The 227,676-nt window shown below is 73.4% G+C and carries 221 protein-coding genes, 5 pseudogenes and 1 riboswitch (2 of these 227 only partly in view); of the genes and pseudogenes, 139 read left to right on the top strand and 87 right to left on the bottom strand.

Annotated elements, in window-relative coordinates; translation table 11 throughout:
* The 3 genes in view from BUE41_RS01655 to BUE41_RS01645 are tightly spaced (at most 39 nt apart) and all read right to left on the bottom strand, a layout consistent with a single transcriptional unit that may run on beyond the window.
* Nucleotides 1–1,204, bottom strand: partial view of a phospholipase D-like domain-containing protein gene (locus tag BUE41_RS01655; protein ID WP_073455003.1) — the 5' portion only. Its footprint begins 113 nt before the window's first position; only the first 1,204 of its 1,317 coding nucleotides appear in the window; the start codon lies at nt 1,202–1,204; its stop codon lies beyond the left edge, outside the window.
* Between the two features lie 39 nt (nt 1,205–1,243).
* Nucleotides 1,244–1,957 (bottom strand): gamma-glutamyl-gamma-aminobutyrate hydrolase family protein, encoded by a 714-nt coding sequence (locus tag BUE41_RS01650; RefSeq protein WP_073455002.1) that lies wholly within the window; start codon nt 1,955–1,957, stop codon nt 1,244–1,246.
* Nucleotide 1,958: 1 nt separating this feature from the next.
* Nucleotides 1,959–3,314: a glutamine synthetase family protein gene (locus BUE41_RS01645; protein ID WP_073455001.1), complete on the bottom strand. Its 1,356-nt coding sequence runs from the start codon at nt 3,312–3,314 to the stop codon at nt 1,959–1,961.
* A 79-nt stretch (nt 3,315–3,393) separates the two neighbouring features.
* On the opposite strand from BUE41_RS01645, the gene BUE41_RS01640 reads away from it, so the two are divergent.
* Both BUE41_RS01640 and BUE41_RS01635 read left to right on the top strand, forming a co-directional pair.
* A complete protein-coding gene (locus tag BUE41_RS01640) occupies nt 3,394–4,830 on the top strand; it encodes an RtcB family protein (protein WP_073455000.1) in 1,437 nt (478 codons plus the stop codon).
* The gene (locus tag BUE41_RS01635; RefSeq protein ID WP_073454999.1) at nt 4,827–5,243 is read left to right on the top strand and encodes an archease; all 417 of its coding nucleotides are present in this window, start codon (nt 4,827–4,829) and stop codon (nt 5,241–5,243) included. Before BUE41_RS01640 ends, BUE41_RS01635 begins: the two co-directional genes overlap by 4 nt.
* Nucleotides 5,244–5,556: 313 nt before the next feature.
* Here BUE41_RS01635 and BUE41_RS01630 read toward each other — a convergent pair whose 3' ends face one another.
* The 3 genes from BUE41_RS01630 to BUE41_RS01620 all read right to left on the bottom strand — a co-directional run bounded on the left by BUE41_RS01630 (nt 5,557) and on the right by BUE41_RS01620 (nt 9,034).
* Complete coding sequence (locus tag BUE41_RS01630; protein ID WP_200803707.1) at nt 5,557–5,916, bottom strand: thiolase C-terminal domain-containing protein; 360 nt, start codon at nt 5,914–5,916, stop codon at nt 5,557–5,559.
* 93 nt (nt 5,917–6,009) lie between these two features.
* Nucleotides 6,010–7,827, bottom strand: a complete 1,818-nt coding sequence (gene recQ, locus BUE41_RS01625) for a DNA helicase RecQ (protein WP_073454998.1) — start codon at nt 7,825–7,827, stop codon at nt 6,010–6,012.
* Between the two features lie 4 nt (nt 7,828–7,831).
* The gene (locus tag BUE41_RS01620) at nt 7,832–9,034 is read right to left on the bottom strand and encodes an MFS transporter (protein WP_073454997.1); all 1,203 of its coding nucleotides are present in this window, start codon (nt 9,032–9,034) and stop codon (nt 7,832–7,834) included.
* A 57-nt stretch (nt 9,035–9,091) separates the two neighbouring features.
* Here BUE41_RS01620 and BUE41_RS01615 point away from each other — a divergent pair, with 57 nt between their 5' ends.
* Nucleotides 9,092–10,075, top strand: coding sequence for an ArsR/SmtB family transcription factor (locus BUE41_RS01615; protein ID WP_073454996.1), 984 nt, complete (start codon nt 9,092–9,094; stop codon nt 10,073–10,075).
* 182 nt (nt 10,076–10,257) lie between these two features.
* Complete coding sequence (gene fgd, locus BUE41_RS01610; protein WP_073454995.1) at nt 10,258–11,265, top strand: glucose-6-phosphate dehydrogenase (coenzyme-F420); 1,008 nt, start codon at nt 10,258–10,260, stop codon at nt 11,263–11,265.
* A 458-nt stretch (nt 11,266–11,723) separates the two neighbouring features.
* On the opposite strand, the gene BUE41_RS01605 is transcribed toward fgd, so the two are convergent.
* From BUE41_RS01605 to BUE41_RS01585, 5 genes are all read right to left on the bottom strand, one after another.
* The gene (locus tag BUE41_RS01605; protein WP_073454994.1) at nt 11,724–12,533 is read right to left on the bottom strand and encodes an AfsR/SARP family transcriptional regulator; all 810 of its coding nucleotides are present in this window, start codon (nt 12,531–12,533) and stop codon (nt 11,724–11,726) included.
* Nucleotides 12,534–12,734: 201 nt separating this feature from the next.
* Nucleotides 12,735–13,703, bottom strand: a complete 969-nt coding sequence (locus BUE41_RS01600; protein ID WP_073454993.1) for an ATP-binding protein — start codon at nt 13,701–13,703, stop codon at nt 12,735–12,737.
* Nucleotides 13,700–14,611 (bottom strand): MEDS domain-containing protein, encoded by a 912-nt coding sequence (locus BUE41_RS01595; protein WP_073454992.1) that lies wholly within the window; start codon nt 14,609–14,611, stop codon nt 13,700–13,702. Before BUE41_RS01595 ends, BUE41_RS01600 begins: the two co-directional genes overlap by 4 nt.
* A 353-nt stretch (nt 14,612–14,964) precedes the next feature.
* Nucleotides 14,965–16,521 carry an acetolactate synthase large subunit gene (locus BUE41_RS01590; protein ID WP_073454991.1) on the bottom strand — a complete coding sequence of 519 codons (1,557 nt, stop codon included), beginning with the start codon at nt 16,519–16,521 and terminating at the stop codon, nt 14,965–14,967.
* A gap of 8 nt (nt 16,522–16,529) precedes the next feature.
* Nucleotides 16,530–17,048 (bottom strand): OsmC family protein, encoded by a 519-nt coding sequence (locus BUE41_RS01585; protein ID WP_073454990.1) that lies wholly within the window; start codon nt 17,046–17,048, stop codon nt 16,530–16,532.
* 57 nt (nt 17,049–17,105) lie between these two features.
* Here BUE41_RS01585 and BUE41_RS01580 point away from each other — a divergent pair, with 57 nt between their 5' ends.
* From BUE41_RS01580 to argG, 7 genes are all read left to right on the top strand, one after another.
* A complete protein-coding gene (locus BUE41_RS01580) occupies nt 17,106–17,780 on the top strand; it encodes a cardiolipin synthase ClsA (protein ID WP_073454989.1) in 675 nt (224 codons plus the stop codon).
* Between the two features lie 10 nt (nt 17,781–17,790).
* The gene (gene gcvH, locus BUE41_RS01575) at nt 17,791–18,177 is read left to right on the top strand and encodes a glycine cleavage system protein GcvH (protein ID WP_073454988.1); all 387 of its coding nucleotides are present in this window, start codon (nt 17,791–17,793) and stop codon (nt 18,175–18,177) included.
* A gap of 161 nt (nt 18,178–18,338) precedes the next feature.
* Nucleotides 18,339–18,776 (top strand): glycogen accumulation regulator GarA, encoded by a 438-nt coding sequence (gene garA / locus BUE41_RS01570; protein WP_073455144.1) that lies wholly within the window; start codon nt 18,339–18,341, stop codon nt 18,774–18,776.
* A 113-nt stretch (nt 18,777–18,889) separates the two neighbouring features.
* Nucleotides 18,890–19,369 (top strand): bifunctional nuclease family protein, encoded by a 480-nt coding sequence (locus BUE41_RS01565; RefSeq protein WP_073454987.1) that lies wholly within the window; start codon nt 18,890–18,892, stop codon nt 19,367–19,369.
* 166 nt (nt 19,370–19,535) lie between these two features.
* Nucleotides 19,536–20,114 carry a MerR family transcriptional regulator gene (locus tag BUE41_RS01560; protein ID WP_143171910.1) on the top strand — a complete coding sequence of 193 codons (579 nt, stop codon included), beginning with the start codon at nt 19,536–19,538 and terminating at the stop codon, nt 20,112–20,114.
* 175 nt (nt 20,115–20,289) lie between these two features.
* Nucleotides 20,290–20,384, top strand: a riboswitch (glycine riboswitch).
* Between the two features lie 161 nt (nt 20,385–20,545).
* On the top strand, nt 20,546–23,416 hold the full coding sequence (gene gcvP / locus BUE41_RS01555; protein ID WP_143171909.1) for an aminomethyl-transferring glycine dehydrogenase: 2,871 nt from the start codon (nt 20,546–20,548) through the stop codon (nt 23,414–23,416).
* A gap of 79 nt (nt 23,417–23,495) precedes the next feature.
* A complete protein-coding gene (gene argG / locus BUE41_RS01550; RefSeq protein ID WP_073454985.1) occupies nt 23,496–24,935 on the top strand; it encodes an argininosuccinate synthase in 1,440 nt (479 codons plus the stop codon).
* A 5-nt stretch (nt 24,936–24,940) separates the two neighbouring features.
* Here argG and BUE41_RS01545 read toward each other — a convergent pair whose 3' ends face one another.
* The 3 genes from BUE41_RS01545 to BUE41_RS01535 are packed head-to-tail and all read right to left on the bottom strand — an operon-like array spanning nt 24,941 to nt 28,300.
* Nucleotides 24,941–25,825 (bottom strand): 3-methyladenine DNA glycosylase, encoded by an 885-nt coding sequence (locus BUE41_RS01545; protein WP_084754160.1) that lies wholly within the window; start codon nt 25,823–25,825, stop codon nt 24,941–24,943.
* Between the two features lie 20 nt (nt 25,826–25,845).
* Nucleotides 25,846–26,976, bottom strand: coding sequence for a hemolysin family protein (locus BUE41_RS01540; protein ID WP_407691640.1), 1,131 nt, complete (start codon nt 26,974–26,976; stop codon nt 25,846–25,848).
* Nucleotides 26,966–28,300 (bottom strand): hemolysin family protein, encoded by a 1,335-nt coding sequence (locus tag BUE41_RS01535; RefSeq protein ID WP_073454983.1) that lies wholly within the window; start codon nt 28,298–28,300, stop codon nt 26,966–26,968. Before BUE41_RS01535 ends, BUE41_RS01540 begins: the two co-directional genes overlap by 11 nt.
* A gap of 274 nt (nt 28,301–28,574) precedes the next feature.
* Here BUE41_RS01535 and coaA point away from each other — a divergent pair, with 274 nt between their 5' ends.
* The 3 genes from coaA (at nt 28,575) to BUE41_RS01520 (ending at nt 31,923) form a co-directional block, all read left to right on the top strand.
* Nucleotides 28,575–29,552, top strand: a complete 978-nt coding sequence (coaA, locus tag BUE41_RS01530) for a type I pantothenate kinase (RefSeq protein ID WP_073454982.1) — start codon at nt 28,575–28,577, stop codon at nt 29,550–29,552.
* 54 nt (nt 29,553–29,606) lie between these two features.
* Nucleotides 29,607–30,071, top strand: coding sequence for a MarR family winged helix-turn-helix transcriptional regulator (locus tag BUE41_RS01525; RefSeq protein ID WP_073454981.1), 465 nt, complete (start codon nt 29,607–29,609; stop codon nt 30,069–30,071).
* A gap of 148 nt (nt 30,072–30,219) precedes the next feature.
* Complete coding sequence (locus BUE41_RS01520) at nt 30,220–31,923, top strand: serine/threonine-protein kinase (protein ID WP_084754159.1); 1,704 nt, start codon at nt 30,220–30,222, stop codon at nt 31,921–31,923.
* Nucleotides 31,924–32,177: 254 nt separating this feature from the next.
* On the opposite strand, the gene BUE41_RS01515 is transcribed toward BUE41_RS01520, so the two are convergent.
* Nucleotides 32,178–32,582, bottom strand: coding sequence for a hypothetical protein (locus BUE41_RS01515; RefSeq protein ID WP_073454980.1), 405 nt, complete (start codon nt 32,580–32,582; stop codon nt 32,178–32,180).
* Between the two features lie 110 nt (nt 32,583–32,692).
* Between BUE41_RS01515 and BUE41_RS01510 the strand changes: the two genes are divergently transcribed.
* A complete protein-coding gene (locus BUE41_RS01510) occupies nt 32,693–33,808 on the top strand; it encodes a heparan-alpha-glucosaminide N-acetyltransferase domain-containing protein (protein ID WP_073454979.1) in 1,116 nt (371 codons plus the stop codon).
* Nucleotides 33,809–33,811: 3 nt separating this feature from the next.
* Here BUE41_RS01510 and BUE41_RS01505 read toward each other — a convergent pair whose 3' ends face one another.
* The 7 genes from BUE41_RS01505 to BUE41_RS01475 form a co-directional block, all read right to left on the bottom strand.
* Nucleotides 33,812–34,561, bottom strand: a complete 750-nt coding sequence (locus BUE41_RS01505; RefSeq protein WP_073454978.1) for a sulfite exporter TauE/SafE family protein — start codon at nt 34,559–34,561, stop codon at nt 33,812–33,814.
* 1,462 nt (nt 34,562–36,023) lie between these two features.
* On the bottom strand, nt 36,024–37,076 hold the full coding sequence (locus BUE41_RS32790; protein WP_407691639.1) for an excinuclease ABC subunit UvrA: 1,053 nt from the start codon (nt 37,074–37,076) through the stop codon (nt 36,024–36,026).
* A complete protein-coding gene (locus BUE41_RS01495; RefSeq protein ID WP_073454977.1) occupies nt 37,073–37,513 on the bottom strand; it encodes a nitroreductase/quinone reductase family protein in 441 nt (146 codons plus the stop codon). The genes BUE41_RS32790 and BUE41_RS01495 overlap by 4 nt, the downstream gene beginning before the upstream one ends.
* 82 nt (nt 37,514–37,595) lie before the next feature.
* Complete coding sequence (locus BUE41_RS01490) at nt 37,596–38,189, bottom strand: PadR family transcriptional regulator (protein ID WP_073454976.1); 594 nt, start codon at nt 38,187–38,189, stop codon at nt 37,596–37,598.
* 290 nt (nt 38,190–38,479) lie between these two features.
* Nucleotides 38,480–40,642 (bottom strand): UvrD-helicase domain-containing protein, encoded by a 2,163-nt coding sequence (locus BUE41_RS01485; protein ID WP_143171908.1) that lies wholly within the window; start codon nt 40,640–40,642, stop codon nt 38,480–38,482.
* 108 nt (nt 40,643–40,750) lie between these two features.
* Nucleotides 40,751–41,965: a CynX/NimT family MFS transporter gene (locus BUE41_RS01480; protein WP_234996872.1), complete on the bottom strand. Its 1,215-nt coding sequence runs from the start codon at nt 41,963–41,965 to the stop codon at nt 40,751–40,753.
* Nucleotides 41,966–42,136: 171 nt separating this feature from the next.
* Nucleotides 42,137–42,910 (bottom strand): SDR family oxidoreductase, encoded by a 774-nt coding sequence (locus BUE41_RS01475; protein ID WP_084754153.1) that lies wholly within the window; start codon nt 42,908–42,910, stop codon nt 42,137–42,139.
* A 160-nt stretch (nt 42,911–43,070) separates the two neighbouring features.
* Between BUE41_RS01475 and BUE41_RS32785 the strand changes: the two are divergent.
* The 4 genes and pseudogenes from BUE41_RS32785 to BUE41_RS01460 form a co-directional block, all read left to right on the top strand.
* Nucleotides 43,071–43,574 (top strand): annotated as a pseudogene (locus BUE41_RS32785) (ATP-binding cassette domain-containing protein); the annotation flags it as partial.
* A gap of 123 nt (nt 43,575–43,697) precedes the next feature.
* A complete protein-coding gene (locus BUE41_RS32780) occupies nt 43,698–44,672 on the top strand; it encodes an ABC-F family ATP-binding cassette domain-containing protein (RefSeq protein WP_407691642.1) in 975 nt (324 codons plus the stop codon).
* Nucleotides 44,673–45,002: 330 nt separating this feature from the next.
* Nucleotides 45,003–45,212: a helix-turn-helix domain-containing protein gene (locus BUE41_RS01465; protein ID WP_073454972.1), complete on the top strand. Its 210-nt coding sequence runs from the start codon at nt 45,003–45,005 to the stop codon at nt 45,210–45,212.
* 53 nt (nt 45,213–45,265) lie between these two features.
* On the top strand, nt 45,266–46,078 hold the full coding sequence (locus tag BUE41_RS01460; RefSeq protein ID WP_084754151.1) for an enoyl-CoA hydratase/isomerase family protein: 813 nt from the start codon (nt 45,266–45,268) through the stop codon (nt 46,076–46,078).
* A gap of 413 nt (nt 46,079–46,491) precedes the next feature.
* Here BUE41_RS01460 and ppk2 read toward each other — a convergent pair whose 3' ends face one another.
* A complete protein-coding gene (gene ppk2, locus BUE41_RS01455) occupies nt 46,492–47,328 on the bottom strand; it encodes a polyphosphate kinase 2 (RefSeq protein ID WP_073454970.1) in 837 nt (278 codons plus the stop codon).
* 92 nt (nt 47,329–47,420) lie between these two features.
* Between ppk2 and BUE41_RS01450 the strand changes: the two genes are divergently transcribed.
* On the top strand, nt 47,421–49,355 hold the full coding sequence (locus tag BUE41_RS01450) for an ABC transporter ATP-binding protein (RefSeq protein ID WP_084754150.1): 1,935 nt from the start codon (nt 47,421–47,423) through the stop codon (nt 49,353–49,355).
* Between the two features lie 85 nt (nt 49,356–49,440).
* On the opposite strand, the gene BUE41_RS01445 is transcribed toward BUE41_RS01450, so the two are convergent.
* Both BUE41_RS01445 and BUE41_RS01440 read right to left on the bottom strand, forming a co-directional pair.
* Nucleotides 49,441–50,013 (bottom strand): TetR/AcrR family transcriptional regulator, encoded by a 573-nt coding sequence (locus BUE41_RS01445; protein ID WP_073454969.1) that lies wholly within the window; start codon nt 50,011–50,013, stop codon nt 49,441–49,443.
* 242 nt (nt 50,014–50,255) lie between these two features.
* On the bottom strand, nt 50,256–50,561 hold the full coding sequence (locus BUE41_RS01440) for a hypothetical protein (protein WP_143171907.1): 306 nt from the start codon (nt 50,559–50,561) through the stop codon (nt 50,256–50,258).
* 10 nt (nt 50,562–50,571) lie between these two features.
* Between BUE41_RS01440 and BUE41_RS01435 the strand changes: the two genes are divergently transcribed.
* Nucleotides 50,572–50,820 carry a hypothetical protein gene (locus BUE41_RS01435; RefSeq protein WP_073454967.1) on the top strand — a complete coding sequence of 83 codons (249 nt, stop codon included), beginning with the start codon at nt 50,572–50,574 and terminating at the stop codon, nt 50,818–50,820.
* 65 nt (nt 50,821–50,885) lie between these two features.
* Here BUE41_RS01435 and BUE41_RS01430 read toward each other — a convergent pair whose 3' ends face one another.
* Nucleotides 50,886–51,245 carry a hypothetical protein gene (locus BUE41_RS01430; protein WP_143171906.1) on the bottom strand — a complete coding sequence of 120 codons (360 nt, stop codon included), beginning with the start codon at nt 51,243–51,245 and terminating at the stop codon, nt 50,886–50,888.
* Nucleotides 51,246–51,456: 211 nt separating this feature from the next.
* On the opposite strand from BUE41_RS01430, the gene egtA reads away from it, so the two are divergent.
* Genes egtA through egtD form a run of 4 tightly spaced genes read left to right on the top strand, consistent with a single transcriptional unit; the run spans nt 51,457 to nt 55,865 of the window.
* The gene (gene egtA / locus BUE41_RS01425) at nt 51,457–52,752 is read left to right on the top strand and encodes an ergothioneine biosynthesis glutamate--cysteine ligase EgtA (protein ID WP_234996871.1); all 1,296 of its coding nucleotides are present in this window, start codon (nt 51,457–51,459) and stop codon (nt 52,750–52,752) included.
* Nucleotides 52,753–52,754: 2 nt separating this feature from the next.
* Nucleotides 52,755–54,104, top strand: coding sequence for an ergothioneine biosynthesis protein EgtB (egtB, locus tag BUE41_RS01420; RefSeq protein ID WP_073455139.1), 1,350 nt, complete (start codon nt 52,755–52,757; stop codon nt 54,102–54,104).
* 1 nt (nt 54,105) lies between these two features.
* Nucleotides 54,106–54,873, top strand: coding sequence for an ergothioneine biosynthesis protein EgtC (egtC, locus tag BUE41_RS01415; protein WP_073454964.1), 768 nt, complete (start codon nt 54,106–54,108; stop codon nt 54,871–54,873).
* Complete coding sequence (gene egtD, locus BUE41_RS01410) at nt 54,870–55,865, top strand: L-histidine N(alpha)-methyltransferase (RefSeq protein ID WP_073454963.1); 996 nt, start codon at nt 54,870–54,872, stop codon at nt 55,863–55,865. The genes egtC and egtD overlap by 4 nt, the downstream gene beginning before the upstream one ends.
* A gap of 4 nt (nt 55,866–55,869) precedes the next feature.
* Here the strand turns inward: egtD and BUE41_RS01405 are convergent, their stop codons facing one another.
* Nucleotides 55,870–57,081 (bottom strand): FAD-dependent monooxygenase, encoded by a 1,212-nt coding sequence (locus tag BUE41_RS01405; RefSeq protein WP_073454962.1) that lies wholly within the window; start codon nt 57,079–57,081, stop codon nt 55,870–55,872.
* Nucleotides 57,082–57,202: 121 nt separating this feature from the next.
* Here BUE41_RS01405 and BUE41_RS01400 point away from each other — a divergent pair, with 121 nt between their 5' ends.
* The 4 genes from BUE41_RS01400 to BUE41_RS01385 all read left to right on the top strand — a co-directional run bounded on the left by BUE41_RS01400 (nt 57,203) and on the right by BUE41_RS01385 (nt 61,197).
* Entirely contained in the window at nt 57,203–58,120 is a 918-nt protein-coding gene (locus BUE41_RS01400) for a TetR/AcrR family transcriptional regulator C-terminal domain-containing protein (RefSeq protein WP_073454961.1), read from the top strand.
* Nucleotides 58,121–58,129: 9 nt separating this feature from the next.
* Nucleotides 58,130–58,594 carry a cupin domain-containing protein gene (locus BUE41_RS01395; protein ID WP_073454960.1) on the top strand — a complete coding sequence of 155 codons (465 nt, stop codon included), beginning with the start codon at nt 58,130–58,132 and terminating at the stop codon, nt 58,592–58,594.
* A 48-nt stretch (nt 58,595–58,642) separates the two neighbouring features.
* Nucleotides 58,643–59,944, top strand: a complete 1,302-nt coding sequence (locus BUE41_RS01390) for an MFS transporter (protein ID WP_143171905.1) — start codon at nt 58,643–58,645, stop codon at nt 59,942–59,944.
* A gap of 155 nt (nt 59,945–60,099) precedes the next feature.
* Nucleotides 60,100–61,197, top strand: coding sequence for a VanZ family protein (locus BUE41_RS01385; protein ID WP_073454958.1), 1,098 nt, complete (start codon nt 60,100–60,102; stop codon nt 61,195–61,197).
* Nucleotides 61,198–61,264: 67 nt separating this feature from the next.
* Here BUE41_RS01385 and BUE41_RS01380 read toward each other — a convergent pair whose 3' ends face one another.
* A complete protein-coding gene (locus tag BUE41_RS01380; RefSeq protein ID WP_073454957.1) occupies nt 61,265–64,075 on the bottom strand; it encodes an aconitate hydratase in 2,811 nt (936 codons plus the stop codon).
* A gap of 306 nt (nt 64,076–64,381) precedes the next feature.
* Here BUE41_RS01380 and BUE41_RS01375 point away from each other — a divergent pair, with 306 nt between their 5' ends.
* From BUE41_RS01375 to BUE41_RS01360, 4 genes are all read left to right on the top strand, one after another.
* Complete coding sequence (locus BUE41_RS01375) at nt 64,382–65,695, top strand: C40 family peptidase (protein WP_073454956.1); 1,314 nt, start codon at nt 64,382–64,384, stop codon at nt 65,693–65,695.
* A 169-nt stretch (nt 65,696–65,864) separates the two neighbouring features.
* Complete coding sequence (locus BUE41_RS01370; protein WP_143171904.1) at nt 65,865–66,908, top strand: AAA family ATPase; 1,044 nt, start codon at nt 65,865–65,867, stop codon at nt 66,906–66,908.
* A gap of 80 nt (nt 66,909–66,988) precedes the next feature.
* A complete protein-coding gene (locus BUE41_RS01365; RefSeq protein ID WP_084754147.1) occupies nt 66,989–67,870 on the top strand; it encodes a DUF58 domain-containing protein in 882 nt (293 codons plus the stop codon).
* A gap of 2 nt (nt 67,871–67,872) precedes the next feature.
* Nucleotides 67,873–68,868, top strand: a complete 996-nt coding sequence (locus BUE41_RS01360) for a VWA domain-containing protein (protein WP_234996870.1) — start codon at nt 67,873–67,875, stop codon at nt 68,866–68,868.
* 89 nt (nt 68,869–68,957) lie between these two features.
* Here the strand turns inward: BUE41_RS01360 and BUE41_RS01355 are convergent, their stop codons facing one another.
* Both BUE41_RS01355 and BUE41_RS01350 read right to left on the bottom strand, forming a co-directional pair.
* On the bottom strand, nt 68,958–69,785 hold the full coding sequence (locus BUE41_RS01355) for an alpha/beta fold hydrolase (RefSeq protein ID WP_073454952.1): 828 nt from the start codon (nt 69,783–69,785) through the stop codon (nt 68,958–68,960).
* The gene (locus tag BUE41_RS01350) at nt 69,782–70,258 is read right to left on the bottom strand and encodes a MarR family winged helix-turn-helix transcriptional regulator (protein ID WP_073454951.1); all 477 of its coding nucleotides are present in this window, start codon (nt 70,256–70,258) and stop codon (nt 69,782–69,784) included. The genes BUE41_RS01355 and BUE41_RS01350 overlap by 4 nt, the downstream gene beginning before the upstream one ends.
* A 76-nt stretch (nt 70,259–70,334) precedes the next feature.
* On the opposite strand from BUE41_RS01350, the gene fabG reads away from it, so the two are divergent.
* Nucleotides 70,335–71,063 (top strand): 3-oxoacyl-[acyl-carrier-protein] reductase, encoded by a 729-nt coding sequence (gene fabG, locus BUE41_RS01345; RefSeq protein WP_073454950.1) that lies wholly within the window; start codon nt 70,335–70,337, stop codon nt 71,061–71,063.
* 66 nt (nt 71,064–71,129) lie between these two features.
* Nucleotides 71,130–71,927 (top strand): enoyl-ACP reductase FabI, encoded by a 798-nt coding sequence (gene fabI, locus BUE41_RS01340; protein ID WP_073454949.1) that lies wholly within the window; start codon nt 71,130–71,132, stop codon nt 71,925–71,927.
* Here fabI and BUE41_RS01335 read toward each other — a convergent pair.
* Complete coding sequence (locus BUE41_RS01335; RefSeq protein WP_073454948.1) at nt 71,924–72,328, bottom strand: MmcQ/YjbR family DNA-binding protein; 405 nt, start codon at nt 72,326–72,328, stop codon at nt 71,924–71,926. The two genes, fabI and BUE41_RS01335, sit on opposite strands and share 4 nt — an antisense overlap.
* Nucleotides 72,329–72,371: 43 nt before the next feature.
* Here BUE41_RS01335 and BUE41_RS01330 point away from each other — a divergent pair, with 43 nt between their 5' ends.
* From BUE41_RS01330 to BUE41_RS01315, 5 genes are all read left to right on the top strand, one after another.
* On the top strand, nt 72,372–73,394 hold the full coding sequence (locus tag BUE41_RS01330) for a ferrochelatase (protein WP_073455138.1): 1,023 nt from the start codon (nt 72,372–72,374) through the stop codon (nt 73,392–73,394).
* Between the two features lie 138 nt (nt 73,395–73,532).
* Nucleotides 73,533–73,691: a hypothetical protein gene (locus tag BUE41_RS30615; RefSeq protein ID WP_159444836.1), complete on the top strand. Its 159-nt coding sequence runs from the start codon at nt 73,533–73,535 to the stop codon at nt 73,689–73,691.
* Nucleotides 73,692–73,780: 89 nt separating this feature from the next.
* On the top strand, nt 73,781–74,908 hold the full coding sequence (locus tag BUE41_RS01325; protein ID WP_084754145.1) for an MvdC/MvdD family ATP grasp protein: 1,128 nt from the start codon (nt 73,781–73,783) through the stop codon (nt 74,906–74,908).
* A complete protein-coding gene (locus tag BUE41_RS01320; RefSeq protein WP_073454947.1) occupies nt 74,905–75,978 on the top strand; it encodes a SagB/ThcOx family dehydrogenase in 1,074 nt (357 codons plus the stop codon). Before BUE41_RS01325 ends, BUE41_RS01320 begins: the two co-directional genes overlap by 4 nt.
* Nucleotides 75,975–77,177: an MFS transporter gene (locus tag BUE41_RS01315; RefSeq protein ID WP_073454946.1), complete on the top strand. Its 1,203-nt coding sequence runs from the start codon at nt 75,975–75,977 to the stop codon at nt 77,175–77,177. Before BUE41_RS01320 ends, BUE41_RS01315 begins: the two co-directional genes overlap by 4 nt.
* Here BUE41_RS01315 and BUE41_RS01310 read toward each other — a convergent pair.
* The gene (locus BUE41_RS01310; RefSeq protein WP_234996869.1) at nt 77,158–78,342 is read right to left on the bottom strand and encodes a tyrosine-type recombinase/integrase; all 1,185 of its coding nucleotides are present in this window, start codon (nt 78,340–78,342) and stop codon (nt 77,158–77,160) included. The genes BUE41_RS01315 and BUE41_RS01310 overlap by 20 nt on opposite strands.
* A 138-nt stretch (nt 78,343–78,480) precedes the next feature.
* On the opposite strand from BUE41_RS01310, the gene BUE41_RS29415 reads away from it, so the two are divergent.
* The 5 genes and pseudogenes from BUE41_RS29415 to BUE41_RS32770 all read left to right on the top strand — a co-directional run bounded on the left by BUE41_RS29415 (nt 78,481) and on the right by BUE41_RS32770 (nt 81,928).
* Nucleotides 78,481–79,572, top strand: a complete 1,092-nt coding sequence (locus BUE41_RS29415) for a response regulator receiver protein (protein WP_143171903.1) — start codon at nt 78,481–78,483, stop codon at nt 79,570–79,572.
* A 110-nt stretch (nt 79,573–79,682) separates the two neighbouring features.
* Nucleotides 79,683–80,360, top strand: coding sequence for a DUF899 domain-containing protein (locus BUE41_RS01300; protein ID WP_073454945.1), 678 nt, complete (start codon nt 79,683–79,685; stop codon nt 80,358–80,360).
* A 57-nt stretch (nt 80,361–80,417) separates the two neighbouring features.
* Complete coding sequence (locus tag BUE41_RS01295) at nt 80,418–80,927, top strand: GyrI-like domain-containing protein (protein ID WP_073455134.1); 510 nt, start codon at nt 80,418–80,420, stop codon at nt 80,925–80,927.
* Nucleotides 80,928–81,306: 379 nt separating this feature from the next.
* Nucleotides 81,307–81,357, top strand: a pseudogene (locus BUE41_RS32775) (hypothetical protein); the annotation flags it as partial.
* A gap of 64 nt (nt 81,358–81,421) precedes the next feature.
* Nucleotides 81,422–81,928, top strand: coding sequence for an alpha/beta hydrolase fold domain-containing protein (locus BUE41_RS32770; RefSeq protein WP_200803706.1), 507 nt, complete (start codon nt 81,422–81,424; stop codon nt 81,926–81,928).
* A gap of 601 nt (nt 81,929–82,529) precedes the next feature.
* On the opposite strand, the gene BUE41_RS29980 is transcribed toward BUE41_RS32770, so the two are convergent.
* Both BUE41_RS29980 and BUE41_RS01280 read right to left on the bottom strand, forming a co-directional pair.
* Nucleotides 82,530–82,799, bottom strand: a complete 270-nt coding sequence (locus BUE41_RS29980; RefSeq protein ID WP_143171902.1) for a hypothetical protein — start codon at nt 82,797–82,799, stop codon at nt 82,530–82,532.
* Nucleotides 82,800–82,945: 146 nt separating this feature from the next.
* On the bottom strand, nt 82,946–83,548 hold the full coding sequence (locus BUE41_RS01280; RefSeq protein WP_200803705.1) for a TetR/AcrR family transcriptional regulator: 603 nt from the start codon (nt 83,546–83,548) through the stop codon (nt 82,946–82,948).
* 81 nt (nt 83,549–83,629) lie between these two features.
* Between BUE41_RS01280 and BUE41_RS01275 the strand changes: the two genes are divergently transcribed.
* A complete protein-coding gene (locus tag BUE41_RS01275; RefSeq protein WP_073454942.1) occupies nt 83,630–84,574 on the top strand; it encodes an NAD(P)-dependent alcohol dehydrogenase in 945 nt (314 codons plus the stop codon).
* Between the two features lie 314 nt (nt 84,575–84,888).
* Here BUE41_RS01275 and BUE41_RS01270 read toward each other — a convergent pair whose 3' ends face one another.
* Nucleotides 84,889–85,689 carry a hypothetical protein gene (locus BUE41_RS01270; RefSeq protein ID WP_073454941.1) on the bottom strand — a complete coding sequence of 267 codons (801 nt, stop codon included), beginning with the start codon at nt 85,687–85,689 and terminating at the stop codon, nt 84,889–84,891.
* Nucleotides 85,690–85,819: 130 nt separating this feature from the next.
* Here BUE41_RS01270 and BUE41_RS01265 point away from each other — a divergent pair, with 130 nt between their 5' ends.
* Genes BUE41_RS01265 through BUE41_RS01255 form a run of 3 tightly spaced genes read left to right on the top strand, consistent with a single transcriptional unit; the run spans nt 85,820 to nt 88,576 of the window.
* Nucleotides 85,820–86,650, top strand: a complete 831-nt coding sequence (locus BUE41_RS01265; protein ID WP_073454940.1) for a DUF3097 domain-containing protein — start codon at nt 85,820–85,822, stop codon at nt 86,648–86,650.
* Between the two features lie 35 nt (nt 86,651–86,685).
* Nucleotides 86,686–87,123, top strand: a complete 438-nt coding sequence (locus BUE41_RS01260; protein ID WP_073454939.1) for an NfeD family protein — start codon at nt 86,686–86,688, stop codon at nt 87,121–87,123.
* Nucleotides 87,124–87,172: 49 nt separating this feature from the next.
* The gene (locus BUE41_RS01255; RefSeq protein WP_073454938.1) at nt 87,173–88,576 is read left to right on the top strand and encodes an SPFH domain-containing protein; all 1,404 of its coding nucleotides are present in this window, start codon (nt 87,173–87,175) and stop codon (nt 88,574–88,576) included.
* A gap of 79 nt (nt 88,577–88,655) precedes the next feature.
* Here the strand turns inward: BUE41_RS01255 and BUE41_RS01250 are convergent, their stop codons facing one another.
* From BUE41_RS01250 to BUE41_RS01230, 5 genes are all read right to left on the bottom strand, one after another.
* Entirely contained in the window at nt 88,656–89,426 is a 771-nt protein-coding gene (locus BUE41_RS01250; RefSeq protein WP_073454937.1) for an energy-coupling factor ABC transporter ATP-binding protein, read from the bottom strand.
* Nucleotides 89,423–90,187 (bottom strand): cobalt ECF transporter T component CbiQ, encoded by a 765-nt coding sequence (cbiQ, locus tag BUE41_RS01245; protein WP_073454936.1) that lies wholly within the window; start codon nt 90,185–90,187, stop codon nt 89,423–89,425. Before cbiQ ends, BUE41_RS01250 begins: the two co-directional genes overlap by 4 nt.
* Before the next feature lies 1 nt (nt 90,188).
* Nucleotides 90,189–90,533 (bottom strand): PDGLE domain-containing protein, encoded by a 345-nt coding sequence (locus BUE41_RS01240; RefSeq protein WP_073454935.1) that lies wholly within the window; start codon nt 90,531–90,533, stop codon nt 90,189–90,191.
* Nucleotides 90,530–91,252 carry an energy-coupling factor ABC transporter permease gene (locus BUE41_RS01235; RefSeq protein ID WP_073454934.1) on the bottom strand — a complete coding sequence of 241 codons (723 nt, stop codon included), beginning with the start codon at nt 91,250–91,252 and terminating at the stop codon, nt 90,530–90,532. Before BUE41_RS01235 ends, BUE41_RS01240 begins: the two co-directional genes overlap by 4 nt.
* A 114-nt stretch (nt 91,253–91,366) precedes the next feature.
* Nucleotides 91,367–92,848: an NAD-dependent succinate-semialdehyde dehydrogenase gene (locus tag BUE41_RS01230; RefSeq protein ID WP_073454933.1), complete on the bottom strand. Its 1,482-nt coding sequence runs from the start codon at nt 92,846–92,848 to the stop codon at nt 91,367–91,369.
* A gap of 131 nt (nt 92,849–92,979) precedes the next feature.
* Between BUE41_RS01230 and BUE41_RS01225 the strand changes: the two genes are divergently transcribed.
* The 3 genes from BUE41_RS01225 to BUE41_RS01215 all read left to right on the top strand — a co-directional run bounded on the left by BUE41_RS01225 (nt 92,980) and on the right by BUE41_RS01215 (nt 96,700).
* On the top strand, nt 92,980–94,455 hold the full coding sequence (locus tag BUE41_RS01225) for an MDR family MFS transporter (protein ID WP_234996868.1): 1,476 nt from the start codon (nt 92,980–92,982) through the stop codon (nt 94,453–94,455).
* A 62-nt stretch (nt 94,456–94,517) separates the two neighbouring features.
* Nucleotides 94,518–95,678 (top strand): acyl-CoA dehydrogenase family protein, encoded by a 1,161-nt coding sequence (locus BUE41_RS01220; RefSeq protein WP_073454931.1) that lies wholly within the window; start codon nt 94,518–94,520, stop codon nt 95,676–95,678.
* On the top strand, nt 95,675–96,700 hold the full coding sequence (locus tag BUE41_RS01215) for an acyl-CoA dehydrogenase family protein (RefSeq protein WP_073454930.1): 1,026 nt from the start codon (nt 95,675–95,677) through the stop codon (nt 96,698–96,700). The genes BUE41_RS01220 and BUE41_RS01215 overlap by 4 nt, the downstream gene beginning before the upstream one ends.
* 51 nt (nt 96,701–96,751) lie before the next feature.
* Here the strand turns inward: BUE41_RS01215 and BUE41_RS01210 are convergent, their stop codons facing one another.
* Complete coding sequence (locus BUE41_RS01210; RefSeq protein WP_073454929.1) at nt 96,752–97,246, bottom strand: pyridoxamine 5'-phosphate oxidase family protein; 495 nt, start codon at nt 97,244–97,246, stop codon at nt 96,752–96,754.
* A gap of 37 nt (nt 97,247–97,283) precedes the next feature.
* Nucleotides 97,284–98,453, bottom strand: coding sequence for a cobalamin-independent methionine synthase II family protein (locus BUE41_RS01205; RefSeq protein WP_073454928.1), 1,170 nt, complete (start codon nt 98,451–98,453; stop codon nt 97,284–97,286).
* Nucleotides 98,454–98,599: 146 nt separating this feature from the next.
* Between BUE41_RS01205 and BUE41_RS01200 the strand changes: the two genes are divergently transcribed.
* On the top strand, nt 98,600–99,445 hold the full coding sequence (locus BUE41_RS01200) for an SGNH/GDSL hydrolase family protein (RefSeq protein ID WP_073454927.1): 846 nt from the start codon (nt 98,600–98,602) through the stop codon (nt 99,443–99,445).
* A gap of 6 nt (nt 99,446–99,451) precedes the next feature.
* On the opposite strand, the gene BUE41_RS01195 is transcribed toward BUE41_RS01200, so the two are convergent.
* On the bottom strand, nt 99,452–100,576 hold the full coding sequence (locus BUE41_RS01195) for an FAD-dependent monooxygenase (protein ID WP_073454926.1): 1,125 nt from the start codon (nt 100,574–100,576) through the stop codon (nt 99,452–99,454).
* Nucleotides 100,577–100,642: 66 nt separating this feature from the next.
* Between BUE41_RS01195 and BUE41_RS01190 the strand changes: the two genes are divergently transcribed.
* The gene (locus BUE41_RS01190) at nt 100,643–101,233 is read left to right on the top strand and encodes a TetR/AcrR family transcriptional regulator (RefSeq protein WP_073454925.1); all 591 of its coding nucleotides are present in this window, start codon (nt 100,643–100,645) and stop codon (nt 101,231–101,233) included.
* A gap of 244 nt (nt 101,234–101,477) precedes the next feature.
* On the opposite strand, the gene BUE41_RS01185 is transcribed toward BUE41_RS01190, so the two are convergent.
* The 3 genes from BUE41_RS01185 to BUE41_RS01175 all read right to left on the bottom strand — a co-directional run bounded on the left by BUE41_RS01185 (nt 101,478) and on the right by BUE41_RS01175 (nt 105,006).
* Complete coding sequence (locus tag BUE41_RS01185) at nt 101,478–101,687, bottom strand: hypothetical protein (protein ID WP_073454924.1); 210 nt, start codon at nt 101,685–101,687, stop codon at nt 101,478–101,480.
* 221 nt (nt 101,688–101,908) lie between these two features.
* The gene (locus tag BUE41_RS01180) at nt 101,909–103,489 is read right to left on the bottom strand and encodes a bifunctional 3'-5' exonuclease/DNA polymerase (protein ID WP_073455133.1); all 1,581 of its coding nucleotides are present in this window, start codon (nt 103,487–103,489) and stop codon (nt 101,909–101,911) included.
* Nucleotides 103,486–105,006 carry an FAD-dependent oxidoreductase gene (locus tag BUE41_RS01175; protein ID WP_073454923.1) on the bottom strand — a complete coding sequence of 507 codons (1,521 nt, stop codon included), beginning with the start codon at nt 105,004–105,006 and terminating at the stop codon, nt 103,486–103,488. Before BUE41_RS01175 ends, BUE41_RS01180 begins: the two co-directional genes overlap by 4 nt.
* 64 nt (nt 105,007–105,070) lie before the next feature.
* Between BUE41_RS01175 and BUE41_RS01170 the strand changes: the two genes are divergently transcribed.
* Nucleotides 105,071–105,919 (top strand): TIGR03620 family F420-dependent LLM class oxidoreductase, encoded by an 849-nt coding sequence (locus BUE41_RS01170; RefSeq protein WP_200803703.1) that lies wholly within the window; start codon nt 105,071–105,073, stop codon nt 105,917–105,919.
* 527 nt (nt 105,920–106,446) lie between these two features.
* Here BUE41_RS01170 and BUE41_RS31070 read toward each other — a convergent pair.
* Both BUE41_RS31070 and BUE41_RS32765 read right to left on the bottom strand, forming a co-directional pair.
* Nucleotides 106,447–106,608 (bottom strand): hypothetical protein, encoded by a 162-nt coding sequence (locus tag BUE41_RS31070; RefSeq protein WP_200803730.1) that lies wholly within the window; start codon nt 106,606–106,608, stop codon nt 106,447–106,449.
* Entirely contained in the window at nt 106,548–106,811 is a 264-nt protein-coding gene (locus tag BUE41_RS32765) for an NAD(P)-binding domain-containing protein (protein WP_073454920.1), read from the bottom strand. The genes BUE41_RS31070 and BUE41_RS32765 overlap by 61 nt, the downstream gene beginning before the upstream one ends.
* A 62-nt stretch (nt 106,812–106,873) precedes the next feature.
* Between BUE41_RS32765 and BUE41_RS31595 the strand changes: the two are divergent.
* A pseudogene (locus BUE41_RS31595) lies at nt 106,874–107,077 on the top strand (winged helix-turn-helix transcriptional regulator); the annotation flags it as partial.
* 134 nt (nt 107,078–107,211) lie between these two features.
* On the opposite strand, the gene BUE41_RS31060 reads toward BUE41_RS31595, so the two are convergent.
* Nucleotides 107,212–107,409 (bottom strand): ferredoxin, encoded by a 198-nt coding sequence (locus BUE41_RS31060; protein ID WP_073454919.1) that lies wholly within the window; start codon nt 107,407–107,409, stop codon nt 107,212–107,214.
* 1 nt (nt 107,410) lies between these two features.
* The gene (locus BUE41_RS01145) at nt 107,411–108,604 is read right to left on the bottom strand and encodes a cytochrome P450 (protein ID WP_073454918.1); all 1,194 of its coding nucleotides are present in this window, start codon (nt 108,602–108,604) and stop codon (nt 107,411–107,413) included.
* A gap of 124 nt (nt 108,605–108,728) precedes the next feature.
* Here BUE41_RS01145 and BUE41_RS01140 point away from each other — a divergent pair, with 124 nt between their 5' ends.
* The 4 genes from BUE41_RS01140 to BUE41_RS01125 are packed head-to-tail and all read left to right on the top strand — an operon-like array spanning nt 108,729 to nt 113,080.
* Nucleotides 108,729–109,820 carry a zinc-binding dehydrogenase gene (locus BUE41_RS01140; protein WP_084754135.1) on the top strand — a complete coding sequence of 364 codons (1,092 nt, stop codon included), beginning with the start codon at nt 108,729–108,731 and terminating at the stop codon, nt 109,818–109,820.
* Between the two features lie 16 nt (nt 109,821–109,836).
* Complete coding sequence (locus BUE41_RS01135) at nt 109,837–111,084, top strand: acyl-CoA dehydrogenase family protein (RefSeq protein WP_073454917.1); 1,248 nt, start codon at nt 109,837–109,839, stop codon at nt 111,082–111,084.
* Nucleotides 111,081–112,319: an acyl-CoA dehydrogenase family protein gene (locus tag BUE41_RS01130; RefSeq protein WP_073454916.1), complete on the top strand. Its 1,239-nt coding sequence runs from the start codon at nt 111,081–111,083 to the stop codon at nt 112,317–112,319. Before BUE41_RS01135 ends, BUE41_RS01130 begins: the two co-directional genes overlap by 4 nt.
* Before the next feature lie 41 nt (nt 112,320–112,360).
* Nucleotides 112,361–113,080: a GntR family transcriptional regulator gene (locus tag BUE41_RS01125; protein WP_084754133.1), complete on the top strand. Its 720-nt coding sequence runs from the start codon at nt 112,361–112,363 to the stop codon at nt 113,078–113,080.
* A gap of 31 nt (nt 113,081–113,111) precedes the next feature.
* Here the strand turns inward: BUE41_RS01125 and BUE41_RS01120 are convergent, their stop codons facing one another.
* Together BUE41_RS01120 and BUE41_RS01115 are read right to left on the bottom strand one after the other, a co-directional pair.
* A complete protein-coding gene (locus BUE41_RS01120) occupies nt 113,112–113,771 on the bottom strand; it encodes an FCD domain-containing protein (RefSeq protein WP_073454915.1) in 660 nt (219 codons plus the stop codon).
* 210 nt (nt 113,772–113,981) lie between these two features.
* Nucleotides 113,982–115,439 carry an MFS transporter gene (locus BUE41_RS01115; RefSeq protein ID WP_073455130.1) on the bottom strand — a complete coding sequence of 486 codons (1,458 nt, stop codon included), beginning with the start codon at nt 115,437–115,439 and terminating at the stop codon, nt 113,982–113,984.
* Nucleotides 115,440–115,547: 108 nt separating this feature from the next.
* Here BUE41_RS01115 and BUE41_RS01110 point away from each other — a divergent pair, with 108 nt between their 5' ends.
* The 4 genes from BUE41_RS01110 to BUE41_RS01095 all read left to right on the top strand — a co-directional run bounded on the left by BUE41_RS01110 (nt 115,548) and on the right by BUE41_RS01095 (nt 118,243).
* Nucleotides 115,548–116,273, top strand: coding sequence for an enoyl-CoA hydratase (locus BUE41_RS01110; RefSeq protein WP_073454914.1), 726 nt, complete (start codon nt 115,548–115,550; stop codon nt 116,271–116,273).
* An 89-nt stretch (nt 116,274–116,362) separates the two neighbouring features.
* Nucleotides 116,363–116,845: a L,D-transpeptidase gene (locus BUE41_RS01105; protein WP_234996867.1), complete on the top strand. Its 483-nt coding sequence runs from the start codon at nt 116,363–116,365 to the stop codon at nt 116,843–116,845.
* Nucleotides 116,846–116,892: 47 nt separating this feature from the next.
* Nucleotides 116,893–117,234 (top strand): BlaI/MecI/CopY family transcriptional regulator, encoded by a 342-nt coding sequence (locus tag BUE41_RS01100; protein ID WP_073454913.1) that lies wholly within the window; start codon nt 116,893–116,895, stop codon nt 117,232–117,234.
* Nucleotides 117,235–117,337: 103 nt separating this feature from the next.
* Complete coding sequence (locus BUE41_RS01095) at nt 117,338–118,243, top strand: M56 family metallopeptidase (RefSeq protein WP_073454912.1); 906 nt, start codon at nt 117,338–117,340, stop codon at nt 118,241–118,243.
* Between the two features lie 3 nt (nt 118,244–118,246).
* Here the strand turns inward: BUE41_RS01095 and BUE41_RS01090 are convergent, their stop codons facing one another.
* The 3 genes from BUE41_RS01090 to BUE41_RS01080 form a co-directional block, all read right to left on the bottom strand.
* Nucleotides 118,247–119,161 (bottom strand): hypothetical protein, encoded by a 915-nt coding sequence (locus BUE41_RS01090; protein ID WP_073454911.1) that lies wholly within the window; start codon nt 119,159–119,161, stop codon nt 118,247–118,249.
* A 143-nt stretch (nt 119,162–119,304) separates the two neighbouring features.
* Nucleotides 119,305–120,621: an MFS transporter gene (locus BUE41_RS01085; RefSeq protein WP_073454910.1), complete on the bottom strand. Its 1,317-nt coding sequence runs from the start codon at nt 120,619–120,621 to the stop codon at nt 119,305–119,307.
* A 40-nt stretch (nt 120,622–120,661) separates the two neighbouring features.
* Nucleotides 120,662–121,624: a zinc-binding dehydrogenase gene (locus BUE41_RS01080; protein WP_073454909.1), complete on the bottom strand. Its 963-nt coding sequence runs from the start codon at nt 121,622–121,624 to the stop codon at nt 120,662–120,664.
* 188 nt (nt 121,625–121,812) lie between these two features.
* On the opposite strand from BUE41_RS01080, the gene BUE41_RS01075 reads away from it, so the two are divergent.
* The 3 genes from BUE41_RS01075 to BUE41_RS01065 all read left to right on the top strand — a co-directional run bounded on the left by BUE41_RS01075 (nt 121,813) and on the right by BUE41_RS01065 (nt 126,082).
* Nucleotides 121,813–123,213 carry an ATP-binding protein gene (locus BUE41_RS01075; RefSeq protein ID WP_073455128.1) on the top strand — a complete coding sequence of 467 codons (1,401 nt, stop codon included), beginning with the start codon at nt 121,813–121,815 and terminating at the stop codon, nt 123,211–123,213.
* 184 nt (nt 123,214–123,397) lie between these two features.
* Nucleotides 123,398–124,078 carry a Rossmann-fold NAD(P)-binding domain-containing protein gene (locus tag BUE41_RS01070; RefSeq protein WP_327194724.1) on the top strand — a complete coding sequence of 227 codons (681 nt, stop codon included), beginning with the start codon at nt 123,398–123,400 and terminating at the stop codon, nt 124,076–124,078.
* A gap of 57 nt (nt 124,079–124,135) precedes the next feature.
* Nucleotides 124,136–126,082: a vWA domain-containing protein gene (locus BUE41_RS01065; protein WP_073454908.1), complete on the top strand. Its 1,947-nt coding sequence runs from the start codon at nt 124,136–124,138 to the stop codon at nt 126,080–126,082.
* Here the strand turns inward: BUE41_RS01065 and BUE41_RS01060 are convergent.
* From BUE41_RS01060 to BUE41_RS01045, 4 genes are read right to left on the bottom strand one after another with little or no spacing between them, the layout of a single operon-like run.
* A complete protein-coding gene (locus BUE41_RS01060; protein WP_073454907.1) occupies nt 126,061–126,591 on the bottom strand; it encodes a hypothetical protein in 531 nt (176 codons plus the stop codon). The genes BUE41_RS01065 and BUE41_RS01060 overlap by 22 nt on opposite strands.
* Nucleotides 126,592–126,650: 59 nt before the next feature.
* Nucleotides 126,651–127,859 (bottom strand): N-acetylglucosamine-6-phosphate deacetylase, encoded by a 1,209-nt coding sequence (locus BUE41_RS01055; protein WP_234996865.1) that lies wholly within the window; start codon nt 127,857–127,859, stop codon nt 126,651–126,653.
* On the bottom strand, nt 127,856–128,875 hold the full coding sequence (locus BUE41_RS01050; RefSeq protein ID WP_073454906.1) for an SIS domain-containing protein: 1,020 nt from the start codon (nt 128,873–128,875) through the stop codon (nt 127,856–127,858). Before BUE41_RS01050 ends, BUE41_RS01055 begins: the two co-directional genes overlap by 4 nt.
* Before the next feature lie 47 nt (nt 128,876–128,922).
* Nucleotides 128,923–129,807 (bottom strand): N-acetylglucosamine kinase, encoded by an 885-nt coding sequence (locus tag BUE41_RS01045; RefSeq protein WP_073454905.1) that lies wholly within the window; start codon nt 129,805–129,807, stop codon nt 128,923–128,925.
* Between the two features lie 121 nt (nt 129,808–129,928).
* On the opposite strand from BUE41_RS01045, the gene BUE41_RS01040 reads away from it, so the two are divergent.
* The 5 genes from BUE41_RS01040 to BUE41_RS01025 all read left to right on the top strand — a co-directional run bounded on the left by BUE41_RS01040 (nt 129,929) and on the right by BUE41_RS01025 (nt 134,532).
* Nucleotides 129,929–130,123, top strand: coding sequence for a hypothetical protein (locus tag BUE41_RS01040; RefSeq protein ID WP_073454904.1), 195 nt, complete (start codon nt 129,929–129,931; stop codon nt 130,121–130,123).
* A gap of 17 nt (nt 130,124–130,140) precedes the next feature.
* Nucleotides 130,141–131,379: a cysteine--1-D-myo-inosityl 2-amino-2-deoxy-alpha-D-glucopyranoside ligase gene (gene mshC, locus BUE41_RS01035; protein ID WP_073454903.1), complete on the top strand. Its 1,239-nt coding sequence runs from the start codon at nt 130,141–130,143 to the stop codon at nt 131,377–131,379.
* 852 nt (nt 131,380–132,231) lie between these two features.
* Nucleotides 132,232–132,549, top strand: coding sequence for a hypothetical protein (locus BUE41_RS29975; RefSeq protein WP_143171900.1), 318 nt, complete (start codon nt 132,232–132,234; stop codon nt 132,547–132,549).
* A 220-nt stretch (nt 132,550–132,769) separates the two neighbouring features.
* The gene (locus tag BUE41_RS01030; protein WP_234996864.1) at nt 132,770–134,044 is read left to right on the top strand and encodes an MFS transporter; all 1,275 of its coding nucleotides are present in this window, start codon (nt 132,770–132,772) and stop codon (nt 134,042–134,044) included.
* Between the two features lie 182 nt (nt 134,045–134,226).
* Complete coding sequence (locus BUE41_RS01025; protein WP_073454901.1) at nt 134,227–134,532, top strand: hypothetical protein; 306 nt, start codon at nt 134,227–134,229, stop codon at nt 134,530–134,532.
* Nucleotides 134,533–134,708: 176 nt separating this feature from the next.
* On the opposite strand, the gene BUE41_RS01020 is transcribed toward BUE41_RS01025, so the two are convergent.
* Complete coding sequence (locus tag BUE41_RS01020) at nt 134,709–135,959, bottom strand: GGDEF domain-containing protein (protein ID WP_159444835.1); 1,251 nt, start codon at nt 135,957–135,959, stop codon at nt 134,709–134,711.
* A gap of 2,915 nt (nt 135,960–138,874) precedes the next feature.
* Between BUE41_RS01020 and BUE41_RS32345 the strand changes: the two genes are divergently transcribed.
* Nucleotides 138,875–139,009 carry a hypothetical protein gene (locus BUE41_RS32345; RefSeq protein WP_268794426.1) on the top strand — a complete coding sequence of 45 codons (135 nt, stop codon included), beginning with the start codon at nt 138,875–138,877 and terminating at the stop codon, nt 139,007–139,009.
* Nucleotides 139,010–139,322: 313 nt separating this feature from the next.
* Here BUE41_RS32345 and BUE41_RS30610 read toward each other — a convergent pair whose 3' ends face one another.
* The gene (locus tag BUE41_RS30610) at nt 139,323–139,499 is read right to left on the bottom strand and encodes a hypothetical protein (protein WP_159444834.1); all 177 of its coding nucleotides are present in this window, start codon (nt 139,497–139,499) and stop codon (nt 139,323–139,325) included.
* A 35-nt stretch (nt 139,500–139,534) separates the two neighbouring features.
* On the opposite strand from BUE41_RS30610, the gene BUE41_RS01010 reads away from it, so the two are divergent.
* The gene (locus BUE41_RS01010; RefSeq protein ID WP_073454898.1) at nt 139,535–139,906 is read left to right on the top strand and encodes a DUF2237 family protein; all 372 of its coding nucleotides are present in this window, start codon (nt 139,535–139,537) and stop codon (nt 139,904–139,906) included.
* Nucleotides 139,907–139,944: 38 nt separating this feature from the next.
* Here BUE41_RS01010 and BUE41_RS01005 read toward each other — a convergent pair whose 3' ends face one another.
* Nucleotides 139,945–141,069: an MFS transporter gene (locus BUE41_RS01005; RefSeq protein WP_200803714.1), complete on the bottom strand. Its 1,125-nt coding sequence runs from the start codon at nt 141,067–141,069 to the stop codon at nt 139,945–139,947.
* Nucleotides 141,070–141,107: 38 nt separating this feature from the next.
* Nucleotides 141,108–142,001, bottom strand: coding sequence for a PAC2 family protein (locus BUE41_RS01000; RefSeq protein ID WP_073454897.1), 894 nt, complete (start codon nt 141,999–142,001; stop codon nt 141,108–141,110).
* Nucleotides 142,002–142,212: 211 nt separating this feature from the next.
* On the opposite strand from BUE41_RS01000, the gene metH reads away from it, so the two are divergent.
* From metH to hisG, 4 genes are all read left to right on the top strand, one after another.
* Nucleotides 142,213–145,827: a methionine synthase gene (gene metH / locus BUE41_RS00995; protein ID WP_073454896.1), complete on the top strand. Its 3,615-nt coding sequence runs from the start codon at nt 142,213–142,215 to the stop codon at nt 145,825–145,827.
* On the top strand, nt 145,827–146,510 hold the full coding sequence (locus BUE41_RS00990) for an HAD family hydrolase (protein ID WP_073454895.1): 684 nt from the start codon (nt 145,827–145,829) through the stop codon (nt 146,508–146,510). The genes metH and BUE41_RS00990 overlap by 1 nt, the downstream gene beginning before the upstream one ends.
* 240 nt (nt 146,511–146,750) lie before the next feature.
* The gene (locus tag BUE41_RS00985; RefSeq protein ID WP_073454894.1) at nt 146,751–147,014 is read left to right on the top strand and encodes a phosphoribosyl-ATP diphosphatase; all 264 of its coding nucleotides are present in this window, start codon (nt 146,751–146,753) and stop codon (nt 147,012–147,014) included.
* Nucleotides 147,015–147,080: 66 nt separating this feature from the next.
* On the top strand, nt 147,081–147,977 hold the full coding sequence (hisG, locus tag BUE41_RS00980; protein WP_073454893.1) for an ATP phosphoribosyltransferase: 897 nt from the start codon (nt 147,081–147,083) through the stop codon (nt 147,975–147,977).
* A gap of 18 nt (nt 147,978–147,995) precedes the next feature.
* On the opposite strand, the gene BUE41_RS00975 is transcribed toward hisG, so the two are convergent.
* Nucleotides 147,996–148,820, bottom strand: a complete 825-nt coding sequence (locus BUE41_RS00975) for a thioesterase family protein (RefSeq protein WP_234996862.1) — start codon at nt 148,818–148,820, stop codon at nt 147,996–147,998.
* 21 nt (nt 148,821–148,841) lie between these two features.
* Entirely contained in the window at nt 148,842–149,717 is an 876-nt protein-coding gene (locus tag BUE41_RS00970; RefSeq protein WP_073454892.1) for a RecB family exonuclease, read from the bottom strand.
* Nucleotides 149,718–149,830: 113 nt separating this feature from the next.
* On the opposite strand from BUE41_RS00970, the gene BUE41_RS00965 reads away from it, so the two are divergent.
* From BUE41_RS00965 to ahpF, 4 genes are all read left to right on the top strand, one after another.
* Entirely contained in the window at nt 149,831–150,706 is an 876-nt protein-coding gene (locus BUE41_RS00965; protein ID WP_073454891.1) for a tRNA (adenine-N1)-methyltransferase, read from the top strand.
* Nucleotides 150,707–150,930: 224 nt separating this feature from the next.
* Nucleotides 150,931–152,688, top strand: coding sequence for a proteasome ATPase (gene arc, locus BUE41_RS00960; protein WP_234996910.1), 1,758 nt, complete (start codon nt 150,931–150,933; stop codon nt 152,686–152,688).
* A 689-nt stretch (nt 152,689–153,377) separates the two neighbouring features.
* Nucleotides 153,378–153,941: an alkyl hydroperoxide reductase subunit C gene (gene ahpC, locus BUE41_RS00955; protein WP_073455124.1), complete on the top strand. Its 564-nt coding sequence runs from the start codon at nt 153,378–153,380 to the stop codon at nt 153,939–153,941.
* A gap of 1 nt (nt 153,942) precedes the next feature.
* Nucleotides 153,943–155,517 (top strand): alkyl hydroperoxide reductase subunit F, encoded by a 1,575-nt coding sequence (gene ahpF, locus BUE41_RS00950; RefSeq protein WP_073454889.1) that lies wholly within the window; start codon nt 153,943–153,945, stop codon nt 155,515–155,517.
* Nucleotides 155,518–155,646: 129 nt separating this feature from the next.
* On the opposite strand, the gene BUE41_RS31055 is transcribed toward ahpF, so the two are convergent.
* The 3 genes and pseudogenes from BUE41_RS31055 to BUE41_RS00940 all read right to left on the bottom strand — a co-directional run bounded on the left by BUE41_RS31055 (nt 155,647) and on the right by BUE41_RS00940 (nt 156,950).
* Nucleotides 155,647–156,120, bottom strand: a complete 474-nt coding sequence (locus BUE41_RS31055; RefSeq protein WP_073454888.1) for a hypothetical protein — start codon at nt 156,118–156,120, stop codon at nt 155,647–155,649.
* A 44-nt stretch (nt 156,121–156,164) separates the two neighbouring features.
* A pseudogene (locus BUE41_RS32760) lies at nt 156,165–156,266 on the bottom strand (AraC family transcriptional regulator); the annotation flags it as partial.
* Nucleotides 156,267–156,407: 141 nt separating this feature from the next.
* Nucleotides 156,408–156,950 (bottom strand): YceI family protein, encoded by a 543-nt coding sequence (locus tag BUE41_RS00940; protein WP_073454887.1) that lies wholly within the window; start codon nt 156,948–156,950, stop codon nt 156,408–156,410.
* A 175-nt stretch (nt 156,951–157,125) separates the two neighbouring features.
* Between BUE41_RS00940 and lpdA the strand changes: the two genes are divergently transcribed.
* Together lpdA and BUE41_RS00930 are read left to right on the top strand one after the other, a co-directional pair.
* On the top strand, nt 157,126–158,541 hold the full coding sequence (gene lpdA, locus BUE41_RS00935; protein WP_073455123.1) for a dihydrolipoyl dehydrogenase: 1,416 nt from the start codon (nt 157,126–157,128) through the stop codon (nt 158,539–158,541).
* 3 nt (nt 158,542–158,544) lie between these two features.
* On the top strand, nt 158,545–158,865 hold the full coding sequence (locus tag BUE41_RS00930; RefSeq protein ID WP_073454886.1) for a hypothetical protein: 321 nt from the start codon (nt 158,545–158,547) through the stop codon (nt 158,863–158,865).
* A gap of 29 nt (nt 158,866–158,894) precedes the next feature.
* Here the strand turns inward: BUE41_RS00930 and BUE41_RS00925 are convergent, their stop codons facing one another.
* The gene (locus BUE41_RS00925; protein WP_073454885.1) at nt 158,895–159,416 is read right to left on the bottom strand and encodes an NUDIX domain-containing protein; all 522 of its coding nucleotides are present in this window, start codon (nt 159,414–159,416) and stop codon (nt 158,895–158,897) included.
* Between the two features lie 99 nt (nt 159,417–159,515).
* Here BUE41_RS00925 and dop point away from each other — a divergent pair, with 99 nt between their 5' ends.
* From dop to BUE41_RS00900, 5 genes are all read left to right on the top strand, one after another.
* A complete protein-coding gene (gene dop / locus BUE41_RS00920; RefSeq protein ID WP_073454884.1) occupies nt 159,516–161,015 on the top strand; it encodes a depupylase/deamidase Dop in 1,500 nt (499 codons plus the stop codon).
* A 143-nt stretch (nt 161,016–161,158) separates the two neighbouring features.
* Nucleotides 161,159–161,356 carry a ubiquitin-like protein Pup gene (locus tag BUE41_RS00915; RefSeq protein ID WP_073454883.1) on the top strand — a complete coding sequence of 66 codons (198 nt, stop codon included), beginning with the start codon at nt 161,159–161,161 and terminating at the stop codon, nt 161,354–161,356.
* Between the two features lie 89 nt (nt 161,357–161,445).
* Entirely contained in the window at nt 161,446–162,306 is an 861-nt protein-coding gene (gene prcB, locus BUE41_RS00910; protein WP_073455122.1) for a proteasome subunit beta, read from the top strand.
* A gap of 3 nt (nt 162,307–162,309) precedes the next feature.
* On the top strand, nt 162,310–163,095 hold the full coding sequence (gene prcA / locus BUE41_RS00905) for a proteasome subunit alpha (RefSeq protein WP_073454882.1): 786 nt from the start codon (nt 162,310–162,312) through the stop codon (nt 163,093–163,095).
* 61 nt (nt 163,096–163,156) lie between these two features.
* Nucleotides 163,157–163,555, top strand: coding sequence for a DUF4186 domain-containing protein (locus BUE41_RS00900; RefSeq protein ID WP_234996861.1), 399 nt, complete (start codon nt 163,157–163,159; stop codon nt 163,553–163,555).
* Nucleotides 163,556–163,571: 16 nt separating this feature from the next.
* On the opposite strand, the gene BUE41_RS00895 is transcribed toward BUE41_RS00900, so the two are convergent.
* Nucleotides 163,572–165,131 carry a bifunctional phosphatase PAP2/diacylglycerol kinase family protein gene (locus tag BUE41_RS00895; protein WP_073454880.1) on the bottom strand — a complete coding sequence of 520 codons (1,560 nt, stop codon included), beginning with the start codon at nt 165,129–165,131 and terminating at the stop codon, nt 163,572–163,574.
* Nucleotides 165,132–165,219: 88 nt separating this feature from the next.
* On the opposite strand from BUE41_RS00895, the gene BUE41_RS00890 reads away from it, so the two are divergent.
* A complete protein-coding gene (locus BUE41_RS00890; protein WP_073454879.1) occupies nt 165,220–166,062 on the top strand; it encodes a siderophore-interacting protein in 843 nt (280 codons plus the stop codon).
* Nucleotides 166,063–166,150: 88 nt separating this feature from the next.
* A complete protein-coding gene (pafA, locus tag BUE41_RS00885) occupies nt 166,151–167,512 on the top strand; it encodes a Pup--protein ligase (protein WP_073454878.1) in 1,362 nt (453 codons plus the stop codon).
* 21 nt (nt 167,513–167,533) lie between these two features.
* Here pafA and BUE41_RS00880 read toward each other — a convergent pair whose 3' ends face one another.
* Nucleotides 167,534–167,779, bottom strand: a complete 246-nt coding sequence (locus BUE41_RS00880; RefSeq protein WP_073454877.1) for a hypothetical protein — start codon at nt 167,777–167,779, stop codon at nt 167,534–167,536.
* Nucleotides 167,780–167,864: 85 nt separating this feature from the next.
* Between BUE41_RS00880 and BUE41_RS00875 the strand changes: the two genes are divergently transcribed.
* The 5 genes from BUE41_RS00875 to tatC all read left to right on the top strand — a co-directional run bounded on the left by BUE41_RS00875 (nt 167,865) and on the right by tatC (nt 171,434).
* Nucleotides 167,865–168,881 carry a helix-turn-helix transcriptional regulator gene (locus BUE41_RS00875; RefSeq protein ID WP_073454876.1) on the top strand — a complete coding sequence of 339 codons (1,017 nt, stop codon included), beginning with the start codon at nt 167,865–167,867 and terminating at the stop codon, nt 168,879–168,881.
* Nucleotides 168,878–169,864: a helix-turn-helix transcriptional regulator gene (locus tag BUE41_RS00870; RefSeq protein ID WP_073454875.1), complete on the top strand. Its 987-nt coding sequence runs from the start codon at nt 168,878–168,880 to the stop codon at nt 169,862–169,864. The genes BUE41_RS00875 and BUE41_RS00870 overlap by 4 nt, the downstream gene beginning before the upstream one ends.
* Complete coding sequence (locus tag BUE41_RS00865) at nt 169,861–170,064, top strand: hypothetical protein (protein WP_143171898.1); 204 nt, start codon at nt 169,861–169,863, stop codon at nt 170,062–170,064. The genes BUE41_RS00870 and BUE41_RS00865 overlap by 4 nt, the downstream gene beginning before the upstream one ends.
* Nucleotides 170,065–170,152: 88 nt before the next feature.
* Entirely contained in the window at nt 170,153–170,428 is a 276-nt protein-coding gene (tatA, locus tag BUE41_RS00860) for a Sec-independent protein translocase subunit TatA (RefSeq protein ID WP_073454873.1), read from the top strand.
* 64 nt (nt 170,429–170,492) lie between these two features.
* Nucleotides 170,493–171,434, top strand: coding sequence for a twin-arginine translocase subunit TatC (gene tatC / locus BUE41_RS00855; protein WP_234996908.1), 942 nt, complete (start codon nt 170,493–170,495; stop codon nt 171,432–171,434).
* An 11-nt stretch (nt 171,435–171,445) separates the two neighbouring features.
* Here tatC and BUE41_RS30605 read toward each other — a convergent pair whose 3' ends face one another.
* Nucleotides 171,446–171,607 (bottom strand): hypothetical protein, encoded by a 162-nt coding sequence (locus BUE41_RS30605; protein WP_159444833.1) that lies wholly within the window; start codon nt 171,605–171,607, stop codon nt 171,446–171,448.
* Between the two features lie 182 nt (nt 171,608–171,789).
* On the opposite strand from BUE41_RS30605, the gene BUE41_RS00850 reads away from it, so the two are divergent.
* From BUE41_RS00850 to nusB, 6 genes are all read left to right on the top strand, one after another.
* Entirely contained in the window at nt 171,790–172,446 is a 657-nt protein-coding gene (locus BUE41_RS00850) for a shikimate kinase (protein ID WP_084754119.1), read from the top strand.
* A complete protein-coding gene (gene aroB / locus BUE41_RS00845; protein ID WP_073454872.1) occupies nt 172,430–173,521 on the top strand; it encodes a 3-dehydroquinate synthase in 1,092 nt (363 codons plus the stop codon). Before BUE41_RS00850 ends, aroB begins: the two co-directional genes overlap by 17 nt.
* Complete coding sequence (aroQ, locus tag BUE41_RS00840; RefSeq protein ID WP_073454871.1) at nt 173,518–173,952, top strand: type II 3-dehydroquinate dehydratase; 435 nt, start codon at nt 173,518–173,520, stop codon at nt 173,950–173,952. The genes aroB and aroQ overlap by 4 nt, the downstream gene beginning before the upstream one ends.
* Entirely contained in the window at nt 173,949–175,025 is a 1,077-nt protein-coding gene (locus BUE41_RS00835) for a M24 family metallopeptidase (protein ID WP_073454870.1), read from the top strand. The genes aroQ and BUE41_RS00835 overlap by 4 nt, the downstream gene beginning before the upstream one ends.
* Before the next feature lie 180 nt (nt 175,026–175,205).
* Nucleotides 175,206–175,769: an elongation factor P gene (gene efp, locus BUE41_RS00830; protein ID WP_073454869.1), complete on the top strand. Its 564-nt coding sequence runs from the start codon at nt 175,206–175,208 to the stop codon at nt 175,767–175,769.
* Nucleotides 175,769–176,215 (top strand): transcription antitermination factor NusB, encoded by a 447-nt coding sequence (nusB, locus tag BUE41_RS00825; protein ID WP_073454868.1) that lies wholly within the window; start codon nt 175,769–175,771, stop codon nt 176,213–176,215. Before efp ends, nusB begins: the two co-directional genes overlap by 1 nt.
* Here the strand turns inward: nusB and BUE41_RS00820 are convergent.
* Nucleotides 176,212–176,547 carry a winged helix-turn-helix transcriptional regulator gene (locus BUE41_RS00820; RefSeq protein ID WP_073454867.1) on the bottom strand — a complete coding sequence of 112 codons (336 nt, stop codon included), beginning with the start codon at nt 176,545–176,547 and terminating at the stop codon, nt 176,212–176,214. The genes nusB and BUE41_RS00820 overlap by 4 nt on opposite strands.
* A 64-nt stretch (nt 176,548–176,611) precedes the next feature.
* Here BUE41_RS00820 and BUE41_RS00815 point away from each other — a divergent pair, with 64 nt between their 5' ends.
* Nucleotides 176,612–178,879, top strand: coding sequence for an LLM class flavin-dependent oxidoreductase (locus BUE41_RS00815; RefSeq protein WP_073454866.1), 2,268 nt, complete (start codon nt 176,612–176,614; stop codon nt 178,877–178,879).
* A gap of 145 nt (nt 178,880–179,024) precedes the next feature.
* Here BUE41_RS00815 and bldD read toward each other — a convergent pair whose 3' ends face one another.
* Nucleotides 179,025–179,510: a transcriptional regulator BldD gene (bldD, locus tag BUE41_RS00810; protein ID WP_073454865.1), complete on the bottom strand. Its 486-nt coding sequence runs from the start codon at nt 179,508–179,510 to the stop codon at nt 179,025–179,027.
* Nucleotides 179,511–179,975: 465 nt separating this feature from the next.
* On the opposite strand from bldD, the gene pyrR reads away from it, so the two are divergent.
* From pyrR to coaBC, 10 genes are all read left to right on the top strand, one after another.
* Nucleotides 179,976–180,587: a bifunctional pyr operon transcriptional regulator/uracil phosphoribosyltransferase PyrR gene (gene pyrR / locus BUE41_RS00805; protein ID WP_073454864.1), complete on the top strand. Its 612-nt coding sequence runs from the start codon at nt 179,976–179,978 to the stop codon at nt 180,585–180,587.
* Nucleotides 180,584–181,528, top strand: coding sequence for an aspartate carbamoyltransferase catalytic subunit (locus BUE41_RS00800; RefSeq protein WP_073454863.1), 945 nt, complete (start codon nt 180,584–180,586; stop codon nt 181,526–181,528). Before pyrR ends, BUE41_RS00800 begins: the two co-directional genes overlap by 4 nt.
* On the top strand, nt 181,525–182,811 hold the full coding sequence (locus BUE41_RS00795; protein ID WP_073454862.1) for a dihydroorotase: 1,287 nt from the start codon (nt 181,525–181,527) through the stop codon (nt 182,809–182,811). The genes BUE41_RS00800 and BUE41_RS00795 overlap by 4 nt, the downstream gene beginning before the upstream one ends.
* A complete protein-coding gene (carA, locus tag BUE41_RS00790; protein WP_073454861.1) occupies nt 182,808–183,917 on the top strand; it encodes a glutamine-hydrolyzing carbamoyl-phosphate synthase small subunit in 1,110 nt (369 codons plus the stop codon). Before BUE41_RS00795 ends, carA begins: the two co-directional genes overlap by 4 nt.
* Nucleotides 183,917–187,216, top strand: a complete 3,300-nt coding sequence (gene carB / locus BUE41_RS00785) for a carbamoyl-phosphate synthase large subunit (protein WP_073454860.1) — start codon at nt 183,917–183,919, stop codon at nt 187,214–187,216. Before carA ends, carB begins: the two co-directional genes overlap by 1 nt.
* Nucleotides 187,213–188,037 carry an orotidine-5'-phosphate decarboxylase gene (gene pyrF, locus BUE41_RS00780; protein WP_073454859.1) on the top strand — a complete coding sequence of 275 codons (825 nt, stop codon included), beginning with the start codon at nt 187,213–187,215 and terminating at the stop codon, nt 188,035–188,037. Before carB ends, pyrF begins: the two co-directional genes overlap by 4 nt.
* Nucleotides 188,038–188,547: 510 nt before the next feature.
* Nucleotides 188,548–188,862 carry an integration host factor, actinobacterial type gene (gene mihF, locus BUE41_RS00775; RefSeq protein ID WP_073455121.1) on the top strand — a complete coding sequence of 105 codons (315 nt, stop codon included), beginning with the start codon at nt 188,548–188,550 and terminating at the stop codon, nt 188,860–188,862.
* Nucleotides 188,863–188,885: 23 nt separating this feature from the next.
* Nucleotides 188,886–189,596: a guanylate kinase gene (gene gmk, locus BUE41_RS00770; RefSeq protein WP_327194723.1), complete on the top strand. Its 711-nt coding sequence runs from the start codon at nt 188,886–188,888 to the stop codon at nt 189,594–189,596.
* A gap of 45 nt (nt 189,597–189,641) precedes the next feature.
* A complete protein-coding gene (gene rpoZ, locus BUE41_RS00765; protein ID WP_073454858.1) occupies nt 189,642–189,917 on the top strand; it encodes a DNA-directed RNA polymerase subunit omega in 276 nt (91 codons plus the stop codon).
* Nucleotides 189,918–189,945: 28 nt separating this feature from the next.
* A complete protein-coding gene (gene coaBC / locus BUE41_RS00760) occupies nt 189,946–191,175 on the top strand; it encodes a bifunctional phosphopantothenoylcysteine decarboxylase/phosphopantothenate--cysteine ligase CoaBC (protein WP_073454857.1) in 1,230 nt (409 codons plus the stop codon).
* 51 nt (nt 191,176–191,226) lie between these two features.
* On the opposite strand, the gene BUE41_RS00755 is transcribed toward coaBC, so the two are convergent.
* The gene (locus tag BUE41_RS00755) at nt 191,227–191,775 is read right to left on the bottom strand and encodes an SH3 domain-containing protein (RefSeq protein ID WP_143171897.1); all 549 of its coding nucleotides are present in this window, start codon (nt 191,773–191,775) and stop codon (nt 191,227–191,229) included.
* A 237-nt stretch (nt 191,776–192,012) separates the two neighbouring features.
* Here BUE41_RS00755 and metK point away from each other — a divergent pair, with 237 nt between their 5' ends.
* From metK to BUE41_RS00730, 5 genes are all read left to right on the top strand, one after another.
* A complete protein-coding gene (metK, locus tag BUE41_RS00750; RefSeq protein ID WP_268794425.1) occupies nt 192,013–193,215 on the top strand; it encodes a methionine adenosyltransferase in 1,203 nt (400 codons plus the stop codon).
* Nucleotides 193,216–193,457: 242 nt separating this feature from the next.
* Nucleotides 193,458–195,506, top strand: a complete 2,049-nt coding sequence (locus BUE41_RS00745) for a primosomal protein N' (protein WP_073454854.1) — start codon at nt 193,458–193,460, stop codon at nt 195,504–195,506.
* Nucleotides 195,507–195,530: 24 nt separating this feature from the next.
* Complete coding sequence (gene def, locus BUE41_RS00740; RefSeq protein WP_073455119.1) at nt 195,531–196,076, top strand: peptide deformylase; 546 nt, start codon at nt 195,531–195,533, stop codon at nt 196,074–196,076.
* Nucleotides 196,076–196,999 (top strand): methionyl-tRNA formyltransferase, encoded by a 924-nt coding sequence (gene fmt / locus BUE41_RS00735; protein WP_073454853.1) that lies wholly within the window; start codon nt 196,076–196,078, stop codon nt 196,997–196,999. The genes def and fmt overlap by 1 nt, the downstream gene beginning before the upstream one ends.
* On the top strand, nt 196,996–198,456 hold the full coding sequence (locus BUE41_RS00730; RefSeq protein WP_073454852.1) for an RsmB/NOP family class I SAM-dependent RNA methyltransferase: 1,461 nt from the start codon (nt 196,996–196,998) through the stop codon (nt 198,454–198,456). Before fmt ends, BUE41_RS00730 begins: the two co-directional genes overlap by 4 nt.
* 30 nt (nt 198,457–198,486) lie before the next feature.
* On the opposite strand, the gene BUE41_RS00725 is transcribed toward BUE41_RS00730, so the two are convergent.
* Entirely contained in the window at nt 198,487–198,873 is a 387-nt protein-coding gene (locus tag BUE41_RS00725) for a DUF1801 domain-containing protein (protein WP_073454851.1), read from the bottom strand.
* A gap of 106 nt (nt 198,874–198,979) precedes the next feature.
* Here BUE41_RS00725 and rpe point away from each other — a divergent pair, with 106 nt between their 5' ends.
* The 8 genes from rpe (at nt 198,980) to BUE41_RS00685 (ending at nt 205,673) form a co-directional block, all read left to right on the top strand.
* On the top strand, nt 198,980–199,669 hold the full coding sequence (rpe, locus tag BUE41_RS00720) for a ribulose-phosphate 3-epimerase (protein WP_073455118.1): 690 nt from the start codon (nt 198,980–198,982) through the stop codon (nt 199,667–199,669).
* Complete coding sequence (locus BUE41_RS00715; protein ID WP_073455117.1) at nt 199,669–200,283, top strand: riboflavin synthase; 615 nt, start codon at nt 199,669–199,671, stop codon at nt 200,281–200,283. The genes rpe and BUE41_RS00715 overlap by 1 nt, the downstream gene beginning before the upstream one ends.
* A 23-nt stretch (nt 200,284–200,306) precedes the next feature.
* Nucleotides 200,307–201,566 carry a bifunctional 3,4-dihydroxy-2-butanone-4-phosphate synthase/GTP cyclohydrolase II gene (locus BUE41_RS00710; protein ID WP_234996859.1) on the top strand — a complete coding sequence of 420 codons (1,260 nt, stop codon included), beginning with the start codon at nt 200,307–200,309 and terminating at the stop codon, nt 201,564–201,566.
* The gene (gene ribH, locus BUE41_RS00705; protein ID WP_073454849.1) at nt 201,563–202,042 is read left to right on the top strand and encodes a 6,7-dimethyl-8-ribityllumazine synthase; all 480 of its coding nucleotides are present in this window, start codon (nt 201,563–201,565) and stop codon (nt 202,040–202,042) included. Before BUE41_RS00710 ends, ribH begins: the two co-directional genes overlap by 4 nt.
* A gap of 23 nt (nt 202,043–202,065) precedes the next feature.
* A complete protein-coding gene (locus tag BUE41_RS00700) occupies nt 202,066–202,512 on the top strand; it encodes a PH domain-containing protein (RefSeq protein WP_073454848.1) in 447 nt (148 codons plus the stop codon).
* Entirely contained in the window at nt 202,509–203,447 is a 939-nt protein-coding gene (locus tag BUE41_RS00695) for a crotonase/enoyl-CoA hydratase family protein (protein ID WP_073454847.1), read from the top strand. Before BUE41_RS00700 ends, BUE41_RS00695 begins: the two co-directional genes overlap by 4 nt.
* The gene (locus BUE41_RS00690) at nt 203,444–204,454 is read left to right on the top strand and encodes a beta/alpha barrel domain-containing protein (protein WP_073454846.1); all 1,011 of its coding nucleotides are present in this window, start codon (nt 203,444–203,446) and stop codon (nt 204,452–204,454) included. The genes BUE41_RS00695 and BUE41_RS00690 overlap by 4 nt, the downstream gene beginning before the upstream one ends.
* Before the next feature lie 160 nt (nt 204,455–204,614).
* The gene (locus BUE41_RS00685; protein WP_084754116.1) at nt 204,615–205,673 is read left to right on the top strand and encodes a DUF6183 family protein; all 1,059 of its coding nucleotides are present in this window, start codon (nt 204,615–204,617) and stop codon (nt 205,671–205,673) included.
* Nucleotides 205,674–205,802: 129 nt separating this feature from the next.
* On the opposite strand, the gene BUE41_RS00680 is transcribed toward BUE41_RS00685, so the two are convergent.
* The gene (locus tag BUE41_RS00680) at nt 205,803–206,549 is read right to left on the bottom strand and encodes a DUF2786 domain-containing protein (protein ID WP_073454845.1); all 747 of its coding nucleotides are present in this window, start codon (nt 206,547–206,549) and stop codon (nt 205,803–205,805) included.
* Between the two features lie 212 nt (nt 206,550–206,761).
* On the opposite strand from BUE41_RS00680, the gene uvrC reads away from it, so the two are divergent.
* The 9 genes from uvrC to BUE41_RS00635 all read left to right on the top strand — a co-directional run bounded on the left by uvrC (nt 206,762) and on the right by BUE41_RS00635 (nt 215,700).
* On the top strand, nt 206,762–208,789 hold the full coding sequence (uvrC, locus tag BUE41_RS00675; RefSeq protein ID WP_073454844.1) for an excinuclease ABC subunit UvrC: 2,028 nt from the start codon (nt 206,762–206,764) through the stop codon (nt 208,787–208,789).
* Nucleotides 208,779–209,675, top strand: a complete 897-nt coding sequence (gene rapZ / locus BUE41_RS00670) for an RNase adapter RapZ (protein ID WP_073454843.1) — start codon at nt 208,779–208,781, stop codon at nt 209,673–209,675. Before uvrC ends, rapZ begins: the two co-directional genes overlap by 11 nt.
* Complete coding sequence (locus tag BUE41_RS00665; RefSeq protein WP_073454842.1) at nt 209,672–210,706, top strand: gluconeogenesis factor YvcK family protein; 1,035 nt, start codon at nt 209,672–209,674, stop codon at nt 210,704–210,706. The genes rapZ and BUE41_RS00665 overlap by 4 nt, the downstream gene beginning before the upstream one ends.
* Before the next feature lie 48 nt (nt 210,707–210,754).
* Nucleotides 210,755–211,738 carry a DNA-binding protein WhiA gene (gene whiA / locus BUE41_RS00660; RefSeq protein ID WP_073454841.1) on the top strand — a complete coding sequence of 328 codons (984 nt, stop codon included), beginning with the start codon at nt 210,755–210,757 and terminating at the stop codon, nt 211,736–211,738.
* A 143-nt stretch (nt 211,739–211,881) separates the two neighbouring features.
* Nucleotides 211,882–212,898 (top strand): type I glyceraldehyde-3-phosphate dehydrogenase, encoded by a 1,017-nt coding sequence (gene gap / locus BUE41_RS00655; RefSeq protein WP_073454840.1) that lies wholly within the window; start codon nt 211,882–211,884, stop codon nt 212,896–212,898.
* A gap of 43 nt (nt 212,899–212,941) precedes the next feature.
* Entirely contained in the window at nt 212,942–214,123 is a 1,182-nt protein-coding gene (locus tag BUE41_RS00650; protein ID WP_073454839.1) for a phosphoglycerate kinase, read from the top strand.
* Nucleotides 214,120–214,932, top strand: coding sequence for a triose-phosphate isomerase (gene tpiA, locus BUE41_RS00645; protein WP_073454838.1), 813 nt, complete (start codon nt 214,120–214,122; stop codon nt 214,930–214,932). Before BUE41_RS00650 ends, tpiA begins: the two co-directional genes overlap by 4 nt.
* Before the next feature lie 179 nt (nt 214,933–215,111).
* Nucleotides 215,112–215,348 (top strand): preprotein translocase subunit SecG, encoded by a 237-nt coding sequence (secG, locus tag BUE41_RS00640; protein WP_073454837.1) that lies wholly within the window; start codon nt 215,112–215,114, stop codon nt 215,346–215,348.
* 10 nt (nt 215,349–215,358) lie between these two features.
* Complete coding sequence (locus BUE41_RS00635) at nt 215,359–215,700, top strand: RNA polymerase-binding protein RbpA (RefSeq protein ID WP_073454836.1); 342 nt, start codon at nt 215,359–215,361, stop codon at nt 215,698–215,700.
* Nucleotides 215,701–215,752: 52 nt separating this feature from the next.
* Here the strand turns inward: BUE41_RS00635 and BUE41_RS00630 are convergent, their stop codons facing one another.
* Entirely contained in the window at nt 215,753–216,304 is a 552-nt protein-coding gene (locus tag BUE41_RS00630) for a hypothetical protein (RefSeq protein ID WP_073454835.1), read from the bottom strand.
* 26 nt (nt 216,305–216,330) lie between these two features.
* Between BUE41_RS00630 and BUE41_RS00625 the strand changes: the two genes are divergently transcribed.
* A complete protein-coding gene (locus tag BUE41_RS00625; protein ID WP_200803712.1) occupies nt 216,331–217,599 on the top strand; it encodes a TrpB-like pyridoxal phosphate-dependent enzyme in 1,269 nt (422 codons plus the stop codon).
* 209 nt (nt 217,600–217,808) lie between these two features.
* Here the strand turns inward: BUE41_RS00625 and BUE41_RS00620 are convergent, their stop codons facing one another.
* Together BUE41_RS00620 and BUE41_RS00615 are read right to left on the bottom strand one after the other, a co-directional pair.
* A complete protein-coding gene (locus tag BUE41_RS00620) occupies nt 217,809–218,279 on the bottom strand; it encodes a hypothetical protein (RefSeq protein WP_234996858.1) in 471 nt (156 codons plus the stop codon).
* 14 nt (nt 218,280–218,293) lie between these two features.
* A complete protein-coding gene (locus BUE41_RS00615) occupies nt 218,294–220,762 on the bottom strand; it encodes a molybdopterin oxidoreductase family protein (RefSeq protein ID WP_073454832.1) in 2,469 nt (822 codons plus the stop codon).
* 442 nt (nt 220,763–221,204) lie between these two features.
* Here BUE41_RS00615 and BUE41_RS00610 point away from each other — a divergent pair, with 442 nt between their 5' ends.
* A complete protein-coding gene (locus BUE41_RS00610; RefSeq protein WP_073454831.1) occupies nt 221,205–221,621 on the top strand; it encodes a CBS domain-containing protein in 417 nt (138 codons plus the stop codon).
* Nucleotides 221,622–221,801: 180 nt separating this feature from the next.
* Here BUE41_RS00610 and BUE41_RS00605 read toward each other — a convergent pair whose 3' ends face one another.
* Nucleotides 221,802–222,656: a helix-turn-helix domain-containing protein gene (locus BUE41_RS00605; RefSeq protein ID WP_073454830.1), complete on the bottom strand. Its 855-nt coding sequence runs from the start codon at nt 222,654–222,656 to the stop codon at nt 221,802–221,804.
* A gap of 103 nt (nt 222,657–222,759) precedes the next feature.
* On the opposite strand from BUE41_RS00605, the gene BUE41_RS00600 reads away from it, so the two are divergent.
* Complete coding sequence (locus BUE41_RS00600) at nt 222,760–223,359, top strand: NADPH-dependent FMN reductase (protein WP_073454829.1); 600 nt, start codon at nt 222,760–222,762, stop codon at nt 223,357–223,359.
* A 32-nt stretch (nt 223,360–223,391) separates the two neighbouring features.
* Here the strand turns inward: BUE41_RS00600 and BUE41_RS31050 are convergent, their stop codons facing one another.
* Nucleotides 223,392–223,580, bottom strand: a complete 189-nt coding sequence (locus tag BUE41_RS31050) for a hypothetical protein (protein WP_200803702.1) — start codon at nt 223,578–223,580, stop codon at nt 223,392–223,394.
* Nucleotides 223,581–224,002: 422 nt separating this feature from the next.
* Nucleotides 224,003–224,422 (bottom strand): annotated as a pseudogene (locus tag BUE41_RS31045) (ABC transporter substrate-binding protein); the annotation flags it as partial.
* A 370-nt stretch (nt 224,423–224,792) separates the two neighbouring features.
* On the opposite strand from BUE41_RS31045, the gene BUE41_RS31585 reads away from it, so the two are divergent.
* Complete coding sequence (locus BUE41_RS31585; RefSeq protein ID WP_234996857.1) at nt 224,793–224,936, top strand: hypothetical protein; 144 nt, start codon at nt 224,793–224,795, stop codon at nt 224,934–224,936.
* Nucleotides 224,937–224,996: 60 nt separating this feature from the next.
* On the opposite strand, the gene BUE41_RS00580 is transcribed toward BUE41_RS31585, so the two are convergent.
* The 4 genes in view from BUE41_RS00580 to zwf are tightly spaced (at most 40 nt apart) and all read right to left on the bottom strand, a layout consistent with a single transcriptional unit that may run on beyond the window.
* Nucleotides 224,997–225,392, bottom strand: a complete 396-nt coding sequence (locus tag BUE41_RS00580; RefSeq protein ID WP_073454826.1) for a hypothetical protein — start codon at nt 225,390–225,392, stop codon at nt 224,997–224,999.
* The gene (gene pgl / locus BUE41_RS00575; RefSeq protein ID WP_073454825.1) at nt 225,389–226,132 is read right to left on the bottom strand and encodes a 6-phosphogluconolactonase; all 744 of its coding nucleotides are present in this window, start codon (nt 226,130–226,132) and stop codon (nt 225,389–225,391) included. Before pgl ends, BUE41_RS00580 begins: the two co-directional genes overlap by 4 nt.
* Before the next feature lie 40 nt (nt 226,133–226,172).
* Nucleotides 226,173–227,123: a glucose-6-phosphate dehydrogenase assembly protein OpcA gene (gene opcA, locus BUE41_RS00570; protein ID WP_073455115.1), complete on the bottom strand. Its 951-nt coding sequence runs from the start codon at nt 227,121–227,123 to the stop codon at nt 226,173–226,175.
* Nucleotides 227,120–227,676, bottom strand: the 3' portion of a protein-coding gene (zwf, locus tag BUE41_RS00565; protein ID WP_073454824.1) for a glucose-6-phosphate dehydrogenase. 970 nt of this gene lie beyond the right edge of the window; only the last 557 of its 1,527 coding nucleotides appear in the window; its start codon lies off the right edge, out of view — the gene reads right to left on this strand; its stop codon occupies nt 227,120–227,122. The genes opcA and zwf overlap by 4 nt, the downstream gene beginning before the upstream one ends.

Here is a 227,676-nt window from a genome sequence, read left to right as displayed (position 1 = left end):
ACTGCCGCGTCAGCTGATCCGCCAACGACTCGGACTGCACGCACAGCGTCGCCTCGTCGTTCAACTGGAACGACCGGTTGTCGAAGTTGACCGACCCGATCGTCGACCACCGGCCGTCCACCGTCAGCGTCTTGGCGTGCAGCATCGTCTGCTCGTACTCGAAGATCCGCACCCCCGCGTCGAGCAGTGTGCGGTAGACGGCCCGGCCCGCCTGCCGCACGCTCTCCTTGTCGGTGTAGCGACCAGGAACGAGGACCCGCACCGCCACTCCCCGCCGCGCCGCCTCCACCAGAGCCTCCACGAACGCGGGCCGGGGCGTGAAGTACGCACTGGTGAGGTCGAGCGACTGCTGGGCGCACGCGACGGCGAGGAAGAACAACGCTTCGGCGTTGGTGTCCCCGACCCCGGCGGAGGACCGCACGAGCTGCATGTTCCCGGCGCCGTCGGCGGGCTCGAGGGCCGGCAGGTGATCGGGCCCCACCAGGACGTCTCCGGTCGCCTCCAGCCAGTTCTCGGCGAAGGCGCCCTGCAGCCCGCGCACGATCGGCCCCCGCACCTTGACGTGGGTGTCCCGCCAGTGCTGCGGATCCTGCGCATCTCCGGTCCACTCGGTGGCGATGCCGACCCCACCGATCATGCCGACTGCCCCGTCGGCGACCAGGATCTTGCGGTGCGTCCGGTTGTTCGTCCGACCCAGGGCGTACGGGCGCAGCGGCCGGAAGATCGCGACCGAGGCTCCCGCGTCCGCCAGCTGCCGGAGCAGGCGCCGCTCCATCTTCGCGGTCCCGAACGCGTCGAGCAGCACGTTGACCTGCACCCCGGCCCGGGCGCGCTCGGCGAGGCACGCGGCGACCCGCTCGGCGATCTCGCCCTGCCAGTACACGTACGTGAGCAGGTTGATGGTCTTCTGCGCGTTCGCGATCGTGGCGAGGAACGCCGGGAAGATCGCGTCCCCGTTGATCAGCAGCTCCAGGTCGTTGCCGGCGGAGATCGGCGCCGCGGTGAGCGCTTCGGCGGCTCGGAGGAAGCCGGGGGAGCCGACGTCGAGCACCTCGCCGCGCAGGCGGTAGCCGTGCCCGTCCTCGCGGCGGTGCCGCAGGGTCTCCAGCGCGTAGCGGCCGCCGAGGACCCCGGCGGCGGCCAGCGCCGGGCCGTACCGGAGGAGCCGGTCGGTCGCGGCGCTGCGGCTTCGACGGCCGCTCACGGCGTCACGTCGCCGGGGCCGGGGTGGTGGGTGCCTGGTTCACGTGCGTGTCCTCTCTCGAGCCGCGGCGACCAACGCGCCGAAGAGCCGCGGATCGTCCTGCTCGGGATGCCATTGGACACCGACGACGAACGGGCGTCCGGCCAGCTCGGCGGCCTCGATCGTGCCGTCGGCGGCCCGGCCGGTGACCTCGAGATCCTTGCCGAGCTGGTCGACGGCCTGGTGGTGGTGGCACTGCCCGCGCACGCTCGTGCCCAGCACCGCCGCGACGCGGCTGCCCGGCTCCAGCGCGACCTCGACCTCGCCGAACACTCCGGGGGTCGGGTTGTGCCCGTGGTGGCCGACGACGTCCGGGAGGTGCTGGTGGAGGGTGCCGCCCAGGACGACGTTGAGCAGCTGCAGGCCGCGGCACACCGCGAGGACCGGGATGCCGCGGTCGAGCGCCCGCTCGATGATCTCCTGCTCGGCGGCGTCGCGCTCGGGCCGCGGCCGGCCGGTGTGCGGGTGCGGCTCGGCGTCGTAGAGCGCCGGATCGACGTCGGGCCCGCCGGAGATCACCACGGCGTCGAGCCGGTCGACCGCGGGCGCGGCGGCGACCAGCGGCGGGATCAGCACCGGGACACCGCCTCCGGCGATCACCGAGTCCGGGTAGGTGAAGGGCAGCAGGACGGTCCGGTGGTCCCACACGCCGTAGCGCGCCCGCTCGCCGTACGCGGTGATGCCGATCAGCGGCCTCGTCTCGTTCTCGGTCAACTCAAAGCCGTTCGAAACCACGCCTACGCTCCCAATCCGTCACCGCCGCGTCGAACGCGGCGAGCTCGACGCGGGCGGCGTTCGTGTAGTGATCGACTACTTCTTTTCCGAACGCGGACTCGGCCACGGCGGATTCCGCGAACAGCTCCGCGGCCTCACGCAAGGTGGAGGGCACCCGCGGGGCGTCGCTGCGGTAGGCGTTCCCCTCGCACGGCGGGTCGAGCGGCAGCTCGTTCTCGATGCCGTGCAGGCCGGCCGCGATGATCGCGGCGACCGCGAGGTAGGGGTTCACGTCGCCGCCGGGCACCCGGTTCTCCACCCGCAGCGCCGGCCCGTGCCCGACCACCCGCAGCGCGCACGTCCGGTTGTCCAGCCCCCACGCCACCGCGGTCGGGGCGAAGGAGCCGTCGGCGTAGCGCTTGTAGGAGTTGACGTTGGGCGCGTACAGGTAGGTCAGCTCGCGCAGGCACGCGAGCTGACCGGCGATGAAGTGCTCGAAGACGGGGGAGAAGCCGTGCTCGCCGGCGCCGGGGAACACGTTGCCGTCGTCGCCGCGCAGCGAGACGTGGATGTGGCAGGAGTTGCCCTCGCGCTCGTCGTACTTGGCCATGAACGTCAGCGACATCCCGGCCTGTTCGGCGATCTCCTTCGCCCCGGTCTTGTAGATGGAGTGGTTGTCGCAGGTGGTGAGGGCGTCGGCGTAGCGGAAGGCGATCTCGTGCTGGCCGAGGTTGCACTCGCCCTTCGCGGACTCGACGATCATGCCGGCGCCGGCCATGCCGTTGCGGATGCGGCGCAGCAGCGGCTCGACGCGGGCGGTGCCGAGCAGCGAGTAGTCGACGTTGTAGAGGTTGGCGGGCCGCAGGTCCTGGTAGTTCGCCCGCCACGCGGCCTCGAACGTGTCGGCGAACAGCATGAACTCCAGCTCCGTGCCGACGTCGGCGATCAGGCCGTGCTCGGCGAGCCGGTCGAGCTGCCCCTCGAGGATCTGCCGGGGCGATGCGGCGACGGGTGCGCCGTCACCCCACACGACGTCGCACAGCACCAGCGCCGTCGCTTCGTGCCAGGGGATCATCCGCAGCGTGGACAGGTCGGGGCGCAGCACGAAGTCTCCGTACCCCCGTTCCCAGCTCGACATGGCGTATCCGGGGACGGTGTTCATCTCGACGTCGACGGCGAGCAGGTAGGTGCAGGCCTCCGCCGCGTGCGGCACGACCTCGTCCAGGAAGTGGGCCGCCGCGCAGCGCTTGCCCTGCAGCCGCCCTTGCCCGTCGGTGAAGGCCACCAGCACGGTGTCGACGTCGCCCGCGACGACCAGCGCGCGCAGCTGCTCCAGCGTGAGCATCCCCTGCCTCATGCGCGCACCCTATTGCCCGCATGGGCGTCCACCGCTCATCCGGCGGCTACCTGCCTACGATGTCGTACGGGAGGACCTGATGGGGATCCCGAAGGCAGTGGACGTGGAAGTCGTCGAGGAGGCCCCGTTCCGCCTGCGCGTGCCCGCGCAGGGGGACATGCGCGTGGACGGCGTCGTCTTCACTTCGCACGAGCTGCTCCCCGACCCGGCTGAGGACGGGTCCCTGCAGCAGGTGGTGAACGTCGCGACGCTGCCCGGCATCGTGGAGGCCTCCTACGCGATGCCGGACGTGCACTGGGGTTACGGGTTCCCGATCGGTGGCGTCGCGGCGACCGACGTGGAGCGCGGCGGGGTGGTGTCGCCGGGCGGGGTCGGGTTCGACATCTCGTGCGGCGTGCGGCTGCTCACCGCGGACCTGGACCGCTCGGAGCTGCCGATCGAGCGGGTGATGGACGGTCTGGACCGCGCGGTCCCGCGGGGCGCGGGATCGGGCGCGGTCTGGCAGCTGTCCGGCCGTGCCGAGCTCGAGCGGGTGCTGCTGGGCGGTTCGCGGTACGCGGTGGAGCGCGGCCACGGCGAGGACCGCGATCTCGAGCGGTGCGAGGACGGCGGGGTCCTCGCGGGCGCCGATCCCGGTCAGGTGAGCGCCCGTGCGGTCGAGCGCGGCCTCGAGCAGGTCGGCAGCCTGGGGTCGGGCAACCACTTCCTGGAGGTGCAGGCGGTCGACGAGGTGCTCGACGACGTCGCCGCGGCGGCCTTCGGGCTCGCGCCCGGACAGGTGTGCGTGATGATCCACACCGGCTCGCGCGGACTCGGTCACCAGATCTGCACCGACCACGTGCGGATCATGGATCGCGCGATGCGCGCGTACGGGATCTCCGTGCCCGACCGCCAGCTGGCGTGCGCCCCGGTCGAGTCCCCCGAGGGGCGCGCCTACCTGGGGGCGATGGCCGCCGCCGCCAACTACGGGCGCGCGAACCGCCAGCTGCTCGCCGAGGCCGCCTCCGACGTGTTCGAACGCGTCACCGGGCAGCGGCTCAGCCTGCTGTACGACGTGTCGCACAACCTCGCCAAGATCGAGGAACACGAGATCGGCGGTGAACGCCGCCGGCTCTGCGTGCACCGCAAGGGCGCCACCCGCGCTCTGCCACCGGGGCACCCCGATCTGCCGCCCGCCCTGCGCGACGCGGGCCAGCCGGTGCTCATCCCGGGTTCGATGGGTACCGCCTCCTACGTCCTGCGCGGGGTCGTCGGCGGCGGCGCCTTCCACTCGACCTGCCACGGCGCCGGCCGGGTGCAGAGCCGCAAGCAGGCGGCGCGCGCGATCACCGGCGGTGCGCTGCGCAAGCGGCTGGAGGGCCAGGGCATCGCCGTCCGCGGCGCCTCCGCCCGCGGCCTCGCCGAGGAGGCGCCCGAGGCGTACAAGGACGTCGACGCGGTCGTCGCGGCGGCGGAGGGCGCCGGGCTGTGCCGCGCGGTGGCCCGCCTGGTCCCGCTGGGCGTGGTGAAGGGATGACTGCTCGCGGGCACCGCGCCGTCGAGCACACCGCCGACGTCCGCATCGAGGCGTGGGGGCCGACCCGGGAGGACTGCCTGGTCGAAGCGGTGTCCGGGCTCGTCGCGACGTTCGCCGTCACGGCGGACGCCACCCCGGCGGACACGATCACCACGCACCTCGACGCGACCGACGACGACGATCTGCTGGCGGCGGTGCTCGACGAGGTGATCTACCTGCTGGACACCCGCTCGGTGGTGCCGTGCGGCGCAGAGCTCACCGCGGGCCCCGGGGGCGTCGAGCTGCGGCTGCAGGTCGCGCCGGTGCGGGAGGTCGAGGTCGTGGGTGCCGTGCCCAAGGCGGTCACCCTGAACGACCTGCGCTGCGAGCCCAGGGACGAGGGTTGGTGGTGCGCGGCGACCGTCGACGTGTGAGCCACGGCACCCAGCAGGGCTCGCCGGCCCGGCATCCGGTCGTGCCGGGGCGCTGAGGCGTCGATCGTCGTAGCTGCTCACTCCGGGAATGCAGGCGTCGACGGGCGAAACGGGACAGGCCTCGGCCCGGATGGGCCGATCCACACGCCGAGCGGTGGGGGAGCGTCCGCGTGGGCCAGCGGCTGGGCTGGGGGTGCAAGAACCCCTGCCCTAGGCGTGACGACGACCCGCGGCGGTGTGCCCGAACCCAGCCCGGCCACCTGCTCGGCCGTGCCCTCGCCACCGGCTCGGGCGCGTAGCGACCATCGAGCGGTCACCCGGCGGCGAGGATCGTGATCGCGCAGACGGCCTCCTCGCCGTTGTAGAACCCACCACCGTTCTCGGCGAGCGCGATGCGCGCGTTCTCCACTTGACGCGCCCCGGCCTCGCCGCGCAGCTGCTGGACGAGTTCGTAGATCTGGGCCAGGCCCGTCGCGGCGAGCGGGTGCCCCTTCGACTCCAGACCCCCGGAGGGGTTGAGCGGGAGCCGGCCGCCGATCGTCGTGGCGCCGGAGGCCGCGAGCGGGCCGCCCTCGCCGGGTGCAGAACGACCGATGCCTCCGAGGGCTCGATCCCGCGCCCGTTCGTATACTAGCTCCCCGACCGCGGGGCCCTGCCCGTCTTGAGTACGCACCCACGTCGAGGTGGTCCCCGGGGCGAGCCAGTCGGGGGCGAGGTGGTTCGCAGCCTGCGGTGCAACGCGGCGGGAAGGGCACGCACCTGACGCTCACCCGGCGAGCGCGGCGAGCACCCCCTCGCCGTACTTGGCGAGCTTGTTCTCCCCGATCCCGCTGATCCGGCTCAGTGCGGCCAGATCCGCGGGCATCCGTGCGGCGATCTCGCGCAGCGTGGAGTCGTGGAAGATCACGTAGGCGGGCACGCCCTGCTCCTTCGCTGTGGCCGCGCGCCACGCCCGCAGCCGCTCGAACACCGGCACCGCCTCGGCGGGTAGGTCGGCCTGCGGCGTCGCCGACCGGGCGGTGCGCGTGCGCGGCACCCGCTTCGGCTCGCGGCGCAGCATCACCTTCTGCTCACCGCGCAGCACCGGGCGGCTGGCCTCGGTGAGGCCGAACGTCTGGTAGGTGCCCTCGACGGCGAGCATCCCGCGCGCGACGAGCTGGCGGATCACGCCGCGCCACTCGGCCTCGGACAGCTCGGTGCCGACGCCGAACACCGACAGCCTCTGGTGGTCGAACTGCTCCACCTTCGGGGTGTGCTTACCGAGCAGGATGTCGATGATGTGCCCGGCCCCGAACCGCTGGCCCCGTTCGCGGTCGAGCCGGAACACCGTGGACAGCACCTTCTGCGCGGCGATCGTGCCGTCCCACGCCTCGGGAGGGGCCAGGCAGGTGTCGCAGTTGCCGCACGGCTCGGCCTGCTCGCCGAAGTAGTTGAGCAGCTGCACCCGGCGGCACTGCACGGTCTCGCACAGCGCCAGCATCGCGTCGAGGTGCTGGGTGAGTCGGTGCTTGTGCGCGCGGTCGCCCTCCGAGTCCTCGATCATCTTCCGCTGCTGGACGACGTCGGCCAGGCCGTAGGCCAGCCACGCCGTGGACGGCAGTCCGTCGCGACCGGCCCGGCCGGTCTCCTGGTAGTAGCCCTCGACCGACTTCGGCAGGTCCAGGTGTGCGACGAACCGCACGTCGGGCTTGTCGATGCCCATGCCGAACGCGATCGTCGCCACCATCACCACGCCGTCCTCGCGGAGGAACCGGGACTGGTTCTCGGCGCGCACCGCCGCGTCCAGGCCGGCGTGGTAGGGCAGCGCCGGGACGCCCTGCGCGACGAGGAACTCCGCGATCTGCTCCACCGACCGGCGGGACAGGCAGTAGACGATGCCCGCATCACCGGCGTGCTCGGTGCGGATCAGCTCCAGCAGCTGCTTGCGCGGCTCGGCCTTCGGCACGATTCGGTACTGGATGTTCGGTCGGTCGAAGCTGGAGACGAAGTGCCGGGAGTCCTCCAGGTCGAGGCGGGCCGCGATCTCCGCACGCGTGGCGGGCGTCGCGGTGGCGGTGAGCGCGATCCGGGGCACGTCCGGCCACCGCTCGTGCAGGTGGGAGAGCATGAGGTAGTCGGGGCGGAAGTCGTGGCCCCACTGGGACACGCAGTGCGCCTCGTCGATGGCGAACAGCGCGATCCTCCCCCGGTCCAGCAGCCGCACCGTCGACTCGACGCGCAGCCGCTCCGGGGCCAGGTAGAGCAGGTCCAGCTCGCCGGCCAGGAACTCCTGCTCGACGAGGGTGCGCTCGTCCGGGGTCTGGGTGGAGTTGAGGAACCCGGCACGCACGCCGAGCGCCCGCAGCGCGTCCACCTGGTCCTGCATCAGGGCGATGAGCGGGGAGATCACCACGCCCACACCCGGCCGCACCAGCGCGGGGATCTGGTAGCAGAGCGACTTGCCGCCGCCGGTGGGCATGAGCACCAGCGCGTCGCCGCCGTTCGTGACGTGCTCGACGATCTCCGCCTGGTGGCCCCGGAAGGAGTCGTAGCCGAAGACACGGCGCAGGACGTCGAGCGGGGCGGCGGCGGTCTCGGGGAGCACGGGCTCAGCGTAGGCGGGAGGGCCGGGCAGGCGGGACCGACCTGACGAGGACGTGCCCCACGGCGAGGACGGCGACGATCCCGGTGGCAGCGGTCAGGGGTACCGCCACCGTGATCGGCAGGTGCTCGGCGAGCGTCCCGGCCGCGGCGAAGCCCAGGCCCTGGCTGACCATCATGCCGCCGCCCAGCAGCGTGAAACTCCGCCGCCGGGCGTGCTCGGGGATCGCCGCGACGGCGATCTGGTCGAGCCCGATGTGGTGGCTCGCACCCAACCCGGCCAGGACGAGCAGGCCGAGCGCCACCGGCACCGGCGGCCCGGCCGCGTAGCCGAGGACGGGCACGAAGGTCGCCGCAGCGAGCGGGACGACCAGCTGAACGCGCCGCGCGGCGGGCAGCAGCGACCCGACGAGCAGCTCACCCAGCACCGCGCCGACCGGGATCCCGGCGAGGAGCAGACCGGCCGCCGCGGAGCCGCCACCCGACTCGTGCGCGTACGGCACGGCCAACGCCTCCGGTGCCACCGCGAAGAAGCCGGGCAGCCACATCATCGCGAGCACCGGCCGGATGCCGCGGATGGCCAGCAGGGCTCGGAGTTCGGGCAGGACGGCCAGCATGGGGCCGTCCACCGTCACCGGTGCGTACCGCCGGGTGCCCACGAGCAGGACGAGCGCGGCGAGTGCGTGCCCGGCCGCGGCGGCGAGCAGCGCGTGGGCCGGCGTGACGAACACGAGCGCGAACCCGCCCGCGGCGAACCCGACCAGCTGGGCGTTCTGGCCGATCATCCGCAGCAGCGAGCGGCCGTACGGGAACCCGTCGGTGCCGAGGATCTCCGGCAGGGTGGCGGTGCGCGTGCCGGTGAACACGGGATCGATGAAGCCCTTCACCGCCAGCAGGGCGAGCAGCAGCGGCACCGGGGTGCCCGGCACCGCCATGAGCGCGATCAGCCCGGCGACGACCAGCTCGGTGGTCACCAGCACATCGCGCGCGGGCCGGGATCGGCCGATCCCGCCGAGCAGCACCGCACCGATCCCCATGGGCACGAACCCGACGGCGAACGTCACGGCTGACAGCAGCGGCGAGCCGGTGCGCCGGTAGACCAGCACGGCCAGCGCCACGTCGGCCAGGATGATCGCGAGCATCGTCAGGACGTGCGCGCCGAGCACCGCGCGGAACTCGGCGTTGCGCAGCACGCCGCGGTAGGAGGACACGACCGCAGTCTCGACGGACCGGCTGCGCGCGCGAAACGCTTCGGCCAGGATCGAAACATGGCCCTCGACCTGCGACTCGGCGCCGTCGACGTCACCGCGATCCGGTTCGCCCGCTCGCCGATGTGGGAGACGATCCAGGCCGCGCGGACCATGCGGGAACCCCGCCGGCAGGTCCACCACCTGCACTGGCTGCGCGCCGTCGACACCGCGGCCTGCGCGGACGCCCTGCGGACGCTGGAACCGCTCCTGCCGAAGCACGGCTACCAGCCCGACTTCCTCGTCCCGATCCCCGCCGGGCCCACGACGACGATCGACGACGACCTCGCTGCGGTCGCCGCGACCCCGCTCGACGTCGTCGCTGCGGAGCTGGAACGGGCGCTCACAGCGCCCGGCTCGTCGGAAGCGGTGCGGGACGGGCTGCGGGCGCTGCTCCCCGACCCCGCTGCGAGCCTGGAGCGCATCGTCGCCGCGCAGCGGGCGTGCTGGGAGCACCTCGTGCGGCCGCACTGGACCGCGATCGACGATCTCCTCGCGTCCGACATCGCTCACCGCGCCGCCCGGCTGGCCGCCGACGGGCTCGCCGCGGTGCTCGCCGGTCTGCACCCCTCGATCACCTGGGCCGACGGTGTCCTCGCGTTCAGCGGACGGCACCACGGCCGCTCGGCCGACGTCCGCGGCCGCGGCCTGGTCCTCATGCCGACGGTGTTCACCTGGCCGGACACCGTGGCGGTCACTGACCCGCCGTGGCAGCCGACCGTCGTCTACCCGGCCCGCGGCGTCGGCACGCTGTGGCCACCTGGCCAGGTCAGGACGCCGGACGCCCTGGCTGCGCTCATCGGCGCCTCACGGGCCCGCCTGCTCGCGGCGCTGGACGAGGAGACATCCACCTCCGTGCTCGCCCGGCGGGTCGGCCTGGGGCTTCCGAGCACGTCAGAGCACCTGCGGGTGCTGCGCGCGGCCGGGCTCGCCGTCGCGCGGCGGGCCGGTCGCGAGGTCCGCCACCGCCGCACCGCGCTCGGATCGGCGCTTCTCGGAGGGTGACGAACGGCGCAGCGGACCTGCGCACGGCGCGTCTCGATGAGATCATCGGCCGACAGGGAATGGCCGCAGCCGTCCATGCCTTGAACCCCACCGAGGGACTGGACGCTGCGGATCATGCGGGTCCGGCGCGGGTGGTTGACATCCGAGGCGGATCGGCCGGACGGACGAAGGACGGTTTCACGGTGTCGTTGCGGATCGGGTACAAGGCGTCGGCGGAGCAGTTCGGGCCGCGCGAGCTCGTCGAATTCGGGGTGCGGGCGGAGGAGCTCGGCCTCGACTCCGCGGTGGTCTCCGACCACTTCCTGCCCTGGCGGCACAACGGCGGCCACGCGCCGTCCGCGCTCGCCTGGATCACCGCGGTGGGGGAGCGGACCGAGCGGATCATGCTCGGCACCTCGGTGCTGACCCCCACCTTCCGGTACAACCCGGCGGTGCTCGCCCAGACCTGGGCGACCCTGGGACTGCTCTATCCGGGCCGGATCATGCTCGGCGTCGGTACCGGTGAGGCGCTCAACGAGATCGCGGTTTCCGGGCGGGAGTGGCCGGAGTTCAAGGAGCGCTACGCCCGGCTGCGCGAGGCCATCCGGCTCATGCGCGAACTGTGGACCGGTGAGAACGTCAACTTCGACGGCGAGTACTACAAGACCGTCGACGCGAACATCTACGACCGGCCCGAGCAGCCGATCCCGATCTACATCGCCGCCGGCGGCCCGCAGATGGCGAAGTACGCCGGACGCGTCGGCGACGGGTTCATCTGCACCTCGGGCAAGGGCATGGACCTCTACACCGAGAAGCTCATGCCCGCCGTCGCCGAGGGCGCCGAAGCAGCCGGGAAGAAGCTCGACGACGTCGACCGCATGATCGAGATCAAGCTGTCGTACGACCGGGACCCCGACGCCGCGCTGGCCAACACCCGGTTCTGGGCGCCGCTGTCACTGACGGCGGAGCAGAAGCACAGCGTCGGGTCGGCGGTGGAGATGGAGCGGCTGGCGGACGAGCTGCCGATCGAGCAGGTGGCGAAGCGGTGGATCGTCACGTCGGACCCGGACGAGGCCGTCGCGCAGATCAAGCCGTACCTGGACGCGGGGCTGAACCACCTCGTGTTCCACGGGCCCGGGCACGACCAGGAGCGGTTCCTGACGCAGCTGGCGGAGGACGTGGTTCCGCGGCTGAGGGCTCTGGCGGACTGAAGCCCGGTTGCTACCTCGCAGCCCCGCGGGGCTCGGGTGCTGGACCCCTCGCCGGGCCCTGCCCGAGCTCTGTGCACCCGGGGCGCTGCCCCGGAACCCCGCCAGGGGCTCCGCCCCTGGATCCCGGCCTCCCCCCGGTGGAGCCCCACAAGGCTCGTGCCACAGCTGACACACCTGTTGCGGGGGTGCGGTGGTGATCTTGGGTATGCCCGGGCCGAGAACCTACGAACGGTCCTTTCGTGAGCAGTGGTGCTGACGAAAGCACAGTTCGTAGAGATCTCAGCAGGCGCCGCCCAGGGGCCAGCCGGCTCCGCCTCACCCCGCCCCGGGTACAACGAACGGCCCTTTCGTCCACTCCGCGTGGACGAAAGGGCCGTTCGTTCACATCTGCACGCGGGCAGCATCCGAGGGGCCCGGTCCCGTGATGGGGGGGGCGGGCTGCTGCGGTGGCGGTGCTCCTAGCGGAACGAGCCGGGCACCGAGCCGCCGGAGACGAGGCGGCGGCTGCCGCCGCGGCCGGCACCGGGCAGGCGCGGCAGCTGCACGGCCGAGCGCGGCATGGGGTGGCGGGCGCGCAGGACGGGCCAGGCCGGGGTCGGCGGGAGGAGGTTGTCCAGGCCGTTGCTGGCCGGACCGAGGCTGGAGCGGAGCAGCTCCTGGTACTCGTCGTACTCGGCGACGGCGGCGGTGACGTCGCCCTCGGCGAGGAGGGCCTCGACCAGGGCGCGGCGGGCGCTCTCGCGGCTGGGGGCGGCGCGGACGGCGTGGCGGGCCAGCTCGACGGCCTCCTCGGCGCGGCCCTCGGCCGACAGGCGCATGCTGCGCTCCTCGAGGGCGTGGAGGCGGAGCTGGCGGTAGCGCTCGCGCTCGACGGCGACCCAGGCGGCGGTCCAACCGGGGAGGATGTCGACGGTGAGCGGGGAGACGTCGGGCTTGTCGGTGGTGGGGATCTCCGGCAGGGCGCGGATCAGGCCCATGGCGTCGGCGAGGTCGACCTCGACCGCGGGGGCCAGCTCCAGCGGGCCTTCACCGATCTCTCCCGGGGCGATGTCGGCGAGCAGGCCGGGTACGTCGACGCTCTCGACGGCCTCGTCGAGCAGCTTGAGCGCCGCGTCGGCCGGTACGCCTGGCCAGAGGTCCCCGGCCAGGGCGGGGCGGGGCTGCGGGCGCGGGTGCACGGCCAGGTAGGCCACGAGCCGGCGGGCGTCGACCCCGAGGGTGACGGACTCGCCGCCGACGGTGAGCTCGAAGGAGCCCAGCACGGACACGCGTACCGTGCCGTCTGTCCGAAGTCGCCATTGATCGTCAGACATGATCGCCCCGGGTTCGGTATGTCACGTGTTCGAGAACTCGCCTGTGCCCCGACTGGGCCGAGCCGCGGACGAGTGTTCTCCGCCCGAGCCCGGTTGCCAAGGGGTGACTGCGTCGCAGCGGCCACGTGCCGGTGGCCGCCTGCGCACTGAGTGCCATCATACCGGGCGACCCGCATGAAGTCGGACATGGGTACCCGACTTGTCCGACCACACGTGCAGCGACTCGCAGATCTGCCGCGCGATCCACACGCCGCGGCCCCGGGGCTCGGCCGAGTGCGGTGCCGCGAGACCGGGCAGGGGGTCCCGCAGCGTACCGCGGTCGTGAACCTCGCAGACCGCGCCCTCGGTGACGCCGTCCCCGTCGAGCCAGACGTACAGCCGCGCGTCCGGGCTGCCGTGCTCGACGGCGTTGGTGGCGATCTCGTTGACCGCGAGCACGAAGTCCTCGGCGCGGGTTCGTCCGTACCCGGCCGACAGCAGGGCGCGCTCGAGCTCATCGCGCACCTCGTTGAGCTGCCAGGCACCGAACTCGATCTGCAGGTCCGGCGCGCCGAGCAGGGCGGGGCTGGGCGCCGGGTACTCGGCGAGCACGCTGCGCGGGCTCATGTGCTCGGGGTTCTCGACGGGGTCGCCGCCCACCAGCAGCATCGGGTGCGTGTGCCGGGCCCCGTCGAGGATCGACTGGTGCAGCGGCAGCTCGGGGTAGAAGCAGGTCAGCTCGACGGGCATGTCGGCCAGCGCGATGCCGTACGCGGCGTCGAGCTCGGTCCAGAACGCTCCGTCGGCCCCGTCCAGCTCGCTGCGGTGCTGGGCGATCATCGTGATCGGGCCGTGCAGCGCGGTGAGCTCGCGCAGCTCACGGGCCCGGCGGGCGGCGAGCGTCTGCCCCGAGTGGCAGCCCGGGCCGGGCTCGGACAGGCGCACCAGCTGCGGTGCCGGGCCGAGCGCCTCCTCCACCGCGTCGGCGGTCTCCGGGGCGACGGCCAGCGCGACGGTGGAGCCGCGCGTCAGTGCCGCGCCGACCATCGGCACGAGCAGGTCGACGAGATCGCGCTGCGAGGCGTAGAAGCCGCACCGGTGCTGCAGCGCGACGATCTGCGCCGAACGGCGGTTCTCGATCTTCACTCGTCCGCTCCCGCGGTGGAGGGGATCGGCCGGTCCGGTCGCGGGATCGTCATCAGCTGGGACGCGAACGGCGCCCCGCAGCGATCGAGCACCCGCGCCACCCGGGGCCGGACCCCGTCGAGCACCAGCTTGTGGCTGGACGGGAACTCCTCGGCGGCGTGCACCAGCCCGACGGCGCCGGCGACGTCGATGAACCGCAACGACGAGACGTCGAGCCGGATCTCGTGCGGGCCGGTGGGCGAACGCAGCGCCCGGTCCAGCTCGGCGAGCAGCAGCTTGCGCACCTGCGGCCGGTTGGAGTGATCGACCTCTCCGGCCAGCCGGGCCGAGCCGATCCCGGTCGAGGTGATGCGCAGCAGGTTGTCGTCGTAGACGGTGGTCGTCTCGATCTCCACGCGGTGCCCCCTGCGCATGTCCTCGATGACGTCGTCCGGATAGTGCGCGCGGTCGTAGAGGCAGAGGACGCGCGCGGGCCTGCCGGCCACCGCGGCGTCGAGCATCAGCTCGTAGTCGAGCATGCCGGCGGGCCGGTTGAGCGCGTGGCTGAGCTGCCCGGTCCACCGCACCCCGGAGTAGCCCTCCGCGAGCGCGTCCTCGATGAGCTCGTCCACCAGTCCGCGCATGACGTCGATCGGGGTGAGGATCGCCGCACGGGTGGCCTCCGGCGGGACCACCTCCAGCTGGCCGGAGGCGAGGGAGGCGTCGATGTCGACGCCGTCGTCGAACATCCGCTCGAGCACACGGTCGGACGTCCCGTCGTCGAAGTACTTGACCTGGTCGCCCGCCGCCAGACCGGCGGACAGGAACGCCGAGGACAGCTCCCACAGGTGCTCGTCGCTCACGGCGACGGCGCAGGCATGCCTGACGGTTGAGTCGAAGGACGCCATGTCCTCGACCGTTCTCGTCATCGTGCACTCCGCGTCGTCGGATGGGTGTCCAGTGGCCGCCGGCGCGCACGGGCGCCCCGGGTCCGCCGCCCGGTTGCCCCGACCAGCCGGAACTCAGCGTTACCCGACTGACACTTTACGTCGGTTCGTCGATCCCGCATGGGGTGAAATGCGGCCTCAGCGCGCCGAACAGTCGCTGATCGGCGACGAACGGTGACGATCCGGACGGGGCGACGACCTCGGTGAACACCGGGATCGCCCGTGTGGGTGGAGCGCTCTCCGGGCGTGTCCGGGCGCCCTCCCGCGCCCTCCGCGACCGACGGCTGAGGGGCACGGGCGGGCGCGGAGCGTCAGGACGATCGCGGTGGACGATCTCAGGGCACGACGGGCGGGACGATCGCCTCGATCAGGTGCGGGCCCGGCTCGGCCGTTGCGCGGGAGAGCGCAGTGGCGAGCTCCTCGGCCGTCTCCGCCCGCGAGGCGGGCACCCCCATGCCGGTCGCCAGCGAGACGAAGTCCGGCCGCGGCCGGTCGAGGTCGAGCAGCGAGCGGGCATTGGGGCCGCCGGCGGCGCCGACCGCGGCGAGTTCCAGCCGCAGGATCGCGTAGGCGGCGTTGTTGTAGACGACGGTGGTGACGTCGAGTCCCTCGCGGGCCTGCGTCCACAGCGCGGTGATGGTGTAGAGGGCGCTGCCGTCGGCCTGCAGGTTCCACACCGGCCGGTCGGGGCAGGCCAGCGCGGCCCCGGTGGCGGTCGGCAGGCCCCAGCCGATGGCGCCGCCGGTCAGGCAGAGCCAGTCGTGCGGCGGGGCACCCGTGGTGGCCGCGGGCAGCCCGACGCTCGAGGTGTTGGCCTCGTCGACGACGACCGCGTTCTCCGGGAGCAGCGCCCCCACCACCGCGGCGACGACGTCGGCGCGCAGCGGGCCCGTCGGCAGCTCGGGCCGCCGGGCCGGCGCGAGGTGGGCGGTGGCGTCGCCGGCGACCTGGTCGGCCAGCTCGGCGAGCGTGAGCGCGGCGGCGTCCTCGCGACCGGCGATCTCGTACACGTGGCAGCCCTCGGGCACCAGGTCGCCCCGCTTACCCGGGTGGCCGAAGAACGCGACGGGGGAACGGGCGCCGGCGAGCAGCAGGTGGCGGGTGCCGGCGAGCTGCTGCGCGGCCCTGTCCGGCAGGTAGGCCAGCCGCTCCGCGGGTACCCGCCCGGCGCCCCGCTGCAGCCGGGTGGGGAACGTCTCGACCATGATGCGTGCGCCGGTGGCGGCGGCGATCCGGCCCGCGGCGGCGAGCCCGGCCTCGCGGGTGGCGTCGCCGCCGAGCAGCAGCAGACACGGCTCGCCCGTCCGCAGGGCCGCGGCGGCCGCGGCCAGCGACTCGGGGTTCCCGGTGCCCCGCTCCGGCACGGGAGGGACGGGGGCGGGCTCGTCGGCCGCGCCCTCGCTCCAGCTCGCGTCCGCGGGCAGGATCAGCGTCGCCACCTGCCCGGCGCGGGCGGCCGCGACGGCGGCCGCGGTGTCCGCGGCCACCTGGGCCGGCCCGCGGGTCAGGTGCACCCAGCCGGAGACCGTCGCGGCCATGCCGGCGATGTCGGACTGCAGCGGGGCGTCGTACTTCGCGTGTGTGAGGGCGTGGTCCCCGACGACGTTGACGATGCCGGTGCCGGCCCGCCGGGCGTTGTGCAGGTTCGCCAGGCCGTTGCCCAGGCCGGGCCCCAGGTGCAGCAGCGTGGCCGCCGGCCGGTCCGCCATCCGGGCGAAACCGTCCGCGGCCCCGGTCGCCACCCCCTCGAACAGGGTGAGGACCGCCCGCATCCCCGGCTCGGTGTCCAGCGCGGCCACCGCGTGCATCTCCGAGGTACCGGGGTTGGCGAAGCACACGTCGACGCCGCCCGCGAGCAGCGTCCGCAGGAGGGCCTGCGCACCGGTCGTCATCGCCGGCCTCAGGAGGTGGTGACCGCGACGGACGTGGTGGGCGAGTTCTTCAGCGTCTGCAGCACGACGCAGTAGCGCTCGGTCAGCTTGATGAGCGTGGCGATCTGCTCTTCGTCGGCATCGGTCTCGAGGTTGAACTTCAGGCGGATGTCGCGGAAGCCGACCGGGGCGTCCTTGGCCACGCCCAGGGTGCCGCGGAAGTCCAGGTCGCCCTCGGCGTGCACGGTGCCGGCGACCGCCATGCCCAGCGAGGTGGCGACCGCGCGCATGGTCACGCCCGCGCACGCGACGAGCGCCTCGAGCAGCATGTCGCCCGAGCAGAGCTGGGTGCCGTCGCCGCCGGTGGCCGGGTGCAGACCGGCCTCGACCAGCGCGGTGGAGGTCTTCACCTTGCACGCGATCCCGCTGCCGTCGAGCTCGCCGTCGGCGGTCAGGGTGATCAGGGCGGCCTCGGGCTCGTTGCGGTAGCGCTCCTTGAGCGGGGCCTGCTTCGCCTTCAGTTCGGCCGATGCCGTCGTGACGTCCATGCTCCGCATCCTCCCTGGCGTGCCCGGGCGGTGAACAGGGCGGCCTATCCTTCGGCCGTGCCGTCGGACACCGCACCCGAGCTCGGGACGACCGCAGGGCCCGAACGGCTCCTGACGATCCCCAACGCCCTGTCGGTCCTGCGGCTGGCCGGCGTGCCGCTGTTCCTGTGGCTGCTGCTCGGGCCCGGCCGGGACCCTCAGCTCCAGGCCACCGCCGACGTATGGGCGATCGTGGTGCTCGCTGTGGGCGGGATCACCGACTGGCTCGACGGCAAGCTCGCGCGCCTGCTCCGGCAGTACTCGCGGCTGGGATCGCTGCTCGACCCGGCCGTGGACCGCCTCTACATCCTCTGCGCGCTGCTCGCCCTGGGTGTCCGCGAGATCGTGCCGTGGTGGGCGGTGGGCGCGCTGGTGGCGCGGGACCTGGTCCTCGGGGTGTGCCTGCTGATCCTGCGCCGCCGGGGGTACGGGCCGTTCGTCGTGACCTACCTCGGCAAGGCGGCCACCTTCGTGATGCTCTACGCGTTCCCGCTGCTTCTGGCCGGGCTGCAGGCGGGCTGGTTCGCCGACCTGTGCCGACCGTTCGGGTACGCGCTGGCGGTGTGGGGGACGGCGGTCTACCTCTACACCGGGGCGCTCTACTTCGCACAGTTCGTGCTCGCCCTGCGCCGGCCGGCCCCGTTCGGCGGCCGGTCGGCACCACCGGGCGGGGCCGGCGCGCCGACCCCGTAGGCTCGCCCGCGTGATCCCGGATGATCTCCGTTACACCGAGGCCCACGAGTGGGTCCGCGACCTCGGCGACGGGGTGGTGCGCATCGGCATCACCGACCACGCCCAGTCGCAGCTCGGTGACGTCGTGTTCGTGTCCCTCCCGGCGGTCGGCGACGTCGTGACCGCGGGCACGGCGGTGGGTGAGGTCGAGTCGACGAAGTCCGTCTCGGACGTGTACACGCCCGTCTCCGGCACCGTCGTCGCGGTGAACGAGGCGCTCGAGGCGAGCCCGGAGCTGATCAACTCCGGGCCGTACACCGAAGGGTGGATGATCGACGTCCGGGTCGACGGCGACGTGGCTGGCGCACTGGCCGGGCTGCTGGACGCGGGCGCGTACGCGCAGCTCATCGAGGCGTGACCGGCCCCGGAGGGCAGCGCCGACGCCGCCGGGCGTGATCGACCGCACCGGCGTCCGCCGCCCGGCCCGCCCGGTCGGAGCGAGGGCGTAGGAGTAGGTTGGACGGACACCACGTCCGCCGCCTCAGCTTCCCCGGCACCATCCAGGAGGAGACCGAAAAGGTGACCACGAACGACGGGCCCGGAGTTCCCCCGGAGCGCTCCCCGGAAACGACCTCGGTCTTCCGCGCGGACTTCCTCTCCGAGGCCGAGACTCCGGCGAACGAGCCTGCGGTCTCCGGCGCGGAGAGCCTGCCCGAGGGTGCGGCGCTCCTGGTCGTCAAGCGCGGACCGAACGCCGGATCGCGGTTCCTGCTCGACCGGAAGGTCACCACGGCCGGGCGGCACCCCGACAGCGACATCTTCCTCGACGACGTGACGGTGTCCCGTCGGCACGCGGAGTTCCGCAGCGACGGGAACGAGTTCATCGTCGTGGACGTCGGAAGCCTCAACGGCACGTACGTCAACCGGGAACCGGTCGACACCGCGGTGCTGGTGAACGGCGACGAGGTGCAGATCGGCAAGTTCCGCCTGGTGTTCATCACCGGTCCGCGGAGCTGAGCCGACCGGGCCGGCGTCGCCCTGCGGTCGCGTGAGCCGTCCGGAGGCGGGCGCCGACCCGTTTCGCCGTGTAGCGTCGGGTGACAGCAGGGTCGTGTGGAGGAGGAGAGCGCATGAGCGAGATGCGCGTCGTGGGCGTCCGGGTCGAACTGCCCGCGAATCAGCCGATCCTCCTGCTCCGCGAGACCGCGGGTGAGCGCTACCTGCCGATCTGGATCGGCTCGGTGGAGGCCACCGCGATCGCGCTGGAGCAGCAGGGAGTCAAGCCGCCGCGGCCGCTCACGCACGATCTGCTGAAGGACGTGGTCACCGCCCTCGGCAGGCGCCTGGAAGAGGTGCGGATCACTGACCTGCAGGAGGGCACCTTCTACGCCGAGCTCGTCTTCGACGGCGGCGTGAAGGTGTCGGCGCGGCCGAGCGACTCGGTGGCGCTCGCCCTGCGCATCGGCGTGCCGATCTACGCCGAGGAGAACGTGCTGGCGGCCGCCGGGCTCGTCATCCCGGACGAGCAGGAGGACGAGGTCGAGAAGTTCCGCGAGTTCCTCGACTCGATCACGCCGGAGGATTTCCGGGGCGCGAACCCGAACGGGTGACATCGCGGCCCGCCCGCGGCCGGAACCTCGGTCCGGAGTCACGACAACGCGGGAAACACGGCGCGTTGCGTTGACCCGTCGCGGTGGTCCGCTTACGGTCAGCAGGGTACTCCGGAGCGGTCCGGGGCCCTGTAGCGGGTGCGGACACCCGGCGGGAAGGAGCTCGGTGGACGACCGGACGTCGGTTTCGCCGGAACAAGGCGAACTGTTCCCCGACCCCTTGTTGGGCGAGGGACTCGACGGGCTGCCCGACCAGCTGGTCGGCTTCCGTGGTCCGACCGCCTGCCAAGTCGTCGGCATCACCTACCGCCAGCTGGACTACTGGGCCCGGACCGGGCTCGTCGTCCCGTCGATCCGCGGGGCCGCGGGCTCCGGGTCGCAGCGGCTGTACTCCTTCAAGGACGTGCTGGTCCTGAAGGTCGTCAAGCGGCTGCTCGACGCCGGGGTGTCGCTGCAGAACATCCGGGTCGCGGTCGAGCACCTGCGCCGCCGCGGCATCCGGGACCTCGCGGGCATCACCCTGTTCAGCGATGGCACCACAGTCTACGAGTGCTCCTCGCCCGAGGAGGTCGTGGACCTGCTGCGCGGCGGGCAGGGCGTGTTCGGCATCGCCGTCAGCGGGGCGATGCGCGAGATCAGCGGCTCCATCAAGGACTTCCCGATGGAGCGAGCCGACGGTGGAACCGTCGACGAGGCACCCGAGGACGAGCTCTCGAAGCGGCGGGCGCGGCGCGCGATCTCCTGATCCGCCTGTCCTCGATCGCGCGGTGCCCGATCGCCCGGTTCCCGATCGTTCTGGGCTGGTCGAGCAGCGGGGGTGACATCCGCCGCGCGGGTGGCTTCCCCGCGGCGCCTGTGCACGTTCTCACCGGATCCCGTCACCCGGCGCCGGGGTGACGTACGATACGAAGCGCAGTCGCCGACCCCGCGCGGGAGAGCCCGGCACACCGTGTCCGGGCGCCGAAGGAGCAAACCCTCCCCGGAATCTCTCAGGCACCAGGACCGTGCGGGTGAGACGCCTCTGGAAAGTGACGACCGGCGACCGCCGATCGTCCGCCGACGGGGAAAGCCCCGGGAGACCGGGGTGAATCTCTCAGGCGCCCGGTGGGCCGGGCAGTGACAGAGGGGGAGGGCAGTACCGCTCTGCCCGATCAGTCGGTGACCTCGGAGGCGCCCGTGAACCGCCCGTCCCTCTTCGATCTCGAGCACGGCCAACCGTTCGTCGAGCGGCACATCGGCCCCCGTCCGCACGAGCTCGACCGCATGCTCGCCGCGATCGGCGCCGAGTCCCTGGAGGCGGTGGCCGACGCCGCGGTGCCCGAGGTGATCCGCGACCGCGAGCCGGTCGCGTCGACCCTGCCGCCCGCGGCGAGCGAGGCCGAGGCACTGGCCGAGCTGCGTGCGCTCGCCGCCCGCAACACCGTGACCGTGCCCATGATCGGGCTCGGCTACTCCGGCACGATCACCCCGGCGGTGATCCGTCGCAACGTCATCGAGAACCCTGCCTGGTACACGGCCTACACGCCGTACCAGCCGGAGATCAGCCAGGGCCGGCTGGAGGCGCTGTTGGCGTTCCAGACCGCCGTGTCCGACCTCACCGGCCTCCCGGTGGCGAACGCGTCCCTGCTCGACGAGGCCACGGCCGCGGCCGAGGCCATGACGATGCTGCGCCGGGCCGGCCGATCGAGCAGCACGCGGTTCGTCGTCGACGCCGACACCCTCCCGCAGACCCTCGAGGTGCTGCGCACCCGCGCCGAGCCGCTCGGCATCGAGCTGGTCGTCGCCGACGTCCACGCCGACGGCCTGCCCGACGGCGACCTGTTCGGCCTGTTGCTGTCCTACCCCGGCGCGTCCGGGGCGATCCGCAACCCGGCGCCGCTGATCGAGGCGGCCCACGAGCGGGGCGCGCTGGTGGCCGTAGCCGCCGATCTGCTCGCGCTGACCCTGCTCACGCCGCCCGGCGAGCTGGGCGCCGACGCCGTGCTCGGCACGACGCAGCGCTTCGGCGTGCCGCTCGGGTTCGGCGGCCCGCACGCCGCGTACCTGGCGGTGGCGCAGAAGTTCGCCCGCCAGCTGCCCGGCCGGCTCGTCGGCGTCTCCCGCGACGCCGACGGCAACCCGGCGCTGCGGCTGGCCCTGCAGACCCGTGAGCAGCACATCCGCCGGGAGAAGGCCACCTCCAACATCTGCACCGCGCAGGTGCTGCTCGCGGTCGTGGCCGCCTGCTACGCGGCCTACCACGGCCCGGACGGGCTGCGCCGCATCGCGCAGCGCACCCACCGCATGGCCGCCGTGGTCGCCGCGGGCCTGCGCGCGGGCGGGCTGGACGTCGTCCACGACAGGTTCTTCGACACCGTGCTGGTGCGCGTGCCCGGCCGAGCGCAGGCGATCGCCGACGCCGCCCACGAGGCCGGCATCGCGCTGCGCCGCCCCGAGCTGTGCGGCGACCCGGATCTCGTCGGCGTCTCCACGTCGGAGATCACCACCGTCGCGCACCTGGAGGCGGTGTGGGCCGCGTTCGGCGTCTCCGCCGACGCGGGCGAGCTGGACACCGCCACCGCCGACGCGCTGCCGGCGGACCTGCTGCGCACCAGCGAGTACCTCACCCACCCGACGTTCCACCAGTACCGCAGCGAGACCGCGATGCTGCGCTGGCTGCGCCGGCTCGCCGACGCCGACCTGGCGCTCGACCGCACGATGATCCCGCTCGGCTCGTGCACGATGAAGCTCAACGCCGCGGCCGAGATGGAGCCGATCAGCTGGCCGGCGTTCGCCGACATGCACCCGTTCGTGCCTGCGGAGGACGCCGCCGGCACGCTGCAGCTGATCGAGGACCTGGAGCGGTGGCTCGCCGAGCTCACCGGCTACGCCGCGGTGTCGGTGCAGCCCAACGCGGGCAGCCAGGGCGAGTTCGCGGGCCTGCTGGCGATCGCCGCGTACCACCGCAGCCGCGGGGAGGGGCACCGCGACGTGTGCCTGATCCCGGCCAGCGCGCACGGCACCAACGCTGCCTCGGCAGTGATGGCCGGGATGCGCGTCGTGGTCGTCGCGACCGCGCCGACCGGCGACGTCGATCTCGACGACCTGCACGCCAAGATCGCCGAGCACGGACCGGACCTGGCCGCGCTGATGATCACCTACCCGTCCACGCACGGGGTGTACGAAGCGCAGATCCGAGAGGTGTGCGACGCCGTCCACGCTGCGGGTGGGCAGGTCTACGTCGACGGGGCGAACCTCAACGCGCTGGTGGGGCTGGCCCGGCCGGGCGCGTTCGGCGGCGACGTGAGCCACCTGAACCTGCACAAGACCTTCTGCATCCCGCACGGCGGCGGCGGACCGGGCGTCGGCCCGATCGCGGTGGCCGAGCACCTGGTGCCGTTCCTGCCGGGCCGCGGGGAGGTCGGCCCGGTCTCCGCGGCCCCGTACGGGAGCCCGGGTGTGCTGCCGATCCCGTGGATGTACCTGCGGATGATGGGCACCGAGGGACTGCGCCGCGCCACGCTGACCGCGCTGGTCGCCGCCAACTACGTGGCCAAGCGCCTCGGCGAGCACTACCCGGTCCTCTACACGGGCACCACCGGGCTCGTCGCCCACGAGTGCATCCTCGACCTGCGCGGGATCACCCGCGAGAGCGGCGTGACCGTCGACGACGTGGCGAAGCGGCTGGCCGACTACGGCATCCACGCGCCGACGATGTCGTTCCCGGTCGCGGGCACGCTCATGGTGGAGCCCACCGAGAGCGAGGACCTCGCCGAGCTCGACCGCTTCATCGACGCGATGATCAGCATCAAGGGTGAGATCGACCGGGTCGCTTCGGGGGAGTGGCCGGTCACGGACAATCCGCTGCGCAACGCGCCGCACACCGCGGCGTGCCTGGTGGACAAGTGGGACCACCCGTACCCGCGCGACCTCGCCGCGTACCCGATGGGCGGCACCCCCGGCGTGCACGACCGCAAGGTGTGGCCGCCGGTGCGGCGCATCGACGGCGCGCACGGCGACCGCAACCTGGTCTGCAGCTGCCCGCCACCTGCGGCGTTCGAGAACTGATGCGCGTCACCGGGGCGGAGAGGCGGGAGCGACCCACCCCACGTTGGAAGATTATCCACGAGGGTGCATAATTTGTCGCGTGTCCAAGGTCCTCGCTTCTCTGCCCGTCGGTGAACGGGTCGGCATCGCCTTCTCCGGAGGGCTCGACACGTCGGTCGCGGTCGCCTGGATGCGCGACAAGGGCGCCATCCCCTGCACCTACACGGCCGACCTGGGACAGTACGACGAGCCCGACATCGCGTCGGTGCCGGGGCGGGCGGCGGACTACGGCGCTGAGATCTCGCGTCTGGTGGACTGCAAGGCCGCGCTCGTCGAGGAGGGCCTGGCCGCGCTGACCTGCGGTGCGTTCCACATCCGCAGCGCGGGGCGGGTGTACTTCAACACCACGCCGCTCGGTCGCGCCGTCACCGGCACGCTGCTCGTGCGCGCCATGATGGCCGACGACGTGCAGATCTGGGGTGACGGATCGACGTACAAGGGCAACGACATCGAGCGGTTCTACCGCTACGGCCTGCTCACCAACCCGAACCTGCGGATCTACAAGCCGTGGCTCGACCCGGCGTTCGTGAGCGAGCTCGGCGGCCGCAAAGAGATGAGCGAGTGGCTGCTCGCCCACGGCCTGCCCTACCGCGACCCGACCGAGAAGGCGTACTCGACCGACGCCAACATCTGGGGCGCAACCCACGAGGCGAAGACCCTGGAGCACCTCGACAACGGCATCGAGACCGTCGACCCGATCATGGGCGTGCGGTTCTGGGACCCCGAGGTGGAGATCCCCACCGAGGACGTCACGATCGGGTTCGCCCAGGGCCGGCCGGTGACCATCAACGGCAAGGAGTTCGCCACCCCGGTCGATCTGGTGCTGGAGGCCAACGCCATCGGCGGCCGGCACGGCCTGGGCATGTCCGACCAGATCGAGAACCGGATCATCGAGGCGAAGAGCCGGGGCATCTACGAGGCGCCGGGGATGGCGCTGCTGCACATCGCGTACGAGCGGCTGGTCAACGCCATCCACAACGAGGACACGATCGCGACATACCACGCCGAGGGGCGGCGGCTGGGCAGGCTGATGTACGAGGGCCGCTGGCTGGACCCGCAGGCGCTGATGCTGCGCGAGTCGCTGCAGCGGTGGGTCGGGTCGGCCGTCACCGGCGAGGTGACGCTGCGGCTGCGCCGCGGCGAGGACTACTCGATCCTCGACACCACCGGCCCGGCGTTCAGCTACCACCCGGACAAGCTGTCGATGGAGCGCACCGAGGACTCGGCGTTCGGCCCGGTGGACCGCATCGGCCAGCTGACCATGCGCAACCTCGACATCGCCGACTCCCGCGCCAAGCTGGAGCAGTACGCCGGGATCGGCCTGATCGGCTCCGGACAGGCGCAGCTGGTCACCGGCGCGGACCCGGCGCTGATCGGGGAGATCTCCCCGGGCGGTGCGGAGGCCATCGCCTCGCGCGCCGAGGGCGAGGAGGACTCCGCGGCGCTCGACCGCGCGGCGATGGAGTCCGGCACCGACTGAGCGCCCTACCGGCCGGCCACCGCGGTGGCCGGCCGGGCCGCCGGCCACACCCGCTCGACGAGCGCGAGCAGGCGGGCGCGCAGCGGCGCCGCCCGGCGGACGAACTCGGCCTGTTCGCGCACGTACTGCGCGCGCCCGGCTGGGGTCTCCACGGGGACCGGGTCGTACCCCCACGCCGTCAGGTCGTAGGGGCTGGCCCGCATGTCCAGCTCGCGCACGGCCACGGCCAGCTCGAAGCAGTCGGCGATCAGCTCAGCCGGAGTGACCGGGGCGAGCTTGTACGCCCACTTGTACAGATCCATGTTCGCGTGCAGGCAGCCCGGCTGCTCCAGCGCGATCTGGTCCTCCCGGCGCGGCGCGACGGCGTTGCGCGGCCTGGCGGCATCGGTGAAGAACCGGTACGCGTCGTGGTGGGTGCAGTGCAGCGGGAGCGACTCCACCACCGCGTCCGTGCTCTCCCGGCCCAGCCGCAGCGGCACGTACCAGTGCCGTGGGGCGTCCGTGCGGTACACCATCGCCCACTCGTGCATCCCGAAGCAGGACAGCCGCGGCTGACGCGACGCGGTGGCGGTCAGCAGCGCCCCGACGAACCCTGCGGTGCCCGCCAGCCGCGGCGGCAGGGCGCCGGGATCGAGGCGCACCCCGTCGCCGTCGCGGACGTAACCGGGTCGGTCGAGGTACTCGTCACCGCCGCGCAGCAGCACGTCCGGGCCCGGGTGCCACTGCTCCAGCCGCTGCGGCCGGTACGAGTAGTAGGTGAACAGGAAGTCCATCACCGGATGGGGCTCGCGGCGGCGCCGGCGCTCCCGGTGCGGCAGCGTCCAGCGTTCGACGCGGGCCCGGTGCGCGGCGGCGCGGGCCCGCCACTGCGGTTCGTCGAGCACCTCCACGGGCTCGACCGTAGCCGCCGTCAACCGCGGTCCTGCCGGGGAGCCGTGGGGGAGGCGCCGGTGCGTTCCGGGCCCGCGTGGGTGCCGTCGCGGACGGTGCCGACGACGTGCTCGATGAGGTCCTCGAGGGCCACGAGGCCCACAGTGTGGCCACCACGGTCCACCGCCCGCCCCAGGTGCGCCCCCGGGCGGCGCAGGACCGCCAGCGCGTCGTCCAGACGGGCGTCGACGGCCACCTCGGGCAGCCCGCGGATCCGTTGCGGCGGCACCGGGGCGGACGGGTCGTCGATGAGGTCGAGCACGTCCTTGACGTGCAGGTAACCCGTCAGCCTGCGGTCCTGCCCGCGCAGGGGGAAGCGGGAGAACCCGGTGCGCTCCACGACTTCGGCGACATCGCCCACGGTCGGCCGCGCGGGCAGCGTGACCAGCTCGGAGAGCGGCACCATCACGTCGGCGACGGTGGCCTCCACCGAGTGCAGCGTGCGGGTCAGCCGGGAGGACTCGTCGTCGTCGAGCAGGCCCTCGCGGCCGGACTCCGCGATGAGGTCGGCCAGCTCACCGGAGGTGAACGCGGCCTCCAGCTCGTCGCGCGGCTCGACGCCCATCAGGCGCAGCACGCCGTTGGCGAGGAAGTTGAACAGGTTGATCAGCGGCCGCATCACGGTGGTGAACACCAGGAACGGCGGCACGAGCCAGATCGCGGTGCGTTCAGGGCCGGCGATCGCGATGTTCTTCGGCACCATCTCGCCCAGCAGGATGTGCGCGATCACGACGATGCCCAGGGAGATCGCGAACGCGGCCGGGTGCAGCACGGCCTCGGGCAGACCGAGCCAGACGAACGGCCGCTCTATCAGGTGGGCCACCGCGGGCTCGCCCAACCGGCCGAGCAGCAGCGAGCAGATCGTGATGCCCAGCTGCGACGCAGCGAGCATCCGGGACAGGTCCCCGGTGGCGCGCAGCACCGTGCGTGCGCCGCCCACCCCGGCCTGCGCCATCGCCTCCAGACGGTCGCGGCGCGCCGAGACCAGCGAGAACTCGGCGCCGACGAAGAACGCGTTGCCGCCGAGCAGGGCGACGGCGGCGAGCAGGGCCAGCAGGTCCCCACCGACGGAGCCGGCCGGCTCGCCGGCGAGCAGCAGCTCACTGGGCACGCTGCACCTCCGCCACCGCCTGGGGGTCGGCCAGCCGCAGCTCCGCGATGCGGTTGCGGTCGCGGCGCATCACGGTCAGCCGCCAGCCGTCGACGTCGATCGAAGCCCCCACCTCCGGGATGCGGCCGAGCCGGGCGAGCACCAGTCCGGCGAGCGTCTCGTGGTCGCCCGCCGGCACCTGGAAGCCGGTCGCCTCGGCCACCTCGTCGTCGCGGAGCAGGCCCGACACCAGCCAGGTGCCGCGGCCCATCGGGCGGACGCGGGCGACCTCGGCGCCGTCGTGCTCGTCGCGGACGTCGCCGACGATCTCCTCGATCAGGTCCTCCAGCGTGACGATGCCGGCCGTCCCGCCGTACTCGTCGACGACGACGGCCATCTGCAGGCCGGAGCCGCGCAGGACGGTGAGCAGGGCGTCGCCGTCCAGGGAGGCCGGGACTGTCGGCACCGGCTGGACGAGGCTGCGCAGCCGGGTGCGGGAGCGCTCGGCCGCCGGCACCGCGAACGCCTGCTTGACGTGCACGACCCCGAGGACCGCGTCCGGGTCGCCGTCCTGGACGGGGAAGCGGGAGTACCCGCTGTGCCGGGAGCGGGCGACCAGGTCGGCGACGGTGTCGTCGGCCTCGAGCGTCTCCACGCGGACCCGCGGCGTCATGAGGTCCTCGGCGACGCGGTCGGTGAACCGCAGCGAGCGGTCCATCAGCACCGCCGTGCCCAGGTCGAGCGTGCCGTGCTCGGCGCTGGTGCGGACCAGCGAGCTGAGCTCGCGCGGCGAGCGGGCCGAGCGCAGTTCCTCGGCCGGTTCGACGCCCAGCCGGCGCACGACCACGTTCGCGGCGGCGTTGAGCGCGTTGATCAGCCAGCGGAACGCGTGGGCGAAGCCGCTCTGCAGCCACACCACCGCCCGGCCGGTGCCGATCGGGTCGGCGATCGCGAGGTTCTTCGGCACCAGCTCGCCGAACACCATCGACAGCGCTGTGGCCAGCAGCAGCGCCACGACGATCGCGATGCCGCCCGCGATGCCCTCGGACAGGCCCAGCCCGATCAGCCCGGGTGAGATGAGCGCGGCGATCGCGGGTTCGGCGATGTACCCGGTGACCAGCGTGGTGGCGGTGATGCCGAGCTGGCTGCCGGACAGCTGGAACGACAGGCTGCGGTGGGCGCGCTGCAGGGCGCGGGCGCGGCGGTCGTCGACCTCGGCCACGTGGGCGTCGACCTGGCTGCGCTCCAGCGCGGTGAGCGCGAACTCGGAAGCGACGGACACGGCCGTGCCGGCGGTGAGCGCCGCGACGGCCAGGAGGCCGAGCACCGACCACAGGACGGTCACGACGGACCGCCGCAGGCCGAGCCACGAGCGCGGCTACAGGGACAGGTGGAGGTTCGGGTACGGCGCCGGGAGCGGCCCGGCCTCATACTGCAGCCCGGCTCGTCGCCTCGGGTGCGTGCGGTCAGCACGAAGATCTCCCCTGGGATGCGGAAGACCCCAGTTTAAGACGTTCCGCGTACGGCGCAGAACGGGAGTCGGGGGAGTCCTACACAACGGAGCGATGCGCGTCACCAACAGGGGCGATCCGGGCGATCGCGGCCTAGGTTCTCGGACCATGGCAGGCAGTCGCATCGGCGCGCGGAACGGCCTCGCTCGGGAGTCGTCCTCCCCGTTCGTCGACTTCGACCGGGCGTCCTGGGCCAAGCTGGGGGAGGCCACCCCGCTGCCGCTCACCGCGGAGGAGGTCGAGCGGGTCCGCAGCCTCGGCGACTTCGTCGACCTCAACGAGGTGCGCGACATCTACCTGCCGCTGTCGCGATTGCTCACGCTGCACGTCCAGGAGGGGGCGCGGCTCTACCGGGCGTACCGGACGTTCCTCGGAGCGTCGGGGGCACGGACCCCGTTCGTGATCGGGATCGCGGGCTCGGTGGCGGTGGGGAAGTCCACGACCGCGCGGCTGATGCGCCTGCTGCTGGCCCGCTGGCCGCAGCATCCCCGCGTCGAGTTGGTCACCACCGACGGGTTCCTGTACCCCAACGCCGAGCTGGAGCGGCGCGGGCTGATGTCGCGCAAAGGGTTCCCGGAGTCGTTCGACCGGCGGGCGCTGCTGCGCTTCGTGACCGAGGTGAAGGCGGGGCGCAGCGAGGTCTCCGCGCCGGTGTACTCCCACCTGAGCTACGACATCGTCCCGGGCGCCCGCACCGTCGTGCGCAGGCCCGACATCCTGCTGCTCGAGGGCCTCAACGTGCTGCAGCCCGCCCAACCCGGCCCCGGCGGTCGGGCCGCGCTCGCCGTCAGCGACTTCATCGACTTCTCCGTCTACGTCGACGCCGCCACCGAAGACATCCGCCGCTGGTACGTGCAGCGGTTCCTGCGGCTGCGCGAGACCGCGTTCCGCAACCCGGAGTCGTACTTCCGCCGCTACGCCGAGCTGAACGAGCAGGAGGCGATCGCGCGGGCGGAGGCGATCTGGGAGGAGATCAACGGGCCGAACCTGGAGCAGAACATCAAGCCGACCCGCGGCCGGGCGAGCCTGGTGCTGCGCAAGGGGCCCGACCACAGCGTCACCGGCATCCGGCTGAGGAAGGTGTGAAGTGAGCAACGGGACGTCGTGCCGGCACCCCGCCGGGCCTGGCACCATGGCGCGATGACGTCGTTCGCACCCGACGCCACGGCCGAGTCGGCCGAGGAGGCGGAGCTCACCGAGCTCGCCTCGCGACTGCGCCTGGCCGTGGGCCGGCTGCACCGCCGCATCCGCATCGACGGCCACGAGCGGATCCCGCCGCTGCAGCTGTCCGCGCTGTCGACGATCGAGCAGCACGCTCCGCTGCGGCTGAGCGAACTGGCCCGCCGGGAGGGCGTGAGCGCGCCGACGATGAGCCGGGTACTGGCCGCGCTCGACGAGCTGGGCTTCGTGCACCGCACGCCGGACCCGCAGGACGCCCGTGGGGTGCTCATCACGCTGTCGGAGAAGGGAGCGGCCGCGATGATCGAGGTCCGCTCCACGCGCACGGCGCTGGTGGCGCGGCGGCTCGCCCGGCTGGACACCGAGCAGCGCGCGGCGATCGCGGCGGCGATGCCGGCGCTGGAGGCGATGCTCGTCGACGACTGAGCTCGTGGCGGGGCTCGAGGGCGGGAGAGTTCGATCTGCGGGAGTTCGATCTCCGTGAGACCACCGACGCCGGCGGTCGCCGATGATGGGATAGTGAGGGCGGCGTCCGGCCGGGCGCCGTAGGGGGACGGACGCAGGGGAGGCGCCGGTGGACGGGCTGGCCGCGCTCCTCGCCGGGGTGCTGGCGGGCCTGCGGCGGTTCGTCGCGTCCTTGCACAGCGGCTCGGACATCTGCCCCGGCGACTGGTCGTGGGCCCTCACGATCTTCGGGGTGCTCGTGGGGCTGTTCCCCACGGCGGGCCTGGTGACCGTGGCACTGCTGCGCCGGCGGATCGGTCCGCGGTACGGGGTGCCGGAATCCGCGGTGCTCATCGGCGCCGGGCTGGTCACGGCGGGCCTGATGCCGCTGCTCGCCGCCGTCGCGACCGGGCGGGTCTTCGAGGTGGCGTTCGCCGGCACGCGGGTGGCCGGGCTGACCAAGGCCCAGCAGGACACCCTCGGTGTCGAGCTGGACTGCATCGGCATGAACCAGGCCCGCTACCTCGGCGCGGGCACCGTCCGGGAAGCGTTCGACCCGGACGACCCGGTGCGGCTGGCGATCTCCGTCCTGCTGCTGGCGCTCGTGCCGATCGCGGCGGCACTGTTCGTGGCCCTGCAGGCGCGGCTGGCGCTGCGGCGCGGCCCGAGCTGGCCCGCCAAGTTCTTCTGGGCGCCCGTGCTGGCGCTGGCGGTGCTGACCGGGAACGTGCCGGCCGGGACCATGTGGCACCTGTGGCTGGGGATCGTCGCCGGCACGGTGCTGGGTGTGCCGGCGGTGCTGATGTGCGGGGCGCCGCCGCGGGAGGTCGCCGCCCGCCGCACCCCGGTGTCGGTGCGCGGTGCCGTGCCGGCGGGCCCGGTGTCGCGGCGCCCGCCCGCACCGCCGACGCCGCGGACCGGGCACCCCGCCCCGCGCTCCGGTGCGGTGGCCGTGACCGGAGCCCGGCCGGCCGGCGGTCCGGCGCGGTTCCGGCTCATCCGCAAGCTGGGCTCCGGCGGGTTCGGCGGGGTGTGGCTCGCCCACGACGCCAAGCTCGGCCACCTCGTCGCGCTGAAGGCGGCGCACGCACCCGACGGCGAGACCGAGGAGCGGATCCGGCGCGAAGCCAAGGCACTGGCGGCGATCCGGCACCCGCACTGCGTGCGGATCTACGACCTCGTGCCGGCCCGCAGCGACCCCGGCCTGGCCGATCTCGACGGCATGGTCATCGTCATGGGCTACGTCGACGGGATCTCCCTCGGCGAGCTCGTGCGGGAGAAGGGCGTGCTCGACGACGTGGCGGCGGCCCGGGTGTGGCTGTCGCTCGCCGGGGCCCTCCACGCGGCGCACCAGCGGGGCGTGATGCACCGCGACGTGAAGCCGGGCAACGTCATCGTCGACGGGAACGGGCTGGCGCACCTGATCGACTTCGGCATCGCCCGCCGCAGCGGCGACGCCACCCTCACCCAGGCCGGGTTCGTGCTGGGCACCCCGGACTTCCTGGCGCCCGAGGTGGCGTGCGGTGACCGGGCCACGCCGGCGTCGGACGGGTGGCAGCTCGCGGCCACCGTGTCGTACGCGCTGACCGGGCACCCGCCCCGCGGCTCCCACCCCGACGCCGTCTCGGGCCTGCGCGCGGCGGCCGCGGGCGCCCCGCTCACGCACCTGCCGCAGCGCACTGCCCACCTCGCCCTGCTGCGCGCCACCCTCGACACGGCCCCCGAGCACCGCCCCACGCTCCCCGAGGTGCAGGCGGCGCTGGCGCAGTGGCTGCGGCGGGTGGGTGCGGCGGTCGACGGCCCGGTGACGAGCACGGACATCCGCGTGCGCTGAGGCCCCGAGCCGCACGCACGGTGCGGCGAGTCGCGGCGTCTGGCTCGGCGAGTCTTGCGAGCTGCCGGACGAGTGCTGCAGACGGTCCGGCGAGTCGTCCGTCCGAAGCGCTCCTGCTGACCTCGACGAGAGGCGGACCGCGCCGGTCAGAACGCAGGACTCGCCGGGACGCCCGCACGACTCGCCGGGCTGGCTGCGCGACTCGCGGCGCCGAGGCCGGACTCGCCAGCTCGCGTCGTCCGGCCTCGCGCGGGTCAGTACAGGTACCGCTCCCGCCGCACGGCGCGGCGGTAGGCGAGGGGGTCCCAGCCGTCGTCGGTCAGCACCGGCTGCGGGGTCGTCTCCGGGCCCTGCGCCGTCAGGTCCTGCGCCCCCGGACCCTGCGCCGCGGGCCCTTCGCCCGGCGACCCCGGCACGATCGGCGACGGAGCGGTCTGCGGGGACGCAGCCGGAGCAGCAGCGTGCGAGCCGTGCCCGTTCGCCGCGTTCGTCATGCCCTGGGCCTCGTCGGCGAGCAGACGCATCGCGCACGGCCACGGGGCAGACGTGCCGTCATCGGCGCGGCACTCGCGGCACCGGCCGTTCTCGTCGGGGACGTGCTCAGCGAGTGCGCGCGCCAGCAGGTCCGGCATGGCGGCGAGAACCGCGGCGAAGGACATCAGGCGATCGCTCCCATGACCGCAGAGCGTAGCGTCGCCCGCACTGTCGGATGTCGCCGATCCGGGGTTGCGTCTGAGGCAGACCCGGACCTGCACCTAGAGTCGCGCGTGTGCCGCGCCGGGACCGCATCGCTGGAGTGGACGCGGCCCGGTCGGTCGCGCTGGTCGGGATGGTGGCGACGCACATCCTCCCGATCGAGCACCGGGACGGGACGCCCACCGCGGTCGGCCTGCTGTTCGACGGTCGTGCCTCAGCGCTGTTCGCCGTGCTCGCCGGCGTCGGCATCGCGCTCTCCACCGGTGGGCGGGTGCCGCCGGGCCCCGGCCGGCCGCACGTGGCTGCCGGTGTCGGCATCGCGGTACGGGCGGTGCTCATCGCGGTCATCGGGCTCCTGCTCGCCGATCTCCGCCCGCTCCCGCTGGTGATCCTCGCCTACTACGGACTGCTGTTCCTGGTGTCGATCCCGGTGCTGCGCCTGCCGCCGTGGCTGCTCGGCGGCCTCGCCGCGGTGTGGTGCGGTCTCTCACCCGTGCTCTCCCAGCTCCTCCGCGGCGGCACCCGCTTCCCGGTCCAGGTCGGCACGGCCGCGGTCGCGGCGCCGGGCGAGATGCTGTGGACCCTCGCGGTCACCGGTGTCTACCCGGTCCTGACGTGGACGACGTACCTGCTCGTCGGGCTCGCGGTGGGTCGGCTCGACCTCATGAGCCCGCGGGTCGCCGCAGTGCTGCTCGCAGGCGGGACGACGCTCTCGGCCGGGGCGAGCGCGGTCTCGGCGTTCCTCCTCGGTCCCGGCGGCGGGGCCGAGGTGCTCGGCCGCGCGGCGGACGAGCGGCTCTACGGCACCACTCCGACCTGGTCCTGGTGGTGGCTCGCGATCGCCGCCCCGCACTCGGGTACCCCGTTCGACCTGGCCCGCACAACGGGCTCCGCGCTGGCCGTCCTGGGCCTGATGCTGCTGCTGGCGCGCTGGGCCGCACCGCTGGTGTGGCTGCCCGCCGCGGTCGGGTCGGCACCGCTGTCGCTCTACGCGTTCCACGTCGTCCTGACGACCGTGCCGATGGCGGAGACGGAACGCCCGGCCGTGTTCGTGGTGCACGTCGTCCTACTGGCGGTGATCGGGGCGCTCCTGCGCGGGCTGGGTGTGCGCGGGCCCTTGGAGGCCGTGGTGGGGTTCGCGAGCCGGTGGGCTCGGGACCTCGTGCGCGGCCCGGAGCGGGTGCCGTAGCGGCTACCAGGCCTCGATCGCCAACGCGACGGCGAGTCCGAGCCCGGCCAGGCCGATCCCCGTGCGCAGCGCGGCCGTCGGTACCCGGCGGGCGACGGCGGGCCCGGCGAAGCTGCCCACGAACAGGCCGACAGCCAGCGGCGCCACCGCCCACCACTGCACGTCCGCGAGCACCGCGAACCCGACGGCGGCGACGGCGTTGGCCAGCCCGAGCAGCACGTTCTTGATCGCGTTGCCCTGCAGCAGCGTCACCGGCAGCCCGACGAGCAGCAGCGCCAGCATGAGCACACCCGCGGCTGCGCCGAAGTAGCCCCCGTAGACGGTGACGGCGAGGATCCCGGCCGCCACAGCGGGCCCCGACGCCCGGGTGGTCGGGTCGATGCGCCCGCGGATCCGCGGCTGCAGCAGGAGCACGATCGCTGCCCCGCCGACCAGCACCGGGACGATCCTCTCGAACGTCCCGGGTGGCGTGAGCAGCAGCAGCCCCGCCCCCGACGCGCCGCCGACCAGCGCCAGCAGCGCGTAGCGGCGCAGCACCGGTGCCTGGCCCACCAGCTCCGGCCGCGACCCGAGCGTCGAGCCGACCGACGACAGCGTGAGCGCCACGGTGTTCGTGACGTTCGCGGTGGTCGCGGGCAGGCCGACGGCCAGCAGCGCCGGGTAGGAGAACAGGGAGGCGAGCCCGGCGATCGACCCGGAGAGCCCTGCCGCGACACCCGCTCCGACCAGCAGGACCACGGTCGCGAACTCCACCCGACCAACCTAGTCCGCCCTCGGAGCACTGCCGCGTGAGATCGCCCACGAGCGCACGCGGTGCCGAGCGGCGGACGGAACGCCGGATACGTCCGCCCGGGCGCAGGACTCGCCCGACGAACCGCGCGACTCGCTGGCCGGAACGCGGGACTCGCCGCACCTCGGGCTCAGTCCAGCAGCTCCGGCGGATCGGACGGCAGGGACAGCGCCTCAGGCATCGACCCACCGCCGCACGTGCCGGGCCAGGTACTCCCCGGTGGCCGAGCCCTCCGCGTGCAGCAGGGTGTGCGGCGGGCCCTCGAACACCACTCGGCCGCCGGCGTCGCCCCCGTCCGGGCCGAGGTCGATCACCCAGTCCGCGTGCGCGACGACGTCGAGGTTGTGCTCGACGACGATCACCGAGCTGCCGCCGTCGACGAGTCGGTCGAGCAGGCCGAGCAGGTGTCCGCAGTCGGACGTGTGCAGGCCGGTGGTGGGCTCGTCGAGGACGCAGAGGTTGCCCTGATCGTGCAGCCGGCTCGCCAGCTTCAGCCGCTGGCACTCGCCGCCCGACAGCATGGACAGCGGCTGGCCCAGCGTGAGGTAGCCGAGGCCGACGTCGACCAGCGCCAGCAGCTTGGGTCGGATGTCCTTGCCGGGGAACACGTCCATGGCATCAGCGGCGGTCAGGTCGAGCGCGTCGGAGATCGACCGGCCGTCGACGGTGAGCGCCAGCACCTCCTCGGTGTAGCGGCGGCCCTCGCAGTCGCCGCAGGTGGAGCGCACACCGTCGAGGTAGGCGAGATCGGTGTAGACGACGCCGAGGCCCTTGCAGGTCGGGCACGCGCCTGCGGAGTTGAAGCTGAACAGGGACGGCTGGGTGCCGGTCCGCCGGGCGAAGTACCTGCGGATCGGGTCCATCACCCCCGTCCACGTCGCCGGCGTGGAGCGGATGTTGGTGGCGACCGGGCTCTGGTCGACGACGATCGTGTCCGGGTGCTGCGGCACCAGTACCTCGCGGACCAGCGTGCTCTTGCCCGAGCCGGCGGCCCCGGTGATCGCCACGAGCACGCCGAGCGGGATGTCGAGGTCGAAGCCGGTGAGGTTGTGCGCCCTGGCGTTGCGCACCGGCAGGGTGCCGTTCGGGGTGCGCACCTCGTCCTTGACCCGCACCGGCCGGTGCAGGTGCTGCCCGGTCAGCGTGCCGGACGAGGCGAGGCCGGCGACGTCGCCTTGGTAGACGATCGTGCCGCCGGCGCTGCCTGCGCCGGGACCCAGCTCGATGACGTGGTCGGCGGCGGTGATCACGTCCGTGTCGTGCTCGACGACGAGCACGGTGTTGCCCTTGTCGCGCAGCCGGCGCAGCAGCGTGTTCATCCGGCCGACGTCGCGCGGGTGCAGCCCGATCGTCGGCTCGTCGAACACGTACATGACGTCGACCAGCGACGAGCCGAGGTGGCGCACCATCTTGATCCGCTGGCTCTCACCCCCGGAGAGCGTTGAGGTCTCGCGGTCGAGCGTGAGGTAGCCCAGGCCCATGTCGATGAGCGCGCCGACCCGGGCGGTCGCCTCCGCCACCAGCGGCGCCACGGCCGGGGTGGCCGTGGTGGGCAGCAGGGCGTGCAGCGAGCGCAGGTCCATCGCGCACACCTGCGGCAGCGTGTACCCGTCGACGGTGGCGGAGCGAGCGGCCGCGTTGAGCCGCTCCCCGTGGCACTCCGGGCAGGTCACGGTGGTGGTGAACTGCTCGATCGCGGCCTTCTTCCGCGTCGACGCGCCGTTCTCGTCCGCGACGATGTAGAGCCGGTTGAACTTCGTCTCGGCCTTCGAACTGGAACGCAGCATCCTTGCGGCCGGGGATCGGCAGGGTGATCCGCTCGTCGGAGCCGTGCAGCAGCAGCTTCCACTCGGCCTCGGTGTACTCGGCGAGCGGTTTGTCGTTGTCGAAGTACCCCGACTTCGCGTAGAGCGCCCAGTACCAGCTGCCGACCGCGAAGTCGCGGTGGCGGATCGCGCCCTCGTCGAGCGACTTGGACCTGTCGAAGAACCTGTTGTGGTCGAGGGTGATCTTGCGGCCGATCCCGTTGCAGGTGGGGCACATGCCCTGCTCGTTGAACGAGAACTCGTACGCGGGCCCGACGTGCGGCTCGCTGCGGCGCGACCACAGCAGCCGCAGCAGCGGGTTGATGTCGGTGACCGTTCCCAGCGTGGAGCGCGAGCCGCCGCCGAGGCGCTTCTGGTCGACGACGATCGCGGTGGACAGGTTCTCGATGAGATCGGCGTCCGGCTGACCGAGCTTGGGCAGGAATCCGCGCACGAACGCCGAGAAGGTCTCGTTGAGCTGGCGCTGGGCCTCGGCGGCGATCGTGTCGAACACCAGCGAGGACTTGCCGGAGCCCGAGACCCCGACGAACGCGGTGATCGCCCGCTTCGGCACCTGGACGGTCACGTCGCGGAGGTTGTTCTCGCGGGCGCCGGTGACGCGGATGGACTCGCGGGTGGACTCGCGGATGGACTCGGTCGGCTGCGTGGTCATACGTCGCCTTCTACGCGGAACACCGGACAGATCCCGACCGCTTCGGCCAGCTCGTCGGGCGTGGGGCCGGTGACCACCCCGGCGTCGACCATCATCGAGACGCCGTCCGGGGTGATCGACGGCCACGCCCGCAGCACCGGTAGCGCCTCCTCCGGGCCCACCTCGACCAGCCGCACGGGTTCGGGCTCTCCGCCGTGGCGGGTGAGGGTCGCGCGGCCGGCGGCGCGCACGTTCTTGATCCAGTCGGCGGCGGGGAAGCCGCCGACGAGGTAGCGGCGCCCATCGATCTCGGCGACCGTGACCGGGGTGCTGCGCGGGAGGCCGGTGCGCCGGCCCGGCGCGGTCAGCACGTCGAGCGGCACGCCGGTGCGGGCCAGCTCCTCGTTCATCCCCTTGAGCCACGGCGGCGGGCCGATGGTGAGGCGGGGATCGGACATGCGGCGGCTCCTCGCGGGTATTCAAACTTGAATAGGGTCGCCCAGGATGCCGCAGCGGGCACGGATGCGCAAACCGGGGCCGTCAGTCGTCCGGGACGGCATCCTTGAGCCGCCACCAGCTCCCGGGCCGACCGGGGGAGCCGGGCTCGCCCGCCGTCGGGTACGCGTCGGACTCCAGGCGCTCGATGAGGCCGCGCGTCCACGTCGCGCCCGCCTCCGCATCGTGCGTCCAGAGCCGGTACAGCTCGGCGACGTGCGGCGGATCGGTCCAGGCCGCGAGCTGCGCTGCGGCCTTGTCCCGGGCCGTCTCCAGGATCGCCAGCCGTTCCCGCAGCAGGCCGATGGCCTCGGCCCGCGGCAGCGACGGCAGCATCGCCAGCGCGGCACCGAGGAAGTCGGCGCGCGGTTGCGGGGTGCGGACGGCCTCCCGCAGCAGCTTCATGAACTCGGCCTCGCCGCGCTCGGTCAGCTCGTACTCGGTGCGGCCCGGCACTTCGTAGACGTCGCGGAGGAAGCCGTCGCGGGTGAGCGTCTTGAGGGCGTGGTAGATCGAACCCCACTTGACGTTCGCCCACTCGTCCGCACCCCAGGACAGCAGGTCGCTGCCGACGAGGTAGCCGTGGGCACGGCCGTACCCGCGCACGATCCCGAGGACCAGCAGGCGGGTGGCGGACATGCGGCCCAGCGTAGTGAGCGGTGCGGTGATCTCGGCAGGAATCCAGTCTCCTGGGAGAGGGCGGGGAAGGAGCCCCTACCGACGTGATCCACCGCCACAGCGCCGGGGCCCGCGCTCCGACTGCGCCTCACCGCTCCGAGCCGCGCACCACGAGGAGGTGACCACCGGGCTCGCGCGCGTCGTCGACGTGAGGAGCGCGCGAGCCGCGCTCGGCGAACGGAGGAACCGGGCGCAGTCAGCGCTGCGGCTCATCAACGCCGTGGCTTCCTGCCGTCTTCAACCACCGCGTCTCAGCGCACGCCGATGATCCCCAACCGCTGGGTGGCCCGGGTGAGCGCGACGTACAGGTCCGCGGGGCAGCGGGCGCGGATCCCGTCCGGGTCGACGACGATCACGACGTCGAACTCCCGCCCCTTCGCCTCTGCGGGGGAGAGCACGGTGACGTCGAGATCGAGCACGTCCAGCCCGGGCAGGGCGGCCGGGTCCGGCGCGATGACGGCCATGGTGCCCACGGTGGGCCGGTTCTCGGCCACCGCGGCGGCCAGCTCGCGACCCAGCTCTGCCCGCTCGACGGTGCGTTCCCAGGGTTCCTCCCCGGTGCGCCGCACCGACCGCGGCGGCTCCAGCCCGGGTCCGATCTCCGGCAGCACCTGCGCGGCCCGCTCCATGATCTCCGCCGGGGTCCGGTAGTTGACTGTGAGCCTGCGGTGCACGGCCCGCTCGCCGAGATCGGCCCAGTTCCGCACCCCCGCGGGTGCGCTGCGCTGGGCGAGATCGCCGACGATCGTCATCGACCGGGTCGGGCAGCGGCGCAGCAGCACCCGCCAGTCCATCGGGGTGAGCTCCTGGGCCTCGTCGACGACGACGTGGCCGTACGTCCAGTCCCGGTCGGCGGCCGCCCGCTCGGCGACGCTGCCCAACTGCTCGCCGCGGTAGCGCTCGGCGAGCCGAGCGGCGTCGACGACGTCGGATGCCCGCAGCGCGAACTCGTCGTCGCCCGGCTCGGCCTCCGCCAGCTCGGCGAGCAGGCGCCGCGCATCCGCCTCCGCGCCGTCGTCATGTGCAGCCTTCTCCTCGACGGGGCCGAGCAGATCGACCAGCTCGTCGAGCAGTGGAGCGTCGGACACGGTCCACGCGTCGCCCTGCTCGCGGTGCAGCACGACCAGCTCGGGATCGAGGGCAGCTAGCCGTTCCTTGCTGGAGAGCAGCTCGGAGAGCAGCCGCTCCGGTGTGCACAGCGGCCACAGCTCGTCGACCGCCTCGTGGAACCGCGGGTGGGCGGCGAGCTCGCGGCGGACGCTGTCGGCTAGGTCGCGGGCGACGTGCGTGTCGAGCTCGTGCGGTTCCAGCCAGCCTTCGCCGATCGCCAGCACCGCGTCCCGGACCAGCTCGGCGCCCAGTGCGTCGCGGAACACCGCGCGGGCCTGGTTGTGGGGCAGCCCGCAGGCCCGGGCTGCGTCGCGGGCGGGATGGACGAGCTCGCTGTCGATCGTGACGGTGACGTCGCTGAGCTCGATCGGGATCGGAGCGCGCGGCAGCTCCTGCCGCTGCGCGACAGCGCGGCGCAGTACCTCGAGGATGCTCAGCTCACCCTTGACGCGCGCGACCTCCGGCTCGTCCCGCAAGCTGGTGTGCACGCCCTGCCGCAGCCCGCCGGGGGTGGTGAACACCACCGCGTTCTCCCCGAGCGACGGCAGCACGTCGGCCACGTACCGCAGGAAGCCGTCGGTCGGCCCGACCACGAGCACCGCGCGGCGGGACAGCAGCTCCCGGTGCGTGTAGAGCAGGTACGCGACGCGGTGCAGCGCCACCGCGGTCTTGCCGGTGCCGGGTCCGCCCTCGACGATCACCGTGCCCGCCAGCGGCAGCCGGATGATCGCGTCCTGCTCGGCCTGGATCGTGGCGACGATGTCGCGCATCGCCGAGCCGCGGGGCGCGGTGAGCGCGGCGAGCAGCGCGGGATCGGCCGCCGTCTCCGCGCTCTGCTGCGCGGCGCGACGGTCCAGCACATCGTCGTGGATCGCGACGACCCGCTCGTCCGGGCCGAGCCCGGCCAGCCGCAGGTGCCGGCGGCGGATCACGCCCTCCGGGTTCGCGGCCGTCGCGCAGTAGAACGGCCGTGCGGCGGGCGCCCGCCAGTCGACGAGCGCGGTCTCGCCGTCGGGTTCGGCGAGGCCGGTGCGGCCGATGTAGGTCGGTGGCCCGTCGGCGTGGTCGAGCCGGCCGAAGCACAGTCCGGTGCGCGCCGCGCGCAGCCGGGCGGCCCGCTCGGACCAGCGCGTGACGGCGATGTCGCGCTCCCACCGCGACGCGTCACCGACCTCGGTCTCGACGGCGGCCGCGGCGGTTGCGCGCCGCGAGGCCTCGGCGAGCTCGGTGTCGAGCAGGCGGTGCAGGTGCCGCAGCCGCTCGTTCTCGACGGCCAGCTCGCGGGCCGTCCCTCCGTCCTCCACAGCACCTCCGGAATGTGCTACAATAAAGCTGGAAATGCATTCACGCGTGTTCCGCGCAGCATTTCAGCTTAACACTCTTCCCGGATTCGCCGCCGTTCTCAGCGGGTTTCAGCGCAGGGCGGACGCCTTCGTCGGCATCGAGGTGGCGTAGCGGTCGCGGCCGGCCAGCGCACCCACTACCGCCTGCGGCACGAGCAGCGCCAGCAGCGCGAGCAGCGGCACCGTCCAGCCGCCGGTCAGGTCGTGCAGCGCCCCCACGGCGAGGGGGCCGGTGGCGGCGAGCATGTAGCCAAGGCACTGCGCCATGCCGGAGAGCTGCGCCGCGTGTGCGCTGTCCGGCGACCGCAGCGTGATGAGCGACAGGGCGAACCCCAGCGCCGCGCCCTGGGCCACGCCGAGGACGACGCACGCGACGACCTCCAGGCCGGGTACCAGCACGCCGGCGAGACCGGCCGCGGTGGTCGCCGTGATGACGACGGCGTGCCCGACCTGGGCGCGGGAACGGGCGGCGAGCACCGGTGCGATCAGCCCGCCCGCGATGCCCGTGATGCTCATGGTGGCGACCAGCAGACCGGCCGTCGCCGGGACGTACCCGCGGTCGACGAACACCGCCGGCAGCCACGCGGAGCTGGCGTAGAAGCCGAGCGACTGCAGCCCCATGAACGCGGTCACCTGCCAGGCGATCGCGCTGCGGCGCAGCGACCCCACCCGGACCGGCTGCTCGGTGGGCCGGCCGACCCGGCGCAGCTGCGGCAGCCAGCACAGCGCGGCGAGCAGCGCCCAGACGGCCCATGAGCCGAGCGCGAGCCGCCAGCCCAGGCCCAACCCGTCCGCGAGCGGTGCGGTCACGGCGGCACCGGCCGCGCCGCTGATGGACATGGCCGCCGTGTACGCCGCGGTCATCGGCCCCATGCGGTCCGCGAAGTCGCGCTTCACCAGCGCCGGCATCAGCACGTTGCCCCAGGCGATCGCAGTACCGATGAGCACCGTGCCGGCGAACAGGGCGGCCACGCCGGGCGCCGCGCGCACCACGCAGCCGGTCACGAGGACGCCGAGCGCGGCGAGGACGGCGCGCTCGAACCCGATCCGCCGGGCCAGCCGCGGAGCCACCGGGGCCAGCGCGCCGAAGCAGAGGACCGGCAGCGCGGTCAGCACGCCGGCCGCGGTGGCCGACAGCGCCTCGTCGGTCCGGATCTGTTCGAGCAGCGGCCCCACCGCGACGACGGACGCGCGCAGGTTGAGCGCCACCAGCACGACGGCCGCCGCGACCCACCAGGGCAGACCCGTCGCGAGCCGGCCGGGGCTGCCCACAGTGGCGCTCACCGCTCTCCTCGTCTGCGCTCGCGCGGCGCGGCGTCGATGGTTCGCTCCTGGGGCCCGTCGTGGACGAGCCCCAGGGGTCATGCTCGACCGCTCGGCCCCTCGGCGTCCACCACGGGGAACGAGATCACACGAGGAACCATCCGAATGCTGACGATTCGGTGAGGACGGGTGTCACGAGGCGCTGCCGGTGGCGAGCAGGCCGCCGTCGACGCGGACGGTCTCGCCGGTGATCCACGAGGCGTCGTCGGAGACCAGGAAACCGACGAGCTTGGCGACGTCGGTCGGCGCGCCGAGCCGCTTCATCGGGTAGCCCTGCGCGACCTGCTCCTCGCCGTGGGCGTAGAGGGCGGTGGCGAACTTCGTCTTGACCACGCCGGGCGCGACGGCGTTGACCCGGATCCCGGGGCCGAGCTGGAACGCCAGTTCCTCGGTGAGCCGGATCAGCGCCGCCTTCGATGCGCCGTACGCGGCGATGACCCCGGTGGAGCGCAGACCGGCGATGGAGGCGACGTTCACGATCGCGCCGCCGTGCTCGGCCATCCACGCCTTGTGCGCGAGCTGGACGAAGCCCAGTGCGGCGACCACGTTGGTGTCGAAGATCTTGCGCACCGCGTCGAGATCGGCCCCGACGAGCGGCCCGTACACCGGGTTGATCCCGGCGTTGTTGATCAGGATGTCCAGCGAGCCGAACGTCTCGACGGTGCGGGCAACGGTCTGCTCGCGCGACTCGGCAGAACCGGCGTTGCCGGGCACCGCCAGCACCCGGCCCTCGTCGCCGCCCGCGTGGTCGGCGACGAGGCGCGCAGCGGCGTCCGCCAGCTGGTCCGGCTTGCGCCCGGTGATCGTCACTGACGCGCCGCGATCGAGCAGCTCACCCGCGATGGCGTAGCCGATGCCCAGGCTCGCCCCCGTCACGACGGCGGCCCGGCCCGTGAGATCAGTCATGGGCGTGACCATACGTGCGAAAACCGGTGGTGGCGGACGGTAGCCTGGAAGGCGTGATCCGGACCCGTTAGCTGCGCGGGCACCCTCGATGCTGCCCGCTGCACCGCCCCTTCGCGCTTGGAGTCCGTTCGTGATCACAGCCACCGACCTGGAACTGCGTGCCGGGTCCCGCGTCCTCGTGTCCGGGGCCACCCTGCGCGTCCAGCCCGGCGACCGGATCGGTCTCGTCGGGCGCAACGGCGCCGGCAAGACGACGTCGATGCGGGTGCTCGCCGGGGAGGGCGAGCCGTACGCCGGCACCGTCACCTCGAACTCGCCGATCGGCTACCTGCCGCAGGATCCCCGTGAGGGCGACCTGTCGATCACGGCGAAGGACCGGGTCCTGTCCGCCCGCGGCCTCGACGAGCTGCTGCGGAAGATGGAGAAGGCCCAGACGGCGATGGCCGAGCTGGTCGACGGGCCCGAACGCGACAAGGCCGTCCGCGAGTACGGGCGGCTCGAGGAGCGGTTCGCGGCACTGGGCGGGTACGCCGCCGAGAGCGATGCGGCCCGCATCTGCGCGCACCTCGGCCTGCCCGACCGGGTGCTCGGCCAGCCGATGGCGACGCTGTCCGGCGGGCAGCGGCGGCGCGTCGAGCTCGCGCGGATCCTGTTCGCCGCGTCCGACGGCGGGGGTGCAGGCGCGCCGAGCTCCACCACACTGCTGCTCGACGAGCCCACCAACCACCTCGACGCCGACTCGATCGCGTGGCTGCGGTCGTTCCTCAAAGCGCACGAGGGCGGGCTCGTGGTGATCAGCCACGACACCGACCTGCTGGAGGCGGTGGTCAACAAGGTCTGGTTCCTCGACGCCACCCGCGCCGAGGTCGACGTCTACAACCTCGACTGGAAGCGCTACCTCGAAGCCCGCGCGACCGACGAGAAGCGGCGCCGCCGCGAGCGCGCCAACGCCGAGAAGAAGGCCGCTGCCCTGCACGCGCAGGCGGCGAAGATGGGCGCGAAGGCCACCAAGGCGGTCGCCGCGAAGAACATGGCGCGCCGGGCCGACCAGCTGCTGGCGAGCCTGGAGCCGGAGCGGCAGAAGGACAAGGTGGCGCGGATCCGGTTCCCGGACCCCGCACCCTGCGGCCGCACCCCGCTGACGGCCGAGGGGCTGTCGAAGGCGTTCGGCTCGCTCGAGGTGTTCAGCGGTGTCGACCTCGCCGTCGACCGCGGGGCGAAGGTCGTGGTGCTGGGCCTCAACGGCGCCGGCAAGACCACGCTGCTGCGGATCCTCGCCGGCGTCGAGACGCCCGACACCGGTCGCGTCGTGCCCGGGCACGGCCTGCGTATCGGCTACTTCGCGCAGGAGCACGACACGCTCGACATGGACGCGACCGTGTGGGAGAACATCCGCCACGCCGCGCCGGACGCGCCGGAGCAGCAGCTGCGGACCCTGCTGGGGTCGTTCATGTTCGCCGGCGATCAGCTGCAGCAGCCCGCGGGCACCCTGTCCGGCGGCGAGCGCACCCGGCTCGCGCTCGCCGGGCTGGTGTCCAGCTCGGCGAACGTCCTGCTGCTCGACGAGCCGACGAACAACCTCGACCCGGCCAGCCGGGAGCAGGTGCTCGACGCGCTGCGCCGATTCGAAGGCGCGGTCGTGCTCGTCACCCACGACGCGGGCGCGGTCGAGGCGCTGCGGCCGGACAAGGTGATCGTGCTTCCCGACGGCACAGAGGACCTGTGGTCGGACGACTACCTCGAGCTGGTGCAGCTGGCCTGATCGGTGGAATTCGCTACCGTAGATCTTGAACGGTTATCACTCGTTCGGCCGCATGGACGGTGGCGCTGCGGCACCGTGGGCTCACCGGAGCGGGCCCGTCCTCGGCGGTAGGTGCCACGCCGGATGACGGAGGTCAGGCGTGAGGGTGACGCGGCGGCGTCGGACCGTCGCCGATGATCACCCGTACGCGTGATCCATTTGGCGGAACCGCTCACCGATCATGTGGCAGAACCGCTGGCAGGAGGCGTGCGGAGTCGACGATCATTGCCGGCACCGCGGAGCCGACCGGCCCCGCTCCCGGCACGCCGTAACCGGCTGGAGGAGATCAGAATGGCCGAGATCAAGAAGGGCGCCCGCATCACCGGCACCCAGCGCGACAAACTCGCGAACGAACTGAAGAAGAAGTACGAGAAGGGCGCCAGCATCCGTGCCCTCGCCGAGTCCACCGGGCGGTCCTACGGATTCGTGCACCGGGTGCTGAGCGAGTCCGGCGTCACCCTGCGCGGGCGGGGCGGCGCGACCCGCACCAAGAAGAAGTAGTCCGGCCCGGGTGGTCCGGGTCCGCCGGTGCTACCGCGCGGTAACCTCGGCGTGTGACCTCGTCATCGGTGGACCTGGACCTCCTGGCGCGCAGCGGCCTGCGGTTCGACCTGACCGACCTCGCGGACGGTCGGCGGGCGACGATCACGCTCGACCGCCCGGACAAGCTGAACGCGCAGAGCCCCGACATGTGGGACGCCCTGCGCGGCATCGGTGAGGCGCTGCCCGACGACGTACGCGTCGTCGTGGTGCGCGGTGCCGGCCGTGCGTTCTCCGCCGGCCTGGACCGCAAGTACTTCACCACCGGGGAGGTCGACGGCCGCCCGGGCATCGGCAGCCTCGGCGCGATGCCGGAGGAGGAGGCCGACGAGATCATCGCCTGCTTCCAGGAGGGCTTCGCCTGGCTGCGCGATCCCGCCCGGGTGACGATCGCGGCCGTGCACGGCCACGCCATCGGCGCGGGTTTCCAGCTGGCGCTGGCCTGCGACGTGCGGATCGTGGCCGACGACGTGCAGTTCTGCATGGCCGAGCCGCGGCTGGGGCTCGTGCCCGACCTGGGCGGCACGTTCCCGCTGGTGCACACCGTGGGGTACGCCCGGGCGGTCGAGATCTGCCTGTCCGGGCGCCGGGTGGGCGCCGAGGAGGCCGTGGCGATCGGCCTCGCGCTGCGCGCCGTGCCCGCCGCCGAGCTGGAGAAGGCCACCGACGAGCTCGTCGAGAGCCTCGCCGGCGGCCCGCGCGCCGCTGCCCGGGAGACGCTCGGGCTGCTGGCCGCGTGCACCGAAGGGCGGGACCCGGCCGCGGCCTTCGCCGCGGAGCGCAAGGCGCAGATCCGCCTCCTGCGCGCGATGGCGGGCAACACCTGAGAGCGATGGCGGGCAACACCTGAGAGCAGGGCGGGGCTCGGCAGGAGGTGGCAGGAAAGCCACAGCGTTGATCGCGTCCGGCTCCTTCGCCGCCGGATCACGGGCTCGCGCGCCCTGGCGCCGACGACGGCTCTGAGCGGATCGGTGCTCGCGGCCCCCGCGTCGTTCCTCCGCGGGGCCGCTGCGTGCCTCCTCCGCCGTCGTCGACGTGCGCGAGCTGTGTTGATCGCGCTCTGCGCCGTCGTCGTCGAGCGCGGGCTCGCACGCCGTGGTGTCGACAGTGTCGTGGTCACCTCCCGGTGGTGCGCGGTCCGAGCGCGGTACGTGCAGCAGTACGGAGCGCGAGGCCCGGGCGTCGTGGCGGCGGATGACGTCCGTCGGAGCTCTTCGACGCCAGGTCTCGGCCGCGCGTCTCAGCTGTTCGGCGCCTTGCCCGCATTCTCCGCCTGGGCCACCAGCTCGGCGGCTCGGTCCGGCACGTACGCGGACTCGTCCCGCGGCGGGCGCTGGTACCCGGTCGCCGGCGGTCGCCTGGGCAGGGTCAGCGGCGGCGGCTCGATGCGGTGCCACGGCACCGCGGAGAGCAAGTGGCTGATCATGTTGATCCGGGCGGCGCGCTTGTCGTCGCTCTCGACGATGTTCCAGCGCGCCTCCGGGATGTCGGTGTGCACGAGCATCTGGTCCTTGGCGCGCGAGTAGTCCTCCCAGCGCGTGATCGACTCGAGGTCCATCGGAGAGAGCTTCCAGCGCTTCATGGGGTTGTTGAGCCGCTCGGCGAACCGGCACTCCTGCTCGGCGTCGGAGACCGAGAACCAGTACTTGAGCAGCAGGATCCCGTCCTCGACGAGCAGCCGTTCGAAGATCGGGCACTGGCGGAGGAACCGCTTGTACTCCTCCGGGGTCGCGAACCCCATGACGTGCTCGACGCCCGCCCGGTTGTACCAGGACCGGTCGAACAGCACGATCTCCCCGGCGGCGGGCAGGTGCTCGACGTAGCGCTGGAAGTACCACTGCGTCCGCTGCCGCTCGGTCGGCGCGGGCAGCGCGACGACACGGGCGATGCGGGGATTGAGGTACTCGGTGACCCGCTTGATCGCCCCGCCCTTCCCGGCTGCGTCGCGGCCCTCGAAGACGATCACGAGCCGGGCCCCGGTGGCCTTGACCCATTCCTGCATCTCGACGAGCTCGCCCTGCAGCCGCAGCAGCTCGCGCTCGTAGACCGCCTTCGGCATGCGTCCGGACTTCGCCATGAGCAGAAAGCGTGGCACAAGTCGCCCCGGCGGAACGCGCACGCGACATCGTGTGTTGAGGTCGCTGGAACGGGTCAGTGAGGAGGCGGCCGGTGGACCGGTCATGGATGGTGCTGCGCAGCGCGGCCCGAGCCGCGGACGCGCCGAAGTCGGTGGCGAAGGGGACGATCCCACGGATCTGGCAGTTCGTCCGGCCGTATCGGCTGTGGCTCGCCGCGTTCCTGGCGCTGACCGTGCTCAGCGCGACCATCGGGGTCGTCACCCCGCTGCTGGCCGGGCGGGTCGTCGACGCGATCGTCGCGGGCGGGGACCGCGCCGTCGCCGTCGTGATCGGACTGGCCGCCGGCATCGGGGGCCTCGCGATCCTCGACGCGGCCGTGGGGCTCGCGTCCCGCTGGTTCTCGGTGCGGATCGGGGAGGGCCTGATCGTCGATCTGCGCCGCGCGGTGTTCACGCACGTGCAGCGCATGCCGATCGCGTTCTTCACCCGTACCCGCACCGGCGCGCTGGTGAGCCGGCTCAACAACGACGTGATCGGCGCGCAGTCGGCCATCACCTCGACGCTCGCCTCCGTGCTGTCCAACGCGATCCAGCTCGTGCTCGCCCTGGCCGTGATGATCGGGCTGGCCTGGCAGGTCACGCTGCTCGCGCTCGTCCTGCTGCCGATCTTCGTCGTGCCCGCCCGGCGGATGGGCCGGCGGATCGCCGATCTGCGGCGGGAGTCGGCGAACCTGAACGCCGCGATGTCGTCGACGATGACCGAGCGGTTCTCGGCGCCCGGCGCGACGCTCGTGAAGCTCTTCGGGCGGCCTGAGGCGGAGGCCGCCGACTTCACGGCCAAGGCCGTGCGGGTGCGGGACATCGGTGTGCGGACCGCGATGGTGTCGCGGGTGTTCATGACAGCGTTGTCGCTGGTCTCGGCGCTGGCCCAAGCGCTGGTCTACGGCCTGGGCGGCTACCTCGCCGTCACCGGGCAGATCGAGGCCGGCACCGTCGTGACGCTCGCACTGCTGCTCACCCGCCTCTACACGCCGATGACCGCGCTGGCCAACGCCCGGGTCGACGTGATGTCGGCGCTGGTCAGCTTCGAGCGGGTGTTCGAGGTGCTCGACCTCCCGCCGATGATCACCGAGAAGCCGGACGCCGAGGAGCTGCCGGACGGACCGGTGTCGGTCCGGCTGCGCGACGTGCGGTTCAGCTACCCGGACGCGTCCCGGGTGTCGCTGGCGTCGCTGGAGGAGGTTGCGGTCCTCGACGCGCGGGAGGGCGGCGAGGTGCTGCACGGCGTCGACCTGGAGGTGCCGGCCGGGCAGCTGGTTGCGCTCGTCGGGTCGTCGGGGGCGGGCAAGTCGACGATCGCCGCACTGATACCGAGGCTCTACGACGTCGACGCCGGTGCAGTGGAGCTGTCCGGCATCGACGTGCGCGACCTGAGCTTCGCCGCGATCCGCAAGGCGGTCGGCGTGGTCACGCAGGACGGGCACCTGTTCCACGACACGATCCGCGCCAACCTGCGCTACGCCGCACCGGAGGCCACCGACGAGGAGCTGGTCGAGGCGATGCGCCGGGCCCGGCTCGGCGACCTGCTCGACGTGCTGCCTGACGGCCTCGACACCGTGGTGGGGGAGCGCGGGTACCGGCTCTCCGGCGGCGAGCGGCAGCGGCTGACGATCGCGCGGCTGCTGCTGGCCAAGCCGCGGGTGGTGATCCTCGACGAGGCCACCGCGCACCTGGACTCCGAGTCCGAGGCGGCGGTGCAGGCCGCGCTCGCCGAGGCCCTCGAGGGGCGGACCGCCATCGTCATCGCCCACCGGCTCTCCACGATCCGCGCCGCCGACCAGATCGCCGTCGTCGAGCACGGGGAGATCGTGGAGCGGGGCACGCACGAGGAGCTGCTGGCCGCGGACGGGCGCTACGCGGCGCTGTACCGCACGCAGTTCGCCGCGCCGTCGGTCATCGACGAGGCGGCGGGCTGCGGCATCCCGGGCTGCGCGGCCAAGCACCGGGAGGAGCACGTGGGGGTCTGACCTCGGCGCGCGGATGGCGCCGCGAACGGCCCGTCCGTGAGGAACGGCGCTCACGAAAGGGCCGTTCGCGGAGCTCGGCCGCCCGTCAGCGGCGGGCGCGCACCCCGGCCTCGACGAGGTCGAGCACCGCGGTCAGCTCGTCGGCGGGCAGCCCCATGGCCAGGTGCGCGACGAGCCCTTCCAGCACGAGTTCCAGGTACTGGGCCAGCACCGACACCGGCACGTCGTCGCGGAGCAGCCCGGCCTTGGCCTGCCGCTCCAGGCGCTCCCGGGTGGCGCGGGCGAGCGCAGCGGAGTGGTCGCGCCACAGTTCGCGGAACTCGGGGTCGGTGCGCAGCCTGCGGGAGACCTCGAGCCGCGTGCCCAGCCACGACAGCTCCTCGCTGTTCGGGTCGGCCACGAGGTCGCGCATCACCTGCACGAGCCCTTGGTCGGCCACGACCTCGGCCATGCGCGCGGCGTCCTGCTCGGCGAGGGCGAGGAAGAGCGCGTCCTTGTCGCGGTAGTGGTGGAAGATCGCGCCGCGGGAGAGTCCGGTGACCTCCTCCAGGCGGCGGACAGTTGCACCTTCGTAGCCGTAGCGGGCGAAGCACCGGCGGGCCCCGTCGAGGATCTCTTGGCGGCGCGCCGCCAGACGGTCGGTGCTCACCCGGGGCATGACTCGATCGTACTGCCATGCGAACCGTACGTACGGCTTGCTAAGCGGTCCGCGAGCCAGGCGGCGGAGCCGGACTGATCGCGCCCTCAGTCCGGGGTGCTGAAGGTTTCCGCGTCGAGAACGAACTTGTGGTGATCAAACTGCCCTGATGATCACCACAAGTTCGTTCTCGACGGCAGCACCGGCGGGCACGCCGCCCACTGGGAGCAGCCGGAGTCCTTCACCCGTGCCTGCCGTGGTCGTCAGGTGCAGATGTAGGTGAACGACCCGGCGAGGGTGCGCTGCACGAAGCATGTGGCCGTGGTCTGACCCGCGGGCTCCACGGTGACCGTCGCGACGAGGTCCGCTCCGATCCCGGGGATGCCGATGGCCGGCGACTCCCACACGATCTTCACCCACTGCGACCGGAGGTAGGTGAGGGGGATCGACGCCTCGTACTCGGTGCCGGCCGCGGTCTGCACCTGCAGGTCGGCGGCGGTGCTGAGGGGCTGATCGCCGTCCGGTGCCTGCGCGATCACGGTCCAGGCAGCGGTGCCCGTGCCGGTCACGGTGACGAGCGTGCACACCTGGGTCGAGGACGCGCTCGGCGTGACGCAGGGTACGCGCGACGCGTTCTGCGCCTGGCCGAGCAGCTGCTGGTACTCGTCCTTGCTGATCGCCGTGATCGTCGCCTGGCCCTGGCTGGTGCCGACGGTCGTCCCGCCGGCGTCGACGAACAGCGCCGCCCGGCCGAACCGCGCGGCCGGCTCCTCGTGGGCGCCGCCGACCCGGTGCAGCTCCTCCGGCTTCGTCGCGAGGGGGGTGTAGGAGACCGTGAGCGTGCCCGCCGCCGGGTCGTAGGTGACCCCGGTCAGCGTGACGGCGCTGGTGCGCTACTTCCCGTCCACCTCGGCGGTGAGCGCGGCGTTCGGCGGGTCCGCGGCGAAGCCGAGCTGCTGCCACGACTCCGCGAGCCCGGCCACGGGAACCGTGCGCGCGGCCCGCACGGGCCGGTCGGCGAACGCGAGCGCCACGGGATCGACGCCGGTCAGGGTGAGGTTCACGCCGTCGGCGGTGCCCGCCTCGGCGTCGACGACGAACAGCCACGACGGTTCGGTCCGCTGCGGCAGCTGGTCCGGCGCCGGTGGGCTGCTCGGTGTCGCCGCAGCGGCGGCGCCTCCGCCTCCGCACGCGGTCGTCAGCGCGGCGAGCGCGCCGAGCAACGCGACCAGCAGACGGCGGTGTCGAACCATCGCGCAGACCTCCGGTGTCGACATTCGGGCACGACGGAGCACGGTACCGACCGAGGGCGTCATTGCGTCGGCAATCACCCCGTCAGGGAACGAGTCGCGCCGGAAGGACCGCACGTTACCGGTCCGCTCGCCGTCCATAGTGGCCGCCGGACGAGCGCCGGCCGGGTTCGCTCGCCTGAATTCGTCGGGGCGCGCGGGTAGCGTCCGCGGCGTGTCAGAAGACGTGTTGGCTGTCACATCCGGTCCAGCACAGGGTGTCCGTGACCGGCCCGACCCGGGGCCGACGGTCCTGCGCGACTGCGCCGAGGCCGAGGCGTACGTGGCGACGGTGTGCTTCAAGCACGGCCCACCCCGGCTGGTCGGAGCGGAGCTGGAATGGCTGCTCGACAGCCATCGGCTCCCCGATGGCCGGCCCGGCGCCGACGCGCTGCGCGCGGCGCTGGGCCCCCACACCCCCGTCTCGCTCGACCCGCGGTCTCCGGCGCTCCCGCTGCCGGGCGGCTCCACCGTCACCGTGGAGCCGGGCGGCCAGGTCGAACTGGCCAGCCCGCCCGCTGCCTCCCTGTCCGACCTCCTCGCCACCGCAGCCGCCGACGCCGCCGTCCTGCACGACCGGCTCGCCGCCCACGGCATCGTCGCCCTGCCCCGGGCCGCTGACCCCGCGCTGCCGCCCGTGCGGATCCTCGACCTGCCGCGCTACGCCGCCATGGAGGAGGCGTTCGACCGACACGGCCCGCACGGCCGCACCGGCATGTGCTCCACGGCGGCGGTGCAGGTCTGCCTCGACGCCGGTGAGGCGGCCGATCTGCCGCTGCGCTGGCACGCCCTGCACGCCCTGGGCCCGGTGCTGCTCGGCGCGTTCGCCAACTCCGCCGTGGTGGCCGGGCGGGACACCGGATGGAAGTCCGCGCGGTGGCGCAGCTGGCAGCGGTGCGACCCGTGGCGCGCGATCCCGCCGGTGTTCGGCGAGCTCGACCCGGCCGCAGCCTGGGCGCGCCGGGTGCTCGCCACCCCGGTGCTGTGCATCCGCGGCGCCGGACCGCGCTGGCTCGCACCGGAGCGCCTCACCTTCGCTCGCTGGATCGCCGGCGAAGGCCCGCGCCCACCCACCACCGACGACCTGCGCTACCACGTGTCCACGCTGTTCCCCCCGGTGCGCCCGCACGGCCACCTGGAGGTGCGCTACGTCGACATGCAGCCGGGCAGGCGCTGGGCGCTGCCGGTCGCGGTGCTGACCGCGCTCACCGCCGACCGCGCCGTCACCGAGCAGGCGCTCGCCATCGCCGAACCGGCCGCCGACCTGTGGCTGCAGGCCGCCCGGCACGGCCTGGACCACCCCGTGCTCGCTCGCGCCGCCACCGCGGCGTTCGAGCTGGCCCGGTCCCGCCTCGGCGGACTCGGAGCCCCGCAGTGGCTCGTCGACGACCTCGACGAGATGACCGAACGGCAGGTCCGCCGCGGGCTCTGCCCCGCTGATCTCCCGCACACCCCTGAGGAGCCGCGATGACGATGCCCACCACCGGCGTGCCCACCACCGCAACCACCGCAGACGTCGAGATCCTGCGCACCCGCGTGGCCGAGCTGCTCGCCGCCGCCCGGCGGCGCAGCCAGCTGCTCACCGACATCGACGACGCCGAGCTCACCGCGCAGCACTCGCCGCTGATGTCGCCGCTGGTGTGGGACCTGGCGCACGTCGGCAGCCAGGAGGAGATCTGGCTCGTCCGCGACGTGGGCGGCCGCGAGCCGCTGCGCCCCGACATCGACGGGCTCTACGACGCGTTCCGGCACAACCGCGCCAGCCGCGTCCACCTGCCGCTGCTCGGCCCGGCCGAGGCCCGCGCCTACGTGGCCGAGGTCCGGGACAAGGTGCTCGACGTGCTCGCCGGGCATCCACTGCGCGGACGGCCGCTGGTCGATCACGCGTTCGCGTTCGCGATGATCGTGCAGCACGAGCAGCAGCACGACGAGACGATGCTCGCCACCCACCAGCTGCGCCGCGGTCCCGCCGTGCTCGACGCGCCCGCCCCGCCGCCGGGCCGCCCGCTGCCCCGGGAAGAGGTGCTGGTCCCGGCCGGTCCGTCCACGATGGGCACCTCGAGCGAGCCGTGGGCGCTGGACAACGAACGCCCCGCCCACGTCGTCGACCTGCCGGCGTTCGTGATCGACACCCACCCGGTCACCAACGGGCAGTACATGGAGTTCGTCGCCGCGGGCGGTTACCGGGATCCGCGTTGGTGGAGCGACGTCGGCTGGCGGCACTGCGTGGAGGAGGGCCTGTTCGCGCCGCGGTTCTGGCAGCAGGACGGCTCCGGCACCTGGTACCGGCGCCGGTTCGGCCGGGTCGAACCCGTGCCGGCCGACGAGCCGGCGGTGCACGTGAGCTACCACGAGGCCGAGGCGTACGCCGCGTGGGCGGGCCGGCGGCTGCCCACCGAGGCCGAGTGGGAGAAGGCCGCCCGGTACGACCCGGTGAGCGGGCGCACCCGGCGCTTTCCGTGGGGCGACACCGACCCGACGCCGGGGCACGCCAACCTCGGCCAGCGCCACCTGCAGCCCGCCCCGGTCGGTGCCTACCCGGCGGGCGCGTCGCCCCTCGGCGTCCACCAGCTCATCGGCGACGTGTGGGAGTGGTGCGCCTCGGACTGGCACCCGTACCCGGGCTTCACCGCGTTCCCGTACGAGGAGTACTCCGAGGTGTTCTTCGGCGGCGACTACAAGGTGCTGCGCGGCGGGTCGTTCGCCACCGACACCACTGTGGCGCGGGCGACGTTCCGCAACTGGGACCACCCGATCCGCCGGCAGATCTTCAGCGGGTTCCGCACCGCGCGCGACGCCCGCCCGGCCGATCTCGCCGCCTGACGTGTGCCGTCACCTGGCCTACGTGGGCCCACCCGTCACCGTCGCCGAGCTGGTGCTGGAGCCGAAGCACGGGCTGTTGCACCAGTCGTACGCGCCCATCGACATGCGCGGCGGCGGGACCGTGAACGCCGACGGCTTCGGCGCGGGCTGGTACCCGCACCCGGGGGGCGCGGCCCTCCGGTACCGCAGCGCCGCACCGATCTGGTCCGACCAGTCGTTCCCCGATCTGGCCCGCACCACCCGCTCGGCTGCGGTGCTCGCCGCGGTGCGCTCGGCCACCACCGGCATGCCGGTCACGGTCACCGCCGCTGCTCCCTTCGCCGAAGGGCGTTGGCTGTTCAGCCACAACGGCGTCGTGCGCGGGTGGCCGCACTCGGTTGCCGGGCTCGCCGCCGGACTGCCGGTCGTCGACCTGCTCACCCTCGACGCCCCCACCGACTCGGCACTGGTGTGGGCGCTGGTGCGGCACGGGCTGCGCGCCGGACGCGATCCCGCCGACGTACTCGTCGACGTGACTGCCGAGCTGGAGCGCGCGGCGCCCGGCTCCCGGCTGAACCTGCTGCTCACCGACGGCGCCGGTGTCTGGGCCACGGCCTGGGGCCACGCGCTGTCGGTGCGCGCGGGCGACGAGTCGGTGCTCGTCGCCTCCGAACCGATCGACCACGATCCCGGCTGGCAGGAGGTGCCCGACCGGCACCTCGTCGTCGCCCGGCCCGGGACCGTCACCACGCACGCCATCCGCACGACCGACGAGACGAGGACTGCATGAGCGCCGGTACCGGTCTGCTCGACATCCACCTCACCGAGGACGACGCCGCGGCCGCCCTGCGCGCCGACGTGCGCGCCGGACTCACCGCACCGCTGAAGAACCTGCCGCCGAAGTGGTTCTACGACGCCCGCGGCAGCGCGCTGTTCGAACGGATCACGCGGCTGCCGGAGTACTACCCGACCCGCACGGAGCGCGCACTGCTCATCGACAGCGTCGACGAGATCGCCGCTGCGACCGGCGCCGACACGCTCGTGGAGCTGGGCTCGGGCTCGTCGGAGAAGACCCGGCTGCTGCTCGACGCGTTCGTCCGGGCCGGTACCCTGCGCCGCTACGTGCCGCAGGACGTGAGCGCGCCGGCGCTGCGGCAGGCCATGGACGCGCTCGCCGCCGACTACCCGCAGCTGGAGCTGCACGGCGTGGTCGGCGACTTCACCGCCCACCTCGATCGGCTCCCGCTCGGCCAGCAGCGCACGGTCGCGTTCCTCGGCGGCACGATCGGCAACCTGCGCCCGCACGAACGGCGGGTGTTCCTCGACCAACTGCGCGCCGTGCTGCAGCCCGGGGAGCACCTGCTGCTCGGCACCGGCCTGGTGATCGACGAGCCCACCCTGGTCGCCGCCTACGACGACGCCGCCGGGATCACCGCCGAGTTCAACCGGAACGTCCTGCACGTGCTCAACCGCGAGCTCTGCGCAGACTTCGTCGTCGACGCCTTCGAGCACGTGGCGCTGTGGGACCCGGTCGACGAGTGGATCGAGATGCGGCTGCGGGCCACCCGCGCGATGACCGTGCACGTCCGCGCGCTCGATCTGGTGGCGGACTTCGCGGCGGGGGAGGAGATGCGCACCGAGATCTCGGCGAAGTTCCACGTCGCGGGGGTGCGGCAGATGCTGCAGGCCAGCAAGTTCGCCCCGGTGCGAACGTGGACGGACCCGCTGGAGCGGTTCGCGCTCACGCTCGCCGTCGCGGCGGAGGGCGACGAGATGGCGTGAGCGGTCACCCCGCGCGGTCGGCGGTGTAGTCGGGCAGGTCGATCGCGTCGGCCTTGGCGAAGAACCGGGCGGCGATCGCTCGCACCGGCCAGCGGGTCATGGACCGCATGGACAGGGTGCTCAGGGTGATCCCGAACCGGCTCCGCGGCGCGTACCCGGCCATGCCACCGGGTGGCAGCTCCTGGGCCTGCGCGACGTAGGGCTGCATGATCTCCTCGTAGCGCGCGAACGCGGCGCGGTGGTCGTGCCGGGCCCGGCCGAGCTCGCCGGCCAGGACGTACGCGCCGACGACGGCCATGCACGTACCCATCCCGGTGAGCGAAGACGGTGAGCACGCCGCGTCGCCCACCAGTGCCACCCGGCCGATCGTCCATCGGTCCATGCGCACCTGGTCGATCGAGTCGAAGACGAGATCGGGAGCGGCGTCTGCAGCGTCGAGCAGCCACGGCACCTTCCACCCGGTGACGCCTGCGAACCGCTCGCGCAGCAGCGCACGCACGGCGGCGCCGTCGCGGCGGTCGACGTCGACGGGTCCGCCGGCGAAGCCGAGCGACGCCTTCGTCTCGCCGGGCAGCCGCCCGGGCCGCAGCGAGGACACGAGCCCGCCGGGGGCCCGGTGCATGAGGTACCAGCCGTCGAGCTCGGGGGCAGCCGGAGCGGTGAACCACGCCTGGTACCCGCCGAGCGGCCGCAGGAACCGTGTTTCCGGCCCGAACGCTGCCGCGCGGACGGCGGAGTGCGTGCCGTCCGCCCCGATCACCAGGTCGAAGGTGCGCGCCGGGGACCGCTCGAACTCGACGGTGACGCCTCCGGCGTGCTCGGTGAGTGCAACGACGGAGTCGCCCCACACGAACTCCACGTCGTCGGCCGCGGCGGCGAGGAGCACGTCGGCGAGATCGCCCCGCAGGATCTCGATCTCGCTGACCATGCCGTTGCCGTCGAACGCGTCCACCTGCAGAGACGCCCGGACCCGGCCGTCGTCGTCGACGACGGCGAGGCCGCGCTGCTCCACGCTGCGCGCGACGATCTCGTCGAAGACGTCCATCCGGCGGGCGACGGTGCGCCCCGCTCCGCGCAGGTCGACGGTTTGGCCGCCTCGGCGGGGCACGTTCGCCCGTTCGACCACGGTGACGTCGCAACCGGCGCGGCGTAGCCAGTACGCCGCCGCGGAACCGGCGATCCCGGCCCCGCTGATGAGTGCAGTAGGTGCGGTCATGGCGGCGAGCGTATGGTGTACGCATGGCTCTCACCAGTGTTTCTTCCGCAGTAGAGCGCCAGGTGTACTACTCTGCCGGTGGCGTGGGTGCCGGATTCTGGTGCACTAGTGCGGTGACGGTGTGACCCGGGGACCAGGCGCTGCAGCGATCGCGTCCGAGCTGCGCGCCCGGATCCTCTCGGGCGAGTTGGCCGTGGGGCAGAAGGTGCCCTCGACCCGCGAGCTGACCCGCCGGTGGGGGGTCGCCATGGCCACGGCGAGCAAGGCGCTCGCGATGCTGCGGCAGGAAGGGCTGACGCGGCCCGTCCCCGGTGTCGGCACCGTCGTCGCCGCGACCTCCGCCACGGCGCGGCTCCGGCCGCGAGCCGCCTCCGATGCGGGGCTCGACGCCGAGACGATCGTCGCGACCGCGATGCGGGTGGCCGACGTGGAGGGGCTGGAGGCGGTGTCGATGCGCCGGGTGGCCGCGGAGCTGGGTGCGGCGACGATGTCGCTGTACCGGCACGTCGCCGACAAGGACGACCTGGTCCTGCGCATGCAGGAGGCGGCACTGGGCGAGTGGGAGCCGCCCGACCCGCCGCCGGCGGGCTGGCGCGCCCGGCTGGAGGTCGCCGCTGCCGCGCTGTGGGCGGCCTTTCGCACCCATCCCTGGCTGGCGACCGTGATGTCGCTGACCCGGCCCACGCCGCTGCGCAAGGGGCTGGCGTTCACGGAGTGGTGCCTGGCCGCGCTGCGGGACGAGCCGATCCCACTGCAGGAGGCGTTCGACGTCCAGCTGATCCTGTTCAACCTGGTGCGCGGTGTCGCGCTGGGGTTCGAGGCGGAGGCGGCGGCCACGGCGGAGACCGGCCTCGACAGCGAGGAATGGCTCGAGCGGTCGATGCCCGCGCTGCAGGCACTCGTCGCGTCCGGTCGCTTCCCGATGATGAGCCGCATGCTCGCCGAGGACTACGACCTCGATCTCGACCTGCTCGCGCGCAGCGGCATCACCTATCTGCTCGACGGGCTGGCGGTGCGCCTGCAGCGGGCGCGCCGATAGGGTTGCCGGGTGACCGGCTTCGACTGGCGCGACAACGGCGTGAAGGTGATCCCCGCCGACGCGCTGGACCCCAACACCCCGCAGACCCCAGGCATGCACCGGGCGGCGGCCGTCACCGGCGCACGGGTCGGTGCGCAGAAGCTGTGGGCGGGCACCGTCACGATCCATCCCGGTGCCCGGACCGGCGCGCACCACCACGGCGAGCTGGAGAGCGTCATCTACGTGGTGCGCGGCCGCGCGCGGATGCGGTGGGGCGAGAACCTGGAGTACACGGCGGAGGCCGGACCGGGCGGGTTCATCTACGTGCCGCCGTTCGTGCCGCACCAGGAGATCAACGCGCTCGACGACGAACCGCTGGAGTGCGTGCTCACCCGCAGCGGCCAGGAGCCGATCGTGGTGAACCTCGCCATCGACGTCGAGAACCTCCCGGAGGCCGAGTACGTGCCGTGGGTCGATCCGACGCACCCGGCCTGACCTCAGCGGGAGTGGCCCGGGGCCGCGGGGGTGAGTAGAACGGGTCCGGTGAGCAGCGAGCGGGACGCGCCCGCACGGGATCCGCAGCAGCGCCGTATCCTGACGGTCCTGGTCGCCGCACAGGTGCTCAGCGGCGCCGGGCTCGCCGCCGGGATCACGGTGGGCGCGCTGCTGGCGCAGGAGATGCTCGGCGGCACCGCCCTCGCCGGGCTGCCGACGGCGCTGTTCACCGTCGGCTCGGCGGTGGCGGCGGCCGCGGTGGGGCGCATCTCCGACACCGGCGGTCGGCGCCGCGGCCTCACCGTGGGCTACACCGTCGGTGCGGTCGGCGCTCTCGGGGTCGTGCTGGCGGCGGTGCTGGGCAGCCCGGCGCTGCTCTTCGCCGCGTTCGTCCTGTACGGCTCGGGCACCGCGACCAACCTGCAGGCCCGCTACGCGGGGGCTGACGCCGCCGCACCGCAACGGCGGGCGAGCGCGGTCAGCACGGTGCTGCTCGCGACCACCCTGGGCGGGGTGCTCGGGCCGAACCTCACCGCGATCAGCGGGGCGGCGGTCGCGCCGTGGGGGGTCCCGGCGCTGGCCGGGCCGTTCCTGCTGGCCGCACTCGCCTACGGCGCCGCGGCGGTCGTGCTGGGGCTGATGCTGCGGCCGGATCCGCTGCTGCTGGCCCGGGAACGGGCCGCGGCGGCCACGGTGTCCGTCGTCGCCGCGACCGTGGACGGTCCGGCGGTGGCCGCGCCGGAACCCGCGCAGGCGCGGTCCGCGGCCCCGTCAGTGGTGGTGGGCGCGGTCGTCATGACCGTCACCCAGCTCGTGATGGTCGCGATCATGACGATGACGCCCGTCCACCTCACCGCCCACGGTCACGGCGTCGGGATCGCCGGGATGGTGATCGCCGTGCACGTGGCGGCGATGTTCCTGCCGTCGCCCATCACCGGCCGGCTGGTGGACCGGTTCGGTCCGCTGCGGATGGCCGCAGCGTCCGGCGGGACGCTGCTGTTCGCGGGCCTGCTCGCGGCGATCGCTCCGGCCGACTCGGTGCCGCTGCTGACGATCGCCCTCGCGCTGCTCGGGCTGGGTTGGAACATCGGGCTGGTCAGCGGCACGGCGATCCTCGCCGCCGTCCCGCTGGACGTGCGCGCGCGGACCCAGGGCAAGGTCGACGTCGCGATCGCCCTGTCCGGTGCCGGGGCCGGACTGGCGTCCGGGCTGGTGGTGAGCGCAGCCGGCTACTCGACGCTGGCGCTGGCCGGCGGCGTGGCCGCGCTGGTCATCGTGCCCGCGGTCGCGGCGGCCCCGTTGCGGCGGCGCCGGGCAGCGAGGGCGGCCACCGATCAGCCCGCGGTGTGATCAGCCGCTCGCCCCACCGATGCAACGAACGGCACTTTCGTCCACTCCAGGTGGACGAAAGTGCCGTTCGTTGCGCGGGGCCGCCCGGGTCACCGGGGCGTGGACCAGCTCTCCGTGTGACGCGGCGGCGCCGGTGGTGCTGCCAAGGTGACCGCATGACCGTTCGGATCGTGCCCGCCGTGATCGCCGTCGTGGCGGGCGCAGGGCTGGCGATGGTGCTGCTGGTGCCGTACGTGGCGGCCAGCTACCGGCGCCGAGGTGAGCTGGGCTGGGGCCGGGCACTGCTCGCGGCGGCTGCACTGGTGTACGCGTTGGCGCTGGTGGCGTACGTGCTGCTGCCGCTGCCGTCGGTCGAGGAGGCGTGCCGCTCCGCCGCCGCGGCAGCGGGTGCGCAGCTGCGGCTGTTCGCCTTCGTCGACGACGTCGCGCGGTACGCCGTCGCGAACCCGCTGCGGAACCCGGCGATCCAGCAGGTGCTGTTCAACGTGGCGCTGTTCGTGCCGCTCGGGGCGTTCCTGCGGCACCTCGGCGGCCGCTCCGTCGCGGTGGCGACGCTGGTCGGGTTCGGGGTGTCCCTCCTGGTGGAGTTCACCCAGCTCACCGGGGTGTGGTTCCTCTTCCCGTGCCCGTACCGGCTGTTCGACGTCGACGACCTCCTCGCCAACACCGCCGGTGCCCTGCTGGGTGCGTCGGCCGGGCCGCTGCTGCGGTACGTGCCCGGGCAGCGGCGGGATGCGGCACCCCCGACGCAGCCACGACCGGTCACGGTGTCGCGGCGGCTGCTCGGCGTGCTGTGCGACCTGCTCGGGGTGTGGCTCACCGGTGCGGTGCTGATGGTGGTCCTGCGCGCGGTGCTGCTGCTGGCCGGAGAGTCGCTCGCGCCGCCGCCGCAGTGGCTGGCACCGGTGGAGGCGGTGCTCGGCGGCTGGCTGCCCTGGCTGCTGCTGTTCGTGATCGTGCCGAGCGCCGGAACGGGCGGCACGCTGGGGCAGCGGGCGGTGCTGCTGCGGCCCGCGTTCCCGGACGGCGCGGTGCCCGGGCCGGGCTTGCGGCTGGCCCGCAGCCTGCTCGGCGTCGGTGGCTACGTGCTGCTGCAGAACGTGGAGCAGAGCGGCGGTCTCGCGTTCCTGTGGGGGCTGGTGGGCCTGGTCGGGATCGTGTGCAGCACTGGACACCGCGGCGTCGGCGGATGGCTCACCGGCACGGTGCTGCTGGACCGGCGGGCCGGGGCGGCTGCGCCTGCGGATCGGTAGCGCGACGAACGGCCCTTTCGTCCACTCGAGGTGGACGAAAGGGCCGTTCGTCGCAGAATGCCCGGTGTCAGCCGCGCAGCATGCCCCGCAGGACGTACTGCAGGATGCCGCCGTTGCGGTAGTAGTCCGCCTCACCCGGGGTGTCGATGCGCACGATCGCGTCGAACTCGACGGTCTCGCCGCTGTCCTTGCGCGCCGTCACGTGCACCGTCCGCGGGGTGACGCCCTCGTTGAGCGCCGTGACCCCGGTGATGTCGAAGGTCTCGGTGCCGTCGAGGCCCAGGCTGTCCGCCGACTCGCCGGCCGGGAACTGCAGGGGCAGCACCCCCATGCCGATGAGGTTCGAGCGGTGGATGCGCTCGAAGCTCTCCACGATCACGGCCTTCACGCCGAGCAGCGCGGTGCCCTTCGCCGCCCAGTCGCGCGACGACCCGGAGCCGTACTCCTTGCCGCCGAGCACGACCAGCGGGATGCCCTTCGCGGCGTAGTTCTGCGCGGCGTCGTAGATGAACGCCTGCGGGCCGCCTTCCTGCGTGAAGTCGCGGGTGTAGCCGCCGCTGACCCCGTCGAGCAGCAGGTTGCGCAGCCGGATGTTGGCGAACGTGCCGCGGATCATCACCTCGTGGTTGCCGCGGCGGGAGCCGTAGGAGTTGAAGTCCTTGCGGTCCACGCCGTGCTCGATGAGGTACTTCCCGGCGGGGCTGTCCGGCTTGATCGAGCCGGCGGGGGAGATGTGGTCGGTGGTGACCGAGTCGCCCAGCTTGGCCAGCACCCGGGCCCCGGTGATGTCCTGGACCGGGTCGGGCTCGGCCCTCATGCCCTCGAAGTACGGGGGTTTGCGGACGTAGGTGGAGTCCGGGTCCCAGTCGAAGGTGTCGCCCTCCGGCGTCGGCAGCGAGCGCCACCGCTCGTCACCGGCGAAGACGTCCGCGTAGTCCTTGGTGAACATCTCCTGGCTGATCGAGTTCTCGATCACCGCGGCGACGTCGGCCGGGGAGGGCCAGATGTCCTTCAGGAACACGGGCTCGCCGTCGGACCCGGTGCCCAGCGGCTGGGTCTCGAAGTCGAAGTCCATCGTTCCGGCCAGCGCGTACGCGATCACCAGCGGCGGGCTGGCCAGGTAGTTCATCTTGACGTCGGGGTTGATCCGGCCCTCGAAGTTCCGGTTGCCCGACAGCACCGACACGACCGCGAGGTCGTGCTCGTTGATCGCCGCGGAGATCGCCTCGCCCAGCGGGCCGGAGTTGCCGATGCAGGTGGTGCACCCGTACCCGACGAGGTGGTAGCCGAGCTTCTCCAGGTACGGCCACAGGCCGGCCTTCTCGTAGTAGTCGGTGACGACCTTCGAGCCGGGCGCCATCGAGGTCTTCACCCACGGCTTGACCGTGAGGCCCTTCTCGACGGCGTTCTTGGCCAGCAGGGCCGCGCCCAGCATCACCGACGGGTTCGACGTGTTGGTGCACGAGGTGATCGACGCGATCACCACCGCGCCGTGGTCGAGCACGAACTCGCCGCGGCCCTCCGACTTCACGGTGACCGGCTTGGACGGGCGGCCACCGCAGCCCTCGGCCGCGGAGAACACGACCGGCTTCGCGTCGTGGTCGGTGCCCGGCGCGGGTGCGTCGCTGGCCGGGAACGACTCCCTGCCGGCCTCGTCGACGCCGGTGACCTCGGCCTCCGGATCATCGGTGTAATCGCGGACGGCCTTGCGGAAGGCGGCCTTGGAGTCAGCGAGCGCGATGCGGTCCTGCGGGCGCTTCGGCCCGGCGATCGACGGCACCACCGTCGAGAGGTCCAGCTCGAGCGTTTCGGAGAAGACCGGTTCGCGGCTCGGGTCGTGCCAGAGGCCCTGCTCCTTGGCGTACGCCTCGACCAGCGCGATCTGCTCGTCGGAGCGGCCGGTGAGTTTGAGGTATCGGATGGTCTCGTCGTCGATCGGGAAGATCGCCGCGGTGGAGCCGAACTCCGGGCTCATGTTGCCGATCGTTGCCCGGTTGGCCAGCGGCACGGCGCTGACGCCCTCGCCGTAGAACTCGACGAACTTGCCGACCACACCGTGGCGGCGCAGCATCTCGGTGATCGTGAGGACCACGTCGGTGGCCGTGGCGCCCGCCGGGATCTCCCCGGTCAGCTTGAAGCCGACCACCTTCGGGATCAGCATCGAGACGGGCTGGCCGAGCATCGCGGCCTCGGCCTCGATGCCGCCGACGCCCCAGCCGAGCACCCCGAGCCCGTTGACCATCGTGGTGTGCGAGTCGGTGCCCACCACCGTGTCCGGGTAGGCCTGGCCGTTGCGCACCATCACGACGCGGGCGAGGTGCTCGATGTTGACCTGGTGCACGATCCCGGTGCCCGGCGGGACGACCTTGAACTCGTCGAACGCCCGCTGGCCCCAGCGCAGGAACTGGTAGCGCTCCTTGTTGCGCTGGTACTCGAAGTCGACGTTGCGCTCGAACGCGTCCGGACGGCCGAACACGTCGATGATCACGGAGTGGTCGATGACGAGCTCGGCCGGCGCGAGCGGGTTCACCTTGGCCGGGTCACCGCCCAGCTCGGTGACGGCCTCGCGCATGGTGGCGAGGTCGACAACGCAGGGCACCCCGGTGAAGTCCTGCATCACCACGCGCGCCGGGGTGAACTGGATCTCGGTGTCGGGCTCGGCCGCCGGGTCCCAGCCGGCGAGGGCGCGGATGTGGTCGGCGGTGACGTTGGCGCCGTCCTCGGTCCGCAGCAGGTTCTCGAGCAGCACCTTGAGGCTGAACGGGAGCCGCTCGGCGCCGTCGACCGCGCTGAGCCGGAAGATCTCGTGCTCGGTGCCGCCTACCTGCAGCGTGCCCTTGGCGCCGAAGCTGTCACGTCCGGAATTCGTGCTGGTCACTGGCCTGGTCCTCCTGAGCGGTGGTGGCGCGTCGTTCGGCGGGTCTGCTCGGTTTCCCGGAGTCTGGCGCACCCACACCTCACGGTCACCGCGGACCCCTCTCCGCCCTAAACAGTACGCGTGTCCTGTTTGTGAGTCGAGCGGGGGTCGATCACGTTCCCGGCTCCCTCGAGTGCGCCGTTGGGTGGCTGCGGAATACCCCGACCGAACGATCTTGGCGCGGCCTCCGCGCGTCGTACCCGCCGCCGGGCCCCGCTGATGGCACGCTGCCCGCGATCTTGGGCTCGACGGGCGACAGGAGGTTCGGTGCGGGCGCTCTGCAGAGCTGCCGCCGCGCCGCTGGCGGCCGTCCTGGTGGCGTTCCTGCTGCTGGCGGGAGCGCCGGTCGCCGCGGCGGATCCGCCGTCACCGACGCCGCCACCCAACCCGTCCGACCAGGAGCTGGCCGCGAGCCGGGACGCCGTCACGGCCCGGTCGGCCGAGGTGGGCAGGCTGACCGCCCAGCTGGCCGAGCTCGACGAGCGGACCGATGAGCTGCAGGTCCAGCTGGCGATGCGCCGCGAGGACGCCGAGGCGGCGCTCGTCGAGCTGGCCGCGGCCCAAGAAGCAGCCGCGACGGCCGCGCGCAAGGCCGAGCTCGCCCGTGCGGAGACCGAGGCCGCGACCGCCGCCATCGACGCCGCCCGGGCGCGGCTCGACGACCTCATCGCGTCCCTCTACGAGCAGGGCCCCGATCTCGGGCCGCTCGGGCTGCTCTCCGCCGCGACCGGACCCGACGACCTCGTCGACCGCGCCGCGTACGCCAACCTGATCGCTGAGCAGCAGAAGTCGGTCCAGGAGTCGCTGGAGAAGGCGCGCATCGCCAAGGCGAACGCGGACTCCGCGGCCCGGGCCGCGCTGGAGGACGCCCGCGAGCGCGAGGAGGAGGCGGCGGCCGCGAAGAGCGTCGCCGATGACGCCCTCGCGACCGCCGACGCCGCCGCGCGCGAGCACCGCCGGCAGCTGGACGAGATCGCCGCGCAGCGGGCCGAGCTGCAGGCCCGGCTGGACGCCGCGATCGCCGCCGACGCCGGTCTGCGCGAACAGCGGGAGCGGTTCCAGCGGTGGCAGGAGGAGCAGGCGGTCGCCCAGGCGCGGGCCCAGGAGGCCGAACGCGCCGCCGCGGCCGGCCGGGTCGCGGCCGCCGGATCCACCCCCGCCCGCGGCTCGGAGGCGATCCGACGGGTGATCGACCGGGCGATGTCGCAGATCGGCGTGCCGTACGTGTGGGGTGGCGGGAACGGCCGCGGCCCCACGACCGGCATCCCCGACGGGCTCGGGTCACCGCTCGACCGCATCGGGTTCGACTGCTCCGGCCTGATGCTCTACGCGTTCAACGGAGTCGGCGTGAAGCTGCCGAGGGTCAGCCGCAACCAGTTCCACGCCGGCAAGCACGTCCCGATCTCCGAGATCCGGCCCGGCGACATGCTGTTCTGGGCCGACCCCGGCAAGCCGATCCACCACGTCGCCCTCTACATCGGCAACGGGAAGATGATCGAGGCGCCGTACACGGGGGCGAGCGTGCGCGTGACGAAGGTGCGGACCAAGGGCCTGCTCCCGGTGGCGACGCGCGTCCTCTGAAGCCGGATCTGCTCCGCGCGCCTCCGCCGCCCGTCGAGGGCTCGCGGCCGCCCGTCGCCGAGGTGCTCTGCGGTGCTCGCGCCCCCTCCGCGGGCGCTGCGCGCCTCCGCGATGCCCGCTCGCACCGGGCCTCACGGGCGTCACACCCCCGCCGCGGTGAAATGGTTCCGTGAGCAGTGCGCCGGATTCCGTGCCCGCCCCCGCCCGGGAGGGCGAGAGGCTCGAGCGGATCGTCTTCGAGATCAAGCGCGTCATCGTCGGGCAGGACCGGCTCGTCGAGCGGATGCTCGTCGGCCTGCTGGCCAAGGGGCACCTGCTGCTGGAGGGCGTGCCCGGTGTCGCGAAGACCCTGGCCGTGGAGACGGTCGCGAAGGTCGTCGGCGGCACGTTCGCGCGCCTGCAGTTCACCCCCGACCTGGTGCCCGCCGACATCCTCGGCACCCGCATCTACCGGCAGGGCCGCGAGGAGTTCGACGTCGAGCTGGGCCCGGTGGTGGCGAACTTCGTGCTCGCCGACGAGATCAACCGCGCGCCCGCGAAGGTGCAGTCGGCGCTGCTGGAGGTGATGGCCGAGCGGCACCTGTCGATCGGCGGTCAGACCTTCCCGATGCCCTCGCCGTTCCTCGTGCTCGCCACCCAGAACCCGATCGAGAACGAGGGCGTCTACCCGCTGCCGGAGGCGCAGCGCGACCGCTTCCTGTTCAAGATCGTGGTCGAGTACCCCAACATCGAGGAGGAGCGGGAGATCGTCTACCGCATGGGGGCGACCCCGCCCGAGGCCCAGCAGGTGATCGATCCCGAGGAGCTGGTCCGTCTGCAGGGCGTAGCCTCGCGGGTGTTCGTCCACCACGCGCTCGTCGACTACGTCGTGCGGCTCGTCGTCGCCACCCGCACCCCGAGCGAGCACGGGCTCTCCGACGTCGCCGGCTGGGTCTCCTACGGCGCCTCGCCGCGCGCCACGCTGGGCATCGTCGCCGCGGCGCGGGCGCTCGCGCTGATCCGCGGCCGTGACTACGTGCTCCCGCAGGACGTCCTCGACGTCGCCCCGGACGTGCTGCGGCACCGGTTGGTGCTGTCCTACGACGCGATCGCCGACGGAGTGCCGATCGACCACATCATCGGCCGGGTCCTCGGTGCGGTGCCGCTGCCGCAGGTCAGCGCGCGGCCACAGGGCGGGGCCGCCCAGTACACCGGGGTGGGCGCGACGCCGTGACGGCACCCGCACCGCCCACCGGCGCGCCACCGGGCAGGCGCCGGCCCCCGACGAGCCCGCCGTCCTTCCGCGACGGACGGATGGACGCGGCCCTGCGCTCGCTCGAGCTCACCGTGCGCGGCCGGCTCGACGGCCTGCTGCAGGGCAACCACCTCGGGCTGGTCCCCGGACCGGGCAGCGAACCCGGGGACGCCCGCGCCTACCAGCCCGGCGACGACGTCCGCCGGATGGACTGGGCGGTCACCGCCCGCACGACCGAGCCGCACGTCCGCGAGACCGTGGCCGACCGGGAACTGGAGACGTGGGTCGTGATGGACCTGTCGGCCAGCCTCGACTTCGGCACGGCCGCGTGCGAGAAGCGCGATCTCGCCATCGCCGCGCTGGCGGCGATCACCCACCTCACCCGGGGCGGGGGCAACCGCATCGGCGCCGTCGTCGCGACGGGGGAGCAGACCGTGCGCATCCCGGCCCGCGGCGGCGTCGCGCACGCGCACACCCTCATCCGTCGGGTCGCCGAGACCCCGCGGGCGAAGCCCGGCAACCGCGGCGACTTGGCAGCCGCGATCGAGCAGCTGCGCCGCCCGCCCCGCCGCCGCGGGCTCGCCGTCGTGATCTCCGACTTCCTCGGCGAGCCGACGTGGGAGCGGCCGTTGAAGGCGCTCTCGACGCGGCACGAGCTGCTGGCCGTGGAGGTGCTCGACCCGCGCGAGCTGGACCTGCCCGACGTCGGCACCGTCGTGCTGGCCGACCCTGAGACCGGCCGCCAGCGGGAGGTGGAGACGACGCCGCTGCTGCGCCGCGAGTTCGCCGCCGCGGCGGCCGAGCACCGGGAGGCGGTGGCGCGCACCCTGCGCCGCTGCGGAGCCGGGCACCTGACCCTGCGGACGGACTCGGACTGGGTCGCCGACATCGTGCGGTTCGCGCTGGCGCGCAAGCGGATGTGGTCGGGAGGCGGGCGGTAGCCGTGGCCGGTGTGTTCGCCTACCCGTGGTGGTTGCTGCTGCTCCTCGTCGTGGTCGGGCTGGCCGCCGGGTACGGGTGGCTGCTGCGCCGGCGGCGCCGCGACACGGTGGCGTTCACCAACCTGGAGCTGCTGGACAGGATCGCGCCGAACCGGCCGGGCTGGTGGCGGCACGTGCCCGCGGTGGCGCTGCTGGCCTCGCTCGCGGTGCTGACGGTCGCGCTGGCCGGGCCGCAGGCCGAGGCGAAGGTGCCGCGCAACCGGGCCACGGTCGTGCTCGTCATCGACGTGTCGCTGTCGATGAAGGCCACCGACGTGCAACCCAGCCGGCTCGCCGCCGCGCAGGCGGCGGCCAAGGCGTTCGCCGATCAGCTCACCCCCGGGGTGAACCTCGGCCTCGTGTCGTTCGCCGGTACGGCCGCGGTGCTGGTCTCGCCCACCGTCGATCGGGCCCCGGTGAAGCGGGCCATCGACAACCTGCGGCTGTCCGAGGCCACCGCCACCGGCGAGGCGATCTTCGCGGCGCTGCAGTCGATCGACTCGTTCTCCCAGTCGGTCGCGGCCTCGTCCGACGAGGGGCCGCCGCCGGCCCGGATCGTGCTGATGAGCGATGGTGCGCAGACCCTGCCCGGCGGGGACCGGCCGGAGGAGCTGCCCCGCGGCTCGTTCACCGCGGCCCGGGCGGCGGCCGAGCAGAAGGTGCCGATCTCGACGATCTCGTTCGGCACGGCGTACGGGACGATCGAGATCAACCCGGGCGAGCGCACCCCGGTGAGCGTCGACGACGCGGCCATGCGCCGGATCGCGGAGCTGTCCGGCGGGCAGTTCTTCACTGCGGCGTCGGAGGCCGAGCTGCGGCAGGTGTACGCGGAGCTGGGGGAGCAGATCGGCTACGAGATCCGGCGGGTGGACGTCAGCCGGCCCTGGCTGGTGGCCGCGGCCCTGCTGATGGTGGCCGGGGTCGGCGCGGGGATCGCGATGGGCCGCCGCCTGCCCTGACCTCCCTGCGTCGAGAACGAACCCGTGGTGATCAACCGGGCGTTCGATCACCGCAGGTCCGTTCTCGACGCATGACCCCCCGGAGAGAGCTACAGCGCCTCGAGGAACCGCCGCACTTGGGCGTCGAACAGCGCGGGTTCCTCCATGTTGGGCAGGTGCGCGGCCCGCTCGACCACGGCGAGTCGCCCGTCGGGGACGGTCTCGGCCAGCTCGCGGGACATGCGGACGTGGTCCGGCGAGTCGAGCGCACCGGTCACGGCCAGCACCGGCACCGCGATCTCCGCGGCGCGGGCGGCGGCGTCGGGCAGCGACTGCGGCGGCGGGCCGCCGTGCACGACGTGCGCGGCCAGCGTGTGCGCGATCATCGCCCGGCAGCCGGCCAGCACCGCGGGATCCACGTCGGTCACCGCTCGGTACGGTCCGACGAGGCCGACCTGCAAAAACGCCTCGGTCCACCGCTCGGCGTCGCGGGTGGCCGCGGCGTGCGCGAGCTCGCCGAGCCGGGCCAGCGTCCACGGGTCGCGGAACAGGTCCGCGGCTCCCGCGCTGCTCGCCCCGGCCCCGCACGCCACGACGGCCCGGACCAGATCGGGCCGGGTGATCGCCACGTCGAGCGCGGTCGCCCCGCCCATCGACAGGCCCACGAGCACCGCCGGTCCGAGATCGAGCGCCTCCAGCACGGCGACGACGTCGGCGTAGTGGCGGAACGGTGCCCGCGGTGTGCTGGAGTCGCCGTGCCCGCGGGCGTCGATGCGCACGACCGTCCACCGGTCGGTGAACCCCAGCTGCGGATCCCACATGCGCCGGTCCAGGGCTCCGCCGTGCAGGAACACCGCCGCCGGGCCGGTACCGGCCCGGTCGTAGGCGATGTGGCCGCCGTCGACGGCGACGGTGCCGGCGGTAAGCGTGGTCGTCATGGCGCCTCCTCGATCGGGACGGGCGGGGCGTCGGCGGTGATCCGGCCGATCCCGGTGACGAGCGCGTCGAGCACGCGCACGGCGGCTGCGACGTCGCCGGGATCGAGACCGGCGGCGATCGGGCCGAGCGCGCGCAGCTCGGCGTCGTGGATGCGGTCGAACGCAGCGCGGCCCTCGTCGGTGAGGACGACGAGCGGCGAGCGCCGGTGAGCCGGGTTCGGCGCGGTGGTGACGAGACCGAGCCCACGGGCCTGGTCGACGAGCCGCTGGATCACCTGCCGCGGCAGCGAGAGCGTGCGCGCGATCGCCGGCACCGGAGCCGGTCCGGTGTCGAGCAGGGCCTCCAGCAGGGCACGGACGCCCATCGTGACCTGCTCACCGGCCAGCGCAGCGGTGACGGCGCGGGCGGAGAGCAGGTGCAGCGGCCGCACGCGGCGCAGGACCACGTACAGCTCACCCGCATCGACCGGCATGACATCAATGATGCTGAAATGACATCACTGATGTCAATCGGCGGCGAGCGGTCGAGCTGCCCTAGGGTGATCGACCGTGACTGCAGAGGGCGCATCTGGGCGCAGCGTGCTGGTGACGGGCGGCAACCGGGGGATCGGCCTGGCGATCGCCAAGGCGTTCGCCGCCCAGGGGGACAAGGTCGCGGTGACCCACCGCGGCTCGGCCGAGGGACTTCCCGCGGAGTTCCTGCCGGTGCAGTGCGACGTCACCGACGCCGACGCCGTCGACCGCGCGTTCACGACCGTGGAGGAGGAGCACGGGCCGGTCGAGGTGCTGGTCTCCAACGCCGGCATCACCGACGACACCCTGCTGATGCGGATGAGCGAGGAGTCGTTCACCCGCGTCGTCGACGCCAACCTCAGCGGCGCCTACCGGGTGGCCAAGCGGGCCACCCGCGGCATGCTGAAGGCCCGCAGCGGCCGGATGATCTTCATCTCGTCGGTCGTCGGGCTGCTCGGCTCCGCGGGGCAGGTGAACTACGCCGCGTCCAAGGCCGGCCTGGTCGGCCTGGCCCGCTCCATCGCCCGCGAGCTGGGCTCGCGGGGCATCACCGCGAACGTCGTCGCACCGGGGTTCGTCGACACCGACATGACCCGCGCGCTGCCCGATGAGCGGCGCAAGGAGATCGTCTCCGCGGTGCCGCTGGGCCGCTACGCCGAGGTCGAGGAGATCGCCGGCGTCGTGACGTTCCTGGCCTCGCCCGCCGCCGCGTACATCACCGGCGCCGTGATCCCGGTGGACGGCGGGCTCGGGATGGGCCACTGAACCGGGCAGCGTGATCCGTGGCGGGGTGCGTTCTCGCTGCAGCCGCTCACCCATAGGGTGAGCGCCATGGGTCTCCTCGACGGCAAGCGCCTGCTCGTGACCGGCGTGATCACCGACGCCTCCCTCGCCTTCCACGTCGCGAAGATCGCGCAGGAACAGGGGGCGCAGGTCGTGCTCACCGGCTACGGCCGGTTGCGGCTGGTGGAGCGGATCGCGCAGCGGCTGCCCCAGCCCGCTCCGGTGGTCGAGCTGGACGTCACGAACCAGGAGCACCTGGACTCGCTCGTCGAACGGATCACCCCGCACCTCGGCGACGAGCCCCGCCTCGACGGGGTGCTGCACTCGATCGGCTTCGCGCCGGCGTCCTGCCTGGGTGAGGGCGCGTTCCTGAACGCGCCGTGGGAGGACGTCGCGCAGACCATCCACGTCAGCGCCTACTCGCTGAAGTCCCTGGCCACGGCGGTGCTGCCGCTGCTCGGGCCGGGCAGCTCGATCGTCGGCATGGACTTCGACAACCGCCAGGCCTGGCCCGCCTACGACTGGATGGGCGTGGCGAAGTCGGCGCTGGAGTCGGTCACCCGCTACCTCGCCCGCGACCTGGGCCCGAAGGGGATCCGGGTGAACCTCTGCGCGGCGGGGCCGGTGCGCACGATGGCCGCGAAGTCGATCCCCGGGTTCGCCGCCTTCGAGGACGCCTGGGACGGGCGCGCCCCGCTCGGCTGGGACGTCAACGACCCGGTCCCGGTCGCGAAGACCGTCTGCGCGATGCTCTCCGACTGGATGCCCGCCACCACCGGCTCGATGATCTGGGCCGACGGCGGGTTCCACGCGATCGGTGTCGCCACGCCGGAGGCGACGGCCTAGGAGCGGCTCGCCAGGTACTGCTGGGCCCGCCGCTTCGACGCCCGCGAGAGCCACGCGTCCTCGATCACCTCGGCGAGCTGCGCCCGCGTCAGCTCGCCGAGCCGGGACGCCCGCACCAGCACCGACGGGTGCCCGTCGAAGTGCGGCGTGGTGAAGAACGGCAGGTCCGGGTCCTGCACCAGGGCGAACTTGTCCTGCTCGTCGGGCACCCAGATCACGATCACGTCGGCGTAGCGCTCGCTGGTGGCGGGATCGACGGCGTCCGGGCGCGGGGTGCGGAAGAACACGAACGACTTCCCGCCCACCTGGTAGATGCGGTTGCCGGCGGTCCCGGTGATCACGGTGACGTGCGGCAGACCTCCGGCCAGGTCGTGGACGTCCTGTTCGGTCGCGCGGGGCACGGCGGCAGTCTGCCCGCGGTCCTGGGAGGATCGCCAGGTGGCACTGTCGATCGACGCCCTGCTCGTGCTCTCGTTCGGCGGACCGGAAGGCCCGGCCGACGTCCGCCCGTTCCTGGAGAACGTCACGCGCGGCCGCGGCATCCCACCGGAGCGGCTGGCCGCCGTCGAGGAGCACTACGCGCACTTCGGCGGGGTCAGCCCCCTCAACGCGCGCAACCGCGAGCTGATCGCGGCGATCGAGGAGCGCATCGACGTGCCGGTGTTCTTCGGCAACCGCAACTGGCACCCGATGGTGGAGGACACCGTCGCCGACATGGCCCGGGCCGGGATCCGGCGCGCGGCCGTGTTCGCCACCAGCGCGTACGGCGGCTACTCGGCCTGCCGCCAGTACGCCGAGGACATCGCGCGCGCCCGCGCCGCCGCCGGGGACGGTGCCCCAGAGCTGATCAAGCTGCGGCACTTCTTCGACCACCCGCTGTTCGTCGCCGCCAACGCCGACGCGGTGCGTGCGGTGGCCGCCGAGGCGGGCCCGGGGGCCCGGCTGGTGTTCACCGCGCACTCGGTGCCGGAGGCGGCCGACCGCGCGGCCGGACCGCCCGAGGAGGGCGGGCGCCGCTACTCGCGCCAGGTCAAGGAGGCCGCGCGGCTGGTCGCCGCCGAGCTCGGTGGGGTGGAGCACGACGTCGTGTGGCAGTCCCGCTCGGGACCGCCGCAGGTGCCGTGGCTGGAGCCGGACATCGTCGACCACATCGACGCGCTGCACGCAGGCGGTGTGCCCGGGATCGTGATCTGCCCGATCGGGTTCGTCTCCGACCACGTCGAGGTCGTGTGGGACCTCGACCGCGAGGCCCGCGACCGCGCCGCCGAACTGGGCATGGGCTTCGCTCGGGCGGCCACGGCCGGCCCCGATCCGCGGTTCGCCGACCTGGTCGTCGAGCTGGTCGACGAGCTGCGCCACGACGTCCCCGCGCGGCGGCTCTCGGTGTTGCCCAGCGGCGGCTGCACGGTCGACGGCGCCCTCTGCGCGGAGCGGTGCTGCGAGCCGGTCCGCCGCCGGCCGGCCTGACCGTTCGGCAAGGTATTCCTTCCCGGAACGCAGCGCAGGTCTGGCGTCTCCGCGCTGTCCGCGGGCACCCGCCGATGACCACTCTGGACGCACGCCCGGCCACAGGGGCCGGGTCGACGCAGAGACAGAGGTGATCGGATGAGCATCCAGGAGCTGGCGCAGGCCGCGATCGAGCTCGGCGCCGACGACACAGCGGCGCTGGAGCGCTTCGCCGTGCTGGAAGACGCCGCCTTCGAGGGCTACGTCAACGACTACGCCCAGGCACTGATGATCTGCAAGAGCTGCCACGGCGGCTGACCTGGAGGCCCGTGGCCGCGGAGGTGGTCCCGCGGCCACGGGCCTCCGTCCTGCTCGATGCTTCCCGCTCCAGGCCCGGAGGTCCGGTCATGCAGCCGCTGCTGCCCGCGTTGCTGCGCGAACACGGCAACGCACTTCCGCCGTCGCCGACCCCGCGACGCCCGCTCGCCCCGACCCCGCCGCTGCTGCTGCGCGGCCCGCGGTTCCGCACTCGCTCGCCGCGCCGATCGTGTGACTTCCAACAGCGCGTCGGGCGTCCCGAGACCGATCACGGCGACGGCCCCACCCCGTGCGTCGTGCTCCTGACCCGCGCCGCCGACCGCGAGGCCGACGCGCTCTCGGTGCACCTGGCCGCCGCGGGCGTGCCGCTGGTGCGCTTCGACTGCGACCGCGCGCCCGGCACCGGCGTCACCTACGAGCTCGGCGCCGCGCTCGACGTGGCCGGGGTGCGGACGCGACCGCTCGTGGTGTGGTCGCGGTACTTCACCCCGGCGTCGATCCCGGCCGACGCAGCGGATCCCCGGCTCGCCGGTTACCTGCGCGGACAGTGGGCGGGCTGGCGCGACCTGCTCATCGGGCTGCGCGGCGCGCGGGTGGTGAACCGCGCCGGGGTGCCCGGCCGGATCACCCAGCTCGACGTCGCGGCCGATGCCGGCCTGCGCGTGCCCGCCACCGTCGTGACCAGCACACCCGCCGCCGCAGCCGCGGCGCTGCCCGGTGCCGGCCCGGTGATCGTCAAGAGCCTCGGCGACCACTACGTCGAGTCCGCGCCGGGCGTGCTCGACGGGGTGTTCGCCCGCACGATCGGCCGCGCCGAACTCGCCCGCGAGCCGGGAGCCGAAGGCGCCCCGGTGATCGTCCAGGAGGCGGTGGCCGCCCGCGCGGAGTGGCGCGTCTACGTCGTCGGCGGCCGGTTCCACACGTTCGCCTCCGCCCCGCACGCCGCCTCCGCTCCGTTCGTCGCCGCGGAGCTGGTGCCGGTCCGCCTGATCGACACGCCGGCCGCGATCCGTGGCCCCCTGACCGAGCTGGTGCACCGCTGGCAGCTCGACGTCGTCGCGTTCGACCTGCTCGACACCCCGGACGGGCCGGTGTTCCTCGAAGCGAACGCGGCCTGCGACTGGCTGTGGCTGGAACGCGCGACGTCGACGCGGGTGGTGACCGACGCCGTGGTGGCCGAGCTGACCGCGGCCTACCGGGCGGGGCTGGCGGCGTGACCGGCCAGGGACGGCTGAAGGTCGCTGAGTGCGCCGCCCTGCACTTCGACGGCGGCCGGCTCGTCTGGGACGGCTACTTGACCCGGCAGCAGTTCGCGATCACCCCGGCGAGCGAGGAGGTGCTGCGGTTCTGCGCCCGCTGGCGGACCCCGGACGAGCTGTCCGCGCATCCCGACGGTGATCTGCTGCCGCTCGCGGAGCACCTGCTCGAGGCCGGGCTGCTCGTGGCCGAGGGATCGCCCGAGCACGCCGCCGAGGAGCGGGTGCTCGACCGCTGGCGCAGGTGGGGCCCTGCGGCCCGCTACCTGCACTTCGGAGCGCGGACCCCGCGCACGGCGCACTTCCTCGCCCGCGCCGCCGACCGTGCCCGCATGGTCGCCAAGGCCGCCGTCGAACCGCCCCCGGAACCGGTGAAGACCTACCCGGGCACCCAGCTGACCCCCGTCCCGACGGCTCGGCCGGACGACACGGGCTGGCCGCGGGCACGCTTCCTCGACGCCGCCTACGGTCGCCGTTCCGTGCGCGCGTTCGCGCCGAAGCCGCTGCCGCTCGCCGACCTGGGCGCGGTGCTGCAGGTCGCCGGCGGGATCATCGACATCGTCGATGACCCCGCGACCGGGCCGTCGACGTACAAGACCAGCCCGTCAGCCGGGGCCCGTGACCCGGTGGAGCTGTACGTCCACGCCCGGGACGTGGCAGGCCTGGAGCCCGGGGTCCACCACTTCTCGCCGGCCCGCTGCGGGCTCGAGGCGATCGGTCCGGTCCTGGCCCCGGCGCAGCTCGCCGCCGCGGTGGGCGGGCAGCCCTGGCTCGCCGAGGCGCCCGCGTTGGTGATCTACACCGCGGTGATCGAGCGGCTGCAGTGGCGCTACGAGAGCCGCCGCGCGTACCGCGACCTGTTGATCGGGCTCGGCCACGTCAGCCAGACCGTGCTGCTCACGGCGAGCGCGATGGGGCTGGGTGCGGTCACGGCGACCGCGGTGTCCGACGAGGCGCTGGAGGAGCTGCTCGGCTGCGACCCGGTCGCCGAGCCGGTGCTCGCGGTGACCGCGCTGGGGGTGGCCCCGTGAAGCGGCGGGACTTCGTCCTGCTGTGGACGGGGCAAGCGGTCTCGCAGCTGGGCAGCCGGACGTACGGCGTGGCGTACATGCTGTGGGTGCTGCAGGAGAGCACCCCAGCGGTGCTCGGGCTCGCCGCGATGCTCACGCTCATCGGGTTCGCCTGCGCGCAGTTGCCGGCCGGCTGGCTGGCCGACGCGCTGGACCGGCGACGGGTGCTCGTCACGACGGACCTGGCGGCGGCCACCGCGGCCGGCGCGTTCCTGCTCATGACGGCCACGGACACGTTCTCGGCGGTCGCGGTGTTCGCCGCCGCGACGGTGCTCGGGGTGTGCTGGGCGGTGCGGCTGCCCGTCGAGCTGGCCGCGGTGCCCTCCGTCGTGGGGGCGGAGGGGACGGCGTCGGCCGTCGCGGTCATGCAGGCCAGGGCGTACGGGGCGGGCCTGGCCGGATCGCTGCTGGCCGGGGCGCTGTTCGCGGTGGCGCCGTGGCTGCCGTTCCTGCTCGACACCGCGTCGTACGTGGTCGCGGCGGTCGCCACGGCCGCGATCCGGACCCCGCTCTCGCCCGAGGACCGCACCGCCGGGCGGCTCGCCGACTGCCTGGCGGACGTGCGCGCCGGGCTCGCGGTGTTCTGGGCGCAGCGGTTCGTGCGCGGCTCCGCGCTGCTGTCCGCGGCCGGGGCGCTGGTCGTCGGTGCGACCGGGTTCAGCGTGGTGGTGCTGCTCGCCCGCAGCGGCACACCGTCGCCGGTGACGGGGATCGTGCTGGCCACCGGGAGCGCCTGCGCGTTGATCGGTGCGCTGGCCACGCCGCGGCTGCTGCGCCGCTGCGGCGAGCGGGTGTTGCTGATCGGGGCGCCGGCGGTGACGGCCGTGGGTGTCGCCGCGCTCGTCGTCGGGGGCGGGCCGGCGGCGGTCGCCGCGGCCTACGGGGCGGTGCTGCTGGCGCAGCCGGTGTGGGACGCGGTCGTCACCAGCCGGCAGCTGGTCCTCGTCGACGACGCGGTGCGCGGTCGGGTCCAGTCCGCTGCCGGGCTGCTGATGGCGATCCCGATGGCGCTCGCGCCGGCGCTGGCCGGTGCGGCGACGGAGGCCCTGGGCAGCCCGGCCACGCTGACCGGGGCCGCGGTGCTCATGGCGGCGGTGACCGTCGGGGCGATCGGGTTGGTGCGGCCGGCCGCGCCGGTGGTCACTGCGAGCGCGCGCTGATGGCCGCGGCGACTGCGTCGGCACCGGTGGTGGCGCGGGTGCGCAGGCCGCGGTCGTAGTGCTCGGTGGTGGCGATCGAGGCGTGCCCGACGTCGGCGCGCACGTGCTGGATCGGTATCCCGTTCTCCAGTGCGATCGTGACGTAGGCGTGCCGGAGCGCGTGCGGATGCACCCGGTCGGCCACGCCGTCCAGCTCGGGGCCCGCGGCCGCGGCGATGCGGCGCAGCAGCCGGTAGAGGTCGGTGCGTGAGCAGCGGTTGCCGGTGCGGGTCGCGATCAGCGGCTCGTCCGCCGCGCCGGTACGGCCGCGCACGGCGGGGACCGCGGATCCGGTGAACCGGTCGCGCTCGGCGAGGTAGTCCTCCAGCGCCTCGCGGGCGAGATCGGTGAGGTAGACCTCGCGGTGCCGGCCACCCTTCCCGACGACCCGCAGCACGTCCTCGCCGCCGGTGCGGTAGCGGTCGCTGCGGTCGAGCCCGGTCAGCTCGGAGATCCGCAGGCCGAGGGTGAGCAGCGCGACCACGGCCGTCGCGCGCCGGGCGAGCAGCGCGTCGAGCGCCGGGTCGCGCGCGTAGTGCAGGGTCGGGGCGGCCCGCAGCAGGGCGGCGAGCTGCTCGGCGGTCAGCCGGACGGTGGGGGAGGCGTCGCGCGCGCCGCCGGTCAGCCCGAGGCGCCCGCGGTGCAGCGCCGCCGGGTTGGCCGCCACCACTCCGGTGAGCGCTAGGTGGCCGTACAGCGCGGAGAGCGTCGAGAGCATCCGCTGCCGGGTGCGCCGCGCAGCGCCGTGCGCCTCCAGCTCGTGCAGCCAGGCCGTCACGTGCGCGGTCGTGGCCGTCCGCGGATCGAGGGCGCGGGCGGCGCACCAGCGGAACCAGGCCAGGTCGTGCAACCGGCCCTTGCCTGCCGGCGGTGGGCGGTGCCCCGCCCGCGGCTCGGGTTGCGGCGCCGCTCGTCCACCGAGGGCGTCCGCCCAGGTCACAGGCAGGCCGAGCGCGTGGGCGTAGGTGCGTCGGGTGCCGGGGTTCGCGTACTGGGCGAGCCAGCCGGCGATCTGCTCGCGCAGGGCGTCGGGATCGTCGACGCCCGGCCAGCTCCCGTCCGATGCGGCGCGGGGCGCGGGGGTGCGGGGCAGGGGTTCGAGCACGGCCAGCGCATCGGTGATCACGGCGGTGATCGTCGCACCGGGGTCCGTGTTTCCGGCGCCGCCACGCCGCTGCTGCCAACGAAACGCAGGTTTCGTTGGTCGGAGGTTTCAATCATGAAACCGAAACACGAGTTTTGGTTGTGCGATACCGTACTGATCGTGGCTGAAGGTGTCGCGCGCTGCGCGTACGGGAGGTGCCGGGCCGAGCTGCCCCCGCCGGGGACCAAGGGCGGCCGGCCGCGGAGGTTCTGCAAAGACCGGCGCTGGGAGGGCGGCCGCACGTGCGCCCAGATGGCTCGGGCGGAGCGCACGGCGCTGGAGGCGCTCGGGCTGGACGGGGGCAGCGCCGCGTACGCGCTGGACGCGGAACGGCTGCGCGAGCACGTCCTCGCGGTGCAGGAGCCGGTCGCGGCGCTGTCGACGGCGCTGACGCAGGTGCTGGACCGGCTCGACGAGGTTCAGCGCGACGCCGTGGACGCCGCCGAGCAGGCCAACCGGCAGGCGGCCGAGGCGGAGCGGGCGCGGGTGGCCGCCGAGGAGGCCCGCGAGCGTGCGGTGCAGGAGGCGCGGCGGAGGACCGAGGCGGCGGAGGCGACCGCCGCGGCCGCCGTGAAGGAGCGGGACGAGGCGGTGCAGCGCGCGGCCGCCGCGGCGAGCCAAGCGCTGGCCGCCACGGAGGCCCTCGGCGCGGCACGCGCGGAGACCGCGACGGCCAAGGCGGAGCAGGAGCGGGCGACCGCCCGCGCGGAGGCGGCCGAGCGGGCAGCGGGGGAGTCCGCGGTCGCCGCGGCCGTGGCGGAGGAGCGGGCGCAGGCGCTGTCGGCCCAGCTCACGGCGGCCGAGGAGCGGCTGGCTGAGCGGACCGCGGCGCTGGCCGACGCGCAGGCCCGCGCCGACGTCGCGGCCGAGCGCTGCGTCACCGAGCAGCAGGCGCACCGTGAGACCCGGCAGCGGCTCGACGCGCTCGCAGCCGAGCTCGCCGCCGTCCGGGAAGAACTCGACACGGTGCGGACCGAGCGGGACAGGGCCCGTGCCGCTGCGGAGACCGCGGAGGTGGCGGCCGCGCGGCTGCGCGACGAGCTGGCGGCGGCGCGGGTCCAGGCGGAGGAGGACGCGGCCGCGCACGCCGCCGTCCGCGACGAGCTGGCCGCCGCGCAGGCGGAGCTGGCGCGGCTGCGGGCGCAGCAGGCGGCCGAGCAGGACCTGCGAGCGATGCTGCGCTCAGCGCTCGGCTCGGCGGAGCCCGGCTGACCGCGAGCACTGGCAGCGCGGAGCGGGACGTGGTCGGATCGACGCACCCCGCGGCGCGACGACGCGCGCGATGCGCGGCGCCGGGTCGCACGGAGCGGAGGGAGCAGCCGATGGTGCTACCGGACGTCGTCGATCGGGAGACCTGGCGCGCGGAGCTGGCCGCGCTGCGCGAACGGGAGAAGGCGGCCACCCGCGAGCTCGACGCGATCGCCGCGCAGCGTCGCCGGCTGCCGATGGTGGCGTTGCCGGACTACACGCTCGTCGGTGCGGAGGGACCGGTCCGGCTCGTCGACGTGTTCGACGGACGGACGCAGCTCATCGTGTACCACCACATGTGGTTCCCGGGCGAGGAGTGGCAGTGCGGCGGCTGCACCAGCTTCACCTCGTCGTTCACCCGCCTCGACTTCCTCGACCACTACGACGCGCGGTTCGTGGTGGTCACCCCGGGCCCGATCGGCGAAGCGCTGGCCTACGCCCGGCGTGTCGGCAACACGATGACCTGGTACTCGACGGCGGACAGCGCGTTCGGCGCCGACGTCGACGCACCGCCCGGCGGTGGTTTCTCGGTCAACGTGCTCCTGCGCGACGGCGACCGCGTGTACCGGACCTGGCACACGAGCGGACGGGGCGTCGAGCAGCTGACGTACACGTTCGGGCTCCTCGACGTGCTGCCGTTCGGGCGTCGCGAGCAGTGGCAGGACTCGCCACCGGGGTGGCCGCAGGGTCCCACGTACGCCGGATGGCTCGACTCGCCGGACATCGCCCGCCTCTACGGGACGGCGCGCTGAGCGGGCCGACCCGCCCGGCGCCGATGAGTTCGGGCGGGCGGGACGGTCTCAGTGGACGTGGATCCGCTCGAGGCACCCGCAGCAGACGGGCAGCAGCCCGTCGTCGAGTACCGCGCCGCCCGGCCGTACCTCGGGGTCGTGCGCACCGTGACCTGGACCGGGACGGCAGCGGCAGCCGATCGCATCCCGGAGCTGTTCGCGCACCTCACCGCGCACGGCGTGCCGCCCGCGGGAGCGCCGTTCCTGCGCTACCACCGCATCGCGGGTGAGCACGAGCTGGTCGTCGAGGCCGGGGTGCCGGTCACCGAGCCCGTTCCGCGAGCGGGGGAGATGCGGGTCGGCACGCTCCCGGCCGGGCGCTACCTCGTGGTCGTGCACGCCGGGCACCCGGACGAGCTGGTGGCGGTGGCGGACGGGATGGCGGCGCACGCCCGGGATCGCGGCTGGGCGTTCGACCGGCGGGGCGAGGCGTGGGGCTGCCGCCTGGAGACGTTCCTGACCGATCCGCGCGTCGAGCCCGACCCGCGCCGGTGGCGGACGGAAGTGGCGGTCCGGCTCGCCGACTGACCAGCTGGTGGGGCGTGCGCGGCCCGGTCCCGCCGCGCGGCGGTGGTCCGGCTGTTCATCCTGACCGGACACTTCGCGGCGACGATTCCCGGACGAAGGGGTCCCCAGATGACCGCAGAGACGACCGCCCGCTCCACGCACCCGCCGTACGACACCGAGTTGGCTGTGTGGATCGACGCGCTGGAGCTTCCGGCGCCCGGACCCGAGACGCTGCCCGTCCTGCGCTCGGCGATGGCCGACGGTCTCCCCGGCGTGCCGGTGTCCGGGCTGACCGTCGCGGCCCGGAGGGGCTCCGGCCATCACCCTGCGGGTGCTCACCCCGACCACCGGGACCGGGCCGTGGCCGGCGATCTACCACGTCCACGGCGGCGGCGTGGTCATGAGCCACCGGGGGCTCGGGATCGACGCGTTCGCGACCGCCGCGGCCGAGCACGGCGCCGTCGTGGCGTCGGTGGAGTACCGGCTCGCACCCGAGCACCCCGCGTCCCGCGCCGGTGGAGGACTGCTACGCGGGCCTGGTGTGGACCGCCCGGCACGCCGAGGAGCTGGGCATCGACCCGGAGCACATCCGAATCGCCGGGAGCAGCGCCGGTGGCGGGCTCGCCGCCGGCACCGCCGTGATGGCGCACGATCGCGGCTTCCCGCACCTGACCCACCAGAGCCTGTGCTGCCCGATGCTCGACGACCGGGGCGCCACCCCGGCCAGCTCGGAGGTGGTCGGCGACTCACCGTGGGACCGGGCGGCCGAGCGAGTTCGGCTGGACCGCCCTGCTCGGGGACTCCCGCGGCGGCCCGGACGTCTCACCGTGCGCGGCGCCCGCGCGGGCCACGGCCCTGTCCGGGCTGCCCCGGACACACCTGGACGTCGGCAACACGGAGCTGTTCCGCGACGAGGTGCTCGACCACGCCCGCCGGCTCTCCGCCGCCGGGTCGTCGTGGACCTCCACATGTGGGGCGGGAGGTCCACGGGTTCGACTCGGTCGTGCCGCACGCCCGGGTGAGCCGGGCGTCGATCACCGCCCGCGGCGGCTTCCTGGCCCGCGCACTCGCGGGATGACGGCACACGTGCCCGTGTGCGCGAACTCATCGGTCCGCTCAGTGCCGTCGACGGCGACGCCGCCGGTGCTCTGCGCGTCCATCGCGCACGTCGACGCAGTGGTCGAGTGCGGGTGCGACGGTCGGTGACCTCGGGCGCGCGGCGCGGCCGCCGACGTCCTCGACGACTTGGGCGCGCGTGTCCGGCTCGAGCTGGCGCATGCGCCGACCGTCGTCGACGCGGTGGTGCTGGAACGGTTCGCCGCCGGCGTCCGGATCACCCTGGAGCGGATCCGCGACCGCTCCCGGACCGGTCCGGCGCTCCGCGTGCTGCTCGACGCGGAGACCGATCCCGAACAGCGGCGCGCGGTCACCGCGTCCCTCGGCCTCACCTGCCCCGCCCCGGTGATCGCCGCGGTACCGGCCGCCGGGGGACGGAGATCGTGCCCGCGGCCGCGGGCCGGCTCGCCACCCGGTTCGGCCGCATCCACGTCGTCGTCCGGCCCGGCGGGGACGGGGCCGACGCGATCGACGGCACCCGCTGGCGCCGCGGCATCGGCGAGCCGGTCACCCCGACCGGCTGCCCGCCTCCTGGGCACAGGCCCGGGCCGCGCTGCGGACCACCGGCACGGGCGCCTCGGGTGAACCCGGTGACCTCGTCGCCCGCTGCACCGGCTTCGCCGTCGTCGCGGAGCACGTCAGCGCGGCCGCCGCGGACATCGCGACGTGCGCGCCCTCGACGCCGTCGCCGCCGCGCCCCCCTGGTCCCTGGAGACCCTCGACGAGCTGCTGCGCCACCGGACGGTCCGGAAGGCGGCGGCCGATCTGGTCGTCCACCGCTCGACCCGGCAGGAACGCCTCGTCCACCTGCGCCGCGAGCTGGCCACGACGTCGACGACCCGGCCGGTCGACAGCGCGCGGCCCTCGCGCTGGCGCTGCGGCGGCTGCGGAACTCGGGAGACCTCGCGGGCCCGTAGCCGGGTTCAGCGCATGGCGAACTCCAGTGGGACGGGAACCGGTGGTGGGAGCGGGCGCGCCGGCCCCGCGCGGAACGACTGGAGCATGTAGGCCACGAACCGGTGCGACGCGGCCGCCGTGGCCTCCGGGGCGTCCAGGCGGATGCCGCGGTTGGCCTGCAGGAGCAGGACGACGTCCGACGGGGCGAAGTCAGCGCGCAGGTCACCTGAGGCCTGGGCCCGGCGCACCAGCTCGGCGAGGCCCTGTTCGGCGCGGGCACGGAGCGCCGAGAACTCGGGCACGGTCGGCAGTGCGGTCAGGAACGCGGCGGAGAAGCCCTGGTCGCGGGCGTGCATGGCGCACAGCTGGCGCAGCGCCGTGCAGAACGCCCGCCACGGATCGGGATCGGCGAGCGCCCGGTCCAGCAGGCCTGCACAGGCGGACATCTCCTCGGCGAACGCCGCAGCGACGAGCGCGTCGCGGGTGGGGAAGCGCCGGTAGACGGTGGCGATGCCGACGCCTGCGCGCCGCGCGATCTCGGAGAGCGGTACGTCCAGACCCTCGGTGCCGAATGCGGCGCGCGCCACTGCGAGGATGCGCTCCCGGTTCGCGGCGGCGTCGGTGCGCAAGTGAGGGGATCTGCTCGGCACCGGTCTCACTTTACGGCGAAGTGGAGGACTCCCTCCGGTTCCGTTGCTACGGATGGAGGCATGCTTCCCGACTCCATGTGCTACGCCCGGTTCGATCGCTACGGGCCACCCGAGGTCCTCCACGTCGCCACCGGCCCGGTGCCGCGGCCGGGCCCGGGGGAGGTGGTGGTGCGGGTCGAGGCGGTGTCGGTCAACGGCGGCGAACTCGCGCTGCGGTCCGGGCAGCTGCGCCCGTTCTCGGGCAACCGGTTCCCCAAGCGGATCGGCCTCGACCTCGCCGGCACCGTCGTCGACCCGGGGAACAGCCGGTTCGACCTCGGTGAGCCGGTGTGGGGTGCGATCGGGCGCGGTGGCGGCTCGGCAGCCGAGTACGTGGCGGTGCGGGCCGACCGGATCGACCGGGTTCCGGACGGGCTCGACGCCGTCCACGCCGCAGCGCTCGTCGTCGGGACGACGGCGATCACGGCGCTGCGGGACGTCGCCGCGCTGGCCCCGCGGGAACGGCTGCTGGTGCGCGGCGCGGCCGGCGGCGTCGGGCACATCGCGGTGCAGCTCGGCCGTGCGATGGGGGCGCACGTGACCGGCCTGGCGAGCGCCGCCGCGCTCGACCTGGTGAAGGAGCTGGGTGCCGACGAAGCGATCGACTACCGGGAGCCAGGGGAGCTCGGCCGGTTCGACGTCGTGGTGGACACGGTGGGCACGGACCCGGAACGCTTCCGTCGCCTGCTCACCGCGGACGGGCGGATGGTCGCGATCGCGTTCGACCTGAACCGGAGGCTGCGAGCCGTCTCGTACCTGGCCGCGCACGCCGCGCGGCGCAGACGGTGGGTGCGCTTCTTCAGCGGCTACCCCGCGGCCCCGCGCTTCGCCGAGCTCGGGCGGTGGTTCCGCAACGGGGAGGTCCGGCCGCACGTGGACCGGACGTTCCCGCTCGAGGACATCGCCGCCGCGCACCGGGCGCTGGAGCAGGGCGGGGTGCGCGGGAAGATCGTCGTGACCCTGTAGGCACCGCGAGTCGTGCGTTCGGTAGGGCGAGTTCGCCGAAGTGGAACGGCGAGTCAGCCGGGACAGCCGGCGTCGCGCGTTCAGCCCGGGCGAGTCCAGCGATCGGTGCGGCGCGTCCAGCGGTCTGCGCGGACGCGTCGGCCGCCGCGCCCGGGATGTCGCGCAGCTCGTCGGGCCGCACATGGAGCGCCGCGGCCGCGTGCGCGGACGACCCGAATGCGGGACTCGCCGATCCGGGCGCGGGACTCGCCCGGCCCGATTGCCGGACTCGCCGGGCGAGGTGCGGGACTCGCGGGAGGGTCCGCCTCTGCGCCTCAGGCCGGGGCGAGCACGCGCACGGCCTCGGCCACCGCTGCCCGGCGGGCGACCCGCACCGCCGTCTCGAGCGGGCGGAGCGCCTCCCGCCGCGCACCCGCCGCGGACGCCGAGAGTGCACCGCCGTCGTCGAGCAGGGCCGCGGAGAGGATCGCCTCGACCTCATCGGCCTGCTGCAGCACCCGCAGCGGCTGGCTCGGCATGCCGCCCGGCCAGCGCGATTCGGGCCGGGCCCGCAGCGCGGCGGCGATCTCCTCGCGCACCCCGGGGCGGTGCCGGGCCACACCGAGCGAGGTGAGCACGGACGCCGACTGCCGCACCTGCTCGCGCAGGTCCCGCTCGGCCTGGGAGATCGGGACGTACTCCGGCGGCGGGCCGGGCTCCGGAACCGGGTAGACGGTCCAGCGCACCACGCCGTCGGCGACTGCGGTCGGCACGATGCCCAGTCCGCCGACGGGCAGGTTGACCTCGGCGAACAGCACGCCCTCCCCGGCGTCGATCGCGGCGCGGGTGAACACCCCGGGACCGGGTACGCCGCGGACGTCACCGGGCGCGGTCAGGACCAGCCGGGCCGGGCTGCGCGGAGCGGCGCGGCGGATCGCGGCGAGCAGGAACGTGAGCGTCGTGGGTCGGTTCGACAGCGTGGGGAGCGATGTCGCCTCGGCGGTGGCGTCGTCGGCCGCGTGCACCTCGTGCAGCTGGGCCCACGGGGCCAGCGCATCGAGCGCGTCGTCGGGCGCGGCGGCGCCGGCGAGCCAGGCCGACGCCCACACCGTGAGGGTGGCGGAGGGGCAGGGCACCCGGTCAGGCTATCCACCGCCGAGACCGCGGGCACGACTGCCGTGCGGGTGAAGACCACCACGCTCCGTGACCCGCGCCGAGGGCGTGTCGTAGCCGCGTTCCGGCCCCGCGGGCTGGTACGAAACCGGGGTGCCCCGTGCCCACGACTACGCCGGACTCTTCGCCGCCGACGGCACCCGCACGCGCACCCGCCGCAAGGTCGTTCCCGAGATCCCCGCCGAGCGCGGGCTGGTCGTCGAGGACCCGGCCAGCGGCTTCTGCGGTGCGGTCGTCGAGGTGAACGTGCGCGAGGTGACGCTGGAGGACCGGCACGGGCGCCGGCGCGTGTTCCCGCTGCTGCCGGCCGGGTTCCTGTACGAGGGCGAACCGGCGACGCTCGTCGTGCCGAAGCGCGCACCGGCCGGGCCCGTGCGGGTGCGGTCAGCGTCGGGCTCGATCGCGGTCCTCGGTCACAGGGCGCGCACCGCGCGGGCGTCGCGGATCTGGGTCGAGGGCATCCACGACGCCGAGCTGATCGAGACCGTGTGGGGGCACGACCTGCGCGTCGAAGGAATCGTCGTCGAGCCCATGCACGGCATGGACGATCTCGTCGCCGCGGTCCGCGACTTCGCCCCCTCCCCGACGCGGCGGCTGGGCATCCTCGTCGACCACCTGGTGGCCGGTTCCAAGGAGACGCGCGCCGCCCAGCAGGTGATGGGGGATAACGTGCTGGTCACCGGCCATCCGTACGTCGACGTGTGGCAGGCGGTGAAGCCGAAGACCGTCGGCATCCAGGAGTGGCCGACGGTGCCGCGCGGCACCGACTGGAAGACCGGCGTGTGCCGGGCGCTCGGCTGGGGCGAGCCCGCCGACGGGGCGCGGCGCGTGCTGGGTGCGGTGCGTGACTACACGGATCTGGAGACGCCGCTCATCGGCGCCGTCGAACGGCTCATCGATTTCGTCACGGAGATCGAGGATTAGCCGAACGGAGCACCCACTTCTGGCAGGATCGCGGTATGTGGCACGCCGTGATCTGGCTCGCAGCCGCGCTCGTCCTCGCCTCGGCCGAAGTGCTGTCGGGCGAGTTCGTGCTGCTGATGCTCGGGGGCGGCGCGCTCGCAGCGGGTGTGGGGGCGGTGCTCGGGCTCGACGTCGTCGGTAGCGCGCTGGTCTTCGTGATCGCCTCGGTGCTGCTGGTCTTCGCCGTGCGCCCGCCGCTGCGCCGCCGGCTCGACCGCGCGACCGCGAACGCGGGTGCCCTGCACAGCAACGCGCTCATCGGCAAGACCGCCGTCGTCGTGTCCCGGGTGGACGACCACAACGGCCAGGTCAAGATCGGTGGTGATCTCTGGACGGCGCGCCCGTTGGAGGCGGGCCACACGATCGAGGTGGGCCAGACAGTGATCGTCATGAAGATCTCGGGGGCGACCGCGCTCGTCGTGCCCGAGGACTGACCGAACAACGTCCCCTTGCCGAGATCAGGGGGAGTGCGAGGAGGACCCCATGGACGGCTCGATCCTGCTGGTCGTCGTGGTGCTGCTGGTGCTGTTCGTGGTCGTGTCGCTGGTCAAGTCGGTGCAGATCATCCCGCAGGCCACCGCGGCGGTCGTGGAACGGCTGGGCAAGTTCAAGGCGGTCGAGGACCCCGGCCTGGTGTTCCTCATCCCGTTCGTCGACAAGATCCGCGAACGGATAGACCTGCGTGAACAGGTGGTCTCGTTCCCGCCCCAGCCGGTCATCACCAAGGACAACCTGACGGTCAACATCGACACGGTCGTCTACTACCAGGTGACCGACCCGAAGAACGCCGTCTACGAGATCGCCGACTACATCAACGGCGTCCAGCAGACCACCACGACGACCCTGCGCAACGTCGTCGGCGGGATGAGCCTGGAGGAGGCGCTGACCTCCCGCGACCAGATCAACACCGTGCTGCGCGGCGAGCTCGACGACGTCACTGGCCGGTGGGGCATCCGCGTGGCCCGCGTCGAGATCAAGGCCATCGACCCGCCGCCGTCGATCCAGGCGTCGATGGAGCAGCAGATGAAGGCCGACCGCGAGAAGCGCGCCATGATCCTCACGGCCGAGGGTCAGCGCGAGTCGGCGATCCGCACCGCCGAGGGTCAGAAGCAGGCCGCGATCCTCAGCGCGGAGGGTCAGAAGCAGGCCGCGATCCTCACCGCCGAAGCCGAGCGGCAGAGCCGCATCCTGCGTGCCCAGGGGGAGCGGGCCGCCCGCTACCTGCAGGCGCAGGGCCAGGCGAAGGCCATCGAGAAGGTGTTCGCCGCCGTGAAGGCCGCGAAGCCGACACCGGAGCTGCTCGCCTACCAGTACCTGCAGACCCTGCCGCAGATGGCGCAGGGCGACGCCAACAAGGTGTGGATCGTCCCGTCCGAGTTCGGTAAGGCCCTCGAGGGCTTCGCGCGCCTGCTCGGCACCCCCGGCGAGGACGGCGTGTTCCGCTACGAGCCGCCGCAGGACGAGGTCCCGACGACTGATCCCGCCGAGGACGACGAGGCCGTCCGGCACTGGTTCGACACCGCTTCCGACCCGAACCTCGTCGAGGCCGTCGCCGCCGCGGAGGCCCAGGCCCGGGCGGGCGTGCCCGCGATCGGCACGCCGCCCCCGCCCACGCCGACCCCCACCTCCACCACCGGGACCGTCGCGACCACCGCTCCGCCCGCTGCACCCACCCCGCCCCCGCCCCCGCCCCCGCCTCCGGCGCCGCAGGCGGCGGCGCGCCCAGACGAGGTGACGCGCCGGATCGAGCGCGGGCCCGCGTCGAGCAGCGCGCCGACGCCGCAGCACGGCGTCCCGCAGGTGCCGCCGCCGGCCCCGGCGCCCCGGCCGTACCCGGAGGCGGCTCCGCCGCACCCGGGGCACCCGCCGCAGACGCCCCAGGGCTGAGGTCCGGTGATCCTTGCCCGGATCTCGACGAACGGCACTTTCGTGAGGAACGGTGCTCACGAGAGCCGTTCGTGGCTCTTCAGTCCAGCCGGAACCCGTACGGCAGCTCCAATCGGTGCTGCCGCAGCAGCTCGGCGTCCGCGAGCAGCTCCCGTGTCGGCCCGTCGGTGACCACCACCCCGTCGTCGAGGATCACGCTGCGGGGACAGAGCTGCAGCGCGTACGGCAGGTCGTGGGTGACCATCAGCATCGTCGCGTCGAGCCCGAGCAGCACCTCGGCCAGCTCGCGCCGGGCCACCGGGTCCAGGTTGGTCGACGGCTCGTCGAGCACCAGGATCTCCGGCTCGCACGCCAGCACGGTCGCGAGCGCCACCCGCCGCCGCTGCCCGCCGGACAGGTGCAGCGGCGAGCGATCGCGGTGCTCGCTCATCCCTACGGTCGCCAGCGCCGCGTCGACCCGGGCGGCCAGCTCCGCGCCGGTGACGCCGAAGTTGGCGGGCCCGAACGCGACGTCCTCGGCCACCGTGGGCATGAACAGCTGGTCGTCGGGGTCCTGGAAGACGATCCCGACCCGGCGGCGGATCTCCTGCAGGTTCTGCCGGGTCACGGGCAGCCCGCCGACGCTGACCGTGCCGTGCCCCGGGGCCAAGATGCCGTTGAGGTGCAGCACCAGCGTGGTCTTGCCGGCCCCGTTGGGGCCGAGCAGCGCGACCCGCTCGCCGCGCTCGATGCGCAGCGTCACCCCGCGCAGCGCCTGGTGCCCGTCCGGGTAGGAGTAGGCGAGCTCCTCGACGGCCAGCGACGGCGCCACCCGGGTGGCCGCGGCCGGTGCGGCGGCATCGGTGGTCATGCGATCACCCAGCCCGTCACGGCGAGCCCGAGGGCGGCCGCCGCTGGGACGAGCCCGGTCAACCACTGGCGGGCGGTGGTGCGTCGGTCGGAGAGCTGGGGCAGGGTCCCGGTCCAGCCGCGCGAGAGCATCGCCAGGTGCACGCGCTCCCCGCGCTCGTAGGACCGCACGAACAGCGCCCCGATCCCGCGCGCGGTCGCCCCGGCCTGCCACAGGAACCGCGGATCGTGCCCGCGGGAGATCCGCGCGATCCGCATTCGCTGCGCCTCCGCGGCGATCACGTCGACGTACCGCAGCATCAGCGTGGCGATCGTGACCACCAGCTGCGGCGCGTGCAGCCGCTGCAGTCCCAGCAGGAGGTCCCGCAGGGGAGTCGTGCCCGCGAGCGTCAGCGATGTGAGCACGCCGAGCGTGCCCTTGGCGAGGATGTTCCACGCGCCGTGCAGGCCCGGCTCCGACAAGCTCAGCCCGAGCACGTCCACCCTCGGCCCTTCGCCGGTGAACGGCAGCAGCACCACGAGCGCCACGAACGGCAGCTCGATCACGCTGCGCCGCAGGATCCAGCCGAACGGCAGCTCGGCGAGCACCCAGATCCCGGCCAGCAGCGCCAGGTAGCCGGCGAACACCCCGAACGCCGTCCGCGGGGTCGCCACCACGCAGCAGACGCCCACGAGCGCGGCGACGATCTTCACCTCGGGAGGCAGTCGGTGCACCGGCGAGTCGCCCGACCGGTACAGCGGGTGCGCGTGCCCGGCGGCCACCTCAGGAACCTGTCGTCGTGCGGCGGCGCAGCAGCCGGAACAGCACCCCGGCCACCGCGACGCACACCAGCACGCCGATCACCCCGGCCAGGCCGGTGCTGCCCTCGGCGCCGCCGATCGCGTAGTCGGCCAGCGGACTGCCCGCGGTCGCGCTGTCGGTGGCGTGCTGGGCGATGCAGGTGCCGGACAGCTCCTCGCCCTCGCCGGTCTCGCAGCCGTGCAGGGTCACCGTGTCCAGCCCGTCGGGATCGGGGCTGGCCAGGTACGACAGCCCGCCCGCGACGACGAGCGCGACGACGAGGAATCCGGCGAAGAAGCCGAGCAGGCGACGATCCGTGGCCGTCACGACGTGCTCCCGGTGGTCCGCAGCTCCAGGACGGGGGCGCTGCCGCGCAGCGCGTACACCAGGTCGGGCCGGATCGCGGCCACCGCCCCGACGGTCGCCGCCGTGATCAGCCCTTCGCCGATCCCGATGAGGGCGTGCAGCCCGACCATCAGCCCGAGGACCGTGCCCAGGTCGACGGGGGCCGCCCCGCCGATCGCGTACTCGACGACGAACCCGAGTGCCGCCGCGACGGTGCCGACCAGCCCGGCGAGGAACGCCGCGGCCACCAGACCGCCCCGGCTGCGGCGGGTCAGGCCGCGCAGCGCGACGATCACGCCGTAGCCGACGAAGGTGCTGATCAGCGCCATGTTGACGATGCTGGCGCCGAGCGTGGTGAGTCCGCCGTCGGCGAACAGCAGCGCCTGCACGACCAGCACCACGGCCACGCACAGCGCGCCCACCCACGGCCCGACGAGCACCGCGACCAGCGCCCCGCCGAGCAGGTGGCCGCTGGCCCCGGGCAGGATCGGGAAGTTGATCATCTGGACGGCGAACACGAACGCTGTGACCAGCCCGGCCATCGGCGCGGTCCGTTCGTCCAGCTCACGGCGCGCCCGGGCGGCGCAGATCGCGAGCCCGACGACCGCCACGGCCCAGAAGACCGCGACGGTCGGTGCGTCCAGGAGCCCGTCGCTCATGTGCATCGCGACGACGACGTCGCTCGTGCGGCCGGCGACCATGCCACCTCCCGTGTCCGGTCACCACAAGCAGTGACAACGGGAGGCTAATGCGCATGCTCTGCTATCGCCAATAACTGGCGATAAGACTCTCCGCCCGGGCAGGCCCGGCCGGGTTCAGCCGGAGAAGCCGATGGCGACGTACTTGGTCTCGAGGAACTCCTCGATCCCGATCCGGCCGCCCTCGCGCCCCAGACCCGACTGCTTCACGCCGCCGAACGGCGCCGCGGGGTTCGAGACCAGGCCGGTGTTGAGCCCGACCATGCCGGACTCCAGCCGCTCCGACACCCGCAGAGCTCGGTCCAGGTTCTCCGTGAACACGTAGCTGACCAGGCCGAACTCGCTGTCGTTGGCCGCGGCGAGGGCCTGGTCATCGTCGTCGAAGACCGTGATCGGCGCGACCGGGCCGAAGATCTCCTCGCGGACCATCCGGGCCTGGATCGGCACGTCCCGGAGCACGGTGGGCCGGTAGAAGTAGCCCGGCCCGTCCACCGGCTCCGCGCCGACGACGACATCGGCGCCCTTCTCGACGGCGTCGCGCACGAGGCCGTCGACCTTCGCGCGGCTCTTGCCGTCCACGAGCGGACCGACCTGCACGCCCTCCTCGGTGCCGCGGCCGACGGTGAGCGTCCCCATCCGCTCGGCCAGCTTCTCGGCGAACGGCTCGGCCACCGAGCGGTGCACGAGGAAGCGGTTGGCCGCCGTGCAGGCCTCGCCCATGTTGCGCATCTTCGCGAGCATCGCGCCCTCCACGGCCTTGTCCAGGTCGGCGTCGTCGAAGACCAGGAACGGTGCGTTGCCGCCCAGCTCCATCGAGGTGCGCAGCACTTTCTCGGCGGACTGCGCCAGCAGGATCCGGCCCACCGGCGTGGACCCGGTGAACGACAGCTTGCGCGCCCGCCCGTCACGGATCAGCGGTTCCATCACCGGGCCCGCCTCCGACGTCGTGACGACGTTGAGCACACCGGGCGGCAGGCCCGCCTCGGTGAGGATGTCGGCGATCATGTGCATGGACAGCGGGGTCAGCTCGGACGGCTTGATCACCATCGTGCAGCCCGCTGCCACCGCCGGGGCGATCTTGCGGGCGCCCATCGCTGCCGGGAAGTTCCACGGCGTGATGAACAGGCAGACGCCGACGGGCTGCTTGTGGATCAGGAACCGGCTGGCCCCGTTGGGCGCGATCGCGTAGCCGCCGTCGATGCGCACGGCCTCCTCGCTGAACCAGCGGAAGAACTCCGCGGCGTAGGCGATCTCGCCCTTGGCCTCGGCGAGCGGCTTGCCCATCTCCAGGGTCATCAGCAGCGCGAGATCGTCGGCGCGGGCGGTCATGATCTCGTAGGTGCGACGCAGGATCTCCCCGCGGTCGCGCGGCGCCATCCGGGCGAAGGAGTCCTGCGCGGCGACGGCCGCGTCGAGCGCGGCGGCGCCGTCGGCCGGTGTGGCGTCGGCCACTTCCGTGAGCGGTTCGCCCGTCGAGGGATCCTCCACCACCAGCGTCCGGTCCCCGGTGGCCGATCGCCATTCCCCGCCGATGAAAAGGCCGGTCGGGGCGGCCTCGACGACGCGGTGCTCGTCCTGCGCGGTGGGGGTGTTCGCCATGTGCGTGATCCTCGCACCGCGACGTGGCGGGCGCAGCGGCGCGGGGCGAGCACCGATGAATTCGGAGGTTCGTGTCGGTCCTCCTCCCTAGATTGGGAATGGATCCGACTACGAGACGGCTGAGGTTTCCCGTGACAGACCAGACAACGCAGATCGACGAGGGATCCTCGCCGTTCACCTCCGCGGCGGCGCCCGGGGCGATGCCGCGCCGCGACGTCATGATCATCGCGGTGCTGCTCGTCTCGACGTTCGTCGTGATCCTCAACGAGACGATCATGAGCATCGCGCTGCCCGTGCTCGCGGAGGACCTGCGCGTCGACTACAGCCAGGGCCAGTGGCTGACCTCCGGGTTCCTGCTGACGATGGCCGTGGTCATCCCGGTCACCGGGTTCCTCATCCGGCGCATCCGCACCCGCGTGCTGTTCATGCTGGCCATGACGCTGTTCAGCGCGGGCACACTGCTCGCCGCGCTGGCGCCGTCGTTCGAGGTGCTGCTGGCCGCGCGGGTCGTGCAGGCCAGCGGAACGGCGATCATGATGCCGCTGCTCATGACGACCGTCATGAAGCTGGTCCCGGGGGAGCGGCGCGGTGCGGTCATGGGCAACATCGGCACGGTCATCGCCGTGGCGCCCGCGATCGGCCCGACGATCTCCGGGTTCGTGCTGCACTCGCTGGGCTGGCGAGCCCTGTACTGGCTGGTGCTGCCGATCGCGCTGGCCGCGCTGGCGTTCGGGATCCGCAGCATGATCGACGTCGGCGAGCCCGAGCGGGTCCGCGTCGACGTGGTCTCGGTGCTGCTGTCCGGGATCGGGTTCGGCGCCCTGGTATACGGGCTGAGTGCGTTCGGCCACGAAGGCGGGGGCGCCGGCGGCGTGCCGGCCTGGGTGCCGATCGTGGGCGGCGCGGCGGTGCTGACGGTGTTCGTCGTCCGCCAGCTGCAGCTGCAGCGCACCGACGACGCGCTGCTCGACCTGCGCACGTTCACCTCGGGCGGCTTCACGATCGCGGCCGTGCTGATGGTGCTGATGATGACGGTCCTGTTCGGGGCGATCATCCTGCTGCCGATCTACATGCAGGAGATCATGGGCCTCGACGTGCAGACGTCCGGCCTGGTGCTGCTGCCCGGCGGCCTGGTGATGGGGCTGCTCGGCCCCGTCGTCGGCCGGCTCTACGACCGGGTCGGGGCGCGGCGGCTGCTCGCGCCCGGTGTGGTGGTGACCAGCCTGGCGCTGTGGTCGACGACGCTGTTCACCGCGCAGACCGGGATCGCGCTGCTCCTGGCGTTCCACATCACGCTGTCGGTGGGCCTGGCGTTCGTGTTCACGCCGCTGTTCACCTCGGGCCTCGGCGCGGTGCAGCCGCGGTTCTACTCCTACGGCAGCGCGATCTTCGGCACCACGCAGCAGCTCGCCGGAGCCGCCGGGGTCGCCTTGCTGGTCAGCGTGATGAGCGCACGGGCGGGCTCGCTCGCCGCGGCGGGCGCGGCGCCGGTGGAGGCCACGGTCGGCGGGATCCACACGGCGTTCCTGGTGGCCGCGGTGCTGTCGCTGGTGGCGATCGTGGGCGCGTTCTTCGTGCGGACCCCCCAGGGGGCTCCTGCCCACTGACCGTGGGACGGCTGTGCCGAACCGCACAGTGCGCAGCGCGCGAGGCGGTGCAGGATGTGCGGGTGAGTCTGCCAGCGTTGGTACCGCCACCGATCGAGCTGCCGCCCCGTGTCGCGGCGCTGCGAGCCTCCGTCCGCGAATTCCTCCAGCAGGAACTCGAAGCCGGGCTCTGGACGCCCAGAGCGGACGTCTGGCTGTCCGGCTGGGACGAGCGGTTCACCAAGGAGCTGGCGCGCCGCGGCTGGATCGGCATGACCATCCCCACGGAGTACGGCGGGCACGGAGCCTCGCCGCTGGATCGCTACGTCGTCACCGAGGAGCTCCTCGCTGCGGGGGCCCCGGTGGCCGCGCACTGGGTCGCCGACCGGCAGATCGGCCCGTCGCTGATGCGGTTCGGCACCGAGGAGCAGCGGCAGAAGTTCCTGCCCGGCATCGCCGCCGGTGAGATCTACTTCGGCATCGGCATGAGTGAGCCGGACTCCGGCTCCGACCTGGCCAGCGTTCGCTCCCGCGCGGTCCGCGTGGACGGCGGCTGGGAGCTGACCGGCACCAAGATCTGGACGTCCGGCGGGCACCGCGCCCACGCGTTCTTCGCGTTGGTGCGCACCTCCCCGCCCGACGAGAAGAACCGCCACGCCGGGCTGTCGCAGCTGATCGTGGACCTGCGCGCCCCCGGCGTGACGGTGCGGCCCATCCCGCTGCTCACCGGGGCGCACCACTTCAACGAGGTCGTCTTCGACAAGGTCTTCGTGCCGGACTCGATGGTGCTCGGCGAGATCGGCAACGGCTGGCACCAGGTCACCAGCGAGCTCGCCTTCGAGCGCAGCGGACCCGAGCGGTTCCTGTCCACCTATCCGCTGCTCTCCGCGCTGATCGGGGAGCTGCAGGGCGTCACCGACCCGGGCATCCGCCGCCAGGTCGGTTCGCTCGTGTCCCGGCTGTGGACGCTGCGCGGGATGTCGCTGTCGATCGCCGGTGCGCTGGAGGCCGGGCACGCCCCGGAGCTGGCCGCGGCCGTCGTCAAGGACCTGGGCACCCGCTTCGAGAACGAAGTGATCGACGCGGCCCGGCTGCTGGTGTCGATCCCGCCCGATCCGGGGGCCGAGCCCGGGTTCGCCCGGCTGCTCGCCGAATCCGTGCTGCACGCGCCGGGCTTCACCCTGCGCGGCGGGACCAACGAGGTGCTGCGCGGCATCGTCGCGCGCGGACTGGGGCTGCGATGACCACCGAGACCGAGACCAACGAGCTGCAGGATCTGGCCACCTCCGTCTTCTCCGACGCCGACGCGGAGGGCTCCGGCTTCGACGCCGCCCTGTGGTCGACCCTCGAGGAGACCGGCCTGGCCCGCCTGACCCTGCCCGAGGAGGTGGGCGGGAGCGGTGCCGGGTTCGTCGAGTCCGCCGTCGTGCTCGGTGCGGCAGGTGAGTTCGCCGGGCGCGTCCCGCTCGTGGAGACCGACCTCACCGCCGGATGGCTGCTGCACACGGCCGGCATCCCGCTGCCGGACGGACCGCTGACACTGGCCACCGCAGATCTGGACGTCGACCGCACCGCGCGGCGGGCGGCGGGCACGCTGCGGCGGGTGCCGTGGGCGCGGTCCGCCGCCGGGATCGTCGTGCTCGCCGGGGACGCGGTCCTGCTGATCGACCCGGCGGGCGTGGAGATCACCGACGGCACCAACGTCGCCGAGGAGCCGCGCGACACCGTGACCGTCGACGGCGCGATCACCGTCGCCGGTGTCGACGACCGGGTGGGCTCCGAGCTGCGGCTGCGCGGCGCGTTCGGGCGGGCTGCGCTGCTCGCGGGCGCGGCCCGCGGAGCGCTCACCGCGGCCGTGCAGTACGCGGGGGAGCGCATCCAGTTCGGCCGGCCGATCGGCCGCTTCCAGGCGATCCAGCAGCAGCTGGCCCTCGCCGCCGGCGAGGTGGCCGCGGCGCAGTCCGCCGTCGCCGTGGCCGCACGCAAGATCGACCGCGCCGGCTTCGGCGACGCCGAGGTGCAGCTGGCCGTCGCCGCGGCGAAGTCGCGGACCAGCGAGGCCGCCGGCGTCGTCGCGCGGATCGCGCACCAGGTGCACGGCGCGATCGGCTTCACCCGCGAGCACCGGCTGCGGCTGACCACGACCCGGCTGTGGGCGTGGCGGGACGAGGACGGCAGCGAGGCGGAGTGGAACGACCTCGTCGGCCGGCTCGCGCTGGAGGCCGGCCCGGCTGGTCTGTGGCCGATGGTGGTGGGCACGCCGTGACGCACGACGGCGCCGATGGCCGCGCACGCGGCCATCGGCGCCGTCCGATCGTCACGGGGTGGTCTCGACGCGCCGGCGCACGTTCGCCTGCGCCGCGGGCTTGCGGAAGTCCCAGCTGGTGATCTTCTCGGGGACGACCTTCAGCCAGGCGTGCTTCCCGTCGTGCACGACCTTGCCGTTGTTGTAGCGATCGGCGAACGCCTGCTCGGGCCCGTCCAGCTCGGGGCAGGGCTCGCCGGTGCGCGGCACCTCGCCGACCACCTCGACCCGACCCTGGATCTCCACGCCGCGCAGCTGCGTGTAGTCGGCCCCGCCGGCATCGACGACCACGGCGACGCGCGGGTCCCGCTGGAGATCGATCCAGCGCTGGCTGCGCGCGATCGACGTCAGCCACAGCGCCCCGCCGTGCCAGACGTACCAGAGCGGGGTGACGTGCGGCCCGCTCGGGCTGATCGTGGCGACCCGGCAGACCCGTTCCTCGGCGAGGAAGGCGTCGATCTCCTCGGGCGTCATCGCGATGGCCCGGGCCCTGCGTTGCTGCTTCATGACCGCGACCGTATCCGGCCCGGTCATGGAATGCGGCTCATCGCCCCCAGAGCCGCGCGCTCGCGATCCGCGCTCCCTCGCTGAGCGCGCGGAACTTCTCCCACACGACCGTCGGGTGCACCTCGGGCTTGAACGAGGCGCGGGAGGAGAACCCGCAGTCCGCGCCCGCGATCACGTTCTCACGGCCGACGATGCCGGCGTAGAGCTCGATGGTGTCGGCGATCAGCTCGGGATGCTCCACGTAGTTGGTGGCGTGCCCGACCAGGCCGGGGATGAGGATCTTGCCGTCGGGCAGCGGCAGGTCCCGCCAGATCTTCCACTCGTGCTGGTGGCGCGGGTTAGCCACCTCGAACGAGTACGCGCCCGCGTTGATCCGCAGCATCAGCGGCGCGACCTCGGCGAAGGGGATGTCGTGCACCCGCGGGCCGTGGTTGAGCCCGTAGCAGGTGTGCAGTCGGATCTTCTCCGGTGGGATGCCGCGCAGCGCGTGGTTGAGGATCTCGATGTGCTGCTCGGCCGCGGCGCGGCGCTGCTCGGGCGTGGTCGCCGGGTTCTCCGACAGGTACTCGATCAGCCACGGGTCGTCGACCTGGAGCAGGAACCCGGCCTCGACGATGGCGAGGTACTCCTCGCGCAGCGCCTCAGCGACCGCGGAGAGGTACTCGCCCTCGCTGGCGTAGTACTCATTGCGGCCGAACCCGGACGGGCTCGTCGACGGCAGGAACGCCTCGGTGACCGCGCCCTCCGGCTGCGCCGCGAGCGCGGCGCGCAGGTTCTCGATGTCGGTGCGCAGCTGCTCGTGGCCCACGTAGGACACCGGGCCCGTGCACACCATGGTCGTCATGGGGGAGACCTGCTCGGTGTACTTGCCCAGGTAATCGGCGTAGTACTCGGGGAACGCGTCGATCTCGACCTGCCACGACGGCGGCATCAGCTTCTCCCCGGTGCCCGCGGCGAACCCGGACAGCCGGTCCTTGACGTAGGTCAAGAAGCTGACCTTGCTCATCTCACCGTCGGTGACGACGTCCAGCCCGGCCTCCACCTGCTTGCCGACGACCTCGGTGACCGCGTCGGCGACCAGCTTCGAGTAGCCGTCGACGTCGTAGGGGCGGCCGTGCTCCTTCTCCCGCATCTGCTCCAGCAGCGGCCGCGGACGGGCGAGGCTGCCGACATGGGTGGTCAGGATGCGTTCGCTGCTGCGCTGCATGGTTCCCGGACGGTAGGAGCGCCGCCCCGCCCGCACCAGGGGTGCGTTCCGGGGCGGCGAACATCCTCCGCTCGGGTGATATCCGCAGACGGGGAGGCGTCGTTTGAGCGGGCGTGATCCACCTGCGTCGCTCGGTTGTCGCAACCATGTCCGTCGTGGCGGCGGCCGCCGCCACGATCGTGCTCACCGCCACCCCGGCTGCCGCCGCGAACGGCCGCTACGTCGCGCTCGGTGACTCCTTCACCGCCGCGCCGCTGGTGCCGGTGCAGCACGGGGTGCCCTTCGGCTGCTTCCGCTCGGACAGCAACTACCCGTCGCACGTGGCGAAGCAGTTGGGCAAGGCCAAGTACCGGGACGTGAGCTGCTCGGGCGCGACCACCGAGAACATGACGTCCCCTCAGCAGGTCGCGGACGGGGCGAACCCGCCGCAGTTCGACGCGCTCGGCCCCGACGTGTCGCTGGTGACCCTCACGATCGGCGGCAACGACGTCGGCTTCGCCGGGATCATCGAGGAGTGCGTGGTCCGCTCACCGCTGGACCCGCACGGCAGCGCCTGCAAGGACTACTACACCGCGGGCGGCAAGGACCAGCTCGCCGAGCGGATCAAGAAGGCCGCCCCGAAGATCGCCGCGACGCTGCGCGGTATCGCCGAGCGCGCGCCCTCGGCCACGATCGCGATCCTCGGTTACCCGGCGATCCTGCCCGACAAGGGCCCCGGCTGCTTCCCGATCGTGCCGTTCAGCCCGGGCGACGTGGCGTACCTGCGGGAGACCGAGAAGCGGCTCAACGCGATGATCGAGGAACAGGCCCACAAGGCGGGCGTGATCTTCGTCGACACGTACACGCCGTCGATCGGCCACGACGCGTGCCAGGAGCCCGGCGTGAAGTGGATCGAGGGCCTGGTGCCGACCGCGGCCGCCGCGCCGTTCCACCCCAACGACCTGGGCACCAAGGGTATGGCGGAGGCTGCGCTCGCGGCCCTCGGCGCCTGACGGCTCTCAGACCGGATCGAACCGCAGCTGCCGGGCCAGCGTGCGAGTCGCGGCCGACCGCGGGACCGCCCGCAGCAGCATGTCGCGGACGCGCCCGCGCACGCCGCGCAGGCCGAGCACGCGGTGGGCCGAGCGGGCGGCGCCGAGGATCTCGGTGACCCGCGGGACCCGCAACCGGCTGTAGCGGGCCAGCGCGGCCTCGGCGGTCGCGGCGGTGGCGTCGGCGAGAACGGACTGGAGGATCGCCGCGTCCTCGAACGCCTGGCAGCCGCCCTGCCCGAGGTCCGGGGTCATGGCGTGGGCGGCGTCGCCGAGCAGTGCGATCCGGCCCTTGTGGAACGCCGGGAGCGGCGTGGCGAGCTGCGCCGTCTCGGTGATGTGCACGCCGTCGGCCGGGGTCGCCTTGATCATCTCGACGAGGGCGGGGTGCCAGTCGGCGCGCCGCTCGGCCAGCCAGCTCAGGCGTTCTCCCGGCTCGGTGGGTGCGGGTCCGACGATCGGCTCGCGCCAGGTCGCGTACCAGTAGACGCGGCCGTCGGCCATCTCCAGCGCCCCGGTGCGCTCGCCGGTGCGGTGATCGAGGAACTCGCCGAACAGCGCGTCCGCCGGCACGTAGGGGGCGATGGCGCGGGCGGCGAGCTCGCCGGACCCGACGAGGCCCGGGTGGTCGGGGAACAGCCGACTCCGCGTGGCGCTGCGGGCGCCGTCGGCGGCGATCACGACATCCGCGTCGAGCCGGGTGGCGTCCTCGACGGGGATGCCGGTGCGGATCACGCCGGCGGGGAGAGCGGACTGCAGCAGGCGGTGCAGCCAGGTGCGCGGCACGACCGCGTACGGGGCGCCGGTGCGGACGACGACCCGGGTCTGGTCGGTGGCCAGGAGGGCGCGGCCCCAGCGGTCGCGGATGCCGGCGCCGGAGTCGGCGTGCGGTGGGGTGGCCTGCGCGCGCACGGCGGCGCCGAGGCCGAGCCGGTCGAGAGCGAGGACCGCGTTGGGCATGAGCCCGATCCCGGCGCCGGTCTCGCGCAGCTCGGGCGCGCGCTCCAGGACGGTGACGGTGTGGCCGCTGCGGTGGGCGGCGACGGCGGCGGCGAGCCCGCCCGGTCCGGCGCCGACGATCGTGATGTCCATGTCAGCTCCTCTACAGGTGTAGAGGAAGGCTAGCATGCCTCCTCTACGGATGTAGAGGGGTGAGGGATGCTCGATCGGCGCACCGAGATCCTCGACGCGGCGCTGTCGGTGCTCGCGTCCGACGGCATGCGCGGCCTGACCCACCGCGCGGTCGACCACGCGGCCGGTATCCCGACCGGCAGCACGTCGTACTACTTCCGCACACGCCAGGCGCTGGTCGCCGGCTGCATCGACCGGCTCGTCGAGATCGACCGGCAGTTCGGGGCGCCGCCGCGGGTGCCGACGGACGTCGCGGGATTCCTCGATCTCGTGGTCGCGGCGGGGGAGGTGATGGCCGGGCCGAAGCGGGCCCTCACCCAGGCGCGCTACGAGCTCAGCGTCGCGGCCATGCACGATGCCGAGCTGCGGGAGCTGCTCGGCCGGGGTGCCGCAGCCGTCGCGCAGATGGCCGCGGCCGGGCTCGCCGCGCTGGGGGCGACGGAGCCGGAACGGTCGGCGCGACAGGTCCTGGCGGCCTTCGACGGGGTGCTGTTCACGGCGCTGGTGCGCGGCGAAACGGAGGTGGGCCCGATGCTGCGGGCGGTGGTGGGGCCGGTGCTGGCCGCGCAGCCCGGGTTGGCGGGGCGAGCCGGGCTGAACCCCAGAGGACGGCCATGAGGCCACGAACGGCCCTTTCGTCCACCCCGAGTGGACGAAAGGACCGTTCGTTGTGTTCTGGCGGCGGCTGTTCCGGCAGCGTGCGCTCCCCGGCCGTGCCGGTCAGCGAGTCTCGGCCGGCGAGTTCCGCGTTCGGTCCAGCGAGTCGTGCGCGCGAGTCGTGCAGGCAGGACCGCGAGTCACGCGCCAGGCGCGGCGGGTCCGGAGAACGGGCGGCCGGCCCGGGCGCCGGCGAGTGCAACGTTCAGGAAGCGATGGCAGCGCCGCTGCTCGGCGCCGCGGTGGTCGCGGGGAACTCGGCGGCGAGGCGGAGCATCAGGCGGTCCTTGGCGCGGGCGCGCTCGTCGGGGTCTGGGCCGCGCACGGACAGCCGGGTGAGCGCGGCGACGATCGCGCGCTCGCGGTCGGTGTACGCGGCGGTCGTGGCGTCGTCCGGTCGGTCCGTACCGGTCATGACCCCTTCCTCCCCGCGGCCTGGGTCCTCGGCTGCGGTCGGCGCGGATGCGTCTGTGGACAGTGCATCGCTATTACCCACAGTTTCGCATCAATGACCGAGAGTTGCCACTCGATCGTGTGACAACCTCGGGGCGCCCCGCCCGTCCAGCAGAATTGCAGGGATGCAATTCGTGACGGTCTCGTGATCCGTGACCCGACCGGGGTCGCCGACTGCGCGGGTCAGCGCTCGTCGTAGCCGTCGACCACCCGAGGGGTGAGCGGGAAACGGACGGGCGTGTCGCCGAAGAGCCGGCGGCCCGCGGTCGCGGCCGCGGCGTGGACCGCGTCGACGACCTCGCCGGCCGCCTCCTCGGGGACGTGCAGCATCACCTCGTCGTGCTGGAAGAACACCAGTTGTGCGGGGCTCCCGGCGCTGCGCAGCGCCGCCCGCAGCTCGGCCAGCATCACCAGCGCCCACTCCGCCGCCGTGGCCTGCACGACGAAGTTGCGGGTGAACCGGCCCCGCGCTCGCGCCGCCGCGGCCGTGGTGAGCGGCCCGGCGGGCGGGCAGGTGCGGCCGAGGTGGGAGCGGACCAACCGCCCGGCCTCGCCGTCCCGCGCCGCCCCGTCCACGTAGGCCATGGCGGCGGGGAACCGTTGCCGCAGCCGCGCGACCAGCTCGCCCGCCTCGCCGGCCGTGCCGCCGTACATCGCGGAGAGCAGTGCGAGTTTGGCCTTGGAGCGATCGCCGCCGAACTCGCGATCGGCCAGTGCTGAGTAGAGATCGTCGGTGCCGGGGGCCAGCCGGTGATCACCGGATAGCGCCGCGAGCACGCGCGGCTCGAGCTGCGCGGCGTCGGCGACGACCAGCTTCCAGCCCGGGTCCGCCCGGACCGCCGCGCGCACCGCCTTCGGGATCTGCAGCGCGCCACCGCCGCGGGTGGCCCAGCGTCCGGTCACCACACCGCCGACGACGAACTCCGGCCGGAACCGCCCGTCCCGCACCCACGTGCGCAGCCACGACCAACCGTGCGCCGAGTGCAGCCGGGCGAGCTCCTTGTACGCCAGCAGCGGCGCCACCGCAGGATGGTCGATCCGGCGCAGCTCCCACGAGCGGGTCGTGCCCAGCTCATGGCCGGCCCGGGCGAATGCGCGGATCAGCTCGGCGGGGGAGTCCGGGTTCACCGGTCGCCCGAACGCCTCGCGCACCTGCTCGGCCAGCGCCGCCAGCTTCGGCGGGCGACCGCCGTGCACCGGCCGCGGGCCGAGCGCCTCGGTGAGCAGGGCGTCGTGCACGTCGGCCCGCCACGGCAGCCCGTGCGCGTGCATCTCCCCGGCGACGAGCGCGCCGGCCGACTCCGCCGCCGCGAGCAGCCGCAGCCCGGCCGGGCCCCTGGCGAGCGTGCGCTGCTGGGCGGCGTGGACGGCGACGATGTCGGCCAGCTCATCGGCTGGGCCGGTGTCGAACAGACCGTCGCCGTCGTGTGCAGGAGCCGGCGGATCGGGTGGCGGCTCCCGGCCGGTCAGCCGGGCCGCCGCCGCGGCCAGCCCGTGCGGTTCGCCGAACCTGCCGTCCGCAGCGACCAGGATGCCCTCGACGAGCTCGACGTCGTGGTTGCGGCCCAGGGTGATCCCGGCGGCGAGCAGCCGCCGATAGCGGTGCTGGCGGGCGAGCACCCACCGCGGGGAGCACCCGCGCTCCAGCGCGCGGACCTCGGCGGCGGTCACCGTCTCCGGTGGGCCGATCGGGGTGCCGTCCTCGGCGAGGCGGCGCAGCCGCATGCGCTCGCCGCGCGGACCAGGGTCGAGCGCCACCCTCATGGCCGCCACCGATACGGAGGCAGCCGCCACAGCAGGCCGTGCTGCGGCCCGCACCGCAGCTCTTCCGGGCCCGCGCCCACCTCGGCGAGGACGTCGTTGGCCGCGAGCACCCCGGTGGCGGCGGAGCGCTCCATGAGGCCGGTGAGCCACGGGGTGGCGACGTGGTCCCCGGCGAGGCGGACGCCCCGCGCGGCGCCGGTGACGCCGAGCCGGTCGGCGGCGCCGCCCGGTGGGAACGCGGGTGCGGTAGCGGCGTACAGCTCGTGGACGTCGAGGATCTCCGCGTCCGCCGTCTCCGGCCACAGCGCCGCCAGCTCGGCCCGCATTCGGGCGGTCGCGGTGGCCGCGTCCGGCGCCCGCGTGGCGTACGAGTGCAGCTCGACGACCGCGCCGCCGGTGCGGGCGGCCCAGTCGATGCTCGGGCGCTCCAGCCGCGAGTACACGGCGACCGAGTCGAGCGTGGGTTCGCGGCTCACCGCGGAGAACGCGGCCCGGTGCGGCGCGACGTCGCGATCGAGCCACAGCCTGGTCACCGCGAACGGCGCCGCCAGCTGGAGCGCGGCGACCTTGCGGGCGAGCACCGGGGCCTGCTCGGTGAGTCCGGGGGAGGCGGCGATCAGCGTCTTCAGCGCGCCCGGGTCGACGGCCAGCACGAGGTGGCGGGTGCGCAGCTCGGCGCCGGCGGTCCGCACGCTCCAGCGGTGCCCATCGGCCGGGGCGATCTCCGTGACGGGCGCGGCGGTGACGATCTCGGCGCCGTGCTCGCGCAGGTGGGCGGACAGCGGCTCCCAGATCGCGGAGGCGTGGTCGGTGATCGGCACGTCGAACCCGATGCCCTGCGGGTTCGCGACGAAGTAGTAGTGGAACATCGCGATCAGCTCGGCCGCCGACAGCGCCGCGGGATCGGCGAAGAACGACCGCGCGAACGCCTCGAACAGCATCGCGACAGCGCGGTCGGACAGCCGCAGCCGCTGCAGGAACGCCGCGGCCGGGATGTGGTCGAACGCCGCCGCGGTGCGACCCGGTGCGTACGCCAGGAGCTCGGTGGCGAGCCGTTGGCGGGAGCCGAGCAGGTCGCGCAGGCCGAGGCTGGGGGAGCGCGTGAACAGCGTGATCAGGTTCCACGGGGCTCGGGCCGGCAGACCGTCGAGGTCCTCGGCCGGCCACTCGCGGGAGATCACCGGGTAGCTGCCCGCCGGCGCCAGGAAGCGCAGCTGCGGGTCGATCCGGCGCAGGATCGCCCGCCAGGTGTAGTAGTGGCGGAAGAACGCGTGGAAGCCGTGCTCGACCACCTGCGTGCTGCCGTCGGAGAGCTGGTGCGGCCACGCACCGAGCCGGCCGCCGAGGGTGGGCGCGGCCTCCAGCAGCGTGACCCGGACCCCGCGCTCCGCCAGCACGACGGCCGCGCTGATCCCGGCGATGCCGCCACCGACCACGACCGCCTCGGTGCCGGGCGGAGCCTGTCGCGGCAGGGCGGGATCGGCCGGCACGCACACCTGACCGTCGGGTGATCGCACGCCTGCACCGTACGACCGGGCACCGACGGGAATGGGACGGCCCGCTCGCGCACTTGATCGGGGCATGGCAACCACCCCCGACCTCGGTCGCTACGGAATCTGGCACGGCCGCGTGGATCTCACCCCGGAGATCGCGCAGGAGACCGAGCGCGCCGGCTTCGGCGCGCTCTGGATCGGCGGCTCCCCGCCCGCGGACCTCGAGCTCGCCGAGTCGCTGATCGCGGCGACCGACCACCTGGTCGTCGCCACCGGCATCGTCAACATGTGGACGGCGGACCCGCACGAGCTGGCCGCCTCGTACCACCGGATCGAGGAGCGCCACCCGGGCCGCTTCGTGCTCGGCGTCGGCATCGGGCATCCCGAGGCGATCAAGGAGTACCGCAGTCCGTACCAGACGATCGTCCAGTACCTCGACACGCTCGACGCCGAGGGGGTGCCGAAGGAGCACCTCGCCCTCGCCGCGCTCGGGCCCAAGGTGCTGGCGCTGGCCGCCGAGCGCACCGGCGTCGTCCATCCCTACCTGGTGCCCGCTGAGTACACGCGGGCGGCCCACGAGCAGGTCGGGGGCCGGGTGGTGCTCGCCCCGGAGCACAAGGTCGTGATCGAGACCGACGTCGCCACGGCGCGGGCCATCGGCCGCAGCCGCGTGGCGACGCCGTACCTGCGGCTGCGCAACTACGTGTCGAACCTCAAGCGGCTCGGCTGGAGCGACTCCGACATCGCGAACGACGGCAGCGACGCCCTGGTCGACGCGCTGGTCGCGCACGGCGACGCCGCGGCGGCGGCCGCCGGCCTGACCGCGCACCTCGACGCCGGGGCCGACCACGTGTGCGCCCAGGTCCTGGTCGATGACAAGGCCGATTACCTGCCCGCGCTGCGGGAGCTGGCCGCGGCGCTGGGCCTGAAGGGGTAGGCGGCCGGGCAGGTCGCCGGGGCGCGAGTCCCGCTCCTCGCCCGGCGAGTCGCGCGCTCCGTCCCGCGAGTCGCGCGTTTCGGTGGGCGAGTCGTGCACCGCGTCCGGCGAGTCGCGCACCTCGTCGAGCCCGCACGTGGAGCGCGGAAGCGGCACGGCGGCGGCCGATCGCGCGACTCGCCGGGCAGGACGCGGGACTCTCGCCGGGCGAGGCGCGCGACTCGTGGGGTTACCGCACGCTCGAGAACCGCGGCGCTCGGATCGAACCCGGCGAACGCCAGCCCGATGACGGATCCCGCGGCCTCCTCCAGCTGCCGGGCCGGCTCAGCGGCCCCAGCACCGCGGGCTCGCCGCCGGCGTCCCGCACCAGTTCACCGACGACGCGCAGCGCGGCCGGGTCGTCGCCGCACATCGCGACGATCGCCGGCTCGACGTGCGGCGGTGCTGCCGGCTGCGCTGCTGGATGCGCTGCCCGCTCCTCCGCCCACCGCTCCGTCCACTCCTCGGCGGGGGCCGGTGGAACGCCTTCACACGTGGGCCCCGGTCGCGAGCTCGGCGACCCGCTCCGCCGCTGACGTCTCCGCCAGGACGATCCCGACGCCGTGCTCCACGGCTTCGGCGGGATCGATCAGCGGCGTACCGCGCAGCGCGCCGTCCGGGCCCCGCGGCGCGCAGCGCCTCCTCGACACCGGTCCACGCCACGGCGAGCAGCACCGCGTCCTCGTCCTGCCCGACGTCCCGCGGAGGCTCTGGCGCGCCCGGCGACCTCCGCGGCGAGCGCCCCGGCCTCGGCCGAGGACCGGCCGCCGATCGCGATGTCGTGCCCGGCGCGGCTCCAGCTGTGTGCGAGCGCCGCAGCCAGCGTCCCCGTTCCCAGGATCCCGATGTGCATGCCGGGACGGTGGGCAGGCCGATGCACACCGATGGTGCGCTCCGGGCGGGCAGGATGGCGCCATGCGGGAGTGCTACGAGCTGGTCGCGGACTGCCGGTTGCGCGCGGCGACCGATCTGTTCCTCCCCACCTGGAACCCCGTGGTGCTCGCGGCGCTCCGCGCCGGCCCGTGCCGCCGGGTCGAGCTGCGGGCGGCGATCGGTGGGATCAGCGCCAAGGTGCTCGGCGAGACCCTGCGCCGGCTGCTCGGGCACCGGCTGATCGAGCGCCGCCCCTACGTGGTGGCACCGTCGTGCGTCGACTTCGCGCTCACCCGCTCGGGCGCAGCCTCGTCGACGGCCCGGTGCGCGCCCTCGGGGACCGGGTCGAGCGGTACGGCGAGGAGCTGGTGCCGTGACCCTCAGTCCGCGATCCGCAGCGCGGCCACCGGGCACGCCTGCACCCCGCGCCGGGCGGCCTCGGCGTGCTCGGCGGGGACCTCCCGGTCGTCGAACCGGTTGACGACGACGGCCTCGTCGTCCAGGTCGAACACCTCCGGCGCCAGGGCCGCGCACAGGCCGTGTCCCTCGCAGCGTTCGCGGCTGGTGAGGATCCGCACGTCAGGTCTCCGTCTCCACGGTGACCGGCACCGAGCCGAACGCGCGGATGAGGTTGTTGAGGGCGCGCTGCGGCGGGCCGTCGAGGTGGAACCGGGTGACCGTCCGGGCGAGTGCGGTGAGCAGCGACTCGGTCTCCATGCGGGCGAGCGCTTGGCCCGCGCACCCGTGCTCGCCCACGCCGAAGCCCAGCTGGTGCACCGCATCGGGCCGGGCGACGTCGAACTCGTCGGGGCGGGCGAACTTGCGCTCGTCCCGGTTGGCCGCCGCGTAGATCACCAGCACTCGTGAGCCCGCCGGGATCGGCGCGCCACCGATCTCGGTGTCGGTCTCGGCGAGCCGGCCGAACGCCCGGATCGGTGACTCGTAGCGCACGACCTCGTTGACCGCGTTCGGCACGAGGGACGGCTCGGCGCGCAGCCGGTCCCACTGCTCGGGGTACCGGGCGAAGAGCCAGATCGCGCTGCCGATGGCGCTGATCGTCGTGTCCAGCGACGGGGCGAGGTAGTCGAGCATCAGCATCATCGCCTGTTCGGTGGTGATGTCGCCGCGGTCACGCGCCTCCAGCACCCCGGCGCCGAGGCTGCCCGGCAGGACGTTGCCGGTGCGGACCAGCTCCGCGCCGTACGCGGCCATCTCGCCGCACTTGGGCATCGTGCGCTCGGCGCGGGCGTTCATCGGCCCGAACGAGTCGAAGTTCGCGCTCGCCCACTCCAGCAGGTGTTCGCGGCCCTCCTGCGGCCAGCCGATGAAGTCCGGCACGACCGACATCGGCAGCGCGTACGCCAGGTCGGTCACGGCGTCGAACGATCCGCGCGCCACCAGCTCGGCCACCAGCTCCTCGGCGCGCCGCGCCACGACCTCGCGCAGCGGTCGCAGCGACCGCGGCATCAGCCGGTGCGCCACGACCTTGCGCAGGTGGGCGTGCAGCTCGCCGTCGCTGGCGAGCGTGCAACCGAGGATCACCTGGTTCGCCGGCTCGTTGAGCGCGATCCCGTTCGCCGACCGGAACGTGTCGCTGTCCAGCAGGACGGCCCGGGCCGCGGCGTAGCGGGCCACGGCGTACGCCCCGTGCTGCTCCAGCCACACGGCGGGCCCGAGGTCGCGCAGGGCTCGGTAGTGCTCGTAGGGCTCGAGGATTGCCTCGTCCGTGTAGATGTCCGCGCCGTACGTCGGTACGGCCGCGCTCGCGGTCATGGTCGGGGTCCTTCGTACGGATGCGTCACGGGCGGAAGAATGTAGGACGATCCGACAATTCAGCGCCAGATGCTTGACATTCGCCGAGATGGCGACAGATTGTATGGCAATCTAAGAAGAGGGGGTGAGCGTGCGAGCCGTCGTGCTACCCGCGTACGAGACACCGCTGGTCATCGAGGACCTGGAGATCCTCGCGCCCGGGCCGCGTGACGTCGTCGTCCGACCGGGCGCCGTGGAGGTCTGCGTCACCGACTCCTACGCGTTCAAGCCCGGCAAGCTGGCCCGGCCGCCGGCGATCCCCGGCCACTCGGCCGCCGGCGTGGTGGAGGCGGTCGGGCCCGCCGTCACCACGGTCCGCCCGGGGGACCGCGTCGTCGTCGCCGGCACCCCGGCGTGCGGGGACTGCTACTGGTGCGACCGCGGCGAAGGCCACCAGTGCCGGGAGATCTTCGAGGGCGACCCCCGCTACGTCGCCCGCCGAGCCGACGGGACGCTCGTCAGCGCGATCGGCGGCGTGGGCACGTTCGCCGAGCAACTCCTGGTGCGCGAGTACGGGCTCGTGCGCGTCGAGTCGTCCCTGCCCGACGAGCACCTGTGCCTGCTCAGCTGCGGTGCGGGCAGCGCGATGGGAGCAGTGTTCAACATCGCGCGCGTCGCGGAGGGCGACACCGTCGCGGTCTTCGGTGCCGGTCGGATCGGCTGCTGGCTCGTGCAGAGCGCCCGGCTGGCGGGCGCCGTGCGGATCATCGCCGTCGAGCCGGTGCCCGGCCGGCGCGAGCGGGTGCGTGCGCTCGGCGCCACCGACGTCGTCGATCCTGCGGACGGCGACGTCGTCGCGGCAGTCCGGGACCTCACGGGCGGCCGCGGTGCCGACGTCGTGTTCGAGGCGGTCGGCGGTGACGCCGACGTCGTGCGCTCCGCGTTCCTGGCCGCGCGGCGCGGCGGCGTGCTCGTGCCGATGGGGATGTCGGGCTTCGACGCCACCGTCGAGCTGCCCGTCAACCAGCTCGCCATGCACGGCCGCGAGATCCGCAGCTGCCAGTACGGCAACGTCGACCTGCGCCGCGACCTGCCCCGCTTCGCCCGCGTCCTGGAGGCGGGGCTGCTCGATCCCGCCGCCGTCGTCGAGCGCACCTACCCCCTCGCCGACGCCGGCGAGGCGCTGGCCGCCGCCGCGAAGCGCGCGGTGCTCACCGCCGTCCTGTCCATCAGCTGACCCACCGGGGAGATCCATGACCACGACTGCCACCGCGGCAGCGCCCGCCGCGGCGGATCCGACACCCGAGCAGCTCGTCCGCACCGTGATCGACCTGCGCCCGCGGCTCGTGGCCGCGCAGGCCGAGACCGAGGAGCGCTCCTTCTACTCGCCCGAGCTGCACGAGGCGTTCCGCGCCGCCGGCCTCTACCGGGTGCTGCAGCCGCGTCGCTACGGCGGACTGGAGCTCGATCTCGTCACGTTCGCCCGGCTGCAGATCGAGATGGCCCGCGGCTGCGTGTCGACCGCGTGGTGCTGGGCGCTGGCGACGAGCCACGCGCTGCAGGTCGCGTCGTACTTCCCGCAGGCCGCGCAGGAGCAGATCTTCGGCAGCGGCGACTTCCGCTGCGCCTCCGTGGCCGCACCGGACGCGCGCGCCGAGCGGGCCGGCGACGGGTGGCGGCTCGAGGGCACCGTCCGTTACTGCTCGGGCATCCCGTACTCGACGCACTTCCTCGGCCAGGCCCTGCCCGCCCACCTGCCGCGCGCGGAGGCGGCCGAGCACGTGCTGCTCTACGTCGCGCCGCGCAGCGAGTGGACGATGCTCGACGACTGGGGCGACACGCTGGGGCTGCGCGGCAGCGGCTCGCAGAGCATCCGCTTCGACGACGGGTGGATCCCGGCCGAGTTCGTCGTCGAGGACCTGAACATGGTCGCCGTCGACGTCAGCGACGGTACGCCGGGCCTCGCCCTGCACGGCAACCCGCTCTACGTCGGCCGGGCGCTCGCCCCGTTCACGATCTCCCTCGGCGCGCTCGCCGTCGGGGCCGGCTACAACGCGCTCGACGAGTTCGAGCACCAGATGCGCACGCGCAAGACGCCCGCCCCGCCGATGGTGCCCCGCATCGCCGATCCCGACTACCAGCGCTGGTACGGCACCGCGCTGGGCAAGCTGGCCACCGCCGAGGCGCTGGTCATCCGGTGCGCCGAGGAGCACATGGAGCTCTGCGCGCGCACTGCGGCCGGCGGGCCGCCCTACAGCGAGGAGGACGAGAAGCGCATCGGCGTCGTCGCGCGGGAGGCCGTCGTCCAGGTGTGGGCGGCGGTCGACGAACACCTGCTGCGCAACGTCGGCTCCAGCGCGCTCAAGGCGGGCCAGCGGTTCGAGCGGGTGTGGCGCGATCTCACGACGATCGCCGGCCACCGCAACACCGGCTTCCGGGAGACGACCTTCCGCAGGCTGGCGCAGCTGCACCTCGGGCTGGTGGGCGGGGGAGCGGCATGACGCAGACCGAACCCCTCCGGATCGCCCCGCCCGAGCCGGACCTCACGCCCGAGGCCATGATCGCCCGCGCCGTCGCCCTGCGTGCGGAGATCGCCGCGGAGGCGCCGCTCACCGAGGAGCGCGGCGGCTACTCCGAGCGGCTGCACAGGCTCTTCACCGAGGCCGGCTTCTACCGGGTGCTGCAGCCGCGCCGCTACGGCGGCTACGAGTTCGGCCTCGACACCTACTTCCGGCTGATCACCGAGCTCTCCCACGGCGATCCGAGCACCGGGTGGGCGGTGTGCCTGGCCTCCGACCACGCTTTCCACATCGCCTCGTTCTTCTCCGAGCGGGCCCAGGAGGAGATCTTCGGCCCCGACGGGCACTTCTGCGCGCCGCACCGGGCCGCGCCGACGGGCACCGCCGAGCGGGTGCCCGGCGGGTACCGCGTGACCGGCACCTGGGACTACTGCTCGGGGATCACCCACGCCACCCACTTCATCGCCACGGCGATGGGGCAGGCGCCCGGTACCGACGGGTCCCCGGTCCCGTTGGCCTGCGTGCTACCGCGCGGGCACTACACGGTGCTCGACGACTGGGGCGGCGGCGCCACCCTGGGCCTGCAGGGCACGGGGTCGAACTCGGTCCGCGTCGACGGCGCGTTCGTGCCCGAGCACCTCGTGCAGCCCTACGACTGGACGACGTTCGCGATGCCGCCGGAGGGCACTCCGGGCTACCGGCTGCACGGCAACCCGCTCTACCTCGGCCGGTCGATGACGATCTACTTCGGTGGGCTCGCAGCCCCCGTGATCGGGGCGGCGCGGGCCGCGCTCGACGAGTACGAGCACATCCTGCGCACCCGCAGGACGGCGCTGCCGCCGCCGATGCGCCGCTGCGAATCCCCGGACTACCAGCGCTGGTTCGGTGAGGCCCAGAGCCTGACCGATGCGGCGCTCGCGGTGCTGGTCGCGGCAGCCACGGACTACACCGCGGCCGGACGGGAGTGGGAGCGGACCGGGTCGTTCGACGTCACCGTCGACGCGCGCTGCCGCGGGATGATGCTGCAGGCGGCGCGGCTGGCCGCCGAGGCGGTCGACCGGCTGTTCGCGACAGGCGGCACGGCCGCGGCCAAGCGCGGATCACGGCTGCAGCGCTGCTTCCGCGACGTCGCCATGTACCGCACCCACATCGGGGCGCAGGCCGACGTGTACTTCGCGGCGAACGCCCGGCTGCACTTCGGGCTGGCCTCCGCGTGAGCGGCCGGATCGTATGACGAACATCCAGTAGGGTTGGCGCCATGACCGCCGAGAACCCCGAGGGGCTGCCGTCGCTGGCGGACCGGATCGGCCGGGTCGCCGCGCCGCTGCGCGTCCAGGTCCTCGAGGTGCTGCGCGAGGCCATCCTCACGATGCGCTTCAAGCCGGGGCAGCGGCTGGTGGAGCGCGAGCTCATCGAGATGACCGGGGTCTCGCGCACCACGATCCGCGAGGTCCTCCGGGAGCTGGCCGCCGAGGGGCTCGTGCGCACGATCCCGCAGAAGGGCGCGGTGGTCCTCGCGCTCTCCCCGGACGAGGCCGAGGAGCTCTACGACCTGCGCGAGGTGCTCGAACGGCACCTCGTCGAGCGGTTCGTCGAACGCGCCTCCGACTCCCAGCTCGTGGCGCTTCGGCGGGCGTTCACCCACCTCGAGGACCTCGTCGACGAGGGCGCCGGCACCCTCGACGTGCTGCGCGCCAAGGACGCGATGTACGACGTCCTGCTCACCGGCGCGGGCAACTCCGCGCTGCGCACCGCGCTCTCGCAGCTGCACGCCCGGGTGAGCCTGCTGCGGGCCGGGTCGCTGTCGGCGGACCCGCAGCGCCCGCGGGAGTCGGTGCGGGAACTGCGGGAGGTCGTCAAGGCGACGGAGGCCCGCGACGCCGCCGCGGCCGGCGCCGCCCTGATCGCGCACGTGCGCGCCGCCGCGCGGCTGGGGATCGCCGCCATGCGCGCATCGGAGGCGGCTCCGGCCCGCTGACGGCGCGGATTCGACGCAGATCGTATGACGATCAGGGCGTGGCACCGAGCTGGCGGAGCCCCGCCACAGTGGAGTTGCGCCGGTGTTCGTCGCACGCGGCGACGGCGGCGTCGGCGTCGCGGGCGGCGAGCGCGCGGTGCACGGCCCGCAGCTCCTCGACGAGCTCCGCAGGCCGCCCCTGGCCCGCGACCGCGAGCGACATCACCAGGCCCGCGTGCGAGCGCAGCCTGCGCAGCAGGTCGCGGGTCGCCAGGCCACCGGCGCGGAGCAGGACGACGAAGAACCAGTCGCGGGCGCGGATCAGCTGCTCCAGCGACGGCTCGGGCTCGGCGGCGACCCGCTCGACCTCCGCCAACGCTCGGCCCAGCGCGTTGATCTGCGACTGCGTCGCCTGCCGCACGAACCGGCGGACGGCCACCTCCTCGATGATGTGGCGGACCTCGTCGGCGTCCGCCATCTTGTCCGGGCCCGTCTCCGCGACGACGACCGCGCCGCCGGCCACGCGCGCCACGCCGATCTCGACCAGCTCGTCCAGCGCCGCGACGACGTCCTCGGGGGACGCGGACGTGCGCGCGGCGAGGACGTGGACGGGGAGCGGGGAACCGGGGCGCAGGTCGCCGCGGGCGATCGAACGGAGCACCTCGTCCCGGACGGACGCCGGTGCGGGAGCCGAACCGTCGTTGGCGGGCACGGGGCAACGGTAGCCCAGGTACGGGCCTCGATCCACGGCTCGGAGTCGGTGCCGGGACGGCAGGGAGCTGCGGCGTCGATCGCACCGGCTCCTTCGGCGCGGATCGGGGCCCTCGGTCTGGTGAGTCGTCGAGGTGCTCCTGCGGTGCTCGGTCAGCTGCGGTGGGGCGGTCCGGGGTACGAGGCGGGGCGCTGGTCGTCGCCCCTGCTGTCACCCGTCTGCCGACCTGGGCAGGGTCTGCGGCCCGGTCACCCCGCAGTGCAGGCACTCCTCGATGCGCACGCGCTCGCTCGGCTCGGGCCGCTCCCGCCGCTGCACCGTGACCGCGGCCACGACGGCCGCGCCCCCGAGCAGCCCGGCGCAGATCAGCATCGCCACCCGGAACCCCGCGCCGAAGGCGACCGGATCGGTGTGGTCGGCGCCGGTGATGCCGGCGATGCCGGGGATCACGGCGACCGCGAGCAGTCCGGCGGCACGCGCCACCGCGTTGTTCACCCCGGACGCCGCGCCCGCGTACCGGTCGGGGGCCGCGTTGAGCACGGTCGCCGTGAGCGGCGCGACGGTGGCAGCGAGCCCGAGGCCGAACACCACGACGGCCGGCAGCACGTCGGCCCACCAGTTCGCGTCCTCGCCCACCCGCAGGAGCAGCAGCAGACCGGTGGCGCTGACGAGCGGCCCCACCACGAGCTGCGGGCGCGGCCCGATCCGCCCGGCCAGCGCGCCCGACCGGGCCGAGAGCAGCAGCATGATCGCCGTGACCGGCAGCATCGCCGTGCCGGCCGCGAGCGGGCTGAAGCCGGCCACCACCTGCAGCTGCAGCACCAGCAGGAGGAACACGACGCCGAGCGCGCCGTAGATCAGCAGGGTGGCGACGTTGATCGCGGTGAACACCCGGTCGGCGAACAGCGCGGGCGGCACCAGCGGGTGCGTCGAACGGCGTTCGACGACCGCGAACACGGCCAGCGCCACCAGCCCGACGACCAGTGCGGTGATGAGATCGGGCGCCGCTCCGCGGTCGGCCAGCCCGGTCAGGCCGCACGTGGTGGCGGCGAGGCCGAGGGTGGCGAGCACGGTGCCGGTGACGTCGAGCCCGGCGGCGGACTCGGGATCGCGGCTCTCCGGCACGTGCCGCAGCGCCACCGCGACGACGACCGCGGCGATCGGGACGTTGATCAGGAACACCGCGCGCCACGACCACTCGACGAGCCAGCCGCCCAGGAACGGCCCGATCGCGCCGGCGATCCCGCCGAGGCCGGACCAGGCGCCGATCGCGGCGGCCCGGTCGGGACCGTGGAACGACGCCGAGATCAGCGCCAGGCTCCCCGGGGTGAGCAGTGCCCCGCCGACGCCCTGCAGGGCGCGCGCCGCGACGAGCGTGCCGATGTCCGGCGCCAGCCCGCACAGCGTCGACGCCGCCGCGAACCAGATCACGCCGATGAGGAACACCCGCCGCCGCCCCAGGTGGTCGCCCAGCGAACCGCCGAGCAGGATCAGCGCGGCCAGCGTGAGCGCGTAGGCGTTGACCGTCCACTGCAGTCCGGCGAAGCCGGTTCCGAGCTCGTCGCCGATGCGGTCGAGGGCCACGTTGACGACCGTGCCGTCGATCATCACGATGCCGGAGCCCAGCACCGTGGTGGCGAGCACCCACCGTCCGGCGGGAGTCCCCATCCGCAGCGCCGTCGCGTCCGTCACGTCGGGAGCATAGGACCGGGTCGGCCGCCTGACCGCGTGTCAGACTGCGCGGGGCCAGCAGGACGAGGGAAGGAGCACGCGAACGTGATCACCGTGTCGGTGACCGACGGCGTCGGGTTGATCGAGCTCGATCGGCAGGAGCGGCGCAACGCGCTGGACGTGGAGCACTGCCGTCGGCTGGCCGAGGCCGTGCCGGAGGTGGTCGCCGACGGGGCGCGCGCGATCGTGGTCACCGGGGCCGGGACGAGCTTCTGCTCCGGCGCGGACTTCGGCCAGGTGTACGGCGAGGGCTTCCGCACCGCCCTCTACACGGCCCTGCAGGCGGTGATGGACGCCCCGGTGCCGGTCGTGGCGGCCGTGAACGGCCCGGCGATCGGGGCGGGCACCCAGCTGGCGATCGCGGCGGACCTGCGAGTCGGCGCACCCACCGCGGTGTTCGGTGTGCCGACGGCCCGGATCGGGCTGGCCGTTGACCCGTGGACGATCCGGCGGCTGGAGCAGCTGGCCGGTGGCGGCACGGCCCGCTCCCTGCTGCTGGCGTGCGAGCAGATCGGCGTCGAGCAGGCGTACGCCCGCGGGCTGGTCGATCGCCTGGGGGACCGCGATGCGGCGCTGGCGCTCGCGGCCGACCTGGCGACGATGGCGCCGTTGACGCTGCGTTACAACAAGCTCGTCCTGAACCGGGCCGATCTGCCGAACGGGGACCCCGAGCTCCTGGCTGCCTTCGAGGCCTGCTGGAACAGCGAGGACCTGCAGGAAGGGCAGCGCGCGCGAGCCGAGAAGCGGGCTCCGGTGTTCACCGGGCGATGACGCAAGGTGGCACACCGAGCACTCGATCGAGTTTCACTCCCTGTGATTAATCTGTCGCACGTCGTTACCGGATCCTCGGGAGGTACAACGTGCGTGCGAGTGTTCGGGCCGGTCTGGCCGGTGCGCTGGCCGTTGTGGCCACCGTCGCCGTGGTGGGTGTGAGTGCTGCCGAGGAGCTCGCCCCGTACGTGCCGCCGACCCCGGCGAGCGGTGCCGTCGTGGCGGGCACGCCGTGCACGGAGTCGGCCAGGGCGTGCGTGGACATCTCGGAGGGGCGGGCGTGGTTGCTCGACGGCGGGGAGATCGTCCGGGGCCCGGTCGGCATCATGAGCGGGGACGCCGAGACCCCCACCCCGCGCGGCACCTTCGCGGTGCAGTGGAAGGCCGAGCGGTACACCAGTCGCGAGTTCGGTGTGGAGATGCCCTACTCGGTGTTCTTCGCCGAGGGCGGCATCGCCTTCCACGAGGGCACCAGGGAGACGCCGTCCGCGGGCTGCGTGAAGCTGTCGCACGAGGACGCGAAGACGTTCTTCGAGTTCCTCCAGGTCGGCGACCAGGTGCAGGTCCACTGAAGGGACTGAGGCTACCCTCACCCTTCTACGCTGGGTAGAATGGTTGCGTGGCGTCACTGGGTGAGTTGGAACGTGCCGTGATGGAGACCCTGTGGTCGGCGGACTCACCACTCACCGCCCGTGATGTGCAGGAGTCCCTCCACGGCCGCGAGCTCGCCACGACGACCGTGCTGACCGTGCTGAGCCGACTCGAGCGCAAGGGCCTGGTCACGCGCGAGCGAGCCGGGCGGGCGCACCGCTACCGGGCGGTCTCCACCCGCGAGGACCACGTCGCCGAGCTGATGCGCGACGCGCTCGACGCGGCCCCCGACCGGGGCGCGGCGCTGGCCCGGTTCCTCGGCAACATGCGCGACGACGAGCGGGCCGCTCTGCGCGACCTGCTCGGCTGACCGGAGCCCGGTAGCCTCGCGGACCACCGCCCTGCAGACAGACGTCCGGAGGGCGGCTGGCACCCTGGTGGCGACGGTGAGGTCGCGAGTCGGGAGGTGGCGCGTGGAGCTGACCGCGCTGCTGCTGCTCGTGCTCGGCGTCCTGCTCGCCGAGCCGGTGAGCCGCCGCCTCGCCGCAGCGCAGTGGCCGACCCGCGACCCGGTGGGCGCGCTGCTGCTGTGGCAGGCGGTGGGTCTGGCCGGCGGATTGTCGCTGCTGGGCTCCGGCATCGTGTACGGCCTCTCGCCGTTCGGCTCGTCGCTGCCGGCGGCCGTCCTCGGGGCCGTCGAGGCCCTGCGCGACGGTGCGCTGCCCCCGGACTTCGACCTGCGCCACCGCATCGCCCTGGTCGTTGCGCTGCTGATCGGCCTGTGGCTGATCGGGGTGCTGGTCTTCGTCACCGTCCGCACGCTGCGGGCCCGAGCCCGCCACCGCAACCTGCTCGACCTGCTCGGCACCCCGTGGCCGGCCGCCCCGCACGCGCGGGTGCTCGACCACCCCCTGCCCGTCGCGTACTGCCTGCCCGGGCTGCGGTCCCGGCTGGTCGTGTCGGCCGGAGTGCTCGACACCCTCGATCCCGCGCAGGTGCGGGCGGTCCTCGCGCACGAGCAGGCGCACCTGAAGGAGCGGCACGATCTCGTGGTGCTGCCGTTCGTGGCGTGGGGCGCGACCGCTCCGTTCGTGCGCGGCATGGTGTGCGCGCAGGTCGCGGTGGCGGCGCTGATCGAGATGCGGGCCGATGACGTGGCGGCCAGCCGCGCGGCGCCCGCCGAGCTGACCGCGGCGCTCGGCTCGATGGGGCACGCCAGTCCGGCCGCGGCGCTCAGCTCCTTCACCACGGCCCTTGACCGGCGGCTCGCCCGGATCGCCGATCCACCGCCGCCGCTGTCGCCCGCCGCGCAGCTGGGCGTGCGGCTGGCCGCCGTCGCGCTCGTCGCCGTCCCGACGATCCTCCTGCTGCTCCCGTAGCCCTCAACCGTTCGCGCGCAGCACCGAGAGGGCGCGGACGGTCAGGTAGCCGCGCCACTCCAGCTCGGCGGCCGGCGAGTACGTCTGCCACTCCACGGGCCAGCCCCCGTCCGCCTGCTGCAGTCCGGCGAGCCGGTCGAGTTCGGCGGCGACGGCGTCGGGGGAGAACAGCTCCCGCACCGGACGCCCGGGGTGCGGCGCCACGTCCAGCGGCCGCATCGACTCACCTTCCGCGCCGCCCTGGACGGGGAGGATCCCGTCCGGCGGCAGGAAGCTGCCCAGGCGCGCCATCAGCTCCCGGGCCCGCGCCTCGACGTCGTGCACGGCGTCGAGGAACCGCAGCGTGAAGGCGAGCTCGATCGCGTGCGCGTCGGGGGTCAGCGCCGCAGCGACGTCGAGGCAGAAGCGGGTCGCGGTCGCGAGCCACGGATGGGCCGCGACGGCGGGCTCGTGGCGGGCCACGTCGTACGCGGTGGCTACGGCGATCGCGGTGATCTGCAGCGACGGTCCGGGCGCGGGTTCGACCCAGAACGGCGCGCACCCGGCTCGATCGGTGAACGGCTCGGCGAACCGCAGGCCGCCCTCGGGTGCGGTGACCGACGCCAGCCAGTCGCAGAGCCCCACCGCCTCGGGTACCGGTGCCCCGGCGGCGGCGAGCTCGGCGAGCACCTCGAACGCGTGCAGCGCCGGCCCCGGCTGGCTGCTGGTGGAGCGCAGGTCGGGCTCCAGGCCCCAGCCGTAGCCGCCGTCCGGGTTGCGGTAGGCGGCGAGTGCGGCGGCGAGGGCATCAGGCGAGCCCTCGCCGATGAGCAGTTCGAACCGGCGGCGATCGAGCACTCGCGCGTGGGTGGCGAGGAAGTCCGCCGCAGCGCCGAGATCGATCCGGTCGAGCAGGGGTGACGGGGTGCGCTGGTCCATGCCCCCCACCTTCCTCCGCGGGCGGAGGCCGTGTCGTGGGCGGATCGGACAGGAGCAAACCCGGGCCCGAGAGCAACGAACGGCACTCTCGTCCACACCGAGTGGACGAGAGTGCCGTTCGTTGCCCCGGGGGACCGGGCGGATCACACCCGCACGGGCGTGCGCTGCCGCGGTCCGAGCAGCAGCACGGTCAGCCCCATGACCGGCAGGGCCACCAGGACGCACAGCGCGACGGCGATGCCGGTGACCTCAGCCAGCCCGCCGACGAGCGCAGCACCGATGCTCGCGCCCGCGAGGAAGACGAGCGAGGCGATGCCGAGCGCGATCCCGCGCTCGGCCGCGTCGACGGCCCCGTCGACCGCGGAGATCATGGCCGGCTGCCCGATCCCGAACGCCGTGTTCAGCGCCAGAACGGCGAACGCGAGCAGGACGGGGGAGTCGAGCGCTGCTCCGGCCGCACCCGTCAGCATGGCGACGACCGCGATGCCGACCCCGGTCACGATCGTGCGGCGCGGACCGAGCCGGCCCAGCGCGGTGCGGGAGAGCCAGGGCGCGACGATGCCGACCGCGACGGCCGGCAGGAGCAGCAGCCCGATCTCGAACGGCGACCAGCCCCACTCGGCGGCCGTCAGCGGCACGCCGATCAGCAGGGCGAACCAGGCTGCCGGGATGGCCGCGGTGGCGAACGCGCTGCGCAGCACCACCGGGTTCGTCACGACGACCCGCGGCAGGAACCCGGTGGGCCGCCTGCGCACCCAGATCGCGACGGCGGGGACGCCCACGGCGAGCATCACCGCTCCGATCATGGCCGTGACCGGGCCGGACGACGGCGACTGGAGCAGCAGCACCAGCCCCGCGGCGGTGGCCGCGACGAACAGCGCCCCGACCCGGTCGATGCGTTCCCCGGTACCGCCGGCCGGGGCGCGCCTGGCCAGCCACGGCAGGCTGACCACGCCGAGCGCGGGGACGGCGATCGCCAGCCGCCAGCCGCCGATCTCCTCCAGGGCGCCGCCCAGGAGCGGGCCGAGCGCGCTGAACGCGGCCGCGATCCCGGCGAGCCTGCCGAGCGCGCTGCTTCGCTGCGGTCCGCTCCACAGCGTCGAGATCAGCGCGGTCGCGAGCACCGGGACGCTGGCGCCGCCGAAGCCCTGCACCACCCGGCCCGCGAGCAGCACCGGGAAGGTCGGCGCCAGCGCGGCGACGACCGAGCCGCCGACCATCGCCGACAACCCCACCACCAGCGGCCCGCGCAGCCCGTACGCGTCGGCCAGTCGGCCGTGCAGCGGAGTCGCGACCGCGAGCATCACGGCGTACACACTGATCGTCCAGGCCGCCGTGCTCGGTCCGACGCCCAGCTCGCTCGCCAGCTCCGGCAGGACGACGGTGGCGGCCGACGTCCCGGTGCCGGCGAGGCCGAACAGGAGGCCGAGGAGGGCGGCGGTCCGCCCAGGAGATCGCACGTCGGACGTCAACGGTCGCGACGGCTCCGGATGTTCCCGATCACGGGACGAGCACGACCTTGCCCACCGTGGCGCGGCTCTCCAGCGCCCGGTGCGCGGCCGCGGCCTCGGCCAGGGGGAACGTCGTGACCTCGGGGACGAGGGTGCCGTCCGCGGCGGCGGCGAGCGCCCGCGTCTCCAGGTCGCGCAGCGCCGCCCCGGTCGGCCGCTTGTCGAGCGCAGGTGGGAACGTGATGTCCGAGCGCAGCGCGCGGGACTCGGTGAACCAGTCCTCGTCGCCCGACGAGAACCCGTACACGAGTGCTCGCCCGCCGGGGCGCAGCGCGGTGAGCACGGCGCGGCCGACCTCGCCGCCGACCCCGTCGAACGCCACCGTGGCGCCCTCGGCGACGGTCCGCAGCCGGTCCTGCCAGCCCGGTGCGCGGTAGTCGACGGTCTGCGCGCCGAGCGCCGCCACCCGTTCCGTCTTCGCCGGTCCGCCCGCCAGCCCGACGACCCGCGCCCCGGCGTGCCTGGCGGCCTGCACGAGGAGCGTGCCGAGCCCGCCGGCGGCCGCGGTCACGAGGACGACGTCGTCGTCGGTGAGCGCGGCGCCGTCGAGCAGGAGCTGCGCGGTGCGGCCGGTGCCGATCATCGTGACGGCCGCGGCCGGCGTCAGCCCATCCGGCAGCGGGTGCAGCGACTCGGCCGCGGCGACGGCGAGGGAGGCGTACCCGCCGCTGCCACCCGCGCCGAGGTGCGCCACCACGGAGCGCCCGATCCAGGACGGATCGACGTCCGGCCCGGCTGCGTCGACGGTCCCGGCGACCTCCCGGCCGGGCACGTACGGCAGCTCCGGCGGCGGGAACGGCGGGTCGCCGCGGCGCAGCGCGGTGTCCAGGACGTGCACGCCGGCGGCGGCGACGGCGATCCGCACCTGTCCCGGCCCGGGTTCGGGATCGGCGGTCTCGGCGAGCTCCAGCACCTCGGGCCCGCCCAACTGCTTCTGCACGATGGCTCGCATGTCCCGCGACGCTAGGACCTCGACCCGGCTCGAGATCAAGTGTTCGGCGGAGGCGGCGTCGAGAACGAAGCAGCGGTGATCAACGAGCCTGTTCGATCACCACAACTTCGTTCTCGACGCTGTTCCCGCCCCACCGCTGCAACCTCGACGTGAGCCGCCGGACACTGAGCGGGCGTAGCGTGGGCGTCGTGCCGACCGATCGACCCAGTGATCGTCCCCGTACCCTCGGCGAGCTGCGCGCCAGCGGCCACGAGCTGCGCGGGGTGAAGGACGAGATCCGCGACAACCTGCTCGCCGCGCTGCGCGAGGGCCGCGACCCGTGGCCCGGCATCGTCGGGTTCGACACCACCGTGCTGCCGCAGCTCGAGCGCGCCCTGCTCGCCGGCCACGACGTCGTGCTCCTCGGCGAACGCGGCCAGGGCAAGACCCGGCTGCTGCGCTCCCTGGTCAACCTGCTCGACGAGTGGACCCCCGTCATCGAGGGCTCCGAGCTGGGCGAACACCCGTACGCCCCGATCACCCCCCAGTCGCGCCGCCGCGCCGCCGAGCTGGGCGACGACCTGCCCGTGGCCTGGCGCCACCGCGACGAGCGCTACACCGAGAAGCTCGCGACGCCCGACACCGCCGTCGCCGACCTCATCGGCGACGTCGACCCGGTGAAGGTCGCCGAGGGCCGCTCGCTGGGTGACCCGGAGACGATCCACTACGGCCTCGTCCCGCGCGCCCACCGCGGCATCGTCGCCATCAACGAGCTGCCCGACCTGGCCGAACGCATCCAGGTCGCGCTGCTGAACGTGATGGAGGAGCGCGACATCCAGGTCCGCGGCTACACCCTGCGGCTGCCGCTGGACGTGCTCCTGGTCGCCTCGGCGAACCCCGAGGACTACACCAACCGCGGCCGGATCATCACCCCGCTGAAGGACCGGTTCGGCGCCGAGGTGCGCACCCACTACCCCCTGGCCCTGGACGATGAGATCGCGCTCATCGAGCAGGAGGCCGAGCTGGTCGCCGAGGTACCGCGGCACCTGCTGGAGGTCGTCGCCCGGTTCACCCGTTCCCTGCGCGAGTCCAGCGCGATCGACCAGGGCTCCGGCGTGTCGGCCCGGTTCGCCGTGGCGGGCGCCGAGACGGTCGCAGCGGCCGCGCTGCGCCGGGCGGCGCTCACCGGCGAGGAACGGGCGTACGCGCGGCCGGTCGACCTGGAGGCCGTGCCCGGCGTGCTGCGGGGTAAGCTGGAGTTCACCGCGGGCGAGGAGGGCCGCGAGGACGAGCACCTCACCCACCTGCTGCGCACCTCGATCGCGGCCACGGCCCGCCGGCACCTGCGCGGGATCGAGCTGACCCCGCTCGCCGAGGCCGTCGCCGAGTCGCCGGTGCGGACCGGGGAGCGGGTGCCGGCGATCGAGGTCGTCGCGGCGCTGCCCCCGATCGACGTGCTGACCGAGGTGGGCCGCCGGCTCGGCGCCGAAGGCACCGAGGACCCGGGCCCGATGGCCAGCGCCGCCGAGCTGGCGCTGGAGCTGCTCTACCTGACCCGGCGGCTGGCCAAGGACGCCTCCGACGACGGGGAGACCGTCAGCTACGGCTGAGCGGGCCACCCCGGGCAAGAAATCGGGTACGGTGTACCCGATTCTTTGCCCGGGGGCCTGATGACGATCCTGGTCACTGGCGCGACGGGCAACATCGGCCGGATGCTGGTCGACCACCTCGTCGCCGCGGACGCACCGAAGGTGCGAGCGCTCACGGCCGCTCTGCGCCGCGCTGCCCGACGGCGTGGAGATCGCGCGAGGCAGCTTGCGCCGGCCCGACACCGTGCGGGCCGCGCTGGTCGGCGTCGAGCGCATGTACCTGGCGCCGCTTCAGGGCACCACCGCCGCCGTGCTCGCCATGGCAGCGGAGGCCGGCGTGCAGCACGTCGTCGATCTCTCCGGCGAGCACGAGTCCTGGTGGGGCGGTGTCACCCGGGCCGTCGAGGCCGCCGGGGTCTCGTGGACCCACCTGTGGCCCGGCGACTTCATGGAGAACGCGCACATCTGGGCGCCCGGCATCGTGGAGCGGCGGACCGTCCGCGAGCCCCGGCCGCACGGCCGCAGCGCCCCGATCGCGATGGACGACGTCGCCCGGGTCGCTGCTGCCGCCCTGCGCAGCGGCGACCACGTCGGCACGGCGCTGACCCTCACCGGCCCCGAGGTGCTCACCCGCGTCGAGCTGACCGAGCGCATCGCCGCCGCGATCGAGGAGCCGATCCGGTTCGAGGCGATCACCCGCGACGAGTCGGTCGCCGAGCTGACGCCGACGATGGGCGGGTCCGCCGCCTGGTACGTCGACGCCGCGCTCGCCGGCCCGGTCGACAACCCGATCCAGGTGACGACCACCGTCGCCGACGGCACCGGCCGCCCGGCAACCACGTTCGCGCAGTGGGCGATCGCGAACGCGGACGCCTTCCGCGGCTGAGTGCGGTCACGAGATTTTTCGCAGCGCCGGCGGTCGACCCGGCGTAGCGTCGGATGCGTGCGCAGAGCCGGTCGCCGCTACTCCTACGGCCCCTACGTCGACGGACCAGATCCGCTCGCCCCGCCGCTCGACCTCCGGGCTGCGCTGGACGAGATGGGCCGGGACGTCATGGAGGGCTCCTCGCCCCGGTCCGCCCTGCAGGAGCTGCTGCGCCGCGGCCTCCAGGGCCGCCGGGGGCTCGACGAGCTGACCCGCCAGGTCTGGGAGCGCCGCCGCAGGCTGCAGCGGGAGAACCGGCTCGACGGCACTCTGGAGGAGGTCCGCGAGCTGCTGCGCCAGGCCCTCGACGCCGAACGCGACGCGCTCGCCCGCGACGACGGCGACGACGCGCGGTTCCGCGAGATGCAGCTCGACGCGCTCCCGTCCGACACCGGCGGGGCGGTCCGCGAGCTGGCCGACTACGACTTCCGCTCGCCGACGGCGCAGCAGGCCTACGACCGCATCCGCGACCTGCTCGGGCGTGAGCTGCTGGCGCAGCGCTTCCAGGGCATGAAGCAGGCGCTGGAGGGCGCCACGCCGGAGGACGTCGAGCGCGTCCGGGAGATGCTCGACGATCTCAACCAGCTGCTCGCCGAGCACGCCGCCGGGCAGGACACCACCGAGCGGTTCGCCGAGTTCATGCGCAAGCACGGCGACTTCTTCCCGGAGGGCCCGCAGAACACCGACGAGCTGATCGATCTGCTCGCCGCCCGCGCCGCCGCCGCGCAGCGGCTGCTCAACTCGCTGTCCGCCGAGCAGCGTGCCGAGCTCATGGAGCTGGCCCAGCAGGCCTTCGGCGACCCGCGGCTCGCCCGGTCGCTCGCGCAGCTCGACGCCCAGCTGCAGGCCCTGCGCCCCGGCGAGGACTGGGACGGGTCCGGCCGCTTCCGCGGCGAGAACCCCATGGGCATGGGCGAGGCCACCCGCGCCATGGAGGAGCTCGGCCAGCTCGACGCGCTCGCCGAGCAGCTCGCCCAGAGCTACCCGGGTGCCCGGCTGGAGGACATCGATCTCGACGCCGTCGAGCGCCACCTCGGCGAGGAGGGCCGCGTCGACGTCCAGGCACTGATGGAGCTGCAGCGCGAGCTGGAGCGTCAGGGCCTGTTCGAGCGTGCCCCCGACGGATCGCTGCAGCTGTCGCCGAAGGCGCTGCGCCGGCTCGGCGATTCGGTGCTGCGGGAGATCGTCGACCGGATCGGTGGCCGTCGCGGCGAGCGGGAGAACCGCCGCGCCGGCGCCGCGGGCGAACCGACCGGCGCCACCCGGCCGTGGCAGTTCGGCGACACCCAGGCCTGGAACGTGCCGCGCACCCTGCTCAACGCGCAGCTGCGCCGGGCCACCGGGGACGAGCGCGCGCTCGACGTCACCGACGTCGAGATCGTCGAGACCGAGACCCGCCACCGCGCCGCGGTGGCGCTGTGCGTGGACACGTCGTGGTCGATGGTGCAGGACGGCCGCTGGGTGCCGATGAAGCGCACCGCGCTCGCGCTGCACCACCTCATCTCGACCCGGTTCCGCGGCGACGACCTCACGCTCGTCACGTTCGGCCGGCACGCCCGCGAGGTCGAGCTGGGGGAGCTGATCGGCCTCGAGGGTGTGTGGGAGCAGGGCACCAACCTGCACCACGCGCTGCTGCTGGCCGGTCGCCACCTGCGCCGCAACCCCGACGCGCAGCCGGTCGTGCACATCGTGACCGACGGCGAGCCGACCGCCCACCTCGAACCCGACGGGCACGCCGTGTTCGACTGGCCGACGAGCCCGCAGACCCTGCGCGCCACCGTGGCCGAGCTGGACCGGCTCACCGGGCTGCAGGCGTCGATCACCTTCTTCGTGCTCGGCGACGATCCGCGGCTCGCCGCGTTCATGGACGGCCTCGCCCGCCGGTGCAACGGCCGCGTCGTGGCGCCCAGCCTCGACGGGCTCGGCGCCGAAGTGGTGGCGGACTACCTGCGCACCCGGCGCTGAGCAGGCTGGGCCGCACCGCGCCGGATCCGGCCCCACGGCTTCACCACGGACAGGAGCGTCGTGGTGAGCAGCGACAGCGGCGCCACGATCGCCGGGTAGACGAGGTCGGTGACGTCCGCCGGCGCCGAGACGGCCCCGGCAGCCAGCGCGTCCCCGTACGCGGCGACGGCGGGCAGCATCGGGGCGAGCACCGTGCACACCAGCGTCACCAGCACCAGTGTGATCACCAGCTTCGCGGCCACCCACCAGTAGGACAGCAGGCCCCAGCGGGTGCCGACGCCCAGCAGCAGGCCGGTGATCAGCGCCGCTGTGCTCGCCACGATCAGCGGCGCACCGAGGAACGTACCGAGCGCGCGGTAGGCGAGGGCCACCGCACCGCGGTCACCGCCGAGCAGCCCGACCGCGATGAGCAGGGACTTCGCCGCGTCGAGCCCGATCCACGCCCCGACCGACCACACGTGCGCGACGAGCGCGACCTTGCGGGTCCCGGGGGAGAGCTGCAGGTTCATGCCGCCCGATGGTTCGCGCGGCCGGCTCACCGCACATCGGCCCGCGGGTGACACCCCGGCTACGCCCGCGGGAGTACTTCTTCGACGATCCGGCCCGCGCGCAGCACCTCGCGCACCCGCAGCCACCCGTCCGCCCCCTCGTCGAGGACGACGACGTCGGCGCGCAGCCCGGACGCCAGCGCCCCCACCTCGTCGGCGAGCCCGAGCACCCGGGCCGGGGTGGTCGCGGTGAGCGCGACGGCCTGCGCCAGCGCCTCGGCGCGCGGCAGCCGTGCCTCCGCCACCAGCCGGGCGAACAGGTCTGCGGTGGTGGCGGTGCTGCCCGCGATCGGGCCGGACGCGCCGTCCGGGCCGGCCACCCGCGCGACCCGGTCGGTGACGGTGACCCGCAGCGCGCCCAGCCGGTAGTCGCCGTCGGGCATGCCGGCCGCGGCCATCGCGTCGGTCACCGCGGCGACCCGGTCCGGGCCGGCGGCCGCGAGGACGTGCCGCCACAGCGCCGGATGGACGTGCAGCCCGTCGGTGACCAGCTCCACCACCACCCGCGGGTCCTCCAGCAGCGCGATCGCCGGGCCGGGCTCGCGGTGGTGCACCGGCGCCATCGCGTTGAACAGGTGCGTGCCGACCCGCGCGCCCGCGGCGATCGCCTCACGGGTGAGCGCGTAGCTGGCGTCGGTGTGCCCGACCGCCGCGATCGCGCCGGCGTCGACGATCCGGCGGACGGCCTCGAGCCCACCGGCTCGCTCCGGGGCGAGGGTGACCATGCGGACGACGCCGGTGGCCAGCAGCGCGGCCAGCTCGGCCGGGTCCGGGTCGCGCAGCTGCCGCGGATCGTGGGCGCCGCAGCGGGCGGTGGCCAGCCACGGGCCCTCGAGGTGGACGCCGGCCAGCTCGCCGTCGGCGACCAGCTCGGTGAGCGCGGCGACGTCCCGGCGCAGTTCGGCCGGTGACGCCGCGACGAGGCTGGCGAGGGTCGTCGTGGTCCCGTGCGCCCGGTGGAACTGCACGGCGCGCAGCGCCTCGGCCGGGTCGCCGCCGGTGAACGCGGCCCCTGCGCCACCGTGGACGTGCTGATCGACGAACCCCGGAACGATCACCGCGCCGGCGCCGAGATCGCGCCGGGTGCCGCCGGGCGGGGGAGCGCCGTGGCCGACGGCGGCGATGCGCTCGCCCTCGACGGCGACCCACCCGGGTGCCGCGGTGCCCAGCGCGACCACCGTGCCGGCCACCAGCACCGTGCGCTCGCCGTCTCGATCAGGGTCGGTCACAGGGTCTCCGTGATCTTGCGCAGCCCGCGGGGGGCGTCCGGGTCGCCGCCGCGGCCGACGGCGACGTGCAGCGCCAGCTGCTGCAGCGGAAGGATCTCCAGGATCGGCGACAGCCGTTCCGGCAGCCCACCGGGCAGGGCCACGCCCGCGGCGGCGGCCTCGACGGCAGCCGGTCGCCCGATCACGCACACGTCGGCGTCCTGCTCGCGCAGCCGGGCGAGCGTGGCCTGCATGGCGTCCCCGCCGATCCCCTCGGCGACGACGGCGAGCACCGGCACCTGCGGGTCGACCAGCGCGAGCGGGCCGTGCAGCAGATCGGCCCCGGAGAACGCCTGCGCCGACACGTACGCGGTCTCCATCAGCTTGAGCGCGGCCTCGCGCGCGGTGGCGTAGGAGTAGCCACGGCCGGTGGTGAGCAACCGCTGCGCGAACCGGTAGCGGACGGCGAGCGCAGCGATCGCCGCGTCCTGCTCGATCAGTCCCGCTCCGAGATCGGGCAGGGCCGCGGGGGCGGGTGCGCCGTCGCGGACGGCCATGAGCAGCTCGTGCAGCGCGAGCAGCTGGGCGGTGTAGGACTTGGTAGCGGCCACCGCGCGCTCGGGCCCGGCCAGCACGTCGACGTGGTGGTGGGCCGCGGTCGCGAGCGGTGATCCCGCGTTGTTGGTGACGGCGACGGTCAGCGCGCCGCCCGCCCGGCCGATCTCCAGGCAGCGCACGAGATCGGGGGAGCCGCCGGACTGGCTCACCCCGATCATGAGCACGTCGCGCAGGTCGGGGCGGGCGCCGTAGGCGGTCATCGTGGACGGCGAGCCGAGTCCGGCGGGCAGCTGCAGCTCGATCTCGACCAGGTACTTCGCGTAGAGGGCGGCGTGGTCGCTGGTGCCGCGGGCGACCAGCACGACCGTGCGGGGGTGCCGGGCCCGGATCGCGGTCGCCGCGGCGGCGAGCCCGGCCTCGGCCCCGTCGGCGAGGAAGCGGCGCCAGACGGCGGGCTGTTCGGCGATCTCGGCAGCCATGAGCTCACCCGGCCGGTGTGCGCCGGTCCGTTGGTCTACTCCGGCGGTCACGGTGTCACCCCCGCGGCGAGTCGTTCGGCGAGTCGCACCGCGCCGTGCACGGGTGCGACCGGCAGGAGCTCGACGGCGGTGCCGGGCAGGTGTGCGCGGACCGCGTCGAGCAGTGCGGGATGGTGGGTGGCGAACCCGCCGGCGACGACGACCGGGCCGGCGATGCCGAGCCGGTCGAGCACCTGCCGGGCGAGCGCCGCCAGCGCCTGCGCGGCCGACTCCATGATCTGGCGCGCAGCAGGGTCGCCGCGCTCGGCCAGCGCGGCCACGACGCCTGCCCGCCGGGCCCAGTACCGCTTGTCGGGGACCTGGTAGACGTGGTCGACCAGCAGTGTGCGGTGCGCGACGCCGCAGTCGGTCACCAGCGCCGCCGTCAGCGGGTCGACCGGCGCACCGCGGTCGAGCAGCCGCAGAGCGTGCCTCACGGCGTCGAGCGCGACCTGGTACGCGCTGCCCTCGTCGCCGAGCAGGTGGCCCCAGCCGCCGGCCCGGGCGTGCCGCCCGTCGGGTGCCGCGCCCCAGGCGGCCGAGCCGGTGCCGCTGATCAGCGCCACACCGGCGTCGCGCCCGACCGCGGCGAGGACGAGCCGGGCATCGTGCACGACCTCGACCCGCGCCCCGGGCACGTGCGCGGCGATCAGGTCGCGGACGGTCGCCACGGTGACGGGGGAGTCGGCCCCCGCCGCGCCGGCGCAGACCGCGTCGATCCCGTCGGTTCCGACGGCGGCGAGCACCTCGCCGAGCCGGGTGCCCGCGACCTGATCGCCGACGGCCGCGATGTTGGCGCCGTCGCCCTCCGCCTCCCCGACGACGGCTCCGTCGACGCTGCGCACGGCCCGCGTGGACGAACCGCCGACGTCGAGGCCGATCACCGCTGCCATCGCACCTCCGGTCTAGATGTTGGGGCTAGATGTTTGGTCTAATAGCTCGCAGTCTACGCGCGCGTCAAGCATGTCCGGCGCAGCGTTCACGGGGCACGGTTCACGGGGCACACTGTCGGACATGTCCGGATCGAACACCGATGACGTCCAGGTGTGCGTCCGGTGCGGACGGCGTCGGGATCCGCAGGACCACACGGCGCTGGCCTGGTCGAGCGCGCACGAGGGCGGAACCACCAGCTGGCTGTGCCCGGAGTGCGCCCGTCACCACGTCCGGGACATCGAGGCGCGCGTGGACCGGGAATGGTGGCGGGAGTGACGACGTAAGTTGTGTCTATGCAGACCTGGGCAGCCGTCGACATCCCCGTCCTGGCCGGTGAGGGGCCACCGCTGCGGCTCTACGACCGCGCGACCGACCGCGTCCGACCGACGGCGCCCGGCGCCACGGCGACGATGTACGTCTGCGGCATCACTCCCTACGACGCCACCCACCTCGGGCACGCCGCGACCTACCTGGCGTTCGACCTGGTCAACCGGCTCTGGCGGGATCTCGGGCACGACGTCCACTACGTCCAGAACGTCACCGACATCGACGATCCGCTGCTCGAGCGGGCCGCCCGCGACCAGGACGACTGGGTGGTCCTGGGCATGCGCGAGACGGCGCTGTTCCGCGAGGACATGGAGGCGCTGCGGGTGCTGCCGCCGCGGCACTACATCGGCGCCGTGGAGGCGATGAGCGAGATCGCCGAGCTCGTCGAGAAGCTGCTGGCCGGGGGTGCGGCCTACCGGGTCGACGATCCCGAGTACCCCGACGTCTACTTCGACATCACCGCTACGGGGCGGTTCGGCTACGAGTCCCGCTACGACGAGGAGACGATGCTGCGGCTGGCCGCCGAGCGCGGCGGCGACCCCGAGCGGCCGGGCAAGCGGCACCCGCTCGATCCGCTGCTGTGGCGGATGGCCCGGGAGGGCGAGCCGTCGTGGGAGTCCGCACTGGGCACGGGCCGGCCCGGCTGGCACATCGAGTGCGCAGCGATCGCGCTGAACCGGCTCGGCCCGCAGATCGACCTCAACGGCGGCGGCTCCGACCTGATCTTCCCGCACCACGAGTGCGGGGCCGCGCACGCCGAGGCGCTCACCGGGGTGGCGCCGTTCGCCCGGCACTACACGCACGCCGGCATGATCGGCCTCGACGGCGAGAAGATGTCGAAGTCGCGCGGCAACCTGGTGTTCGTCTCGAAGCTGCGGGCGGACGGGGTCGATCCGAACGCGGTGCGCGCCGCGCTGATCTCCGGGCACTACCGCACCGACCGCGAGTGGACCCCCCAGCTGCTCACCGAGGCCGAGCGGCGGCTGGCCCGCTGGCGGGAGGCCGTTGCGCTGGACACGGGCCCGGCCGCGGAGGACCTCGTCCAGCGGCTGCGCACGCACCTGGCCGACGATCTCGACACCCCGTCCGCGCTGGCCGCCGTCGACGCCTGGGTGGCGGAGGCGCTGGAGCGGCGGGGCACCGACCCAGCCGCCCCGCGGCTGGTGCGCGATGCGGTGGACGCGCTGCTCGGCATCGCCCTGTGAGGGCTCGCCACCGGTCCGTCCACCACGTCCTGGCGACGCGGTCAGCCCGACGCTGAGGCCGTTCAACCGGGGTGGACGACCTGGGTGGTGGCTTCCGTGGTGCTGCCGCACGGGACGGTGACGGTGCCCGTCGGCTGGGCGGACGAGGGCGCACTCGCCGGTGGCGGCGTCGACGGATGAGCCGGTCGGCGGAGGTCCACCGCTGTGTCGGGTCGCTGGTGCGACGGCAACCAGGCAGCCGGCGGTGGTGACCGGCTGTCCGGCGGGGGTGCGGGCCCAGGTCTGGTCGGGGTGATCCGACAGGCACGACCAGGTGCCGGGCGTGGTGGCGGTGGCCTCGAGGCAGGTGCCGAACCCGTCGATGATCCGGCCCCGATCCCCCTGCAGCGCCGGGTCCGGACGAGCCGGTGGGACGGCCCGGGTCGTGGCGCGTGGTGCGGGTGCGGTCGTGGGTGAGGTGTCGGTGCTGCGGTGGCTGCGGCGGGGGTGTCGGCGCGCGGGTGGTGGTGGCTGCCGGGTCGGGCACCGTGACCTCGGGCAGGTGCGGCACCGGCGCTGCCGCCGTGGCGCACCGAACCAGGGCCGGGGGTCGGTGCCGGCAGGCCGTCGGGCGCTGCTCGTGAGCCTGGGCGGTTGCGCGACGGGGCCGCGGTGCGGGGAGCGGGGCGGCGTGTGCGGTGACCGGGGGTTCGAGCGGTGTGGTGCGCGGGTGCAGCTGGGTGGCGACCGCGACGGCCGACCCGACGAGCACGGCGGCCAGGGCGGCGGCGAGGGCGAGCGACAGCAGGGGTTTGCGCCCACCGGTGCGGCCGCGACGCCCTCGCGGCGGCGGGGCGGGCGGGGCGTGTGGGCGTGACGGTGCCGTCGGGCCAGACGGTGCAGGTTTCCGATCGGCCGGTGGCGGTGTGGTGGCCTCCAGCTCGTTCGGGTGTTGCGGGCGGGCGGCGTCGACGACTGCGCGAACCCCGCGTCGACCGCGGCGAGCTGCCCGGTTCTCGGTGGAGCAGCGGCGTGGATCCGCAGCGGCTTGCCGGCCTGCGGGGCCTCGAGGATCTGGTCGTCGCCGAGGTGGAGGGCGACGTGGTGGATGGAGGCGGGGTCGGCGGGGTTGCGGGCGCGGACCACGAGGCCCGTGAACCGGGGAGGGGGAGCGAAGTGCGCGGCGGGTGATCCCCGCGGCGGCGAACGCGCGCAGCATCAGCCCGGAGCTGTCGAACGCGCCCGGCCCGGTCGCGCCCCACCGGTAGGGCTCGCTGAGCTGGGCGAGCTGGGCGAACCACTGGCCCGCAAGGAGCGCGTCGTGAGTTCGTTGCGCGAAGTGGCGGAGTGCGGATGGCGCCTCCGGCACAATGGGCCCCGGCACGGCGGCGGGAGGATCATGCAGCGGCGGGTGGGTTTCCTGTCCCTGCTGCGCATCGGCGAGTTCCGGGCGGTCTGGGCCGCCGAGTGCGGGTCCGTGGTCGGTGACCAGCTGGTCCGGGTCGCCGTGTCGGTGCTGGTGTTCGCGCGCACCGGGTCGGCCGCGGCGGCCACCGTCACCTATGCGTTGACGATGGTGCCTTCGGTGCTCGGCGGGGTGCTGCTGTCCTGGACCGCCGACCGCTACCGCCGCCGCACGATCATGGTGGCTGCCGATGCGGTGCGCGCCGTGCTCGTCGCGGTGATGGCGGTGCCCGGGCTGCCCGTGGCGGTGGTCGCGGCGTTGGTGGTCGCGATCGTGCTGCTGCGCGCCCCGCACACCGCTGCCCAAGGGGCGCTGCTGCCGCAGATCCTCGGCGAACGCTACGAGCTCGGGCTGGCGCTGCGGCAGATCACCAACCAGCTCGCCCAGGTCGGCGGGTTCGGGCTCGGCGGGATCGTCGTCGCCCTGGTCGCCCCGACCGGCACGCTGCTGATCGCGGCTGTCCTGTTCGCGGTCTCGGCGCTGCTGGTCCGGTTCGGCACCGCACCGCGCGAGCGACCTCTCGCGACCGGTGACGGTGGTGAACCGGTCTCGGCGCGGGCCCAGGTCATCAACGGCATGCGTGCGTTGATGCGTGATCGTGCCCGCCGGGCCCTGGTGGTGATGGCGCTGGTGGTCGGCTGCTACATCGTCCCGGAGGCGCTGGCGGTGCCCTACACCGCGCAGATCGGGGCCGGGGCCACCGAGGCAGGACTCCTCATGGCCGCCGGGCCGCTGGGCAGCATGCTCGGGGCCTGGGCGTTCGTCCGGTTCATGCCGCTGGCCAGCCGGGACCGCCTGGTCGGGGTGATCGCCGTGCTGACCGGGGTCCCGCTGCTGCCGACGATCGCCGTGCCGTCCTTCCCGGCGGCGTTCGTGCTCTGGACGGTCTCCGGCGCGCTGGCCGGCGCCTACGTGCTGCAGAGTCAGGCCAGCTTCGTCCGGCGCACCCCGGACGCCGAACGCGGCCAAGCCCTCGGCCTGGCGGGCTCCGCCATGATCGCCACCCAGGGGTTGGCGGTCGTCGGCGGCGGGGCGCTTGCCGACGGCACCTCGCCGGCGACCGCGATCGCCGCTGCCGCCGGATTCGGGTTGCTCGTCTCGGCGGCGACCGCGGTGTCGTGGGCGCGCGCCCGAGGACGACACACCGCCCCGAACTCCCCCGACGCCGAAGGCCCGTACTCCGCACCGCCCCCATCGACCGGGCCGCACCCGCCGGGGTGAGCGCGGCGGCGGCCAGGCGGCTTCCCGTCCTCGAGGTCATCGAGCGACTGGGACCCGCAACGACGTGCTCGCCCGCGACCTGATCGACGAGGTGCTGCGCGGACGCTGCGTGCTGGTGCCCGGCACGCGGGTCTGCACCCGCGCCCGGGCCGTTCCTGCGTGCGGCGACCACCAGCGACGACGTGCAGATCGACCAGTCGTCGCGCTGGCGGACCGGCGCGCGGCAACTCACGCTCGAGCAGCGGGAGCAGCTGGCCAACGATCCGCGCACCTGCGGGCCGTCGAGGGCGCGGTCAGCCAGGCCGAAGGGCGACGTCGACGCGGCCAGCTGGGCTGCCCCCGGCGCAGCCGTTCCGCTGCAGCTACGTGGCCGGCAGAGCGCGGTCGAGCACCGCCAACGGCTGTGGGTCACCCCGGCCGAGCGCGACGCGCTGCCCCACGTGCTGGCCGACTGCCCGGACCAATCCCTGCCCAGCGACCGCCACTGACCCCGAGGGGAGACACCGAGTCCCGAGCCCTGAGCCGAGCACCGTGATCGGCGGGCGCTCCTGGCGCGACCCGGTCCGGGCGTCGCGACGGGCCGTGCGCAACGCAGCACCAACGGCTTCGGCTCCCGCGCACCAGCCCAGGGCAGTGTCGCTAGGCGGCCCGAACTCTGCGGCTCCTACGTGATGGCCGGGACGCTGACGTTGCTGCGGTCGTCCGTCTCGCCGGCGATCCGCACCTGGTTGCGACCGTTGGCCTTCGCCACGTAGAGAGCGTCGTCGGCGGCGCGCAGCAGGGTGTCGAACCCGGCCTGGTCGTCGATGATCGCGGTGGTGATGCTCCCACCGATCGACACCGTCAACGGTCCGACGGTCAACGGCCCGTCGGCCGTGTTCACGGTGATCTGGCGGTGAGCGACGAACTCACGGATGCGCTCCGCGGCGGCGCGCAGCTCTTCTGCCTCACCGTGCAGGTTGGGCAGCAACACGACGAACTCCTCGCCGCCGAATCGCCCGATCACGTCGCCGTCGCGGGTCTGCAGGCGCAGCGCGTCGGCCATCGCCTGCAGCACCTGGTCACCGACGAGGTGACCGTAGGTGTCGTTGATCCGCTTGAAGTAGTCGACGTCGATGACCAGCATGCCGGCGGCGTGCCCGGCGGTCTGCGAGTTCTTGAGGGCCAGCATGGCCCGGGTGGCCCACGTGGCGGGGTTGAGCAGGCCCGTCTTGCTGTCGGTCTCGGCCGCGGCCCGCAGCTGCCGCAGCGGCGCTGACCGGTGCAGCACGACCATCGGCACGAGGACGAGCAGGCACAGCGCCGGGTGGATGTTCAGCGCGGTCGCCGCCATCGCGCCCAGCGACAGCGTGGACAGCTCCATGAGGTGGTCTTCCCACGACCCCAGGGCGACCGCCAGCGAGGGCTGGGGACTGCTCATCGCGATCGCCCCGGACACCAGCCCCGTGTTGACGGTGGTGTAGACCAGCAGCGCGACGGCGATGCTCAGCACGTTGCTCGGTGGCAGCTCCGGTGAGAGCGCCTCCTGGACGGTCGCTGCGGCCACGCAGGCCAGCAGCACGGTGGTCATGGTGAACGCGCTGCGGTAGTACGCCACGCGCGGCCGACCCGTGCGCCACCACAGGTGGAACTGGATCAGCGCCACCACCGGGATGGTCAGCACCAACGGCAGTGCGAGCGCCGCACAGAACGTCCACACACCCGAGAATTCGATGTGGTGGGGAACGGTCAGGCGGAGCCGTCTTCGCTCGATCTGCTTCCCGAGCTCGGTCGTGAACAGCGCGAGCCCGGCTATGGTCGCGGCCTCGATGTACTCGTGCGGCGTCGGGATGGTTGCCCGCAGCACGACGATGACGGCGATGGCCGCCATGGCCGCTTCGACCACGAAGATCGACACGAGGAGATGCGAGGGCATCTCCCAGATGGGCCAGCGGCGGGGATGCCACAGCAGCAGCGGGCGCTTCGACGACGCATCCGGCGTCGACGGCCCGTCATGCATCCCTACCCGCCCCCCTTGGTCATCAGGACGACTGTAGCCGACCAGCGCCGCTGCAGGAGCAAGACTGCTGCGTACGCAACACAAACCGTGACACACTGCGCGCGGACCGTCACCATGCGTCTGCGCGGATCCCGGTCGTCGTCGAGACCGCTCGACGAAGCCGGCACACCTCGCGGCACGCATGAAGGTGTGACCGGGAGCACTCCGGGTGTTGCTGAAGAACACGGCGCGAAGCGCTGGTTCACGCCCTTCTCCACCTCTTTACGAATGGTTCCGCCATCACCCGTCTGGAATAGCCTGCCAAGCGCAGCCAAACCGGACAGATGATCAGGCGACCCAGCGGTATGTGCGGCGAACGGTGGAAGGGTCTAACGCCGTATGGGGTAATCGTACGCCGCGTCCATTTAGTTGATCATGTCAACAGCGCGGTGAGAGGAGGCATCCGTGCGCAACCACAGCTGGACGTGAGTCGGGAGGGCTCGTGGTGTCGGTGATCAGCACTGGCCCGGGGATGGAGGTGATGAGCGGTGCGCAACCACAGCTGGACGTGAGTCGGGAGGGCTCGTGGTGTCGGTGATCAGCACTGGCCCGGGGATGGAGGTGATGAGCGGTGCGCAACCACAGCTGGACGTGAGCCGGGAGGGCTCGTGGTGTCGGTGATCAGCACTGGCCCGGGGAAGGAGGGAGCGAGTGATGCGCAACCACAGCTGGACGTGAGTCGGGAGGGCTCGTGGTGTCGGTGATCAGCACTGGCCCGGGGATGGAGGTGATGAGCGGTGCGCAACCACAGCTGGACGTGAGTCGGGAGGGCTCGTGGTGTCGGTGATCAGCACTGGCCCGGGGATGGAGGTGATGAGCGGTGCGCAACCACAGCTGGACGTGAGTCGGGAGGGCTCGTGGTGTCGGTGATCAGCACTGGCCCGGGGATGGAGGTGATGAGCGGTGCGCAACCACAGCTGGACGTGAGCCGGGAGGGCTCGTGGTGTCGGTGATCAGCGCAAGCCCGGGGAAGGAGGGAGCGAGTGATGCGCAACCACAGCTGGACGTGAGCCGGCGGGGCTCGTGGTGTGTCGGTGATCAGCACTGGCCCGGGGAAGGAGGGAGCGAGTGATGCGCAACCACAGCTGGACGTGAGCCGGCGGGGCTCGTGGTGTCGGTGATCAGCACTGGCCCGGGGAAGGAGGGAGCGAGTGATGCGCAACCACAGCTGGACGTGAGTCGGGAGGGCTCGTGGTGTCGGTGATCAGCACTGGCCCGGGGATGGAGGTGATGAGCGGTGCGCAACCACAGCTGGACGTGAGTCGGGAGGGCTCGTGGTGTCGGTGATCAGCACTGGCCCGGGGATGGAGGTGATGAGCGGTGCGCAACCACAGCTGGACGTGAGCCGGGAGGGCTCGTGGTGTCGGTGATCAGCACTGGCCCGGGGATGGAGGTGATGAGCGGTGCGCAACCACAGCTGGACGTGAGCCGGCGGGGCTCGTGGTGTCGGTGATCAGCGCAAGCCCGGGGAAGGAGGGAGCGAGTGATGCGCAACCACAGCTGGACGTGAGCCGGCGGGGCTCGTGGTGTGTCGGTGATCAGCGCAAGCCCGGGGAAGGAGGGAGCGAGTGATGCGCAACCACAGCTGGACGTGAGCCGGGAGGGCTCGTGGTGTGTCGGTGATCAGCGCAAGCCCGGGGAAGGAGGTGATGAGTGATGCGCAACCACAGCTGGACCTGAACCGCGCGATCGTGGGGCGCATCGGTGATGGAGGGACATCTCGGATGCGAGACCTACGCCGTGGAGTCACGTGAAGTGCCCTGCTTGTGGGCGCTTGTCGGAGATGTGTGGAAGCGAGCCTGCTCGATCGCTGCTCGGGCCAGGTCTTGATCGCAGAGGGCGAAGGCACCGTAGTGGAGGGTGTGCGCCAGCGCCATGCCGAAGGGGCACCCCGTCCGGTGGCTCGTCGGAGGTGAGGGGTCCTCTTCGCCGTCGGAGAGCGGGGGTGCAGCCGTTGCGCGGCGGCTGTCGTCGCACAGCGGGGCGCAGTCGCTGCCTCCGCCGTTGGAGCCGCCGCCGGTGTGTCCGTGTCTGTGGTCGTGCTTGCGGCGCTGCCTCTGGCTGTGGCCCCTGTCTTTCCCCTTCGCCGTGGCTGCGAGTCGTTCGAGCATGACCTCAGCACCCCGCGCGGGCGGTGGAAGTAGGGCGGGTTGCGCGGCCGACACCGCGCCGGCGAGTGCGGTCATGCCGAACAGGGCGAGAGGACGACCGCCACGGTGCAGATCGGCTTGACCGCCGCCGCCGCCACCCGGTTGCGGTCGGCGTAGCAGATCGAACCGCATCGCCGCCCGGATCAGGTGCACGGGCGTCTGAGGCGGCGTCGATCACTGCTGTGGCCTCGACCGCTTCAGGGAAGCCGGTCAGGGCGAACGCAGCAGACGATCAGCACATCGTGCACGCCGCGGGTTGCGCAGCTCGGCGCAGACCCCGGCCAGGAACGTCGCGCCACCTGCCGGTGTGGACCCCGATGCCGAGCACGAGTGTGTGAACCCGTCCAGGCCCCCGACGGGGAGGTGGACAGCCTTGTTGCGCACGTGGTGGCTGTCGCGGACCGCCACCACCGAGGCGTCGACGTACCGGATCGGCTGGATCTCCTCCAGCAGCCGGGCCTGCGGTGCTCACGACGCTGCGGTTGACCTGGTCGGTGACTGCGTCGGTGGCCGTCGAGATCGTCTCGTGCGACGACTGGCGCCGCGTGCGGCGGGTGATGCTGACCGATGGCACACACCGTCATCCCACCCGCGCACAGCGAGTTGACCACTTCGTCCGGACCGGCGGTGCGCCGGGCACCCTTGGGGACCAGGCGCGGCTGGAAGCCGGCCGAGGAGGGGCTCGACTCGTCACCGCGCGTGCCGCACGAGAAGTCGGATGCCCATCCCGCCCACTGCTACCCGTGGATCCTCCCCCAGGAGAACGCCGCCGGCTGACGCCTCATGACGCGCGCGGCGGCCCCTGGCCGAGGCGGCCGCGTCGCTCGGTGGCTGAGGTGCGACTCAGCCGGCCGGGTAGCCCCGACGGCGAGCGTGGCATGATCAACGTCTGGTGTGCATCGGGGTTGGCGTGCGCGGGCTCGCCCGCTGCGCGGCACCTCGGCAGCCCCTGGCCGTCCTGCTAGGAGCGCTGCGGCCGCTGGTCCGGCGATCCGCTGGCTCGCGGCCCGGTCACGGCCTCCTCGGCGGGGCTGGTGCGCGGGTGCGCGAGCGGATCCGCTGCTCGAGCCCGCCAGCGCTCCTCGGGCCGTCAGTCCGGCGGCTCGGGGATGTTGCTGTCGTCGACCACGTCCTCGTCCTCGGGCATCAGGACCTCCCTCTCGGGGTCCGGCGGCGGGACGTCCAGGTCCAGGTCGGGCGCTCCGGGCGGGCGCGGGGGCTCGGGGTCGATCGGGCGCAGCTGGTCGAGACGGTCCGGTTCACTCATGCGCGGCACGTACCCGTTCTGGTTGGCTTCCTCCCATGGCGCGCAACGTGCTCGGCGGAGAGCTGCAGACCTGCTCGACCGATCCGATGACCGGCTTCTACCGCACCGGTTGCTGCGAGACGGGCGCGGAGGACGTCGGCGTGCACACCGTGTGCGCCCAGATGACCGCGGAGTTCCTCGAGTTCTCCGCGGCGCAGGGCAACGACCTGTCCACACCGCGCCCGGAGTTCGGCTTCGCCGGGCTCAAGCCGGGGGACCGCTGGTGCGTGTGCGCGGACCGCTGGGTCGAGGCGTACGAGGCCGGGGTGGCGCCGCCGGTGGTGCTGGAGGCCACCCACGCGAGCATGCTCGACTGGGTCGACCTGTCGGTCCTGCAGCGCCACGCGGTGCCGTACTCCCGGGGCTGACCGCGTCGGGGATGACGTCGCCGAGGTCGCGGAGCGCGTCACTCCGCGACGGCGCCATCCTCGACGCGCGGACGGTTCGGCCGGGGGAGGGCGAGCGGCACGACGACCGCTACCAGCAGCGCCGGGACGAGGAAGGCCGCGAGCGGGTCGGTGCGGTAGATCGGGGTGATCACCGCCGGGGCGAGCGCCATGCCGCTGAACCGCACCGCCTGCACGACCGACATCGCGCCGCCCGCGTTCTCCCGTCCGGGCGCGAGGACGATCGAGTTGACCCCGACGAGCAGCAGCTGCCCGGCGAGCCCGCCCAGCGCCCAGATCGCCGCGATCAGCCCGACCGCAGGGGCCAGCCCGGCGCCCGCCACGACGAACGCGCCCAGCGCGGTCCCGATGAGTACGGTGCGCCGCGGCCCGATCCGGTCCACGGCCCCGCCGACCAGCCGCGCCGACAGCAGCCCGACGACGCCGAGCGCAGTCAGCACCAGCCCGCGGGTGCCGGCGGAGACGGCGAACGCGTCCTCCAGCCGCAGTGCCACGAGGAACGCCAGCCCCGCGACCAGCCCCCACCCGACGGCGGCGACGAGGCCGAGGCGCAGCACCTCGGGCCGGACCGCGGAGCGCAGCGCGGCGGCCAGCCCGGTCCGCGGCCCTGGATCGGTGTGCGGGATGCCCACGACGGCCAGGACCGCCGACGACACGGCCACCCCGACGAACGCCCACCGCCAGTCCACCTCGGCCGCCAGCCCGCCCAGCAGCGGTGCGGACGTGTGCCCGGCGGACTGCAGCGACCCGAACCAGCCCAGGGCCCGCCCGAGCCGTCCGGGCGCCGCGGTGGCCCCCACGGCCGCGAGCAGCAGCGGCGTGGTGAACGCGTTCGCGGCGCCCTGGACGACCCGGGCGGCCAGGAACAGCTCGAACGTCGGCGCGACCACCGCGGCGAGCGCGGCCACCGCGTAGACCACGTACCCGATCACGACGGCGCGGCGGCGGCCCCAGCGCTCGCCCAGCGTGCCGGAGACGAGCATCAGGCCCGCGAAGGGCAGCAGGTACGACGTGATCGAGGCCGCGGCCGTCGCCGGCGTGACCCCGTAGGTCGCCCCCAGCTCGGGCAGCATCGCGGCGGTGATCCCGCCGCCGAACGGTCCGAGGAAGGCGCCGGCGTACAGGCCCCCGGCGGCCGCGCGGGCCCGGAACGTCGCTCGGCTCAGTTGGCCGCGCCTCCCGCCCCGCGCCGGCGCAGGTAGCGCTCGAAGTCGGCGGCGATGGTCTCCCCGTCGGCCTCGGGCAGCAGGTCGGCCTCGGCCTCGGCCTGCTCCTCCAGCTGGCGGACGTACTCGCGCACCTCGTCGTCGGCCTCGGCCATCTCCGAGACCGTGCGCTCCCACTCCTCGGCCTGCTCGGGCAGCATGCCCAGGGGCACCTCGACGTCCAGCTGCTCCTCCAGGACCTGCAGGAGCGCGACCGTCGCCTTGGGCACCCGGGCCTGCGAGACGTAGTGCGGCACCGATGCCCAGAACGAGACGGCCGGGACGCCGGCCTCGACGCACGCGTTCTGCAGCACCCCGACGATGCCCGTCGGGCCCTCGTACGTGGACGGCTCGACGCGCATCCGACCCGCGGACGCGCGGTCGAACGAGATCCCGCTGATCGCCGTCGGCCGGGTGTGCGGGATGTCGGTGAGCAGGGCGCCGAGGGTGATGACCTTCGTCACACCCAGCTTCTCCACCCAGTCGAGGATCTCCCGGCAGAACGCCCGCCACCGCATGTTCGGCTCGATGCCGCTGACGAGCACGATGTGCTTCCCCGTGCCGGGGATCTCCGCGTAGGACAGCCGGGTGGTCTGCCACTCGATGCGCCGCGTGACACCGCCGGAGAGCCGTATGTGCGGCCGGGTGACCTGGAAGTCGTAGTACTCCTCGGGATCGATGCTGCCCAGGGGTTTGGCGTCCCAGGCCAGCTCCAGGTGCTCGACGGCGGTGCTCGCGGCCTCCCCGGCGTCGTTCCAGCCCTCGAAGGCGGCAACCAGCACCGGATCGACGAGACGGGGCAGCCCACCCTCGGCCGCCTCGCCCCCCGGTGTCTCCGGATCGCGGTTCATCGGTCCAGCCTACGGGCGCGAGGCCCGTCGGCGCTGTGCCGGTCGGGGCATGTCCGGTCGACGTGCGCCGTGAGGTGGGTCGCTACCATCGACACCGCGGTCGAGAGGCGCTGCAACGGGTGGTGGAGGGTGCCACCCGCCACGCTCGAACCGCGCCAGGACGACAGCACAAGGGCGCCTCCCACGAATCCGACCGCGGGAGGCATCGAGCATGACGAATCCGGCCGACGACCTGCGCGAGTTGCTGGAGCGCCGGGTGGGGATCCTGGACGGCGCCTGGGGCACGATGCTGCAGTCGGCCGGGCTCGGGCCCGTCGACTACCGCGACGAGCGGCTGGCCGGCCATCCCCGCGACGTCACCGGCGACCCGGACCTGCTGAACATCACCCGGCCCGATCTGGTGCTGGACATCCACCGGCGCTACCTCGAGGCCGGGGCCGACATCACCACGACCAACACGTTCACCGCGACCGGCATCGCCCAGGGCGACTACGACCTGGAGCACCTGGTGCGCGAGATGAACCTGCAGGGTGCCCGGCTGGCCCGGCGGGCCGCCGACGAGATCGGCGCGCGCACCGGCACCCGGCGGTTCGTCGCCGGCTCGGTCGGCCCGCTCAACGTCACGCTGTCGCTCTCGCCGAAGGTCGACGACCCGGCCTACCGCACGGTGACGTTCGACCAGGTCCGCGACACCTACGCCGAGCAGATCGCGGCGCTGGCCGAGGGCGGCGTCGACCTGCTGCTGTTCGAGACGATCTTCGACACGCTCAACGTGAAGGCTGCGGTCTCGGCGGCTCGCGAGGTGGCGCCCGACCTGCCGCTGTGGATCTCGGTGACGATCGTCGACCGGTCCGGCCGCACCCTGTCCGGCCAGACCGTCGAGGCGTTCTGGACCTCGATCGAGCACGCGGATCCGCTGATCGTGGGCGTGAACTGCTCGCTGGGCGCGGCCGAGATGCGCCCGCACGTCGCGGACCTGGCGCGGCTGGCGGGCACGTACACCGCGAGCCACCCGAACGCCGGGCTGCCCAACGCGTTCGGTGGTTACGACCAGACCCCCGAGCAGACCGCGGCCCAGCTGCGCCAGTTCGCCGAGGACGGGCTGGTCAACATCGTCGGCGGCTGCTGCGGGACCACCCCCGACCACATCGCGCGGATCGCCGAGGCCGTGCGCGGCATGCCACCGCGGCCGGTGCCGCGGATCCGGCGCACCACCCGCTTCTCCGGCCTCGAGCCGTTCTCGATCGGGCCGGACACCGGCTTCGTCATGATCGGGGAGCGGACCAACGTCACCGGGTCCAAGCGGTTCCGCACGCTGATCGAATCGGGCGACTACCAGGGCGCCGTCGAGGTCGCGCTGGAGCAGGTGCGCGGCGGCGCCAACATGCTCGACGTCAACATGGACGCCGACCTGCTCGACAGCGAGCAGGCGATGACGACCTTCCTCAACCTGATCGCGACCGAGCCGGAGATCGCCCGGATCCCGATCATGATCGACAGCTCCCGGTGGAGCGTGCTCGAGGCCGGGCTGAAGTGCGTCCAGGGCAAGGGCGTGGTCAACTCGATCAGCCTCAAGGAGGGCGAGGAGGTCTTCCTGGAGCACGCCCGGCGCATCCGCGACTTCGGCGCGGGCGTGGTCGTCATGGCGTTCGACGAGCACGGCCAGGCCGACACCGCCGACCGCAAGGTCGAGATCTGCGGGCGCGCCTACGACCTGCTCATGAGCATCGGGTTCCCACCAGAGGACATCATCTTCGACCCGAACGTCCTGGCGATCGCCACGGGCATCGAGGAGCACAACGGCTACGGCAAGGCGTTCCTCGACGCGCTGCCGCGGATCAAGGAGCGCTGTCCCGGCGCCCGCACCAGCGGCGGCATCTCGAACCTGTCGTTCTCCTTCCGCGGCAACGACGTGGTGCGCGAGGCCATCCACTCGGCGTTCCTGTTCCACGCGATCCCGCTCGGGCTGGACATGGGGATCGTCAACGCCGGCCAGCTCGCGGTGTACGAGGACATCCCGAAGGACCTGCTGGAGCTGGTCGAGGACGTCCTGTTCGACCGCCGCCCGGACGCCACCGACCGGCTCGTGGCGCACGCCGGCACGATCGAGGGCAAAGCCACCAAGCGCGAGATCGACCTGAGCTGGCGCGAGGGCAGCGTCGAGGAGCGGCTCGCGCACGCGCTGGTCCACGGCATCGTGGACTTCATCGAGGAGGACACCGAGGAGGCCCGCCGGCAGGCCGCCCGGCCGCTGGAGGTCATCGAGGGCCCGCTGATGGCCGGCATGAAGATCGTCGGCGACCTCTTCGGGTCCGGCCGGATGTTCCTGCCCCAGGTGGTCAAGAGCGCGCGGGTGATGAAGCGCGCCGTGGCCTACCTCGAGCCGTTCATGGAGGCGGAGAAGCAGGCCGGGATCGCGGACGGCGAGACCCCGCGCGGCAACGGCAAGGTCGTGCTCGCCACCGTGAAGGGCGACGTGCACGACATCGGCAAGAACATCGTCGGCGTCGTCCTGGGCTGCAACAACTACGAGGTGATCGACCTGGGCGTGATGGTGCCCGCGGAGAAGATCCTCGACACCGCGATCGCCGAGGGCGCCGACGTGATCGGCCTGTCCGGACTGATCACCCCGTCGCTGGACGAGATGGTCTCGGTCGCGGGGGAGATGCAGCGGCGCGGGATGCGGCTGCCGCTGCTCATCGGTGGTGCCACCACGTCCCGCCAGCACACCGCGGTGCGCATCGCGCCCGCCTACGACGGCACCACCGTCCACGTCCTGGACGCCTCCCGGGTCACCGGGGTGGTGTCGGCGCTGCTCGACCCCGAGCGCGCCGCCGTGCTGGCCGCCGAGAACCGCGCCGAGCAGGAGCGGCTGCGCACCGAGCACGAGCGGCGGGTCTCGACCCCGTTGCTGACCCTCGAGCAGGCCCGCGCCAACGCCGAGCGGGTCGCGTTCGACGACCTGCCGGTGCCGGCGTTCACCGGCGTGCACCAAGTGGAGCCGTCGATCGCCGAGCTGCGCGAGATGATCGACTGGACGTTCTTCTTCCTGGCCTGGGAGCTGAAGGGCAGGTTCCCGAAGATCCTGGAGAACCCGGTCGCGAAGGACCTCTACGACGACGCCCAGCAGCTGCTCGACGAGATCGTCGCCGCCGGCTCGCTGCGCGCTCGCGGGGTGTACGGGTTCTGGCCCGCGCACAGCGAGGGCGACGACATCGTCGTCGACGGGGTGCGGTTCCCGATGCTGCGCCAGCAGACCGCCAAGCCGGACGGCCGCCCCAACCGCTGCCTCGCCGACTACGTGGCGCCGTCCGGTGATCACCTCGGCGGCTTCGCGGTCTCCGTCCAGGGCGCCGAGGAGCTCGCCGCCCGCTACGAGGCCGCGCAGGACGACTACCGCTCGATCATGGTGAAGGCGCTGGCCGACCGGCTCGCCGAGGCGTTCGCCGAGTGGCTGCATCTGCGGGCCCGCCGCGAGTGGTTCGAGCCGGACGCCGAGCCGGACCTGGCGGACCTGCACGCCGAGCGGTTCCGCGGCATCCGCCCGGCGTTCGGCTACCCGGCCAGCCCCGACCACACCGAGAAGCGGGAGCTGTTCGACCTGCTCGGCGCGGAGAAGGCCGGCATGGGGCTCACCGAGTCGTTCGCGATGACCCCCGCCGCCGCGGTGAGCGGCCTGATCTTCGCGCACCCGGCCGCGCGGTACTTCAGCGTCGGGCGCATCGGCCGCGACCAGGTCGAGGACTACGCGCGCCGGCGCGGCGCGTCGATCGACGAGGTGGAGCACTGGCTGCGCCCCAACCTCGCCTACGAACCGGAGGCTTGATGCGTCCCGAGCTCCCTGCGGCCGTCCTGTGGGACATGGACGGGACGCTCGTCGACTCGGAGAAGGTCTGGACGATCTCCCTGCAGGACACCGCGCGGAAGCTGGGCGGCGAGCTGTCCGCCGCCGCCCGTGAGGCCATGGTCGGCTCGAACATGGCCCGCACGATGGACCTGCTGTTCGCCGACCTCGGCCTCCCGCCCGACCCCGATCACCAGGCCGAGACCGCCGCGTACCTGTCGGCGCGCACGGCGGAGCTGTTCGCCGAGGGCCTGGTGTGGCGGCCCGGCGCGCACGCGGCGCTCACCGAGCTGCGCGCCACCGGCCTGCCGATGGCGCTGGTGACCAACACCGAGCGCGACCTCACCGAGTCCGCGCTCGACGTCATCGGGCGACACTTCTTCGACGTCACGGTGTGCGGGGACGAGGTGCCCCGCGGTAAGCCCGACCCGGACCCTTACCTGCGCGCGGCCGAGCTGCTCGGCGTGCCGATCGAGGAGTGCCTCGCCGTGGAGGATTCGCCGACCGGCACCCGCGCGGCGGAGTCGGCCGGCGCCGCGGTGCTCGTGGTGCCCTGCGAGACGACCGTGGAACCCGGCCCTGCCCGGGTGCTGCGCGACTCGCTGCACGGACTCACCCCGGACGAAGTACGGATCGTCTACGACCGTGTCGCCGCCGTACGATGATCACGACCACCCGGTGGCCGTGGCACCGCTCACGGGAGAGGGGCGCCGAGGGGGCCCGGCGGCCGACCGCTGGTCGGTCCGGACGACCGCTCCCCGCGTGCGTCGATCTTCCGGGTGATCGTCTCACCAGCGGATACTGCCACCTGGCGCATCCGGGCGACCGGGTGCAGCACGAGAGGAACGACATTTGTCAAGGGGCCCTGCCGCCGACGACACTGAAACGGTGAGGAGGAACGCGAAGTGAAGACCTTCGACGAGCTGTTCGCGGAGCTCACCGAGAAGGCGGCGACGCGGCCTGCCGGATCGGCGACCGTGGAAGCGCTCGATGCCGGCCTGCACGCGCAGGGTAAGAAGGTTCTCGAAGAGGCCGGTGAGGTCTGGATCGCTGCGGAGCACGAGCCGGACGACGCCTTGGCCGAGGAGATCTCGCAGTTGCTCTACCGGCTGCAGGTGCTCATGCTCGGTCGCGGCCTCCGGCTCGAAGACGTGTACAAGTTCCTCTAGACCTTCCTCCTGCCCCGGGCTCCGCCCAGCTCGTCCTGCACAGCACGACCGAGGAGACGACCTCCGATGCTCCGCATCGCACTGCCGAACAAGGGGACCCTGGCCGAGCCGGCCGCCACGATGATGCGCGAGGCGGGGTACCGACAGCGTTCGGACTCGCGCGATCTGAGCATGCTCGACGAGGAGAACGAGATCGAGTTCTTCTACCTGCGGCCCAAGGACATCGCCACCTACGTCGGGTCCGGCGACCTGCACCTGGGCATCACCGGCGCCGACCTCATGGAGGAGTCCGGCAGCCAGGTCCGCAAGGTGATCGAGCTCGGTTTCGGCCAGTCCAAGTTCCGCTTCGCGGCGCCGCCGCACACCAACGGCGGCCGCGAGTGGACCCTCGCCGACCTGGAGGGTCGCAAGATCGCCACCTCGTACCCGCGGCTGGTGCGGGCGCACCTGGCGCGCAACCGGGTCCGGGCGGACATCATCAAGCTCGACGGCGCCGTGGAGATCTCGGTGCAGCTCGGGCTCGCCGACGCGGTGGCCGACGTCGTCTCCTCCGGCCGCACGCTGCGCCAGCACAACCTGGTGCCGTTCGGTGAGCCCATCGCGGAGTCGGAGGCCACCCTCATCGAGCGGGAGCCGCGTCCCGACCGGGAGGAGCCGCCGGAGATCACCGCGGCCAAGCGGGTGTTCACGGCGCGGCTGCAGGGCGTGGTGTACGCCCGGAAGTACCTGATGGTCGACTACGACTGCCCGAAGGACGTCCTGGAGGACGCCAAGCGGATCACCCCCGGCATGCAGGCGCCCACCGTGGCACCGCTGACCGAGGACGGCTGGTTCGCCGTGCGGTCGATGGTGCCGAAGGCCGATGCCAACCGGGTCATGGACGATCTCGCCCGGCTCGGTGCGCGCGCGATCCTGACCTCGGAGATCCGCTCCTGCCGGGCGGTCGACGGCAGCACCTACTGAGCGGTCTCCTGCGAGGGGCTACCGGGGGCGCACCAGCAGTGCCTGGGCGCCCTGCCCCACCGGCCCGGATGGGTCGTGCAGGGTCGTGGTGGCCAGGCCCGCACCCGTCGGGCCGATGATCGTGCGGGCGTCCACCCCGACCCACTCGCCGGTGGGCGGTCGGTGCAGGTGGATCGTCAGCTCGGTGTTCATGTAGAGCCATTCGCGCAGGTCGAGCCGCCCGGAGATGCCGTTGCCGGAGTCAGCGACCACGGCCACCCGCTGGACCGGCGACATCTCCTCACCGGCCACCAGCGGCAGCCGCGGACGGCCCCAGACGGCACCGTCGCCGGGCTCGAGCCAGGCGCCCTTCACCCAGCGCCACTCGACGTTCTCGATGTAGCCGCACGTCCAGTGCTCCGGGAGGGGGCCCTGCGGCTCCACACCGTCGGGACCGGGCAGCGGCGCCGCGGGCGGCCCGGCGACCGCGACCGTGTCCGACCGCGCGACCCGCCATGCCCGCGCGCGCACGATCGTCCGCCCGTCCGCGGCCAGCTCGGCCGCCACCAGCTCGACGGCGCGGCCGGTGCGCTCCACCTCGGCGTGCACGGTGAGCTCGCCGAGCGGCACCGGCCCGAACAGCTCGAACGTGAACCGCACCGGCTGCAGGTCCGGCCGCGGAGCGCACCGCTCGACCGCCCTGACCAGCAGTGCGGACGGCGGGCCCGCGTGCTGGGCGTCTGCCGACCACGGCCCCTCGGTGGCTGCCGTGGCGAGGAACCGCTCACCGTCCGGCCCGTCGAGCGGCAGGTAGAACGCCTGCTCGGACACGTTGTTCTCGTCGGTCGGGTGCTCGTCCTGCACGTGCTCGGTCCCTCCAAGTCGTCACGACGCCAGCGCCGGTGGCTCGGTGCCCGGCCAGCCAGGGTACGGCGGGGGAGTGCCGCCCCACGCCGGGCACAGCGCCCGGTGGTCGCAGTAGTCGCACATCCGGCCCGGGTTCGGCCGGAAGTCACCGGTGCGCCCCGCCTCGAGCATCGCTGACCACAGCGCGTCGAGGATGCGCCCGAAGCGGCGCAGTTCCGCCTCCTCGGGCCGGTAGCTCAGCGTCTCGCCGTCGGCGAGGTAGTACAGCCGCAGCTCCGCGGGCACCGCGCCGCGGTCCTGCAGCAGCGCGAGCGCGTAGAACTTCAGCTGGAACAGCGCCCGCAGCTCGTGCATCGGGCCCGGCGCAGGTCCGGTCTTGTAGTCGATCACCCGCAGCCCGGCGGGGTCCTCGTCGAGCCGGTCGACGTAGCCGCGCAGCACGACCCCCGACTCGAGTTCGGTCTCCAGCAGCAGCTCCCGGGCCACCGGTTCGATCTCCCGCGGGTCCTCCAGCCGGAAGTACGTGTCGAGCAGCGGGGCGGCCGAGGCAAGCCACTCGGCGAGCTCCGGGTCGTCGGCGCCGGTGAACAGCCCGTCGAGCAGCTCGGGGACGGTCTCGGTCAGCTCCTGCCACAGCGGTGCGACGAGGGCGGCGGCCGCCTCGGGGGAGCGCTGCGCGGCGGGCAGGTCGAACAGCCGCTCCAGCACCGCGTGCACGAGCGTGCCGCGCACCTGGGCCCGGCCGGGCCGCTCGGGCAGCCGGTCGATCGCGCGGAAGCGGTAGAGCAGCGGGCAGGCCTTGAAGTCACCCGCCCGCGACGGGGACAGCGCCGGACGGCGCGGCTCGGAGCTGGCCTCCGCGATCGTCGCGGGGGAGCCGTCGCCGTCGGTCATGCGGGCAAGGCTATGCCGCGCCACCGACAAACCGGCACCGACAGCCCTGGCACCGACAGCCGACGGCCCGGCCGGCCGACGGGGGCGGCAACGCAGGGCACTAGCGTGTCCGCGTGTCCGACGCAGTCTCCGCAGCACCCCAGTCCGCCGCCGTCCGCGCCCGGGGCGGCCCGTTCCGCGACGGCGACCGCGTCCAGCTCACCGACCCCAAGGGCCGCCACTACACGATCACGCTGCAGGCGGGCGCGGAGTACCACACGCACCGCGGCGGGATCCGCCACGATGACCTGATCGGCAAGCCCGAGGGCAGCCTGGTGCACGCGCCGAGCGGCACCCCGTACCTCGCGCTGCGCCCGCGGCTGGCCGACTACGTGCTCTCGATGCCGCGCGGCGCGCAGGTGATCTACCCGAAGGACGCCGCCCAGATCCTCATGTGGGGCGACATCTTCCCCGGTGCCCGCGTGCTGGAGGCCGGCGCCGGATCGGGCGCCCTCACCTGCTCGCTGCTGCAGGCCGTAGGGGCAGAGGGCACGGTCATCTCGTACGAGGTGCGCGACGACCACGCGCGACACGCCCGGCGCAACGTGGAGATCTTCTTCGGCGAACAGCCACCCAACTGGAGCTTGCGGGTCGCTGATCTTCATACTCACGACGGCCGGGCGGAACCGGTCGATCGGGTCGTTCTGGACATGCTCGCGCCGTGGGAGCACCTCGACACGGTGGCCACCGCACTCATCCCCGGTGGGGTCCTCGTCGGCTACGTGGCCACCACGACGCAGCTCTCCCGGCTCGTGGAGGACCTGCGCGAACAGCAGTGCTGGACCGAGCCGGACGCCTGGGAATGCCTGGTCAGGCCGTGGCACGTGGTCGGGCTGGCCGTCCGCCCCGAGCACCGTATGCAGGGCCACACCGCGTTCCTCGTCACAGCGCGCCGGCTGGCGGAGGGCGTCGTCCCGCCGAAACCGCAGCGCCGCCCGACCAGCCGCTGACCTGTCGGACGGCCGTTCCCGCGCCGACCTGCCGAAGGCCCGGTGACACCGCAGTCACCGGGCCTTCGCGTCAAGGCACCGGGCGGTTGAGGGGTGGATCACCGGTTCGCCGCACGGAATAACTCGCCGATTTGCAGGTACCGTATGGAAACGGAGCACGGAGGGAGGATGCCGTGAACCACTACGACGGTCCCGGCAGCGGCAACCCAGGTGATCGCGGCGAGCTGTCTCCGGCAGAGGCAGCAGCCCAGATCCGCTTCCTGGAGGAAGAGGTCGCCCTGCTGCGGCGCAAGCTCAGCGAGGCCCCACGTCACGTTCGTGTGCTGGAGCAGCGTCTCGCCGAGTCGGCCAGCCGGCTCGCGCAGCTCTCCGCGCGCAACGAGAAGCTTACCGAGACCCTGAAGGAGGCCCGCGGGCAGCTCGTCGCCCTCCGCGAGGAAGTCGACCGACTGGCCCAGCCGCCCAGCGGCTACGGGGTCTTCCAGGCCCGGTACGAGGACGACACGGTCGACGTGTTCACGTCCGGCCGGCGCATGCGCGTCGCGGTGTCGCCCGCGGTCGACGCCACGTCGCTGCGGCCCGGGCAGACCGTGCGGCTCAACGAGGCCCTCACCGTCGTCGAGGCGGGCGGCTTCGAACGCATCGGCGAGGTGTGTGCCCTGCGTGAGGTGCTGTACGAGCCGACCGAGGACGAGGCGGGCCGGGCGCTGGTCGTCGGGCACGCCGACGAGGAGCGGGTGGTGTGGCTCGCCGCCCCCCTGTTCGACAAGGACGACCCGGACTACGTCCCGCTGAAGCCGGGCGACTCGCTGCTGGTCGACACCAAGGCCGGTTACGCGTACGAACGGGTGCCGAAGGCCGAGGTCGAGGACCTCGTGCTGGAGGAGGTCCCGGACGTCGACTACAGCGACATCGGTGGCCTCGGGCGGCAGATCGAGCAGATCCGCGACGCCGTGGAGCTGCCGTTCCTGCACGCGGACCTGTTCCGGGAGTACGAGCTGCGCCCGCCGAAGGGTGTGCTGCTGTACGGCCCGCCCGGCTGCGGCAAGACGCTCATCGCGAAGGCGGTCGCGAACTCGCTGGCCAAGAAGGTGGCGGCGGTCCGCGGCGAGGACCCGAGCGAGGGCCGCGCGTTCTTCCTGAACATCAAGGGCCCGGAGCTGCTGAACAAGTTCGTCGGCGAGACCGAGCGGCACATCCGGCTGATCTTCCAGCGGGCGCGGGAGAAGGCGTCCGCGGGCACCCCGGTGATCGTGTTCTTCGACGAGATGGACTCGATCTTCCGCACCCGCGGTTCGGGGGTGTCCTCCGACGTCGAGACCACGATCGTGCCCCAGCTCCTCGCCGAGATCGACGGCGTCGAGGGCCTGGAGAACGTGATCGTGATCGGCGCGTCCAACCGCGAGGACATGATCGACCCCGCGATCCTGCGGCCCGGTCGGCTGGACGTGAAGATCAAGATCGAGCGGCCGGACGCGGAGGCGGCGAAGGACATCTTCTCGAAGTACCTGACCGAGACGCTGCCGATCCACAAGGACGACCTCGCCGAGTTCGGCGGCGACCGGAAGGCGTGCATCGACGCGATGATCCAGCGGGTCGTCGAGCGGATGTACGACGAGAGCGAGGAGAACCGGTTCCTGGAGGTCACCTACGCCAACGGCGACAAGGAGACGCTCTACTTCAAGGACTTCAACTCCGGCGCGATGATCCAGAACATCGTCGACCGGTCGAAGAAGGCCGCGATCAAGTCGGTGCTGGAGACGGGCCAGCCGGGTCTGCGGGTCCAGCACCTGCTGGACGCGATCGTCGACGAGTTCGCCGAGAACGAGGACCTGCCCAACACCACCAACCCCGACGACTGGGCGCGCATCTCCGGCAAGAAGGGCGAGCGGATCGTCTACATCCGCACGCTCGTCACCGGGAAGAACGCCGACACCGGCCGCGCGATCGACACCGCGTCGAACACGGGCCAGTACCTGTGACGACCCACCTGTAGGAGACGACGAGCAGGCGAACCGCCCGGTGCTTCGAGCACCGGGCGGTTCGCCGTGTTCGGGGGACGTGTTCGGGGGATGCGTGCAGATCGTCGTCGGCGACCTGCGGGGTCGCGACGTGGCGGCGTTCCCGCAGGCGCACCTGGACCAGACGCACGAGCTGAGCCCGCCCGAGCACGTGCACGCGCGCGGGACCCGGATGCGCTGCGCGCACCGGAGACCGCGTTCTGCACGTGCGCGACCACGGCCTGCTGGTCGGCTGCGGGGCGCCGGAGGACCTCGGTGGAGTTCACGCTCGACCTCCACCCGCTGGATCTCGCGCTGGATCTCACACCGGCGTCCGGGACCTTCGCCCCCACCGATTCCCGACGAACGGCCCTTTCGTAGCAGCATTGCGCACGAAAGGGCCGTTCGTGGCTTTCCCGGTCCGGGTGAGGTGCTGGTCACAGGCCTGCTGACGCGGAGAGGGCCGATCCGCGGCGGACCGCCCGGCGGACCCGTGGTTGATCAGCGTGGATATCCTCAACATCCGTTGATCAAGGTCTTTGTCCGCAGATTCATGCGTGACGCAGGCCATGGTCCGCAGATTCGGCATCTCACCGCCTTGTCTGGAATCATTCAAGACAAGCCCGCGGTGCTCCCCTGGTTCCGCGGCGGTCGCACGAGTAGGAGTGACGATGCCTCTGATCAACAGCACCATCCAGCCGTTCAAGGTGAACGCTTTCCACGACGGGAAGTTCATCGAGGTCACCGACGCCGACCTCAAGGGCAAGTGGAGCGTGCTGGTCTTCTACCCGGGTGACTTCACCTTCGTCTGCCCCACGGAGCTCGAGGACCTCGCCGACAACTACGAGGAGTTCCAGAAGCTCGGCGTCGAGGTGTACGCCGTCTCCACCGACAGCCACTTCTCGCACAAGGCGTGGCACGACAGCTCGCCGGCCGTCGGCAAGGTGAAGTACCCGATGCTCGCCGACATGACCTTCGAGCTCTCGCGCGCCTTCGACGTGCTGATCGAGGACGCGGGCCAGGCCCTGCGCGGCACGTTCGTCATCGACCCCGACGGCGTGATCAAGGCCGCCGAGGTCAACGACAACGGCATCGGCCGCAGCGCCGCCGAGCTGCTGCGCCGGGTCAAGGCCGCGCAGTACATCGCCGCCCACCCCGGTGAGGTCTGCCCGGCGAAGTGGGAGGAGGGCGCCGAGACCCTGTCCCCGTCCCTGGAGCTGGTCGGCAAGATCTGACATGCTGGACGAGCGCCTGAAGGCGCAGCTCAAGGAGCATCTTGGGCTGCTCCGCAAGCCTATCGAGCTGGTGGCGACCCTGGGCGATGACTCCGACAGGGTCAGTCAGCAGACACGGGAGCTGCTGGCCGACATCGCGTCGGTCAGCGACAAGGTGACCGTCGTCGAGCGCGACCTCGACGACGTGCGCCGCCCGTCGTTCCTGATCACCAATCCCGGCGTGGACACCGGCGTCCGCTTCGCAGGTGTCCCGCTCGGGCACGAGTTCACCTCCCTGGTGCTGGCGCTGCTCCACGTGGGCGGTCACCCGCCCAAGGAGGAGGCTGAGCTGCTCGAGCAGGTCAAGGCGCTGCCGGGTCCGCTGCACTTCGAGACCTACTTCTCGCTCACCTGCCAGAACTGCCCCGACGTGGTCCAGGCGCTCAACATCATGAGCGCGCTGAACCCGAACGTGACCCACACGGCGATCGAGGGCGGTGCGTTCGCGGACGAGGTCAAGGCGCGGGAGATCCTGAGCGTCCCGACCGTCTACCTCAACGGTGAGCTGTTCGCCCAGGGCCGGATGGGCCTGGCCGACATCGTCGCCAAGCTCGACTCCGGCGCCGAGGAGCGGCAGGCGCAGGAGATGTCCGGCCGCGAGACCTACGACGTGCTCGTCGTCGGGGGCGGCCCGGCCGGTGCGACGGCGGCGATCTACGCGGCCCGCAAGGGGATCCGCACCGGGCTGGTCGCCGAGCGGCTGGGCGGCCAGGTCCTCGACACCGCCGGGATCGAGAACTACCCGACCGTGCTGCACACCGAGGGCGTCCAGTACGGGGCGGCTCTGGAGCGGCACGTGCGGGAGTACGAGGTCGACGTCATCGACCGGCAGAAGGCGGTCAAGCTCGTCGCGCCGGTCGAGGAAGGCGAGCCGCTGGTCGTCGAGTTCGAGAACGGTGCGCAGCTGCGCGCCCGGACGATCGTGCTCGCGACCGGCGCCCGGTGGCGCAACCTCGGGGTCCCCGGCGAACAGGAGTACCGCAACAAGGGCGTGACCTACTGCCCGCACTGCGATGGCCCGCTGTTCAAGGGCAAGCCCGTGGCGGTCGTCGGAGGCGGCAACTCGGGGGTGGAGGCGGCCATCGACCTGGCCGGCATCACCTCCCGGGTCACGCTCCTGGAGTTCCTCGGGGAGCTGCGCGCCGACGAGGTGCTGCAGCGCAAGCTGCGCAGCCTGCCGAACGTGACGGTCGTGCTGGAGGCGCAGACCACCGAGGTGATCGGCGACGGTCGCCGGGTCACCGGGCTGCGCTACCGGGACCGCACGAGCGGCGAGGAGCACGTCCTGGACGTGGCGGGCGTCTTCGTGCAGATCGGGTTGGTGCCGAACACGGACTGGCTGGCCGACACCATCGAGCTCACCGACCGGGGCGAGGTCGTGGTGGACGCCGCCGGCCGGACGAACGTCCCGGGGGTGTTCGCGGCGGGTGACTGCACGACCGTGCCGTACAAGCAGATCGTCACCGCTGCCGGTGAGGGGGCGAAGGCCGCGCTGAGCGCCTTCGACCACCTGATCCGCACGACGGCGCCGGTCTGATCAGGCACCGCGGCGGGCCCGCGCGATCTCCACGAACGGCCCTTCCGTGAGCAGCACCGCTCACGGAAGGGCCGTTCGCGGCTCTTCGGGGCTGTCCGATCCGTTCACGACAGGGGCCGCCGGGAGCCCCTAGCGTCGCGGCGCACGACGCACGGACGCTTCGACCACACCGGCATCATCGTCTCCGACATGGCGAGAGCACCGGCCTTCTACCGCCTGCTCGGCCCTGGACTGCCCCCTGAGGCGGACGGGCACGTGGAGGTGACCCTGCCCGGCGCCCGACGGCACGGGCGTCGACCTGTTCGGCCCGCTCAGCTGAGCCGGGCTGGTCCCGACGAGGGTGCGGACCTCCTGGGAGAGGTGCGGCTGGCCGGCGTAGCCAGCCGAGCGCGTCGGCCAGCTCCGCGGCTGATCGCCCGGCCACCGCACCGCGCGACGCGCGCCGCACGGCAGGGCGGGATCGCCGGGCAGCCGCGGGGCGAGGTCGAGCAGCACCGCGGTGGGATCGTCGCCGCGCTCGATGCGGGCGGTCGCGGCGCCGGCGAGATCGGGGAGCAGCTCGGCGAGCGGGACGCGCTGGTCGCGCAGCGCCGCGCCGGGCACGCCACGAGCGACGGGAGCGCACCCGGCTGGAAACGCACACCGGCGGCCGCGCCGGAGCGCGACCGCCGGTCAGGTGCGGTGTCCGGGCCGGCGACGAGGAGCTCGCCGCTGCTCCAGACCAGGTCCGTGCACCCGTCCGGGAGCACGCGCCGCGAGGTGCGTCGAGCGTCCAGACGGCCGCGATCGCCTCCCGCAGTGCCGTCGGCGGCGTCGTTCCCGGTAAGGGCCCGACCTCGTGATAGGTGCTCGCCGGCTCGCGAGTGGCCGGCTCTCACCTCACGTGCGACTCACTTGCGCAGCACGGCCTCGATCTCGAGGGTGATGGTGACCTTGTCGCCGATCACCACGCCGCCACCGTCGAGCGGCATCTGGATGTCGACGCCGAAGTCGTTGCGGTTGATGGTGGTGGTGGCCTCGAACCCGGCGCGGGTGCCGCCGTAGGCGTCCGGCCCGAAGCCGGTGAACTCCAGGTCGAAGGTGACCGGCTTGGTCACGCCCTTGATGGTCAGCTCGCCCTCCAGCTTGTCCTCGCTGACCGAGGTGGAGCGGAAGGTCCAGGTCGGGTACTTCTCGACCGCGAAGAAGTCGGCGGAGCGGATGTGCTCGTCGCGCTGCTCGTTCGCCGTGTCGATCGAAGCGGCGTCGACGGTGGCGGTGACCTTCGAGTCCTCCAGGTTCTCACCGGTGACGATCTCGCCCGAGAACGTGGTGAAACGGCCGCGGACCTTGCTGACCATCATGTGCCGGACGGCGAAGCCGACCGTGGAGTGGACGGGGTCGATGTCCCAGGTGCCGGCGATGTAACCGGGGATGCGGGTCGCGGTCGTCATGCTGCTTCGGTCCTCCGTGGGGGTACGTGAAAGCTCAGTTGTTGAGCGGACACCAATAATTACAAGTTGAGCGTTCACATAATTCCCGCGGTGGTGGTCATCACACCGATGGCGCAAGATCACGGATGCACGACGGGCGCACCGCCGACGGGAGTCGCCTACTAGGGTGGCGACCATGTCATCGCACTTCGACGTGGTCGTTCTCGGTGCAGGTCCCGGTGGGTACGTCGCGGCGATCCGCGCGGCTCAGCTCGGCAAGAGCGTCGCCGTGGTGGAGGAGAAGTACTGGGGCGGCGTGTGCCTGAACGTCGGGTGCATCCCGTCGAAGGCGCTGCTGCGCAACGCCGAGCTCGCGCACCTGATGACCGACGAGGCGAAGACCTTCGGGGTCTCCGGCGACGTCTCGTTCGACTTCGGGGCCGCCTTCGACCGCAGCCGGGCCGTGGCCGAGGGCCGCGTCAAGGGCGTGCACTACCTGATGAAGAAGAACAAGATCACCGAGTTCGACGGGCGGGGCACGTTCGTCGAGCCCGGTGTGATCGAGGTCGCGCTCAACTCCGGCGGCACCGAGACCGTCACCTACGACGACGTCATCATCGCCACCGGCACCACCACCCGGATGATGCCCGGGGTGGAGCGCTCGGAGAAGGTCGTCACCTACGAGGAGCAGATCCTCAGCCGCGATCTCCCGAAGAGCATCGTCATCGCGGGGGCCGGCGCGATCGGTGTCGAGTTCGCGTTCGTGCTGCGCAACTTCGGCGTCAAGGTCACGATCGTCGAGTTCCTCGACCGGCTCCTGCCGCTGGAGGACGCCGAGGTCTCCAAGGAGCTGGCCCGCCGCTACAAGAAGTACGGCATCGACGTGCTGACCTCCACGAAGGTCGAAGCGGTCGACGAGTCCGGTGACGGTGTGACCGTCACGGTCACCCAGAACGGCCAGGAGAAGACGCTCACCGCCGACAAGCTGCTCTCCGCGATCGGGTTCGCCCCGCGCACCGAGGGCTACGGCCTGGAGAGGCTGGGCGTCGCGCTGACCGAGCGGGGCGCGATCGCGGTCGACGACCACATGCGCACCAACGTCGAGCACGTGTACGCGATCGGCGACGTCACCGCGAAGCTGATGCTCGCCCACGTCGCCGAGGCCCAGGGCGTGGTCGCGGCCGAGACGATCGCCGGCGCCGAGACGATGCCGCTCGGGCCCGAGGACTACGTGATGATGCCGCGGGCGACGTTCTGCACACCGCAGGTGGCGAGCTTCGGCTACACCGAGGCCCAGGCGAACGAGCTGGCCGCGGAGCGCGGGTGGAAGGTGAAGGTCGCGAAGTTCCCCTTCACCGCGAACGGCAAGGCGCAGGGCATCGCCGAGCCGGGCGGGTTCGTCAAGCTCATCAGCGACGACACGCACGGCGAGCTGCTCGGCGGTCACCTCATCGGCCCCGAGGTCACCGAGCTGCTGCCGGAGCTCACGCTGGCGCAGAAGTGGGACCTCACCGCCCACGAGCTGGCCCGCAACGTCCACGCGCACCCGACGCTGTCCGAGGGGCTCCAGGAGGCCATCCACGGGCTCGCCGGGCACATGATCAACCTCTGAGCCGTGCGCCGGCCCGTCGCTGGTTCGGCACCGGATGCGCCGTGGACCGTCGACGAGCTCGCCGCCGCGGTCCGGGAGCGGCTGCCGGAGGCGACCGGCGTGGTGGCCGACCGCACCGGGACCGGGCTCGTCGTCGAGCTCGCCGAGGCCGAAGGCCGGGAGGCGAGGTGGCGGCTCACCTTCCCGGGGATGCTCGCGGGGCTCGGCGGCGAGCCCCTGACCGCGGCTGCGCTCATCGTGCGGGCGAACGTGCAGGAGTGGTGCGAGGTCCGTGATCGGTACCCGGACGGCCTGCCCGGCATGACCGTGCGGTGGTTCGGCTGATCCCCGTCCTGATCCCCTCGGACCCCGCCTCAGGTCCCCAGCCGGGCCAGCCAGCGCTGCGCACCCACCCGCCCGTCCGGGGCGAACGGGCGAGCCGGGTCGGCGAGCACCGCACGCAGCTCCGCCACGGTGACCCAGCCGCCCCAGGCCACCTCCTCGGGCTGCCAGGTGACCGGGCCGTCCCAGAACGCCTCGTAGGCGAACACGTGGTAGCGCAGCCGGCCGTCGTCGTAGCGGAACCGGTCGAGCGGCGCGAGCGGGACGCCCGTCACCCCGAGTTCTTCGGCCAGCTCCCGCTCCGCGGCCGCACCGGGCGTCTCGCCCGGGTCGACCACCCCGCCTGCCCAGCAGTCGTACGCACCCGGGTGGACCAGTTTGGTGTCCGTCCGCCGGTGCAGGTAGACCCGCCGTCCGTCGGTGCTGCGCAGGAGCACGGCCGTGGCGGCGTGCCAGAGTCCGTCGCGGTAGACGACGCTGCGTTGCGCCGCTTCGCCGGTCGGGGCACCCTCGGGGTCGTAGAGCGCCACGAGTTCGGCGCCAGGATCCTGCACGGTCCCATCTTCCGCCGGTTAGGCTCGGCGGATGAGCTCGTGTGAGGTGCGCGCGTGACACAGCCGTCGACGAAGCCCCTGTCCGGTGCTCGCCGGATCATGGGCACCGAGGTCGAGTACGGGATCTCGGTGCCCGGTGACCCCGCCGCGAACCCGGTGATCACCTCGACCCAGATCGTCCTGGCGTACGCCGCGGCGGCCGACATCCCGCGGTCCCGGCGGGCCCGGTGGGACTACGAGGTGGAGTCCCCGCTGCGCGACGCGCGCGGGTTCGACCTGTCCGCGCCGACGATGCACTCGCCCGGCGACTCCGACCTCGACGACCTGGGTGCCGCGAACGTCATCCTCACCAACGGTGCCCGGCTCTACGTCGACCACGCGCACCCGGAGTACTCGACCCCCGAGGTCCTCACCCCGCGCGACGTCGTGATCTGGGACAAGGCGGGGGAGCGGACGATGGAGGAGGCCGCGCTGCGGGCGGCCACCGTCCCCGGCGCCCCGCGGATCCAGCTCTACAAGAACAACGTCGACGGCAAGGGCGCGAGCTACGGCTCGCACGAGAACTACCTGATGTCCCGGTTCACCCCGTTCCCGGCGATCGTGGCGGGGCTCACGCCGTTCTTCGTGACCCGGCAGGTGATCACCGGCTCCGGGCGGGTCGGGATCGGCACGACGGGCGAGGAGCCCGGCTACCAGCTGTCCCAGCGGGCCGACTACATCGAGGTCGAGGTCGGCCTGGAGACCACGCTCAAGCGCGGCATCATCAACACCCGCGACGAGCCGCACGCCGACGCCGACAAGTACCGCCGTCTGCACGTGATCATCGGCGACGCGAACCTGAGCGAGTACTCCACACTGCTGAAGGTCGGCACCACGGCGCTGGTGCTGGACATGATCGAGAACGGCGTCCGGTTCGACGAGCTGCGCCTGGCCGAGCCGGTGCGCTCGGTGCACCGGATCAGCCACGATCCCACGCTCAAGACCACCGTCGACCTGGTGGACGGGCGCAAGTTCACCGGCCTGGACGTGCAGCGGGCGTACTTCGAGAAGGCGCAGAAGCACGTCGAGAACACCCTGGGCGCCGACGTCGACCCGGACACGGCCGAGGTGCTGCAGCTGTGGGGCGAGGTCCTCGACGCGCTCGAGCGCGACCCGATGGAGACCGCCGACCGGCTCGACTGGACGGCCAAGCTGCGGCTGCTCGAGGGCTACCGGGAGCGCGACGGGCTCAGCTGGGAGTCCGGGCGGCTGGCGCTGGTGGACCTGCAGTACAGCGACGTGCGGATGGCGAAGGGGCTCTACAACCGCCTGGCCACCCGCGGGTCGATCAAGCGGCTGGTCAGCGAGGAGGACATCCGCGCGGCCATGCACAACCCGCCGGAGAACACCCGCGCCTACTTCCGCGGTCGCTGCCTCGAGCGGTACCCCGGTGAGGTCGCTGCGGCCTCGTGGGACTCGGTCATCTTCGACCTCGGCCGCGAGTCGCTGGTGCGCATCCCCACCCTCGAACCGCTGCGCGGCACCCGGCGGCACGTGGGCGAGCTGATCGACAACGCGCGCACCGCCGAGGAGCTCGTGACCGCCCTGACGCAGGGCTGAGCGGCGCCGGTTGGCCGGCTGCGAACACCGCGGACGAGGGGTGCACCGCGTCCCGATCACGGGCGTGTCGTCGGCGTGCTGGGTTACTGTTTCCTCAACGGGCACGTGCGGCGACAGGTGTCCGGGAGGAGGAGGTACTTCACATGTCGCAGGAACAGACCAAGCGTCAGGGCGGCGGTGGCGGCGACGACGAGACCGGTTCCGACAGCGCCGCCGCCGGCCAGGAGCGTCGCGAGAAGCTCGGCGAGGACGTGGACACGATCCTCGACGAGATCGACGACGTCCTCGAGGAGAACGCGGAAGACTTCGTCCGTGCGTACGTCCAGAAGGGCGGGGAGTAACTTCCTCTCCTGCACGACGAGATCACGACCTGGTGCGCGCACGCCGTGACGGCGTGCGCGCCGGCACGAAGGAGAGGCACGCCCTGAGCATGGAGTTCCGGCCCCCGGTCACTGCCCCAGGTCTCGGTGCGTACCTCGCGCCCGGACCCATGTCGTTCACCGACTTCGTCAGCTCCCACGCGCCGCACCTGCTGCCCACCCCCGCTGCCGCGCCCGCGGCGTCCGGGGCCGCGGCCGGTGGGCTCGACGTCCCCCACGGCACCACGATCGTCGCGCTGACCTTCCGCGACGGCGTGGTGATCGCGGGCGACCGGCGGGCGACCTCGGGGAACGTCATCGCCCAGCGCGACATCGAGAAGATCTTCATCACCGACTCGTACTCGGCCGTCGGGATCGCGGGGTCGGCCGGCGTGGCCCTCCAGATGATCCGGTTGTACTCGGCCGACCTGGAGCACTACGAGAAGCTCGAGGGCGTCTCGCTGTCGTTCGACGGCAAGGCCAACAAGCTGGCCCAGTCGGTCGCGGCCAACCTCGGCGCGGCCATGCAGGGCTTCGTGGTGGTCCCGCTGTTCGTCGGCTACGACCCCGAGGCGGGCGGCGGGCGGATCGTCAACTACGACGCCACCGGCGGCCGCTACGACGAGCACCTCGGCTACAACGCGGTCGGGTCGGGATCGGTCTTCGCGAAGTCGGCGCTGAAGAAGACCTACGACCCGAACGCCGACCAGGCCGCGGCGATCCGCACGGCCCTGGCGGCCCTCTACGACGCGGCCGACGACGACACCGCCACCGGCCTGCCCGACCTCACGCGGGGGCTCTACCCGACCGTGGTGAGCATCACCGGGGCCGAGGGCGCGGCGAAGCGGCCCACCTCGGAGATCGAGGCGATCGTGCGCGACATCGTGGCCGAGCGGACGCAGAGCCCGAGCACCGGAACCGCGGAGGCCTGAGCCATGACGATGCCGTTCTACTCCTCGGTCGACCAGCTCCTGCGCGACCGTTCGGAGCTGGCCCGCAAGGGCATCGCCCGGGGCCGCAGCGTCGCGATCCTGACGTTCACCGGTGGCGTGCTGTTCGTGGCGGAGAACCGCTCGAAGGCGCTCAACAAGATCTCCGAGATCTACGACCGCATCGGCTTCGCCGCGGTCGGGCGCTACAACGAGTTCGACGCCCTGCGCACCGCCGGTATCCGCGCCGCCGACTTCCGCGGGTACGCCTACGACCGCCGCGACGTCACCGCCCGGATGCTCGCGAACATGTACGCGCAGGTGCTGGGCGCGTCGTTCGTGGAGCAGCAGAAGCCGTACGAGGTGGAGCTGTGCGTGGCAGGCGTCGGCCTCACACCGGAGGGTGACCAGCTCTACCGCATCACCTACGACGGCTCGATCACCGACGAGCCGCAGTTCGTGGTGATGGGCGGCACCACGGAGCCGATCAGCTCCAAGCTCAAGGAGACCTACACGACCGGGCTCGACCTGGAGGCGGCGCTCGCCGTGGCGGTGGAGGCGCTGCAGGCGGGCACCGCGCCCGGCAACGGCACGCCGACCCCGCTCGGCGTCACCGCGCTCGAGGTGGCGGTCCTGGACCGCACCCGCGAGCGCCGCACGTTCCGCCGCATCCAGGGCGAGACGCTGCGCAACCTGCTCCCCGAGGCCAACCGGAACGTCGACGTCCCCCCGGGCCCCGACGCCGTCGGCGGCGACGAGAGCCCGGCGGGCGCCGGTGCCACCGAGAGCTGACCTGCGACTCACCCACCGCCCCGTCCGCACTCCGCGGGCGGGGCGGTGGTGTCATGGGATGGTGTCTGACGGCACGGTGCCGGAGGCGGAGGACGAGCTGGCCGTTCGGCTGCGGCGCATCGGGCAGCACCCGTTCCGCGCGAGGTTCCGGCTGCGCGGCCGCGACCGGGCGATCGTCGACCTGCGCGGCATCGCCACTGTCCGCCGGCACGCCGAGGAGCTGATCGGCGACCGGTTGGCCCCGGCGCAGCCGCGCAACGACGGCAAGCAGACGCCCTACCGCGGCCATCCCGTGTTCGTCGCCCAGCACGCCACCGCGACCTGCTGCCGCGCCTGCCTGCAGCGCTGGCACGGCATCCCGGCCGGCCGCCCCCTCGACCCGGCCGAGCGGACCTACGTGGTGGCGGCGATCTGCCGGTGGATCACGTGGCAGTACGCCCCGGGGCACCCGCCGCCGTGACCCGCTCGCGCACCGCTCACGCCCGCAGGTACGGCCGGTCGCGCCCGGTCCAGCGGTCCTCGTCGCGGCGGTAGACCGGGATCGGCTCGGGCGCGACGCGGAAGGTGAACCGCCCCGACTCCTCCACGACCTCGCCGTCGGTGGCGAGCATGCCGGGCACCTCCAGCTCCACGTCGAACGACGGGGCCTCGCGCTGCACGTAGACGCGGCTGCGGCCGAGCGCGCCCAGTGCCAGCCCGACGACCGCGCGGAGCCGGGAGAACGGCACGTCGGCCCGCAGCCAGCGGGCGTCGAGCAGGCCGGTGTCGAGGGACGGCCGCCAGGCCGGCACGAACCCGCGCGGGTAGTAGGGGTTGTTGCCGATGAACAGGAACCACACGGTCTGCCAGCGGCCGTCGATGCACACCCGCACCGGCTCCGAGCGGCGCAGCACCACGGCGAGGGCGAGGGCGAACGCCGGCCACTTGCCCAGCCGCGGCTGCCAGCGCTCGCGCAGCCGCACCAGCTCCGGGTAGGAGCCCAGGCTCGCGGTGTTGATGAACACCCGGGTGCGCACGACGGCGTCGGGCTCACCCGCGCCCCGCGGCGGGTGCACGTCCACCAGACCGAGATCGACCGCCACGGCCTGCCCGGCCCCACCGGCGTCGACGGCCTCCTGCAGGTCGTAGACGCCGACGTCGCGGGCGAAGTGGTTGAGCGTGCCCATCGGCACCACCACGAGCGGCAGGCCGCGGCGCCCGGCCACGGCGGCGGCCGCGGCCACCGAACCGTCCCCGCCGGCGACCCCGACGGCGAGGACCGTGTCCTCGTGCGCGGCGACCGCCTCGTCGAGCTGTTCGTCGAGATCGCGGTCCGGCACGGCCCGCACGACGACCGCGTCCGGGAACGCCTGCTCGATCTCGTCGGCGGGATCGGCGTCCGGATCGCCGGAGCGCTGGTTGGAGATCAGCACGAGGCCCTTGCCGCGGGGCAGCTCCGGCGCGGCGTCGATCGGGCGGGCCCGGGCCTCGTCGGTGGGGCGCACCGGCCACCAGCGCTGCGTCGCCAGCGCGACCCCGGCGCCGACGGCCGCGCCCGCGGCGACGTCCGAGGCCCAGTGCACCCCGGTGTGGACACGGGAGTAGGCCACGGCGGCGGCCAGCGGGGCGATCGCCAGCCCCGTGCGCGGGCTCTCCAGGGCCACCGCGGCGGCGAACGCCGCGGCGGAGGCGGCGTGGCCGGACGGGAACGACGACGACGTGGGCGGGTTCGACAGGGTGCGGTAGCCGGGCAGCTCGGCCGCAGCCGGACGACGGCGCGGCAGCAGCCGCTTGAGCACGCCGTTGGCGAGGATGCTCGACCCGGCGATGGCGGCGATGCCGCGCAGCGCGGCCTTGCGCAGCGCGCCGCGGCGGCAGGCGAGCAGGGCGGCGACGGTGAACCAGAGCAGGCTGTGGTTCGCTGCGGCCGAGACCGTCTTCATCGCCGCGTCGAAGCGGGTCGGCGGGAGCGAGGAGACCGCGTGCGCGATCGCCCGGTCGACCTCGTTGACGTGGGTGTGGACCTTTCCGGCTGCGCGCCGCGGCCTGGAGAGCACGGTCCGACCCTACGGGACGGTCCGCACTCGCTGCCGGAACCGCGATCAATCGGTTAGGGTTGCCTCACCTGAGATCGAGGAGCGTGTGGTGGGCGACAACGGCAAGCGGATACTGGACGACCCGTTGGAGTTGGTGGTGACGACGGTCGCGCCGGTGTCGCCGAACCTGGTGCGGATCGAGCTCGACGGTGCCGATCTCGCCCGGTTCACACCGATGGGCGGGCCCGACGAAGCCGTGGTGCTGCACGTGCCCCTGGACGACGGCGAGCGCGATCCACGCGGGCGCTGGTACACGATCTGCGGCCGGAACGAGGGCCGGCTCGTCGTCGAGCTGGTGACCCACGAGGGCGGCGTCGGGGCGTCCTGGGCGCGCCGGGCCCGCGTCGGCGACCGGCTCGGCGTGTCGTGCCAGGGATGCTGGTTCCGCCGCCCCGCGGACGCGACCTGGCAGATCCTGCTCGGCGACCTGGCGGCGCTGCCGGCGATCAGCCGCATCGTCGCGGAGACCCCGGCCGGGGTGCGCACGGCCGCGCTCGTGGAGGTGCCGGAGCCCGCCGACGAGCGGGACCTGCCCGGCGCCGACGTCACCTGGGTGCACAACCCGCGGCTCGCCGCGGGCAGCACGCTGGCCGAGGCCGCCCGTGGCCTGCTCGCCGACCTGCCCGACGGGCCGGGGTACGTCTACGCGGCGGGGGAAGCGGCCGCGACCCGGGCGGTGCGCCGGATGCTGCGCCACGAGCTGGGCCTGCCGCCCGGCGCCTACGGTGTGCTCGGCTACTGGCGCATCGACGCCGACCGCTGGGTGCAGCGCTACGAGCAGGCCGTGGACACCTACGCGCGGATATGGCAGGAGGCGCAGGCGGCCGGCCGCGACGAGGAGGAGGTCCTCGACATCGCCGAGGAGCGCCTGGCCGAGGTGGGTCTGCTGTAGGGGCGCACCCACCGCGTGTGACCGGACGCGCGCGAAACGCGTCGGTTGGACGTGACAATCGGTGGTGGAATCCGCATAGGCTGGGTAGATGCAGCGGCGGATCTACGGTGTGGAGACCGAGTTCGGGGTCACCTGCACCTTCCACGGCCAGCGCCGGCTCTCGCCGGACGAGGTCGCGCGGTACCTGTTCCGGCGGGTGGTCTCCTGGGGCCGGTCGTCCAACGTCTTCCTGCGCAACGGCGCCCGGCTCTACCTCGACGTCGGCAGCCACCCCGAGTACGCCACCGCGGAGTGCGACTCGCTCGAGCAGCTCGTCGCCCACGACAAGGCGGGCGAGCGGATCCTGGAGGACCTGCTCGTCGACGCCGAGCGCCGGCTCGTGGACGAGGGCATCGGCGGCGACATCTACCTGTTCAAGAACAACACCGACTCGGCGGGCAACTCCTACGGCTGCCACGAGAACTACCTCGTGGCCCGGGCCGGGGAGTTCAGCCGCATCGCCGAGGTGCTGCTGCCGTTCCTCGTGACCCGCCAGCTGATCTGCGGCGCCGGGAAGGTGCTGCAGACCCCGCGCGGGGCCGTGTACTGCCTGTCGCAGCGGGCCGAGCACATCTGGGAGGGCGTCTCCAGCGCCACCACCCGCTCGCGCCCGATCATCAACACCCGCGACGAGCCGCACGCCGACGCCGAGCGCTACCGCAGGCTCCACGTCATCGTCGGCGACTCGAACATGTCCGAGGTCACCACCCTGCTGAAGGTGGGCTCGGCGACGCTGGTGCTGGAGATGATCGAGGCGGGGGTGCAGTTCCGCGACTTCACCCTCGACAACCCGATCCGCGCCATCCGCGAGATCAGCCACGACCTGACCGGGCGGCGGACCGTGCGCCTGGCGGGCGGGCGCGAGGCGAGCGCGCTGGACATCCAGCGCGAGTACCACGCGCGCGCCGTCGAGCACGTGGCCGCGCGGGGCAGCGCCGACCCGACCATCGAGCGGGTCGTCGAGCTGTGGGGCCGCACGCTGGACGCCGTCGAGCGGCAGGACCTGTCGCTGATCGACCGGGAGATCGACTGGGCGATCAAGCGCCGCCTGCTGGAGCGCTACCAGCTGCGCCACGACCTCGACCTGGCCAGCCCGCGCATCGCGCAGCTCGACCTGGCCTACCACGACATCCGCCGCGGCCGGGGCCTGTTCGACCTGCTGCAGCGCAAGGGCATGGTCGACCGGGTCACCGACGACGGGGAGATCGAGGCGGCCAAGGACACCCCGCCGCAGACGACGCGGGCGAAGCTGCGCGGCGACTTCATCGCCGCGGCCCAGGCCGCGGGCCGTGACTTCACCGTCGACTGGGTGCACCTGAAGCTGAACGACCAGGCGCAGCGCACCGTGCTGTGCAAGGACCCGTTCCGGTCCCTGGACGAGCGGGTGGACCGGCTGATCGCCTCGCTGTGACGGCGCGGCGCGGGGCTCGGCTCAGTCTTCGCGGCCCTCGCTGAACATCCGCTCGCGGATCCGGGCGAGATCGTCCTGGACCCGGGCCGAGGTGACCGTCTCGTCGTTGCGGCCGGGTTCGATCCCCAGGGCCCGCAGCAGCGCGGCGGCGGGGACGGCCGGGTCACCGGCCTCCCCGAGGACCGGGTGCAGGCCGTTCTCGGCGAGGTGGTGGAACACCAGGTTCACGACGGTCCACGGGTTGAACGTCTCGACCGGCTCGTCCATGGACCCAACCTGGTGGGCTCGTCGGCCCGGGTCAACCCCGCGGGTGTAGCACTGTGAGACGCCTGCCTGGTTCTACGATGCCGGGGTGTCCTCCGCACGCGCCGAGCGGCTGGTGAACCTGGTGCTGTGCCTGCTGTCCACCCGCCAGTACCTGACGGCCGAGCGGATCCGCGGCATCGTCCCGGGCTACGCCGACGCGCCCAGCGACGAGGCGTTCTTCCGCATGTTCGAGCGGGACAAGAACGAGCTGCGTGAGCTGGGGGTGCCGCTGGAGACGGGCCGGATGAGCCCGTTCGACACGGTGGACGGCTACCGCATCGCGCGGTCGGACTACGAGCTGGGGGAGATCGATCTCGCCCCGGACGAGGCCACCGCGGTCGCGCTGGCGTCGCGGCTGTGGGAGACCCCTGAGCTGGCCGGGGCCGCGCACGGCGCGCTGGTGAAGCTGCGCGCGGCGGGCGTGGAGGTGGATGAGGACCAGGGCCGCGTGCAGCCCCGCGCCGGTGGTGCGGACCCGGCGTTCGCGCCGCTGCTGGCCGCGGTGCAGGCCGGACGCGCGGTCACGTTCGACCACCGGCGCGGTGGCCCGGCCGGTGAGGTGGTGCGCCGCACGGTCGAGCCGTGGGGCGTGGTGTCGCTGCGCGGGCGCTGGTACCTGGTCGGGTTCGACCGCGACCGGCAGGCGCCCCGCTCGTTCCGGCTCTCCCGGATCGTCGGCCCGGTGCAGACCGTCGGGCCGGAGGGTGCGGTCGAGGTGCCCGCGGACGTCGATCTGGTCGAGCTGGTGCGGCGCAGCGTCGACCCGGGGCCCGGCGAGCAGCGCACGGCCCGGCTGTGGGTCGCCGCCGGCCGGGCGTACGGGCTGCGCCGACTGGGCACGGTGCGCGGGCCCGCCGAGCACGTGGGCCGGCCGGGCGAGGAGCTGGAGCTCCAACTGCGCCACGTCGACACGCTCGCCCGCTGGATCGCTGGACACGGCCCGGACGTCGTGGTGCTGGATCCGCCGGAGCTCGCCGAGGCCGTGCGGGAGCGGCTGCGCGGGGCGTACGCGGCGCACGCAGCCACCCCGTCGCGCAGCGCGCCCACGGGGGTGCCGACGTGAGCGGCACCTCCGCGGCCGACCGGCTGCCCCGGCTGCTGAGCCTGGTCCCGTACCTGCTGGCCCGGCCGGGGGTGCGGATCGCCGATGCGGCGGCCGACTTCGGCATCACCGAGCGCCAGCTGCGCCGCGACCTCGAGCTGCTGTGGATGTGCGGGCTACCCGGCTACGGGCCCGGTGACCTCGTCGACCTGCAGTTCTCCGGCGACACCGTCACCGTCATCGAGGACGCCGGGATGCGCCGGCCACTGCGGCTGACCACGGCGGAGGCGGCGGCGCTGCTCGTGGCGCTGCGCACGCTCGCCGACGCGCCGGGTGTCGTCGACACGGAGGCCGTGCGGCGGGCTACCGCGAAGATCGAGCGGGCAGTCGGCGACGCGGGAGTCGCCGTCGACTTCGACGCCCCTGGCCACCACGAGGAGGAGGAACGCGCCACGGCGGCCGTGCGGGAGGCGCTGGAGCGCGGGCGCGCCCTGCGGATCCGCTACTACACGGCGGGCCGCGACGCGGTGTCGCTGCGCGTCGTCGACCCGATGCGGCTGCTGCTCGCGGAGGGCCGCGGCTACCTGGAGGCCTGGTGCCGGAAGGCCGAAGGCGTGCGGCTGTTCCGGCTGGACCGCGTCGAGGACGTCGAGGTGCTCGACGAGCCGAGCGCGCCACCGGCCACCGCGGAGCACACCGACATCTCCGCCGGCGTGTTCACCCCGCGCGCCGAGCACCGCTCCGCGGTGCTGGAGCTGGGGCCGGACACGCTGTGGGTGGCCGAGTACTACCCGGTGGAGGACGTCGTGACCGAGCACGCGCCGGACGGCACCCGGGCCCGGGTGGTGATGCGCTACGCCGACCCGGCGTGGCTGGTGCGGCTCGTGCTCGGGCTCGGCGGGAGCGTCCGCGTCGTCGAGCCGCCGGAGGTCGCCGCGGCCGTCGCCGAGCGGGCGGCGGCCGCCCTGGAGCAGGTCGGGGAGACGGTGGGGGAGCCGCGGTGACGACCGGGTACGTCCTGGCAATGATCGGGTTCGTCGGCGGCGTGGTGGTGCTGCTGGTGCTGGTCGCGACGCTGCTGATGCCACCGCTGCGCCGGTTCACCCACGCCCGCGCGGCGCTGCGGCGCACGATGCGCAGCGAGGTCGCCGCGCTTCGGGCGATCCGCCACGCGCGCGGGTCCGGCGCATCCCCGTCGACATGAGCCTGTAACAGAGGCCGGATCACACCAGCAGGGGCCGGCGGGGCCGACCCGCGTATGCTGGCCGCGTGGCGTCGCGAAGGAGGTCGGCATGATCCCCGGTGGTTGGGAACTGCTCGTCATCGTCGGTGTGCTGCTTCTCCTGTTCGGAGCCAAGAAGCTGCCCGAGATGGCGCGCTCGATCGGCCAGTCCGCGCGTGTGTTCAAGGGCGAGATGAAGGGCCTCAAGGAGGACGAGGCCAAGGCCGCCGCCACGCAGAACCCGCCGGCCGATGAGGCCAAGCCGCTGCCGCCGGCGACGCAGCCCCAGCCGCCGGCGCAGGCCGCCGAGCCCGCGCCCGAGCAGCAGACCCGATCCGGGCAGTAACCGGGCGGTGGGCTGGTTCACGCTGCGGCGGGGCGGCTCACGGCGGGAGAACCCCGACGGCACGATGCCGCTCGTCGATCACCTCTACGAGCTGCGCAACCGGCTCGGGGTGTCCCTGCTGGCCATCCTCGTCACCACGGTCTTCGGCTACGTCTGGTTCGACGTCGGGTTCTTCGGCTGGCCGAGCCTCGGTGAGCTGCTGAAGGACCCGTACTGCTCGCTGCCCGACTCCGCGCGCGTCACCCTCGCCGCCGACGGCTCGTGCACTCTGCTCGGCACCGGCCCCTTCGACCAGTTCGCGCTGCGGTTGAAGGTCGGCGTCACGGCCGGCGTCGTGCTGGCCTGCCCGATGTGGCTCTACCAGATCTGGGCGTTCATCACCCCGGGCCTGTACGAGAAGGAGCGCAAGTACGCGCTGACGTTCGTCTCGTGCGCGGCCGTGCTGTTCGTCGCCGGTGCGGTGCTGGCGTACTTCGTCGTCACCCAGGGCCTCGGTTTCCTGCTCTCGATCGGGTCCGAGGTGCAGACCACGGCGCTGTCGGGCGAGAAGTACTTCTCGTTCGTCATCGCGCTGCTGCTGATCTTCGGGGTGAGCTTCGAGCTGCCGCTGCTCGTGGTGATGCTCAACCAGGTCGGCGTGGTCAGCTACGAGAAGCTGAAGTCCTGGCGGCGCGGACTGATCTTCGGTCTGTTCGTGTTCGCCGCGATCGCGACCCCGGGTCAGGACCCGATCTCCATGGTCGCGTTGGCGATCGCTCTGACCCTCCTGTTCGAGCTGGCCATCCAGATCACCCGGATCACCGACGCCCGCCGTGCGCGCAAGCGGGCTGAGGAGGGTTGGGACAGCTGGGACCCGGACCAGCCGTCCCCGATCGACACCAGCCCCAGCGCGATCGACACGAGCCCGAGCAAGATCGATGCCTCGCCGAGCGTGCTCGAGCCGCCGAAGCCCGGGCATCCGTCGGCGGACGAGCGCACCGACCAGCGGTACGAGGACGCCACGTGAGCGAAACCCGGTCAGCCCTTGCGCTGCGCCGGGATGATCAGCTGGGCGGGCACCGGCGGCGTCGCGGACCGAGTGCGGTGGTCGCGCTGTCGGGGCAGGTCGCACGGCCGGGCGGTGCGCCGGCGCGGTGCGGGTGGTTCGCTCGCGGCCACTCGTACTCCGATCGTGATCACTATCCGTAACGTACTGGTGACATTTCGCTGCCGACCGGCTGGCTCCAGACCATAGCCGAACTCTGTATCCGCTGGTCAGCGAACCGGGAATTACACGCAGGGTTTTCACCTGATCGTGTCGCCGGACGGCTGCGCTCGCGCTCGCCGGAGCCCGCGGAACGGGCGTGGCTATCCTTCGCCCGGTGAGTTCCGATCGACGGCCCACGCTCGTCCTCGTCGGCCCGCCCGGCGCCGGGAAGACCACGGTGGGGCGGGCGCTCGCGCGCCGGCTCGGGGTGTCCTTCACCGACGCCGACCACCTGATCGAGGAGCGAGCCGGCAAGTCCATCCCCGACGTGTTCGTCGAGGACGGCGAGCCGGCGTTCCGCGAGCTGGAGCGCGAGGTCATCGCCGAGGCGCTGACCAGCACCGACGGGGTGCTCGCGCTGGGCGGGGGAGCGGTGATGGCCCCGGAGACCCGCGAGGCGCTGCGCGGCCACCGCGTCGTCGCCTTGATGGTCGGGCTCGCCGACGGGGTGCGCCGCACGGGTATGTCGACCGCCCGGCCGCTGCTGACCGGCGTCAACCCGCGCGCCACGTTCAAGGCGCTGCTGGAGGCCCGCATCCCGCTCTACCGGGAGGTCGCCACCGTCGAGGTCGACACCTCGCGCAAGACCCCCGGCCAGGTGGTGCGGGCGGTGCTGGAGGCGATCGGCGAGGCAGCGCCGGACGAGGGGCCCGGCGACGAGATCGACGAGGAGCCGGGCGACGTCGACGAGGTCGGCGCCGGCGCCCCGGACGACCTGCCGCTGCTGCCGAACCCGACGGTTCTAGGCTCTGACCGTGACCGCCCCAGCTGAGCCGATCCGCATCGACGTCACCACCGCCCAGCCCTATCCGGTGCTGATCGGGCGTGGAGTACGGGAGCGGCTCACCACCACCGTCACCGATCTCGGCGCTGCGGCGGTGCTCGTGATCCACCAGGCGGCCGTCTCCGGCATCGCCGAGGTGGCTCGCCAGGAGCTGGAGGCCGCCGGGCTGGACGCGCACCGCGTCGAGATCCCCGACGCCGAGGCCGGCAAGGACATCGGCGTGGCGGCCTACTGCTGGGAGGTCTGCGGACGGATCCCGCTCAGCCGCACCGACGTGATCGTCTCGATCGGTGGCGGGGCGGCCACCGACCTGGCCGGGTTCGTCGCCGCTACCTGGATGCGCGGCGTGCGGGTGGTGCACGTGCCCACCACGCTGCTCGGCATGGTCGACGCCGCGGTCGGCGGCAAGACCGGCATCAACACCGTCTCCGGCAAGAACCTGGTCGGCGCGTTCCACGAGCCGTCGGCCGTGCTCGTCGACCTGGCCACCCTGGACGAGCTGCCCCGGGCGGAGCTGGTCGCGGGCAGCGCGGAGATCCTCAAGACCGGCTTCATCGCAGACCCGGCGATCCTCGACCTCACCGAGGCCGACCCGCAGGCCGCGCTCGACCCGCGCGGGCCGGTGCTGCCGGAGCTGGTGCGCCGCTCGATCCAGGTCAAGGCCGATGTCGTGGCCGCCGACCTGCGCGAATCGCACCTGCGCGAGATCCTCAACTACGGCCACACCCTCGGCCACGCCATCGAGCGGCGCGAGAAGTACACGTGGCGGCACGGCGCCGCGGTGAGCGTCGGGCTGGTGTTCGCCGCCGAGCTGGCCCGCTGTGCCGGCCGCCTCGACGACGCCACCGCCGACCGGCACCGCAGCGTGCTGTCCGCCGTCGGGCTGCCCACCACCTACGCGCCCGACGCCCTCCCGGAGCTGATGGAGACCATGCGCGGCGACAAGAAGACCCGCAAGGGCACGCTGCGGTTCGTCGTCCTCGACGGCCTGGCGAAGCCCGGGCGCCTGGAAGGCCCCGATCCCGCCCTGCTGGAGCGCGCGTACGCGGCGGTGAGCGCATGACCCGCGTCTTCGTGCTGAACGGGCCCAACCTCGGGCGGCTGGGCAGCCGCGAACCCGACGTCTACGGTGCCACCACCTACGCTGATCTCGTCGCGCTCTGCGAACGCACCGGCGAGGAGCTGGGGCTCTCCGTCGACGTGCGCCAGACCGACCACGAGGGCGAGATGCTCGGCTGGGTCCACGAGGCGGCCGACGCCGGCGTGCCCGTCGTGCTCAACGCCGGCGGCTGGACGCACACCTCGGTCGCGCTGCGCGACGCGTGCGCCCAGCTGCGCGCGCCCCTCATCGAGGTGCACATCTCGAACGTGCACGCCCGCGAGGAGTTCCGCCACCACTCCTACCTCTCCGCGATCGCCCGCGGTGTGATCGTCGGCCTCGGCGTCGACGGGTACGCCTTGGCGCTGCGCTGGCTGGCGGAGCACGCGTCGTGAGCACGGCGCGGATCGCCGCGCTGCAGCGGCTGCTGCCGCCGCTGGACGTCGATGCGCTGCTGGTCACCGATCTGGTCAACATCGCCTACCTGTGCGGGTTCACCGGGTCGAACGCGGCGCTCGTGGTGCCCGTCGAGGGCGAGGCCGTGCTGGTCACCGACGCCCGCTACACGGAGCGCGCGAAGGCGGAGGCACCCGACCTGGAGATCGTCCTGGAGCGGGCCGCGGGGGCCGCAGCCGCACGCACGGCCGCGGAACGCGGGGCCCGGCGGCTCGGCTTCGAGGCCGAGCACGTCACCGTCGCGGCGCACGGCGCGCTCATCGCAGCCGCAGGCGCGGCCGGGTTGTGCCGCACCACCGGGCTCGTGGAGCAGCTGCGCGCGGTCAAGGACGACGCCGAGATCGCCGCCCTGCGCACCGCCTGCGAGATCGCCGACGCCGCCCTGTCCGACCTGCTCGCCGCCGGCGGGCTCACCGAGGGCCGCACCGAGCGGGAGATCGCCCGCGACCTGGAGGACCGCATCCGCGGACTCGGTTCACCCGGTCCGTCGTTCGACACGATCGTCGCCGCCGGGCCGCACTCGGCCGTGCCGCACCACGCTCCGACCGATACCCCGCTGCGCCGCGGCGACCTCGTCGTCGTCGACTTCGGCGCGCTGGAGCGCGGCTACCACTCCGACACGACCCGCACGTTCGTCGTCGGGCCGGCGGCGCCGTGGCAGCGGGACCTGCACGCGCTCGTGGCCGAGAGCCAGCAGCGCGGCCGCGAGGCGGTGGCGCCGGGCGCCGACGTGACCGCCGTCGACGCCGCCGCCCGCGACTGGATCCGCGGTGCCGGCCACGGCGACGACTTCCCGCACGGCCTCGGCCACGGCGTCGGCCTGCAGATCCACGAGCAGCCGTGGATCGTGGCGAAGGGCACCGGCGAGCTCGCCGAGTGCATGGTCGTGACCGTCGAGCCCGGGGTCTACCTGAGCGGCCGCGGCGGCGTGCGCATCGAGGACACCCTCGTCGTGCGGGGCGGGGAGCCCGAGGCGCTGACCCGGTTGCCGCGCGAGCTGATCGAGGTCTGAGCCGCCCCGGAGGTCTCCACCCGTTCGGCGCAGTACCGCCCGCCACCGGCCGCTCCGCCGCAGGACGCGACAGGTAAGCTGGCGGACCGACGACGGCCCTTCGCCGTCACACTCCGTACCTGGCGCCCGGCTCGATCGGCCGTGCCGCGCCGCCCATCGACGCAGGAGAGAGTCCCGCACGTGGCCACCACGAACGACCTGAAGAACGGCTTGGTGCTCAACCTCGACGGCCAGCTGTGGTCGGTCACCTCGTTCCAGCACGTCAAGCCCGGCAAGGGGGGTGCGTTCGTGCGCACCACGCTGAAGAACGTGGTCACCGGCAAGGTCGTCGACAAGACCTTCAACGCCGGTACGAAGGTCGACACCGCCACCGTCGACCGCCGCGACATGACGTACCTGTACCGCGACGGCGACGACTTCGTGTTCATGGACACCGACACCTACGACCAGATCCCGATCTCGTCGGAGGTCGTCGGCGAGGCCGCCGGGTACCTGCTGGAGAACCAGACCGCGACGGTCGCCATGCACGAGGGCACCCCGCTCTACATCGAGCTGCCGGCCTCGGTCGAGCTGGTCGTGTCGCACACCGAGCCCGGCCTGCAGGGCGACCGCTCCACCGGCGGCACGAAGCCCGCCACGCTGGAGACCGGCGCCGAGGTCCAGGTGCCGCTGTTCATCAACACCGGCGACAAGATCAAGGTCGACACCCGCGACGGCCGCTACCTGGGACGCGCGTCCAGCTGATGTCCGCAGCCCGGCAACCGCGCCCGCAGCGGGCCCGCACCAAGGCCCGCAAGCGGGCGCTGGACATCCTCTTCGAGTCCGAGGCCCGCGGCGAGGACCCGCTGGAGGTGCTCGCCCACCGGCGCACGACCGACGACGCGCCCCCGGTGTCGGACTACGCGGCCACGCTCGTGGAGGGTGTCGTCGCGCACCGCGAGCGGATCGACCAGCTCCTCGCCGAGCACGCCGAGGGGTGGACCGTCGCGCGGATGCCGGCCGTGGACCGCACCTTGCTGCGGATCGGCGTGTACGAGCTGCTCTGGGAGGACGACGTCGACGATCCCGTCGCCATCACGGAGGCGGTGGAGCTGGCCCGCACGCTGTCCACGGACGACAGCCCGCGGTTCCTCAACGGGGTGCTCGGCCGCATCGCCGACATCGCCCCGCAGCTGCGCGCCACCCGCTAACCGGCGGGCAGGCCCCAGCGCCGCCCGTAGTCGGCGAGGCCCTGCAGCGAGCGCAGCAGGTCCTCGCCCTGCTGCGTCAGGCGGTAGCGCACCGTCACCGGCATCGTCGGTTCGACGGCGCGCTCCACGAGACCGGCCGCCTCCAGCTCCCGCAGCCGCACGGTGAGCATGCGGGCGGACAGACCCGGCGCCTGCCGCTGGATCTCGCCGAACCGAGTCGGGCCGTGGCCGAGCCCGAGCAGGATCGCGCCGATCCAGCGCCGGCCGACGAACTCCAGGACCGCGCTGAGCCGGACCCGGTCCTCGTCGTTCCTGGTCGGCGGGCTGTGCACTTATCCAAAGTAACCGACTAACCGCTGGCTTGGCGACGTCGGGCGTCGGGCGGACGCTGAGGCCATGCCCGACTACGGCCACCCACTGCGTTTCGGTTCCTTCATCACGCCGCGGAACCGCCCCGTGTCCCGTCCAGCCGATCTGGCCCTGCTGAGCGAAGAGCACGGCCTGGACCTGGTCACGTTCCAGGACCACCCCTACCAGCCCCAGTTCCACGACACCTGGACCCTGCTGGCCTGGGTCGCGGCCCGCACCGAGCGGATCGCGCTCGCCGGCAACGTCCTCAACCTGCCCCTGCGCCAGCCCGCGGTGCTCGCCCGCGCCGCCGCCAGCCTCGACCTGCTCACCGGCGGCCGGGTGCGGCTCGGCATCGGCGCGGGCGGGTTCTGGGACGCGATCGCGGCGATGGGCGGCAAGCGCCTGACGCCCGCCGAGTCCGTCGACGCCCTGCGCGAGGCCATCGAGGTCATGCGCGGCATCTGGAACACCGACGACACCGGTCTCCTGCGCGCCGGCGGCGTGCACCACCGCGTCGACGGAGCGAAGCGCGGCCCGGCCCCCGCGCACCCCATCCCGATCTGGGTCGGCGCCTACAAGAAGCGGATGCTCGAGCTGACCGGCACGGTCGCCGACGGCTGGCTGCCGTCGATGCCGTACCTGAAGCCCGGCGACATCACCCGCGGCAACGCGATCATCGACGCCGCGGCGAAGGCCGCGGGCCGCGATCCCCGCGAGATCGAGCGGCTGCTCAACATCACCCCGCAGGAGTCGGTCGAGGACATCGTCTCGCTGGCCCTCGACGAGGGGATCAGCACGTTCATCCTCGCCGGCGACGACCCGAGGCTGCTGGAGCGCTTCGGCCGCGACGTCGCACCCGCCGTGCGGGAGGCCGTCGAGCGCGGCCGGGCCCGCCGCGGCACCGCCACTGTGCGCCCGGCGCGGGTCAAGGCCCGCTCCTCCCGGGTGCCCGGCATCGACTACGCCGGCATCCCCGACTCGCTCGCCGACCGGGCCCTCGAACCCGGCGACCCCGGGTACGCCCGCTACACCGCCGGCTACCTGCGCGGCGGGGCTCCGGCGCTGGTCCTGCGGCCGCGCACCGTGGCCGAGGTGCAGGACGCCGTGCGGTTCGCCGCGCGCAACCGCGACGTGCCGCTCGGCATCTTCAGCGCCGGCCACGGCATCTCCGGCCGGTCCCTCAACAACGGCGGGATCGTCATCGACGTCGGCGCCCTCAACGCCGTCGAGGTGCTCGACGCCGAGTCGGGCCGGGTGCGGATCGGCCCCGGTGCCCGCTGGCTCGACGTGGCACGCGAACTGACCCCGCACGGCCTGGCGATCACGAGCGGCGACCACGGCGGCGTCGGCGTGGGCGGCCTGGCCACCGCGGGCGGCGTCGGACTGCTCGCCCGCTCCCACGGACTGACGATCGACCACCTCCGCTCCGTCGACGTCGTGCTCGCCGACGGCACGCTCGCGCACGCTTCGGCCGAGGAGAACCCCGATCTGTTCTGGGCCGTCCGCGGCGCTGGCGCGAACTTCGGCGTGGCCGTGTCGTTCGAGTTCGAGGCCGCGCACGTCGGCAAGGTCGGCTTCGCCCAGCTCGTCTTCGACGCCACCGACACCGCCGGGTTCGTGCAGCGCTGGGGCGCGACGCTGGAGGCCGCCGACCGGCGCGTCACCGGCGAGATCATCCTCGGACCCGGCCAGGGCGGTCGCCGGTTCGCGCAGGCGATCCTGGTCGTGGAGAGCGACGACCCGGACACGATCGTCGAGCTGCTGCAGCCGTTCGCGGACATCGCGCCGCTCATGCAGCAGTCGGTCGTGCTGACGACCTACGACGAGGTGATCGGGTTCGCGGTCACCGACGACGAGCAGCACGGCTTCGGCGAGCCGCACTCGCGTTCCGGGATGGTCGAGCACCTCACCCCGGAGTTCGCGAAGGGGGTTGCCGAGATCCTCGACGCGCGGGCCTCGTACTTCTTCGCGATCCGCGCACTCGGCGGGAAGGTCGCCGACGTCCCGGCCGACGCGACCGCCTGGGGCTGGCGGCGGGCGAACTTCACCATCGGTGCGTTCGGGACGCGGAACTCGGGCCTCGACGAGCGGTGGGACACGCTGCTCCTGCCGCACATGGAGGGGCTCTACCTGAGCTTCGAGACCTCTCGTGGGCCCGAGGTCGTGGCCAGGGCGTTCCCGCCCGCGCACCTGGCTCGGCTGCGGGAGCTCAAGCACCGCTACGACCCGACGGGACTGTTCCGCGACAACTTCTTCATCGACCCGGCCGAGCGCGGGGCGGACACCGGGGTCTCCGCGGGCGTCCCGGCGTGAGGGGAGCAGCGTGCGGGACGGGGCCCGAAACACCACGAACGGCACTCTCGTCAGCAGTGGTGCTGACGAAAGTGCCGTTCGTGGCGCCTGCCGGGACGCACGCCGGGCAGCGGCGTGCCGGCTCCCTTCCCCAGGAGCCGGACCGTCACTGCGAGGACGGGCGCGCCTCCGGCGGCAGGACCCCCCAGCTGATCAGCTGGTCGGTGAGCTCGCCCGGCGTCATGTCGTAGATGATCGCAAGCGAGCGCAGGTCCTCCGAGCGGATCGAGAGGACCTTGCCGTTGTAGTCCCCGCGCTGGCTCTGGATCGCCGCGGCGTACCGAGCGAGCGGACCGACCTTGTCGGCCGGCAGCTGCTGCAGGCGCTCCAGGTTGATGACGATCTTCGTGGCGGGCTCCGAGCCGGACGGGACCCGGCCCTCGGGCAGCAGCTCGGCCACGGGCACGCCGTAGAAGTCGGCCAGCTCGGCGAGCTTCTGCACGGTCACGGCGCGGTCGCCGCGCTCGTAGGACCCCACGACGACAGCCTTCCAGCGGCCGCCAGACTTCTGCTCGACGCCGTGCAGCGACAGGCCTTGCTGCTGCCGGATGGCGCGGAGCTTCCCGCCGAGCGCCTTGGCGTAGTCGCCCATGATGGCGACCTCCTCACTTGCGTTTCTGTGTCGGCCGCGGGACCGACGGGTCGTGACGGTGGGTACTGGGGCGGGCTGGTGCGTCGGGGAGCGTCGCACCGGTGCTGCAGTCCGTGGCGGTGCCCCCGCAGTCCGCGGCCACCCACGATGCAGACGATCAATACGGAGAGTAATCCTCCGCGTGCGGCTCCGATCGGTCAAGTTCGTGGCCCCCCGATCGGGCTAGACACGCCGGAGATCACTCGAACGGCTGATCGACACCGGCCCTCCGACGTCAACAGCAGCGCCCCCACGGTGCGCATCGTGTCAGTTCGGTTTCCGCGCGCGTACGGGTGGGTGTCCTCACGTACCCGCGTTGAGGCGTCCGTTCCGCTGATACGGTCGGGTCCGTCGAACGCCCCTTCGGCGGATCGACGAACCGGTTCCTTTAAGACCCGTCCGGTGAGGCGGGGAAGGAGACAACTCGTGACGGACGACCGTCGCGGGGGCCCGGCAGATGCAGCGGGGCAGGTCACGCCTGCCCGCGAGCTGCTCAGCGCTGCCGACGTCACCCGCACCATCGCGCGCATGGCGCACCAGATCATCGAGCGGGTGGCCGACCGGGAGACCGGAAGCCTCGCCCACGCCGTGCTGATCGGGATCCCCACCCGCGGCACGATCCTGGCCCGCCGCCTGGGAGCGGCCATCGCCGAGTTCTCCGGCACCGAGGTGCCCGTCGGCTCCATCGACGCCACCCTCTACCGCGACGACCTGCGCCGGGGCCCCGCCCGTGCGCTCGCGGTCACCGACGTCCCCGAGGGCGGGCTCGACGACCTGCTCGTCGTGCTCGTCGACGACGTGCTCATGTCCGGCCGCACCGTCCGCGCCGCGCTCGACGCGCTGTCCGAGCACGGCCGCCCCCGCGCGGTGCAGCTGGCGGTGCTCGTCGACCGCGGCCACCGGGAGCTGCCGATCCGCGCCGACTACGTCGGCAAGAACGTGCCCACCGCCCGCGACGAGCAGATCCTGGTGAAGTTCACCGAGATCGACGGCGTCGACGGGGTGGCGCTGGCGCGCACGACGGGGGGCACCGGGTGAAGCACCTGCTGTCCGTGACGGACCTCGACGCCGCGGAGGCGACCGCGCTGCTCGACACCGCCGACCGGCTCAAGCAGGCGCTGCTCGGCCGGGAGGTGCGCAAGCTCCCCACGCTGCGCGGCCGCACCGTGATCACGATGTTCTACGAGGACTCCACCCGCACGCGGGTGTCGTTCGAGATCGCCGGCAAGTGGATGAGCGCCGACACGATCAACGTGAGCGCGCGCGGCTCGTCGGTGTCGAAGGGGGAGTCGCTGCGCGACACCTCGCTCACGCTCTCGTCGATGGGCGCGGACTGCGTGGTCGTGCGCCATCCCGCCTCGGGCGCCGCGCACCGCATCGCCGCGTGGACCGACCGGGACCGCGCGGTCACCGGCATCCACACGTCGATCGTCAACGCCGGGGACGGCACCCACGAGCACCCCACCCAGGCGCTGCTGGACGCCGCCACGCTGCGGGAGCGGCTCGGCGGGATCGCCGGGCGGCGGGTCGGCATCGTCGGTGACGTCCTGCACAGCCGGGTCGCCCGCTCCAACGTGTTCCTGCTGGCCACGCTCGGGGCGGAGGTGGTGCTGATCGCGCCGCCGACGCTGCTGCCGGTCGGGGTGGAGGAATGGCCGTGCCGGGTCAGCGCGGAGCTGGACGCGGAGCTGCCCGCCCTGGACGCGGTGATGATGCTGCGCGTGCAGGCCGAGCGCATGCACGGTGCGTTCTTCCCGTCCTCGCGGGAGTACGCGATCCGCTACGGCCTCTCCCCGGAGCGCGCGGCGCTGCTGCCCGACCACGCGATCGTCATGCACCCCGGCCCGATGATCCGCGGCATGGAGATCGCGCCCAGCGTGGCCGACGCGCCGTCGTCGGCGATCCTCGGCCAGGTCCGCAACGGCGTGCACGTGCGGATGGCCGTCCTCTACCACCTGCTCGCCGGAGCCAGTTCATGAGCCTCGTCATCCGCAACGCCCGCCCCTACGGAGAGGAGCCCGTCGACCTCCTCGTCGAGGACGGGGTGATCACCGAGATCGGCGCCGGCCTGGCCGGGCCGGAGGGCGCCGAGGTGCTCGACGGCGCCGGCCAGGTGCTGCTGCCCGGGTTCGTCGACCTGCACACCCACCTGCGCGAGCCCGGCGGTGAGGAGTCGGAGACGATCGCCACCGGCTCAGCCGCGGCCGCGCTCGGCGGCTACACCGCGGTGTTCGCGATGCCCAACACCGACCCGGTCGCCGACAGCGAGGTCGTCGTCGAGCACGTGCGCCGCCGCGGCGAGGAGGTCGGCCTGGTCGACGTCCACCCGGTCGGCGCGGTCACCGTGGGGCTCGAGGGCCAGAAGATGGCCGAGCTGGGCACGATGGCCAACAGCCGCGCGCAGGTGCGCATGTTCTCCGACGACGGCCGGTGCGTGCACGACCCGGTGATCATGCGCCGGGCCCTGGAGTACGCCTCGGCCCTGGACGTCGTCATCGCCCAGCACGCCGAGGACCACCGGCTCACCGTCGGTGCCCAGGCCCACGAGGGCGTGGTCGCGTCCCGGCTGGGCCTGACCGGGTGGCCGGCGACCGCCGAGGAGACGATCGTCGCCCGGGACTGCGCGCTGGCCCGGGAGGCCGGTGCCGCGCTGCACATCTGCCACGTCTCGTCCGCGCGCACGATCGATGTGCTGCGGCTGGCGAAGGAGCAGGGGGTGCGGGTCACCGCCGAGGTCACCCCGCACCACCTGCTGCTCACCGACGCCCGGCTGACCAGCTACGACCCGGTCAACAAGGTGAATCCGCCGCTGCGCACCGCCGCCGACACCGAGGCCATGCGGACGGCGCTGGCCGAGGGTCTGATCGACGTCGTCGCCACCGACCACGCCCCGCACGCCGCGCAGTACAAGGACACCGAGTGGGCGGCCGCCCGCCCGGGCATGCTCGGCCTGCAGACGGCGCTGTCGGTGGTCGTGCACACGATGGTGGAGCCGGGCCTGCTGGACTGGCGCGGCGTCGCCCGGGTCATGTCCGAACGGCCCGCCGAGATCGGCAACCTGCCCGACCACGGCCGCCCGATCGCCGTCGGCGAGCCCGCGAACCTCACGCTCGTCGATCCCGACGGCGTCTGGACGGTGCGCGGGGAGAACCTCGCCAGCAAGGCGTCCAACACCCCCTACGAAGGCATGCGGCTGCCGGCGACGGTGACCGCCACGATCCTGCGGGGTCGCATCACGGCACGGAACGGAGAAGTGGCATGACGGCCGTACTCGTCCTGGAGGACGGGCGGATCTTCCGCGGGCAGGCGTACGGCGCCACCGGCACCGCGCTGGGCGAAGCGGTCTTCACGACCGGCATGACCGGCTACCAGGAGACGCTCACCGACCCCAGCTACCACGGCCAGATCGTCGTGCAGACCGCACCGATGATCGGCAACACCGGCTGGAACGACGAGGACGACGAGTCGCGCGGCATCCAGGTGGCCGGCTACGCGGTGCGTGATCCGGCTCGCATCCCGTCGAACTGGCGCTCGCGGCGCAGCCTGGAGGAGGCGCTGACCGAGCAGGGGATCGTCGCGATCGCGGGCATCGACACCCGCGCGGTGGTGCGCCACCTGCGCGAACGCGGCGCCATGCGGGCCGGGGTGTTCTCCGGCCCCGACCTGGCTGACGACGCCGAGCTCGTCGAGCGCGTGCTCGCCAGCCCGCGCATGGAGGGCGCCGATCTCTACGGGGCCGTCACGACGAAGGAACCCTACGTCGTCCCGGCGGCGGGGGAGAAGCGGTTCGTCGTCGCCGCCATCGACGTGGGGATCAAGTTCAACACCCCGCGGATGATGGCCCAGCGCGGCATCGAGACCCACGTGCTGCCGGCCGACTCGCCGTTCGACGCGATCACCGAGCTGAACCCGGACGGTGTGTTCATCGCCAACGGGCCGGGCGACCCGGCCACCGCGGACAAGCCGGTGGCGCTGGTGCGGCAGGCGCTGGAGGCGGACCTGCCGGTCTTCGGCATCTGCTTCGGCAACCAGATCCTGGCGCGGGCGCTGGGCCGCGGGACGTACAAGATGCGCTACGGCCACCGCGGGATCAACATCCCGGTCGTCGAGCTCGACACCGGGCGGGTGGCGATCACCTCGCAGAACCACGGCTTCGCCGTCGAGGGCGAGGCGGGGGAGGAGTGGGACACCCCCTACGGGCGCGCCCGCGTCACCCACGTCTGCCCGAACGACGGCTGCGTCGAGGGCGTCGCCCTCTTCAGCGGGCGGGCGTTCAGCGTGCAGTACCACCCGGAGGCCGCGGCGGGCCCGCACGACGCCGCCGGTCTGTTCGACCAGTTCGCGCAGCTGATGGAGGGTGGTCGCTGATGCCGCGCCGCGACGACATCAACCACGTGATGGTGATCGGCTCCGGGCCGATCGTCATCGGCCAGGCGTGCGAGTTCGACTACTCCGGCACCCAGGCCTGCCGGGTGCTGCGTGCCGAGGGCATCCGGGTGTCGTTGGTGAACTCCAACCCGGCGACGATCATGACCGACCCGGAGTTCGCCGACGCCACCTACGTCGAGCCGATCACCCCCGAGTTCGTCGAGCAGGTGATCGCGGCCGAGCGGCCGGACGCGCTGCTGGCGACGCTGGGCGGCCAGACCGCGCTCAACACCGCGGTCGCGCTGCACGAGCGCGGCGTGCTGGAGCGCTACGGCGTTGAGCTGATCGGCGCCGACATCGAGGCGATCCAGCGCGGCGAGGACCGACTGAAGTTCAAGGAGATCGTCCAGTCGGTCGGCGGCGACGTGCCCCGCTCCGCGGTCTGCCACTCGATGGACGAGGTCCGCGCCGCGGTCGCTGAGCTGGGTCTGCCGGTGGTCATCCGCCCGTCGTTCACGATGGGCGGGCTGGGCTCCGGCATGGCGCACACCCCGGAGGAGCTGGACCGGCTGGCCAGTGCCGGCCTGGCCGCGTCCCCGGTGACCGAGGTGCTCATCGAGGAGTCGGTCCTCGGCTGGAAGGAGTACGAGCTCGAGCTGATGCGCGACCGCCACGACAACGTGGTGGTCGTCTGCTCGATCGAGAACCTCGACCCGATGGGCGTGCACACCGGCGACTCGATCACCGTGGCGCCGGCGATGACGCTCACCGACCGCGAGTACCAGCACATGCGCGACGTCGGCATCGCGGTGCTGCGCGCGGTCGGCGTCGACACCGGCGGCTGCAACATCCAGTTCGCGGTGCACCCGAAGACCGGCAGGCTCGTCGTCATCGAGATGAATCCGCGGGTGTCGCGGTCGTCGGCGCTCGCGTCGAAGGCGACCGGCTTCCCGATCGCGAAGATCGCCGCGAAGCTCGCCATCGGCTACACCCTCGACGAGATCCGCAACGACATCACCGGCGAGACCCCGGCCGCGTTCGAGCCGACGCTCGACTACGTCGTGGTGAAGGTGCCGCGGTTCGCGTTCGAGAAGTTCCCCGGTGCGGACCCCGAGCTCACCACCACCATGAAGTCGGTCGGCGAGGCGATGGCGCTGGGCCGGTCGTTCGGGGAGGCGCTGGGCAAGGCGCTGCGCTCGATGGAGACCGGGACGGCCGGCTTCTGGACCGTACCGGACCCGGACGAGGAGCCGGACGTCGCCACGCCCACCGACGGGCGGATCTACGCGGTCGAGCGGGCGCTGCGGGGCGGCCGGTCGGTCGAGGACGTGGCCCGCGAGTCGGGCATCGATCCGTGGTTCGTCGACCAGATCGCCGCGTTCGTGGAGCTGCGGGCGGAGATCCTCGCCGCGCCCGTGCTCGACGCCGACCTGCTGCGCCGGGCCAAGCGCGCCGGCCTGTCCGACCGGCAGCTCGCCGCGCTGCGGCCGGAGTTCGCCGGCGAGGACGGGGTGCGCTCGCTGCGGCACCGGTTGGGCATCCGGCCGGTCTACAAGACCGTCGACACGTGCGCCGCGGAGTTCGCCGCGAAGACCCCGTACCACTACAGCGCCTACGAGACCGACCCGGCCGCGGAGTCGGAGATCGCCCCGCAGACCGAGAAGCCGAAGGTGATCATCCTCGGCTCGGGGCCGAACCGGATCGGGCAGGGCATCGAGTTCGACTACTCGTGCGTGCACGCCGTGATGGCGCTGCGCGAGGCCGGGTTCGAGACCGTCATGGTGAACTGCAACCCGGAGACGGTCTCCACCGACTACGACACCGCCGACCGGCTCTACTTCGAGCCGCTGACCTTCGAGGACGTCCTGGAGGTCATCCACGCCGAGCAGGCCAGCGGCACCGTCGCCGGGGTGATCGTGCAGCTGGGCGGGCAGACCCCGCTCGGGCTCGCGCAGCGGCTCACCGCGGCCGGGGTGCCGGTGGTGGGCACGTCCGCGGCGGCGATCGACCTGGCCGAGGACCGCGGCGAGTTCGGCGAGCTGCTGCGCACGGCCGGGCTGCCCGCGCCCGAGTTCGGCATGGCCACCTCCTTCGAGGAGGCGAAGGCGATCGCGGCCCGGATCGGCTACCCCGTGCTGGTGCGGCCGTCGTACGTGCTGGGCGGGCGCGGCATGGAGATCGTCTACGACGACGAGACACTGGCCGGCTACATCTCCCGCGCCACCACGATCAGCGAGGACCGGCCGGTGCTGGTCGACCGGTTCCTCGACGACGCCATCGAGATCGACGTCGACGCGCTCTGCGACGGGCACGAGGTGTTCATCGGCGGCGTGATGGAGCACATCGAGGAGGCCGGGGTGCACTCCGGCGACTCCTCGTGCGCGCTGCCGCCGATCACGCTCGGCCGCACGGTGCTGGAGAAGGTCCGCCGCTCCACCGAAGCGCTCGCCCACGGCATCGGCGTGCGCGGGCTGCTCAACGTCCAGTACGCGCTGCACGGCGACACGCTCTACGTGCTGGAGGCCAACCCGCGGGCGTCGCGCACGGTGCCGTTCGTGTCGAAGGCGACGGCCGTGCCGCTGGCGAAGGCGGCCGCCCGGATCGCGCTCGGCGCGACCATCGCCGAGCTGCGCGCCGAGGGGATGCTCCCGGCGACGGGCGACGGCGGGGACCTGCCGCTGGACGGCCCGGTCGCGGTGAAGGAGGCGGTGCTGCCGTTCCACCGCTTCCGCACCCGCGACGGGGAGGGCCTGGACTCGCTGCTCGGCCCGGAGATGAAGTCCACTGGCGAGGTGATGGGCTTCGACGCGTCGTTCGGGGCCGCGTTCGCCAAGTCGCAGGCCGCCGCGTACGGGTCGCTGCCGACGTCGGGGCGGGTGTTCGTCTCGATCGCCGACCGCGACAAGCGGGCCATGGTGTTCCCGGTGCTGCGGTTGGCCGCGCTCGGGTTCGAGGTGCTCGCCACCGAGGGCACCGCGGAGGTGCTGCGCCGGCACGGCCTGGAGGTCACGGTGGTGCGCAAGGCGTCCGAGGGCGGCGGGCCCGGCCAGGAGACCGTGCTGGACCGGATCAAGGCCGGCGAGGTCGACCTGATCATCAACACCCCGTACGGCAACTCGGGTCCGCGCGTCGACGGCTACGAGATCCGCGCCGCCGCGGTCGCCCACGGGGTGCCGTGCATCACGACGATGGCGGGGGCCTCGGCCGCGGTGCAGGGCATCGAGGCGATGATCGCCGGCAAGATCGGGGTGCGGTCGCTGCAGGACGCCCACGCGGTGCTGCGGAAGGCCCGCTCGTGAGCCGGTTCGGTGCGCGGTTGGCCGAGGCCGTCGCCGCCCACGGCACGCTGTGCGCCGGGATCGACCCGCACCCGGGTCTGCTGGTGGCGTGGGGCCTCGCCGACGACGCGGACGGCCTGGCGGCCTTCGCCGGGGCCTGCGTGGAGGCGTTCGCCGGGCACGTCGCGGTGGTGAAGCCGCAGTCGGCGTTCTTCGAGCGGCACGGCTCGGCCGGCATCGCCGTGCTGGAGCGGCTGCTCGCGGACGTCGCCGGGACGGGCACCCAGGTGATCCTCGACGTCAAGCGGGGCGACATCGGCTCGACGATGGCCGGCTACGCCGACGCGTACCTGGCGGAGGGTGCGCCGCTCGGCGCGGACGCGGTGACCCTCACCCCGTACCTCGGGTTCGACTCCCTGGAACCCGGGCTCTCCGCCGCGGCGCAGGCCGGGCGCGGGGTCTTCGTGCTCGCCCGGACGTCCAACCCGGAAGGGGCGGACGTGCAGCTCGCCACCGCGGGCGGCACGAGCGTGGCGCAGCGCATCGTCGATGCCGCAGGGGAGCGCAACGCCGGCGCTGAGGCACTCGGGGACGTCGGCGTGGTCGTGGGCGCCACCCATGACCACGGGCTGGACCTCGGCCGCCTGCACGGCCCGGTGCTCGCCCCGGGGATCGGCGCCCAGGGCGCCGGGCCCGCAGATGTGGCGCGCCGGTTCGCGGGCCTGGACGGCGTCGTGCTGCCCGCGGCGTCGCGGTCGGTGCTGGCGGCCGGGCCGGACCCGGCCGCGCTGCGGGCAGCGGCCCTGCGGCTGCGCGACGAGGTCGCGGCCGTGGCGGGATGACGGACCCGGTTGCGCCGGGGTGATGTCGCGAACACCACACAGCGGATTCCGTCCGGTATCGCGCCTGGTCAGGGACCGGAATCGGACCCGCCGTTCGGCGCGTCGGCCCTGCCGCTGGGCGGTCCGCGGCGTCGGAGTGACGGAGGGTCACCGACCGTGATCACCCGGTTGTCAGGCGCCCGGACGGGTGCACCGCTCGGCGTCCGGTCGAGCGGTCGACGTGCCGTGCGCGCGGGATCGGGTAAACAGGTGCACGGTCCCGGAGTTGCGGTGAACGGGGCGCGTCGGTGTCGATACCGACCGGTGTCTCGTGCTATCACCGTGACGGGTGAGCGAAACCGCAAACCCACAGGTGGCACCCCGGTTCCGGGTTCCCGCACGCGATGAGTACGTTCGGATCCCGTACCGCTCGGGCTCTGCTCCGGAGAGACGGACCAGCGCACCGGCGGCCGGTGTGTAAGCGGCTTCGGAACGTGCCGGAGCCCGCACGAACGAATGACGGAGGAGACCGTGGCCCTTCCCCAGCTGACCGAGGAACAGCGCGCCGAGGCCTTGCAGAAGGCCGCTGCGGCGCGCCGTGCCCGGGCCGAGCTGAAGAACAAGCTCAAGACGGGCGCCACCACCTTGCCGGAGGTGCTCAAGCTCGCCGACACGGACGACGTCTTGGGCAAGATGAAGGTCTCGGCGCTGCTCGAGTCGTTGCCGGGCGTCGGCAAGGTCCGGGCCGCCCAGATCATGGAGCGGCTGGAGATCGCGCCGTCGCGTCGGCTGCGCGGCCTGGGTGACCGGCAGCGCAAGGCTCTGCTCGCCGACTTCGAGGGGTGATCGGCTCACCGCGGTACGGGTCGATGTCCGAGCCGATCCCCCAGGCGTCGATCTCCCAGGCGTCCGAGACGCTGTCGACGTCGATGCCCGCCACGGCGGTGCCCACCGCGGCACTGCCCGGGGCGGCATCGTCGGAGACACTGTCCGAGATGACGTCGCAACCGCGGTCGCACGAGCCCCGGAGGGGCCGGCTGCTCGTTCTGGCCGGCCCCTCCGGCGTCGGCAAGTCCAGCGTCGTGACGGCGCTGCGGGCGGCGCTGCCGGAGTTGTACTTCTCCGTGTCGGCGACCACCCGCGACCCGCGACCCGGCGAGATCGACGGGGTCCACTACCGCTTCGTCGGTCCGGCCGGGTTCGACGAGCTGATCGCCCGCAACGAGCTGCTGGAGTGGGCGGAGATCCACGGTGGTCTGCAGCGCTCCGGCACGTTGCGGGCACCGGTGGAGGAGGCACTGCGCAGGGGTGACCCGGTCCTCGTGGAGGTCGATCTCCAGGGCGCCCGCGCGGTGAAGAAGGCGATGCCGGAGGCGACGACCGTCTTCCTGGCCCCGCCGTCGTGGGACGAGCTGGTGCGGCGGCTGCGCGACCGGGGGACGGAGTCGCCGGAGCAGTTCGAGCGCCGCCTCGCCACGGCGAAGGAGGAGCTCGCTGCAGCGGACGAGTTCGACGTCCAGCTGGTCAACGACGACGTGCAGAAGGTCGTCCGCCGATTGATAGAATTGCTGGTCGGCTGAAAGATCCCGCCGGCCGTACCCCGCTAGGAGTTTGCTGCGTTGAGCATGCCGCTGATCGCCCCCACCGCCGATGCCCAGCCGGAGGGCATCACCAACCCGCCCATCGACGACCTGCTCAGCCGGGTGAGCTCGAAGTACGCCCTGGTGATCTACGCGGCCAAGCGCGCCCGGCAGATCAACGACTACTACTCCCAGCTCGGCGAGGGTCTGCTCGAGTACGTCGGCCCGCTCGTCGAGCCGGGGCCGCGCGAGAAGCCGCTCTCGATCGCGATGCGCGAGATCCAGGCCGGGCTGCTGGAGCACGTCGAGGGCGAGCACTGATCGGTCGCGCGCAGACGCGAGAGGCGTCATGAACGCGGTCGACGGCCCCCGGGTGGTCCTCGGGGTGGCGGGCGGCATCGCCGCCTACAAGAGCGCCGAGGTGCTGCGCAGGTTCACCGAGAGCGGGCACCGCGTGCGGGTGGTGCCGACCCCGTCGGCACTGGAGTTCGTCGGCGCCGCCACCTTCGAGGCGCTGTCCGGGCAGCCGGTGCACACCGGCGTGTTCGCCGACGTGCACCAGGTGCCGCACGTGCGCCTGGGCAAGGAGGCGGACCTCGTCGTCGTCGCGCCCGCCACCGCGGACCTCTTGGCCCGCGCCGCGCAGGGCCGCGCCGACGACCTGCTGACCGCCACGCTGCTCACCGCCCGGTGCCCGGTGCTGTTCGCGCCGGCGATGCACACCGAGATGTGGGAGCACCCGGCCACCCGGGCCAACGTGGCCCTGCTGCGCTCGCGCGGCGCCGTCGTCATGGAGCCGGCCTCCGGACGGCTCACCGGCGCCGACACCGGACCGGGCCGGCTGCCCGAGCCGGAGCAGATCGTCGAGCTGGGCCGGCTGCTCCTCGAGCGCCCCGACGGCCTGCCCCAGGACCTCGCCGGGCGGCGGGTCGTGGTGTCGGCGGGCGGCACGCGGGAGCCGCTCGATCCCGTCCGGTTCCTGGGCAACCGCTCGTCCGGGCGGCAGGGCTACGCGCTGGCCGCCGTGGCCGCGCAGCGCGGCGCCGCGGTCACGCTGGTCGCCGCGCACACCGCCGACCTGGCCGATCCGGCCGCCGTCGAGGTGGTGCGGGTCGGGTCCGCTCTGGAGCTGCGCGATGCGATGCACGCGGCGGTGAAGGGCGCGGACGCGGTCGTGATGGCCGCCGCGGTGGCCGACTTCCGGCCGGTCTCGCTGGCCGGGCACAAGATCAAGAAGACGGGTTCTGACCCCGAACCGCTGGCGCTCACCACGAACCCGGACATCCTCGTCGAGCTGGTCGGTGCGCGGGAACCGGGCCAGATCGTGGTCGGGTTCGCGGCCGAGACCGGCGACGACACGGGCGACGCGCTGCACCACGGCCGGCAGAAGCTCGCCCGCAAGGGCTGCGACCTGCTGGTCGTCAACGCCGTCGGGGACGGCATGGCGTTCGAGGTGCCGGAGAACGCCGGGTGGCTGCTGGCCGCCGACGGCTCCGAGACCGTGCTGCCGCACGGCTCGAAGGCGCTGCTCGCCTCGCGGGTGTGGGACGCGGTCGCGGCCCGGCTGCGGGACCGGTAGCGCAACCCTGGAGCGCTGTGGTGGAGGGCTGTGGTGGACGGCTGTGGTGGATCAGCCGCCCGACAGCCGCAGGCGCGGCGGCGTGAGCAGGGGCTGGGCGCCGGTGGTGACGGGTGCGGGTTCCGGGGCGGCCTCGGGCTCCTCGGCGGGTTCCTGCTCGGGGGTCGGCGGTGTGGTCGCCGGGGTCGTGGGTCCGGCCGCTCGGGTGGCCGCCGAACGGGCGGTGCGGGGCGCCGGTCGCGCCTCGGGCTCCTCGTCCGCGGCAGGGATCCGCTCGACCGGTGGCCGTGGCGTGTGGCCGTTGATCTCGACGTACTCCTGGGCCGCCCAGCCGTGGAGCGAGGTGAGCTCCACGAAGCCGTTGCGGATCTCGCCGACCGTGACGGGGGTGCCGCGGCGGCACACGGTCAGGACGGGGGCGTCCTGGTCCGGCTCGGCGCGCACGTTGACGTTGCCGACGCACCGGCCGGGCTCGGCGGCCTCGGCGACGGCGACGGTCATGAGGGTCGCGGCCCCGACGGCCACGACGGCGCCGACCACCGCGATCGTCCGGGCACGGCGCCGCAGGAATGTGACGGTTCCTCGCAGAGGGGCGTCCATGCCCGGTCCAACGAAACGACCCGTTACCGATTCGCTACCCGATGTGATTTCCACCGATCGGGGACGAACAGTGCGGCGTGTCGCAGATACGAACACGGAACGTGAGTCGAGCCCGGCCGCTGTGCCGCGTAACGAGTTGACCCCGCGCGGTCGACTACGCTCACGCCCGACCGATGTACGCCCGCCGTGCAGGAGCCGGACGGGCAGGACTGCAGACGCAGAATGGCGGAATCTCTGGTGACGAGCGCAGGACGACGGCTGTTCACGAGCGAGTCGGTGACCGAGGGTCACCCCGACAAGATGTGCGACGCGATCAGCGACGGGATCCTCGACGCCCTGCTGGCGCAGGACCCGAGGAGCCGGGTCGCCGTCGAGACCCTGATCACCACCGGGCAGGTGCACGTCGCGGGCGAGGTCACCACGTCCGCGTACGCGGACATCCCGCAGATCGTGCGCGACACCGTGCTCGGCATCGGCTACGACTCGTCCGCGAAGGGCTTCGACGGGGCCTCCTGCGGCGTGAACGTCGCCATCGGCGCGCAGTCGCCCGACATCGCGCAGGGCGTCGACCAGGCCTACGAGAGCCGGGTCGAGATGTCCGAGGACGAGATCGCCCGCCAGGGCGCCGGCGACCAGGGGCTGATGTTCGGCTACGCGAACACCGACACCCCCGAGCTCATGCCGCTGCCGATCGCGCTCGCCCACCGCCTCGCCCGTCGCCTCGCCTCCGTCCGCAAGGAAGGCGTGCTGCCCTACCTGCGGCCCGACGGCAAGACCCAGGTCACCATCGAGTACGCGGGTGACAAGGCCGTCCGGCTCGACACCGTCGTCGTCTCCACCCAGCACGCCGCCGACATCGACATCGACGGCATGCTCGCCCCCGACATCCTCGAGCACGTCGTCACGCCGGAGATCGCCGATCTCGAGCTCGAGACCTCCGACGTCCGGCTCCTGGTGAACCCCACCGGCCGCTTCGTCCTCGGCGGCCCGATGGGCGACGCGGGCCTGACCGGCCGCAAGATCATCGTCGACACCTACGGCGGCTTCGCCCGCCACGGCGGCGGCGCGTTCTCCGGCAAGGACCCGTCGAAGGTCGACCGCTCCGCCGCGTACGCGATGCGCTGGGTCGCGAAGAACGCGGTGGCCGCCGGCCTCGCCGAGCGCCTGGAGGTGCAGATCGCCTACGCCATCGGTAAGGCCGCGCCCGTCGGCCTGTTCGTGGAGACCTTCGGCACCGAGCAGGTGGACCCCGCGAAGATCCAGGCCGCGATCACCGAGGTCTTCGACCTCCGCCCGGCCGCGATCATCCGCGACCTCGACCTGCTGCGGCCCATCTACCAGCCCACGGCGGCGTACGGCCACTTCGGCCGCACCGACCTCGACCTGCCGTGGGAGCGCACCGACCGCGCGGACGCCCTGCGCTCCATCGTGGGCGCCTGAGCCCGCGCCCGTGGGCGACGCGGTGGGCCGGGCTGGATCCCGCTGACGCTCCACGAACGGCACTTCCGTCAGCACCGGTGCTGACGGAAGTGCCGTTCGTGGTGTCTCCGGCCGGGCTCGAACGGGTCGCGATCGACGATCACCGCGAGATCCCGGAGCCGCACCGACCAACGGCCACTCGCACCTCGATCCGATGCCGGGTCACGACCGAACCCGTCGTCCCGTCCGTCTAGTGTCCGACCGTGCCCGTAGCGACCCGTCCCGCCAACCGGGGTGAGTGGCAACCGGCCCCGGTGGCACCGATCGCGCGGGTGGTGGTCGACGTCCCCCTGACCCACCTGGACCGGACGTTCGACTACCGGGTCCCGCAGCACCTCGACACCGAGGCCCAGCCCGGTGTGCGGATCAAGGTGCGGTTCGCCGGCCGCCCGGTGGACGGGTTCCTGCTGGAGCGCGCCGAGACCACCGAACACGTGGGCGACCTGGCGTGGGTGGAACGGGTGGTGTCGCCGGAACCCGCGCTGGCGCCGGAGATCGCGGTGCTCGCCCGGGCGGTGGCCGACCGCGGCGCCGGGATGATGTGCGACGTGCTGCGGCTGGCGGTCCCGCCGCGGCACGCCCGGGTTGAGGCTGAGGCGCCGCGCGGTCGCGCGGTGGGCCCGATCGACCCGCCGGACCCGGCAGCCGGCTGGGCCCGCTACCGCCACGGTGCCGCGCTCCTGGAGGCGCTGCGCGCCGGGCGGGCCGCGCACGCCGTCTGGCAGGCGCTGCCGGGGGAGGACTGGGCAGCACGGCTCGCGGAGGCTGCCGCGGCCACGGCGTCGGCGGGCAAGGGCGCGCTGGTCGTGGTGCCCGACCAGCGCGACGTCGCGGCACTGGAACGCGCGTGCGCGACTGTGCTCGGCGAGGACGCGTTCGTCGCGCTCACCGCGGACCTCGGGCCCGCCGAGCGCTACCGGCGGTGGCTGGCCGTGCGCCGCGGCACCGTGCCCGTGGTGATCGGTACCCGGGCCGCCGCGTTCGCCCCGGTCCACGACCTGGGCCTGGTCGCGATCTGGGACGACGGCGACGACTCCCACGCCGAGCCGCGGGCACCCTACCCGCACGCCCGGGACGTGCTCGTGCTGCGCGCCCACACCGGCGGGGTGGCGATGCTCGTGGCCGGGCACGCCCGCACCGCGGAGGGCCAGCTGCTGGTCGAGTCGGGCTGGGCCCGCGAGGTGGTGGCCGAGCGGGTCACCGTACGGGCCGCGATGCCCCGGATCACCGCCATCGGCGAGACGTCGGCGCAGGAGGAGCAGGACCCGGCCCTGCGCGCCGCCCGGCTGCCCCACCCGGCGTTCGAGGCAGCGCGGGCCGCGCTCAACGCGGGCCGACCGGTGCTGGTCCAGGTGCCGCGTGCCGGGTACGTGCCGTGGCTGGCCTGCGCGGGCTGCCGCGAGACCGCGCGCTGCCGGCACTGCGCCGGGCCGCTCGAGCTGCCCGCCCGCGCCGCCGCGGACGAAGCGGTGCTCCCCAGCTGCCGCTGGTGCGGCCGCTCCGAGTCGGCGTTCCGCTGCGGGCACTGCGGCTCCCGGCGGCTGCGGGCCGCGGTCGTCGGCTCCGGCCGGACCGCGGAGGAGCTGGGCCGGGCGTTCCCCGGCGTGCCGGTGAAGGCCTCCGGCGGTGGGGTCGCCGTGCTCGACTCGGCCGCGGACCGCGCCGAGCTGGTCGTCGCCACCCCGGGCGCCGAGCCACCGGCACCCCACGGCTACGGCGCGGCGCTCCTGCTCGACGGATGGGCGCTGCTCGGCCGGGCCGACCTGCGCGTCGCGGAGGAGACGCTGCGCCGCTGGATGGCCGCCGCCGCGCTCGTGGTGCCGCACGCCGAGGGGGGCCGGGTGGTCGTGGTGGCCCCGTCCGATCTGCCCGTCGTGCAGGCGCTGGTGCGCTGGGACCCGGTCGGCCACGCCGCCGCCGAGCTCGCCGCCCGCGAGGAGGTCGGGTTCCCGCCTGCGGTGCGGATGGCCTGCGTCGAGGGGCCGCCCGCCGCGGTCGCGTCCCTCGTCGAGCACGTGGAGCAGCAGCTCGGCGACGCAGTGGAGGCCCTGGGCCCCGTGGAGATCGAGCCCGATCCGAAGGCCGATCCCCGCACGGCGCCCGAGGAGCCGGAGGAGCGGGTGCTGCTGCGGGTGAAGCGCACCGACGGCAAGGCGCTGGCCACCGCGCTGCACACCGCCCAGGCCGCACGGACCGCCCGCAAAGCCACTGACGTCGTCCGGGTGCAGCTGGATCCGCCCGCGATCGGCTGACGGCGGATGGCAGAATGGATCGACGTGACCGTCACGCCGATCCGGCTCTTCGGCGACCCTGTGCTGCGCACCCCCGCGGCGCCGGTGACCACGTTCGACGCCGAGCTGCGCAAGCTCGTCACCGACCTCATGGACACCATGCACGCCCAGGGCGGCGCCGGCCTCGCCGCGCCCCAGCTGGGGGTGTCGCTGCGCGTCTTCACCTACAACTGCGACGGGTTCGAGGGGCACCTCGTCAACCCGAGCTTCGACGTCGTGGGGGACGAGGAGCAGATCGGACCGGAGGGCTGCCTGTCGATCCCGGGCCTGTCCTGGGACTGCAAGCGGCACCTCCACGTCGTGGCGAAGGGGTGGAACCAGTACGGCGAACCCGTCACCGTCGAGGGCTCCCACCTGCTGGCCCGTTGCATCCAGCACGAGACCGACCACCTCGACGGTGTGCTGTTCGTCGACCGGCTCGACGCCGAGACCCGCAAGCGCGCGATGGCCGAGATCCGCGCCGCCGAGTGGTTCACCGGCACCGCTCCCGTGATCAAGGAGAACCCGCACCCACTGTTCGGATCGCGCTGATGCGACTCGTCTTCGCCGGCACGCCCACCGCCGCGGTGCCGTCGCTGCAGGCACTGCTCGACTCGCCGCGCCACGAGGTCGTCGCGGTGGTGACCCGGCCGGACGCCCCAGCCGGGAGGGGCCGCAAGCTCGTGCGCTCGCCGGTCGGGGCGCTCGCCGACTCCGCGGGTGTCCCGGTCCTCACCCCGAAGCGGCCGAGCGAACCGGAGTTCGTCGAGGCGCTGCGCGGGCTGGCGCCGGACTGCTGCCCGGTCGTCGCGTACGGCGCGCTCATCCCGCGGCCGGTGCTCGACATCCCCCGGCACGGCTGGGTGAACCTGCACTTCTCGCTGCTGCCGGCCTGGCGCGGCGCCGCTCCGGTGCAGGCCGCGATCCGCGCGGGCGACGACATCACCGGCGCCACGACCTTCCTGCTGGAGGAAGGGCTGGACACCGGCCCGACGTTCGGTGTGGTCACCGAGCCGATCGGGCCCGACGACACCGCGGGCATGCTGCTGGAGCGGCTCGCGCAGTCGGGTGCCCGGCTGCTCGTCGCCACCCTCGACGGCATCGAGGACGGCACCCTCGTCGCCCGCCCGCAGCCCACCGAGGGCGTCAGCCACGCGCCGAAGGTGACGGTCGAGGACGCGCGCGTCGACTGGTCGCTGCCGGCGCAGGTCGTGCACCGGGTGATCCGCTCGGTCACCCCCGACCCGGGTGCGTGGACCACGTTCCGCGGCGCCCGCCTGGGCCTCGGGCCGGTGACGCACACCGACGTCGAGCTCAAGCCGGGCGAGATCGTGGCGGAGAAGCGGCGGGTGCTGGTCGGCACCGGCACGCGGGCCGTCGCGCTCGGCGAGGTGCGGCCGGAGGGGAAGCGACCGATGCCGGCCCCCGATTGGGCCCGCGGCGTGCGCATCGAGGCCGGGGAGACCGTCGTATGAGCTCGCCCGGCCGTCGCTCCCGCCGGCGCGGACCAGTGCCGGAGCGCCGGTCCGGGCCCCCGCGCGGGCGCAGCGGCCCGCCGCGCCCGCCGGACGTCGATCCGGCGCGCCAGGCGGCGCTGGAGCTGCTCACCGCGGTGCGGGTCCGCGACGCCTACGCCAACCTGGCACTGCCCGCGATCCTGCGCCGCTACCGGCTGAAGGGCCGCGACGCCGCGCTCGCCACCGAACTCGGCTACGGCGCCCTGCGCGCGCAGGGGCTGCTGGACGCGGTGCTGGCGGCGTGCATCGACCGCGACTACGACCGCGTCGAGCCCGCCGTCAAGGACGCCCTGCGCATCGGGGCGTACCAGCTGCTGCGCACCCGGGTGCCGCCGCACGCGGCCGTGCACGGCGTGGTGGAGCTGGTGCGCGTGCAGGCCGGCAGCCGCGCCGCCGGGTTCGTCAACGCGGTCCTGCGCAAGGTCTCCGAGCACGACGAGAAGGCCTGGGTCGCGCAGCTCGCGCCGCCCGAGAACGACGACCCGATCGGCCACGCCGCGTTCGCGCACGCCCACCCCCGCTGGATCGCTCAGGCGTTCGCCGACGCGCTCGGCGCCGACGCGCTGGGCCCGGGCGGGGAGCTGGACTCGGCGCTCGCCGCTGACGACGCCCGTCCCGTCGTGCACCTGCTGGCCCGCCCCGGCGAGATCACCGCCGACGAGCTGGCGCTGGTCACGGGGGGCACCCCGGCCCCGTACTCGCCGTACGGGGTGCACCTGGAGCCGGGCAGCGGCGAGATCGGCGAGCTGGACGCCATCACGGAGGGCCTGGCGATCGTGCAGGACGAGGGCAGCCAGCTCGTCGCGCTCGCCCTCGCCCGCGCCGAGCTGATCGGGCAGGACACGGGGCGCTGGCTCGACCTGTGCGCCGGCCCCGGCGGCAAGGCCGCGCTGCTCGGTGGGCTGGTCGCGCTGGACGGTGGCACGCTCGACGCCGTCGAGCCGGGGGAGCGGCGCGCCGACCTCGTCCGCGACACCACCAAGGACCTCCCGGTCACCGTGCACACGGTCGACGGCCGCGCCTCCGGCCTGCCGGAAGGCGTCTACGACCGGGTGCTCGTCGATGCCCCGTGCACCGGGCTGGGGGCGCTGCGGCGCCGCCCGGAGGCGCGCTGGCGGCGCCGGCCCGAGGACGTCGCGGGGCTGGGGAAGCTCCAGCGGGAGCTGCTGCAGGCCGCGCTGCGGCACGTGCGGCCGGGCGGGGTCGTGGCGTACGTGACGTGCTCCCCGCACCTCTCCGAGACCGTCGGGATCGTCAGCGCGGTGCTGCGCCGCGAGCGGGACGTCGAGCAGTTGGACGCCCGGACCTACCTGCCGGGCGTGCCCCGGCTGGGTGATGGGCCGAGCGTGCAGCTGTGGCCGCACCGGCACGGTACGGACGCGATGTTCCTGGCGCTGCTGCGCAGGCCTGCCTGAGCCCACCCCCGTCGAGGGCACCGCATGCCCTCATCGCCTGTGCCGTGCGTCCTCCGCCCGGTCGATCGCCATGTCCACGGCCAGGTCGAGGTAGTCGACGACGATCTCGTCCTCCTCGGATCCCGCCCCGACCTCCACCCGCACGTCCCGGGTGCGCCCCGTGCCGACGAGCCGGCCGTGCGGGTCGGGATGGTCCGCGCCGTGCTCGAACCCCACGTTCACCCCGTTCCCGCGGGGGAACAGCCCGCAGACGTAGCCGGCGCGGGAATGGCGGTAGGCGATGCCGTGCCAGCCGAGGTTCACCTTCTCCTGCAGGTCCGGGTGGGCCTCGCGGACGACGTCGCGGAGGCGGAGCAGCAGCTGCGCGACCTCCGGGGGCTCGGCGGACAGCAGCTTCGTGAGCGGGTCGTCGGGCACGCCGGGAAGTGAATCGCATCGCACCGACGATGCGCACACCCCTCCGGATGGGGTGACGCACCCTCGGCGGGACTAACCTGCAGTGGTGCCGGGAAAGATCGCGCCGATGATCGCGCCGAGTATCCTCGCGGCGGACTTCGCGCGCCTCGCGGACGAGGCGGCGGCGGTCGCCGGGCCCGCGGGCGAGGGTGCGGACTGGTTGCACGTGGACGTCATGGACGGGCACTTCGTGCCGAACCTGACCCTGGGGCTGCCCGTGGTGCAGTCCTTGCTCAAGGCGACCGACCTGCCTCTGGACTGCCACCTCATGATCGAGGACCCCGACCGCTGGGCGATCGGGTACGCCGAGGCGGGCGCCTACAACGTCACCGTCCACGTCGAGGCCGCCCGCGACCCGGTGGCGCTGGCGAAGAACCTGCGCGCCGCCGGCGCGAAGGCCGGGCTGTCGATCAAGCCGGGGACCCCTCTGGAGCCGCACATCGAGACCCTCAAGCACTACGACACGCTGCTGGTGATGAGCGTCGAGCCGGGGTTCGGCGGCCAGGAGTTCATCCCGGACGTGCTCGAGAAGGTGCGCACCGCCCGTCGGTTGGTCGACACTGGTCATCTGACCGTACTGGTCGAGATCGACGGGGGCATCAACGCCGACACCGTTGAGGCCGCTGCCGAGGCGGGTGTCGACTGCTTCGTCGCCGGCTCCGCCGTGTACGGCGCCGACGACCCGGGCCGGGCGGTCCGCGCGCTGCGCGAGCGGGCCCGTCGGGCCAACCCGGATCGCGAGTGGAGGACCGCCTGATGTTCACCGGGATCGTCGAGGAGATCGGCGAGGTGGTGGCCGTGCAGGAGCGCGGCGACGTGGTGGCGCTCACCGTCCGGGCCGAGACCGTGACCAGCGACGCCCGCCACGGCGACTCGATCGCCGTCAACGGCGTGTGCCTCACGGTGATCGACCCCGACGGCGCCACCGACGGCACGTTCACGGTGGAGCTGGTACCCGAGACCCTCAAGAGATCGAGCCTCTCGGCGGTGGCCCCCGGCACCCGGGTCAACCTGGAACGGGCGGTCCCGGTGAACGGTCGGCTCGGCGGGCACATCGTGCAAGGCCACGTCGACGGCGTGTCCACACTCGTCTCACGGTCGCCGGGTGAGCGCAGCGACGAGTTCGTGTTCTCGCTCGCCCCGGAGATCGCCCGCTACGTCGCGGAGAAGGGCTCGATCGCGGTGGACGGGGTCTCCCTCACCGTCGCCGGGGTGACGAGCGACACCTTCACGGTCGCCGTGATCCCGACGACTCTGGAACACACGACTCTGGGCACGCGCAAGCCGGGCGACACGGTGAACATCGAGGTCGACGTGCTGGCCAAGTACCTGGAGCGACTCAACGGCGAGACCGGGAGGGCAGTGCGATGACCGGGGAATCCACGGAGGGGACGGTGCGTCCGCTCGAGCCGCGGTTCGTGGCGATCGAGCAGGCGCTCCAGGACCTCCGGGACGGCAAGCCCGTCATCGTCGTCGACGACGAGGACCGCGAGAACGAGGGCGACCTGATCTTCGCCGCCGAGAAGGCGACGCCGGAGCTGTTGTCGTTCCTGGTGCGCTACACGTCCGGGTACGTGTGCGTGGCCCTGCCGGAGGCCGAGTGCGACCGGCTCGACCTCCCGCCGATGCACCACTCGAACAACGACGCCTTCCGCACCGCGTTCACCGTCACCGTGGACGCGAAGGAGGGCATCACCACGGGCATCTCCGCGGCCGACCGGGCACACACCATCCGCCTGCTGGCCGACCCGAAGTCGGTGGCGAGCGACTTCGTCCGGCCCGGTCACGTGCTGCCGCTGCGCGCCCGCGACGGCGGCGTGCTGCGCCGCGCCGGGCACACCGAGGCGTCGGTCGACCTGGCCCGCATGGCCGGCCTGCACCCGGCCGGGGTGCTGTGCGAGATCGTCTCGCAGAAGGACGAGGCCGACATGGCCCGCGGCGAGGAGCTGGCCGTCTTCGCCGAGGACCACGGCCTGACGCTGATCACGATCGCCGACCTGATCGCCTACCGGCGCCGCTTCGAGAAGCACGTCGTGTGCGTCGCGCAGGCGCGCATCCCCACCGTGCACGGCGAGTTCATCGCCTACGGCTACGACTCGACGCTGGACGGCATCGAGCACATCGCGATGGTGCACGGCGACATCGGCGATGGTGAGGACGTGCTGGTGCGGGTGCACTCCGAGTGCCTCACCGGTGACGTGCTGGGCTCGCTGCGCTGCGACTGCGGCCCGCAGCTGAACGCCGCGCTGGCCGCGGTGTGCGCTGAGGGCCGCGGGGTGGTGCTCTACATGCGCGGGCACGAGGGCCGCGGCATCGGCCTGCTGCACAAGCTGCAGGCCTACCAGCTGCAGGAGGCCGGTGCCGACACCGTCGACGCCAACCTCGCGCTGGGCCTGCCCGCCGACGCCCGCGACTACGGCATGGGCGCGCAGATCCTCACCGACCTGGGCATCAAGTCCATGCGGCTGCTGACCAACAACCCGGACAAGCGCGCCGGCCTGGAGGGCTACGGGCTGCGCATCACCGGGCGAGTGCCGCTGCCGATCCGGCCCAGCCCGGAGAACCTGCACTACCTGCGCACCAAGCGCGACCGGATGGGGCACGACCTGCCCGATCTCGGTGTCCCGCCGGCCGCGGACGGCACCCCGTCATGAGCGGAGAGGGACGTCCCGACGTCGGGCTGCCCGACGCCACCGGGCTGCACCTGGCCGTGGCCGCGACCACCTGGCACGCCGACATCGTCGACACGCTGCTGGACCGCGCGGTGACCACCGCCAAGGAGGCCGGCATCGCCCTGCCGACGGTCGTGCGCGTACCCGGTGCGATCGAGTTGCCGGTCGTCTGCCAGCAGCTCGCCGAGGACCACGACGCAGTCGTCGCGCTCGGCGTGGTGATCCGCGGCGGCACCCCGCACTTCGAGTACGTGTGCGACGCGGTGACCGCCGGGCTCACCCGGGTCTCGCTCGATGCGCGCACCCCGGTCGGCAACGGCGTGCTCACCTGCGACACCCGCGAGCAGGCCCTCGACCGGTCCGGCGCGCCGGGGGCGACGGAGGACAAGGGCGCCGAGGCCTGCATCGCCGCCCTGCAGACCGCGGTGGTGCTGCGCGACCTGCGCAACCGGCCGTGAGCGCGGAAGCGGACAATGGAGCCATGACGACGACGAACGGCGCGGTGGTGGCCCGACCGCGCAAGGTGCTCATCGCGGCGTGGATCGGTGCGGTGATCATCGTCGCGCTGTTCACGGTGATCGCGGTCTTCCTCACCAGCACGTACACCGGGGTGTACTTCCGGCTGGCCGACCAGATCGCGTTGATCCTCATCGGCCTGTTCATCGCGGGCGGGCTGCTGCTGGTGGCTCGGCCCCGGGTGCGCGCCGACGCCGAGGGCATCGAGGTCCGCAACATCATCACGACGCACCGGCTGCCCTGGTCGGCCGTCGAGCGGGTGTCGTTCCCCGACGGGGCGCCGTGGGCACGGCTCGACCTGGCCGACGACGAGTACATCCACGTGATGGCCGTGCAAGCGGTCGACGGGGAGCGCGCGGTGGCGGCGATGCGGGAGCTGCGGGCGCTGCACGCGGCGGCGCGGGCGCGATGACCGCCCAGGAGCACGCGGCGGACCAGCCGGGGGAGCAGGCTGATCGGCAGGTCCGCACCGAGCTGGCCGACGGTGTCCTGACCGTCACGCTGGACCGGCCGGCCCGGCTCAACGCGTTCACCGCCGTGATGATGCGCCAGCTGATCGAGGCGTTCGACCGCGCGGACGCCGACGACGACGTCCGGGTGGTCGTCGTGACCGGCGCCGGGCGAGCGTTCTGCGCGGGCGCGGACCTCTCGGCGGGCGGCGGGACGTTCGACTACGAGGCCCAGGCAGAGCAGGGCATCGTCGAAGACGAGATCCACGATCTGCGCCGCGACGACGGCGGCATGGTCAGCCTGCGCATCTTCGAGTCCACGAAGCCGGTGATCGGCGCGATCAACGGGCCCGCGGTCGGCGTCGGCGCCACGATGACGCTGCCGATGGACGTGCGACTGGCCTCCACGAACGCCCGCTTCGGGTTCGTGTTCGCCCGCCGCGGCATCGTGCCGGAGGCCGCGTCGAGCTGGTTCCTGCCGCGTGTGGTCGGCATCAGCCGGGCCGTCGAGTGGGCGGTGACCGGCCGGATCTTCGACGCCGCCGAGGCGCTGGACGCCGGGCTGATCCGCGCGGTGCACGAGCCTGCCGAGCTGCTGCCGGCCGCGTACGCGCTGGCCCGCGAGATCGCGGACCACACCGCCCCGGTCTCGGTCGCGCTGGCTCGCCAGATGATGTGGCGGATGCTGGGCGTCGACCACCCGATGGAGGCCCACCGCGTGGACTCCCGCGCGATGATCGAGCGGGGCCGGTCCGCGGACGCCCGCGAGGGCGTCAGCGCATTCCTGGAGAAGCGCCCCGCGGCGTTCCCCGACCGGGTCTCCGACGGCCTGGGCACCTTCTACCCGTGGTGGCCGGAGCGCCCCTTCACCCCGCTACCGGAGCAGGAGCAGTCATGACGCGCACGCTGCGCAGGCCGTCCGACGAGGCCGGGGTCCGGCTCGGCGACATCGTGCTGCGCAACCGGCTGGTCACCTCGTCGAGCCTGCTCGGGTACGGCCGGTCCAGCTCGGGCTTCTACGGGATGAGCCCGATCGCGCTGTTCGTGCCGCTGGAGAAGTTCGGCGCGGTCACCACCCGCACGCTGACCGTCGAGCCGCGCGAAGGGCACTTCACCACCCGTGAGGACTGGTCGCCGCGTGAGCTACCCGGTCTGCTGCGCCGCTACGCCCGCGTGCTGCGCGGGGTCGATGCCGGCTGGATCAACGCGTTCGGCTGGTGCAACGTCGGCATCGACGCCTACCTGCGCGACTACTACCCGCGCACCCGCGAGCAGCGCACGATCATCTCGCTGGGCGGGTTCTCGGCGGAGGAGTTCGTCACCCTCGTCGACAAGGTCAACGCGGCCGTGCCCACGGGCGAGATCGCTGCCGTCGAGTTCAACGTCAGCTGCCACAACGTGAACTTCGACTTCTCCACGATCCTGCAGGACGTACTGGACGAGGCCGTACCGCGGTCCAACCACCCGGTGATCCTCAAGCTGTCGCCGGACTACGACTACATCCGCAACGCCAAGCAGGCGGCCAGGGCCGGTGTCTCCGCGCTCACCGCGATCAACACGGTGAAGGCGCTGCGGCTCGACCCGCGCACCGGCACCCCGTTCCTGGCCAACCGCTACGGTGGGCTGTCCGGCCGGGCGATCAAGCCGATCGGGCTGCGTGTGGTGTCCGAGCTGCGCGACGCCGGCGTCACGCTGCCGATCATCGCCACGGGTGGGATCCGCACCATCGACGACTGCCGCGAGTACTTCTGGGCCGGTGCCGACGCGGTGAGCCTCGGGAGCGCGGTGTGGCTGCGCAGCTACCCCGGGTACGCGCTGGCACCGGTGCGGGCTCTCCAGGTGCGGCGCCTGCTGCGGGCCATCGAGCCGTACTCGACTGCCCCGATCCGGCGAACGACCGGCTGAGCACCCCCGCGGGCCCCGTACGATCGCCGGCACCCCGTGCCGATCGACTGCACTGCCGATCGACTGCACTGCCGATCGACCGGCGATCGACACCAGCCCGACCGGAGGAGTGCACCCAGATGAGCCCGGAGCGGATCGAGCAGCGACCCCTGCTCGGCCGGTGGCCGGCCTGATGGCCTCCGCGGAGATCGACGAGCTGGTGGCGGAGCTGCCGGCGCGCTCCGAGCTGGACGGGTTCTGGGACCGCATGGACGCCCGCCTGGCCGACGGCGGGGCGGCGTTCCTCGCCGATGTCGGGATCGCGCTGCGCCGCACGTACGGGATCCGGCCGGTGCCGAACGTGCGGTCCGCCGTGGACGGCCTGCTCCGCCGGCTCGCGCTCCTGCCATGGCCGGGACACGTGCCGCAGGTGCTGCGCCTCGCCGCCGGCGCCGGGATCGCCTCGCGCTACGTCGCCTCGCTGCTGGCCGCGGGGCAGGACCTCGCCGACCTGGCGCCCGCGCTCGCCCCGACCTCGCCTGCCACCCTGCGCGCGTGTCTGGCCCAGGAGCTGGTGCTGCGCGGCGCCCGGGACCCGGCGCCGATGCCGATCGGGCACCCCCTCTCGGTGCTGCCCGGTGTGCGCACCGCACTGGAGCACGATCCGCCGCTGCCGCGGTACGGGCTCGACTGGACCCGCCGGCCGACCACCCTCGAGCTGATCCCCGTCGACGAGGAAGCGCCCGCGGGCGACGTGCCGCCGTTCATGACCAGCCCCGCGCCCGTCGGCAGCGACGCCGCCGTCGCGACCTGGTCCACCGGCACCATCGAGACCCGGCTCGTCGAAGTGGTCGAACCGCTGCTCGAGGAGGCGATCCCGCTCGTCGTGGGCGCACTGGGCCTGGAGCACCCCGGCTCGCAGGTGCAGGGATCGGCGTGCGAGCCCCGGACGGTCTGGCGCCTGCTGTTCGTGGCGGCGTCGCTGGGCGGCCCGCGCAACCTGGGGGAGTACGGCGCGTTCGGCCGGCTGGCCGCGTGGCGCACCCTCGGTGCGCTCTCCGGCGCCGGCGAGCACGCCCGCATCGCCGAGATCGAACGCCGCGCCGGCGAGTGCGCCTGGTACCGGTTCCGGGTGGGCGAGCCCGGCATCTACCACGATCTCGGCCTGGCCGCGCTCTCCCCGGACCGGTGCCGCATCGCGGTGCTGGCCGCGGCCGATCCGGGAACGCGACCCGCGTAGGAACAGCTCTGCTGCGAACAGGTGGATTTTCCGCAGCCGTGCGGCCGGCTAGGGCATCCCACCCGACCGAGTGATCACGATCCGTGCCCGTGACGGGCTCCGGAGCCCCGCGAAGACCATCCGAAGAGATCAACCGGCCGGCACGGCGCCGCGCCGCCGACCGCCGACCGCCCGGCGGCCGCCGAGATCGGCTCGCCGCCCGGCCGACATCCCGGCCCGCAGCCCGCTGCCGGACACCCGCGCCGGCCGCGCCGTCGGCAGGTGCGGGTACGCGGCGGCGAACGCGCGGTCGACCTCGGCGGCCCGGTCGGCCAGCACCAGTTCGGTGCTGGGCACGCCCGCGGGCACGGTGCGCTCCTCCGCGGCCGAGCGCCCTTCGGCCGCGATCAGCCTGCGGTGCACCTCCGCGGCGAACCCGTGCAGCCAGGACCGCCGGTAGGCGGCCACCGACTCGTCCGGCCAGGCCGGCCGCTGACCGGCCAGCTGGGCGGTGGCCTGCATGAGCAGCGAGGTGAACAGCATCTCCACCCGTTCGCGATCGCTGGCGAACCCGAAGACGGTGACCGCCGCAACCCGACCACCTGGCCGGGTGTGCAGCACCGAGCGGCAGCGCAGCGCCGCCGCGATCCACGCGAGCAGCCGCGCCTTCGCCGAGCTGTACGGGTCGGTCATCGCGATCGTGGTGCCGCCCGGCACGTCCCGGCCCGGCTCGGCGGCCGCGAGCAGCGCCTCGTCGATCCCGTGGCGGGCCATCAGCTCCATGGCCTTGGCGGTGTAGGTCTCGCTCTCCTCCGGCGTGGCCGCCCGCTCCGCCTTGGCCAGCAGTTTGCGGATGACCTCGAGCTTCTCCGACTTCTTCGCCGATTCCCCGCGCACCCGTCGTCCCCTCCCCGTGAGCGGTGGCGCTCACGGTGTTCGAACACCTGTTCGCACGAAGGTGTACCACGGGGTGCCGACAGATGCAGGCTCGCGACGCGCGTACGGCACCGACGCAACCGGATCGGGAACCGCCTTACACCAGAACGGCCCAGCGCCGACACGCCGGGGCGCCACGCCGTGCGAAACGCCGGTCCTACCCTGGAGGGGCCATGGCCGACCCTGCCGCACCGCGAAGCTCCCCGGTCCCCGCTCCCGGCGATCCGGCGCGGTACCGCCCGGCCCCGGGATCGATCCCGGACGAACCCGGGGTCTACCGCTTCGCCGACCAGCACGGCCGGGTCATCTACGTCGGCAAGGCCAAGAGCCTGCGCCAGCGCCTGAGTTCCTACTTCGCGGACGTCTCGAGCCTGCACCCGCGCACGCGGCAGATGGTCACCACTGCCACCTCGGTGCAGTGGACCGTGGTGTCGACCGAGGTGGAGGCGCTGCAGCTCGAGTACAACTGGATCAAGGAGTTCGATCCGCGGTTCAACGTCCGCTACCGCGACGACAAGACCTACCCGGTTCTGCAGGTGACGATGGCCGAGGAGTTCCCCCGGCTGTCGGTCTACCGCGGGCCGCGCCGCAAGGGTGCCCGCTACTTCGGCCCGTACGCCCACGCGTGGGCGATCCGGGAGACCCTCGACACGCTGCTGCGCGTCTTCCCCGCGCGGACCTGCTCGACCGGGGTGTTCCGCCGGCACGGCCAGATGGGCCGGCCGTGCCTGCTCGGCTACATCGACAAGTGCTCGGCGCCGTGCGTCGGCCGCGTCGACGCGCAGGAGCACCGCGCGATCGTGGAGGACTTCTGCGACTTCCTCGGCGGCCGCACCGACCACTTCGTCCGTGACCTGGAGAAGCGGATGAACGAGGCGGCCGAGGCGCTGGAGTTCGAGAAGGCCGCCCGGCTGCGCGATGACATCGGCGCGCTGCGCCGGGCGATGGAGCGCCAGGCCGTCGTGCTCGGCGACGGCACCGACGCCGACGTCGTCGCCTTCGCCGAGGACGAGCTGGAGGCGGCCGTCCAGGTCTTCCACGTCCGCGGCGGGCGGGTGCGCGGGCAGCGCGGCTGGGTCGTGGAGAAGGTGGAGCCGACCACCACCGAACAGCTGGTGGAGCGGTTCCTCACGCAGTTCTACGGCGAACAGGCCGCACTGGCCGGAGCGGCCGACGACGCGATGCAGCCGGTGCCGAAGGAGATCCTGGTGCCGGCACTGCCCGCCGATCTCGGTTCGATCACCGACTGGCTGTCCGGGCTGCGCGGCTCGCGTGTGCAGGTCCGGGTGCCGCAGCGCGGCGACAAGCGGGCGCTCGCCGAGACGGTGGCCCGCAACGCGGGGGAGGCGTTGACCCAGCACAAGCTGCGCCGCGCCGGCGACCTCACCGCGCGTTCGGCGGCGCTGCAGGAGCTGCAGGACGCCCTCGGTCTGGAGCAGGCTCCGCTGCGCATCGAGTGCATCGACGTCTCCCACGTGCAGGGCACGAACGTCGTGGCGTCGCTGGTGGTGTTCGAGGACGGCATCGCGCGCAAGTCCGAGTACCGCCGCTTCGAGATCCGCGATGGCGCCGAGGGCGGGGACGTCGCCTCGATCGCCGAGGTCGTGCGGCGGCGGTTCAAGCGGTACCTCGCGGAGACCGGGGCGACGAACGGTAACGCCGGGGCCGCGCAGGGCGACCCCCACGACACGGCCTCCCGGCCGGGCATCGATCCCGAGACGGGGCGTCCGCGCAAGTTCGCCTATCCGCCGAACCTGTTGGTCGTCGACGGTGGGCAGCCGCAGGTGGAGGCGGCGGCCGACGTGCTCGCCGAGCTCGGGATCACCGACGTGGCACTCTGCGGCCTGGCGAAGCGGCTCGAGGAGGTGTGGTTGCCCGGCGACCCCGACCCGATCATCCTGTCGCGCACCAGCGAGGGACTGTACCTGCTGCAGCGGGTGCGGGACGAGGCGCACCGGTTCGCGATCAGCTACCACCGGCAGCGCCGGTCGAAGACCATGACGACCTCCGTGCTGGACGGCGTGCCCGGGCTGGGGCCCGCCCGCAAGGCGGCGCTGCTCAAGCACTTCGGGTCGGTCCGCAAGCTGCGCGAGGCGGACGTCGACGACATCGCGGCGCTGCCCGGGTTCGGCAGGCGCACGGCCGAGGCGGTGCTGACGGCGCTCGCGCCGCGGCCGGAGGGGGACGGCGATGACGGGTGAACCACCGCCGGAGGGCCCGGTCGGCATCGAGGTCACGCTGGTCAGCGGGTTGTCCGGGGCCGGGCGCAGCACGGCGGCGAAGGTGCTGGAGGACCTCGGCTGGTTCGTCGTGGACAACCTGCCGCCCGAGCTGATCGCCACGATGATGGAGCTCGGAGCGAAGGCCCGCGGCGAGATCACCCGCATCGCCGTCGTGATGGACGTGCGCAGCCGCGCGTTCACCGCGGACCTCGGCGCCGTCATCAAGGACCTGGACGCGCGCGGCTACCGGCCGCGGCTGCTGTTCCTGGAGGCTTCGGACGCGGTGCTGGTGCGCCGGTTCGAGCAGGTGCGCCGCAGCCACCCGCTGCAGGGCGACGGGCGACTGGCCGACGGGATCGCCGCGGAGCGCGAGCTGCTGCGGCCGCTGCGGGAGGACGCCGACCTGGTCATCGACACGTCGAACACCACCGTCCCGGCGCTGCGGGCGAAGCTGGAGCGGGCGTTCGGCGGCGAGACCGTCCACCACACGAAGGTCACCGTGGTCTCGTTCGGCTACAAGTACGGCCTGCCGATGGACTCCGACCTGGTGGTCGACGTGCGGTTCCTGCCGAACCCGTACTGGATCCCGGAGCTGCGCGACCTCACCGGCCGCGACGAGGCCGTGCGCGACTACGTGCTCAGCCAGGACGGGGCGGAGGAGTTCATCACCCGCTACCTGGAGCTGCTCGGCATCGTCGCCGCCGGGTACCGGCGGGAGGGCAAGCGCTACCTCACGCTCTCGGTGGGCTGCACCGGCGGCAAGCACCGCAGCGTCGCGATCAGCGAGGAGATCGCACGCCGGCTCGCGGCGTCCGACCAGGGACTGACGGTGAACGTCGCGCACCGCGACCTGGGGCGCGAATGACGACGGCCGGACAGACGCTCCCCCGTGCCGTGGCGCTCGGCGGCGGTCACGGTCTGCACGCGACCCTGCACGCGCTGCGCGTGCTGGCGGCGCAGGGGCACATCTCGGACGCGGTCACCGCGGTGGTCACCGTGGCCGACGACGGCGGCTCGTCCGGCAGGCTGCGCCGCGAGCTGGGCCTGCTGCCACCCGGTGACCTGCGGATGGCGCTGGCCGCGCTCGCGGCCGACGATCCCGTGGGGCAGCGCTGGGCCGAGGTGGTTCAGCACCGCTTCGGCGGCACCGGCGCGCTGGCCGGGCACGCGGTCGGCAACCTGATCCTGGCCGGGCTGATGGAGACCCTCGGCGACCCGGTGGCCGCGCTGGACGAGGTGGCGCGGCTGCTGCGGCTGTCCGGCCGGGTGCTGCCGATGAGCTGCGACCCGCTCGACATCGAGGCCGACGTCGTCGGCCTGGGCGCCGATCCGCACGCGGCGCACCGCATCCGCGGCCAGGTGGCGGTCGCGTCCACCCCGGGCCGGCCGCAGCGGGTGTGGCTGCGTCCGGAGCGGCCGAAGGCCTGCCCGGAGGCGGTCGCCGCGGTGCGGGAGGCCGATCTCGTGCTGCTCGGCCCCGGTTCGTGGTTCACCAGCGTGCTGCCGCACCTGCTCGTACCCGATCTGCGCGACGCGCTGCTGGAGACGCCGGCCCGGCGCGTCCTCGTGCTCAACCTGGCCCCCGAACCCGGGGAGACGGCCGGGTTCTCCCCGGAGCAGCACCTGGCTGTGCTCACCGAGCACGAGCCGCAGCTGCGCGTCGACGCCGTCGTCGCCGACGTCGACGCGGTCCCCGTGCCCGACCGTCTGTTCAAGGCGGCCGAGTCGCTGCTCGCCCCGGGCGGCCGGGTCCACCTCGCCCCGGTCGCCGCCCCCGGCCACGTCCCGCGCCACGAGCCGGCCGCACTCGCGGCGGCCCTGGCCGAGGTGCTGGCCGGTCCGGCCCACGCTCCGGCCGCTGCGTCCACCTCCGTGCCCCGGCCCGGGGAGGCGTAGCGTGCCAGACCCGCTCCCTACTCCCGCCCCTGTCCGGAGGTTCCACCCATGGCGATGACCTCAGCGGTCAAGGACGAGCTCTCGCGGCTCGCCGTCACGAAGCCGTGCTGCCGGCGCGCCGAGGTGGCCGCGCTGCTGCGCTTCGCGGGCGGCCTGCACATCGTCGGCGGCCGCGTCGTCATCGAGGCCGAGGTCGACACCGGATCCGTCGCCCGCCGCCTGCGCAAGGAGATCCACGAGCTCTACGGCCACACCTGCGAGGCGCACGTGATCACCGCGGGCGGTCTGCGCCGCGGCGCCCGCTACGTGATCCGGGTGGTGCGCGACGGGGAGGGGCTGGCCCGCCAGACCGGGCTGCTCGACAACCGCGGCCGTCCCGTGCGCGGGCTGCCGCCGCAGGTCGTGTCCGGGGGGCTCTGCGACGCCGAGGCCGCCTGGCGGGGGGCGTTCCTGGCGCACGGCTCGCTGACCGAACCGGGCCGCAGTTCGGCGCTCGAGGTGACCTGCCCCGGGCCGGAGGCGGCGCTGGCGCTGGTGGGGGCGGCCCGGCGGCTCGGCGTGACGGCGAAGGCCCGCGAGGTGCGCGGCGCCGATCGCGTGGTGGTGCGCGACGGTGACGCGATCAGCGCGCTGCTCACCCGCATGGGCGCGCACGAGTGCGTGCTCGCGTGGGAGGAGCGGCGGATGCGCCGCGAGGTGCGGGCCACGGCCAACCGGCTGGCCAACTTCGACGACGCCAACCTGCGCCGCTCGGCACGGGCCGCGGTGGCCGCGGCCGCGCGGGTGTCGCGGGCGCTGGAGATCCTCGGCGACGACGTGCCGCCGCACCTGCTGCAGGCCGGCAAGCTGCGCTTGGAGCACACGCAGGCGTCGCTGGAGGAGCTGGGCCAGCTGGCCGATCCGCCGATGACCAAGGACGCCGTCGCCGGGCGGATCCGCCGGCTGCTGCACATGGCCGACAAGCGGGCCGCCGACCTGGGCATCCCCGACACGGAGTCGGCCGTGACCCCGGAGATGCTGGAGGAGGCCTGAGATCACGCCCACGCGTGATACCTCGCATGTTGATCGATCCAGACCCTCCCTGCGCGGATGACGGACCGCAACGCTAGGGTCGGTGCGCGGAAGCCGCGCACCGACCCTGGTGACCGGCATACGGCGATCGAGGAGGCACGAGCGTGACTGTGCGCGTAGGCGTGAACGGTTTCGGACGGATCGGCCGGAACTTCTGGCGGGCGCTGGACGCCCAGAAGTCCGCGTCCGGCCTCGACATCGAGATCGTCGCGGTCAACGACATCACCGACAACGCGACGCTCGCGAACCTGCTGAAGTTCGACTCGATCCTGGGCCGGTTGCCGTACCCGGTCACCTCCACCGACGACGAGATCATCGTCGACGGGAAGGGCTTCAAGGGCCTCGCGGTGCGCGACCCCGCCGAGCTGCCCTGGAAGGACCTCGGCGTGGACATCGTCGTCGAGTCGACGGGCATCTTCACCAAGCGCGAGGCCGCCGCGAAGCACCTGGAGGCGGGCGCGAAGAAGGTCATCATCTCGGCGCCGGCCACCGGTGAGGACATCACCATCGTCAAGGGGGTCAACGACGACCAGTACGACGGCTCGCAGGACATCATCTCCAACGCGTCCTGCACCACGAACTGCGCGGCCCCGCTGGCCAAGGTCCTCGACGACCTGGCCGGCATCGAGAAGGGCCTGATGACCACGATCCACGCCTACACGCAGGACCAGAACCTGCAGGACGGTCCGCACCGCGACCCGCGCCGGGCCCGGGCGGCGGCGCTGAACATCGTGCCGACCACCACCGGCGCCGCGAAGGCGATCGGTCTGGTGCTGCCGCACCTGAAGGGCAAGCTGGACGGCTACTCGCTGCGCGTGCCGGTGCCCACCGGGTCGATCACCGACCTGACCGTGGAGCTGCGCCGCGAGGTCTCCGTCGAGGAGATCAACGCCGCGTACAAGGCCGCTGCCGAGGAGGGCCCGCTCAGGGGCGTCCTGAGCTACTCGGAGGCGCCGCTGGTGTCGTCGGACATCGTCACCGACCCGGCGTCGTGCATCTTCGACGCGCCGCTGACCAAGGTCATCGGCAACCAGGTGAAGGTGTTCGGCTGGTACGACAACGAGTGGGGCTACTCGAACCGCCTCGTCGACATCGTGAGCCTGGTGGCGTCGAAGCTGTGACGGGGATGTGGACGGAGGACCGACTCGGGGTGGGAGCCGCCCGGTGAAGACCCTCGACGACCTGCTCGCCACGGACGTGAAGGGGCGCGGTGTGCTCGTGCGCTCCGACCTGAACGTGCCGCTGGACGGCGAGACGATCACCGACGACGGCCGGATCCGCGCGTCGCTACCGACGATCAACGCGCTGCGCGGGGCCGGGGCGCGGGTGGTCGTCGCGGCGCACCTGGGCCGCCCCAAGGGCGGGCCGGACCCGGAGTACTCGCTCGCCCCGGTGGCGAAGCGCCTGGGCGAGCTGCTGGGCACCGAGGTGCCCCTGGTCCAGCTCGCCGACGGCGCGCCCCAGGTGGGGCCCGGCGAGGTCGTGCTGCTGGAGAACGTGCGCTTCGACCCGCGCGAGACCAGCAAGAACGACGACGATCGGGCGGCGCTCGCCCGTGAGCTGGCAGCGCTGGTCGGCAGCGACGGCGCGTTCGTGTCCGACGGCTTCGGCGTCGTGCACCGCAAGCAGGCCTCGGTCTACGACGTGGCCCGCGAGCTGCCGGCCTACGCCGGCGGGCTCGTGCTGGCCGAGGTCGAGGTGCTGCGCAGGCTGACCGGCGACCCGGACCGGCCGTACACGGTCGTGCTCGGCGGCTCCAAGGTCTCCGACAAGCTGGCCGTCATCGAGTCGCTCCTGCCGCGGGTCGACTCGTTGCTGGTCGGCGGTGGCATGTGCTTCACGTTCCTGGCCGCGCAGGGCCTGGGTATCGGCACGTCGCTGCTGGAGACCGAGCGCATCGACGACTGCCGGCGGCTGCTGGAGACCGGCAAGATCGTGCTGCCGACCGACGTCGTGGTGGCCGACAAGTTCGCCGCGGACGCCGCCACGCAGACCGTGCCGGCCGACCAGATCCCCGACGGGTGGATGGGGCTGGACATCGGCCCGGCGTCCGTCGCGGCGTTCACCGAGGTGCTGGGCGCGGCGAAGACGGTGTTCTGGAACGGCCCGATGGGCGTGTTCGAGATGGCGCCGTTCGCCGCCGGTACCCGCGGCGTGGCGGAGGCGATCATCGCCTCGTCGGCGTACTCCGTGGTCGGCGGCGGTGACTCGGCCGCTGCGGTGCGGGCGCTCGGCCTCGCCGAGGACGGCTTCTCGCACATCTCCACCGGCGGCGGCGCCTCACTGGAGTACCTGGAGGGCAAGCACCTGCCCGGCATCGCGGTGCTGGAGCAGGAGCAGGCATGAACCAGCAGGTCGAGCCGCGCAAGCCGCTCATCGCCGGCAACTGGAAGATGAACCTCACCCACCTCGAGGGCATCCACCTCGTCCAGAAGCTGGCGATGTCGCTGCCGGAGAAGTACTACGCGAAGGTCGACGTCGCGGTCCTGCCGCCGTTCACGCACATCCGCAGCGTCCAGACGCTGATCGACGGCGACGAGCTGCTGATGGTGCACGGCGCGCAGGACATCTCCCCGTACGACTCCGGTGCCTACACCGGCGACGTGTCGGGGCCGATGCTCGCCAAGCTCGGCTGCAAGTACGTCGTGGTCGGGCACTCGGAGCGGCGCGAGTACCACCACGAGACCGACGAGCTGGTCAACCTCAAGGTGCGGGCGGCGCTCAAGCACGGCATCACCCCCATCCTGTGCGTGGGGGAGGGGCTGGACGTCCGCGAGGCGGGCGGGCACATCGCACACATCACGGCCCAGCTGCGGGCCGCGCTGGCGAAGGTGCCCGCCGCGCAGATCACGGGTGAGGGGCCGACGCTCGTCGTCGCCTACGAGCCGATCTGGGCCATCGGCACGGGCAAGGTGGCCAGCCCGGCCGACGCGCAGGAGGCGTGCGCCGCACTGCGCGCCACCCTGGCCGAGCTGTACGACGCCGACGTAGCCCGGCGCCTCCGGATCCTCTACGGCGGCTCGGTGAAGTCCAGCAACGTGGGCGAGATCGTGGCCGAGCCCGACGTCGACGGCGCGCTCGTCGGCGGGGCCAGCCTGGACGGCGCGGAGTTCGCGAAGCTGTGCGCCGTGGCGGCGGGCGGCCCGCTACCCTGACGGCTCTTCCTCGACGGCGTCGTGGTCGCCCCGGCCGGACGGGCCGGCCGGGGCCGACCGGCCTTGATCGATCCGATCGTGACCCGGGGCACGCGTGGCCCTGAGCTCCAGGTACCCTCGTACGCCCCACCACCGTCAGACCTGCGAACGCTCGCGAAGGTCCGGAAGTCGAGGAACGGATGCATCTCGCACTGCAGATCGTGCTGATCGTCACCAGCGTGCTGCTGGTGCTGCTGATCCTGCTGCATCGCGGGCGAGGCGGTGGCCTCTCGTCCCTGTTCGGCGGCGGCGTGCAGTCGAGCCTCTCGGGATCGAGCGTGGTCGAGAAGAACCTCGACCGGTTGACCCTGTTCGTCGGTGCCGTATGGCTCATCGCCATCATCGGCATCGGCCTCCTCGTGAAGATCGGGGCGTGACCAGTTGGCCATGGCAGGTGGAAATGCGATCCGAGGCACCCGCGTGGGTGCCGGTCCGATGGGTGAGTCCGAGCGGGGCGAGACCGCCCCCCGGTGCCGCGTGAACTACTACTGCGCGAACGGCCACGTGACCTCGCCGTCGTTCGCGATCGACGCCGAGATCCCGGAGACCTGGGACTGCCCGCGCTGCGGGTTCCCGGCCGGGCGCGACGGGAACAATCCGCCCGCACCTCCGCGCACGGAGCCGTACAAGACGCACCTGGCGTACGTGAAGGAGCGGCGGACCGACGAGGACGGCGAGGCCATCCTCGAAGAAGCGCTGGCCCGGCTGCGCGCGTCGCGCGAGCTCTGAGCTCGGCCTCTTCTGCGCTCCCTCGGCCGCGGCCGGGGGAGCGCTTCGTCTTCTAGAGGTCGGGCAGCTGCTCGGCGAGCGCCTCGGTCAGCGCCTCGGTGGTGGTGCCGGGCGGGGCCTTCGCCACGGTGACGGTGACGAGCTCACCGTCGCGGGTGGTGGCCGCCATCAGGGAGCCCGCGCCGAGGCGGCACACGAACCCGTTGCCAGCGGCCTGCCGGGTGCCGGGTACGCACGCCTGTGCGACGGTGTCGAGGTTCGGCCCGTCGTCGAGGGTGACCGCGGCGAACGCCTCCTCCGGTGCCCCGACCGGGTCGTAGACGCAGCGGGTCGCGGTGCCCGTCTCCGCCTCGGCGGTCCGGGTGATGCCCGTAGCAGCGGTGAGCCGGTCGACGTCGAGCAGGCACGACGCCGGCGGAGGCGGTGGAGCGCTGCTGGCCGCAGGAGCATCGGGCGCGGCCGACGGAGGAGCACTGCACCCCGTCATCAGCGCCGTCACCAGCGCCAGCGCCGTCGTCAGCGCTGTCGTCAGCGCTGTCGTCAGCGCTGTCGGCAGCGCTGTCGTCAGGGCGCCGGCGGGGACTGTCCGTCGGGGCAGGCTCATGTGGGACGAGCCTAGATCGGCGATAGATTCTCGCCATGAGCCGATGGTCACTGCCGCCCTCCGCGATCCCGACGGCGTGGTTCAACGTCATCCCCCACCTCACGTCTCCGCTGCAGCCGCCGCTGCACCCGGGCACTCGCGAGCCCGTCGGCCCGGACGACCTGGCACCGCTGTTCCCGATGGCGCTGATCGGGCAGGAGGTGAGCACCGACCCGTGGATCGACATCCCGGGTGAGGTGCTCGACATCCTGCGCCTGTGGCGTCCCACGCCGCTGGTGCGCGCCACCCGCCTGGAGAAGGCGCTGGGCACGCCCGCGCGGATCTACTTCAAGGACGAGTCGGTCTCGCCCTCGGGCAGCCACAAGACCAACACCGCGGTCGCCCAGGCCTTCTACAACAAGCAGGAGGGCATCGCCCGCCTGACCACGGAGACCGGTGCCGGCCAGTGGGGGACCGCTCTGTCGTTCGCGTGCTCGCAGTTCGACCTGGACCTCAAGGTCTACATGGTCCGCACCTCCTATGAGCAGAAGCCGTACCGGCGGATCGCGATCGAGACCTGGGGCGGCGAGGTCGTCCCGTCTCCGGTGGACGACCCGAACAACCCGGGTTCGCTCGGCTCGGCCATCTCCGACGCGGTCCGCGACTGCGTCTCCCGCGACGACACCCACTACTCGCTGGGCTCGGTCCTCAACCACGTGCTGCTGCACCAGACGGTGATCGGGCTCGAGGCGAAGGAGCAGCTGGAGCAGGCGGGGGAGCGGCTGCCCGACGTCGTCATCGCGCCGTGCGGCGGCGGCTCGAATCTCGGCGGCATCACCTTCCCGTTCGTCCCCGAGAAGGACGTGCGGCTGCTCGCGGTCGAACCGGTGTCGTGCCCGACCCTGACCCAGGGCACGTTCGACTACGACTTCGGCGACGTCGCGGGGACCACCCCGCTGCTGCCGATGTACACCCTCGGCCACGACTTCATGCCGCCCTCGATCCACGCGGGCGGCCTGCGCTACCACGGCGACGCACCGCTGGTCTCCCAGCTCGTCCGCGACGGCCGCATGGAGGCCGTGGCGTACCCGCAGGGCAAGGTCTTCGAGGCCGCCGTCCAGTTCACCCGCACCGAGGGCAAGATCCCCGCCCCGGAGACCTCCCACGCGATCCGCGCCGCCATCGACGAGGCCCTCGCGGCCAAGGAGACCGGCGAGGAGAAGGTCATCCTGTTCAACTTCAGCGGGCACGGCTTCCTCGACCTGGCCGCGTACGACGACTACAACAACGGCCGGCTGCCGGAGGAGCAGGGCTGAGGACCTGTGCACGCACGTGGGGCAGGCGGGGCCCGTCAGGCCTTGGCCTGTTCCACGTGCGTGCCTCGTCGGTGATGGACCGCCGTCGCTCCTGCGCGGTCGGCCGCGTGGGCGAGCAACCGCCGCCGAAGCGGTGCCCGGGCACCGGGGCCGCATCGCCGGGTCGCAGCGCACCTGGCTGAGGCCGATGTCGGCCAGCAGCGCCTGGGTCAGGAGGCGATGACCTGAGGTGCGTGCACCTTGAGCTGAGCATTGGCCCAACGCATCTGGCGCAGCGTCTGGGGATGGCAGCTACTGGCCAGCTCGAAGACGTCGCGCTCCTTCATGGCCTGGGCGGCCTGCGCCAGCACCTCCCAGTCCAGGGAGACCCCGGCCGCCTTCCGGTGCAGGCGGCGTAGGTCAGCGAGCAGCAGCAGGCCCGTCTCCGGTCGCGAGGTCACAGCTGTGCTCGCACGCTGCACCACCCGCTCGACGACGGCGGGCGCTCCCGCCGACGCGGAGCGGGAGATGTGCAGGCCGCGCCGTTCCGCGCAGGCCACGATGCGCTCGACGTGCTCCTGCGACCAGCCGGCGATGTCGCGTGCAACGTGGAACACCTCGTGCTCGGCACGGTGTCGATCGGCCATCAGCAGCAAGGTCCGCGCGAGGCTGTTCTCGGACCGGTGCAGCTCGCGCAGCACCAGATCGATCTTGCTCATCGGCGCGCCCCCCTCGTCTCGGCGGTGGCCCCGGCGGTCGGTGGCACCCCGGCCGTGACGGGGTAGGACGCCGCGGTGGTCGGGGCGGGTGCCGGTCCGGTCGCGGGCGACACCCGGGTGATGCGGGCGGCGGCGGTCTTGAACAGCGGCTGTTTGGAGACGGGGTCCCAGTCGGTGGGGGTCAACTCGTTGGCCGCGCGGTCGTGCGCGTCGTCCGTGGTGTCCCAGTAGCCGTAGTGGAACGGCACGAACAACACGCCATCGCGGATGCCGCCGATCCGTGCCCTGGCCCGGATGCTGCCGCGTGCGGTCGAGACTTCGGCGAGGTCACCCTCGTCGAGGCCGAGGCGCGCGGCATCGGCTCGGGAGCACTCCACCCACACGTCCGGCGCGGCGGCCTGCAGCTGGGGAGTGCGTCCGGTCTTGGTGCGGGTGTGGAAGTGGTAGAGGGTGCGGCCGGTGATCAGCGCGAACGGGTACTCGTCGACGATCGGCTCGTGCGGCGGAAGGTACTCCGCGGCCTTGAGGATCGCCTTCGCGTCCGGGTTGAGCGCGCGGTACTCGGTGAGGTCGAGCGGTGCCCCGGTCACGAGGTCTCGGCCGTAGCTCTCGCACTCGTCGGGGTGGGAGAAGAAGCGGCCGTCGCCGTACAGGCGCTCGGTGCCGTCGGGGTGCTCAGCGTTGCACGGCCACTGGATCCCCGACGGCGCGGCGCGCAGCCGCGCGTGGGACAGGCCCGTGTAGTCGCACGGGCGGGTCTCGGTGGACGCGGCCCACGCGTCGAACGCCGATTCGGCGTCGTGCCACTGCGGGAACGGCAGGCCGCCGCGGTCGCGGAAGTCCATGCGGCGGGCGAAGTCGAGGAAGATGTCGAGGTCGGGGCGGGCTTCCCCGGGCGGTTCGACGGCCTTGTCCGACAGGTGAACGGTGCGGTCGACGTTGGTGAAGCAACCGGTTTTCTCGCCCCAGGTGGCAGCGGGCAGCACGACGTCGGCCAGCTCTGCGGTCTCGGTCAGGAAGATGTCCTGCACGACGAGGAAGGGGCGGGCCAGCACTGAGCGGATCCGCGGCAGCTCCGGCAGGGAGACGGCGGGGTTCGTCCCGGACACCCAGAGCAGCGCGATGGTGCCCTGCTCGACGTTGCGGAAGATCTGCATCGCGTGCGTCGGTGGGCTCATGTGCGGGATCTGGAACGGATCGAGGTTCCAGTGCCGCGCCAGGTCGGTGACGTGAGCGCCGTTGCTCCAGTTGCGGAAACCCGACATGTCCCCGTCCGCACCGCACTCACGGGTGTTCTGCGCGGTCGGTTGTCCGTTCATCTGGAGGATGCCGCAGCCCGGCCGACCGAGCATGCCCTGGATCAGGTGGAGGTTGTTGACCTGCACCGCGGCCGCAGAGGCCTGATGTGACTGGTAGACGCCCTGCAGGACGGTGGACAGCAACCGTTCGGCGGTGCCGAGCACCCGCGCGGCGGCGCGGATGTCCTCGGCGGGCACCCGGCACACCTGCGCGGCCCACTCCGGCGGGCACTGCGCGACGCGGTCTCGCAGTTCGGCGTACCCGACCGTGTGCGCGTCGACGTACTCCTGGTCGACCCAGTCGTTCGCGATGATCTGGTGCAGCAGCGCGTTCATGAGCGCCACGTTCGTCCCCGGGAGCGGGGCCAGGTGCACGCCGCCGGACCGGGCGGCCTGCGCGACCGGGGTGCCGCGTGGGTCGACGCAGACGATCCGCGGCGGTTGCGGGCCGGCCAGCCGGTCGAGGATGCGGGACCAGAGCACGGACTGGGTCTCTGCGGCGTTGTGCCCGAACAGCGCGATCACGTCGGCGTGGTCGACGTCGGTGTAGGAGCCGGGCTGGCCGTCGCAGGCGAAGGTCTCCTTCAGCGCGGCGGCTGCGCTCGCGGTGCACAGGCGGGTGTTGCCGTCCATGTGGTTGGTGCCGATGGCGCCGTGCCCGATCGCGGCCAGCGTGTAGTACTCCTCGAGGAACAGCTGCCCGCTGGTGTAGAAGCCGATCGCGCTCGGCCCTCGGGCGTCGAGCAGCTCGCGCGTGCGGGAGACGACGCGGGCCATCGCCGTGTCCCAGTCGGTCTCGACGAGGCGGCCGCCTTCGCGCACGAGCGGGCGCCGCAGCCGGTCCGGCGAGTTGTTGGCCTGCCAGCCGTAGAGGTCCTTGGGGCCGAGCCGGCCTCTGTTGACGCGGTCCTCGGCACGCCCCCGCACGCCCACGATACGTCCGCCGGCGACGGCGATGTCCATCGCGTCGCCGTTGGAGTGCAGCACCGAGGCCGTGCGGACCCACCGCTCAACGTCGTCCGCGCCGATCCCGTCGGCCAGGAAGACGTCGGTGCGAGCCGGCCACTCGTCTCCCGGCCCGTACGGGGTCCGGTCTCCCCACGGTCGGGCGATCCGGTCGCTGCCGGACGTGCCGGAGAGGCCCGCGCTCGTTGCGTCCACGCGCATGGAGTACCCGCTCCTCACCGGTTCAGTTGCCGACGCGCAATCGTTGCCATCTCGCACGCAGTCTTGGTTGCGCACGCCCGCTACGGGCAGGCTTGCGGCCGTGAGCGCCGCGGGCCCGACGGACGACGTGGTCGACGCGCCACCTCGTGCTGACGCTGACCGCGAAGGGCAGGACCTGGCTGCGCGGGTCATGGACTTCCGACGCGCCGCCATCGCCGAAGTCCTGCAGTGCTTGCCGGCGACCCGCCGGCGTGCGCTGGTACCGGCCGTGCGCACGTTCGCCGACGCCGGCGGCGAGCCCGAGGCCGCCGCCTGGTCCTCGGGCCGGCCCACTGCGGACCGATGGCGTGCGCGCGCAACCATCACGCCACGTTTCCGCGAGGGCGTACGGGGTAGCCCACTCCTCCGCACGTGCGGGACGCCGCCGGGAAGGACTGACGCGATGACCACGGCACGAGAGATCATGAGCAGCGACGCGACCTGCGTGCGCAGCACCGAATCAGTGAGCGACGCCGCGCAGCGCATGGCCGAGCTCGGCGTCGGATCGCTGCCCATCTGCGGGGAGGACGACCGGCTGCAGGGCATGATCACCGACCGCGACATCGTGGTGAAGGTCCTCGCGGCGGGCAAGGACCCACGCGCAACCCAGGCCGGCGACCTTGCGCAGGGCGAGGCGGTGACCATCGGCGCTGACGACGACGCGGCCGAGCTGTTGCGCACCATGATCGAGCACAAGGTGCGCAGGCTGCCCGTCATCGACGGGCACAGCCTCGTCGGCATCGTCGCACTCGCGGACGTGGCGCGCAGCCTCGACGACCCCGATGCCGGAATGCTGCTCGACGCGCTGAGCACCGACTAGGGGGCACCTCGGGCGCGCCGGCAGACCGGTCTGCGCGCCTGGGCGCCGAGGTGGTCGAGGCTAGGCCCGCAGACGCCCGCCACGCTGCCCCACCAGCGGCGCAGGACCGCGACTGCACCCTGCGCGAGCCACCTGGAGCGGCGTGCCTGCCGTCCCGGCCCACCTCCGCCGAGGTCGGACCTAACCCAGCGACCGCAGGACCGGCTCGCCGCCGCCCGCCCCGAGCCGCACCAGCCCCTCGGCGCTGACCTCGTCGGCCGCGACGAGCACCGTCAGCCACTGCGCATCCGGCCCCGCAACGGTCAGCGGCTCCGGTGTCAGCCGCAGCACCCCCACCTGCGGATGCGTGACGCCGATGGTGCGGGGATGGATGTCGGGGACGGGCCGCCGCTCCCAGCGGCGCGTGAACTCGTCCCCCGCCGACTCGGCCAGCTGGTCCACCAGCTGCGCGGTCCCGCAGTCCCCGCGCCGCCGGGCGTGCAGCAGCGCCACCTGCTCGTCGGCGACGTCCGCCCAGTCCAGGAACGCCGAACGGGCCCGGGGATCGGTGACGACGTAGCGCGCCAGGTTGGGCGGGGACCCGTCGAGCAGGCCGAGGGGGCGGGCGAGCCGCTCGAACCCGTCGTTCCAGGCCAGCAGGTCGCTGCGGTGGTTCACCACGTACGCGGGCGCCGGGTCGAGCGCGTCGAGGACGGCGGCGGTGGCCGACCGCACGGTGGTGGCCAGCTGCGGGCGGCCGCTCGGGCACAGCCCGACGCCTTGGCCGACGACGGCCAGCTGGTTGAGGTGAGCCCGATCGGCGGCCGAGAGCCCCAGCGCGTCGGCGATGGCGGTGAGCACCTGGATCGACGGGTGCCGATCCCGGCCCTGCTCCAGTCGTATCAGGTAGTCGACGCTGATCCCGGCCAGCGTCGCCAGCTCCGACCGGCGCAGACCGGGCGTGCGGCGCCGCCCGCCCGCGGGCAGCCCGACGTCCTCCGGTGACGTGGCTTCTCGCCTGCTGCGCAGGAACGCCCCCAGCTCACCCTCGATCACGGTCGTCCAGTCTGCCGGGCCGCACCCGCGCAAGGGTGGCCCTCGCAGGGCCAGTCTGACCGGGGTCTCCCTCCGGCCCGGCGCGCGCCGAAGAGTCACCACCATGACGAACGACGCACTCACGCTCGCCGTCCTCGTCGGCAGCACCCGCCCCGCGCGCCGGGGCCCCATGGTGGCCGCCTGGGTCGCGGACGCCGCCCGCCGCCATCCGCGGTTCGCTCAGGTGGACGTCATCGACCTCGCCGACCTCCGGCTACCGCTGCTCGACGAGCCGGTGCCCGCCGTCTTCGGGGACTACCGCAACCCGCACACCCTGCGCTGGGCGGAGACCGTGCGCTCCTACGACGCGTTCGTGGTGGTGACGCCCGTCCACAACGCCTCGTACCCGGCGTCGCTGAAGAACGCCGTCGACTACCTGTACGCCGAGTGGAACGGCGTGGTCGTCGGCTTCGTGGGGTACGGGGCGCACGGCGGCACCCGCGCGATCGACCACCTCCGCACGGTCTTCGCCGAGGTCAAGGCGGTGACCGTGCCCCAGGAGGTGTCGCTGGAACTGCTCGCGGACGTGGACTTCAACGACGCCGAGCCGGCCGATCCGACCGCGCCCGGCCGGCTCGCCCCGCGCCCGCAGCAGCAGGACGCCCTCGACGCGCTCCTGGACGCGGTGGCCGTGTGGGCCCGTCCCCGGGCGGCGGTCGGCTGAGCCGGCCGCCGCCCGGCACCTGCGCTCCCGCGTCACCGCTCCGTCGTCCCGCCCGCGACCACGTCGATGACCCGCTGCCCGATGCCCCGCTGCCCGGCCGAGCCGGAGCGGACGGCGAGCACCCGCAGCCGGGCGGCGCCGTCCACTGCCAGCCGGCGGAGCCGGGCGGACGGGCGAACCGGATCGGCCCGCGGGTGCCGGTCACCGCGACCTCGGCCCACGACGCGTCCGTGCGCAGCACCGCGGCGAGCACCGCGATCGCGTCGTAGCCCGCGAGCGCGACGAACGACGGCGGCTCGCCCAGCGGCGCCTGCAGCTGGTCCCGCACCTGGGCACCGAGCGGGTCGAGCTGCGCGGGCAGGTAGCGCAGGAACGGCACGCCGGCGCCGTCCGAGCCGAGCACGGCGGCCCACTCCGCGGAGTCCGGCCGCCCGGCCGGGGCGCCGATCAGCACCCCGGCCAGGCGAGGATCGCGGCGCACCGACCGCACGATCGACACCGCGGGCTCGGGGTAGCCCACGAGGAGCAGCAACGCGGTGGCCCCGCTCGCGGCGAGCCCGTCCGTCGCTGCGGCGGGGGCGAGCTCGACGAGCGTCCCGCCGTGCCCCGCGAGGTGGTCGCGCAGGACGCGGGTTCCGGCCGCTCAGTACCGGCTCGGCTCGCTGACCACCGCGACGCGGCGGTGACCGGCGGCCAGCAGGAACTCCGCGGAGAAGCGCCAGCCGCGCGACTGCGGCGGTGGCAGCCGCGCCACACGGTCCGTCGGGCGGTCGGTGAGCGCGTCGATCACCGCCGACGAGCACAGGAACGGCACACCCAGCGCGTCGGCGCGCTCCGCAGCGGCGCAGGCGGCGACGCTGTGGAACTCGCCGACGACGGCGGCCACGCCGAGTCCGGGCAGCTCCTCCACGGCCGCGGCGGCGCGCCCGGGGTCCGCCGCGGTGTCGCGGACGGTCAGCTCGAGCCGATGCTCGCCGTCGGTTCCGCCGAGGGCGTCGACTCCCAGCGCCAGTCCGGCGAGCAGGTGCCGGCCTGCTTCGGCGCAGCCGGGTCGGGACAACGGGGCGAGCGCACCGCGGCCACCTCAAGCGCTCCACGGCGTGGTCAGTGGACTGCGCGGTTGTCCCGAGGTCTCCCCGGGTCCCGGCGGCCACGTCGGCGACACCGGACCCAGTGCGTGCAGCGGGTGGTCGAGCAGACCGAGGCGTCATGATCCACGGGCGAGAAGGTACGGCCGCCGGCATCATCACCGGCTACCGCGCCGAGGTCGACCCGGAGAAGCTCGGCCTCGCCATCGCTCGCGCTGGTTCGGCTGCGCTACCCGCACGGCAACGACAAGCCGTTCCACGATCTCCTCGCCACCACCCCCGAGGTCCGGGAGGCGCGCCACGTGACGGGGAGGACTGCTTCGTCCCGACCGAGCGGCGCGCTCCATGCGGCACCTGGAGGAGATCACGGGACGCAACGCCGGCCTCGGGCCGGTCACCACCAGCGTCGTCTACTCCAGCGCGCTGCAGCACCGACCGGTCGTCGCCGGCGCCGGCCCCGCGACCGGCCCGGCCCGACGCCGGCCCTGATCACCGCTCGGAACACCCCGGGCATCGGGCCGTCGAGCGCGAGGCGCCCCGGCTCCGCGCTCACGGCAGCGCCGTCAGGAGTGCGCCGGGCCCGATCGAGGACGCACCGCCGGCGGCCACGGTCTGCCTCAGCTCCCGATCCGCCGTCACCACCACCACCTGGCCCATCAGACCTGCGGCGACCTCGGCGATCGTGGTGTCACCGTCGGCCGGGGCGCGCACGACCACCAGGTCCGGGTGCTCCGGCAGCTCGGTGGCGTGCGCCGCCCGGCCCTCCAGCACGACGTGCACCTGCAGCGGTGGTGCGACCCCGAGTGCTGCGGCGAGGTCCTCCGGCTCGGCGAGCGCCTCGGCCAGGGCCGCTACGAGCCGGCGCGCAGCACCCTCGCGGTCGCGCCACCACCCGTCCGGCCGCGAGCCGACGACGTTCGCGCCGTCGACGACGACCTGCGTCACGAACCGGGCAGCTTCCCCGCGGCCTCACGGTCGATCAGCCAGAGGGTGCGCTCGCGCCCCACGGCCCCGGCGATCGGCTTCTCCACCTCGGGAGCCCCGCCGAGGGCCGCGGCGACGGCCTCGGCCTTCGCCCCGCCCGCGGTCACGATCCACACCTCCGCTGCGGCCCGCGCCGCCGGCAGCGTGAGCGAGATGCGGGTGGGCGGTGGCTTCGGGCAGTCGTGGACGGCCACCACGCCGGCGGTCGTCTCGTGCACCGCGGGGGAGTCGGGGAACACCGACAGGGTGTGCCCCTCGCCGCCCATGCCGGCGAGCAGCACGTCGAACGCCGGCACGCCCGATCCACCGGCCTGCTCCGCGAGCAGCTCCGCGTAGGCGGCCGCGGCTTCCTCGACCGGGCCGCCGGTGTCTGCGCCCATCGGGTGCACCTTCGCCGGGTCGACGGGCACGTGGTCGAGCAGCGCCCGGCGGGCCTGCAGCTCGTTGCGCTCCGGATGGTCCGGCGCGACGTAGCGCTCATCGCCCCAGTACAGCTCGATGCGCGACCAGTCGATCGCGGCGGCGGCCGGGGACTCGCGCACGTGCTCGAGCATCTTGATGGCCACCCCGCCACCGGCCAGCACGATCCTCGGTGCGCCGCCGCCCGCCTGCAGGTCGACGATCTTGGTGATCAACCGGGCAGCCGCGGCGGCCGCGAGGGAGTCCGCATCGGGGTGGACGACGACGCTCTTGCTGCTCACCGTGCTCCTGCTCCGTCGGTCGGGATGGGTTCGATCGGGCTCACAGGACCGCCTTCACCGGCGTGCGGCCGCGGGAGACCTTGCTCCACCCGGCCAGCGCCTCCGCGTACGGCTCGTCGTGGTCGAGGCGGCGCAGCTCCTCGGCGAGGCAATCGCGCACCTCGCGGCGCATCAGCGCCACCTGGCGGTCCGGCTGGCCGGGTTGGCGCAGCCAGCCGACCTTGCCGTCCGGGCGCACCAGCTCCACCGGGCCCGACGGGCGGTCCAGCCGCACCGACGTGAGGCCGGGCCCGCCGTCGTTGGGGGAGCGCTTGACCTTCGCGTTCAGCCGGGCGGCCAGCCAGCCGGCCATCAGGTCGGTCGACGGCGACACGGTCTCCCCGGCCACCGTCGCGCTGAGCACCGGCTCGTGCGGCGGGCCGTCGAGCGCGGTGGCCAGCAGCGCCCGCCAGGGCGTGAGCCGGGTCCAGGTCAGGTCGGTGTCGCCGGGCACGTGGTTCGCCCTGCGCTGCTCGATCGCCTTGATCGGGTTGCGCGACGCCAGCGCGTCGGTGATGCGGCGCTGCGCGAGCCGGCCCACCGGGTCCTGCGACGGCACCGCGGGCGCCTCACCCGGCCACCACGCCACCACCGGCGCGTCGGGCAGCAGCAGCGGCATCACCATGCCGGCGGCCGCCTCGCCGTCCGCGAGCGGGCCGTAGCCGCGCAGGACGATGACCTCGCTGGCGCCGGCGTCGCCGCCGACCCGGATCTGGGCGTCCAACCGCGGCGCGGCCTTGCGCGCCCCCCTGGCCACCACGATCACCCGGCACGGGTGCTCCCGGCTAGCGGCGTTGGCGGCCTCGACGGCGGGCTCCAGCTCCGCCCCGTCGTTGGTGACGATGACCAGCGTCAGCACGCGGCCGAGCGCGAGCACGCCACCCTTCTCGCGCAGCTCGACGATCTTCTTGTTGACCGCCGAGGTCGTGGACGACGGAAGATCGACGATCACGGTCGCCTCCAGGCGCGTCCGGTGCGGGCCAGCATGCGGTTGGCCGACTCCGGCCCCCACGACCCGGCCGGGTACGGATCGGGCCCCTGCTCCTGCTTCGCCCAGTGCTCGATGACCGGGTCGAGGATCTCCCAAGACCGCTCCACCTCGGCGTTCACCGGGAACAGGCTGGGCTCGCCGAGCAGCACGTCGAGGATCAGCCGCTCGTAGGCCTCCGGTGACGACTCGGTGAACGACGTGCCGTAGCCGAAGTCCATCGTGACGTCGCGGACCTCCATCTGGCTGCCGGGGACCTTCGAACCGAACCGCATCGTGATGCCCTCGTCCGGCTGCACCCGCACGACCAGCGCGTTCTGCCCGAGCTCCTCGGTCATCGTCGCGTCGAACGGCAGGTGCGGCGCCCGCTTGAAGATCACCGCGACCTCGGTGACGCGCCGGCCGAGCCGCTTGCCGGTGCGCAGGAAGAACGGCACCCCGGCCCAGCGGCGGGTGTCGACCTCGAGGGTGATCGCGGCGTAGGTCTCGGTCTTGGACTCGGGGTTGAACCCCTCCT

It is taken from the genome of Pseudonocardia thermophila, assembly GCF_900142365.1.
In the GTDB taxonomy this organism is placed as follows: Bacteria; Actinomycetota; Actinomycetes; order Mycobacteriales; family Pseudonocardiaceae; genus Pseudonocardia; species Pseudonocardia thermophila.
Note: the sequence above shows the minus strand (reverse complement) of the source record. Positions and strands in the feature narration are given on the sequence as shown.

Coding starts and splice junctions, on each gene's coding strand:
- BUE41_RS01645 (WP_073455001.1), bottom strand. CDS start 3,314: ATGAGGCAGGGGATGCTCACGCTGGAGCAGCTGCGCGCGCTGGTCGTC.
- BUE41_RS01640 (WP_073455000.1), top strand. CDS start 3,394: ATGGGGATCCCGAAGGCAGTGGACGTGGAAGTCGTCGAGGAGGCCCCG.
- BUE41_RS01635 (WP_073454999.1), top strand. CDS start 4,827: ATGACTGCTCGCGGGCACCGCGCCGTCGAGCACACCGCCGACGTCCGC.
- BUE41_RS01615 (WP_073454996.1), top strand. CDS start 9,092: ATGGCCCTCGACCTGCGACTCGGCGCCGTCGACGTCACCGCGATCCGG.
- BUE41_RS01595 (WP_073454992.1), bottom strand. CDS start 14,611: ATGACGAGAACGGTCGAGGACATGGCGTCCTTCGACTCAACCGTCAGG.
- BUE41_RS01590 (WP_073454991.1), bottom strand. CDS start 16,521: ATGACGACCGGTGCGCAGGCCCTCCTGCGGACGCTGCTCGCGGGCGGC.
- BUE41_RS01585 (WP_073454990.1), bottom strand. CDS start 17,048: ATGGACGTCACGACGGCATCGGCCGAACTGAAGGCGAAGCAGGCCCCG.
- BUE41_RS01565 (WP_073454987.1), top strand. CDS start 18,890: ATGAGCGAGATGCGCGTCGTGGGCGTCCGGGTCGAACTGCCCGCGAAT.
- coaA (WP_073454982.1), top strand. CDS start 28,575: ATGGCAGGCAGTCGCATCGGCGCGCGGAACGGCCTCGCTCGGGAGTCG.
- BUE41_RS01525 (WP_073454981.1), top strand. CDS start 29,607: ATGACGTCGTTCGCACCCGACGCCACGGCCGAGTCGGCCGAGGAGGCG.
- BUE41_RS01515 (WP_073454980.1), bottom strand. CDS start 32,582: ATGTCCTTCGCCGCGGTTCTCGCCGCCATGCCGGACCTGCTGGCGCGC.
- BUE41_RS32790 (WP_407691639.1), bottom strand. CDS start 37,076: ATGACCACGCAGCCGACCGAGTCCATCCGCGAGTCCACCCGCGAGTCC.
- BUE41_RS01495 (WP_073454977.1), bottom strand. CDS start 37,513: ATGTCCGATCCCCGCCTCACCATCGGCCCGCCGCCGTGGCTCAAGGGG.
- BUE41_RS01490 (WP_073454976.1), bottom strand. CDS start 38,189: ATGTCCGCCACCCGCCTGCTGGTCCTCGGGATCGTGCGCGGGTACGGC.
- BUE41_RS01475 (WP_084754153.1), bottom strand. CDS start 42,910: ATGACTGATCTCACGGGCCGGGCCGCCGTCGTGACGGGGGCGAGCCTG.
- BUE41_RS01465 (WP_073454972.1), top strand. CDS start 45,003: ATGGCCGAGATCAAGAAGGGCGCCCGCATCACCGGCACCCAGCGCGAC.
- ppk2 (WP_073454970.1), bottom strand. CDS start 47,328: ATGGCGAAGTCCGGACGCATGCCGAAGGCGGTCTACGAGCGCGAGCTG.
- BUE41_RS01445 (WP_073454969.1), bottom strand. CDS start 50,013: ATGCCCCGGGTGAGCACCGACCGTCTGGCGGCGCGCCGCCAAGAGATC.
- BUE41_RS01430 (WP_143171906.1), bottom strand. CDS start 51,245: ATGGTTCGACACCGCCGTCTGCTGGTCGCGTTGCTCGGCGCGCTCGCC.
- egtB (WP_073455139.1), top strand. CDS start 52,755: ATGCCCACCACCGGCGTGCCCACCACCGCAACCACCGCAGACGTCGAG.
- egtD (WP_073454963.1), top strand. CDS start 54,870: ATGAGCGCCGGTACCGGTCTGCTCGACATCCACCTCACCGAGGACGAC.
- BUE41_RS01405 (WP_073454962.1), bottom strand. CDS start 57,081: ATGACCGCACCTACTGCACTCATCAGCGGGGCCGGGATCGCCGGTTCC.
- BUE41_RS01385 (WP_073454958.1), top strand. CDS start 60,100: ATGACCGTTCGGATCGTGCCCGCCGTGATCGCCGTCGTGGCGGGCGCA.
- BUE41_RS01365 (WP_084754147.1), top strand. CDS start 66,989: ATGGACGCGGCCCTGCGCTCGCTCGAGCTCACCGTGCGCGGCCGGCTC.
- BUE41_RS01355 (WP_073454952.1), bottom strand. CDS start 69,785: ATGACGACCACGCTTACCGCCGGCACCGTCGCCGTCGACGGCGGCCAC.
- BUE41_RS01350 (WP_073454951.1), bottom strand. CDS start 70,258: ATGCCGGTCGATGCGGGTGAGCTGTACGTGGTCCTGCGCCGCGTGCGG.
- fabI (WP_073454949.1), top strand. CDS start 71,130: ATGGGTCTCCTCGACGGCAAGCGCCTGCTCGTGACCGGCGTGATCACC.
- BUE41_RS30615 (WP_159444836.1), top strand. CDS start 73,533: ATGAGCATCCAGGAGCTGGCGCAGGCCGCGATCGAGCTCGGCGCCGAC.
- BUE41_RS01325 (WP_084754145.1), top strand. CDS start 73,781: ATGCAGCCGCTGCTGCCCGCGTTGCTGCGCGAACACGGCAACGCACTT.
- BUE41_RS01300 (WP_073454945.1), top strand. CDS start 79,683: ATGGTGCTACCGGACGTCGTCGATCGGGAGACCTGGCGCGCGGAGCTG.
- BUE41_RS01275 (WP_073454942.1), top strand. CDS start 83,630: ATGCTTCCCGACTCCATGTGCTACGCCCGGTTCGATCGCTACGGGCCA.
- BUE41_RS01260 (WP_073454939.1), top strand. CDS start 86,686: ATGTGGCACGCCGTGATCTGGCTCGCAGCCGCGCTCGTCCTCGCCTCG.
- BUE41_RS01255 (WP_073454938.1), top strand. CDS start 87,173: ATGGACGGCTCGATCCTGCTGGTCGTCGTGGTGCTGCTGGTGCTGTTC.
- BUE41_RS01250 (WP_073454937.1), bottom strand. CDS start 89,426: ATGACCACCGATGCCGCCGCACCGGCCGCGGCCACCCGGGTGGCGCCG.
- BUE41_RS01235 (WP_073454934.1), bottom strand. CDS start 91,252: ATGGTCGCCGGCCGCACGAGCGACGTCGTCGTCGCGATGCACATGAGC.
- BUE41_RS01230 (WP_073454933.1), bottom strand. CDS start 92,848: ATGGCGAACACCCCCACCGCGCAGGACGAGCACCGCGTCGTCGAGGCC.
- BUE41_RS01215 (WP_073454930.1), top strand. CDS start 95,675: ATGACCACCGAGACCGAGACCAACGAGCTGCAGGATCTGGCCACCTCC.
- BUE41_RS01210 (WP_073454929.1), bottom strand. CDS start 97,246: ATGAAGCAGCAACGCAGGGCCCGGGCCATCGCGATGACGCCCGAGGAG.
- BUE41_RS01205 (WP_073454928.1), bottom strand. CDS start 98,453: ATGCAGCGCAGCAGCGAACGCATCCTGACCACCCATGTCGGCAGCCTC.
- BUE41_RS01200 (WP_073454927.1), top strand. CDS start 98,600: ATGTCCGTCGTGGCGGCGGCCGCCGCCACGATCGTGCTCACCGCCACC.
- BUE41_RS01195 (WP_073454926.1), bottom strand. CDS start 100,576: ATGGACATCACGATCGTCGGCGCCGGACCGGGCGGGCTCGCCGCCGCC.
- BUE41_RS01190 (WP_073454925.1), top strand. CDS start 100,643: ATGCTCGATCGGCGCACCGAGATCCTCGACGCGGCGCTGTCGGTGCTC.
- BUE41_RS01185 (WP_073454924.1), bottom strand. CDS start 101,687: ATGACCGGTACGGACCGACCGGACGACGCCACGACCGCCGCGTACACC.
- BUE41_RS01180 (WP_073455133.1), bottom strand. CDS start 103,489: ATGAGGGTGGCGCTCGACCCTGGTCCGCGCGGCGAGCGCATGCGGCTG.
- BUE41_RS01170 (WP_200803703.1), top strand. CDS start 105,071: ATGGCAACCACCCCCGACCTCGGTCGCTACGGAATCTGGCACGGCCGC.
- BUE41_RS32765 (WP_073454920.1), bottom strand. CDS start 106,811: ATGCACATCGGGATCCTGGGAACGGGGACGCTGGCTGCGGCGCTCGCA.
- BUE41_RS01145 (WP_073454918.1), bottom strand. CDS start 108,604: ATGACCGCGAGCGCGGCCGTACCGACGTACGGCGCGGACATCTACACG.
- BUE41_RS01135 (WP_073454917.1), top strand. CDS start 109,837: ATGACCACGACTGCCACCGCGGCAGCGCCCGCCGCGGCGGATCCGACA.
- BUE41_RS01130 (WP_073454916.1), top strand. CDS start 111,081: ATGACGCAGACCGAACCCCTCCGGATCGCCCCGCCCGAGCCGGACCTC.
- BUE41_RS01125 (WP_084754133.1), top strand. CDS start 112,361: ATGACCGCCGAGAACCCCGAGGGGCTGCCGTCGCTGGCGGACCGGATC.
- BUE41_RS01115 (WP_073455130.1), bottom strand. CDS start 115,439: ATGGGGACTCCCGCCGGACGGTGGGTGCTCGCCACCACGGTGCTGGGC.
- BUE41_RS01090 (WP_073454911.1), bottom strand. CDS start 119,161: ATGGACCAGCGCACCCCGTCACCCCTGCTCGACCGGATCGATCTCGGC.
- BUE41_RS01080 (WP_073454909.1), bottom strand. CDS start 121,624: ATGCGAGCCATCGTGCAGAAGCAGTTGGGCGGGCCCGAGGTGCTGGAG.
- BUE41_RS01060 (WP_073454907.1), bottom strand. CDS start 126,591: ATGAACCTGCAGCTCTCCCCCGGGACCCGCAAGGTCGCGCTCGTCGCG.
- BUE41_RS01050 (WP_073454906.1), bottom strand. CDS start 128,875: ATGGCTGCCGAGATCGCCGAACAGCCCGCCGTCTGGCGCCGCTTCCTC.
- BUE41_RS01045 (WP_073454905.1), bottom strand. CDS start 129,807: ATGGCAGCGGTGATCGGCCTCGACGTCGGCGGTTCGTCCACGCGGGCC.
- BUE41_RS01040 (WP_073454904.1), top strand. CDS start 129,929: ATGTCCGGATCGAACACCGATGACGTCCAGGTGTGCGTCCGGTGCGGA.
- mshC (WP_073454903.1), top strand. CDS start 130,141: ATGCAGACCTGGGCAGCCGTCGACATCCCCGTCCTGGCCGGTGAGGGG.
- BUE41_RS01020 (WP_159444835.1), bottom strand. CDS start 135,959: ATGCCCTCGCATCTCCTCGTGTCGATCTTCGTGGTCGAAGCGGCCATG.
- BUE41_RS30610 (WP_159444834.1), bottom strand. CDS start 139,499: ATGAGTGAACCGGACCGTCTCGACCAGCTGCGCCCGATCGACCCCGAG.
- BUE41_RS01010 (WP_073454898.1), top strand. CDS start 139,535: ATGGCGCGCAACGTGCTCGGCGGAGAGCTGCAGACCTGCTCGACCGAT.
- BUE41_RS01000 (WP_073454897.1), bottom strand. CDS start 142,001: ATGAACCGCGATCCGGAGACACCGGGGGGCGAGGCGGCCGAGGGTGGG.
- metH (WP_073454896.1), top strand. CDS start 142,213: ATGACGAATCCGGCCGACGACCTGCGCGAGTTGCTGGAGCGCCGGGTG.
- BUE41_RS00990 (WP_073454895.1), top strand. CDS start 145,827: ATGCGTCCCGAGCTCCCTGCGGCCGTCCTGTGGGACATGGACGGGACG.
- hisG (WP_073454893.1), top strand. CDS start 147,081: ATGCTCCGCATCGCACTGCCGAACAAGGGGACCCTGGCCGAGCCGGCC.
- BUE41_RS00970 (WP_073454892.1), bottom strand. CDS start 149,717: ATGACCGACGGCGACGGCTCCCCCGCGACGATCGCGGAGGCCAGCTCC.
- ahpC (WP_073455124.1), top strand. CDS start 153,378: ATGCCTCTGATCAACAGCACCATCCAGCCGTTCAAGGTGAACGCTTTC.
- ahpF (WP_073454889.1), top strand. CDS start 153,943: ATGCTGGACGAGCGCCTGAAGGCGCAGCTCAAGGAGCATCTTGGGCTG.
- BUE41_RS00940 (WP_073454887.1), bottom strand. CDS start 156,950: ATGACGACCGCGACCCGCATCCCCGGTTACATCGCCGGCACCTGGGAC.
- lpdA (WP_073455123.1), top strand. CDS start 157,126: ATGTCATCGCACTTCGACGTGGTCGTTCTCGGTGCAGGTCCCGGTGGG.
- dop (WP_073454884.1), top strand. CDS start 159,516: ATGGGCACCGAGGTCGAGTACGGGATCTCGGTGCCCGGTGACCCCGCC.
- BUE41_RS00915 (WP_073454883.1), top strand. CDS start 161,159: ATGTCGCAGGAACAGACCAAGCGTCAGGGCGGCGGTGGCGGCGACGAC.
- prcB (WP_073455122.1), top strand. CDS start 161,446: ATGGAGTTCCGGCCCCCGGTCACTGCCCCAGGTCTCGGTGCGTACCTC.
- prcA (WP_073454882.1), top strand. CDS start 162,310: ATGACGATGCCGTTCTACTCCTCGGTCGACCAGCTCCTGCGCGACCGT.
- pafA (WP_073454878.1), top strand. CDS start 166,151: ATGCAGCGGCGGATCTACGGTGTGGAGACCGAGTTCGGGGTCACCTGC.
- BUE41_RS00880 (WP_073454877.1), bottom strand. CDS start 167,779: ATGGACGAGCCGGTCGAGACGTTCAACCCGTGGACCGTCGTGAACCTG.
- tatA (WP_073454873.1), top strand. CDS start 170,153: ATGATCCCCGGTGGTTGGGAACTGCTCGTCATCGTCGGTGTGCTGCTT.
- tatC (WP_234996908.1), top strand. CDS start 170,493: ATGCCGCTCGTCGATCACCTCTACGAGCTGCGCAACCGGCTCGGGGTG.
- aroQ (WP_073454871.1), top strand. CDS start 173,518: ATGACCCGCGTCTTCGTGCTGAACGGGCCCAACCTCGGGCGGCTGGGC.
- nusB (WP_073454868.1), top strand. CDS start 175,769: ATGTCCGCAGCCCGGCAACCGCGCCCGCAGCGGGCCCGCACCAAGGCC.
- BUE41_RS00815 (WP_073454866.1), top strand. CDS start 176,612: ATGCCCGACTACGGCCACCCACTGCGTTTCGGTTCCTTCATCACGCCG.
- bldD (WP_073454865.1), bottom strand. CDS start 179,510: ATGGGCGACTACGCCAAGGCGCTCGGCGGGAAGCTCCGCGCCATCCGG.
- BUE41_RS00795 (WP_073454862.1), top strand. CDS start 181,525: ATGAGCCTCGTCATCCGCAACGCCCGCCCCTACGGAGAGGAGCCCGTC.
- carA (WP_073454861.1), top strand. CDS start 182,808: ATGACGGCCGTACTCGTCCTGGAGGACGGGCGGATCTTCCGCGGGCAG.
- carB (WP_073454860.1), top strand. CDS start 183,917: ATGCCGCGCCGCGACGACATCAACCACGTGATGGTGATCGGCTCCGGG.
- gmk (WP_327194723.1), top strand. CDS start 188,886: ATGTCCGAGCCGATCCCCCAGGCGTCGATCTCCCAGGCGTCCGAGACG.
- rpoZ (WP_073454858.1), top strand. CDS start 189,642: ATGCCGCTGATCGCCCCCACCGCCGATGCCCAGCCGGAGGGCATCACC.
- coaBC (WP_073454857.1), top strand. CDS start 189,946: ATGAACGCGGTCGACGGCCCCCGGGTGGTCCTCGGGGTGGCGGGCGGC.
- BUE41_RS00755 (WP_143171897.1), bottom strand. CDS start 191,775: ATGGACGCCCCTCTGCGAGGAACCGTCACATTCCTGCGGCGCCGTGCC.
- fmt (WP_073454853.1), top strand. CDS start 196,076: ATGCGACTCGTCTTCGCCGGCACGCCCACCGCCGCGGTGCCGTCGCTG.
- BUE41_RS00730 (WP_073454852.1), top strand. CDS start 196,996: ATGAGCTCGCCCGGCCGTCGCTCCCGCCGGCGCGGACCAGTGCCGGAG.
- rpe (WP_073455118.1), top strand. CDS start 198,980: ATGATCGCGCCGAGTATCCTCGCGGCGGACTTCGCGCGCCTCGCGGAC.
- BUE41_RS00715 (WP_073455117.1), top strand. CDS start 199,669: ATGTTCACCGGGATCGTCGAGGAGATCGGCGAGGTGGTGGCCGTGCAG.
- ribH (WP_073454849.1), top strand. CDS start 201,563: ATGAGCGGAGAGGGACGTCCCGACGTCGGGCTGCCCGACGCCACCGGG.
- BUE41_RS00700 (WP_073454848.1), top strand. CDS start 202,066: ATGACGACGACGAACGGCGCGGTGGTGGCCCGACCGCGCAAGGTGCTC.
- BUE41_RS00695 (WP_073454847.1), top strand. CDS start 202,509: ATGACCGCCCAGGAGCACGCGGCGGACCAGCCGGGGGAGCAGGCTGAT.
- BUE41_RS00690 (WP_073454846.1), top strand. CDS start 203,444: ATGACGCGCACGCTGCGCAGGCCGTCCGACGAGGCCGGGGTCCGGCTC.
- uvrC (WP_073454844.1), top strand. CDS start 206,762: ATGGCCGACCCTGCCGCACCGCGAAGCTCCCCGGTCCCCGCTCCCGGC.
- rapZ (WP_073454843.1), top strand. CDS start 208,779: ATGACGGGTGAACCACCGCCGGAGGGCCCGGTCGGCATCGAGGTCACG.
- BUE41_RS00665 (WP_073454842.1), top strand. CDS start 209,672: ATGACGACGGCCGGACAGACGCTCCCCCGTGCCGTGGCGCTCGGCGGC.
- whiA (WP_073454841.1), top strand. CDS start 210,755: ATGGCGATGACCTCAGCGGTCAAGGACGAGCTCTCGCGGCTCGCCGTC.
- tpiA (WP_073454838.1), top strand. CDS start 214,120: ATGAACCAGCAGGTCGAGCCGCGCAAGCCGCTCATCGCCGGCAACTGG.
- secG (WP_073454837.1), top strand. CDS start 215,112: ATGCATCTCGCACTGCAGATCGTGCTGATCGTCACCAGCGTGCTGCTG.
- BUE41_RS00635 (WP_073454836.1), top strand. CDS start 215,359: ATGGCAGGTGGAAATGCGATCCGAGGCACCCGCGTGGGTGCCGGTCCG.
- BUE41_RS00630 (WP_073454835.1), bottom strand. CDS start 216,304: ATGAGCCTGCCCCGACGGACAGTCCCCGCCGGCGCCCTGACGACAGCG.
- BUE41_RS00615 (WP_073454832.1), bottom strand. CDS start 220,762: ATGCGCGTGGACGCAACGAGCGCGGGCCTCTCCGGCACGTCCGGCAGC.
- BUE41_RS00610 (WP_073454831.1), top strand. CDS start 221,205: ATGACCACGGCACGAGAGATCATGAGCAGCGACGCGACCTGCGTGCGC.
- BUE41_RS00600 (WP_073454829.1), top strand. CDS start 222,760: ATGACGAACGACGCACTCACGCTCGCCGTCCTCGTCGGCAGCACCCGC.
- BUE41_RS31585 (WP_234996857.1), top strand. CDS start 224,793: ATGCGGCACCTGGAGGAGATCACGGGACGCAACGCCGGCCTCGGGCCG.